Annotated in this window: 200 protein-coding genes and 3 pseudogenes (2 of these 203 running past the window's edge); 109 read left to right on the forward strand and 94 right to left on the reverse strand. The window is 62.5% G+C overall.

Annotated features, from left to right (window positions below):
- From HU742_RS11660 to HU742_RS27095, 11 genes and pseudogenes are all read left to right on the forward strand, one after another.
- Positions 1-3,120: the 3' portion of a nitrate reductase subunit alpha gene (locus tag HU742_RS11660; protein ID WP_186642598.1), read on the forward strand. It extends 654 nt beyond the left edge of the window; only the last 3,120 of its 3,774 coding nucleotides appear in the window; the start codon falls outside the window, past its left edge; it ends in the stop codon at positions 3,118-3,120.
- Between the two features lies 1 nt (position 3,121).
- Positions 3,122-4,660 (forward strand): nitrate reductase subunit beta, encoded by a 1,539-nt coding sequence (gene narH / locus HU742_RS11665; protein ID WP_186642599.1) that lies wholly within the window; start codon positions 3,122-3,124, stop codon positions 4,658-4,660.
- Positions 4,661-4,662: 2 nt separating this feature from the next.
- Entirely contained in the window at positions 4,663-5,418 is a 756-nt protein-coding gene (gene narJ, locus HU742_RS11670; protein WP_186642600.1) for a nitrate reductase molybdenum cofactor assembly chaperone, read from the forward strand.
- Positions 5,411-6,091 (forward strand): respiratory nitrate reductase subunit gamma, encoded by a 681-nt coding sequence (narI, locus tag HU742_RS11675; RefSeq protein ID WP_186642601.1) that lies wholly within the window; start codon positions 5,411-5,413, stop codon positions 6,089-6,091. Before narJ ends, narI begins: the two co-directional genes overlap by 8 nt.
- Before the next feature lie 10 nt (positions 6,092-6,101).
- Positions 6,102-7,055 (forward strand): peptidylprolyl isomerase, encoded by a 954-nt coding sequence (locus tag HU742_RS11680; RefSeq protein ID WP_186642602.1) that lies wholly within the window; start codon positions 6,102-6,104, stop codon positions 7,053-7,055.
- A gap of 25 nt (positions 7,056-7,080) precedes the next feature.
- Positions 7,081-8,073, forward strand: a complete 993-nt coding sequence (gene moaA, locus HU742_RS11685) for a GTP 3',8-cyclase MoaA (protein ID WP_186642603.1) — start codon at positions 7,081-7,083, stop codon at positions 8,071-8,073.
- 288 nt (positions 8,074-8,361) lie between these two features.
- Positions 8,362-10,377, forward strand: coding sequence for a ribonucleoside triphosphate reductase (locus HU742_RS11690; protein WP_186642604.1), 2,016 nt, complete (start codon positions 8,362-8,364; stop codon positions 10,375-10,377).
- 31 nt (positions 10,378-10,408) lie between these two features.
- A complete protein-coding gene (nrdD, locus tag HU742_RS26895; protein ID WP_186631907.1) occupies positions 10,409-10,570 on the forward strand; it encodes an anaerobic ribonucleoside-triphosphate reductase in 162 nt (53 codons plus the stop codon).
- A complete protein-coding gene (locus HU742_RS11700) occupies positions 10,567-11,262 on the forward strand; it encodes an anaerobic ribonucleoside-triphosphate reductase activating protein (RefSeq protein ID WP_225923565.1) in 696 nt (231 codons plus the stop codon). The genes nrdD and HU742_RS11700 overlap by 4 nt, the downstream gene beginning before the upstream one ends.
- A gap of 111 nt (positions 11,263-11,373) precedes the next feature.
- A pseudogene (locus HU742_RS27090) lies at positions 11,374-11,856 on the forward strand (MCP four helix bundle domain-containing protein); the annotation flags it as partial.
- 432 nt (positions 11,857-12,288) lie between these two features.
- Entirely contained in the window at positions 12,289-12,993 is a 705-nt protein-coding gene (locus HU742_RS27095) for a methyl-accepting chemotaxis protein (protein ID WP_437179897.1), read from the forward strand.
- A 29-nt stretch (positions 12,994-13,022) separates the two neighbouring features.
- Here HU742_RS27095 and HU742_RS11710 read toward each other — a convergent pair whose 3' ends face one another.
- Genes HU742_RS11710 through HU742_RS11725 form a run of 4 tightly spaced genes read right to left on the reverse strand, consistent with a single transcriptional unit; the run spans position 13,023 to position 16,114 of the window.
- A complete protein-coding gene (locus HU742_RS11710) occupies positions 13,023-14,390 on the reverse strand; it encodes a 4Fe-4S binding protein (RefSeq protein ID WP_186642606.1) in 1,368 nt (455 codons plus the stop codon).
- Positions 14,378-15,232, reverse strand: coding sequence for an FTR1 family iron permease (locus tag HU742_RS11715; protein ID WP_186631915.1), 855 nt, complete (start codon positions 15,230-15,232; stop codon positions 14,378-14,380). Before HU742_RS11715 ends, HU742_RS11710 begins: the two co-directional genes overlap by 13 nt.
- Before the next feature lie 19 nt (positions 15,233-15,251).
- The gene (locus HU742_RS11720; RefSeq protein ID WP_186631918.1) at positions 15,252-15,581 is read right to left on the reverse strand and encodes a cupredoxin domain-containing protein; all 330 of its coding nucleotides are present in this window, start codon (positions 15,579-15,581) and stop codon (positions 15,252-15,254) included.
- A 2-nt stretch (positions 15,582-15,583) separates the two neighbouring features.
- The gene (locus HU742_RS11725; protein ID WP_186631921.1) at positions 15,584-16,114 is read right to left on the reverse strand and encodes an iron transporter; all 531 of its coding nucleotides are present in this window, start codon (positions 16,112-16,114) and stop codon (positions 15,584-15,586) included.
- A 203-nt stretch (positions 16,115-16,317) separates the two neighbouring features.
- Here HU742_RS11725 and HU742_RS11730 point away from each other — a divergent pair, with 203 nt between their 5' ends.
- Positions 16,318-16,545 carry a DUF3079 domain-containing protein gene (locus HU742_RS11730; protein WP_186631924.1) on the forward strand — a complete coding sequence of 76 codons (228 nt, stop codon included), beginning with the start codon at positions 16,318-16,320 and terminating at the stop codon, positions 16,543-16,545.
- Positions 16,546-16,702: 157 nt separating this feature from the next.
- On the opposite strand, the gene HU742_RS11735 is transcribed toward HU742_RS11730, so the two are convergent.
- The 3 genes from HU742_RS11735 to HU742_RS11745 all read right to left on the reverse strand — a co-directional run bounded on the left by HU742_RS11735 (position 16,703) and on the right by HU742_RS11745 (position 22,321).
- Positions 16,703-18,442, reverse strand: a complete 1,740-nt coding sequence (locus tag HU742_RS11735) for a dipeptidase (RefSeq protein ID WP_186631927.1) — start codon at positions 18,440-18,442, stop codon at positions 16,703-16,705.
- Positions 18,443-18,629: 187 nt separating this feature from the next.
- A complete protein-coding gene (locus HU742_RS11740) occupies positions 18,630-20,633 on the reverse strand; it encodes a peptidase U32 family protein (RefSeq protein WP_186631930.1) in 2,004 nt (667 codons plus the stop codon).
- 119 nt (positions 20,634-20,752) lie between these two features.
- Positions 20,753-22,321, reverse strand: a complete 1,569-nt coding sequence (locus HU742_RS11745; protein ID WP_186642607.1) for a sensor domain-containing diguanylate cyclase — start codon at positions 22,319-22,321, stop codon at positions 20,753-20,755.
- Positions 22,322-22,448: 127 nt separating this feature from the next.
- On the opposite strand from HU742_RS11745, the gene HU742_RS11750 reads away from it, so the two are divergent.
- The gene (locus HU742_RS11750) at positions 22,449-22,907 is read left to right on the forward strand and encodes a metallophosphoesterase family protein (protein ID WP_186642608.1); all 459 of its coding nucleotides are present in this window, start codon (positions 22,449-22,451) and stop codon (positions 22,905-22,907) included.
- Positions 22,908-22,916: 9 nt separating this feature from the next.
- On the opposite strand, the gene HU742_RS11755 is transcribed toward HU742_RS11750, so the two are convergent.
- From HU742_RS11755 to HU742_RS11765, 3 genes are read right to left on the reverse strand one after another with little or no spacing between them, the layout of a single operon-like run.
- Complete coding sequence (locus HU742_RS11755; protein WP_186642609.1) at positions 22,917-23,819, reverse strand: sugar phosphate isomerase/epimerase family protein; 903 nt, start codon at positions 23,817-23,819, stop codon at positions 22,917-22,919.
- A 39-nt stretch (positions 23,820-23,858) separates the two neighbouring features.
- Complete coding sequence (locus HU742_RS11760; RefSeq protein WP_186631942.1) at positions 23,859-25,028, reverse strand: Gfo/Idh/MocA family protein; 1,170 nt, start codon at positions 25,026-25,028, stop codon at positions 23,859-23,861.
- A 20-nt stretch (positions 25,029-25,048) separates the two neighbouring features.
- Positions 25,049-25,972 carry a TIM barrel protein gene (locus HU742_RS11765; RefSeq protein ID WP_186642610.1) on the reverse strand — a complete coding sequence of 308 codons (924 nt, stop codon included), beginning with the start codon at positions 25,970-25,972 and terminating at the stop codon, positions 25,049-25,051.
- Between the two features lie 126 nt (positions 25,973-26,098).
- Here HU742_RS11765 and HU742_RS11770 point away from each other — a divergent pair, with 126 nt between their 5' ends.
- The 4 genes from HU742_RS11770 (at position 26,099) to HU742_RS11785 (ending at position 28,655) form a co-directional block, all read left to right on the forward strand.
- Positions 26,099-27,154, forward strand: a complete 1,056-nt coding sequence (locus HU742_RS11770; protein ID WP_186631947.1) for a LacI family DNA-binding transcriptional regulator — start codon at positions 26,099-26,101, stop codon at positions 27,152-27,154.
- Positions 27,155-27,250: 96 nt separating this feature from the next.
- Positions 27,251-27,817: a chalcone isomerase family protein gene (locus HU742_RS11775; protein WP_186631950.1), complete on the forward strand. Its 567-nt coding sequence runs from the start codon at positions 27,251-27,253 to the stop codon at positions 27,815-27,817.
- The gene (locus HU742_RS11780) at positions 27,814-28,353 is read left to right on the forward strand and encodes a DUF3833 domain-containing protein (protein ID WP_186631953.1); all 540 of its coding nucleotides are present in this window, start codon (positions 27,814-27,816) and stop codon (positions 28,351-28,353) included. The genes HU742_RS11775 and HU742_RS11780 overlap by 4 nt, the downstream gene beginning before the upstream one ends.
- Positions 28,350-28,655: a DUF6482 family protein gene (locus HU742_RS11785; RefSeq protein ID WP_186631956.1), complete on the forward strand. Its 306-nt coding sequence runs from the start codon at positions 28,350-28,352 to the stop codon at positions 28,653-28,655. Before HU742_RS11780 ends, HU742_RS11785 begins: the two co-directional genes overlap by 4 nt.
- 16 nt (positions 28,656-28,671) lie before the next feature.
- On the opposite strand, the gene HU742_RS11790 is transcribed toward HU742_RS11785, so the two are convergent.
- The 8 genes from HU742_RS11790 to HU742_RS11825 all read right to left on the reverse strand — a co-directional run bounded on the left by HU742_RS11790 (position 28,672) and on the right by HU742_RS11825 (position 35,773).
- Positions 28,672-29,160, reverse strand: a complete 489-nt coding sequence (locus tag HU742_RS11790; protein ID WP_186631959.1) for a DUF2878 domain-containing protein — start codon at positions 29,158-29,160, stop codon at positions 28,672-28,674.
- Positions 29,160-30,428, reverse strand: a complete 1,269-nt coding sequence (locus HU742_RS11795; protein WP_186631962.1) for an SAM-dependent methyltransferase — start codon at positions 30,426-30,428, stop codon at positions 29,160-29,162. The genes HU742_RS11790 and HU742_RS11795 overlap by 1 nt, the downstream gene beginning before the upstream one ends.
- The gene (locus HU742_RS11800) at positions 30,400-31,215 is read right to left on the reverse strand and encodes a DUF1365 domain-containing protein (RefSeq protein WP_186631965.1); all 816 of its coding nucleotides are present in this window, start codon (positions 31,213-31,215) and stop codon (positions 30,400-30,402) included. Before HU742_RS11800 ends, HU742_RS11795 begins: the two co-directional genes overlap by 29 nt.
- Positions 31,212-32,459, reverse strand: coding sequence for an NAD(P)/FAD-dependent oxidoreductase (locus HU742_RS11805; protein ID WP_186631970.1), 1,248 nt, complete (start codon positions 32,457-32,459; stop codon positions 31,212-31,214). The genes HU742_RS11800 and HU742_RS11805 overlap by 4 nt, the downstream gene beginning before the upstream one ends.
- 3 nt (positions 32,460-32,462) lie before the next feature.
- Positions 32,463-33,218, reverse strand: coding sequence for an SDR family NAD(P)-dependent oxidoreductase (locus HU742_RS11810; protein WP_186642611.1), 756 nt, complete (start codon positions 33,216-33,218; stop codon positions 32,463-32,465).
- The gene (locus HU742_RS11815) at positions 33,215-33,637 is read right to left on the reverse strand and encodes a nuclear transport factor 2 family protein (RefSeq protein WP_186642612.1); all 423 of its coding nucleotides are present in this window, start codon (positions 33,635-33,637) and stop codon (positions 33,215-33,217) included. Before HU742_RS11815 ends, HU742_RS11810 begins: the two co-directional genes overlap by 4 nt.
- Positions 33,638-33,805: 168 nt before the next feature.
- Positions 33,806-34,882, reverse strand: coding sequence for an alkene reductase (locus HU742_RS11820; RefSeq protein WP_186642613.1), 1,077 nt, complete (start codon positions 34,880-34,882; stop codon positions 33,806-33,808).
- Positions 34,883-34,933: 51 nt separating this feature from the next.
- The gene (locus HU742_RS11825; RefSeq protein WP_186631982.1) at positions 34,934-35,773 is read right to left on the reverse strand and encodes a pirin family protein; all 840 of its coding nucleotides are present in this window, start codon (positions 35,771-35,773) and stop codon (positions 34,934-34,936) included.
- A 124-nt stretch (positions 35,774-35,897) separates the two neighbouring features.
- Between HU742_RS11825 and HU742_RS11830 the strand changes: the two genes are divergently transcribed.
- The 9 genes and pseudogenes from HU742_RS11830 (at position 35,898) to HU742_RS11870 (ending at position 46,123) form a co-directional block, all read left to right on the forward strand.
- Positions 35,898-36,812, forward strand: a complete 915-nt coding sequence (locus HU742_RS11830; RefSeq protein ID WP_186642614.1) for a LysR family transcriptional regulator — start codon at positions 35,898-35,900, stop codon at positions 36,810-36,812.
- 209 nt (positions 36,813-37,021) lie between these two features.
- A pseudogene (locus HU742_RS11835) lies at positions 37,022-38,382 on the forward strand (flavin-containing monooxygenase).
- Complete coding sequence (locus tag HU742_RS11840) at positions 38,382-38,792, forward strand: RidA family protein (RefSeq protein WP_003201555.1); 411 nt, start codon at positions 38,382-38,384, stop codon at positions 38,790-38,792. The pseudogene HU742_RS11835 and the gene HU742_RS11840 overlap by 1 nt, the downstream one beginning before the upstream one ends.
- Before the next feature lie 10 nt (positions 38,793-38,802).
- A complete protein-coding gene (locus tag HU742_RS11845; RefSeq protein WP_186631991.1) occupies positions 38,803-39,477 on the forward strand; it encodes a DUF1028 domain-containing protein in 675 nt (224 codons plus the stop codon).
- Positions 39,470-40,639: an acetylornithine deacetylase gene (gene argE, locus HU742_RS11850; RefSeq protein ID WP_186642616.1), complete on the forward strand. Its 1,170-nt coding sequence runs from the start codon at positions 39,470-39,472 to the stop codon at positions 40,637-40,639. The genes HU742_RS11845 and argE overlap by 8 nt, the downstream gene beginning before the upstream one ends.
- A 15-nt stretch (positions 40,640-40,654) precedes the next feature.
- Complete coding sequence (locus HU742_RS11855) at positions 40,655-42,148, forward strand: aldehyde dehydrogenase (RefSeq protein ID WP_186642617.1); 1,494 nt, start codon at positions 40,655-40,657, stop codon at positions 42,146-42,148.
- A gap of 64 nt (positions 42,149-42,212) precedes the next feature.
- On the forward strand, positions 42,213-43,649 hold the full coding sequence (locus HU742_RS11860; RefSeq protein ID WP_186642618.1) for an APC family permease: 1,437 nt from the start codon (positions 42,213-42,215) through the stop codon (positions 43,647-43,649).
- Entirely contained in the window at positions 43,649-45,031 is a 1,383-nt protein-coding gene (locus HU742_RS11865) for an aspartate aminotransferase family protein (protein ID WP_186642619.1), read from the forward strand. Before HU742_RS11860 ends, HU742_RS11865 begins: the two co-directional genes overlap by 1 nt.
- Before the next feature lie 51 nt (positions 45,032-45,082).
- Complete coding sequence (locus HU742_RS11870) at positions 45,083-46,123, forward strand: ABC transporter substrate-binding protein (RefSeq protein WP_186632007.1); 1,041 nt, start codon at positions 45,083-45,085, stop codon at positions 46,121-46,123.
- A 242-nt stretch (positions 46,124-46,365) separates the two neighbouring features.
- Here HU742_RS11870 and HU742_RS11875 read toward each other — a convergent pair whose 3' ends face one another.
- From HU742_RS11875 to pdxR, 4 genes are all read right to left on the reverse strand, one after another.
- Complete coding sequence (locus HU742_RS11875) at positions 46,366-47,277, reverse strand: LysR family transcriptional regulator (RefSeq protein ID WP_186610693.1); 912 nt, start codon at positions 47,275-47,277, stop codon at positions 46,366-46,368.
- Between the two features lie 116 nt (positions 47,278-47,393).
- Positions 47,394-47,798, reverse strand: coding sequence for a cupin domain-containing protein (locus HU742_RS11880; RefSeq protein ID WP_186642620.1), 405 nt, complete (start codon positions 47,796-47,798; stop codon positions 47,394-47,396).
- Positions 47,799-47,927: 129 nt separating this feature from the next.
- Positions 47,928-48,221 carry a putative quinol monooxygenase gene (locus tag HU742_RS11885; RefSeq protein ID WP_186610699.1) on the reverse strand — a complete coding sequence of 98 codons (294 nt, stop codon included), beginning with the start codon at positions 48,219-48,221 and terminating at the stop codon, positions 47,928-47,930.
- Between the two features lie 124 nt (positions 48,222-48,345).
- On the reverse strand, positions 48,346-49,779 hold the full coding sequence (pdxR, locus tag HU742_RS11890; protein ID WP_186632016.1) for a MocR-like pyridoxine biosynthesis transcription factor PdxR: 1,434 nt from the start codon (positions 49,777-49,779) through the stop codon (positions 48,346-48,348).
- 165 nt (positions 49,780-49,944) lie between these two features.
- Between pdxR and HU742_RS11895 the strand changes: the two genes are divergently transcribed.
- Complete coding sequence (locus HU742_RS11895; protein ID WP_186642621.1) at positions 49,945-50,385, forward strand: carboxymuconolactone decarboxylase family protein; 441 nt, start codon at positions 49,945-49,947, stop codon at positions 50,383-50,385.
- A 401-nt stretch (positions 50,386-50,786) separates the two neighbouring features.
- On the opposite strand, the gene HU742_RS11900 is transcribed toward HU742_RS11895, so the two are convergent.
- The 7 genes from HU742_RS11900 to HU742_RS11930 form a co-directional block, all read right to left on the reverse strand.
- Positions 50,787-53,360, reverse strand: a complete 2,574-nt coding sequence (locus HU742_RS11900; protein WP_186642622.1) for a bifunctional diguanylate cyclase/phosphodiesterase — start codon at positions 53,358-53,360, stop codon at positions 50,787-50,789.
- A 127-nt stretch (positions 53,361-53,487) separates the two neighbouring features.
- Entirely contained in the window at positions 53,488-54,162 is a 675-nt protein-coding gene (locus HU742_RS11905) for a DUF2238 domain-containing protein (protein WP_186632025.1), read from the reverse strand.
- Between the two features lie 2 nt (positions 54,163-54,164).
- Positions 54,165-55,964: a thiamine pyrophosphate-requiring protein gene (locus tag HU742_RS11910; protein WP_186632028.1), complete on the reverse strand. Its 1,800-nt coding sequence runs from the start codon at positions 55,962-55,964 to the stop codon at positions 54,165-54,167.
- Positions 55,965-56,090: 126 nt separating this feature from the next.
- Complete coding sequence (locus HU742_RS11915) at positions 56,091-56,594, reverse strand: HvfX family Cu-binding RiPP maturation protein (RefSeq protein ID WP_186642623.1); 504 nt, start codon at positions 56,592-56,594, stop codon at positions 56,091-56,093.
- 14 nt (positions 56,595-56,608) lie between these two features.
- Entirely contained in the window at positions 56,609-57,247 is a 639-nt protein-coding gene (locus HU742_RS11920; protein ID WP_186642624.1) for a ferric reductase-like transmembrane domain-containing protein, read from the reverse strand.
- 164 nt (positions 57,248-57,411) lie between these two features.
- Entirely contained in the window at positions 57,412-58,734 is a 1,323-nt protein-coding gene (locus tag HU742_RS11925) for an ATP-binding protein (RefSeq protein ID WP_186642625.1), read from the reverse strand.
- Positions 58,731-59,471, reverse strand: coding sequence for a response regulator (locus HU742_RS11930; RefSeq protein ID WP_186610708.1), 741 nt, complete (start codon positions 59,469-59,471; stop codon positions 58,731-58,733). The genes HU742_RS11925 and HU742_RS11930 overlap by 4 nt, the downstream gene beginning before the upstream one ends.
- 225 nt (positions 59,472-59,696) lie before the next feature.
- On the opposite strand from HU742_RS11930, the gene HU742_RS11935 reads away from it, so the two are divergent.
- From HU742_RS11935 to HU742_RS11945, 3 genes are all read left to right on the forward strand, one after another.
- Positions 59,697-59,960 carry a DUF2790 domain-containing protein gene (locus HU742_RS11935; protein ID WP_186610709.1) on the forward strand — a complete coding sequence of 88 codons (264 nt, stop codon included), beginning with the start codon at positions 59,697-59,699 and terminating at the stop codon, positions 59,958-59,960.
- A 70-nt stretch (positions 59,961-60,030) separates the two neighbouring features.
- Positions 60,031-61,242, forward strand: a complete 1,212-nt coding sequence (locus HU742_RS11940; protein ID WP_186642626.1) for a cytochrome c biogenesis protein DipZ — start codon at positions 60,031-60,033, stop codon at positions 61,240-61,242.
- Between the two features lie 214 nt (positions 61,243-61,456).
- Positions 61,457-61,786 (forward strand): hypothetical protein, encoded by a 330-nt coding sequence (locus tag HU742_RS11945; protein WP_186642627.1) that lies wholly within the window; start codon positions 61,457-61,459, stop codon positions 61,784-61,786.
- A gap of 4 nt (positions 61,787-61,790) precedes the next feature.
- On the opposite strand, the gene HU742_RS11950 is transcribed toward HU742_RS11945, so the two are convergent.
- Positions 61,791-63,656 carry a sigma-54-dependent Fis family transcriptional regulator gene (locus HU742_RS11950; protein ID WP_186632047.1) on the reverse strand — a complete coding sequence of 622 codons (1,866 nt, stop codon included), beginning with the start codon at positions 63,654-63,656 and terminating at the stop codon, positions 61,791-61,793.
- A 342-nt stretch (positions 63,657-63,998) separates the two neighbouring features.
- Between HU742_RS11950 and HU742_RS11955 the strand changes: the two genes are divergently transcribed.
- The 5 genes from HU742_RS11955 (at position 63,999) to HU742_RS11975 (ending at position 69,364) form a co-directional block, all read left to right on the forward strand.
- Complete coding sequence (locus HU742_RS11955) at positions 63,999-65,072, forward strand: ATP-NAD kinase family protein (RefSeq protein WP_186642628.1); 1,074 nt, start codon at positions 63,999-64,001, stop codon at positions 65,070-65,072.
- A 2-nt stretch (positions 65,073-65,074) separates the two neighbouring features.
- Positions 65,075-66,052, forward strand: a complete 978-nt coding sequence (locus HU742_RS11960; protein WP_186632053.1) for a thiamine pyrophosphate-dependent dehydrogenase E1 component subunit alpha — start codon at positions 65,075-65,077, stop codon at positions 66,050-66,052.
- 34 nt (positions 66,053-66,086) lie between these two features.
- Positions 66,087-67,103, forward strand: a complete 1,017-nt coding sequence (locus HU742_RS11965; RefSeq protein WP_186642629.1) for an alpha-ketoacid dehydrogenase subunit beta — start codon at positions 66,087-66,089, stop codon at positions 67,101-67,103.
- Positions 67,103-68,215, forward strand: coding sequence for an acetoin dehydrogenase dihydrolipoyllysine-residue acetyltransferase subunit (locus HU742_RS11970; protein ID WP_186642630.1), 1,113 nt, complete (start codon positions 67,103-67,105; stop codon positions 68,213-68,215). The genes HU742_RS11965 and HU742_RS11970 overlap by 1 nt, the downstream gene beginning before the upstream one ends.
- Before the next feature lie 84 nt (positions 68,216-68,299).
- Positions 68,300-69,364 (forward strand): 2,3-butanediol dehydrogenase, encoded by a 1,065-nt coding sequence (locus HU742_RS11975; RefSeq protein ID WP_225923619.1) that lies wholly within the window; start codon positions 68,300-68,302, stop codon positions 69,362-69,364.
- A 63-nt stretch (positions 69,365-69,427) separates the two neighbouring features.
- Here HU742_RS11975 and HU742_RS11980 read toward each other — a convergent pair whose 3' ends face one another.
- The 3 genes from HU742_RS11980 to HU742_RS11990 are packed head-to-tail and all read right to left on the reverse strand — an operon-like array spanning position 69,428 to position 70,865.
- Positions 69,428-69,934, reverse strand: a complete 507-nt coding sequence (locus tag HU742_RS11980; protein WP_202884255.1) for a DUF6644 family protein — start codon at positions 69,932-69,934, stop codon at positions 69,428-69,430.
- Positions 69,934-70,284 carry a DUF6152 family protein gene (locus tag HU742_RS11985; RefSeq protein WP_186642632.1) on the reverse strand — a complete coding sequence of 117 codons (351 nt, stop codon included), beginning with the start codon at positions 70,282-70,284 and terminating at the stop codon, positions 69,934-69,936. The genes HU742_RS11980 and HU742_RS11985 overlap by 1 nt, the downstream gene beginning before the upstream one ends.
- Positions 70,285-70,310: 26 nt before the next feature.
- On the reverse strand, positions 70,311-70,865 hold the full coding sequence (locus HU742_RS11990; protein WP_186642633.1) for a DinB family protein: 555 nt from the start codon (positions 70,863-70,865) through the stop codon (positions 70,311-70,313).
- Here HU742_RS11990 and HU742_RS11995 point away from each other — a divergent pair.
- Together HU742_RS11995 and HU742_RS27100 are read left to right on the forward strand one after the other, a co-directional pair.
- The gene (locus HU742_RS11995; protein WP_186642634.1) at positions 70,864-71,016 is read left to right on the forward strand and encodes a hypothetical protein; all 153 of its coding nucleotides are present in this window, start codon (positions 70,864-70,866) and stop codon (positions 71,014-71,016) included. The genes HU742_RS11990 and HU742_RS11995 overlap by 2 nt on opposite strands.
- 274 nt (positions 71,017-71,290) lie before the next feature.
- The gene (locus tag HU742_RS27100) at positions 71,291-71,725 is read left to right on the forward strand and encodes a BP74-related protein (protein WP_437179898.1); all 435 of its coding nucleotides are present in this window, start codon (positions 71,291-71,293) and stop codon (positions 71,723-71,725) included.
- 187 nt (positions 71,726-71,912) lie between these two features.
- Here HU742_RS27100 and HU742_RS12000 read toward each other — a convergent pair whose 3' ends face one another.
- From HU742_RS12000 to HU742_RS12065, 14 genes are all read right to left on the reverse strand, one after another.
- Positions 71,913-72,830: a dihydrodipicolinate synthase family protein gene (locus tag HU742_RS12000; RefSeq protein ID WP_186632069.1), complete on the reverse strand. Its 918-nt coding sequence runs from the start codon at positions 72,828-72,830 to the stop codon at positions 71,913-71,915.
- Positions 72,831-72,992: 162 nt separating this feature from the next.
- On the reverse strand, positions 72,993-74,021 hold the full coding sequence (locus tag HU742_RS12005; RefSeq protein ID WP_186642635.1) for a trans-3-hydroxy-L-proline dehydratase: 1,029 nt from the start codon (positions 74,019-74,021) through the stop codon (positions 72,993-72,995).
- A gap of 9 nt (positions 74,022-74,030) precedes the next feature.
- A complete protein-coding gene (locus HU742_RS12010; RefSeq protein WP_186632074.1) occupies positions 74,031-74,753 on the reverse strand; it encodes an amino acid ABC transporter ATP-binding protein in 723 nt (240 codons plus the stop codon).
- Positions 74,746-75,396 (reverse strand): amino acid ABC transporter permease, encoded by a 651-nt coding sequence (locus tag HU742_RS12015; RefSeq protein ID WP_186642636.1) that lies wholly within the window; start codon positions 75,394-75,396, stop codon positions 74,746-74,748. Before HU742_RS12015 ends, HU742_RS12010 begins: the two co-directional genes overlap by 8 nt.
- Positions 75,397-75,407: 11 nt before the next feature.
- Complete coding sequence (locus HU742_RS12020) at positions 75,408-76,073, reverse strand: amino acid ABC transporter permease (RefSeq protein ID WP_186610725.1); 666 nt, start codon at positions 76,071-76,073, stop codon at positions 75,408-75,410.
- Positions 76,066-77,859 (reverse strand): cis-3-hydroxy-L-proline dehydratase, encoded by a 1,794-nt coding sequence (gene lhpI / locus HU742_RS12025; RefSeq protein ID WP_186642637.1) that lies wholly within the window; start codon positions 77,857-77,859, stop codon positions 76,066-76,068. The genes HU742_RS12020 and lhpI overlap by 8 nt, the downstream gene beginning before the upstream one ends.
- A 10-nt stretch (positions 77,860-77,869) precedes the next feature.
- The gene (locus HU742_RS12030; RefSeq protein WP_186632083.1) at positions 77,870-78,688 is read right to left on the reverse strand and encodes an ABC transporter substrate-binding protein; all 819 of its coding nucleotides are present in this window, start codon (positions 78,686-78,688) and stop codon (positions 77,870-77,872) included.
- 231 nt (positions 78,689-78,919) lie between these two features.
- A complete protein-coding gene (locus HU742_RS12035; RefSeq protein WP_186632086.1) occupies positions 78,920-79,669 on the reverse strand; it encodes an AraC family transcriptional regulator in 750 nt (249 codons plus the stop codon).
- A 1,077-nt stretch (positions 79,670-80,746) separates the two neighbouring features.
- Positions 80,747-82,003 (reverse strand): NAD(P)/FAD-dependent oxidoreductase, encoded by a 1,257-nt coding sequence (locus HU742_RS12040; protein ID WP_186642638.1) that lies wholly within the window; start codon positions 82,001-82,003, stop codon positions 80,747-80,749.
- Positions 82,000-82,236 carry a 2Fe-2S iron-sulfur cluster-binding protein gene (locus HU742_RS12045; protein ID WP_186632092.1) on the reverse strand — a complete coding sequence of 79 codons (237 nt, stop codon included), beginning with the start codon at positions 82,234-82,236 and terminating at the stop codon, positions 82,000-82,002. Before HU742_RS12045 ends, HU742_RS12040 begins: the two co-directional genes overlap by 4 nt.
- Positions 82,229-83,344, reverse strand: a complete 1,116-nt coding sequence (locus tag HU742_RS12050; RefSeq protein WP_186632095.1) for an FAD-dependent oxidoreductase — start codon at positions 83,342-83,344, stop codon at positions 82,229-82,231. The genes HU742_RS12045 and HU742_RS12050 overlap by 8 nt, the downstream gene beginning before the upstream one ends.
- A complete protein-coding gene (locus HU742_RS12055) occupies positions 83,341-84,273 on the reverse strand; it encodes a 4-hydroxyproline epimerase (RefSeq protein ID WP_186632098.1) in 933 nt (310 codons plus the stop codon). Before HU742_RS12055 ends, HU742_RS12050 begins: the two co-directional genes overlap by 4 nt.
- Positions 84,274-84,384: 111 nt before the next feature.
- Positions 84,385-85,056 (reverse strand): FCD domain-containing protein, encoded by a 672-nt coding sequence (locus HU742_RS12060; protein ID WP_186632101.1) that lies wholly within the window; start codon positions 85,054-85,056, stop codon positions 84,385-84,387.
- A gap of 85 nt (positions 85,057-85,141) precedes the next feature.
- Positions 85,142-86,308 carry an MFS transporter gene (locus tag HU742_RS12065; protein ID WP_186642639.1) on the reverse strand — a complete coding sequence of 389 codons (1,167 nt, stop codon included), beginning with the start codon at positions 86,306-86,308 and terminating at the stop codon, positions 85,142-85,144.
- Between the two features lie 135 nt (positions 86,309-86,443).
- On the opposite strand from HU742_RS12065, the gene HU742_RS12070 reads away from it, so the two are divergent.
- On the forward strand, positions 86,444-87,856 hold the full coding sequence (locus HU742_RS12070) for an aminotransferase-like domain-containing protein (protein WP_186632107.1): 1,413 nt from the start codon (positions 86,444-86,446) through the stop codon (positions 87,854-87,856).
- Positions 87,857-87,935: 79 nt separating this feature from the next.
- Positions 87,936-90,065 (forward strand): TonB-dependent siderophore receptor, encoded by a 2,130-nt coding sequence (locus HU742_RS12075; RefSeq protein WP_186642640.1) that lies wholly within the window; start codon positions 87,936-87,938, stop codon positions 90,063-90,065.
- A gap of 55 nt (positions 90,066-90,120) precedes the next feature.
- On the opposite strand, the gene HU742_RS12080 is transcribed toward HU742_RS12075, so the two are convergent.
- Both HU742_RS12080 and HU742_RS12085 read right to left on the reverse strand, forming a co-directional pair.
- Complete coding sequence (locus HU742_RS12080) at positions 90,121-90,855, reverse strand: SDR family NAD(P)-dependent oxidoreductase (protein WP_186642641.1); 735 nt, start codon at positions 90,853-90,855, stop codon at positions 90,121-90,123.
- Between the two features lie 222 nt (positions 90,856-91,077).
- Positions 91,078-91,284 (reverse strand): tautomerase family protein, encoded by a 207-nt coding sequence (locus tag HU742_RS12085; RefSeq protein ID WP_186642642.1) that lies wholly within the window; start codon positions 91,282-91,284, stop codon positions 91,078-91,080.
- Between the two features lie 125 nt (positions 91,285-91,409).
- Here HU742_RS12085 and HU742_RS12090 point away from each other — a divergent pair, with 125 nt between their 5' ends.
- Positions 91,410-92,333: a LysR family transcriptional regulator gene (locus HU742_RS12090; protein ID WP_186642643.1), complete on the forward strand. Its 924-nt coding sequence runs from the start codon at positions 91,410-91,412 to the stop codon at positions 92,331-92,333.
- Between the two features lie 163 nt (positions 92,334-92,496).
- Here HU742_RS12090 and HU742_RS12095 read toward each other — a convergent pair whose 3' ends face one another.
- On the reverse strand, positions 92,497-92,928 hold the full coding sequence (locus tag HU742_RS12095) for a nuclear transport factor 2 family protein (protein ID WP_186632122.1): 432 nt from the start codon (positions 92,926-92,928) through the stop codon (positions 92,497-92,499).
- A 147-nt stretch (positions 92,929-93,075) separates the two neighbouring features.
- The gene (locus HU742_RS12100; protein ID WP_186642644.1) at positions 93,076-93,972 is read right to left on the reverse strand and encodes a LysR family transcriptional regulator; all 897 of its coding nucleotides are present in this window, start codon (positions 93,970-93,972) and stop codon (positions 93,076-93,078) included.
- Positions 93,973-94,171: 199 nt separating this feature from the next.
- Here HU742_RS12100 and HU742_RS12105 point away from each other — a divergent pair, with 199 nt between their 5' ends.
- The 5 genes from HU742_RS12105 (at position 94,172) to nahK (ending at position 102,260) form a co-directional block, all read left to right on the forward strand.
- A complete protein-coding gene (locus HU742_RS12105) occupies positions 94,172-95,479 on the forward strand; it encodes an MFS transporter (RefSeq protein WP_225923621.1) in 1,308 nt (435 codons plus the stop codon).
- A complete protein-coding gene (locus HU742_RS12110; RefSeq protein ID WP_186642646.1) occupies positions 95,476-96,750 on the forward strand; it encodes a glucarate dehydratase family protein in 1,275 nt (424 codons plus the stop codon). The genes HU742_RS12105 and HU742_RS12110 overlap by 4 nt, the downstream gene beginning before the upstream one ends.
- Before the next feature lie 370 nt (positions 96,751-97,120).
- The gene (locus tag HU742_RS12115; protein ID WP_186632135.1) at positions 97,121-98,305 is read left to right on the forward strand and encodes a porin; all 1,185 of its coding nucleotides are present in this window, start codon (positions 97,121-97,123) and stop codon (positions 98,303-98,305) included.
- Positions 98,306-98,524: 219 nt separating this feature from the next.
- Entirely contained in the window at positions 98,525-99,688 is a 1,164-nt protein-coding gene (nosP, locus tag HU742_RS12120) for a nitric oxide-sensing protein NosP (RefSeq protein ID WP_186632138.1), read from the forward strand.
- Positions 99,618-102,260 carry a hybrid sensor histidine kinase/response regulator NahK/ErcS' gene (nahK, locus tag HU742_RS12125; RefSeq protein WP_186642647.1) on the forward strand — a complete coding sequence of 881 codons (2,643 nt, stop codon included), beginning with the start codon at positions 99,618-99,620 and terminating at the stop codon, positions 102,258-102,260. The genes nosP and nahK overlap by 71 nt, the downstream gene beginning before the upstream one ends.
- Positions 102,261-102,431: 171 nt before the next feature.
- Here nahK and HU742_RS12130 read toward each other — a convergent pair whose 3' ends face one another.
- From HU742_RS12130 to HU742_RS12155, 6 genes are all read right to left on the reverse strand, one after another.
- Positions 102,432-103,097, reverse strand: a complete 666-nt coding sequence (locus tag HU742_RS12130) for a response regulator transcription factor (protein WP_186632144.1) — start codon at positions 103,095-103,097, stop codon at positions 102,432-102,434.
- Positions 103,098-103,150: 53 nt separating this feature from the next.
- Positions 103,151-103,684, reverse strand: coding sequence for a PQQ-dependent catabolism-associated CXXCW motif protein (locus HU742_RS12135; protein WP_186642648.1), 534 nt, complete (start codon positions 103,682-103,684; stop codon positions 103,151-103,153).
- A gap of 115 nt (positions 103,685-103,799) precedes the next feature.
- Complete coding sequence (locus HU742_RS12140) at positions 103,800-104,597, reverse strand: ABC transporter permease (RefSeq protein WP_186642649.1); 798 nt, start codon at positions 104,595-104,597, stop codon at positions 103,800-103,802.
- Entirely contained in the window at positions 104,594-105,325 is a 732-nt protein-coding gene (locus tag HU742_RS12145) for an ABC transporter ATP-binding protein (protein ID WP_186642650.1), read from the reverse strand. Before HU742_RS12145 ends, HU742_RS12140 begins: the two co-directional genes overlap by 4 nt.
- Positions 105,322-106,311: a YVTN family beta-propeller repeat protein gene (locus tag HU742_RS12150; RefSeq protein WP_186632152.1), complete on the reverse strand. Its 990-nt coding sequence runs from the start codon at positions 106,309-106,311 to the stop codon at positions 105,322-105,324. The genes HU742_RS12145 and HU742_RS12150 overlap by 4 nt, the downstream gene beginning before the upstream one ends.
- A gap of 26 nt (positions 106,312-106,337) precedes the next feature.
- Positions 106,338-107,504 carry an ABC transporter substrate-binding protein gene (locus tag HU742_RS12155; protein ID WP_186642651.1) on the reverse strand — a complete coding sequence of 389 codons (1,167 nt, stop codon included), beginning with the start codon at positions 107,502-107,504 and terminating at the stop codon, positions 106,338-106,340.
- Between the two features lie 177 nt (positions 107,505-107,681).
- Here HU742_RS12155 and HU742_RS12160 point away from each other — a divergent pair, with 177 nt between their 5' ends.
- Both HU742_RS12160 and HU742_RS12165 read left to right on the forward strand, forming a co-directional pair.
- On the forward strand, positions 107,682-108,935 hold the full coding sequence (locus tag HU742_RS12160; RefSeq protein WP_186642652.1) for a HAMP domain-containing sensor histidine kinase: 1,254 nt from the start codon (positions 107,682-107,684) through the stop codon (positions 108,933-108,935).
- Positions 108,935-109,573 carry a response regulator gene (locus HU742_RS12165; RefSeq protein ID WP_186632161.1) on the forward strand — a complete coding sequence of 213 codons (639 nt, stop codon included), beginning with the start codon at positions 108,935-108,937 and terminating at the stop codon, positions 109,571-109,573. Before HU742_RS12160 ends, HU742_RS12165 begins: the two co-directional genes overlap by 1 nt.
- 146 nt (positions 109,574-109,719) lie before the next feature.
- Here the strand turns inward: HU742_RS12165 and HU742_RS12170 are convergent, their stop codons facing one another.
- Positions 109,720-110,364 carry a pentapeptide repeat-containing protein gene (locus HU742_RS12170; protein WP_186642653.1) on the reverse strand — a complete coding sequence of 215 codons (645 nt, stop codon included), beginning with the start codon at positions 110,362-110,364 and terminating at the stop codon, positions 109,720-109,722.
- Positions 110,365-110,424: 60 nt separating this feature from the next.
- A complete protein-coding gene (gene exaA, locus HU742_RS12175; protein ID WP_186642654.1) occupies positions 110,425-112,281 on the reverse strand; it encodes a quinoprotein ethanol dehydrogenase in 1,857 nt (618 codons plus the stop codon).
- Between the two features lie 251 nt (positions 112,282-112,532).
- On the opposite strand from exaA, the gene pedF reads away from it, so the two are divergent.
- The 11 genes from pedF to yghX all read left to right on the forward strand — a co-directional run bounded on the left by pedF (position 112,533) and on the right by yghX (position 125,101).
- Positions 112,533-112,994, forward strand: a complete 462-nt coding sequence (gene pedF / locus HU742_RS12180) for a cytochrome c-550 PedF (protein WP_186642655.1) — start codon at positions 112,533-112,535, stop codon at positions 112,992-112,994.
- A gap of 5 nt (positions 112,995-112,999) precedes the next feature.
- The gene (locus HU742_RS12185) at positions 113,000-113,875 is read left to right on the forward strand and encodes a substrate-binding periplasmic protein (protein WP_186632168.1); all 876 of its coding nucleotides are present in this window, start codon (positions 113,000-113,002) and stop codon (positions 113,873-113,875) included.
- Positions 113,876-113,885: 10 nt separating this feature from the next.
- Positions 113,886-114,641: a quinoprotein dehydrogenase-associated SoxYZ-like carrier gene (locus tag HU742_RS12190; RefSeq protein WP_186642656.1), complete on the forward strand. Its 756-nt coding sequence runs from the start codon at positions 113,886-113,888 to the stop codon at positions 114,639-114,641.
- A gap of 16 nt (positions 114,642-114,657) precedes the next feature.
- Positions 114,658-115,596 carry a quinoprotein relay system zinc metallohydrolase 1 gene (locus tag HU742_RS12195; RefSeq protein WP_186642657.1) on the forward strand — a complete coding sequence of 313 codons (939 nt, stop codon included), beginning with the start codon at positions 114,658-114,660 and terminating at the stop codon, positions 115,594-115,596.
- Positions 115,597-115,742: 146 nt separating this feature from the next.
- Entirely contained in the window at positions 115,743-117,518 is a 1,776-nt protein-coding gene (locus HU742_RS12200; RefSeq protein ID WP_186632177.1) for a PQQ-dependent methanol/ethanol family dehydrogenase, read from the forward strand.
- A gap of 253 nt (positions 117,519-117,771) precedes the next feature.
- Positions 117,772-119,292: an acetaldehyde dehydrogenase ExaC gene (gene exaC, locus HU742_RS12205; RefSeq protein ID WP_186632180.1), complete on the forward strand. Its 1,521-nt coding sequence runs from the start codon at positions 117,772-117,774 to the stop codon at positions 119,290-119,292.
- Between the two features lie 116 nt (positions 119,293-119,408).
- Positions 119,409-119,480 carry a pyrroloquinoline quinone precursor peptide PqqA gene (gene pqqA, locus HU742_RS12210; protein ID WP_003243383.1) on the forward strand — a complete coding sequence of 24 codons (72 nt, stop codon included), beginning with the start codon at positions 119,409-119,411 and terminating at the stop codon, positions 119,478-119,480.
- 129 nt (positions 119,481-119,609) lie between these two features.
- Positions 119,610-120,767 carry an alcohol dehydrogenase-like regulatory protein ErcA gene (gene ercA, locus HU742_RS12215; RefSeq protein WP_186632951.1) on the forward strand — a complete coding sequence of 386 codons (1,158 nt, stop codon included), beginning with the start codon at positions 119,610-119,612 and terminating at the stop codon, positions 120,765-120,767.
- Positions 120,751-122,121, forward strand: a complete 1,371-nt coding sequence (locus tag HU742_RS12220; RefSeq protein ID WP_186642658.1) for an ATP-binding response regulator — start codon at positions 120,751-120,753, stop codon at positions 122,119-122,121. Before ercA ends, HU742_RS12220 begins: the two co-directional genes overlap by 17 nt.
- 357 nt (positions 122,122-122,478) lie before the next feature.
- Complete coding sequence (gene mqo / locus HU742_RS12225) at positions 122,479-124,119, forward strand: malate dehydrogenase (quinone) (RefSeq protein ID WP_186642659.1); 1,641 nt, start codon at positions 122,479-122,481, stop codon at positions 124,117-124,119.
- Positions 124,120-124,210: 91 nt separating this feature from the next.
- Entirely contained in the window at positions 124,211-125,101 is an 891-nt protein-coding gene (gene yghX, locus HU742_RS12230) for a YghX family hydrolase (RefSeq protein WP_186642660.1), read from the forward strand.
- A 45-nt stretch (positions 125,102-125,146) separates the two neighbouring features.
- On the opposite strand, the gene HU742_RS12235 is transcribed toward yghX, so the two are convergent.
- Positions 125,147-125,617, reverse strand: coding sequence for an Rrf2 family transcriptional regulator (locus tag HU742_RS12235; protein ID WP_186632191.1), 471 nt, complete (start codon positions 125,615-125,617; stop codon positions 125,147-125,149).
- A 138-nt stretch (positions 125,618-125,755) separates the two neighbouring features.
- Between HU742_RS12235 and HU742_RS12240 the strand changes: the two genes are divergently transcribed.
- Positions 125,756-126,655, forward strand: coding sequence for an NAD(P)/FAD-dependent oxidoreductase (locus HU742_RS12240; protein ID WP_186642661.1), 900 nt, complete (start codon positions 125,756-125,758; stop codon positions 126,653-126,655).
- Between the two features lie 3 nt (positions 126,656-126,658).
- Here the strand turns inward: HU742_RS12240 and HU742_RS12245 are convergent, their stop codons facing one another.
- The 3 genes from HU742_RS12245 to HU742_RS12255 are packed head-to-tail and all read right to left on the reverse strand — an operon-like array spanning position 126,659 to position 129,690.
- A complete protein-coding gene (locus HU742_RS12245) occupies positions 126,659-127,966 on the reverse strand; it encodes a CitMHS family transporter (protein ID WP_186632197.1) in 1,308 nt (435 codons plus the stop codon).
- Positions 127,967-128,017: 51 nt separating this feature from the next.
- Positions 128,018-128,341, reverse strand: a complete 324-nt coding sequence (locus HU742_RS12250; RefSeq protein ID WP_186632200.1) for an AtuA-related protein — start codon at positions 128,339-128,341, stop codon at positions 128,018-128,020.
- On the reverse strand, positions 128,341-129,690 hold the full coding sequence (locus HU742_RS12255; RefSeq protein WP_186642662.1) for an acyclic terpene utilization AtuA family protein: 1,350 nt from the start codon (positions 129,688-129,690) through the stop codon (positions 128,341-128,343). Before HU742_RS12255 ends, HU742_RS12250 begins: the two co-directional genes overlap by 1 nt.
- A 101-nt stretch (positions 129,691-129,791) precedes the next feature.
- On the opposite strand from HU742_RS12255, the gene HU742_RS12260 reads away from it, so the two are divergent.
- The gene (locus tag HU742_RS12260) at positions 129,792-130,670 is read left to right on the forward strand and encodes a LysR family transcriptional regulator (RefSeq protein ID WP_186632205.1); all 879 of its coding nucleotides are present in this window, start codon (positions 129,792-129,794) and stop codon (positions 130,668-130,670) included.
- An 11-nt stretch (positions 130,671-130,681) separates the two neighbouring features.
- Here the strand turns inward: HU742_RS12260 and HU742_RS12265 are convergent, their stop codons facing one another.
- Together HU742_RS12265 and HU742_RS12270 are read right to left on the reverse strand one after the other, a co-directional pair.
- Positions 130,682-131,533, reverse strand: a complete 852-nt coding sequence (locus HU742_RS12265) for a CAP domain-containing protein (protein ID WP_186642663.1) — start codon at positions 131,531-131,533, stop codon at positions 130,682-130,684.
- Between the two features lie 195 nt (positions 131,534-131,728).
- Entirely contained in the window at positions 131,729-132,502 is a 774-nt protein-coding gene (locus HU742_RS12270; RefSeq protein ID WP_186632210.1) for an L-iditol 2-dehydrogenase, read from the reverse strand.
- Between the two features lie 314 nt (positions 132,503-132,816).
- On the opposite strand from HU742_RS12270, the gene HU742_RS12275 reads away from it, so the two are divergent.
- Complete coding sequence (locus HU742_RS12275; RefSeq protein ID WP_186642664.1) at positions 132,817-133,758, forward strand: AraC family transcriptional regulator; 942 nt, start codon at positions 132,817-132,819, stop codon at positions 133,756-133,758.
- Positions 133,759-133,832: 74 nt separating this feature from the next.
- Positions 133,833-135,059: an RtcB family protein gene (locus HU742_RS12280; protein WP_186642665.1), complete on the forward strand. Its 1,227-nt coding sequence runs from the start codon at positions 133,833-133,835 to the stop codon at positions 135,057-135,059.
- Between the two features lie 41 nt (positions 135,060-135,100).
- Here the strand turns inward: HU742_RS12280 and HU742_RS12285 are convergent, their stop codons facing one another.
- Positions 135,101-136,870 (reverse strand): sigma-54-dependent Fis family transcriptional regulator, encoded by a 1,770-nt coding sequence (locus tag HU742_RS12285; protein ID WP_186632218.1) that lies wholly within the window; start codon positions 136,868-136,870, stop codon positions 135,101-135,103.
- 283 nt (positions 136,871-137,153) lie between these two features.
- Between HU742_RS12285 and HU742_RS12290 the strand changes: the two genes are divergently transcribed.
- The 6 genes from HU742_RS12290 (at position 137,154) to HU742_RS12315 (ending at position 146,215) form a co-directional block, all read left to right on the forward strand.
- Entirely contained in the window at positions 137,154-138,626 is a 1,473-nt protein-coding gene (locus tag HU742_RS12290; protein WP_186642666.1) for a benzaldehyde dehydrogenase, read from the forward strand.
- 72 nt (positions 138,627-138,698) lie between these two features.
- Complete coding sequence (locus HU742_RS12295; RefSeq protein ID WP_186642667.1) at positions 138,699-139,466, forward strand: coniferyl-alcohol dehydrogenase; 768 nt, start codon at positions 138,699-138,701, stop codon at positions 139,464-139,466.
- Between the two features lie 77 nt (positions 139,467-139,543).
- Positions 139,544-141,193, forward strand: a complete 1,650-nt coding sequence (locus HU742_RS12300) for a DUF1302 domain-containing protein (RefSeq protein ID WP_186642668.1) — start codon at positions 139,544-139,546, stop codon at positions 141,191-141,193.
- A gap of 15 nt (positions 141,194-141,208) precedes the next feature.
- The gene (locus HU742_RS12305) at positions 141,209-142,570 is read left to right on the forward strand and encodes a DUF1329 domain-containing protein (protein ID WP_186642669.1); all 1,362 of its coding nucleotides are present in this window, start codon (positions 141,209-141,211) and stop codon (positions 142,568-142,570) included.
- A 68-nt stretch (positions 142,571-142,638) separates the two neighbouring features.
- Positions 142,639-143,742, forward strand: a complete 1,104-nt coding sequence (locus HU742_RS12310; protein ID WP_186642670.1) for a WD40/YVTN/BNR-like repeat-containing protein — start codon at positions 142,639-142,641, stop codon at positions 143,740-143,742.
- Between the two features lie 52 nt (positions 143,743-143,794).
- The gene (locus HU742_RS12315) at positions 143,795-146,215 is read left to right on the forward strand and encodes an efflux RND transporter permease subunit (protein ID WP_186642671.1); all 2,421 of its coding nucleotides are present in this window, start codon (positions 143,795-143,797) and stop codon (positions 146,213-146,215) included.
- 155 nt (positions 146,216-146,370) lie between these two features.
- On the opposite strand, the gene mhpT is transcribed toward HU742_RS12315, so the two are convergent.
- The gene (gene mhpT / locus HU742_RS12320) at positions 146,371-147,597 is read right to left on the reverse strand and encodes a 3-(3-hydroxy-phenyl)propionate transporter MhpT (protein ID WP_186642672.1); all 1,227 of its coding nucleotides are present in this window, start codon (positions 147,595-147,597) and stop codon (positions 146,371-146,373) included.
- Positions 147,598-147,909: 312 nt separating this feature from the next.
- Here mhpT and HU742_RS12325 point away from each other — a divergent pair, with 312 nt between their 5' ends.
- Complete coding sequence (locus HU742_RS12325) at positions 147,910-149,217, forward strand: OprD family porin (RefSeq protein WP_186632242.1); 1,308 nt, start codon at positions 147,910-147,912, stop codon at positions 149,215-149,217.
- 179 nt (positions 149,218-149,396) lie between these two features.
- On the opposite strand, the gene HU742_RS12330 is transcribed toward HU742_RS12325, so the two are convergent.
- Entirely contained in the window at positions 149,397-149,888 is a 492-nt protein-coding gene (locus HU742_RS12330; RefSeq protein WP_186642673.1) for a MarR family winged helix-turn-helix transcriptional regulator, read from the reverse strand.
- Between the two features lie 214 nt (positions 149,889-150,102).
- On the opposite strand from HU742_RS12330, the gene HU742_RS12335 reads away from it, so the two are divergent.
- From HU742_RS12335 to HU742_RS12350, 4 genes are all read left to right on the forward strand, one after another.
- Positions 150,103-150,933: a p-hydroxycinnamoyl CoA hydratase/lyase gene (locus tag HU742_RS12335; RefSeq protein WP_060839785.1), complete on the forward strand. Its 831-nt coding sequence runs from the start codon at positions 150,103-150,105 to the stop codon at positions 150,931-150,933.
- A gap of 105 nt (positions 150,934-151,038) precedes the next feature.
- Positions 151,039-152,487 (forward strand): aldehyde dehydrogenase, encoded by a 1,449-nt coding sequence (locus HU742_RS12340; RefSeq protein WP_186632248.1) that lies wholly within the window; start codon positions 151,039-151,041, stop codon positions 152,485-152,487.
- A gap of 148 nt (positions 152,488-152,635) precedes the next feature.
- The gene (locus HU742_RS12345; RefSeq protein ID WP_186642674.1) at positions 152,636-154,513 is read left to right on the forward strand and encodes a feruloyl-CoA synthase; all 1,878 of its coding nucleotides are present in this window, start codon (positions 152,636-152,638) and stop codon (positions 154,511-154,513) included.
- 87 nt (positions 154,514-154,600) lie between these two features.
- Positions 154,601-155,314 carry a GntR family transcriptional regulator gene (locus HU742_RS12350; RefSeq protein WP_186642675.1) on the forward strand — a complete coding sequence of 238 codons (714 nt, stop codon included), beginning with the start codon at positions 154,601-154,603 and terminating at the stop codon, positions 155,312-155,314.
- A 17-nt stretch (positions 155,315-155,331) separates the two neighbouring features.
- Here HU742_RS12350 and HU742_RS12355 read toward each other — a convergent pair whose 3' ends face one another.
- The 3 genes from HU742_RS12355 to HU742_RS12365 all read right to left on the reverse strand — a co-directional run bounded on the left by HU742_RS12355 (position 155,332) and on the right by HU742_RS12365 (position 158,396).
- Entirely contained in the window at positions 155,332-156,282 is a 951-nt protein-coding gene (locus tag HU742_RS12355; RefSeq protein ID WP_186642676.1) for a PDR/VanB family oxidoreductase, read from the reverse strand.
- Positions 156,279-157,364, reverse strand: a complete 1,086-nt coding sequence (locus HU742_RS12360; protein ID WP_186642677.1) for a Rieske 2Fe-2S domain-containing protein — start codon at positions 157,362-157,364, stop codon at positions 156,279-156,281. Before HU742_RS12360 ends, HU742_RS12355 begins: the two co-directional genes overlap by 4 nt.
- A gap of 126 nt (positions 157,365-157,490) precedes the next feature.
- Complete coding sequence (locus HU742_RS12365) at positions 157,491-158,396, reverse strand: LysR substrate-binding domain-containing protein (RefSeq protein ID WP_186642678.1); 906 nt, start codon at positions 158,394-158,396, stop codon at positions 157,491-157,493.
- 158 nt (positions 158,397-158,554) lie between these two features.
- On the opposite strand from HU742_RS12365, the gene HU742_RS12370 reads away from it, so the two are divergent.
- The 10 genes from HU742_RS12370 (at position 158,555) to HU742_RS12415 (ending at position 175,201) form a co-directional block, all read left to right on the forward strand.
- Positions 158,555-159,679: an NAD(P)/FAD-dependent oxidoreductase gene (locus HU742_RS12370; RefSeq protein ID WP_186642679.1), complete on the forward strand. Its 1,125-nt coding sequence runs from the start codon at positions 158,555-158,557 to the stop codon at positions 159,677-159,679.
- Complete coding sequence (locus HU742_RS12375) at positions 159,669-159,995, forward strand: (2Fe-2S)-binding protein (RefSeq protein ID WP_186642680.1); 327 nt, start codon at positions 159,669-159,671, stop codon at positions 159,993-159,995. Before HU742_RS12370 ends, HU742_RS12375 begins: the two co-directional genes overlap by 11 nt.
- Positions 159,988-161,361 (forward strand): FAD/NAD(P)-dependent oxidoreductase, encoded by a 1,374-nt coding sequence (locus HU742_RS12380; protein ID WP_186642681.1) that lies wholly within the window; start codon positions 159,988-159,990, stop codon positions 161,359-161,361. The genes HU742_RS12375 and HU742_RS12380 overlap by 8 nt, the downstream gene beginning before the upstream one ends.
- Positions 161,358-161,708, forward strand: a complete 351-nt coding sequence (locus HU742_RS12385) for a RidA family protein (protein ID WP_186642682.1) — start codon at positions 161,358-161,360, stop codon at positions 161,706-161,708. The genes HU742_RS12380 and HU742_RS12385 overlap by 4 nt, the downstream gene beginning before the upstream one ends.
- 144 nt (positions 161,709-161,852) lie before the next feature.
- The gene (locus HU742_RS12390; protein WP_186642683.1) at positions 161,853-162,635 is read left to right on the forward strand and encodes an ABC transporter substrate-binding protein; all 783 of its coding nucleotides are present in this window, start codon (positions 161,853-161,855) and stop codon (positions 162,633-162,635) included.
- A gap of 67 nt (positions 162,636-162,702) precedes the next feature.
- Positions 162,703-163,128: a GlcG/HbpS family heme-binding protein gene (locus HU742_RS12395; RefSeq protein ID WP_186632276.1), complete on the forward strand. Its 426-nt coding sequence runs from the start codon at positions 162,703-162,705 to the stop codon at positions 163,126-163,128.
- 117 nt (positions 163,129-163,245) lie between these two features.
- A complete protein-coding gene (locus HU742_RS12400; RefSeq protein WP_186642684.1) occupies positions 163,246-164,082 on the forward strand; it encodes an AraC family transcriptional regulator in 837 nt (278 codons plus the stop codon).
- A gap of 54 nt (positions 164,083-164,136) precedes the next feature.
- Positions 164,137-164,739, forward strand: coding sequence for a LysE family translocator (locus tag HU742_RS12405; protein WP_186632282.1), 603 nt, complete (start codon positions 164,137-164,139; stop codon positions 164,737-164,739).
- A 119-nt stretch (positions 164,740-164,858) separates the two neighbouring features.
- Positions 164,859-169,976: a leucine-rich repeat domain-containing protein gene (locus HU742_RS12410; protein ID WP_186642685.1), complete on the forward strand. Its 5,118-nt coding sequence runs from the start codon at positions 164,859-164,861 to the stop codon at positions 169,974-169,976.
- 125 nt (positions 169,977-170,101) lie between these two features.
- Entirely contained in the window at positions 170,102-175,201 is a 5,100-nt protein-coding gene (locus HU742_RS12415) for a leucine-rich repeat domain-containing protein (protein WP_186642686.1), read from the forward strand.
- 50 nt (positions 175,202-175,251) lie between these two features.
- Here HU742_RS12415 and HU742_RS12420 read toward each other — a convergent pair whose 3' ends face one another.
- Both HU742_RS12420 and HU742_RS12425 read right to left on the reverse strand, forming a co-directional pair.
- Entirely contained in the window at positions 175,252-176,205 is a 954-nt protein-coding gene (locus HU742_RS12420) for a class I SAM-dependent methyltransferase (RefSeq protein WP_186642687.1), read from the reverse strand.
- 89 nt (positions 176,206-176,294) lie between these two features.
- Positions 176,295-176,957 (reverse strand): murein L,D-transpeptidase catalytic domain family protein, encoded by a 663-nt coding sequence (locus HU742_RS12425; RefSeq protein ID WP_186642956.1) that lies wholly within the window; start codon positions 176,955-176,957, stop codon positions 176,295-176,297.
- Positions 176,958-177,138: 181 nt separating this feature from the next.
- On the opposite strand from HU742_RS12425, the gene HU742_RS12430 reads away from it, so the two are divergent.
- Positions 177,139-178,701: a L,D-transpeptidase family protein gene (locus HU742_RS12430; protein ID WP_186632295.1), complete on the forward strand. Its 1,563-nt coding sequence runs from the start codon at positions 177,139-177,141 to the stop codon at positions 178,699-178,701.
- A gap of 12 nt (positions 178,702-178,713) precedes the next feature.
- Here the strand turns inward: HU742_RS12430 and HU742_RS12435 are convergent, their stop codons facing one another.
- On the reverse strand, positions 178,714-179,346 hold the full coding sequence (locus HU742_RS12435; RefSeq protein ID WP_186642688.1) for an NAD(P)H-dependent oxidoreductase: 633 nt from the start codon (positions 179,344-179,346) through the stop codon (positions 178,714-178,716).
- 86 nt (positions 179,347-179,432) lie between these two features.
- Here HU742_RS12435 and HU742_RS12440 point away from each other — a divergent pair, with 86 nt between their 5' ends.
- From HU742_RS12440 to HU742_RS12450, 3 genes are all read left to right on the forward strand, one after another.
- Positions 179,433-180,059, forward strand: a complete 627-nt coding sequence (locus tag HU742_RS12440) for a TetR/AcrR family transcriptional regulator (protein WP_186642689.1) — start codon at positions 179,433-179,435, stop codon at positions 180,057-180,059.
- 131 nt (positions 180,060-180,190) lie between these two features.
- Entirely contained in the window at positions 180,191-181,717 is a 1,527-nt protein-coding gene (locus HU742_RS12445) for an alpha-amylase family glycosyl hydrolase (RefSeq protein WP_186632304.1), read from the forward strand.
- 23 nt (positions 181,718-181,740) lie between these two features.
- Positions 181,741-183,366: an alpha-amylase family protein gene (locus HU742_RS12450; RefSeq protein ID WP_186642690.1), complete on the forward strand. Its 1,626-nt coding sequence runs from the start codon at positions 181,741-181,743 to the stop codon at positions 183,364-183,366.
- Here the strand turns inward: HU742_RS12450 and HU742_RS12455 are convergent.
- A complete protein-coding gene (locus tag HU742_RS12455) occupies positions 183,337-184,320 on the reverse strand; it encodes an SDR family oxidoreductase (protein WP_186642691.1) in 984 nt (327 codons plus the stop codon). The two genes, HU742_RS12450 and HU742_RS12455, sit on opposite strands and share 30 nt — an antisense overlap.
- Before the next feature lie 486 nt (positions 184,321-184,806).
- Here HU742_RS12455 and nirB point away from each other — a divergent pair, with 486 nt between their 5' ends.
- From nirB to HU742_RS12470, 3 genes are read left to right on the forward strand one after another with little or no spacing between them, the layout of a single operon-like run.
- Positions 184,807-187,368, forward strand: a complete 2,562-nt coding sequence (gene nirB / locus HU742_RS12460) for a nitrite reductase large subunit NirB (RefSeq protein WP_186642692.1) — start codon at positions 184,807-184,809, stop codon at positions 187,366-187,368.
- Positions 187,368-187,751, forward strand: a complete 384-nt coding sequence (gene nirD / locus HU742_RS12465) for a nitrite reductase small subunit NirD (protein ID WP_186632314.1) — start codon at positions 187,368-187,370, stop codon at positions 187,749-187,751. Before nirB ends, nirD begins: the two co-directional genes overlap by 1 nt.
- Positions 187,752-187,782: 31 nt before the next feature.
- Entirely contained in the window at positions 187,783-188,223 is a 441-nt protein-coding gene (locus HU742_RS12470; protein WP_186611924.1) for a CBS domain-containing protein, read from the forward strand.
- 144 nt (positions 188,224-188,367) lie between these two features.
- Here HU742_RS12470 and HU742_RS12475 read toward each other — a convergent pair whose 3' ends face one another.
- Positions 188,368-189,405 (reverse strand): AraC family transcriptional regulator, encoded by a 1,038-nt coding sequence (locus HU742_RS12475; protein WP_186632317.1) that lies wholly within the window; start codon positions 189,403-189,405, stop codon positions 188,368-188,370.
- 8 nt (positions 189,406-189,413) lie between these two features.
- Positions 189,414-190,328, reverse strand: a complete 915-nt coding sequence (locus tag HU742_RS12480; RefSeq protein WP_186632320.1) for a GGDEF domain-containing protein — start codon at positions 190,326-190,328, stop codon at positions 189,414-189,416.
- A gap of 460 nt (positions 190,329-190,788) precedes the next feature.
- Here HU742_RS12480 and HU742_RS12485 point away from each other — a divergent pair, with 460 nt between their 5' ends.
- From HU742_RS12485 to HU742_RS12505, 5 genes are all read left to right on the forward strand, one after another.
- Positions 190,789-193,311 carry a TonB-dependent receptor gene (locus HU742_RS12485; RefSeq protein WP_186642693.1) on the forward strand — a complete coding sequence of 841 codons (2,523 nt, stop codon included), beginning with the start codon at positions 190,789-190,791 and terminating at the stop codon, positions 193,309-193,311.
- A gap of 104 nt (positions 193,312-193,415) precedes the next feature.
- Positions 193,416-195,284 (forward strand): phytase, encoded by a 1,869-nt coding sequence (locus HU742_RS12490; RefSeq protein ID WP_225923622.1) that lies wholly within the window; start codon positions 193,416-193,418, stop codon positions 195,282-195,284.
- A 63-nt stretch (positions 195,285-195,347) separates the two neighbouring features.
- Complete coding sequence (gene tolQ / locus HU742_RS12495) at positions 195,348-196,055, forward strand: protein TolQ (RefSeq protein WP_186632329.1); 708 nt, start codon at positions 195,348-195,350, stop codon at positions 196,053-196,055.
- Positions 196,056-196,068: 13 nt separating this feature from the next.
- Positions 196,069-196,515 (forward strand): protein TolR, encoded by a 447-nt coding sequence (gene tolR / locus HU742_RS12500; RefSeq protein WP_186632331.1) that lies wholly within the window; start codon positions 196,069-196,071, stop codon positions 196,513-196,515.
- Positions 196,512-197,327, forward strand: coding sequence for an energy transducer TonB (locus tag HU742_RS12505; protein ID WP_186642695.1), 816 nt, complete (start codon positions 196,512-196,514; stop codon positions 197,325-197,327). The genes tolR and HU742_RS12505 overlap by 4 nt, the downstream gene beginning before the upstream one ends.
- Before the next feature lie 6 nt (positions 197,328-197,333).
- Here HU742_RS12505 and HU742_RS12510 read toward each other — a convergent pair whose 3' ends face one another.
- From HU742_RS12510 to HU742_RS12525, 4 genes are read right to left on the reverse strand one after another with little or no spacing between them, the layout of a single operon-like run.
- Positions 197,334-197,846, reverse strand: a complete 513-nt coding sequence (locus HU742_RS12510) for a response regulator (RefSeq protein ID WP_186642696.1) — start codon at positions 197,844-197,846, stop codon at positions 197,334-197,336.
- Positions 197,843-200,155 carry an ATP-binding protein gene (locus HU742_RS12515; protein ID WP_186642697.1) on the reverse strand — a complete coding sequence of 771 codons (2,313 nt, stop codon included), beginning with the start codon at positions 200,153-200,155 and terminating at the stop codon, positions 197,843-197,845. The genes HU742_RS12510 and HU742_RS12515 overlap by 4 nt, the downstream gene beginning before the upstream one ends.
- The gene (locus tag HU742_RS12520; protein ID WP_186632342.1) at positions 200,152-200,820 is read right to left on the reverse strand and encodes a response regulator; all 669 of its coding nucleotides are present in this window, start codon (positions 200,818-200,820) and stop codon (positions 200,152-200,154) included. Before HU742_RS12520 ends, HU742_RS12515 begins: the two co-directional genes overlap by 4 nt.
- Complete coding sequence (locus HU742_RS12525) at positions 200,817-202,001, reverse strand: sensor histidine kinase (RefSeq protein WP_186632345.1); 1,185 nt, start codon at positions 201,999-202,001, stop codon at positions 200,817-200,819. The genes HU742_RS12520 and HU742_RS12525 overlap by 4 nt, the downstream gene beginning before the upstream one ends.
- 174 nt (positions 202,002-202,175) lie before the next feature.
- Between HU742_RS12525 and HU742_RS12530 the strand changes: the two genes are divergently transcribed.
- The 5 genes and pseudogenes from HU742_RS12530 (at position 202,176) to HU742_RS12550 (ending at position 208,060) form a co-directional block, all read left to right on the forward strand.
- A complete protein-coding gene (locus HU742_RS12530) occupies positions 202,176-202,697 on the forward strand; it encodes an SgcJ/EcaC family oxidoreductase (RefSeq protein WP_186632348.1) in 522 nt (173 codons plus the stop codon).
- Positions 202,698-202,812: 115 nt separating this feature from the next.
- Positions 202,813-203,322 (forward strand): sigma-70 family RNA polymerase sigma factor, encoded by a 510-nt coding sequence (locus HU742_RS12535; protein ID WP_186642698.1) that lies wholly within the window; start codon positions 202,813-202,815, stop codon positions 203,320-203,322.
- Positions 203,322-204,266, forward strand: coding sequence for a FecR domain-containing protein (locus tag HU742_RS12540; protein WP_186642957.1), 945 nt, complete (start codon positions 203,322-203,324; stop codon positions 204,264-204,266). The genes HU742_RS12535 and HU742_RS12540 overlap by 1 nt, the downstream gene beginning before the upstream one ends.
- A gap of 67 nt (positions 204,267-204,333) precedes the next feature.
- A complete protein-coding gene (locus HU742_RS12545) occupies positions 204,334-206,757 on the forward strand; it encodes a TonB-dependent receptor (RefSeq protein WP_186642699.1) in 2,424 nt (807 codons plus the stop codon).
- 177 nt (positions 206,758-206,934) lie between these two features.
- Positions 206,935-208,060 (forward strand): annotated as a pseudogene (locus HU742_RS12550) (IS481 family transposase).
- A 140-nt stretch (positions 208,061-208,200) separates the two neighbouring features.
- Here HU742_RS12550 and HU742_RS12555 read toward each other — a convergent pair.
- Complete coding sequence (locus HU742_RS12555; protein ID WP_186642700.1) at positions 208,201-208,602, reverse strand: hypothetical protein; 402 nt, start codon at positions 208,600-208,602, stop codon at positions 208,201-208,203.
- A 246-nt stretch (positions 208,603-208,848) separates the two neighbouring features.
- Here HU742_RS12555 and HU742_RS12560 point away from each other — a divergent pair, with 246 nt between their 5' ends.
- Positions 208,849-209,919 carry a M28 family peptidase gene (locus HU742_RS12560; RefSeq protein ID WP_186642701.1) on the forward strand — a complete coding sequence of 357 codons (1,071 nt, stop codon included), beginning with the start codon at positions 208,849-208,851 and terminating at the stop codon, positions 209,917-209,919.
- 52 nt (positions 209,920-209,971) lie between these two features.
- Here HU742_RS12560 and HU742_RS12565 read toward each other — a convergent pair whose 3' ends face one another.
- Complete coding sequence (locus HU742_RS12565; RefSeq protein WP_186642702.1) at positions 209,972-210,451, reverse strand: nuclear transport factor 2 family protein; 480 nt, start codon at positions 210,449-210,451, stop codon at positions 209,972-209,974.
- Between the two features lie 109 nt (positions 210,452-210,560).
- The gene (locus HU742_RS12570; RefSeq protein ID WP_186632362.1) at positions 210,561-211,127 is read right to left on the reverse strand and encodes a TetR/AcrR family transcriptional regulator; all 567 of its coding nucleotides are present in this window, start codon (positions 211,125-211,127) and stop codon (positions 210,561-210,563) included.
- A gap of 126 nt (positions 211,128-211,253) precedes the next feature.
- Here HU742_RS12570 and pssA point away from each other — a divergent pair, with 126 nt between their 5' ends.
- From pssA to HU742_RS12605, 7 genes are all read left to right on the forward strand, one after another.
- Entirely contained in the window at positions 211,254-212,597 is a 1,344-nt protein-coding gene (gene pssA / locus HU742_RS12575; RefSeq protein ID WP_186642703.1) for a CDP-diacylglycerol--serine O-phosphatidyltransferase, read from the forward strand.
- 11 nt (positions 212,598-212,608) lie between these two features.
- Complete coding sequence (locus HU742_RS12580) at positions 212,609-213,625, forward strand: AraC family transcriptional regulator (RefSeq protein ID WP_186642704.1); 1,017 nt, start codon at positions 212,609-212,611, stop codon at positions 213,623-213,625.
- Between the two features lie 168 nt (positions 213,626-213,793).
- On the forward strand, positions 213,794-215,458 hold the full coding sequence (locus HU742_RS12585; protein WP_186642705.1) for an AMP-binding protein: 1,665 nt from the start codon (positions 213,794-213,796) through the stop codon (positions 215,456-215,458).
- Positions 215,459-215,474: 16 nt separating this feature from the next.
- Positions 215,475-216,236, forward strand: a complete 762-nt coding sequence (locus HU742_RS12590) for an SDR family NAD(P)-dependent oxidoreductase (protein WP_186642706.1) — start codon at positions 215,475-215,477, stop codon at positions 216,234-216,236.
- Between the two features lie 4 nt (positions 216,237-216,240).
- Positions 216,241-217,434 (forward strand): acetyl-CoA C-acyltransferase, encoded by a 1,194-nt coding sequence (locus tag HU742_RS12595; RefSeq protein WP_186642707.1) that lies wholly within the window; start codon positions 216,241-216,243, stop codon positions 217,432-217,434.
- Positions 217,435-217,446: 12 nt separating this feature from the next.
- Positions 217,447-218,574, forward strand: a complete 1,128-nt coding sequence (locus tag HU742_RS12600) for an acyl-CoA dehydrogenase (protein WP_186632379.1) — start codon at positions 217,447-217,449, stop codon at positions 218,572-218,574.
- A 13-nt stretch (positions 218,575-218,587) separates the two neighbouring features.
- Positions 218,588-219,361 (forward strand): enoyl-CoA hydratase, encoded by a 774-nt coding sequence (locus HU742_RS12605; RefSeq protein WP_186642708.1) that lies wholly within the window; start codon positions 218,588-218,590, stop codon positions 219,359-219,361.
- A gap of 53 nt (positions 219,362-219,414) precedes the next feature.
- Here the strand turns inward: HU742_RS12605 and HU742_RS12610 are convergent, their stop codons facing one another.
- The 8 genes from HU742_RS12610 to HU742_RS12645 all read right to left on the reverse strand — a co-directional run bounded on the left by HU742_RS12610 (position 219,415) and on the right by HU742_RS12645 (position 227,560).
- On the reverse strand, positions 219,415-220,566 hold the full coding sequence (locus HU742_RS12610; protein ID WP_186632386.1) for an acyl-CoA dehydrogenase family protein: 1,152 nt from the start codon (positions 220,564-220,566) through the stop codon (positions 219,415-219,417).
- A gap of 3 nt (positions 220,567-220,569) precedes the next feature.
- A complete protein-coding gene (locus HU742_RS12615) occupies positions 220,570-221,676 on the reverse strand; it encodes an enoyl-CoA hydratase/isomerase family protein (protein WP_186632388.1) in 1,107 nt (368 codons plus the stop codon).
- Positions 221,677-221,805: 129 nt separating this feature from the next.
- Positions 221,806-222,513 (reverse strand): HPP family protein, encoded by a 708-nt coding sequence (locus HU742_RS12620; protein WP_186642709.1) that lies wholly within the window; start codon positions 222,511-222,513, stop codon positions 221,806-221,808.
- 128 nt (positions 222,514-222,641) lie between these two features.
- Positions 222,642-224,066 (reverse strand): UDP-glucose dehydrogenase family protein, encoded by a 1,425-nt coding sequence (locus HU742_RS12625; RefSeq protein ID WP_186642710.1) that lies wholly within the window; start codon positions 224,064-224,066, stop codon positions 222,642-222,644.
- Between the two features lie 106 nt (positions 224,067-224,172).
- Entirely contained in the window at positions 224,173-225,093 is a 921-nt protein-coding gene (locus HU742_RS12630) for a LysR family transcriptional regulator (protein ID WP_186642711.1), read from the reverse strand.
- Positions 225,094-225,124: 31 nt separating this feature from the next.
- Complete coding sequence (locus tag HU742_RS12635) at positions 225,125-225,682, reverse strand: hypothetical protein (RefSeq protein ID WP_186632400.1); 558 nt, start codon at positions 225,680-225,682, stop codon at positions 225,125-225,127.
- Between the two features lie 38 nt (positions 225,683-225,720).
- The gene (locus HU742_RS12640; RefSeq protein ID WP_186642712.1) at positions 225,721-226,524 is read right to left on the reverse strand and encodes a putative hydro-lyase; all 804 of its coding nucleotides are present in this window, start codon (positions 226,522-226,524) and stop codon (positions 225,721-225,723) included.
- Between the two features lie 97 nt (positions 226,525-226,621).
- Positions 226,622-227,560, reverse strand: coding sequence for a LysR family transcriptional regulator (locus tag HU742_RS12645; RefSeq protein WP_186632407.1), 939 nt, complete (start codon positions 227,558-227,560; stop codon positions 226,622-226,624).
- Between the two features lie 250 nt (positions 227,561-227,810).
- On the opposite strand from HU742_RS12645, the gene HU742_RS12650 reads away from it, so the two are divergent.
- Positions 227,811-229,052 (forward strand): OprD family porin, encoded by a 1,242-nt coding sequence (locus HU742_RS12650; RefSeq protein ID WP_186642713.1) that lies wholly within the window; start codon positions 227,811-227,813, stop codon positions 229,050-229,052.
- A gap of 18 nt (positions 229,053-229,070) precedes the next feature.
- On the opposite strand, the gene phnE is transcribed toward HU742_RS12650, so the two are convergent.
- Positions 229,071-229,838: a phosphonate ABC transporter, permease protein PhnE gene (gene phnE, locus HU742_RS12655; protein ID WP_186642714.1), complete on the reverse strand. Its 768-nt coding sequence runs from the start codon at positions 229,836-229,838 to the stop codon at positions 229,071-229,073.
- A protein-coding gene (locus HU742_RS12660) for a PhnE/PtxC family ABC transporter permease (protein ID WP_186632416.1) crosses the window boundary here: on the reverse strand, positions 229,835-230,111 show its final stretch. It continues 551 nt past the right edge of the window; 277 of the gene's 828 nt are visible here — the last part of the coding sequence; its start codon lies off the right edge, out of view; the stop codon is at positions 229,835-229,837. Before HU742_RS12660 ends, phnE begins: the two co-directional genes overlap by 4 nt.

The raw sequence follows: 230,111 nt of genomic DNA on the forward strand, positions 1-230,111 counted from the left end.
TGGTACTGCGACTTGCCGCCAGCTTCGCCGATGGTCTGGGGCGAGCAGACCGACGTGCCGGAATCGGCCGACTGGTACAACTCCAACTACATCATTGCCTGGGGTTCCAACGTCCCGCAGACCCGCACCCCCGACGCGCACTTCTTCACCGAGGTGCGCTACAAGGGCACCAAGACCGTGGCGATCACCCCGGACTACTCGGAAGTCGCCAAGCTCACCGACCTGTGGCTCAACCCCAAGCAGGGCACCGACGCCGCGCTGGCCCAGGCCTTCAACCATGTGATCTTCAAAGAATTCCACCTGGACAAGCCGAGCGCCTATTTCACCGAATACGCCAAGCGCTACACCGACCTGCCGGTGCTGGTGATGCTCAAGCCGATGCTCGGCGCGGCCCCGGGCGCGGGTTATCAGCCGGACCGTTTCCTGCGGGCCAGCGACCTCACCGATAACCTCGGCCAGGAAAACAACCCGGAATGGAAAACCATTGCCCTGGACGCCAACGGCGAGCTGGTTTCGCCCCAAGGCTCCATCGGATATCGCTGGGGTGAGAAGGGCAAGTGGAACATCCTGCCTCGTGAAGGCGGCGAGGGGCGCGAGATCGACCTCAAGCTGAGCCTGATCGGTGGCGACGTCGCCGAGGTGGCATTCCCTTACTTCGCCGGCGAAGCCCAGGAATACTTCCAGCATGTGGCCGGTGACGCGGTGCAGTTCCGCCGCGTGCCGGTGCACAGTGTGGTGCTGGCCGATGGCAGCGTGGCGAAAGTCGCCACCGTGTTCGACCTGTCGGCGGCCAACCTGGCGATCGACCGTGGCCTGGGCGGCGCCAACGTTGCCAAGGACTATGACGACGCCTCGGTGCCCGGCACTCCGGCCTGGCAGGAGCAGATTACCGGTGTGAGCCGCGAGAAGGCGATCCAGATCGCCCGCGAATTCGCCGACAACGCCGACAAGACCCGTGGACGCTCGATGATCATCGTCGGTGCGGCGATGAACCACTGGTACCACATGGACATGAACTACCGTGGGCTGATCAACATGCTCATGCTCTGCGGTTGCGTCGGCCAGACCGGCGGCGGCTGGGCTCACTACGTTGGTCAGGAAAAACTTCGCCCGCAATGCGGCTGGCTGCCCCTGGCCTTTGGCCTGGACTGGAACCGTCCGCCACGGCAGATGAACGGCACCAGCTTCTTCTACGGCCACAGTTCCCAATGGCGCCACGAGAAGATGAGCATGCACGACGTGCTCTCGCCACTGGCCGACAAGTCGCAGTTCCCCGAGCACGCCCTGGACTACAACATCCGCGCCGAACGGGCCGGTTGGTTGCCGAGCGCGCCGCAGCTCAACACCAACCCGCTGCACATCTGCCGCGATGCCGCCGCCGCGGGCCTTGACCCCAAGGACTACGTGGTCAAATCGCTGCAGGACGGTTCCCTGCGCTTTGCCTGCGAGCAACCGGACAGCCCGGTGAACTTCCCGCGCAACATGTTCATCTGGCGTTCCAACCTGCTGGGCTCCTCGGGCAAGGGCCACGAGTACATGCTCAAGTACCTGCTCGGCACCAAGAACGGCGTGATGAACGAAGACATCGGCCACAGCACCGAGTGCAAGCCCACGGAAGCCGAATGGGTCGATGAGGGTGCCATTGGCAAGCTCGACCTGGTGACCACCCTGGACTTCCGCATGTCCTCGACCTGCGTGTACTCCGACATCGTCTTGCCGACCGCCACCTGGTACGAAAAAGACGACATGAACACCTCGGACATGCACCCGTTCATTCACCCATTGTCCGCGGCCATCGATCCGGCCTGGGAATCGCGTTCGGACTGGGAAATCTACAAGGGCATCGCCAAGGCGTTTTCCGCCATGTCGGTCGGCCACCTGGGCGTCGAGAAAGATCTGGTCACGGTACCGTTGCTGCACGACAGCGTCGGCGAACTGGCCCAGCCGTTTGGCGGGACCGATTGGAAAAGTGCCGGGGTGGCACCGGTGCCGGGCAAGAACGCACCGAACCTGCACGTGGTGGAGCGCGACTACCCGAACATCTACAAGCAGTTCACCTCCCTGGGCCCGATGCTGGAAAAACTCGGCAACGGCGGCAAGGGCATCAACTGGAACACCGACACCGAAGTGAAATTCCTCGGTGAGCTGAACCACAAGGAAGTCGAAGCGGGCATCAGCCAAGGCCGGCCAAAAATCGACAGCGCCATCGACGCCGCCGAAGTGATCCTGTCCCTGGCCCCGGAAACCAACGGCCATGTCGCGGTGAAGGCCTGGGCGGCGCTATCGGAATTCACCGGCATCGACCACAGCCACCTGGCGGTCTCGAAGGAGCACGAGGCGATTCGCTTCCGCGACATCCAGGCCCAGCCACGCAAGATCATCTCCAGCCCGACCTGGTCCGGCCTGGAAGACGATCACGTGAGCTACAACGCCGGCTACACCAACGTCCATGAGTCGATCCCATGGCGCACCATCACCGGTCGCCAGCAGTTCTACCAGGATCACCCGTGGATGCAGGCGTTCGGCGAGCAGCTGATGAGTTATCGGCCGCCGGTCAACACCCGCACCATCGAAGGCGTGAAGGGCAAGCGCAGCAACGGCGAGACCGAGATCGTCCTGAACTGGATCACCCCGCACCAGAAATGGGGCATCCACAGCACCTACAGCGACAACCTGCTGATGCTCACCTTGAGCCGTGGCGGGCCGATTGTCTGGCTCTCGGAAATCGACGCCAAGCGCGCCGGTATCGAAGACAACGACTGGATCGAGTGCTTCAACGTCAATGGCGCGCTGACCGCCCGTGCGGTGGTCAGCCAACGGGTCAAGGAAGGCATGGTGATGATGTACCACGCCCAGGAACGGATCGTGAACGTGCCCGGTTCGGAAACCACCAAGACCCGTGGCGGCCACCACAACTCGGTGACCCGCGTGGTGCTCAAGCCTACCCACATGATTGGCGGCTACGCGCAACAGGCGTATGGCTTCAACTATTACGGCACGGTCGGTTGCAACCGCGACGAATTCGTCGTGGTGCGCAAGATGTCCAAGGTCGATTGGCTCGACGGTTCCAGTGGCGATGATCTGCCGCGTCCACTGCCGACTGATATCGAGGAGAACTGAGATGAAGATCCGCTCACAAATCGGCATGGTCCTGAACCTGGACAAATGCATCGGCTGCCACACCTGCTCGATTACCTGCAAGAACGTCTGGACCAGCCGTGAGGGCATGGAATACGCCTGGTTCAACAACGTCGAATCCAAGCCGGGCATCGGCTATCCCAAGGAGTGGGAAAACCAAGACAAGTGGAAGGGCGGCTGGGTCCGCAACGCCGACGGTTCGATCAACCCGCGCATCGGCGGCAAGTTCCGCGTGCTGGCGAACATCTTCGCCAACCCGGACCTGCCGAGCCTGGACGATTACTACGAACCGTTCGACTTCGACTACCAGCACCTGCACACCGCGCCGCTGGGCGAGCACCAGCCCACCGCGCGACCTCGTTCGCTGGTGTCCGGCAAGCGCATGGAGAAGATCGAGTGGGGCCCGAACTGGGAGGAAATCCTCGGCACCGAGTTCGCCAAGCGCCGCAAGGACAAGAACTTCGACAAGATCCAGGCAGACATCTACGGCGAGTACGAAAACACTTTCATGATGTACCTGCCGCGCCTGTGCGAGCACTGCCTGAACCCGACGTGCGCGGCATCGTGCCCGAGCGGGGCGATCTACAAGCGCGAGGAGGACGGCATTGTCCTGATCGACCAGGAAAAATGCCGCGGCTGGCGCATGTGCATCAGCGGCTGCCCGTACAAGAAGATCTACTTCAACTGGAAGAGCGGCAAGTCGGAAAAATGCATCTTCTGCTACCCGCGCATCGAAGCCGGCATGCCGACCGTGTGTGCCGAAACCTGCGTCGGACGGATTCGTTACCTCGGTGTGCTGCTGTATGACGCCGACCGCATCAGCGAAGTGGCAAGCACCGCCAACGAGCAGGACCTGTACGAGAAGCAACTGGAGATCTTCCTCGACCCGAACGACCCGGCGGTGATTCGCCAGGCGCTGGCCGATGGCGTGCCGCAGTCGGTGATCGATTCGGCCCAACGTTCGCCGGTCTACAAAATGGCCGTGGACTGGAAACTCGCACTGCCGCTGCACCCGGAATACCGCACCTTGCCGATGGTCTGGTACGTGCCGCCACTGTCACCGATCCAGAACGCTGCCACGGCCGGCACCGTGGGCATGAACGGAGTGATCCCGGACGTGGACAGCCTGCGCATCCCGCTGCGCTACCTGGCGAACATGCTCACCGCCGGCGATGAAAAACCGGTCAAGCTTGCGCTGAAACGCCTGCTGGCGATGCGCGCCTACAAGCGTTCCGAGCAAGTCGACGGCGTGCAGGACCTGCAAGTGCTGGCCGACGTCGGCTTGAGCGTGAACCAGGTGGAAGAGATGTACCGCTACCTGGCCATCGCCAACTACGAAGACCGCTTCGTGGTGCCGAGCGCCCACCGTGAAGACGCCATGAGCGATGCGTTCGCCGAACGCTCCGGTTGTGGTTTCAGCTTCGGCAGCGGCTGCAGCGGCAGCTCCGACACCAACATGTTCGGCGGCAAGAAGGCCAACCGCCGCGACGTGATCAAAACCGTGCAGTTGTGGGAGGAATGAACATGCGCATTCTCAAGGTGATTTCGTTGCTCCTCGACTACCCGACCGAGACCCTGGTGGCCGGTCGCGACGAGCTGGAACAGGCGATAGCGCAGGCGCGGGAAATCAGTCCCGCCCAACGCGCCGGGTTGTTCGAGCTGCTGGAGCTGGTTTGCGGCCAGGACCTGATGGACGGCCAGGAACACTACGGCGCGCTGTTCGGCCGCGGCCGGTCGCTGTCGCTGCTGTTGTTCGAACATGTCCATGGCGAGTCCCGCGACCGGGGCCAGGCCATGGTCGACATGATGGCCCAGTACGAAGAGGCCGGTTTCGCCATCGGCGTCAAGGAGCTGCCCGACTACATCCCGCTGTACCTGGAGTTCTTGTCCACCCGCGAAGACCTCGAGGCCCGCGAGGGCCTGGCCGATGTCGCGCACCTGCTGGCCTTGCTCGCGGCGCGCCTGGACGAGCGTGAAAGCGCCTACGCCAGTTGCTTCCGGGCCTTGCTGCAAATCGCCGGGGCCGAGCCCCAGGTGGCGGTAGCCGAGCTGCGTGAGCAAGTGAAGGCCGAACCACGGGATGACTCCCTCGAAGCCCTGGACAAGATCTGGGAAGAAGAGGCGGTGGATTTCATGCAGGCCGAACAGCAGGACCGTTGCAGTTCACTGCCGAGCGCACCGGGCAAGGGCCGAGAGGAAAGTGCGGTGCCGCTGCACTGGGTGGATTTTCAGCATGAAGGGCGGGCCGCAGCGCCGGCCGGGGAGGTGGGCAATGTCTAAATGGGATCTGTTGTTGTTCGGGGTCTACCCCTACGTCGCCCTGGCGATCTGTTTGATTGGCAGTTGGGCGCGGTTCGATCTGGCCCAGTACACCTGGAAGGCCGGTTCCAGCCAGATGCTGAGCAATCGCGGCATGCGCCTGGCCAGCAACCTGTTTCACATCGGTGTGCTGTTCGTGCTGGCCGGGCACTTCGTCGGGCTGTTGACGCCTTCGGCGGTGTATCACCACTTCCTGAGCACCGAGAACAAGCAATTGCTGGCGATGGTTTCCGGTGGTTTCTTCGGCGTGCTCGGCCTGGTCGGTTTGCTGATGCTGCTCAACCGGCGCCTGACCGACCCACGAGTGCGTGCCACCTCCAATGCGTCGGACATCCTGGTGCTGGTGGTGTTGCTGGTGCAACTGGTGCTGGGGCTGATGACCATCGTCGCCTCGACCGCCCACATGGACGGTTCGGTGATGGTGATGCTGGCCGACTGGGCGCAGAACACCGTGATGTTGAAACCGGTGGAAGCTGCCACGGCGATGGCACCGGTGGGCCTGGTCTACAAGCTTCATGTGCTGCTGGGCCTGACCCTGTTCGTGTTGTTCCCCTTCACCCGTCTCGTCCACATCGTCAGTGCGCCGGTCTGGTACCTGGGACGTCGTTATCAAATCGTTCGGCAGAAGTTCTGAGGAGAAGATCATGGCGAGTGGATGCGGATGTGGTGGCGGTAGTGGTGGCGGCGGTTGCGGTTCCTCGGCGAAAGCAGCACCCGTTGTCGATGTGGAACCCGCTGGGGCGGTGCAGTTCGAGCCGGCCCAGGTCGGGACAGCAGCGGAAGATGAAACACCTCAGTTGATCGCCAGCAGCGAGCAGGAGTGGCCGATCATCAGCGTCAACGGGGTGTCGATCTCCCCGCAGGCGATGGCTCAGGAGTTGCAATATCACCCGGCTGACAGCCGCGAGGAGGCGGTCTATCAAGCCGCCCGGGCTTTGGTGATTCGTGAACTGCTCCAGCAACGTATCGCCGAACTGGGCCTGGCGTTGCAGGTCGGTGCCGGTGAAAACGAAGAAGAAGCGGCCACGCGGTTGTTGCTCGAACGCGAGGTGCAGGTGCCGCAGTGCGACGAGGCGACTTGCCTGCGTTATTACGAAAGCAACCGCGCGCGCTTTCACAGCGCGCCGTTGCTGGCGGTGCGGCACATCCTGCTCGAATGCGCGCCGGACGATGCCGAGGCGCGCAGCCTGACCCATGTCCAGGCCGAGTTGCTGCTGGAACGGCTGGACCAGTTCCCGGGCAGTTTCGCCGAGCTGGCGCTGAAGTATTCGGCGTGTCCGTCCAAGGAGCAGGGCGGTTCGCTGGGACAGATCAGCAAGGGCCAGACCGTGCCGGAGCTGGAGCGCCAGTTGTTCACCTTGCCGGCGGGCCTGGCCAGCAAACCGCTGGAAAGTCGCTATGGCTGGCACGTAATCAGCATCGACCAGCGCATCGAGGGTCAGGCGTTGCCTTACGAGGCCGTGGCGACGGCAATTCGCACCCAGTTGCAGCAGGGTGTTTGGCAAAAGGCGCTGGTGCAATACCTGCAAACCCTGATCGGTGCGGCGGACATCCGTGGCATTCATCTTCAGGGCGCCGACTCGCCGCTGGTGCAGTGAGCACGGGCTCAATCGGGAGATCTCCATGAACGCGGTGTTGCAGGACGGGTTTGGGCGCCAGATCGATTATTTGCGGATGTCGGTGACCGATCGTTGTGATTTTCGTTGTGTGTACTGCATGGCGAAAAACATGACCTTCCTGCCGCGTCAGCAAGTGTTGACCCTGGAGGAGTTGCAGCGCCTGGCGCGGTTGTTCGTCGGGCTGGGGGTGAAGAAGATCCGCCTGACCGGTGGCGAGCCGCTGATCCGTCCGGGCATCGTCGGGCTGTGTCGCGACATCGCGGCATTGCCCGGCCTGCGGGAACTGGTGATGACCAGCAACGGTTCGCAGCTGGCGCGGTTGGCCCGGCCGTTGGTGGATGCCGGCGTAAAGCGCATGAACATCAGCCTCGACAGCCTCGACGGCGCGCGGTTTCGGGCCATCACCCGTAACGGTGACCTGGACCGGGTGCTGGACGGGATCGAGGCGGCGAAGGTCGCCGGGTTCGAGCGGATCAAGCTCAACTGCGTGGTGATGAAGGGGCGCAACTTCGATGAAGTCCCGGCGCTGGTGCAATACGCCATTGAGCAACGCATCGACATCAGTTTCATCGAGGAAATGCCCTTGGGGGACGTCGGTCGTTCCCGAGGCGAGTCGTTCTGTTCCAGCGATGAAGTAAGGGCGGCCATCGCCCGCCATCACCGCCTGCTCGACAGTACCGAAAACAGCGGTGGTCCGGCGCGCTACGTGCGCCTGGAACGCCACGCGGATACTCGGATCGGTTTCATTTCACCCAATACCCATAACTTCTGCGCCAGTTGCAACCGCGTGCGCATGACTGTCGAAGGGCGTTTGCTGTTGTGCCTGGGCCAAGAGAATTCCCTCGATTTACGTGGCTTGCTGCGGCGCTATCCGCTGGATGACCAGCCGATCATTCAATCGATCAAACAGGCACTCAAGGGCAAGCCCTTGCAGCATGACTTCAGCCCTGGCGGGGAAGTGCAGATCGTGCGGTTCATGAACATGAGCGGTGGCTGAGGATGGCGGCTTTTGTGGCGAGGGGATTTATCCCCGCTGGGGCGCGCAGCGGCCCTAAATGCAGTCAACCCAGTGTGTCAGGCAGGTTAAAGTTGACTGCTTGGGGGCTGCTGCGCAGCCCAGCGGGGATAAATCCCCTCGCCACGGTTTTCGGTGTTCACGAAACAGCTTTCCGAGCCGTGGTCCTTCTTGACATCGATCAATTTCAATCAGCCTGATGCGACGTACCCTGCCTGCATATTGTGTCTTTAATACTTAAAACACCTATATGTAGTGTCTGGAGCCAAAATGCAGAGCATGTTGATCTCAGTAGGCCGTAACCGCTTGCACAAGCGCGACGGCAGTGTGGTTGCCTTTGATGCGGACAAGATCCGCCAGGCGCTGATTGCCGCCGGCAAGGCCACCGGCGAGTACGCCGAAGCCGAGGCCGAGGTGTTGCTTGAGGCGGTGCTGGCGCGGTTGGAAGGGCAGACGCGGTTGAACGTCGAGCAGATCCAGGACCGGGTCGAGCGGGTGTTGATGGACGCCGGGTATTTCCTGTCCATGCGTGCCTACATCGTCTATCGCGAGCAACACGGACGCCTGCGTCGGGATCGCCGCACGTTGGTGGAAGTCGCCACGTCGATGAACGAATACCTGGACCGTGAAGACTGGCGCGTACAAGCCAACGCCAACCAGGGTTATTCCCTCGGCGGGCTGATCCTCAACGTGTCCGGCAAGGTCACCGCCAACTACTGGCTCGACGAGGTCTACAGCCAAGCCATCGGCCAGGCACACCGCGAGGCTGATCTGCATATCCACGACCTGGACATGCTCGCCGGCTACTGTGCCGGCTGGTCCCTGCGCACGCTGCTGCACGAAGGCCTCAACGGCGTGCCTGGGCGGGTCGAGGCCGGGCCGCCCAAGCATTTGAGCAGTGCCCTGGGACAGATGGTGAATTTCCTCGGCACCCTGCAAAACGAATGGGCCGGCGCCCAGGCGTTCAGCTCGTTCGACACCTACCTGGCGCCCTATGTGCGCAAGGACAATCTCAGCTACGACGAGGTTCGCCAATCGCTGCAGGAGTTCATCTACAACCTCAATGTGCCGTCGCGCTGGGGCACGCAAACGCCGTTCACCAACCTGACCTTCGACTGGGTGTGCCCGGAGGATCTGCGTGAACAGATCCCGGTCATTGGAGGCCAGGAGATGCCGTTCGCCTACGGTGACCTGCAAGTGGAGATGGAGCTGATCAACCGCGCCTACATCGAGGTGATGCAGGCTGGCGACGCGAAAGGCCGGGTCTTCACCTTCCCAATCCCGACCTACAACATTACCCATGACTTTCCGTGGGACAGCGAAAACGCCGACCGTTTGTTCGAAATGACTGCCCGCTACGGCTTGCCGTACTTCCAGAACTTCCTCAATTCGGACATGCAACCCAATCAGGTGCGATCGATGTGCTGTCGCTTGCAACTGGACGTGCGCGAACTGCTCAAGCGCGGTGGTGGCCTGTTCGGCTCGGCGGAGCAAACCGGCTCCCTGGGCGTGGTGACGATCAACTGCGCGCGCCTGGGCTATTTGTACAAGGGCGATACCAGCGCGTTGTTGCAGCGCCTCGACGCCTTGATGGAGCTGGCGATGGAAAGCCTGGAGGTCAAGCGCAAGGTGATCCAGCATCACATGGACGCCGGTTTGTACCCTTACACCAAGCGTTACCTGGGCACCTTGCGCAATCACTTTTCCACCATCGGCGTGAACGGCCTGCACGAGATGCTGCGCAATTTCACGGGTGATAAGGAGGGCTTGCACACCGAGCAGGGCCGGGCATTCGCCTTGAAACTGCTGGACCACGTGCGGGCCACGCTGCTGCGTTTCCAGGAAGAAACCGGCCACCTCTACAACCTCGAAGCGACCCCCGCCGAAGGCACCACGTACCGCTTCGCCAAGGAAGACCTCAAGCGCTACCCGGATATCTTGCAGGCCGGCAGTCCGGTCGCGCCGTACTACACCAACTCGTCACAACTGCCGGTGGGCTTCACTGACGATCCGTTCGAAGCCCTGGAGCTGCAGGACGAACTGCAATGCAAGTACACCGGCGGCACGGTGCTGCACCTGTACATGGCCGAGCAGATTTCCTCCGCCCAGGCCTGCAAGCAGCTGGTGCGCAAGGCCCTGGGGCGCTTCCGCCTGCCGTACCTGACCATCACGCCAACCTTTTCCATCTGTCCGGTGCACGGCTACCTGGCTGGCGAACACGAGTTCTGCCCGAAATGCGACGAGGCCTTGCTGCTGAAACAGCAACTGGCAGGCAGCGTCCACTGATCCGATCCATTGACCGCAAGGAGCTTCACCCATGAATGCATCGCAAAGCCTTCCCCCCGCACAGCGTCAACGTTGCGAAGTCTGGACCCGAGTAATGGGGTACCACCGTCCGGTAGCGGCATTCAACCCGGGCAAGCAGTCCGAGCACCGCGAGCGGGTGCACTTCACCGAAAGCGCGGCCGGGCGTCCATGAGTCGAGTGCTTCGGGTCGGGGGCATGGTGCCCCTGACCACCCTCGATTACCCGGGCCAACTGGCGTGTGTACTGTTTTGCCAGGGTTGCGCCTGGCGTTGCCGTTACTGTCATAACCCGCAGCTGATCCCGCCGCGCGGCAGCGAGGAAGTGGATTGGTGCCGGGTACTGGCGTTCCTGCAACGCCGCCAGGATCTGCTCGACGCCGTGGTGTTCAGCGGCGGCGAACCAACCTTGCAGGACGGCCTGGCGCCAGCCATGGAAGAAGTGCGGCAGATGGGCTTTCGTATCGGCCTGCACAGCGCCGGTATCAAGCCGGCGGCTTTCGCCAAAGTGGTCGGGCTCGCTGACTGGGTGGGCTTCGACGTCAAGGCTCTGCCCGAAGATGCCCTGGAGGTGACCCGCGTCGAAGGCAGTGGCGCAGCGAACTGGCGCAGCCTCGACCATCTGCTGGACAGCGGCGTGGACTACGAATGCCGCACCACCGTCCATTGGCACCTGTTCGACCCCGACCGACTGCTGACCCTGGCCCGACGCCTGAGCGAGCGGGGCGTCAAGCGTTTTGCCGTGCAGCTGGTGCGCACCGCCCGGATGCTCGACCCCCATCTTTCCAGCGTTTCGGCACAGGCCTTGCAGCCAGAGCTGTGGGCCGCGATGCGCGAGTTGTTCCCTTCGTTCGTGTTGCGCAGTTGACCGACCGCAGGGCCCCGTCCTCGACAGCGGCCCGGAATCACCGGGCCACACTTTTTTATGGTTTTCAAATGCGCTGCCAATCGGCAGGTAGTTGAACAGGGAGCATTTGACATGACCAGATTCACCACTGCCCAACGTATCGTGATGGGCTTTGCCATCGCGCCTTTGGCATTGATCGCCCTGGCGCTGTATGCCCTGAACGATTTGGCAACGCTGCGTGACCAGGCGGTGCAGATCGTCCAGCAGGATTGGCCCAGGATCAATCCGATCATGGTCATCGCCACGGGCGTGCGCGACAACGCCAGGAACACCCGCGACCTGTTGATCGACAAGAACAATACGCAGGTCCAGCAGTCCATCGACACTACCCGGCAACGCATCACCCAGGCCTTCGCAACGCTCGAACCGCTGTTCGACCAGCCTGAAGGCAAGGCCGCCTACGCTGAGCTGAAGAAGCGCCGAGAGGCCTACGTGGCGGCGTTTGTCCAGGTCCAGGCGCTGATCCGCCAGGGCGCTACGGATGAGGCGATGACGCAGCTCAAGCAAGGCGTGATTCCGGCGGAGCTTGAGGTGTACAAGAGCCTCGAAACGATGATGGCCCTGCAGGGCAGGATTTTTATCGAGCGTGAGCAACTGGCCCAGGCACGCTACAGCGACGCGCGACGCAACATGCTTGCACTGGTGCTGGCTTGCCTGGCCGTGGTAAGTACCGTCGCGTTGCTGGTGACCCGCAGCGTGACCCGTCCGCTGGGCGGCGAGCCCAACGACGCGGCGCGGGTGCTGAGCCACATCGCCCGGGGCGATTTGACGATCCGGGTGCCCGTCGGCGTCGGTGCGAACGACAGCGTCATGGGCAACATGCACGAGATGCAACAGAGCCTCAACACCATGGTCCGGCAGATTGCGGCTTCGGTGGATCGGGTCGCCAGTTCCTCCGAAGAACTGAGCGCCGTGAGCAGCCAGACCAACAGCACCTTGCAGTTGCAAGGACAGGAAATCGAACAGGCCGCGGCGGCGGTGAACCAGATGACGGCGGCGGTGGATGAAGTGGCGCGCAACGCGGTGAGTGCCAGCGAAGCTTCGCGGTTGTCCGAGCAAACTGCCCAGCGTGGCCGTGATCAGGTGCAGGAAACCGTCGCCTCGATTCACGCACTGGCCGACGGGGTCACAGACACCTCGGGCCGAATCCAGCAACTGGCCGGACGCGTGCAGGACATCAGTTCGGTGCTGGAGGTGATCCGCAGCATTGCCGACCAAACCAACCTGCTGGCATTGAATGCAGCCATCGAAGCCGCCCGGGCCGGCGATGCCGGACGTGGGTTCGCGGTAGTGGCCGACGAGGTGCGGGCCTTGGCCCATCGCACACAGGATTCGACCCGGGAAATCGAAGACATGATCGGCAATATCCGCCAGGACAGCGAACAGGCCGTCACCGCGATGCAAGGCAACAGCGAACGGGTGCGGATCACCCTGTTAGTCGCCCAGCGCTCCGGAGACGCGCTGGATGAAATTGCCCTGTCGATCGGGCAGATCAACGAGCGCAACTTGATGATCGCCAGCGCCACGGAGCAGCAAGCGCTGGTGGCCCGCGAGGTGGACCGCAACCTGGTGGGCATCCGCAACCTGTCCGAGCAGGTATTGCTGGGAGCCCGGCACACCGACACGGCCGGCCAGGACCTGGCGCAGATGGCCGGGGCACTGCATCAGACGGTAGCGCGATTCAAGGTGTAGGTATTAGGGGAAAGCCTGGAGGTCCGGGCTTACCACCCCCAGAACTGCAACCACCAGCCATACCCGACCAAACCGCTGGCCAGGGCCATGCAGGCCATCGCAAGCAGCCGCCGAATCGACGCCGCGCCTTCACGGCCGAGCATTCTCCAGCCCAGCAGCATGCTCCAGCCGATGGCCATCACCAGCAGGATCGCCCGGGCCGGCTGCACCCATTCCAATAACAATCCTTCATAGCGCAGCAGCTTGACCGTGGTGGCCGATAACCCCAGGAACAACCCTGCACCGCCGAGGGGCACGAGAGTGATGGCTAAGGGCCGATATCGTGCAGGCGCACCTGCCAGTCTTGCGGCCAGGCGCACGATGAGCATCAGCGATGTGCCTAACAGCAAAGCGCTGGACCCAAGATAGACAACGATGCAAAACCCATCCAGCCAACTGAAGCTGTCATTGAGTTGCGGATAGTGAGTGAGCAGCCACCACGGGGCGTTATCCTCCAAGGGCCAGGTCACATCATGCACCACCAAGTAGTGGGCCAGTGCCTGTTTCAGGGCGATGAACCAGGGGCTGACGGTCCACTGGAAGGCGCCCATTGCCAACCCGATCACCCCAAAGAGCAACAAGCGAACGTCCCAAGGCGAGACCGTCGTCGGCGTGGATTCAAGGATTTCCTGATTGCTGGAGCGGGCGATCAGGCGCACCGCGTCGCGCTGACCGCTGCAACGGCCACAGGCGTGGCAATCGGCAGCGCCGCGCAGGCGACGGATGTCGAGCAAGGGCGCGCAATTGGGCGGTGGGCGACGTGGCCCGGAGTTTTCCAGCCAGCGTTGCTCGTCGACTCGAAAGTGCACGGGGGCGAGGCGGGCGAGCAGGGCGAAGACGCCGCTGACCGGGCACAGGTAGCGGCACCAGACCCGCTTGCCCCGGGCGAACAGCAACCCGACGGCGACGGCCGCGACGGTCGATCCACCAAGGATCAGCAGCGCGGCCTGGGCGTAATCGTAGACGCTGATCAGTTGGCCATAGAGCGTGGTCAGGCAGAACGCCAGGGTCGGCCAGCCGGCCCAACGCAACCCGCGCGGCACGCCCAGGCCACGGCCGTACTGACTGGCCCATTCGCTCAAGGCGCCCTCGGGGCAAAGTACGCCACACCAGAGCCGGCCGAACAACACGATCGAGAGCAAGACGAAGGGCCACCAGAGCCCCCAGAACAGAAACTGGGCGAACAGCGTCAAGTTGTTCAACAGGCGTGCCTGGCTGTCCGGCAACGGCAGCATGGCCGGTATCACCAACAGCACCGCATAGAACGACACCACCGCCCATTGCACGGCGCGGATGGTCGCGCCATGGCGCCGCAGGCCGTCGCCCAGGCGCTGGAGCCAGGGATTCAGCTCGGGCATGGCAGCTTTTCCGCTTTGGCTGGTCGCAACCAGCCAGCGACCGCCCACCAGTAGCCGAGCCACGCCAGCAGTATCAGCAGGCTTGGGCTGGCTCGGTAACCGGTGAAGTCGGCGATGAAACCGCCGAGCCCGTGACCGTCATCCAGTATTACGCTGCTGTCCCACAGCGCATCGCCGATGCCGCGATACACCGCCTCGGGCCAATCCATTGCCAGCAACTGGCCGGCGATCCGCTCGACGCCACTGACCAGCAGCGCCGCGCCCAAGAGCAGCAGGATCGCTTCGCTGATGGCAAAAAAACGGGTCCACGAGATGAATCGGCGACTGCCGTGCAGCAAGGAAACGGTAAGCAGCGAGAGCACCAACCCGGCTATTGCGCCGACGGCGAACAAACCCAGTGACGGTCCTTGCAGACGGGCCCCGGCGCCATACAGGAACACCACGGTTTCGCTGCCCTCACGGCTGACCGCCAATAACGCCAGCACCAGCAATCCCATGCCGCCCTGACGCCCCAGGCGCTGGTCGGCACGGCGCGTCAGGTCATGCCTGAGGGTGCCGGCGTTGCGATGCATCCAGCCGACCATCTGCACGATCAGCAGGCTGGCGAGCAACGCCAATGAAGCCTGGAACCATTCGTTGGCAGCGCCGCTCATGGCTTCGCCGGCGATCAGGATCAGTCCGGCCAGCACGCCCGAGAGCAGCAAGCCCAGGGCCGCGCCACTCCACACGTAACGGCGCAGCCGTTCGGCCTGTTGCTGGCGGCTCACCCAAGCCTGGAGAATGCCGATCACCAATAGCGCCTCGACGCTTTCGCGCCAGACGATGAACATCGATTGCGTCATGCAAACGCCTCCTGGACGATTACCGGGCGAGAATGCCGCCCTCGGGCAGTTGCGGATTGAATTCATCGAAGAATGGGTACTGGCCGGGGCGCAACGGGTGGATCACCACGAACGTGGTCACTCCGGGAGACAGGACCTTTTCGACGCGCAGGGGCGTGCTTTCAAATTCCGCCGGGCCTTGGCCGACGTTCTTCAGCACGATCTTGAAGCGCTGGCCAGCCGGGACCTCCAGCAGCGGCGGAGTGAAATGCCCATCGCGCATACTCAGCTCGTAGGTAAGCAATTCAGCCCGGGCGATTGATGGCAGTAGCAGGCCGGTCAACATCAGCCAGAAAAATCGGCGGCTCATCTTCAGTACCCGCCTTTTTTCCCGATCCCTGCGTAGACAAATTCGTAATGCAATTCACAGCGCTCGAACCACGGTGCTACGCCGGTTTCCTTGTCGGTATGGCGACCGAGAGACGCGTGGCCACCCGGCGGCAGAACAGTGAAAGTCAATTGGTATTTGCCCGGGCCAAGCAGCTTGACGTTGTCGCCGTAGTGCGGCCCGTCATTGGCGACCATGGCATGGAAATCGCCTTTGAGCTGGGTGTCGTCGCCTTGTTTTTTCAGCTGGAACGATACGTTGAGATAAGGCACGAAACTGCCTTCCTGGAAGCCCTGCCGGTTATCCGCCGTGGCGCGGATGTCAGCTTCCAGGTGCACGTCGGAATCGGCGGTCGCGCGCATCATGCCGGCGGGCGCCATTTCGATCGGTTGCAGATACACCGCGCCGACTTCAAGCCCAGGGCACAGTTGCGGTTCGCCGATCGGATACTCCTTGGCCTGGGCCAGCGGAGCGAGAAAGAGCAGGGCGAGAGGCAGGGGAAAAAGCGCGCGCATGATGACTTCCTGGTTGGCTATTTGATGGCGCCGAGTCTAGGAAGCTTCGCTGCGAATAATAATGATTCTTGTCAATTTTCAGTGCGAATATTTGGGCGGTCCGTACGGCTGGTGTCGGCGGCGCTGTTCTTGATCGGAATCAAGGGGCATCGCGCACAGACACGCTAGGGTGGGGATACACCCATTTGGTCAGCGGGGTCGTCATGGCAAAGCCCTTTCCCATCAGCCCGAAACATCCCGAGCGCATCTGCTGGGGCTGCGACCGCTATTGTGCAGCGACCGCGTTGGCCTGCGGCAACGGCGCCGACCGCACCATGCACCCGGCCGAGATGATCGGCGAAGATTGGTACCTGCATGGGGATTGGGGGGTGGAGCTGGTCGACATTACGGCCAAGCTTATCGATCCAAGTGCAACTCAGCTGAAGGAATAAGGCCACATATCGATCGTTCCCACGCTCCTGCGTGGGAATGTCGCCAGGGACGCTCCGCGTTCCGCTTCTGGGAGGTGACGCAGAGCGTCACGGGATGCATTCCCACGCGGAGCGTGGGAACGATCCAACTTCAAACAGCTTTGCTGGGCAGGAATATCTAGAGCTTCGGCAACTGCCCGATCCGTCCCATCATCTCGGTCACGATCTGCAAATCCAGCAGGAACTGCTCGACCGTCTTGAACTCGTTGTCGTTGTGGCCGGTGTACTTGAGGTTGGGCATGGCCAGGCCGAACTGCACGCCGTTGGGCAAGTCATGGACCGACGTGGCGCCGGCCGAGGTGCCGAACGTGTGTTCCATGCCGAGATTCTCGGTGGCGACGGCCAGCAGCGCCTTGACCCATTCACCTTCGGGGTTGCGGTACATCGGTTCGTCGATGGAAAAATCGAAAGCAACCGCAACCTTGGATTTACGGGTCCAGGCGGCCAGCTTGTCGGTGATTTCAGTCTTCAGCACCTCGGTCGGCTTGCCGACGGGAACCCGCAGGTTGACCGCCAGCTTGAAGACTTTTTCATCCATGCCGACGTAAGTCAGCGACGCGGTCAGCGGGCCCATGAACGCGTCGGAAAAGCCAATGCCCAGGTTCTTGCCCAGGTAATCCAGGCCCCAGTTGTCGGCGGCATAGCGGGCGGCGTCGGTGATGTGGTTGTGCTTGAGCGCGACCTTGCCGTCGAGGCCGTGGATGAAATCCAGCATCCGGGCGACCGGGTTGACGCCTGATTCGGGTTCGGAGGAATGGGCGGAAACGCCGGTGAAGGTCAGCTTGACCGCGTTGTCGACGACCGCGCTGGTCACTTCGAAGTTGCTGCCGTTGGCCTTGGCATAGTCGGTGCCGGCCTTGAGCAGGCTGGCGGCCAGCTCGGCAGGCTTGTCGGCAACGAACGTGGCGACCGAGGTGGAGGGAATCTGGTTGGTCGCCATGCCGCCGGTCAGCGCAGTGACTTGCGCACCCTTGCCTTGGGCCGCGCGCCGGGGAAAGTTGGCCATGACCGTGCCGTAGCCTTTCTCGGCGATCACGACGGGGTAGCTGCCGTCCAGCGCCAGGTTGTAGTTAGGCGTCGGATTGCGTTCGAAATAATAGGGGATGGCGTCGCCGGTGGTTTCCTCGGTCGTGTCGACCAACAGCTTGAAGTCTCTCGCCAACGGCAGTTTTTCTTCCTTGATGATCTTCATGGCATACAGCGCCACGACGATGGCGTTCTTGTCATCCTCGGTGCCGCGGCCATACATCCGGTCGCCAATCAGGGTGACCTTGAATGGATCGAGCTTGGTGCCGTCCTTGAGCACCCAGTTCTCCGGCGTGACTGGCACTACATCGGCGTGAGCGTGAATACCCACGACTTCGTCGCCGCTGCCGTCGAGGGAAATCTCATAGACACGGTTGTCGACGTTACGGAAGTTCAGGTTGAAGCCTTCCGCCAGGTTTTTGATCTTGTCGGCGATTTTCAGGAATTCAGGGTTTTCATGCTGGGCCACCCCGTCCTTGCGATACGTCGGGATTTCAACCAGCTCGCGCAAGGTCTCGGTCGCGGCTTTGCCGTATTTCACCCGGGCATAAATCCCCAACAGTCGATGGATTTCGTTCTGCTGTTCTGCCGACAGGGTTTTGTTGCCCTGGAAGGCGCTGATGGCCGGGCCGAGGTTGGCGCTCTTGGCCAGGTCGCTCTTGGCAACGCTGGCCAGGAACTGCCGGAAATCGCTGACCGATGTATCGGCGAACGTCTTGACGAGGGTCGCGCTCTGTTGCGCGGTGATGTTGGCGTTGGCCGGCATCGAAAATGCCGAGAGGCTGGACAGGACAAGGGTGGCTATAGCAAGACGCTTGAACGGAAAGTTCATGGTGAGAGGCATTCCTTTGCAGGGAAAAAAGTGACGGTATGAAACAATCACTTACAACCTAGCATCATGAACGCGCGGTGGGGGAGCCCTTTGACAGAATCTGTCGCCGGTAAAAGCAAAAACGGCGCAGAAATGAAACTCCCCAGAACGTTATCCCCAATGGGACGACGTTCATGGGGCGCCGGGCTCAATGCGTTCCGCGAGGAATCGTCTTGAGCAGGTCTTCCGCGCTGATGTAGCCGACCACCGGCTGCGCTGTACTGCCGGGCAGCGGCAGGTCAAGAATATGCCCCTTGATCTTGCCGACCACGTGCATCTCGCAGGGCTTGCAGTCGAATTTCAGCGTCAGCACTTCATCGCCGTGGATCAGTTGCATCGGTGCGACTTTGGTGCGCACGCCGGTGACGCCCTTGGCCTGTTTGGGGCAGAGGTTGAACGAGAAACGCAGGCAATGCTTGGTGATCATCACCGGCACCTCGCCGGTTTCCTCGTGGGCCTCGAACGCAGCGTCAATCAGCTTGACCCCGTGGCGGTGGTAGAAGTCGCGGGCCTTCTGGTTGTAGACGTTGGCCAGGAACGACAGGTGCGACTCCGGGTACACCGGCGGCGGGGTGGTTTCTGCCTTGCGCCCGCCCCGCGGATGGGCCTCGACGCGGGCGGCGGTCAGGGCTTCGATGACCTCGCGACGCAACGCCTTGAGCTGGGAGTTGGGGATGAAGTACGCCTGGGGCGCATCCAGCTTGATCGACGTGGCGTGGTATTCGGTGGTGCCCAGTTGGCCAAGCAGGTCTTGCAGTTGCTCCAGGGCCTGCTCCGGTTTGTTCGCCAGGCCGAAGGGACCGTCGAGGGCAACGCTGGCGCTGATGCCTTCTTCGCTGGTGGCGGTCAGCTCCAGACGCTCCTCGCGCAGCCGAGCGACCCAGGCCAGGCCTACACGGCGCTCGGCGGAAGTCTTGAGCAGCGCCTGCTGCCAGTTGTGATCCAGGTTGCGATTGAGCGGATGGTTGGGGCGCAACTGATACATGCCGGCCGGCATCTCGTTGGGCTCGACGCGGTAGCGGTAGCGCTGCTTGCCGTCCTCATCGAGAAATTCGCCCTTGGGCTCGGCGATGTTGGCGCGGAACCCGACGACTTCGCGCTTGACCAGCACGTTGAGACCATCGCCGTTGGACAGCGGATCAAAGGTCACCACCTGCAAGTCGCGCTTGCCGACTTTCTCCACCACGCCCACCGGTACGCCGGTGAAGGTCGGCGAATCGAAGGCGCCGATGTCGATCTTGCGTTCACTGACGAAGTAATCGGTGCTGCCACGGTGGAAGGTCTTGTCCGGGTCCGGCACGAAGAAGTGCGCGGTGCGGCCGCTCGAGGCGCGGGCCAGGTCCGGGCGGTCTTCGAGCACGTCGTCCAGGCGCTGGCGATAGTAGGCAGTGATGTTCTTCACATAGCCCATGTCCTTGTAGCGTCCTTCGATCTTGAAGGAACGTACGCCGGCCTCGACCAGGGCGCGGATGTTGGCGCTCTGGTTGTTGTCCTTCATCGACAGCAGGTGTTTTTCGTAGGCAACGACCCGGCCCTGGTCATCCTTGAGGGTGTACGGCAGGCGACAAGCCTGGGAGCAATCGCCACGGTTGGCGCTGCGCCCGTTTTGCGCGTGGGAGATGTTGCACTGGCCGGAGAACGCCACGCACAACGCACCGTGGATGAAGAACTCGATGGCCGCGTCGGTCTCGTCGGCGATGGCGCGGATTTCCTGCAGGTTCAGCTCGCGAGCCAGGACCAACTGGGAGAAGCCGGCCTGGTCGAGGAATTTCGCCCGGGCCAGGGTGCGAATGTCGGTCTGGGTGCTGGCGTGCAGTTCGATGGGTGGGATGTCCAGTTCCATTACCCCGAGGTCCTGGACGATCAACGCATCGACGCCAGCGTCGTACAGCTGGTGGATCAGCTGGCGGGCCGGCTCCAGCTCGTTGTCGTGCAGGATCGTGTTGATCGTGGTGAACACCCGGGCGTGGTAACGATGGGCGAATTCCACCAGCCCGGCGATATCGCTCACCTCGTTGCAGGCGTTGTGACGCGCGCCGAAACTCGGGCCACCGATGTACACGGCATCGGCGCCATGCAGGATGGCCTCGCGGGCGATGGTCACGTCGCGGGCGGGGCTGAGCAATTCCAGATGATGTTTAGGCAAGGACATGTTTTTTTATTCAGGCTGGTCACGGTCGAAGCGCGCATTGTAGCTGCGTGGCGGCCGGTCGGCACCTGCGCAAGCCCACGCAGGGCGTAATCAACCGATATGCGGTCAATCCGACCGCATCAGCCTTGCGATGCGTCGGCACTGCACCAACGATTGCGCCCGGTGTTCTTCGCCAGGTACAAAAACGCGTCCGCGGCCTTGATCAACATGGCGGGCGTCGCGTCCTCGCTGTTCGGCTGACAGGTGGTGATGCCGGCGCTGATGGTCACGATTCCCAAGGGATGGTCGCCGTGTTCGATGTTCAAGGCCCTGACGGCTTCGAGGATCTGCTGCGCGACCTTGGTGGCACCGGCGCTGTCGGTGTTGGGAAGCAACACGGTGAACTCTTCGCCGCCATAGCGGACCGCGAGGTCGCCCGGTCTCTTGATGGTCTGCCCGATCGCGCCAGCGATCGCCCGCAGGCAATCGTCGCCGGCGGCGTGGCCGTATCTGTCGTTGAAGCGCTTGAAGTAATCGACATCCAGCATGATCAGCGCCAGGGAAGAACCCTGGCGCTTTGCCAGGCGCAGCTCATCGGCCAGGGCGATGTCCAGCCGCCGACGATTGCCAAGGCCGGTCAGGCTGTCGGTCAGCGCCATGTCCCGCATGGCCTGGTGGGCGCTGCGGAGCTGCTTTTCCATGGTCATGCGGTAGCGCAACTGGCTCAGCACGATAAGGCCGAAACCCACCAGTATCGCGATGAGGAAAACCAGCACCAGGCTGGTCTTGAGCAAGTCGCGGCGCCAGGGTGCGATGATCGACTCACGGGACAAGCCGGCTTCCACCACCAGTGGATAAGTGGTCAGGGCTCGAAAACCATAGAGGCGTTCGGTGTCGTCGACGACGGCCCTGGCTTCGGCAACGCCCTGGTTGGATGTGGGCAAATGCTCCCGGAAGATCACGCTGTTGACCAGGCTCTTGCCGATCACCGAAGCGACGAAGGGTCGGCGCACCAGGATCGTTCCGCTGCGCATGGCCAGGACCAGCGCGCCTTTATCGTCGATCTTGAAATCGCCGTAATAGTCGACGAAATAGCTGACCTTGACCGTCCCGAGCATCACCCCGGCAAAGGAGCCGTCGGGATTGTTCAGGCGTCGCGAGACAGGAATGATCAAGTCTTCGGTGGACCGACTCTTGATCACTTCGCCAATGCGTACGCTTCGGTCCTCGTGGCTGCGGTGATATTGGAAATAGTCGCGGTCGGCGTTGTTGGCCATTTCTGGAATGACTTTTTTGTCGGTCGCCAGCCACTGGCCGTCCGGGCCATAGATGAACAAGCCGTGCAGTTGCGGCATGATCGCGGCCTGTTGCGCCAGCAGCTTATGGATGCGCGGGATGTTCATGTTCTGCAGCCCGTCGCCTTCCACGCGTTCGGCGAGGGCCGCGGTGACCACGTCGACCTGGCGGATGGCGTCCTCGGCGTGTTGCGCCGTTGCCCTGGCCAGGTTCGTCACCGAATCCCGGGCAGACGCAAAGGCTGCGCGGTAATCGCGCCAGGTGCGCCAGCCTTCAACGGCCAGGAAGGCGATGACAACCACGAGCATGAAGCTCACGGTCAGCCGAAATGCAGCGCCGGCTCGCACAGTTTGCTGGGAGAACGCGTCATCGGGGCTTTCGATCTTGGGCTCTGGCTGTTTGCGTCCGAGCATTGACATATCCTTTGCGCGACGGGTCAGCGCGTTTCAGCGCGCAGCCTATCCTATTCGATTTCAGTACGTTAGCTAACTGCGACGAGACAGGTACAACCGACGACACACGGTTGGGGAGGAAGGTTTCATGAAAGTTGGCGTTATTTCCGACACCCACGGTTTGCTGCGCCCCGAGGCGCTGGTGGCGCTGCAAGGTTGCGAGCGGATTATTCATGCCGGTGATATTGGCAGTCCTGGCATCCTGGAGGCACTGGCGTCCATCGGCGAACTGCACGTGGTGCGGGGAAACAACGACCTGGACGCCGATTGGGCGGCGGGCATCGCTGATTGCCTTCAGTTCGACCTGGCGGGATGGCAAGTGCTGCTGGTCCATGACATGGCCGATGTGCCCAGCGCCCTCGACCCGCAAGTAAAACTGGTGATCACCGGCCATTCCCACAAACCGCTGATCGACTGGCGCGGGGAACGGCTTTACTTGAACCCCGGCAGCGCCGGCCGGCGACGCTTCAAACTGCCGGTGACGCTGGCGCTGCTCGAGGTCAGCGAGCGGGGAGTCGAGCCGCGGATCGTTCCGCTGCTGCCGTGACGTACGCGGTCATCGGAAGTACTTGTCGACGTAAGCCTGGATTTCCTGACGCATGAACCGCCCCGACTCATCCGCCCGTTCTTCCCAGCCGAACACGCAGGCGGTGACGATGCCGTCGAACCCGGTCTTGGCCAACTCGCCGAAGAACAGGTCCCAGTCGATCTCGCCCTGGTGCATGTCCATGTGCTGGTGCACGGTCACTTTCGCCCCCGGCGGATTGACGATGTAACGCAGGCCGGACGAGGCCTTGTGGTTGTAGGTGTCGGCAATGTGCACATGGGCGATCATCGACCCTGCGTCGGCGATCATGGCTTTCATGTCGTCGCCAAAGTAGAAGGTGTGGGGCGTGCAATAGAGGAACTTGACGTTGTCCGAACCGAGGGTCTTGAGCATGTCCAGGGCCGGGTGCAACGTCTCGCACCAGTCTTCCGGATGAGGCTCGACGTTCAACATGACGCCTTCGGATTCGAGAATCGGCACCAGTTCTTCCATGCTCCGCCACCAGGCCGCTTCGCTGGACTCATGGCTGTGCAAGCCCCCGCAGCAACTGACCTTGTGCCCGCGATCAGGCGACGGCCCGCGACCGAACTCCGAGTTCATCGTCGTGCAGCCCATCTCCACGGCGACCTGGATCGCTTCCTTCCAATAATTCACCGCCGCGCGACGTTCGTCCTCGTGGGGGCTGGCCCAGCGGTACATCGGCAGCAGCGAAGCCAGTTGCAGGTTGTGGTCACGCAGGGCTTTCTTGAATTCGGCGATGCGCGCCTTGTGAGCGCGCGGGCGAACCCACCACGGCAAAAAATCTTCCCGTGGCGACAACTCCAGGTATTCGTAGCCGAGCTCGGCGGTCTTGCGGCACAGGTCCGGCAGGCTCAGGTGGCGGTGCATGTAGGGATCAAGGGCGATTTTCATTGTTGTTCTCCATGGTGCGACACTCATTGCTGTGGGAGGTCAGTAGGCGACCCAGGCTGAATCCTGGTTGGCCGATTCAACGCAGCGCTCGACCCAGCGCACGCCTTCCACGCCAGCATCGATATCCGGAAAGCGCAGGGCGGCCAGGGCCTCGCTGTCGCCACGGTCGGCGGCGTCCATGGCCAGGGCGAAGCGGCGATAAAGGTTGGACCAGGCTTCGAACAAGCCTTCGGGATGACCGCCGCCGATGCGGTCGTCCACCAAGGCCCCTGCGTGCAGGTAACCCATGCCGCGTTCCAGGGTTTGCGCCGGTTGGCCCTGGACCTCGAAAGTGAGTTGGTTGGGGCGCTCGTCCCACCATTCCAGGCTGGCCCGCGAGCCGATCACACGGATTTTCTGGCCGTGCATGGAGCCGGCATTCACCGCGCTCGACCAGACCATGCCCATGGCGCCGCCTTCGTATTCCATCAGCGTGTAGGCGTTGTCCTCGAGCGGGGCGCGGCTGGCGATGAAGCTTTGGCGGCTGCACATCAAGCGCTTGATCTTGAGGTCGGGCAGCATCACTTCGCACAGGTACAACGGATGGGTGCCGACGTCCCCGAGCACGTAACTCGGCCCGGCCTGGCGCGGGTCGACGCGCCACTGGGTCGCCGGGTTCTGCGACTCGACCGGTGCGCTGTGGAAGCCATGGGCGAACTGCATGTGCACCATGCGAATCTCCCCCAGCTCCTGGGCGGCAATCATCGACCGGGCCTGCTCGATCAACTGATGCCCGGCGTAGCCATAGGTGAGGCCGACGATGCGTCCCCTGGATTTGGCCAACGTGCGCAAGGTTTCGGCTTCCTCCAGGGTGAAGCACAGCGGTTTCTCGCAAACCACATGCAAACCGGCCTCCAGGGCGGCGCGGGTGATGGCGTAGTGCGTGCCGTTGGGCGTGGCGATCGACACCGCCTGGATGCCGTCGGGCCGTTGCGCTTCCAGCTCGAACAGGCTGAGGTAGTCCGCGTAGCAGCGCGACGGGTCGATGCCCAGTTGTTCGCCAAAGGCCCGGCCCCGATCCGGGTCGATGTCCAGCGCGGCGGCGACCAGCTCGAAGTTGCGGTCGCGCAGGGCGGCCGAGCGGTGGATGTAGCCGATCTGGCTGTGCTCGCCGCCGCCGACCATGGCCCAGCGGATAGGGTGTGCGAGCGATTTACTGCCGTTGATCATGGGAAAAGTCCTTATGCGGGTCAGAAACCGATGCGGGCGAGGTAGGCGCGACTGGCCGCCACGTCGTCCAGGCTGGCCCCGGCGTTGCGCGGGTCACGTTCCTGTTCGACGGTGATGCAGCCTTGATAACCGAGTTCGTGCACGAGACGGTGCAGCGCCGGGTAATCGATGACCCCACGCCCGATGGGACACATCACGCCCCGGCCGCACGCCGCGAAGAAACGGATGCGCTCGTTCAGCACCTGGTCGAAAACCACCGGGTCGATGTCCTTGAAGTGCAGGTAGTCCAGGCGATGGGCGTAGGTGCGCAGCGACGCGACCGGGTCCATGCCGGCGTAATAGAGATGCCCGGTGTCAAGGCACAACCCGGCGACTTCGTATGGGATGTCGTCGACCAGGCGCGCCAGCTCATCGGCGAATTCGATATAGCCGCCAGCGTGGGGATGGATGACGGCGCGGATGCCGTAGGCGTGCCAGGCGATGTCGGCGATGGCGCGGATGTGCGCCATCATTGCGTTCCAGCGGGCATCGTCCAGGCGTGGCGCGCGGTCCGAGTGGCCAGCGGCGTAGTCGCGCTCCTCGTGGCCCCAGTCGATGATCACCAGATAGGGCCCGGCAAAGCGCTGGCCGGCTTGCTGTTCCATGGGCGGCAATTGTGTGAGCAAGCCGCAGATCGCATGGGTCTGGCGCAGCAGCTCGGCCAGGTTGGCCGGGCTCACCAGGTCGTCGAAAATCGTCCCGGCGACGACCTGCAAGGCGTTGTCCGACAAGGCCGGGTCGAGGACCCCGGCGTCCAGCGGCAAGTACCCGTAAGGCCCCAGCTCGATGCCGCGATAGCCGGCTTCGGCAGCTTCGGCGAGCACGTGCTGCCAGGGTGGCAGGAAAGGGTTCGCGACGTCATCGACGCCCCAGCAGCAGGGCGCGGTACAAATGTGGATCGCCATGGAAGCACTCCGGCTGTGTTGTTGTTATGGCCTGGCTCGATGCTATTGCGTCGGCGCGGAACGGGCCATGGACTAATGGCTTAATGTGTCAAAACCCCTCATGATGCCCGGAGGAGGTGTCAAGACATGTCAGAACAGTCGCGCCGAAAACTTCGTCCCACCATGGCGGACGTCGCCCGGGAAGCGGGCGTCAGCCTGTCGACGGTCGACCGCGTGCTCAACCTGCGCGCGGACGTGCGAGCCGACACGGCTCAGCGGATCGCCGCAGCGGCGGGGCGGTTGGGTTTCCATGCCAAGGGCGTGATCGAACAGCGGGTGCTCAACGACCGTCCCACTTTGCGGCTGGGCTTCCTGTTGCAGAAAAGTGGCGTGCCGTTCTACCAGGGCCTCGCCCACGCCTTGGCAAACGCCGCCGCCACGTGCACGCGGGCACGGATTCGCGTGGTCATCGGTTATTTGGACGACCTCGACCCCGCCAACGTGGCGCAACGCATCCTTGCCCTGCGGGATCAGGTCGATGGCCTGGGCGTGGTGGCAGTCGATCATCCCCGGGTCCGCGAGGCGGTCGCGCAGTTGCGCGCGACCGGTGTTTCGGTGGTGGCGCTGCTGTCGGAATTGTCCAGCGCTGCCGGCACCGGTTACGCCGGCCTCGACAATCGCCTCACGGGACGCACCGCCGGTTGGTTCATCAGTCGCCTCGCCCAGCAGCCCGGGCCTGCGGTGGTCATGCTCAGCAGCCAGCGCTTCCAATGCCAGGAACTCTGTGAACTGAGCTTTCGCAGCTACCTGGCGGAGCATTCGAGCGAGTGGGAACTGCTCGCCTCGCGACTGACCCTGGAAGATGATGAGTTCGCCTATGGCAATACCCTCGACCTGCTTACGGCAGAGCCCGATCTGGCGGGGCTGTACGTGGCGGGTGGCGGCATCGCCGGGGTGCTGAAGGCCTTGAGCAGCCTCAAGGAAAAACAGCTGCGCCTGCCCGTCGTGGTGTGCCACGACCTGACTCCGTTGACGCGTGACGCGTTGAAGAGCGGATTGGTCCAGGCGGTGCTATCCCATCCGATCGTGAACCTGGCCGAGCAGGCCGTCGATGCCTTGGTCGAGGCTGCGATTGCCTCGCCGCCGGGACCTGTGGCGCGGCGAGTGGTGGCGCTTCAGATCGATGTCTCGGAAAGTGTCTAGGGGCGACTGGATCCGTAGAATTTTCCTGAAAAAGCTGTACAAAATAGAATTTCTGTACAATTATCGGATTGCCTTCGGTAATCGGTAATTCGTCCAATGCCCGAATCCCTCGCTGCCCATATCCGCTTGATCGGCGCCCTGATCCTCGCGTTGGTGTTGTACGCCAGCCAGGCCGTTGCGGATTGGCGGGTTGCGTTACCTGGGGCTCACTTGGTGGGTGAGGCAGATTTTCGCTGGTTCGGTTTGGATATCTACCAGGCACGGCTGTGGAGCACCGAGCCCACGCCGAGCCTGGACAGCCCGTTTGCACTTGAATTGAACTACCACCGCAAAATCTCTCGGCAAGCCTTGGTTCAAACCAGTCTCGAAGAAATGCAGCGGGTCGCCGATACCCCTGTTGACGCCGCGCGCCTTGATGCCTGGGCGGCTGAAATGCGCCGTGCCTTCGTTGATGTCAAGCCCGGTACTCAAATTACCGGGGTATACCTCCCTGGCCAGGGCTGTCGCTTCTATGTCGATGGCCGCCTGTCCCACGAAGTCACCGACCCGTTATTTGCCCGACAATTCTTCGCCATCTGGCTCGATCCGCGTACGCGGGAACCGGCGTTGCGGAAGCGATTGCTGGGGCTCGCTGCATCAAGTGAAAGAAGGAGTGCGCCATGACCCGTCTGCTGGTGACGTTGCTGTTGCTGTTAGGCCTGACCAGTTGCGGCAATGTGAATGTCGGTCGTTATGCGGACCAGCAACCGCAGCTCGATCTGGTGCGCTTTTTCAGCCAGCCCGTCAAGGCCTGGGGCATTTATCAGACGCGTTCGGGCGAGGTCATCAAGCGCTTTGAAGTGGATATTTCCAGTCGCCGCGAAGGCGATCGGTTGATTCTCGACGAGCGCTTTCTCTACAGCGACGGCAGTCGGCAGCGGCGGGTCTGGACATTGACGCCGACCGGCCCGGGGCTCTGGAGCGGCCGCGCTGACGACGTGATTGGCGAGGCGCTGGGCGAGGTGGCCGGCAATGCGTTGCGCTGGCGCTATCGATTGAACCTGCCAGTGGATGATTCGACGTACGAGGTGACCTTCGATGACTGGATGTACTTGATGGATGAGGACACGCTGATCAACCGTTCCAGCATGAGTAAGGCCGGCATTGAGCTGGGGCAGGTGACGTTGTTCTTCCGCCGTCAGCCGGTGAGCACGCCATGACCCTGAAAGACCTGGCCGACCTGGCCATCGAGGGACGAATCGTCGGACTGGAACTGCTGTCCCTGGAGGGCGGGATCTACCTGCTGCGGGCGCAACTGGATCGGGGCGTGCGAACGTTGCTTGACGAGTCGGGGCGTACACTCCAAGTGCGTTCCACCACCCACTTGCGCGAGCTGCTGCGTGACGTTCCGAGGTTGCCTTGTGTGCTGGTGCAGCAGGTGGTCCACGACGAGATGTGCGGCCAGCGCGAAGAGCCAATCGAGCCATTGCGCCTGCCGCTGTTCCTGGACGAGCCGTGGTAACGGCCCCGTGCGCCGATCAGCGGGAGTCGGCCAGGCGCGCGGCCAGTGGCAGCCATATCGCCCATAGCGGCGCCAGGACCAGCGCGGTGCCGGCCACACCCAGCGGCAGCGTCACGCCCGCCAGGGGCGCGCCCGCGCAATAGGCGAGGGGGCCGCCGATCATTCCCGCCAGCGCCCCGAGCCACGGACGGCTGCCGGCCCAGGCCATGCTGTGCCGAAAGCCTGTGGCAAAAACCAGCCAGAGCAGGGCCAGCCACAGCGGCAACGGGCTATCGCCGAAGCCGAACAGGCCCAGGGCTCCCAGGCTCCAATCCAATAACATGCCACTCACGCCGACACGCAACACCGCTTGGCACTCGGCCTTCGGTTCGGGGCAGTTCGTCAGGTGCAGCAGTAATCCGCCGACCACCGCTACCAGCCAGGCGGGCTGGTGCGCGCCCAGTACACAGCCCCACCAGCCTAGTTGCAGCCAGAGCGCATTGACGATCAGACCGGTGCGGCCCATCACGCTTGCCGCTGTTCCAGCAAGGGCACGGGACGGGCGCCTGGTGCGGCGAACAACAATTGCGCGACACCGATGGCGCGTTCCTGGAATCCACCCTCGCAATAGCACAAGTAAAACTCCCACAAGCGCTGGAAGGTCTCGTCGTAACCCAGCTCAAGCAACGCCTGGCTCGATTGCCGGAAGTTGTCGTGCCAGTGGCGCAGCGTGCGGGCGTAGTGCGCCCCGAAATCCTCCAGGTGCACCAGGTTGAGTGGCGTCTGGCTGCTGGCGGTCTGCAGCAGCACCGTCAGCGAAGGCAACGCGCCGCCGGGAAAAATGTAGCGTTGGATGAAATCCACCGAGCGTCGGGCCTGATCGTAACGTTGGTCGCGGATGGTGATGGCTTGCAGCAACATCAAGCCGTCATCCTTGAGCAGGGCGGCGCAGCGGCGGAAGTACTCAGGGAGGAAGCGATGGCCGACGGCTTCGATCATCTCGATAGACACCAGCTTGTCGAAGGACCCCTCCAGGTCACGGTAGTCCTTGCGCAGCACTTCGATACGCTGTTGCAGGCCAAGCTCCTCGACACGCCGGCAGGTGTGGGAGTATTGCTCTTCGGACAGCGTCGTGGTGGTGACGCGGCAGCCGAAATGGCTGGCTGCATGGATGGCCAGGCTGCCCCAACCGGTGCCGATCTCCAGCAAATGGTCGCCGGGCCGCAGGTCGAGCTTTTCGCAGATACGTTGCAGCTTATGGACCTGAGCGTCTTCGAGGCTTTGTTCGGCACTGACGAACATCGCCGCCGAATACATCATCGTGGGGTCGAGCAAGCGTTCGAACAGTCTGTTGCCGAGGTCGTAATGGGCCATGATGTTGCGCCGCGAGCCCTTGCGGTTGTTGCGGTTGAGCCAGTGCAATCCCCGCAGCAACGGTCGGCCCAGGCGCGCGAGGCCGCTGTCCATGGCATCGAGCACGTCCAGGTTGGCAACGAAGAGGCGGGTCACGGCGGTCAGGTCGTCGCTGCGCCAGTAGCCTTGGATGTAGGCCTCGCCGGCACCGATCGAGCCATTGCCGGCGATCATGCCCCAGGCGGCGTTGTCGAGTATCTCGACCTCGGCCAAGAGTGAGCTGTCTGCGTCGCCGAAGCTCAAGGAGCCGCCCTCAAGCTTGAGGCGCAGATGGCCGTGACACAGGCGGCGCAATTGCGACAGTACGGCTTGCTTGAAAAGTCCGCCGCTGAACGGACAGAAACCGACGGCCTTAGTGACGCTCAGGGTGGGTTCGGGCATGGACTGGATCCTTTTGAACAGTTTCGCCGACGCTCAGGTCGCTTTGGCTGGCCTGGTGATCGTGCAGGGACGTGCGTTTGAAAAGCAGGCGCAGTGCCTGCCAGTAAATGGCGCTCAAGGTGCGCAGGCTCATCCACGGGAAGGCCAGGAAATAGCGGCGCAACGCCGGCGCGTCCAAGGGGCGACGTTGCAATGCAAGGTCGGCCTCGAACACTTTGTGACCGGCGCGCCAGTTCTCCATGCGCACGCGGATGTGCGAGTCCTGGATCAGGAAACGCATGTGATAGTCCATGTCCCGTGGCAGGAAGGGCGAAACATGGAACGACTTGGCCACCCGGAATGTGTGGGGCTCGCCGGCAAGCACCGGCAGCACGTAATGGTGGCGCTCACGCCAGGGCGTGTTACGCACTTCGCAGAGGATTGCCGCCAGGCGCCCGTCGAGCTCATGACAGAAATAGAAACTCACCGGATTGAATGAAAGGCCCCAGCTGCGCGGTTGGGTCAGCAGATGGATCGCGCCTTGGGGGGCGGATCCCAGGGCTTGCTGGAGCGTGTCCCGCACCGCTTGAGTCAATGCCATACCCTGGCGTGTCAGGGCCGGCAGGTAATCCCTTTCGCGCCAGCACAACGGCGCCGCGCGCCAGGGCCGCAGCAGGCGCGACAGGCCCAGCACTTGCTCCTGCTCGGCGAGGTCCAGGTAGAACATGCCGATCGGATATCGGAACGCGTGGGCGCGTGGCGCCTGGCGCCGATGATCGATCCAGCCGTAGCACAGGCTGCTGTTCAAAGCGTTTCTCCGAAATGCTTCGCGACGGCAAGCGCGCTCACCACGCCATCCTCGTGGAAACCATTGGCCCAATACGCACCGCAGAAATAGCTGTGCTGGCGTCCTTGCAGATTCTCTTGCCGGGCCTGGGCGGCGATGCCGGCGAGGCTGTATTGCGGATGGGCGTAGTCGAACCGGGCGAGCACCTTGGCCGGGTCGACAAACTCGCTTTGGTTGAGGCTCACGCAGAACGTCACGGGGGCATCCAAACCCTGGAGGATGTTCATGTTGTAGGTCAGTGCGGCCGGCGCCTGGAGCGGGCCGCCCAACCGGTAGTTCCAGCTCGCCCAAGCCTTTTGCCGTTGCGGCAACAACCGGGTATCGGTATGCAGCAGCACCTCGTTATGGGCATAAGCCAGGGCGCCGAGCACGTCGGCTTCAGCGGCACTCGGGGTTTCCAGCAACGCCAGGGCCTGGTCGCTGTGGCAGGCGAACACCACCTTGTCGAACCGCTCGATGCCACGGCGGCTGTGGACGCTGACGCCTTCGTGGTCACGGCTGACGCGCCGCACCGGACAATCGAGATGAATATGCTGGCGGAAATCGGCACACAGCGGGTCGATGTAACCGCGCGAGCCGCCTTCGATCACCCGCCATTGCGGGCGCTGGTTCACCGACAGCAAGCCGTGGTTGTGGCAGAAACGCACGAAGAACTGCAGCGGGAATTCCATCATTCCGGCCGGTGACATCGACCAGATCGCCGACCCCATGGGCACGATGTAATGCTCGGTGAACCGTCGACCGTAACCTCGATCGCGGAGGTAATCCCCGAGCCGGGTCGTGGCATCGATGCGGTGCGCCAGCAGGTCGGCGGTTGCCTGCCGGTTGAACCGGAGAATGTCCAACAGCATGCCCCAGAACCCCGGCGACAGCAGGTTGCGGCGTCGAGCAAACAGGCTGTTCAGGGTGTGGCCCTTGTATTCCTGGCCGCAGGCGGGGTCGTGCACCGAAAAACTCATTTCCGTCGGGCGCGACGCAACGCCCAGCTGGTCCATCAAGCGAATGAAATTCGGATAGGTCCAGTCGTTGTACACGATGAAACCGGTGTCCACGGCGTAGCGCCGGCCCTGCCATTCGACATCCACGGTATGGGTGTGGCCGCCGATCCTGTCGTCGGCTTCGAACAAGGTGATCTGGTGCTGGCGGGACAACAGATAAGCGCACGTCAGTCCCGAGATACCGCTGCCAATGATCGCAATGCGCATGGCTCAAGCCTCCCCGGCGTCGCGTGACAGGCGCCGACCCAGCGCCAGGCGCCAGCGTGCGGGCAGGCGTCCGAGCAGACGCATCACAGCAATGAACAACCAGGGGAAAGCGATCTCCAGCGGTCGCGCCGGCAACCGCCGCGTGATGTGCCGGGCGGCCCGTTGCGCCGACCAGCGCATGGGCATGGGGAAGTCGTTGCGCCGGGTCAGTGGCGTGTCGACGAAACCCGGGCTCACCAGCGTCACGTCGATGCCTTCGGCGGCCAGGTCGATGCGCAGGGATTCGACCAGATAACGCAACGCTGCCTTGGATGCGCCATAGGCACCGGCGCGGGGCAGGGCCAGCCAGGTCACCGCGCTGCAAACCGCCACCAAGTGTGGATTGCGGCCTCGGCGCAACAGCGGCAGAGCTGCTTCCAGGCAATGGCAGGTGCCCAGCAGGTTGATATTCAGGACTCGTTCCACCAGGCGCGTGTCGAAGTGCCCGGGCTCGAGGTATTCACAGGTGCCGGCATTAAGGATCACCTGATCGAGCGCGCCCCATTCGACGTCAATGCGTTCGATGATGGCCGCCACTTGGCCCGGGTCGGTCAGGTCCCCGGGCAACACCAACACTTGGTCCCCATAGCGTTCCGCCCAGACTCGCAGCGGGGTGGCCTGGCGGGCACTCAACGCCAGGCGATGGCCTTGCTCCAGGAGCACCGCCGCCAGCTCAGCGCCGATGCCGCTGCTGGCACCGGTCAACCAGACGCGGCTCATGCCAGCCTCCGCTTCAGCCAGCGGATGACCGGGCCAAACAGCGGCAAGTGCTCGTAGAGCAGGGCGCCGGCGTCGAAAAAGTCGCGGTGCAGGTAGATCCGATCGTTCCAGCGCAGATAGCTGCAACCTTGCACTTCGATCGGCGCGCCGCCGGCCAGGCGCGGGTGCCTGAAACGCAGCGTCCAACGCAGGTAACCCTCGCCGGAGCCAACTTCGTCGTAGCCATGGAAGTCGTAGTGCACGTCGCTGGCATTGGCGTAGAGCTGCGCAAAATAATTGTGCAGCGCGGGCAGGCCTACGACTCGGTGCAGAGGATCCTGAAAGACCACATCGTCGCTGTAAAGCCTGTCCAGCTCAGCCAGGCGATTGGCATCCAGTTCGGCGAACGAGCGGGCGAAACCCTTTAGGAAGGCGGACATGGCAGGCTCCGAAAGCTGTACATTACATTTTTCGTGTACAAGTTTTCGGAGCGTACTGGATGAGTTGTACGAGATAAAGCATTTTGTATAAGTATTTTACAGTTTTGTACAATTCGGCGAGGCGAGCGGGAAGCGGTGATTCATTCCATCAACCTCGCTATGGCAAATCTAGTGCGCGGCAAGCACCGGATAATCCGTATAGCCGCGCTCCTCGCCTTGGTAGAAGGTGGACGGATCAGCCTCATTCAAGGTCTCGCCCAACCTGAAACGCTCCACCAAGTCTGGATTCGCCAGAAACGGCGTACCGAACGCCACCAGGTCCGCAGTCCCCTGGCTGATGGCCGCGCCCGCGCGCGCGGCGCCGTAGCCGCCGTTGGCGATATAGGGCCCGGCAAAGCGGCGCTTGAGCTCCAGGAAGTCGAACGGGCCTTCGCCCAGTTCCACGATGTGCAAATACGCCAGGCCATAGCGGCTGAGCATCCGGGCGGTGTATTCGAAAGTCGCTTGGGGGTTGCTGTCGCTCATCGAGAAGTAGCTGAAGATCGGCGACAGGCGAACACCCACGCGGCTGGCGCCGAAGACTTCAATCACCGACTCGACCACTTCCTTGAGGAAGCGCGCGCGGTTTTCGATCGAGCCGCCATACGCATCGGTGCGTTTGTTGGTGCCGTCGCGCAGGAACTGGTCGATCAGGTAGCCGTTGGCGCCATGGATCTCCACGCCGTCGAAGCCGGCTAGCTTCGCGTTGCGGGCTGCTTGGTGGAAGTCGGCGACCACGCCCTGGATTTCCTCCAGCTCCAACGCCCGTGGCAGCTCGTAGGGCTTGAGCCCCTCGGGGGTGTAGATTTCACCGTCGGCCTTGATCGCCGAAGGCGCCACGGGCAGGGCGCCGTCAACCTGCACCAGGGGATGAGACAAGCGGCCGACATGCCAGAGTTGCAAGTAGACCTGCCCACCCTGGGCGTGAACCGCGTCGGTAACCTGCCTCCAGCCCGCGATCTGTTCAGTGGTAAAGATCCCGGGCGTGCGCAGATACCCCTTGCCCTGGGCCGAGACTTGCGAGCCCTCGGTGACAATCAGGCCGGCGCTGGCCCGCTGGCTGTAGTACTCGGCCATGAGCGGTGTCGCTACGTCGCCGGCACCGGCCCGGCTGCGGGTCATGGGGGCCATGATCATGCGGTTTTTCAGGGACAGCTTGCCGACCTGGGCGCGAGACAGCAGAAGATCGAGACCGATGTGGGGCATGGTTAACCTCTAGACAATGAAAGGATAAAAATGGATGGAATCGAAGGGCGGCTAGGCCAGCCGTCCTTGTTGTTTCAAAAGCGCGCCGATGCGCTGGATTTCCTTTTCGCCTTGTTCCAGCGCCGCCTCGCTGGTGTGCACCGAGTAGTAGCCCATCACCAGATCGTGGGGGTGCTTGATGGCGGAACCGAGCACGAACGAGGTCGCGCCCCGGGCAACAATGTCGATGGACTGGCGGGATTGCTCGAAGATCACCATCTCCCCGGCCTCGACGCTTGCGCCCGCGTCGAGGCGGCCGCTGTTGACGGCCAGCCATGCGACGTCGTGCCCGGCCGGCGGCGTGTAGCGCCAGCGTTCGTTGTCCTTGAGCTGCACGCCCAGGTAGTTCATGCCGGCCGGTGCGGCAACCGGGCTGCGTGCGGCGCCGTATTCGCCGAGCATGACCAGCGCCGGGCCGTCCCGAGGGATGTCCGTTGGGGCGAGGTAGACGCTGGTCGCCGGGGCGTTTTCCTGGTCGGGCGGCAGCGCCACCCACAGCTGGAAGCCACGAATCGGCGATCCGCCGACGGGCTGGCCGGTATGCCAGACGCCGTTGCCGGCTTGCATCCACTCCATGCCGCCGCTGGGCAGCACGCCGGATTTACCGGTGGTGTCTTCGTAGGTCACTTCGCCTTCGATCATGTAGGTCAGCGTCGCGATCCCGGAATGAGGGTGCATGTCGAAGCCGCGTGGCACGGCCTTGGCGTTGAAATCGAACAGATCGAGAAACACGAAGGGCTTGCACAATTGGCCCAGGTCGCCGGGGCTCATCAGCCGCGTGATGGGACCGTGGCTGCTGCCGCGGGTGCGGTGTACGACGGTGCGCGGTGGCGCTGCGACGATGCTGTTCATGGAGATCCTCGGGGTTCTGGAGCGCGGGGGCTTCGATGGGGAAGAGAATAAGCGGCTTCCAATAGATTGATTAGCCGATAGAATCGGATTGAACTCATCCAATAAACGAAGGAATCAAGGCGCTATGCTCGACCTCAATGACGTGGCGCTATTTGTCCAAGTGGTGCGCAGCGGCAGTTTTGCCGAAGCGGCTCGGCGGCTGGGCATGCCTTCGAACACCGTGAGCCGGCGCGTCCAGCAACTGGAGGCGCAGTTGGGAGCACGCCTGCTGCAACGCTCCACCCGCAAGCTGACGCTGACGAATGTGGGCGAGGGGTTCTATGAGCGTTGCGTGGTTGCCGTGGACAGCCTGTTGGACGCCGGCCAGGCACTGATGCAGGGCAGCGACGAGCCCTCGGGCCTCGTGCGGATTGCCGCGATGGCGGACTTCTTCGACTTTTTTCCGATGGAATGGATCGCCGACTTTCTCGCCGCTCACCCGCGGGTGCAACTCGACTTCGTACTCAGCGATGCCCGCGTCGACCTGATCGCCGACCGCATCGATGTGGCCTTTCGGGGCGGCGCATTGCTGGACTCGGGGTACGTCGGTCGCCAACTGCTCGGCAACGTGGGCGACGGCCTGGTCGCCAGTCCCGCCTACATCGCTGCGCGGGGCATGCCGGCGTCGCTGGACGACCTGGCGCATCACCACGCCGTGACCTTTGCGCACCCCAGTGGCTTGAGTCACTGGCGTCTTGTCGGCCCGGACGGCGTCGAAGCGGAGGTGCAGATACCCAGCCGCTTCAACGCCAACACCGCCCAGGCCTTGCGCAAGGCAACAGTGGCGGGCCTGGGCATCGCCGTGCTGCCGTCAGCGCTGAGCCGTATGGATCTGGACGCCGGCCGATTGGTGCGAGTATTGCCGCACTACCAACGCCACGGGTTTGGCCTGAACGTGCTCTATCCAAGTCGGCGACAACTGCCGCTGGCGGTCTCGGCGTTCATCGCGCTGGTGATGGAAAAGCTTGAGCTCAAGGCATTTCCGGCTCAGCCGGCGTAAATTCTCCTACCCATTTTTTGAGCCATAAGCCTGTGGCACCCAGGCCTGGCTGACGCAAATCTGCCACCCAGTTTTTTCCTTCCCAGCCACAACATAAAGCCTCGTTTCGCAAATTCCCGCCTGCCAACACAATCGCCTCGACACCTCCTCTCGATAGTCGCAACCGCAGAACAACAAGAAATCAGAACCCGAGGCGGCACCGCGCCGACCTGAACCAAACCCACTGCCGGAAGTGCCCGATATGCCCGTTGAAACAATACGCATAGATACGCTCGTTATAGGTGCCGGCCAGGCCGGCGTGGCGATGAGTGAACATTTGAGCCGCCAAGGCGTGCCGCACCTTGTGGTGGAGCGCAACCGCATTGCCGAGGCCTGGCGCACGGCGCGCTGGGATTCGCTGGTTGCCAACGGCCCGGCCTGGCATGACCGTTTTCCAGGGCTGGAATTCGAGGGCCTGGACCCCGATGCCTTCGCCTCCAAGGACCAGGTGGCCGATTACTTCGAAGCCTATGCCAACAAGTTCAAGGCGCCGATCCGTACCGGCGTGGACGTGCGCCGCGTCGAGCGCAATACCGGTCGCCCCGGCTTCACCGTCGATACGTCCGAGGGCTTGATCGAGGCCATCAACGTGGTGGTCGCCACCGGCCCGTTTCAGCGCCCGGTGATCCCGCCGATTGCGCCTGACATGGCCACGGTGAGGCAAATTCATTCGGCGCAATATCGCAACCCCGCGCATCTGGCCGACGGCGCGGTGCTGGTGGTGGGCGCCGGGTCGTCGGGGGTGCAGATCGCCGATGAATTGCAGCGCGCCGGCAAGCAGGTCTACCTCTCGGTGGGTGCCCATGACCGGCCGCCGCGAGCGTATCGCAACCGTGATTTCTGCTGGTGGCTGGGGGTGCTGGGCGAGTGGGATGCCGAAGCGGTCAAGCCGGGCAAGGAGCACGTCACCATCGCCGTGAGCGGCGCGCGCGGCGGGCACACCGTGGATTTTCGCCGGCTGGCCCATGAAGGCATCACGCTGGTGGGCCTGACCCGGTCGTTCAACGGCAGCGTGGTGAGTTTTGAATCGAACCTGGCCGAAAACATTGCCAGGGGCGATGAAAACTACCTGGCGTTGTTGGATGCCGCCGACGCCTATATCGAGCGCAACGGCCTGGATCTTCCGCCGGAACCGGAGGCGCGTCGCCTATTGCCGGATCCCGAATGCCTGACCCAACCGATCCTGGAATTGGACCTGGCCGAGGCGGGTGTCAGCAGCATCATCTGGGCGACCGGGTATTCGGTGGATTACAGCTGGCTAAAAGTCGATGCCCTCAATGCCAGCGGCAAACCCCGGCACCAACGCGGCGTGTCCAGCGAGCCAGGGTTGTATTTCGTCGGCCTGCCTTGGCTGTCGCGCCGGGGCTCGGCGTTCATCTGGGGCGTGTGGCACGACGCCCGGCATATCACCGAGCACATCGTCAAACAGCGCACGTACCTCGACTACCGGGACGCCTCCCAGCGCGTTGCCCAATCGCCAGCGCCGGGCAGCACGCAACCTTCGAAAACCAGCCTCATGGGAGTCCGCTGATGCCTACTCACACTCGCATCCGCATGTTCAACACCAAAGACACCTACCCGAACCAGACGCTGGACAACGACCTGTGCCAAGCCGTCCGCGCCGGCAATACCGTCTATGTGCGCGGCCAGGTCGGCACCGATTTCAACGGCCAATTGGTGGGCCTCGGCGATCCGCGTGCCCAGGCCGAGCAGGCCATGCGCAACGTCAAGCAACTGCTGGAAGAAGCCGGCAGCGACCTGAGCCACATCGTCAAGACCACCACCTACCTGATCGACCCGCGTTACCGCGAGCCGGTGTATCAGGAAGTCGGCAAATGGCTCAAAGGCGTATTTCCGATTTCCACCGGGCTGGTGGTCAGCGCCCTGGGCCAGCCGCAGTGGCTGATGGAAATCGACGTGATTGCGGTCATTCCCGAATAAGGAGCACGACATGACGTTTTCCATCGTCGGACGCTGCGCCGAAACCGGCCAGTTGGGCATTGCCATCAGTTCTTCCAGCATCGCCGTCGGCGCCCGATGCCCGTGGCTGCGAGCCGGTGTCGGCGCGGTGTCGAGCCAGAACATCACGCTGCCGGCCCTCGGGCCGCAGATTCTCGATGATTTGTCGTTCGGTTCGAACGCCCAGGCAGCGTTGGACAAGGCCTTGGCGCGTAACGGCTATGGCGAGTATCGCCAGGTGGCGGTGATCGACGCCCAAGGACGCACGGCAGTTTTCAGCGGCCGCCATGCCTTGGGCATCCACGGCGCTCAAGCAGGTGAGCAATGCGTGGCGGCCGGCAATCTGTTGGCGGGTGAGGGCGTCATCGAAGCCATGGTGACGGCTTTCGAGCAGGGCGAAGGCAGCCTCGCGTCCCGCCTGCTGAATGCCCTGCAGGCCGGGCAGACGGCGGGCGGAGAAGCCGGGGCCGTGCACTCGGCGGCGCTGTCGGTGGTGGATGACCTGACCTGGCCCATCGTCGATCTGCGGGTCGACTGGGCGGATGAAAACCCCATCGGCGAACTGGAAAAGCTCTGGCTCGCGTATCAGCCGCAACTGCGCGATTACCTGACCCGTGCCCTCGATCCGACCCAGGCGCCGAGTTACGGAGTGCCGGGCGATGAGTGAGCTGCGCAGTCGCGCACTGCTGGCCGAATTGGTGGGCTTTGCCACGGTGAGCCGCGACTCGAACCTGGCGTTGATCGAGTTCGTGCGCGACTACCTCCATGGGCTGGGCGTCGAGAGTGAGCTGATCTACAACGCCGACCGCACCAAGGCCAACCTGCTGGCGAGCATAGGCCCGGCGGTGCCCGGCGGCGTCGTGTTGTCCGGGCACACCGACGTGGTGCCGGTGGACGGCCAGGCCTGGACGGTCGATCCGTTCCGACTCACCGAAGCGGACGGCAAGCTGTTCGGACGTGGCACGGCGGACATGAAGGGCTACCTCGCTTGCGCGCTGGCGGCGGTGCCGATGTTCCTGTCGAGCCCGCTGCGTCGTCCGCTGCACTTGGCGTTTTCCTATGACGAAGAGGTCGGTTGCCTCGGCGTGCGCAGTCTGCTGGAAGCGTTGCCGCAACGCATTCCCCGACCGGCCCTGTGCTTGATCGGCGAGCCCACCGAGCTGCAGCCGGTGCTGGGCCACAAAGGCAAGTTGGCGATGCGTTGCCACGTCAAAGGCGCGGCTTGCCATTCCGCCTACGCGCCTGACGGAGTGAACGCCATCGAACAGGCGGCGCGCCTGATCGGCCGGTTGGGGGAAATCGGCGCGGCGCTGGCCGAGCCGTCACGGCACGACAAGCGCTTCGACCCGGCGTATTCGACGGTGCAGGTCGGGGTGATCCACGGCGGCACGGCATTGAACATCGTCCCGGCCGATTGTCGTTTTGACTTTGAAGTGCGCGCTCTGCCGGATTTTGTCCCGCAGCGAGTCGTGGACCAGTTGCAGGACTACGCCGAGCATGCGCTGCTGCCCAGGATGCGTGCGGTCAATGCCGACACCGCGATCCGTTTTGAACACGTGTCTGCCTACCCCGGCCTGGCAACGTCGCCGGACAGTGAAGCCGCGCGCCTGATCGCCCGGCTGTGTGGCAGCGACGCCTTCGGCACCGTGGCGTTCGGCACCGAGGGCGGGCTGTTTCACCAGGCCGGCATCCCTTCGGTGGTCTGCGGCCCCGGCAGCATGGACCAGGGGCACAAACCCGACGAATACGTGAGCGTTGAACAAATGGCAGCTTGCGACCGGTTGATGGATCGCCTGGCGATTTACCTCAGCGAAGCCAACGACGTCTGATTCAAGGAATTACCTGTGAACGAATTGAATGATTGGAAGGCGCGGGCCGCTCAATTGCGCCTGCGCGACAGCGCCCTGATTGACGGCGAACCATGCGAGGCTCTCGACGGCGCCCGGCTGGAAGTGATCAACCCGGCCAACGGCAAGTTGCTGGCCAATGTGGTGGCCTGCGCTGGGCCGGAAGTCGACCTCGCCGTACTCAGCGCCCGCAGGGCTTTTGAGCATGGCCCGTGGGCGCGGATGGCGCCGACCGAACGCAAGGCGGTGTTGTTGCGCCTGTCGCAATTGATGCTGGCCCATCGCGAAGAACTGGCGCTGCTTGACTCCCTGAGCATGGGCAAGCCGGTCATGGACGCCTGGAACATTGACGTGCCGGGGGCCGCCCATGTGTTTGCCTGGTACGGCGAAAGCCTCGACAAACTCTACGATCAGGTCGCGCCATCGGCAGCCAACGTCCTTGCCACCATTACCCGTGTTCCGCTCGGGGTGATCGCGGCGGTGGTGCCGTGGAATTTCCCCCTGGACATGGCGGCCTGGAAGCTCGCACCGGCCTTGGCGGCGGGCAACAGTGTGGTGCTCAAACCCGCCGAGCAATCGCCGTTCTCGGCGCTGCGCCTGGCCGAACTCGCCCTGGAAGCGGGCGTGCCACCGGGCGTACTCAACGTTGTGCCGGGCCTGGGCGAGCAGGCGGGAAGGGCGCTCGGCTTGCACCCGGACGTCGATTCACTGGTGTTCACCGGCTCGACCGAGGTCGGCAAGTACTTCATGCAGTACTCGGCCCAATCGAACCTCAAGCAGGTCTGGCTGGAGTGCGGTGGCAAGAGCCCGAACCTGGTGTTCGCCGACTGCCAGGACCTGGACCTGGCGGCGCAGAAGGCCGCGTTCGCAATCTTCTTCAACCAGGGCGAAGTCTGCTCGGCCAACTCGCGGCTGCTGGTGCAGCGTTCGATCCACGACGAATTCGTCGAACGCCTGATCGATCAAGCGCGGCTGTGGCAGCCCGGCAATCCCCTGGAACCGTCGAGCCGGGCCGGGGCCATCGTTGATGCGCGCCAGACCGCACGGATCATGCAGTACATCCAGCAGGCCCAGGCCGAAGGCGCGAGCCTGGTCTGCGGTGGTCGCCAGTTGAGCATCGACGGATCGAACAATTTCATTGAGCCGACGATTTTCACCGATGTGCTTGCGGCCATGCAGTTGGCCCGTGAAGAGGTGTTCGGGCCGGTGTTGGCGGTCAGCGTTTTCGACGACGAAGAACAGGCCATCGCCATGGCCAACGCGCACATCTATGGGCTGGCGGCCTCGTTGTGGACCGACGATTTGAATCGCGCTCACCGGGTGGCGCGGCGGTTGAACGCCGGCACGGTGTCGGTCAACACCGTGGACGCCCTGGACGTCACCGTGCCGTTTGGCGGCGGCAAGCAATCGGGCTTCGGTCGCGATCTGTCGCTGCATGCATTCGACAAATACACGCAACTCAAGACCACCTGGATCCAGCTGCGCGACTGACCGCGGCTCAAGCTTCTACCCGCAATCGTTTTGTTCTTCATAAAACAAGAAAACGGAGCAACCGATGGACAGTTCCTCAAGCGTGCCGCTACAAACCGTTACCCCATCCCGGGCAGGCCCACGTCGACGCCTGGGCCTGAGCGCCCTGTTGGCGGTCGCCGTGGGCCTGGTGGTTTCCCAGGGTGTCATGGTGCTGATGCTGCAAGGCGCCGGGATCGCCGGCATGGGCTTTGTCATACCGCTGGCATTGGCCTGGCTGCTGGCGCTGAGTTACGCCTGTTCGTTCTCAGAACTGGCGCTGATGATTCCTCGCGCCGGCAGCCTGAGCAGCTACACCGAAGTCGCTATCGGCCAGTTCCCGGCGATCCTGGCGACCTTTTCCGGCTATGTCGTGGTGGCGATGTTTGCCTTGTCGGCAGAACTGCTGCTGATGGAATTCATCATCGACAAGGTCTACCCGCACTCGATGCCGCCGCTGAGCGTGGCGCTGGGGGTGCTGTGCCTGTTCACCGTGCTCAACCTGTTCAACATCGACATTTTCTCGCGCCTGCAAACCGTGCTGGCCTTGGTCATGACCGTCATGCTGTTGGTCATGGGCCTCGGTGCCTTGGCCAGCGACGGGGCCAGCAGCGTCTCGACGCTGGTGGCGAGTTCCGGCTGGAATCCCATGGGGCTCGGTGTCATCGCCTTGACCGCGATGGCGGTGTGGGGCTTCGTCGGGGCCGAGTTCGTCTGCCCTCTGGTGGAGGAGACACGGCGCCCGGAGCGCAACATACCGGCCTCGATGATGATTGGCCTGACGGTGATTTTCGTCATCATCTGCCTGTACTGCCTGGGTGCGTTGTTGACCATTCCCCAGGCTGAGCTGGCCAGCAACGGCCTGCCGCATTATCTGTTCGCGACCACGGTGTTCGGTGAAGCCGGGCAGGTGTTCCTGGTGACCGCCGCCATCACCGCGACGTGCAGCACGCTCAACAGTTCGCTTGCGGCCATCCCGCGCATGTTGCTGGGCATGGCCCGCAGCGGCCAGGCGTTCGGCATCTTCAAGCGCCAGGGCAAGCGCAGCGGCGCGCCGTGGGTCGCGGTGCTGTTCGTGGCGCTGGTCACCGGCCTGCCGTTGTTGCTGATGCACGACAGCCCCGACGCTATCAACCTCTTGCTGCTGGCGGCTGCGCTGGCCTGGTTGCTGGCCTACATCATCACCCACATCAACGTGATTGCCCTGCGTCGTCGTTACCCCGATGCGCATCGGCCTTTCCGTACGCCGTTCTACCCGCTGCCCCAGCTGTTCGGTATCGCCGGCATGGTCTTTGCCATCTGGCATGTATCCCCCAGCCCGGAAATGACGGTGCCGATCTTCGCCAGCGCCGGTGCGGTGCTGGCCATCGTTTCGCTGATCGCGCTGGTGTGGGTCAAGTGCGTGATGGGCAAGCCGCTGTTCAAGCCCGAGCCACTGGCGCCTACCGATTCCGACAATTTCAATAAGCAAGGAGACCTGTAATGAGCGCATCACCCAAGCCAACACGCAGCACCCGTGAATACCAGGCGCTGGATGCCGCGCACCATATTCATGCGTTTCTCGACCAGAAGGCCCTCAACGCCGAGGGGCCGCGGGTCATCGTTCGTGGCGAAGGCCTGGCGCTCTGGGACAACGATGGCAAGCGTTACCTGGACGGCATGTCCGGGCTGTGGTGCACCAACCTGGGTTACGGCCGCCAGGACCTGGCGGCCGCGGCCAGCCGGCAGCTGGAGCAATTGCCGTACTACAACATGTTCTTCCACACCACCCACCCGGCGGTGGTGGAACTGTCCGAGTTGCTGTTCAGCCTGCTGCCGGATCACTACAGCCACGCCATCTACACCAACTCCGGCTCCGAGGCCAACGAGGTGCTGATTCGCACCGTGCGCCGCTATTGGCAAATCCTCGGCAAGCCGCAGAAGAAAATCATGATCGGCCGCTGGAACGGCTACCACGGTTCAACGCTTGGCGCTTCGGCCCTCGGCGGCATGAAGTTCATGCACGAAATGGGCGGGGTGATTCCGGATGTGGCGCACATCGACGAGCCGTACTGGTTCGCCCACGAAGGCAACCTGACGCCTGCCGAATTCGGCCTGCGCGCCGCCCGGCAACTGGAAGAAAAGATCCTCGAACTGGGCGCCGACAATGTCGCCGCGTTCGTCGCCGAACCCTTCCAGGGCGCCGGCGGCATGATCTTCCCGCCTGAGAGCTACTGGCCGGAAATCCAGCGCATCTGCCGGCAATACGACGTGCTGTTGTGCGCCGACGAAGTGATCGGTGGATTTGGTCGTACGGGTGAGTGGTTTGCCCATGAGTATTTCGGTTTCGAACCCGACACCTTGTCGATCGCCAAGGGCCTGACCAGCGGCTACATCCCCATGGGCGGGCTGATCCTGTCCAAACGCATGGCCGAGGTGCTGGTGGAGCAGGGCGGCGTGTTTGCCCATGGCCTGACCTATTCCGGGCACCCGGTGGCGGCGGCGGTGGCGATTGCCAACCTCAAGGCCCTGCGCGACGAGGGCATCGTCAGCCAGGTCAAGGAAGACACCGGCCCGTACCTGCAACGTTGCCTGCGCGAAACGTTCGACGGGCATCCGCTGATTGGCGAGATCCAGGGCGCCGGCTTGGTCGCGGCCCTGCAACTGGCCGAAGACAAGGACAGTCGCAAGCGCTTCGCCAACGAAAACGAAATGGCCTGGCAATGCCGCACCTTCGGTTTCGAGGAGGGCCTGATCATCCGCTCCACGCTGGGCCGGATGATCATGGCCCCGGCGCTGGTGGCCAGTCATGCCGACATCAACGAACTGGTCGATAAGACCCGTAAAGCTGTAGACCGCACCGCCCGCGCTTACGGTCGCCTTTGAGTCCCGTCGCCGGCTCGTGCGGGCGAGCCGGCATTTTCGAGGAACCGCTTCATGTCCAGATCCTTGCGATGCAACATTGCGTGCGCCCTGGCGTTACTGAGCACCAGCGTCCTGGCCGCGCCACAAAGCCTTACCGTGATTTCATTCGGCGGCGCCACCAAGTTGGCCCAGGACAAGGCCTACTTCCAACCCTTCAACGCCAGCGGTGCAGGGAACATCGTCGCCGGCGAGTACAACGGCGAGTTATCGAAGATCAAGGCCATGGTCTCGGCCGGGCACACCAGTTGGGATGTGGTCGAGGTGGAAAGTCCCGAGTTGCTGCGCGGTTGTGAAGAGGGGCTGTTCGAAAAGCTTGACCAGGCGGCCCTCGGCGATCCGGCGAATTACGTCCCGGGCGCGCTCACTGAGTGCGGCGTGGCCACGTACGTCTGGTCGATGGTCCTGGCCTATGACCAGACCAAACTCGCCAAGGCGCCCAAGTCCTGGGCGGACTTCTGGAACGTGACCGAGTACCCGGGCAAGCGCGGCTTGCGCAAGGGCGCCAAGTACACACTGGAGATCGCCTTGCTGGCGGACGGCGTCAAGACTGAGGACGTATACAAGGTACTGAACACGCCGGAAGGCGTTTCACGGGCATTCGCCAAGTTGGACCAGATCAAGCCGAACATCCAATGGTGGGAGGCGGGCGCGCAACCGGCGCAATGGTTGGTGGCCGGAGACGTGGCGATGAGCGCTGCCTACAACGGTCGCATCGCCTCGGCGCAGAAGGAAGGGATGAAGTTGAGCATTGTCTGGCCGCAAAGCCTGTATGACCCGGAATACTGGGCGGTGGTCAAAGGCACGCCGAACAAGGCCCTGGCCGAGAAATTCATCGCCTTTGCCAGTCAGCCGCAAACCCAGAAAGTCTTCTCGGAAAACATCCCTTACGGACCTGTGCATCGCCAGACCCTGGCCTTGCTGCCCGCCGAGGTGCGCGAGCAACTACCGACTGCCGAGGCCAACCTGGCGCAGGCGCAAGCGGTGGATGCCGAGTTCTGGGTCGACCATGGTGAAGAGCTGGAGCAACGCTTCAACGCCTGGGCAGCTCGCTAGCCCGCCACCCTGTAGCAAACCGCTCTTGTGGCGAGGGGATTTACTTTGATCGTTCCCACGCTCTGCGTGGGAATGCATCCCGTGACGCTCTGCGTCACCCCCAAAAGCGGAACGCGGAGCGTCCCTGGCGGCATTCCCACGCAGGAGCGTGGGAACGATCGATATGTGTTTTCAGCCTTGAAAATCAGATGGTTGCAATTTGTTCCATAGAGCAAGCTCGCTCGCCATAAAAGGTGGCTGGCCTACGCCAGCCATTCCCCGAATTGCTCTTTGCAGTAGTTCACGAACAACTGGGCCGGCTTGGTGAGGTGGGCGCGCTTGAGCCAGCCGGCTACCAGCGCCGAGCCTGTCACGTCTTCGCCGATGTCGATGCAGACCACCTGCTGGCCGTCATAGGTACAGGTCGATTGCGGGCGAGTCACCAGCACGGCAAAACCGAACCCCTGGCCGACCATGCCGCGCACCATCTCGATGGAGGGCGAGCTGAAGACGATGTTCGGCGTCAGGCCAAGCTCTTCAAAGATGCTCACGAAATACGTCCGGCTGGGCTGCACGTCCAACAGGATCATCGGCTCAAGCGCCAGGTCGCGCAGCGACACCTGGGCCTGGCTGGCGAAGCGATGCCCGGCTGGCAACAAGGCGTAGGGCCGTTGCGGCGCCGTCAATGCCTCGGTCTCGATGGTACTGTCGAGGTCGTGCTCATAAAAAATCGCCAAGTCGAAACGCCCGCCCGTCAAGCCTTGCACCAGCTCCTGCTGCTCGCCGTCCTGCACGCGGATTTCCACCCCGGGAAAGCGCTCGCGAAAACCGGCGATCAGCCGTGGCAGATAGAGCGGGGCGACGGTCTCGAAGCAGCCTATGTCGATCTGTCCGCTGACCACATCGTTGTCCGCCAGCGCGTTTTGCTCGAACTCCCGGGCCATGCGCAGCAGCTCCTGGGCCTTGCGATAGAAGCGCGCACCGGCGGGGGTCAGCGACACACCTTGGGCATGGTGTCGGATCAACAGCTGCACGCCGAAACTGTCCTCGAGCCCCTTGACTGCCGTGGCAATCGACGGCTGGGCAATGTAGAGCTTGCGCGAAGCTTCAGCGACGCTGCCACATTCGACCGTGGTGACAAAGTACTTCAACTGCCGCAAGGAATAGGACGCCAAGACACACCTCGATCCGGATGGTTTTGGCTACCTTACCGCGTGCCGCTTGTGAGGGGGACGAACGTTGCAACGGATTTTGCTGGGCAGTGGCGATATCCAGGCTGGCTTGCCTGGGTTCAGTTTTCCAACGGGATCAGCACGGCCTCGTTTTCGCCCATCACCATGAACACCAGCAGCTTCGCCGGTTGGGTGGTGCTGGCATTCTTCGACACCAGATGCTCGGAGCCGGCGGGTTCATACCAGAACTCGCCCGCCTTATAGGTGGTCGCCGGCTCGCCCTTGACCTGGGAGGTGATCGCGCCTTCAAGGACATAGGCCATGGCCGTGCCTTGGTGTTTGTGGGCGATTGACGACTGGCCGGGTGCATAGTCGACAGTGAGCATCATGGCTTTCTTGCCGGGCAGGTTCTTCAATTGCTTTTCTTGCAGCACCTGGACCTTCTCGGAAGGGCCGGCTTCGTGGGCGAAGAGCGGGGCAACGGGGAACAGGCTCAGGGCGGCGATCAGGCAGAGTGTTTTCATCGTGGCGGGACCTTGGTGGTGAGTGAATTCGCGCGGTGGCGATGGCTTCACCCTAAGCCCCTGGACAGCGTGGAAAAACCTCCAATTCTGCAAAAGACCGGTAGACCAATGGGGCAACGACCGGACATTTCACACCAGCGGAAAACTATTGAAGTCCACGCTGCGGGCCAGGCGGGTTTCGATCAGGCTGATGAAGCCCTGGACCTCGGGACAGTTGAAGTGGGCCTGCATGGCCGCCTCCGACTGCCAGCGGGCGCTGACGTTCCAGCGGTCCGAGTTCTCGGGGCAGCGATCGACCATGTAGGCATCGCAGCCTGGCAAGGCCCGCAGGGTTTCGACGATTTGCTGCAACTGCCGGCCCAGTTCTTCCGAACGCCCGGCGGCGGCCTGCACCTGAACGGTATTGATCACTTGGCGAGACATTGTCCTGGCTCCTGAATCAAGTTGAACGGGATCTACCCAGACACTCAATGACACCTGGGCAGAATAGGCCCGCCGAGGCCAGGCTTAAACAGCCAATGGGCGGATAAACGTCCAGTCCAATCGGTCAGGCGACCTGCCGCAAAATATCGCGCAAGCGGTCAAGGGCAATATCGATGTCGAGGAGTTCGATGCCGCCAAAGCCCAGTATCAAGCCGGGTCGCACAGTTTCCACATGGAAAAAGCCGTCGAGGCTGTAGATCCCGACTTCGGCTTTTTTTGCCAGTTCGATAATCAGGGCCAGGTCCATCGGCACCTTGCACAGCACCGCCATATGAAAGCCCGCCGTGGTGGGCACGGCTTCGAACCAGGGTGACAGGTCGTCGCCCATGCGCGCCAGGATACGCTCGCGCCGAGCGGCATACAGCGCGTGGCAGCGCCGGATATGCTTGAGCAGGCAGCCCTCGGCGATGAATTTCGCCAGCGCCCATTGGGGCAGGGTGGAGGTGTGCTGGTCGGTGAGGCGCTTGGCCAGGATCACCGCCTCGAGAATCGCTGGCGGCAGGATCGCGTAGCCAAGCCGCAGCTCCGGCAGCAGGGTTTTCGAAAATGTCCCGACGTACGCCACGATCCCGCGCTCGTCCATGCTCTGCAGCGAGTCGGTGGGCCGCCCTTCATAGCGAAACTCGCTGTCGTAATCGTCCTCGATAATGATCGCCCCCAGCTCATAGGCCCGCGCCAGCAAGGCCTCGCGCCGGGGCTGGCTCATGGGCATGCCGAGGGGAAACTGGTGGGACGGCGTCACATAGATCAGCCGCGTGCCGTCGGGAATCAAATCCACGCGCATGCCTTGCTCATCCACCGGCACGCCGGCCACCGTTGCGCCGTGTGAGCCAAACAAAAGGCGTGCCGGCGGATAGCCAGGGTCTTCCATCGCCACCAGGCTGCCGGGGCGAGTCAGCACCCGTGAAATCAGATCCAGCGCCTGCTGCGCGCCGTTGCACACCACCACGTCAGCGTCCTGGCAATTGACCCCGCGGGAAAACGCGATGTGCCGGGCGATAGCGTTGCGCAGCGCCGGCAGGCCTTCGGGCTGGCTGTAGAAACCCTTGGCGTTGGCAATCTGGCGCAAGGCGTGGGCGGTGCAGCGACGCCAGTCGTCCAGGGGAAACTGGCCCTTGCCGGTGGCGCCGCCGATGAAGTCATAACGCAGCGCGCTCTCGGGGTTAGGGTGTCGCAGCAAGTCCGGCATGTTGCGCCAAGCCTCGACGACGTCCGCACCGGCAAGCTCGCGGTGGCTTTGCTTGCGCACGATCATGGCCGGGCGTGCGTTGACATAGGTGCCTTTGCCGATCACGCCGGTGAGAAAATTTTCGTAGGTCAGTTGCGCATAGGTATCGGACACGGTCTTGCGCGAAACACCCAGTTGCTCGGCCAACAGGCGGCTGGGCGGCAACTGGGTGCCGGCGGCCAGCCGACCGCTCTCGATGGCGCTGCGCAATTGTCGATACAACTGGCCCAGCAGGTCTTTGCGGCCGTTGATGACAACATGAAGTTCCATACCCGCGGGCTCCCGGATGATCGATTGCAGCAAGGGTTCAAAGACGAAGATTACCCGCAATGCGCTGGAGCGGAGAAGTTGCGTGAGCCTTTTTCGACGCATTGGACCTGTCGCGGGTGGCCTCGACCTCCTACCGTGGACACATCGACCACTACGGAGCCCGCCATGAGCCCGCGTCTGGATTACTACAGTGCGTCCCCTGGCGCGATGAGGGCAATGATCGGCCTTGAAGCGCTGACCAGTCGCCTGAGCATCGAGCCGGCGTTGCTCCACCTGATCAAAATCCGCGCCTCGCAGCTCAACGGCTGCGCCTTCTGCACCGACATGCACTCGATGGACGCGCGCCGCCAGGGCGAGACAGAGCGGCGCCTCTACGCGGTGACGGTGTGGCGCGACAGCGGATTCTTCAACCCGCGCGAACAGGCAGCACTGGCCTGGACCGAAGCCGTCACGCTATTGGCCGAAAGCCAAGTGCCCGAAGACGTCTACAACCTGGCGCGCGCCAATTTCAGCGAAGAAGAACTGGTCGACCTGACCCTGGCGATCAGCACCATCAACAGCTGGAACCGGCTGGCCGTGAGTTTTCGCCAGAGTCCGGGAGGCTAAGTGGATATTTACCTGTGACCGTCCTAGCAAGCAGGCTTCACAGGAGAAGCGCGATCACCCAAAACCAGGTCGGCTATAAGGCCGCCTCGCAGTGGACGTTGATCTCGGCGCCCCGTTAACCACGCTGGCCGAACGCAGGTATTGCGCAGTGGGCATCCCGGCATGGATGCCGGGATAGCCGCGCTGGACCATGGACGGTCCTTCGCGGCGGGCCCACGGAGCAATGCCGGAGAGAGGGCATGCCGAGCCTAGGCGAGGCACCGAGTGGTGGGGCAAAAGCGTTTTGCTTACTTTTGCGCTTCACAAAAGTGAGTCGCTGTAAAAGCGAAACCATAATCAGCCGTTACCGCAGAAACGGATATGTACTCAGTCAAAAAAATCCCACCCGACTGCTAGGAGGCCTAAAGCCACCGAGGCGTAGTAAAAAACGAAGCCATCTGCGAACGAGCCAGCGCCGCGCCAAAGTACGGCCCCTGCACATGATCGCAAGCAACACTGCGCAACTGATCATACTGCCGGGCATTCTCAATGCCCTCGGCCGTCACCACCAGCCCGACACTGCGACTCAACCGAATCATCGCCAACACACCTTCCTGATCGTGCTCCAGCCCCAACTGCGCCAAAATATTGCGATCGAAACGGATACCGTCGAACGGCTGGTCAAGCACCTCGCGCAGGGAAGCGATATTGGTGCCGAACTTATCGATATTGATCCGCACGCCCAACGCCTTGAGGGCATGCAAAGTATTGGCGAGCGTCTTGTGATCGGTCAGCAACACCCCTTCCGCCACCTCAAGGGTCAGGCGCTGCGCCGGCAAACCGCTGGTTTCCAAGGCCTTGTGCACTTGATTGAATAGAAAACTGCTGCTGAACCACCTCGGCGAAACGGCGACGGACAGGGCGAGCGCGTTGGGCCAGGTCATGGCCTCTTCGCAGGCGTTGATCAACATCCAGGTGCCCAGCTCCTCCAGTTGGCCAGACGCTTCGGCCACGGGGATGAAGTCGGCTCCACCCAGTTCGCCTCGCTCGGGGTGGTGCCAGAAGACCTGGGCTTCAAAACCATGCAGCTGTTCGGCATTCACGTCGAAACGCGGCAGGTAACGCAATTCAAGCTGGTCCTGGTGCATTGCATCGCGCAATTGCTGCTCGTAGCGGCGGCGGTCGCGGGCGACATTGCCCATGGCTTCTTCATAGACACGCCAGGTATTGCGGCCGGCGCCCTTGGCCGCATACAGGGCGATGTCGGCCTGGCGCAACAACTCTTCGGCGCGTTGATCGCGAGGCTGCGACCAGGCAACCCCGATACTCACCCCCAGGTACAAAGTGTTGCCGTCCAGGTGCATGGGCCGTTGCATGCAATCGATCAGGCGCTCGCACAGTTGATCGAGATCGTTCGCATCGCCGGGGTTGGGCATGACGATGACAAACTCATCGCCCCCGAGGCGGGCCACCAGGTCGGTGCCGCGGACGTTTTGCTGAAGGATATGCGCCACTTCCTTGAGCACCTTGTCGCCCACTGCATGACCCAGGGAGTCATTGACCGGTTTGAATCGATCCATGTCCAGGTTCAGTATCGCCAGTGGCGTCCCTTGCGCCTGGTCCAGGTGTTCGCTGAGGCAATCGAACAAGCGGTTGCGGTTGGCCAGCCCGGTCAGCGGGTCGTGCAGGGAGAGGTGTTTGATCTGTGCCAGCGCGCGCAATTCATCGGTGATGTCGGTGGCCGTGCCGCGAAAGCCCAAGCTGCCGGCATCAATGGCCCGGACCGAGAGTTTGCAGGTACGGATGCGTTGATTATGCGCGGTGTATTCGCACAGCAGCGGGGCGGATGAGGCACTGTTGGCACCACCGAGCAGCCAATGCGCGATGGAGATCGACCCGCTGTGCGGATGAAGTAAGCGGTGCAGCGGCTTGCCCAGCCACTCGACGGGACTGAAACCGGTCACTTGTTCGAAGCGTTCGGACAGGTAGGTTAATGTCCCGGCCGAATCGACCTCCCACAACCAGTCGGACGATACCTCGGCAATGTCCCGGAAACGCTCTTCGCTGCGCTCCAACGCTTTGCGGTGCGCGAGAAGGCTGGCGTATTGGCGTTCCTGGGCGCGGAGCATCAGCAGCGCATGGCGCAATACCGCCAAGGCCATGATCCCGAGAAACAGCAATGCCACGGCCAGCAACGGCAGCAGCACCTTGCGCAGATCCTTGCCGGGCGTCGCCGGGCGCCATGCCAGCGCTTCGCGGGTCAGGTCGTTGAGCAAGACCTGGGCAGTCTCTTTGGGGCCTGGCGTATAGGCGATATGCGCATCGGGCAGAGCAAAATCCCGCGACAGGCCTTGCAACGCCGCGCTGTCCAGGACTTTCACGAATAACAGCAGGCTGGGCGGGCCTGGAATCTCGGGCACGCTGTTGTCCGTGCCGATGGTAATCGCCGAGACGGCGACGAAGGCCGGCGCGTCTTCGTGATGCAGCAACTCGACGATCACCTCATCGCGGTTCTCCTCGGCGCTGGCTTTGCTGGCGAGGGCACGCAGGTCGCCGCTCAGCCAAGTGTCAGCCGCCACCTCGCTCATCTCGCCATCGATGACCGAATAGACCGTCTTGCCGGTGGGGGAAATGACAAACACGGCTTGATAGCCGTAGAGCGAAAACACACTGCTGCCGACATTTTCCTGGTCATAGGCCCAGTCCTTGTCGACTTCCACATGGAGGTGCCGGTAGGCGTCGCTCCATTTGGAGTAGTCGCTCAGGTCGCGTCCGATACCGGTGCGGATACCGTCGATGGCCCGTTGTGCGAAGAACAGGCTTTGCTCGCGGGCCTGTTGGTCCTGGGTCTGGGTGATATTGAGCAGCACCGCGATGGCCAGTGCGGACATGACGAACAGCAACAGCATGATGGCCGGGAAGGTGCGGCGGGTGAAGCTTCGGGTCGGCCGCTCGCCGGTTATCACGGGGGAGCCATTGCCAGCATCTTCGATCATAAATACAAGCCATCAGCGAAACGCGAGATACCTCGCACTAGCTTTGTATCGGCTGACTGGCTGATTAACTTAATAAAAGTGTGGAAATGCTGACCAACTGCATCATTTTTTCTCCCGACGCCGGCTATCAGGTACTGGCTTTGTTGCGCATTGCCCATTCCAGGGCAAAATCGCGCTGCTGGAAATAATTGACCGCGGCAGCGGCCACCAGCGTCATGCACGCGGCAAGCGCCGCCAGCGCCATGTCCTTTTGCGCGTCCCAGGGATCCTGTTGCGCACCTACAAACGCCTTCGCGGTATCGCCGCCCATGTAGGCACCCCCCACCCATTCGATCAGCTCATAAATAGCCGAGGACGACAGGATCAGGTTCCAGGCCAGGAAATACCCACTGAACCCCCCGGCTGGAATGACCCGCAGCAGCGCCTCGCGTACCGGGTAAGCGAGCAGCAGGCCATAGCTGAAGTGCACCAGGCGATCGAACTGGTTGCGCTCAAAACCCAGCAGTTGGTCCAGCGGCTGGCCACCGGTCAGGGCCTGCCACCACTGGTTATAGGGGACTTTCGCGTAGGTGTAGTGGGCGCCGACCTCATGGATGCAGAGAAACACGAACACCAGGGTGGCGGACAAACGGGAAAAGCTGAACCTGCGGTGGACGGCCACCAGGAACATCAGAAGCGCAAACACCAGCAGGTTCTCCGCCAGCCAGTCGCTGCGTTTCATCGGTGCAATGGCCAGCCATGTCCATAGGGCGACAAAGCCTCCCAACAGGATCAGCTCATACCGGCTTGCTTTCGTGCGCATGCTCACTCTTTGTCCTTGCGGTGGCCCGGCAGCAGCGAGCCCAACACCTGTTTGGCGGTCGCCACGACGATGCCAAGCTCGTTCGGGTCGCCTTGGAGCAGAGTGGAAGCGAATTTCTTTGCCTGTTCCAACTTGATATGCGGCGGCAATGGCGGCACGTCGGGGTCGGTCCGGAACTCGATGAGCACCGGCCGTTCGGCGGCGAGCGCTTGTTCCCAGGCGGTGGCGACGTCCGTTTCCTGATCGACGAGGATGCCTTTGAGGCCGATGGATTCGGCGAACAAGTGATAAGGCACGTCGGGAATGTCCTGGGACGCTTCGAATTTCGGGTCGCCTTCCATGACACGCTGCTCCCAGGTCACCTGATTCAGGTCCTGGTTGTTGAACACCGCGCAGATCCAGGTGTTGTTCGTCCAGGTGCGCCAGTATTTGGCAACGGTGATCAGCTCGGCCATGTTGTTCATTTGCATCGCGCCATCGCCCACCAGCGCGATGACCGGCCGATCCGGATGGCAGAACTTGGCGGCAATGGCGTAAGGCACCGCGGCCCCCATGGAGGCCAGGCCACCGGAGAGCGAGCACATCATGCCGCGACGGATCTGGATGTCCCGGGCAAACCAGTTGGCGCAGGAGCCCGAATCGCAGGTGAGGATGGCGCGGTCCGGCAGTCGCGGCGACAGCTCGAAGGTGACCCGTTGCGGATTGATCGGCTTGGCCGTGACCAGGGCGCGGTTTTCCAGGGTCTTGTCCCAGTCCGCTCGCCACTGTTCGATTTTCTTGCGCCAGGCGCGGTCGGGCTTTTCTTCGATCAGGGGCAGCAAGGCCCGCAGGGTATCGGCGCTGTCGCCTTGCAGGTTGACTTCCATCGGGTAGCGCAGGCTCAACATGTCCGGCTTGAGATCGATCTGCACACCGCGTGCCTGGCCTTCGGCGGGCAGGAACTCGGCGTAGGGGAAGCCGGATCCGATCATCAGCAGCGTGTCACAGCCGGCCATAAGGTTGTCGCTGGGCTCGGTGCCCAGCAGGCCGATGGAACCTGTGACCCACGGCAAGTCGTCGGGCACCGCCGCTTTGCCGAGCAGGGCCTTGGCGACGCCAGCGCCGAGTTTATCGGCAATGGCGATCACTTCATCCGTGGCGTGCAACGCGCCGGCACCCACCAGGATGGCGACTTTCTTGCCAGCGTTGAGGACATCGGCGGCCCGGCGCAGGTCTTCCTCGTAGGGCACCACCTTGGGTTTGCGGTAGCCGACCCCGGAATGGAGCGTGCCGTGCTTGTGCGGCGGTGCGGTGTACTCCAGCTCTTGCAGGTCGTTAGGCAGGATCAACGCTGTAACCCGGCGCTCGCCCACCGCCGTGCGTACGGCGCGGTCGAGCAGATGGCGCACCTGGGCCGGTGCGCTGGCTTGCTGGACGAACGCGCCGGCCACGTCCTTGAACAGACTGACCAGGTCCAATTCCTGCTGATAATGCCCGCCGAGGGCGTTGCGCGCTTGTTGGCCGCAGATAGCCAGGACCGGCATGTGGTCCATGCGTGCGTCATACAGACCGGTGACCAGATGCGAAGCCCCCGGCCCCGACGTGGCGATACACACCCCCAGCTCGCCGGTGAACTTGGCGTGGGCGCAGGCCATGAAAGCGGCCATTTCCTCGTGACGTGCCTGGATGAACTGGATCTTGCCCTTGGCCCGATTCAAGGCGCCAAACACGCCGTTGATGCCATCGCCGGGGTAGCCGTAGATGCGACGCACCCCCCATTCATAAAGGCGTTCAACCAGAAAGTCGCCGACGGTCATGCTCATGTCTGTTCCTCGTCTCGATGGGCTGTCTCGATCGGCTGCGACCACCGTGGCAGCGGTACGCAGCGCTTTGGCTCATACAGGACTGGACCAACGCAAGCCGCCCAAGGTTTCGATTTTTTGTTGCCGCTACCGACGGTGCAACGTCTTGAGCAACGCATCTGCACTCAGATTTCCGGCGCCTTGCAAGAGCAGCGGCAGCAGCGCTACCAGGTAAATCAACGGCAGTTTGAAGTTGCCATAACCCTTGTTGGTAATGGCATATCCTTGTGCCAGTTCATTCAGGCTCGACCAATCCGCTGGCCAGTGCACGGCGGCGGTGGCGACCACGGTGACGATCATCAGGACCAGCGCCGAGAAACGCGTGCCCAGGCCAACCAGCAAGGCGATGGCGCAGACCAGCTCGGCCCACATCGACAACTCCCAATTCCAACTGGCCGGCACCTGGTTGAACGGGAAAGGGAAGGCCGATTGGATCTCGGCGAACCAGTTCTGGCCGTTCCATTTCTCCAGGCCGGATTCGAAGAACTCCCAGGCCAGGAACAGGCGCAGCCCCAGCGGCGCGAGCCATGAACCGGCTTGATCGAGATTCAGATGCAGGCCGTTCAAGGCTTTCGATACGATGCAATACATGGTCGATCTCCTTCTCAAACCGTGCGTGGCAGGGGCTGGCGCTTGTTGGCCTGGGCCAGTTTGCCCACCAGGCGGACAGCGGTGGCGGCGCAGATCAGGCCCAAGGGCAGCACGTACCAGTCGCTCATCGGAATGCGCTTGAAGTTGGAGTAGGCAAAAATCGCCGCCAGTACCCACATGCCGGTGGTGTGCAGGCGCTTCCAGGCTTTGGCGCCGATCAGCCGCGTGGTGCTTTTGAACGAGGTCAGGGCCAGCAGGAGGACGAACACATAACCGACGCTGCCAGGCACGTTGCCAAGGGTGGTCCGGCCGGGCCAGAACTCGGTGTTGAGCTGGCCATAGGCGTAGATCAGGACCGCGTGGACCAGATGGGAGAAGGCAAAGGCCAACCCGATGAAACGCCGCTCACGCACCAGGGACTTGCTCAGCGGCGAGGGCACCAACACGGCAAACGCCGAGGCCGTGAAGGCCAGCAGGAACAGGACGAAGGAGGAGCGGGCGGTGGCGCGAATCGCACTGCGCACGCCTTCGGTGAGGTCTGGGTTGAGCATCACGGTCAGTGCGGTCATCAGCAGCACCAGGACGGCGATCAGGCTGAACAGCGACCAACCCTGGAAACGGAAAGCAGGCGGCGTTGCGGTGGTGGTAGGCATGGGAAGCTCCTTGGAAGTCGGGCCCGGCCATCACGTTGGCCGGGGACACAAGGAGTCTTTCAAATGGGTGTAAGCGGGGTGTGTCTGGAAGGGGGGGCTGTGCAAGTTTGTGTATGCCGTGTGCCCGTTGACACACTGGCATACAAACCCGCTGATGAATCCGGCTAACTTGCGCAGGCGCTATCGCGGCCCAGGCGCAATTCGGCACACAAGCCGCCGCCGTCGCGGTTGCTCAATCTCAGCGACCCGCCCATGGCGTTCGCCAGTTGCAGGGCGATGGCCAACCCCAGGCCCGTACCGCCGGTTTCCCGGTTGCGCGAGCTTTCCACCCGATAGAACGGCTTGAGCACTTCTGCCAGTTCTTCCTCGCTGATTCCGGGGCCTCGGTCCAGTACCTGGATCGCCAGTTGGCCGCCGTCGGCAGGCTGGACCTGGATTTCTGCCGCGCCGCCAAATTTCAGGGCGTTGTCCACCAGGTTGACCAGCACCCGGCGCAGCGCATGAGGGCGGGTATCGATGACGGCAGCATTATTGCCGGACAACTGCACATCCTGTCCGGTGTCCTGATAGTCGAATACCAGGCTGTCGAGAAACGCATCCAGGCTGATCCGGCAACTGGCCTCGGTGGCGCCGTGGATGCTGCGGGCGTAGGCCACGCCTTCGCGCACCAGATGCTCCATTTCGCTCAGGTCGCTGGATAACTTATCCTTTTCAATGCCGTCGTCCATGAATTCGGCGCGCAGCTTCATGCGGGTAATGGGCGTCTGCAAATCATGGGAAATGGCTGCCAGCAGGTGCATGCGCTCCTTGAGGTAAGCGGCGATGCGGTCTTGCATGGCATTGAACGCCTTGGCCGCATGCACCACCTCGGTTGGGCCTTTTTCGTCCAGGCGCACGCCGTGGGCATTCGGGTCGAGGGTCTCCACCGCCCGGGCCAAGCGGGTGAGGGGGCTGACGGCGATGCGCACGGCCAGCCAGGTGCAGCCGATCAAAAGCGCCAGTTGCCCGAGCAACACCGCCGGGAGCCAGGGCGAAAGAGGCGCCATCGCCGGGCGTACGTCGATCGTCAGAGGTTTGCCATCCTTGAGGCGCAAGTGCGCCTGGTAATGCATCTTTGGCCCTGGGATTTGGTTGTAGGTCAGCGCATAGGATTCACCCAGGGCTTCCTGGATCGAGCTGACGGATATCGGTGCATTGTCGGGGAGCATCGGCATGCCTGGCTCGCCTTCGTCGAGCACGTAGTCATAGTTGCGCCGGGCGAGTTTCGGCAGCCAGGCCGGCCGTTCGGCGGCCGGCAGGCGGTCGAGGATGGCGACTGACGTCGACACGTCGGTTTCCAGGTTGCCGAGCATGGTGTTCTTGGCGCTCTCGTAGCGTTCGTAGTACTGCACGCCGAACGACAGGCCCTGGGCCAGGACCAAGCCGATCAGGAAGATCAGCGACAGGCGCGAGGCGAGGGTGCGCGGCCAGCGTAGCGGCAGACTCATGCCGAGGCCTCGAGGATCTCCACCGGCAGCGAGAACACATAGCCTTCGCTGCGCACGGTCTTGATGTAGGCCGGCTCACGGGCGTCGTCCAACAGGCGTTGGCGCAGCCGGCTGACCAGCAGATCGATGGAGCGGTCGAACAGGTCGGCATCGCGGCCCTGGGTCAGGTTCAGCAACTGGTCGCGGTTGAGCACCCGCTGCGGATGGTCGAGGAACACTCGCAGCAGGCGATATTCCGCACCGCTCAGGGCGACCATGGTGCCGTCGCCGTCGAGCAAGTGGCGGGCAGTGGTGTCCAGGCGCCAGCGACCGAACGCCAACAGACGCCCGCTCTCGGTGACCACCAGGTTTGGCGGCAGCATGCGGGTGCGGCGCAGCACGGCGTTGATCCGGGCGAGCAGTTCGCGGGCGGCGAAGGGCTTGACCAAGTAGTCGTCGGCACCCATTTCCAGGCCGATGATGCGGTCGGTTTCGTCGTTGCGGGCGGTGAGCATCAAAACCGGCGTGGCCTTGTGCTTGCCGGCCCGCAGTTCCCGGCACAGCACCAGGCCGTCGTCGCCGGGCATCATGAGGTCCAGCACGATCAGGTCCACCGGGGTGGTTTCCAGGAACGTGCGCATCTGCCTGCCGTCTGCTACCACGGTGGTGCGCAAGCCATTCTTTTTCAGGTAGTTGCCTACCAGTTCCCTGATCTCGCGATCGTCATCCACGATCAACACATGATCGACATGATCCATGGTGTTCTGCCCCTTCGCCTGTTGTTGCTGGCCAGTCTACAGCCGCCGGCCGGCACGGCCCGCGCCGGTTTGTATTGCAGTGTATCTGGCGCGCGACGGATACACAGCGATGCAAAAAGCCGCCCGCCCCGATACAGACGCGATACCTGGGCGGCGTTCAATGGCATCCAACGAGGCAACACGACGACCTCTGCGATAAACATCCATTGAATCGAGGAAACCGCCATGAACACCAAAGCCATCTACGCCACCTGCCTGTTCGCCGCGCTGAACATCTGCACCTTGTCGGCCCGGGCCGAAAGCAATGTCCAGGCGCAAACCTACACCTACGGCAGCCATCTGGACATTCAGAAAGTGTTGTCCCTGACCGAAGATCCGCAGCCGGCGTGTGGCGTGGTGAACGCCCACATGACCTACCTCGACTCGATGGGTCACAAGCAGGCGCTGGACTATCGCAAGTTTTCCGATAACTGCAGCAACGAAAACTGATCTTCTCTACCTGTGGCGGGGCGCTTGCTCCCTCGCCACAGGTTCTACGTCAGCCTTTATAGGTGTTCCCATGCTTCTGATCGCTTTTCTCGGCGGGATTCTGACGATCCTCAGCCCCTGCATCCTGCCCGTGGTGCCGTTCCTGTTCGCCCGGGCCAATCAATCGCGCAGCTCGGTGCTGTTGACGCTGGCCGGCATGATGCTGACGTTCGCCTTGGTCTCCAGCCTGGCGGTGGTCAGCAGCGAATGGGTGATCCACGCCAGCAGCATCGGCCGGCAAGTCGCCCTGGTGGTGATGGTGCTGTTCGCCTTGTCGTTGATGTTCAGCCGGGTCGGTACCTGGCTCTCGCGTCCGCTGGTCAGCCTGGGCAATCGACTTGACGCCGGTGCCGGACGGATGGCCGGCCCTGCGGGGTCGGTGTTGATCGGGGTTGCCACTGGGCTGCTCTGGGCTCCCTGCGCCGGGCCGATCCTTGGGGTGATCCTGACCGGGGCCATGTTGCAGGGCGCCAGCGCCGAGACCAGTCTGCTTCTGCTCGCCTACGGGCTGGGCAGTGCCTTGTCGCTGGGCACGTTGATCCTGGCTGGCCGCGGCTTGATCGGTCGACTGAAACCCTCGCTGCCGATCACGGCCTGGCTGCGCCGCGCCACCGGGACGTTGGTATTGTTGGCGGCCGTGGCGATTGGCACCGGGGTGGATGATCGCTTGCTCGCCAACACCTCGTCCCAGCAATCGACCAGCCTGGAAAAAAGCCTGTTGGAAAGCGTGCCCAAGGCCATCGACTACGTGGTCAGCAAGGCCGGGGCGAACTCGATGCCGGACCTCGAATCCCAGGGCGCCATGCCTTCACTGGACGGCGCCGTGCAATGGCTGAACTCGCCGCCGCTGAACCGCGAGGCGCTGCGGGGCAAGGTGGTGCTGGTGGATTTCTGGACCTACGACTGCATCAATTGCCAGCACACGCTGCCATACGTGAATGATTGGGCCAGGAAATACGAGAAGGACGGACTGGTGGTGATCGGCGTGCACACCCCCGAGTACGGCTACGAGAAGATCATCGCCAACGTGCGCGACCAAGTCCGCAAGCTGGACATCCAATACCCGGTCGCGATCGACAACCAATATGCAATCTGGCGCGCCTTCAACAACCAGTACTGGCCCGCCCATTACTTCATCGACGCCAAGGGACAGGTGCGCTACAGCCACTTTGGCGAAGGGCGGTACGGCGAGCAGGAGCAAGTGATCCAGCAACTGCTGCAAGAAGCCAGGGCCAGCCAATAAACCGTGGCGAGGGAGCTTGCTCCCCTGTCGCAGGTTGCAGGCCGCTTCAGAAGGTTGTGAAGCTCGCTTCAGTACTTTAGAAAATAGAAAACGTTTAATTTCAGAAGCTTATGTTCTTAATCTGCCAACGTTTCTAGTTTTCTCCAGTACTGGCCCCTTGCTCATTCGCTTGGCGTCAAACTTCTTTTATTTCAGAAAGTTGGACGACAAACCTATGCGTGTTTCTATCTGGATCGCGGCGGCCATGGTCTTGGCCGCTGTCTCGCTTGAAGCCCAGGCCAAGGCCCTCACCGCCAACCAGCAGTCGGTGTGTCACTGGGGTTCGGACATTGCGGCGGGAGCGCAGGCGTCGAAACTGTCTGGCGTCAGCCTGTACGGCGCGCGCAAGAAGCTGCAAGTGCGCAAATTCCCCCGGCCCTGGATGCGCATGACTGCCCTGGGCATTACCGAACAGACCTACAACAGCGCATCGCGGCTCAAGCCGGCTGCCGTCAAGCAGACCTATTACGAACAATGCGTGCGTCACGAACTGGCGCGGCGATAAGTTTTCAGCCCGGGCTCCTGCCGGGCATTTCAATGCCGTGCTGATGCACCCGGCGATACAGCGTTGCCCGGGAAATGCCCAAGGCTCGGGCCGTCGGGGTAGGTTTCCAGCGGTGACGCACCAGGGCATCGAGCAGCGCCTGGCGTTCCGGGCTGGCGCTGGGTTCTTCGCTACGAACGGCGGTTTGGGTGCCGTGCAGTGACTCAGGCAAATGGCTGAGCTGGACCACGTTCGTGTCGCAGACCGCGCAGGCATAACGCAATACGTGCCGCAACTGACGCACATTGCCTGGCCAGTGGTAGCCGAGCAGGCACTCCAACACCGCGCCGCTCAGTTGCACCGAGCCCCCGCAGAGCGCCGATTCTTCGTCCAGGATACGGTTGATCAAGGCCAGTCGATCAGTGCGCTCGCGCAATGGCGGCAATTGGAAACGGGCGCCGCCGAGACGGAAATACAAATCCTCGCGGAATTCTCCGGCCGCCACGAGGCTTTCCAGGTCGCGGTGAGTGGCGCAGATCACCTGGATGTCCACGGCCTTGCGCCGCGATGCGCCCAGCGGCGCCACCTCGCCCTCGGCCAGCACCCGCAACAGCCGCGTTTGCAAGGCCAGGGGCATGTCACCGATTTCGTCGAGGAACAGCGTGCCGCCATCGGCCTGCTGCAGGAGCCCCTGCATGCCCTTGGTCGAGGCGCCGGTAAAGGCTCCGGCCACGTAACCGAACAACTCGCTCTCGATCAGGCTTTCGGGGATCGCCGCGCAGTTCAACGCGACGAAGGGCCTATCCCGGCGCTGGCTGGCCTGGTGCAGTTGGCGGGCGAAGACTTCCTTGCCGGAACCGGTTTCGCCCTGGATCAGCACCGGCAGGTTGCGGTCCTTGACCCGCACCGCCAGGTTCAGGCTGTCCGCCAGGCGGGGATCGAGTTCGGTCGGCGTCGTGGCGGCGCGCTGGCGCAAGGATGCCCGGCGGCGTGGGGCGCTCAAGCGGCCGTGCAAGGATGGGGCGAGGGGGTAGAGGCTTTCGTCGCGGGCGCGATGCAGCAGTTGTGGGTCAAAGACCTGGCTGATGTGTTGGGGCAATTGGCCGTAGCGTTGTAGCAGATACTGGCGGGCCGCTGGGTTCAGCGCTTGCAGGCAGCCGTCGTCGTCCCAGGCAAATAGCAAATCCGGCTGGCTGTCGACGTACCCGGCGTTGCCATGCGCGCGCAAAACCCAGTAGCCCTGGGCACTGCTCATGAAGAATGCCTGTTCGATTTCCCGCGCGCTCTGCACCACCATCTGCCGGATCAGGTGCTGGGAACGTCGGTCATCCGGCGAACGCACCGCCGAAACGTCGAGCACCCCGAGCAATTCCCCTTGCGGGTCGAAGACCGGCGCGGCGGAGCAGGTCAAGCCAATGAACGCCGCGCGGAAATGGTCGCGCTTGTGCACGGTCACCGCCGTCTTGGCGGTGAGCACCGCCGCCACGCCGCAGGTGCCTTCTTCACCTTCCGACCAACAAGTGCCCAAGTACAGCCCGGCCTTGCGGCAGTCGTTGCGAAGGGTGGTTTCGACGCGGTAATCGATGGTCTGGCCCTGGGCATCGGTCAGCAGCACGCAATAGTCGGCATCGCGTACCCGGCCATGCAAGCGCGCCACTTCATCGCTGGCGATGTTGAGGAACAGTTCAGAGCGTTCGCGACACTGCTTGAGCACGTCGTTGGAAAGGATTCGCGGGCCCTGCAGCGAGCCAGGATCGAGGTGATGCTGCTCCATGGAGCGGCGCCATGAATCGAGGATCAGGTCCGGCACGGGCAATTGCGGCAGTCGAGCGGCGTTCTTCAGTACGCGGCTGACGCAATCCACATGCGCCCGGGAGTGAGCGGAAAGCATAGCGGCCTCGGGTTCAGCTTCTTGTCGTTGTGGGCACATTAAGCGCTGATCGCCGGGTGCAGACAAGCCCGACGGAGCGTAGATGGCGGGTGAGACGCCACGTCTCAGCGTCTCGCCGCCGACCCGTGCAGGCTGACATGTGGCGTCTCACCCAGCGCCGCCGCGCAACACCCAAAGGTGCATCGCAAGCGCTCTGTCTCGGGGCTTTCCATTGATTTGCGGGGAACTGGCACCGGCCTTGCTCTAGGCCTTGGACCCACATCAGTGGGCTTCCAATAATAAAAAAGAGGTGCCTATGACTTGCAGGCCAAGCCCGCTGACCATCCATTTTCCGGTGATGCCATGAACCGCCGTCCGCTGACTGTCGGCATCATCGCCAACCCCGCGTCGGGCCGTGACGTGCGGCGCCTGACCGCCAACGCCGGGCTGTTTTCCAGCACCGACAAGGTCTCGGTGATCCAGCGGCTGCTGGCCGCGTTCGGCGCCACCGGCATCGAACAAGTGCTGATGCCCACCGACATGATCGGCATGGCCGCCGCCGTGCTGAAGAACAGCCACAGCCGCCAGGCCCGCAGCAGCCACTGGCCGGCCCTGGAATTCCTCGACCTGACCCTGCGCCAGACCGTCGAAGACACCCGCCGGGCCGCGCGCCTGATGGCCGAGCGCGAGGTGGCGCTGATCGCCGTGCTCGGCGGCGATGGCACCCACAAGGCGGTGGCCGCCGAAGTCGGCGACATCCCATTGCTGACCCTGTCCACCGGCACGAACAACGCCTTTCCCGAACTGCGCGAGGCCACCAGCGCCGGGGTGGCCGGTGGGTTGTACGCCAGTGGCCGGATCCCGGACGAGATCGGTTTGCGCCGCAACAAGCGCCTGTTGGTCTGCGACGCCGGACGCGGCATGCGCGAAGTCGCCCTGGTGGACGTCGCCGTGTCGCCGCTGCGCTTTGTCGGCGCCCGGGCCATTAGCCGGGCACAGGACCTGGCCGAAGTCTTCGTGACCTTCGCCGAGCCGCAATCCATTGGCCTGTCGGCCCTGTGCGGCTTGTGGTTCCCGGTGTCCCGCCAGGCACCGGGCGGCGCCTGGATGCGCCTGGACCCGCAATCCCCCGAGGCGCTGCTGGTGCCGCTCGCCCCCGGCCTGTTGCAAGGCTGCGGGGTGCTCGCCGCCGGGCCCTTGGAACCCGGCGTCGCCCATGGCTTGTCACTGTCCAGCGGCACCTTGGCCCTGGATGGCGAACGGGAAATCGAATTCAACGTCCATGACCGGCCCACGGTCACCCTCGATGCCGGCGGTCCGCTGAGCATCGACGTCAATGCGGTGCTCATCTACGCCGCGCAACAACGCTTGTTGGCCATTGGCCGCGAGCACCCGCAACACCCTCTGAATCTTCAAGAAGACACCCCAGGAGAATAAAAATGTCGACACCGCTCGCCCACGATCAACTGCTGCACGCCTACCAGGTGATGCGCACCATCCGCGCCTTTGAAGAGCGCCTGCACGTGGAGTTCGCCACGGGCGAGATCCCCGGTTTCGTTCACTTGTATGCCGGTGAAGAAGCTTCGGCCGCCGGCGTCATGGCCCACCTCGGCGATGACGACTGCATCGCCTCCAACCACCGTGGTCACGGCCATTGCATCGCCAAGGGCGTGGACGTCTACGGAATGATGGCCGAGATCTACGGCAAGAAAACCGGCGTCTGCCAAGGCAAGGGCGGCTCGATGCACATCGCCGATTTCGAGAAGGGCATGCTCGGCGCCAACGGCATCGTCGGCGCCGGTGCGCCGCTGGTGGTCGGCGCGGCTTTGGCGGCGCGGCTCAAGGGCACCGACAGCGTCGCCGTGGTGTTTTTCGGCGACGGCGGCTCCAACGAGGGCGCGGTGTTCGAAGCCATGAACATGGCCTCGGTGTGGAACCTGCCGTGCCTGTTCATCGCCGAAAACAACGGCTACGCCGAAGCCACGGCGTCGAACTGGTCGGTGGCCTGCGATCACATCGCCGACCGCGCGGCCGGCTTCGGCATGCCCGGCGTGACGGTGGACGGCTTTGACTTCTTCGCCGTGCATGAAGCCGCCGGGGCCGCCGTCGAACGCGCTCGTGCCGGGGAAGGGCCGTCGCTGATCGAGGTCAAGCTGACCCGTTACTACGGCCACTTCGAAGGCGATGCCCAGACCTATCGCGCGCCGGACGAGGTCAAGCATTTCCGCGAAAACCAGGACTGCCTGATGCAGTTCCGCGAGCGCACGACCCGTGCCGGTTTGCTCACCGTCGAGCAGTTGGAACAAATCGATAAGGAAGTGGACCTGCTGATTGAAAACGCCGTGTACAAGGCCAAGTCCGATCCCAAGCCCTCTGCAGCGGACCTGCTGACCGACGTCTACGTCAGCTATCCCTGAACGCCCTCCTAAAACAAGAACAGAGAATCCCATCATGGCGAGAAAAATCAGCTATCAGCAGGCAATCAACGAAGCCCTGGCCCAGGAAATGCACCGCGATTCCAGCGTGTTCATCATGGGCGAAGACGTGGCCGGTGGCGCCGGTGCCCCCGGTGAAAACGACGCGTGGGGCGGTGTGCTCGGCGTAACCAAGGGCCTTTACGACCAGTTCCCCGGCCGCGTGCTGGATACGCCACTCTCGGAAATCGGTTACGTCGGCGCGGCGGTCGGCGCCGCCACCTGCGGCGTACGGCCGGTGTGCGAGTTGATGTTCGTCGATTTCGCCGGGTGCTGCCTGGACCAGATCCTCAACCAGGCGGCCAAATTCCGCTACATGTTCGGCGGCAAGGCCTCCACGCCCCTGGTGATCCGCACCATGGTCGGCGCCGGGCTGCGCGCCGCCGCCCAGCATTCGCAGATGCTCACGTCGTTGTGGACGCACATCCCGGGGCTGAAAGTGGTTTGCCCATCATCGCCCTACGACGCCAAGGGCCTGCTGATCCAGGCGATTCGCGACAACGACCCGGTGATCTTCTGCGAGCACAAGTTGCTCTACAGCATGCAGGGCGAAGTGCCGGAAGAGCTCTACACCGTGCCGTTCGGCGAGGCCAACTTCCTGCGCGACGGCAAGGACGTAACCCTGGTGTCCTACGGACGGCTGGTCAACACCGCCATGGACGCGGCGCGCAACTTGGCGGGACGCGGCATCGACTGCGAAGTGATCGACCTGCGCACCACCAGCCCGCTGGACGAGGACAGCATCCTGGAAAGTGTCGAGAAGACCGGGCGCCTGGTGGTGATCGACGAGGCCAACCCGCGCTGCTCCATGGCCACCGATATCTCGGCCCTTGTCGCGCAAAAAGCCTTTGGCGCGCTCAAGGCGCCGATTGAAATGGTCACCGCGCCGCACACGCCGGTGCCGTTCTCCGATGCCCTGGAAGACCTGTACATCCCTGACGCGGCGAAGATCGAACAAGCCGTGCTCAACGTGATCGAGTGGAGCAAGCGCTGATGAGCCAGATTTTTACCCTGACCATGCCCAAGTGGGGCCTGTCGATGACCGAAGGCCGGGTCGATGCCTGGCTCAAGGAAGAGGGGCAGGCAGTCACCAAGGGCGATGAGGTGATGGACGTCGAGACGGACAAGATCTCCAGCAGCGTCGAGGCGCCGTTTTCCGGAACCCTGCGCCGGCAGATCGCCCGCCAGGACGAAACCCTGGCGGTCGGCGCCTTGCTCGGCATCGTCGTCGAGGGCGAGGCCAGCGACGCCGAGATCGACGCGGTCATCGAGCAGTTTCAATCCAGCTTTGTGCCGGGCGACGCGGCTGATGAAGACAGTGGCCCGAAACCGCAGAAAATCGAGTTGGACGGCCGGGTGGTCCGCTATTTCGAGCGCGGCGAGGGCGGTACGCCGTTGGTGCTGGTGCACGGTTTTGGCGGCGACCTGAACAATTGGCTGTTCAACCATGAAGCCCTGGCGGCCGGGCGTCGAGTGATTGCCCTGGACCTGCCAGGCCATGGCGAATCTTCAAAGAGCCTGCAACGCGGCGACCTGGACGAGCTGAGCGGGGTAGTGCTGGCCTTGCTCGATCACCTGGACATCAATGCCGCGCACTTGGTGGGGCATTCCATGGGCGGGGCGGTGTCGCTGAACACCGCGCGCTTGATGCCCCAGCGGATACGGTCGCTGACCTTGATCGGCAGTGCCGGCCTGGGGGCGCAGATCAACGGTAGCTACTTGCAGGGTTTCGTCGACGCCGCCAACCGCAACGCCCTCAAGCCGCAACTGGTGCAACTGTTCTCCAATGCCGAGCTGGTCAACCGCCAGATGCTCGACGACATGCTCAAGTACAAGCGCCTGGAAGGTGTGGACGCCGCCCTGCGGCAACTGTCAGCGACGCTGTTCGCCGACGGTCGCCAACAGGTGGACCTGCGTGAAGTGGTGCAGGCCGGCCACGTCCCGACCCTGGTGATCTGGGGCAGCGACGACGCGATCATCCCGGCGGCTCACGTCGAAGGGCTGGCGGCGCAGGTCGAAGTGCTCCCCGGCCAAGGCCACATGGTGCAGATGGAAGCGGCCGAGCAGGTCAATCGATTGATCCTTGAGTTCACCGGACAGCACTGATCAAGCGGGCGGCGATTGCATCGTCGTCCTATAAAAAATTCTGGAGGTAACGCCATGAACGTTTCAATCAAGCCGACCCACAGCATGCGCGCCGCTGTCTGGCATGGCCGCAATGACATCCGCGTCGAAGACGTGCCACTGCCGGTTTCGCCGCCCGCCGGTTGGGTGCAGATCCGCGTGCAGTGGTGCGGCATCTGCGGCTCCGACCTGCACGAGTACGTGGCCGGGCCGGTGTTCATCCCAGTGGACGCGCCGCACCCGCTGACTGGGATCAAGGGCCAGTGCATCCTCGGCCATGAGTTCTGTGGCGAGATCGTCGAGCTGGGGGCCGGCGTCGAAGGTTTCAGTGTCGGCGAGCCGGTGGCCGCTGATGCCTGCCAGCACTGCGGCACTTGCTACTACTGCACCCACGGGCTGTACAACATCTGCGAAAACCTGGCGTTCACCGGGTTGATGAACAACGGTGCGTTCGCCGAGCTGGTCAACGTCCCGGCTAATCTGCTCTATAAACTGCCGGCCAACTTTCCCGCCGAGGCCGGTGCGTTGATCGAGCCGCTGGCGGTGGGCATGCACGCGGTGAAGAAGGCCGGCAGCCTGCTGGGACAGAACGTCGTGGTGGTCGGCGCCGGCACCATCGGCCTGTGCACCGTCATGTGCGCCAAGGCCGCCGGTGCGGCCCAGGTGATTGCCCTGGAAATGTCCGGCGCGCGCAAGGCCAAGGCGCTGGAAGTGGGCGCCAGCCATGTCATCGATCCCAACCAATGCGACGCCCTGGCCGAGGTACGCCGCCTGACCGGTGGCTTGGGCGCCGATGTCAGCTTCGAATGCATCGGCAACAAGCACACCGCCAAGCTCGCCATCGACCTGATCCGCAAGGCGGGCAAATGTGTGTTGGTGGGCATTTTCGAAGAACCGAGCGAGTTCAACTTCTTCGAACTGGTCTCCACCGAGAAACAGGTGCTTGGCGCGCTGGCCTACAACGGCGAATTTGCCGACGTGATTGCCTTCATCGCGGACGGACGCCTGGACATCTCGCCGCTGGTGACCGGGCGCATCCAGTTGGAGCAGATCGTCGGGCAGGGCTTTGAAGAGTTGGTCAATAACAAGGAGCACAACGTGAAGATTATCGTGTCCCCCGCACGGATCTGAGGGCGCCTGAGGTGGGCGATTGGCGATGGCCGGCAGCGGTCATCGCCTTTTTTCAGGTGTCGTTCAGGTGTAGGCCAGCAATCGACCGCAGAAAATGACTGTAACCCATAGCAGCACGGACACCAGTGCCTGGGTTCTGGCCACGCCGGGTGCCTTGTGGCCGGTGTTCCACTGCTCGACCGAGCGGTAGGGTCCAACATGGAACAACAGGGCATTGATGCCGGCTGCCGCGATCAGGCAGAGCTTGAGAATGAATACATTGTTGCCGGCGAAGTCCTGAGGATGAGCGCTGAACATCATCAATCCGGCAGGCACGATCAGCAACAGCGCTGCCACTGCCCAGCGCAGCAGATGGCGTGCCAGCGAGGTCACGGCGATGTCCTTCGACAGCCCGAGAACGCGCAGATCGAACATCACCACCGCGCCCACCAGCAGCGAAAAACCGATGATGTGCACCACTTCCACCAGCGGATACAGCCATAGCTCGCTGCGCATGGCCAACGCCAGGGACGAGTCGCCCAGTTGGTCCATCCAGTCTTGCGGGCCGGCGGCTGGAGCGGTGTCCTGCATCAGCGCAACTCGGTGGTCTTGTCGCCGATGGTGATGCGTTCTGCGCGAAGCTCATCGGGTTTATTGCGATTTGGATAGCCGACCACTGTGGCGGTGTTACCTGCCTTGAGCATGTCTTTGCTCAGCCCCCGGCTTTCCATACGCGAGGGCGGTGCGAGCACCACGGTCCAGGTCTTGTCGGTGGTTTGCAGGCGCACGGTGCCGTGGGGATGGGAATAGCCGGCTTCCTTGATCGTGCCTTCTAGCGTCAGCGGATTGCTGGCGTCGTATTCGCTCCAGCCATGGTGGGCGAATGCCGCGGTGGCAACCAGCATCGAAGATAAACCGATGCAGCGAAGGGTCATGTTCATGGCAAGGTCTCCTTGAGGGAATCGATTCAGTCGGGCAGGTAATCGCGCCAGACCCGCTGCTCATCAAGTTCAAGCCGCTGCTCCTCTTGGGCTCGGAACTGGCGGTCGCAATCGAGAAAAAACTCATCGAGTTGCGGCGGATCAACGTGGGTGGCGCTGAGCATGGTGTGGACCTGGCCGCGGTGGTGGATCTGATGTTCGAAGAGGTGCAGGAGCAATCGGTCGATCCGTTCGCGCACCTCGCCGTCGGAGCGCACCAGATCGATGGCGCGAGGGAGGTCTGTCTCTCGCAGGGCTTCGCAGAACGCCACCAGCCTATGGTCGGTTCGTTCCTGCTGTGCCCTCAGTTCGGCGAAGGTCAAGGTTTCGAAGAAGTCGTGCTTCTGGCCGTCCACATCACCTTCCAGGGCGGTGAGGTAATAGCGGTCCACCTCGAGGATATGGCACAAGGTGGCTTGGATGGAGGGGAAGAAACTGGTCCGGTAGGCCTCGTACTCCGCCGTGTTCAGCTGTGCGCAGGCGCCCAGCAGCCGATGGTTGGCCCATCGGTTATTGAGGGCCTGGGCCAGGAAATAGTTCATGAACGCCTCCCGTTCGCGTCATAGCGCCGGCAAAAGCGTAGCAAAGACTGGCGATGGCGAGGTGTTGTTGGTCGGCTGCGTCGGTGAGAGCAGCGGGCCGCTTGTGAATGGCCGTCGAGAAGCGTCGTTGATTGCGGGAGAGGCTGAATAGCGAAGAGTACTAAGATTGTTTTGACATATCTTTTTATACAGTAACGATGGCTCGATAGCGGTAAATGTCCGGCTATTCCAGAACACCCCTGCCAATGTCTTATCGTAGTGTTTGGTTAAACTATTATTGATTGAAGATGGATAGAATAGTGCGAATATCAACTCGGCGTTGACTCCTGATGTCAGGGGATTGATATTAATTAGGTATTATTGGATATAAGTTGATGAAAACAAACTCGCTGTTACGCTTATTGTTGTTGTCTGCCGTTGTCGCGATGAGCTCGACCGCTATCGCAGAGCCAAACACTCGGTATTTTTCTTTCGTAACACAGAATGGGTTTAGCTCGCCAAGCGGAGATACGTCTTCGTTTGGTCCGCATGAATTTGTGGTTGCCATCGACAATCCGGCATTAGCGGATCAGATTTCCGCCGTCATTAGTAACAACATCCAGCCCGGTGATCCGTTTATGATAATGGGGAAAATCGTGCGTGAACGGAAACCTTACAATGAGCGGTGGCCATTCCATTTGGCACCAGAGTCTATCTCGTTGTTTGCTAATCAACAACTTGACTGCGATGGGGCTGCGTTTACAGTCGAAGATAACATTGAGCTCGTAGGGGCGCCAGGTTCTGGGGTCTTGCCCGACGGCGTCTGGTGCCCTTGGACCTCCCGCTTCGTAAGAGAAATATATTATAGGTTTCCTCTTTAATGTAATGGTCGCTGGCTCTCTACAAAGATAGCTGGCGGTCTAGCTACAGACAGGGCTGGTAAGTAGTTCACTACTACAGGCCCGCGAATCAAAAGAAGCTTGGCGGGCCGAGCCCTGTAGCGTACAGAGTCCGGTCCGCTGTTGCTTGAACAGGATTACTTACAAGCTCCGATCACTGTGTCGGTGGTTATAGCCCCACATCCGGCAAAGCTGGCCGATTGGCCAGCGCCTTGGCCATGATCTGCTCCACATACACCCGGTCTTCTTCCGGCAAGGCCAGGCGCGGTGGGCGGGTGAGGGCGCTGCCGCGGCCGGCGATGGCTTCGCACAGCTTGATGCATTGCACCAGGTCGGCGCGGGCGTCCAGGTGCAGGATCGGCATCAGCCATTCGTAGATCGGCATGGCTTCGGCAAAGCGTCCGGCGCGGGCCAGGCGGAAGATGGTTTCGCCTTCTTTCGGGAACACGTTGGACATGCCCGAGACCCAGCCTTCGGCACCCACCGCCAGGCTTTCCAAGACTACGTCGTCGAGACCGGCGAACAGCACGAAACGATCGCCGACTTCATTGCGCACGTCGATGAAGCGCCGAGTGTCGCCAGAAGAATCCTTGAAGCACACCACGTTGTCGCAGTCGGCCAGGGAAATCAGGATGTCGGGGGTGACGTCGTTCTTGTAGATCGGCGGGTTGTTGTAGACCATCAACGGCACGTCGGCATGGCGGGCCACGTAGCGGAAATGCTCGGCGGTCTCGAACGGCTTGGAGCCGTAGACCAGCGCTGGCATCAGCATCACCCCGTCCACGCCAACCTTGCGCACGGCATTGGCAACCTTGGCGGCCTGCACGCTGGTGAACTCGGCCACGCCGCAGATCACCGGCACCCGGCCACGGGAAGCGTCCACCGCGACTTCGGTCACGGCGATTTTTTCCTCGGCGCTCAGGGAGGTGTTTTCCCCCACGGAGCCGCAGACCACCAGGCCGGAAACACCATCGCGGATAACGTTGGAAATGACCTGATGGGTTTTCTCCAGATTGATGGAAAAGTCATCGTTGAATTGCGTGGTGACAGCGGGAAATACGCCGCTCCAGTTGATGCGTTTGCTCATGGGTTGTCTCCGGTTTGGTATGTGGCGAGGGGATTTATCCCCGTTGGGGCGCGAGGCGGCCCCGGTACAGGCAATTCGGTGTGTCAGTCAGGGCCAGGGGGCTGCTGCGCAGCCCAGCGGGGATAAATCCCCTCGCCACAAGGTTTTGAGTGGATCTGAACGTCATGCGCCGGGCCAGGTATCTGAAAGCCGATAGCCTTGCGGCCACGGATCCGCCGGGTCCAACAACAACTGGTGGGTCCCGGTGATCCACGCCCGCCCGGCGATGCACGGGTGAATCGCCGTGCGTCCGTCCAGCTCGGCCAGCGAATCAATGCGGCAATGAAATTCGGAGCCGATGATCGAGCGGCCGATAAAACGGTCGCCCACCTGCATCAAGCCTTTGGCATGCAGCACCGCCATGCGCGCCGAACAGCCGGTTCCGGTGGGCGAACGATCGATCTTGCCGGGCTGGATGACCACCGCGTTGGCGCCGGTGGCAACGCCGTTTTCCATCACGATGGGCGCCGCGATCTGGCAGAACGAGATGTGCGACCAGTCGGGATTCAACGGATGCACGAAGCCCAGTTGCTCGTTCGCGGCCCGGGTGATCTTCAGCCCCACGGCCACCAGCTCGGCGGCTTCGTCAGGGCGGATGGTGAAGCCAAGGCGCTGGGCGTCGACGATGACGAAACTGTCGCCACCGTAGGCAGTGTCCACTTGCAGCGAACCCAGCCCTTGGACTTCGATCCAGGCGTCGAGGCGGTCGGCGAAGGAGGGTACGTTCTTGATTTCCACCCGCTGCACCTTACCGTCACGACAGTCGGCCAGCGCCTCGATCAGGCCGCCCGGCGCTTCGAGCACTAGTCGCGTCTGCGGTTCGGTCATCGGCAGGATGCCGCTGTCCAGCAACACGGTGGCGACGCACAACGAGTTGGAGCCGGACATCGGCGGGGTGTCGGCCGGCTCCATGATGATCCAGGCCATTTGCGCCCGCGGGTCCTTGGCCGGCACCAACAGGTTGACGTGGCGAAACACGCCGCCACGGGGTTCGTTCAAGACAAAATTGCGCAGGGTCTGATCCCGGGCGATCCAGCGCGATTGCTCCCACACGGTATCGCCGGGAGGAGGGGCAACGCCGCCGACGATCACATCACCGACTTCACCTTCGGCGTGGCAGCTCACTACGTGAATCACTTTGGATGAGCGCATGGGTTGCTCCTATTTCACCGACTTGAGGAACGCTGCCGTCTCCGGCTGCACAGGACTGCCCAGCACCTGGTCCGGCGGCCCGATTTCATGGACCCGCCCGTTGCAGAAGAACGCCACGCGATCGGAGACGTCCCGGGCGAAGCGGATCTCGTGGGTGACCAGCACCATGGTCATGCCGTCTTCGGCGAGCATGCGCATGGTGTCCAGCACTTCGCCCACCAGCTGCGGATCGAGGGCCGAGGTGGCTTCGTCGAACAACATGTAGTCCGGCGACATCGCCAGCGCCCGGGCGATTGCCATGCGTTGCTGTTGGCCGCCGGACAGCTTGCCGGGGAACGCCTTGAGCTTGTCGCCCAGGCCCACGTGCTCAAGCTGTTTCACCGCCAGCGCCTCGGCGTCCTGCTTGCTCTTGCCCAGCACCTTGCGCGGCGCGAGCATCACGTTTTCCAGCACGGTCAGGTGGGGAAAGGCGTTCCATTGCTGGAAGACGATGCCGATCTTCTGGCGCAACCGGTTGAGGTCGGTGGCGCTGTCATGGACCTCCACGCCGTCCACGCGGATGCTGCCTTTCTGGATCGGCTCCAAACCGTTGATGCACATCAGCAGGGTCGACTTGCCGGAGCCGGAGCCGCCGATGATCGAGACGACTTCGCCCTTGTTCACCGTCAGGCTCACGCCCTTGACCACTTCGAGGTTGCCAAAGGATTTGTGCACGTTTTCGATCTCAATCATTTTCTTGCCACCTTCTTTCCAGGCGCGCGCCCAGGCGGGCGACCACCAGGCTCATGACGTAGTAAATGAGGCCCGCGATGCACAGCACCAGCAGGGGTTCCTGGATGCGCGTCACGATGGTTTGCGAAGCGCGCAGCAGTTCGACGATCCCGATCCACATCACCAGGGCGCTGTCCTTCATCACGCCGAGTACCAAGTTCAACCAACCGGGAAAAGCCACGCGTGTAGCGATTGGCAGGACGATGAAACGCAGGTCCTGCAAGTAGGTCATGCCCAGGGACCGACTGGCCCGTCGGGTGCTCAACGGCACCGCCAGCACGCCGCCGCGCACGATCTCGGTGAAATACGCGGCGGCGTAGACCCCCAGGACGATGCAACCGACCGCGAAGGCGCTGAGGTTCAGGCCGACGATGCTCTTGAGGGAATTGAACAGCACGAACTGGATCAGCAGCGGCACACTGCGAAACACATCGAGCACCCAGGCCAACGGCAAGCTGGCCCGAGGCAACAACGCCCGCAGCAAGCCGAACAGCAATCCGGCGACGGTGCCCAACAGGATCGACCACGCGGTGAGTTGCACCGTGACCCAGGCGCCGTCGAGCAGGTACAAGACGTCGTTAACGGTGAGGCTGGTAGAAAACATGACGAGCCCTCTCAGTAACGAAACAAGCGCCAGGACAACAGCCGGGCCAACCCGACGATCAGCTTGGCGATCAGGTAATACAGCACCGCCGCGAGGGCGAAATATTCGAAGGTGCGGAAAGTCTTGACGTTGTATTCCTGGGTGACGCCGGTGAGGTCGTCGTTGAGGCCGACCACGACGCCCAGGGAGGTCATCAGGACCGCCCAGACCATTTGGTTCGTCAATGGGTAGAAGACGATGCGCAGCAGCTGCGGGACGATGATCATCCGGTAGGCCTGGAACGCGCTCATGCCCAATGAGCGGGCGGCACGCATCTGCGTACTCGGCACAGCCTTGAGCCCGCCGCGAAAGTTCTCCGCCAGGTAGCCAGCGTTGTTGAAAGTGATTCCGGCCAGCAAGGCCAGCCACGAACTGACGTGTAGCCCGAGTGAGCCGAGGCCGAAGTAGAGGATGTAGATCTGGAACAGCGAGGGCGTGTTGCGGGCGATCGACACCCAGCCATTACCCACGCCGCGCAGCAACGGATGGCGGGCCTGGCGCATCACCGTCAGCACCAGGGCGATCAGCACGCCGAAGATCATCGACAGCGCGGCGGTCTCGAAGGTCACCCAAGCCCCGGCGAGCATGTCGGGCAAGGCGCGCAGGGCCGGGCGCCATTGGAAGCTGTAGTCAAACATGACGTGCGGTCCCCTTGCGTGCGGTGGGTTGCAGCCACAGTGGCGGCTCGCCGCTGGCCGTGGCGGTGCAGGCGGCCTCGACGCAATCGCCGAGGCTGGCGAAGTGCACGCCGCGACCCACCAGGCCCGGCGCGTAATGGGCGTATTTGCCCGAGTTGGTCATCAGGGTCGTGGCGGCGGGCGGGATCACGGGTTCGCCCAACATGCACCAGCAGGTGTCGGTGACCAGCGTTGCGCCGAACGCCACGATGGCGTCCAGGTGACCTGCCAGGCGAGCTTGCTCGAGCACGGCACGGCCACAGGTGATTGCCAGCACCACGTCGGGGTGCTTGCCCCGGCCTGCGCATAGCTGCGCCAGGGCGGCGAATTCGCTCAGGGAAAAATGCGGGTTACCCAGGGAAACCACGTCGACGTGGCCGTGGCGGGCGCTGTTGAGTTCGCGCCAACTGGCAAGCAAACCCGCGGCGTTGACAATTTCCAGCGGCAGCACGGCGTCGTGGTCCAGGACATCTTCCGGGTCGATGGCTTCCGGCGTGACGCCAGCGATGTGGAACAACGGCGCGGCGCTGGTGGTGGCAAATGCTGCGCCGAAGGCTTTCAAGTCGTCCAGGGTGGGGGCGGCGTTCTCCAACCCCCGTATCAGCGGAATGCGCCGGCCTGCCAAACTGCCAACGTGGTAACCGAGCAGCGGATAGAAGCTATCGTCCACCGGACCAAGGCTGGGCACCTCGACGATCAGGCCGGCCTTGCGCTGATCATCGAGATGGCAGCCGGCCAACGGTGCACGAGCACACAGGGCGATGCAGATATCGAGGAAGTCCGGGTACTTCTGCGTGCGGGCACCGAGCACGCTGTTGGCGTAGACCACCGCATTGGATTCGGCCCAGACGATCTGCTCGCCGGCCTTCGGCGCGGTGTCCAGCAGGTAGGGCGCGCACGTGAAACTCAGCTGCGCGCCCATCGCCATGTAGGCATCGCCTAACGCACTGGCCGGCTCGCCCAAGGCCGGCTCGCCCAAGGCCGGGTCGACGCCCAACTCGCGCCAGCGGCGCTGGTCCACGGAAATCGAATTGAGGGTGGTCGGCACGCAGACTTTCGCGCCCCACTGCACCAGTTGTTCGGCGAAGCGCAGGCTGGCCGGACCGGTGTAGATACAGCCGTCGATGTGCGCCTGGGTGATGTCCAGCAGCTCAGTGGCGCCCTGGATGTCGGCCATGCGCAGGACGATTTGCATCGCCACTTGGGCCGCCTTGCCGTGGGCACCGTCGAGCAGCGCCTGATCCCGCTCGTTCAAGCGGACAGTGGAAGGCAAAGACGACTGCGGGAGACTGGCTGTGTCGCGCCATTGATCGTTGGGTCGGCGCCCCGACAAGGTCAAGCGGTTGCCTTCGACCCGAGCGAATCCTTGCCCGCGCAATCGGTTGAACGCCTCGTGTCCGATGCATAAAACCGGCAGTGATCGCTGGAAAATCACCTCGGCCACCAGCACGCCCAAAGCGAGGATTTCGTCAGCCTCGGCCAGTACCAGGGCAGCCGGTGCGTGGCCGTTGCTGATGAGTTCCATCAGTACGCTGCTGCCGGTGCAGGAACCGCGTCCGCTGGGAATCGCCAGCACCCGACCGGCCATGCGTTCGCCGCTGAGGGGGTGGTGCCGGTCAATGACTTCGCCCGTGGCCGGGTCGACTCCGCCCCAGAAACTCAGGCCGACGTCGGCGAACAGCAGGGTGCCCTCGGCGGCACCCTCGACCAGGCTGCGGCCCTGCAAGCAGGTAGGCGTGCTTGGCATGCCCCGATCCTCAGTAGTAGACCTGGGGCACGGTCAGGTTGGCCGGCGGGATTTCGGTGCCGACCCATTTGACGAACAGCTCCTTGTACCGGCCGGTGCGCACCTGTTGGTTGACGAAGAGGTTGAGGTAATTGATCAGGCCATATTCGCTGCGCTTGGCGCCGAGGGACACGTAGTCGATGACATAAGGCGCATCACCGGCGATTTTCAAACCCTTGTACTTGCCCGACTTGATCGTCGCGGCGGCCACGGTGTTGGTCACCACGGTCGCATCGATGTGCCCCTGGGCAACCGCCAACAGGGTGTCGTTCTGCGATTGATACGCGCGAAAGCTACCGCTGCCCCAGCTCTTCTGGTCTTTTTCCAGGGCAATGGCTTCATAGGTGCTGCTGGTGTTGCCGAGTTTCTTGCCCTTGAGGTCGGCGTAGCTGTTGATGCCGGTGTCGTCGCGGGTCAGCACGACCATCTGGAAGGCGAAGTAGGGAACGGTCAGGCCAACGGTCTTGGCCCGCTCCAAGGTGTCGGAGGTGGAGGCGACGATCACATCGGCGCGGCCTGAAAGCAGCGCGGGGATTCGGTCGGAGAACGGCGTTTCAACCACTTCGGCATCGACGCCGAGGACCTTCGCCAGGTCGTGACAATAGTCAACGTCGAAGCCGGCAGGCTTGTTGCTTTCATCGCGAAAGCCCATGGGCGGGAAATCCAGGGTCACGGCGCAACGCAGTTTGCCCGAACCGATGATGTCGTCGAGCTTGTCAGCCTGGGCGGGAAGGGAGAGCAGAGGGAAAAGCACAACGCTGAGGGCTACGGCCAATGCAGGGTTTTTCATAAATGCCTCGCTGTCGAATAAATGCGGTGAGATATCGTATTGAGGATTTCGTATACGATATTAGATAAGCAAATGGCGTGCCTCTTTGCCTTTATTCCGAGCTTGTCGATAAGCCGTTGATAAACATTGTTTTACTGGATTGTGAGCGCATCAGCATCCGGTGGGGACACGCAGGCACGGTGTTACAGATGGGAGCAATCGCGCCAATAAACGCCCTGTAAAGGAACAGCTTCAGGGCAGGTTTTCACGGTACTGACTCGGCGAAAGGCTGGTCAGCGCGCGGAACTGGCGGCTGAACGCACTGTGGTCGGTGTATCCACAGCGCAGGGCGATCTCGGTGATGGGCAGGTCCTTTTCCAACAGCAGTCGCGAAGCCTCGTCAAGCCGCGCTTTTTGGATCATCTGGCGCGGCGTGAGTTGGAAGATGCGTTTGCAGTGTCGCTCCAGTTGCGCCACTGAAAACCCGGCAATGGCGGTCAGCTCGGCGAGGCTGATGGGGCGAGCGAAGTGCTGCTTGATGTGCGCGTCCACCGCAGCCAGCTTCTGAAAAGCCGGGTGGCCCGATTGCGGTCGTTGCAGATCGCGAGAGATGCCGGCCAGACCGACAATTTGGCCGCCGGGTTCGTGCAGGGCGAGTTTGTGGGTGAGGCACCACACGGGCTGATTGCCGTAGTAAAGGTGCAGTTCGAGTTGGTCGGCCAGCTCTCGTCCGCTGGCGAGCACTCGTCGATCCTGCTCGGTGTACAGCGGGCCGAAGCGCTCCGGGAATACTTGTTCGGCGGTGAGGCCGATCAGATCGTCGCTGTGCTTGAAACCGCAGCGCCGGGTGAGGGTTCGGTTGACGAAGGCGTAGCGGGCTTGACGGTCCTTGATGAAGAACACCGTGTCCGTGAGGGTGTCGAGCAAGGGTGCTATGGGTTTCAGGCTTTCCAGCAAGGTGTCGAGGTTGCACGGTGCGAAGGATGAGAGCGAGGGGTACATGGCCTGCTTCGTCTTTTTTTGGTGAGGGGGTGAGTGTTGATTGAGGGGGATGTGTTTGTCACGTGTTCGTCTGGGGATTGATGTTTGTCGTGGGGCGTTTTTTGCGTACATATCCGTTTTTGTGGTTGTGGCTGCTAATGGTTTCGCTTTTACAGCGACTCACTTTTATGAAGCGTAAAAGTAAGCAAAACGCTTTTGCCCCACCACTTGGTGCCTCGCTAAGGCTCGGCATGCCCTCACTCCGGCATTGCTCCGTGGGCCCGCCGCGAGGCCCATCCATGGGCCAGCGCGGCTATCCCGGCATCCATGCCGGGATACCCACTCCACAACGCCTGCGTTCGGCCAGCGTGGTTAACGGGGCGCCGAGATCAACGTCCACCGCGAGGCGGCCTTATAGCCGACCTGGTTTTGGTTGGGATCGCGTTTCTCCCGTGAGTACGGGTTTGCTCGCGATGGCAGTTGGCAGGATGACGAAAGTACCTTGGTTTTCACTCCCACAAGCAAATGCCGCTTTCGAAAGCAAACGATAAACCTGTGGCGAGGGAGCTTGCTCCCGCTGGGCTGCGCAGCAGACCCAAAACCGTTCAGCAAGGTGTATCTGGATAATCGCAGGGTTGCATTTTACGACTGCTGCGCAGCCGAGCGGGAGCAAGCTCCCTCGCCACGGGGGTATCGTTTTTCTTGAGTTCAGCAGGTCTTTCGAAGACCAAGACCTCCCACAGGAGGAACGCGATCACCTACAGACAGGTCGGCTATCAGGCCGCCTCGTGGTGGACGTTGATCTCGGAGCCCCGTTAACCACGCTGGCTGAACGAAGGTATTGCGCAGTGGGCAACCCGGCATGGATGCCGGGTTAGCCGCGCTGGGCCATGGATGGCCCTTCGCGGCGGCCCACGGAGCAATGCCTTCGTTCAGGCACACCGAGCCTAGGCGAGGTGCCGAGTGGTGGGGCAAAAGCGTTTTGCTTACTTTTACGCTTCATAAAAGTGAGTCGCTGTAAAAGCGAAACCATTAGCAGCCTTCACCAAAAAACCGGATATACACGCAAAAATCCGAAAAACACCACCAGACGCGCACTCAAGCAGGTGGAGTCTCTTCCAGGCACAGCAGCGTCTCAATCCGCGCCGGACTAAACGGCGGACGCGGAAGGGGCGGCGTCCAGCCCAGCAAATGCTCAAGCGCCGCACCACAAACCCGCCCCTGACAAGCCCCCATCCCACAACGACTCGCCAGTTTGGCCTCACGCCAGTTCCCACGACTGCTCAGCTCGCCAAAAGACACGTCCTCACAGCGACAAACCAACGTGTCATCCCGAACCAACTGCTTCAAGCGCACATCCAGCTCAAAGGCAGTATTCAGCGACCGGGCAAAACCTTGCCAGCGTGTACGACGAGACCACAGGCGTTCCGCTGCCAAGGCATCCCCAACGGCAGCATGGCCGGCGATGGCACCTTCCACCAAGGCCAGTTCGCTGCCGCCGAAACCGGTGCATTCACCTGCGGCATAGTGCTGAGGGCGAGTGGTGGCTTGCCAGGCATCGACCGCCAGGGCCTGTGCGTCAAGGCCGCAGCCCAATGCCTGGCCCAGCTGGGTATTGGGAACAAGGCCGAAGCCACAGGCCAACCGGTCGACGGCCAGTTCCACGGTTTTGCCGTGTTGCAGCAGGCGCACGCCTTCGAGCTTGTCTGTTCCGAACGCTTCCAGCACGTGGGTGGCGGTGCGGTAGTGCCCGTCGAACAGGCTGAACGATTGCAGGAATTTACCCGGCCAGCGCGGCAGTTGCATGGCGAAACCGGCCACGGCGCAGCGGCTGGCCTGTTCGGCGATTCGTAGCACCTGCGCCCCGTGATGTCTCGCCGTGGCCGCGCTGGCCAGCAACAGCGGGCCGCTGCCGGCCACAACCAGGCGTTCGCCACGCACCGGCAAGCCGCCCTTGATCAGCGCTTGCAGACCGCCGGCGCCGGTGACGCCGGGCAGCGTCCAGCCGGGGAAGGGCAGCAGCAGCTCGCGGGCGCCGGTGCAGAGGATCAAGCGGTCGTAGCTGATCAGCCAACCCCGTTCGGCATCTTCCACCAGCAGGGTTTTCTCAGCGGCACTGGCGATCACCCGGGTGCCGGTGCGGCACTGTATGTTGCGGCAACCCTGCAAGCGGTCGCGTAGCCGACGTGCTTCGGTGGGGAGGTGGGCTTGGGGACCGTCGCGCCAGATCTGTCCGCCCGGGATCGGGTTATCGTCCAGTAGGACGATGCGTAAGCCGCTGCTTGCCGCGGCCAGGGCCGCCGCCATGCCGGCAGGGCCGGCGCCGATGATCAGAATATCAGTGGATTCGTTCATGGTCGGGTGCGCACCTGCATGCCTTCGTGGCATAGCGTCTGGCAGGCCAGCCGCCGACGGCCGTCGATCATCACCCGGCATTCCTGGCAGACGCCCATGCCGCACAAGGGCGCGCGACGCTGGCCGGTCACCGAGGTGCGGCTGCAGCCGTCCGCGCCCAGGGCCAACGCCGCCGCGACGCTGGTGCCGTCGGCAACCGACAATGGACGGCCATCGAGGAATAATTCAGGCATGGGCAGGTTCTCCCAGGAAGCGCTGTGGCAGGTAAGGCTGCGGGGCAAGCGGCGAAGCTTCGTTGAACAGCTGCGCGGCCAGCAGATCGGCGGTCGCAGGGGCAGTGGTCACGCCCAGTCCTTCATGACCCACCGCCAGCCACAGGCCCTTGCGCTGTGGATGTTGACCCACCAGTGGCAGGCCGTCGGGGCTCGCCGCGCGAAAACCGGTCCAGGCCCGAATGCCGTTGAGCTGTGCCAGCCCTGGCATGTAGTCCACGGCGCGCTTGAGCATCTTTGCCAACATCCAGCCTTCCACCTGTGGATCGACGTTGCCAAATTGCCGCGAGGCGCCGATGAACAGTTGCCCGGTGGGTCGCGGCTGGATATTGCACGCCACCGATGGCCCGCTGGCGTTGTGGGCGCTGGTGACATAGCCCAGCTCGACCAGTGTGTGGGTGACGGTGGCGGGGTAGCGATCGGTGATCAACAGATGCCCTTTCTTGGGTTCGATCGGCAGCTCCGGGCACAGCTCGGTGGCCTGGATGCCGTTGGCCAGCACCACGGCTTCGGCGCTCAGCCAGCGACCATCGGCGAGGCGTACGCGGTGGCCGTCGACTTCGCTGACTTCGGCACGCTGTTGGCAAATGTTGTCGTGATCGAGCATCCACTGGGCAGCGGCGGGCGCATAGAGAATGCCGTCGCCCTTGATCAGCAACCCACCTTCCAGGCCTGCCCGCAGTTCCGGTTCGCGCTGGTGCAGCGCGGCGCAACCGAGCAATTCGCAGGCCTCGCCATGGGCTATCAGGTTCAGGTATTTGCTGTGGGCCACGGCCATTTCTTCGGCGTTGGCCGCCAGCCACAGCGTACCGTTATTGCGCCAGGCGCAGCTTTGGGGCAGATCGGGCGCCAGTTCGCGCCATCGCTGCAGGGAATATTGGCTCAGGGCCAGTTCCGCCGGGTTGTCGTCGAGCACCAGCAGATGGCCCATGCCGGCGGCCGTGGCGCCGTGCCAACCGGCGTCCAGCACCAGCACCCGCAAGCCACGCCGGGCCAAGGTCCGGGCGCAGGCGGCGCCGATGATCCCGGCGCCGATGATGATCACATCGGCGGCGTGGCCTTCGTTCACGAACGAATGCCCCAGGCGAACGGGTCGTCCGGGTCGATGATCAGTGTGGACTCCGCGCTGATGTAGGCTCGGCCGCGAATGGTCGGCACGATGCGCTCGCCCGAGCGCTCATAAGAACCTTCGAATTGGCTGCCGATAACACTGGCCTGGCGCCAGATCTGCCCGGGCTGCAGTTTGCCGTCGGCCGCCAGGCACGCCAGTTTGGCGCTGGTACCGGTGCCGCACGGAGACCGGTCATAGGCCTTGCCTGGGCAGAGCACGAAGTTTCGGCTGTCGGCATGGGGATCCTCGGCGAACAGTTCGATGTGGTCGATCAGCCCGCCGTCTTCGCCACGAAAGCCTTGTTGCTCCAAAGCCTGCTGGACCGCAAAGGTGTAGGCGGTCAGCGCGTCGAGGTTGTCACCGGCCACGCGCTGGCCGTGGTCGGCGACCAGGAAAAACCAGTTGCCGCCCCACGCCACATCGCCCACCACCGGGCCGATGCCGGGCACTTCCAGGCGCAGCGCCTGGCGATAACGGTAGGCCGGTACGTTGCGCACGCTGACGCTGTGATCGTCATGCAGCGTCGCCTGCACGGTGCCCACCGGCGTTTCGATGCTGTGCACGCCGGGACCGATCCTGCCCAGATGCGCGAGTGACGCCACCAGGCCGATGGTGCCGTGGCCGCACATGCCCAGGTACCCGCTGTTGTTGAAGAAGATCACCCCGGCACAGGCCGACGGGTCCACCGGTTCGCAGAGCAAGGCGCCCACCAGCACATCGCTGCCGCGTGGTTCCAGCACGCACGCGGTGCGCCAGGCGTCATGCTGGTCGGCCAGCCGTTGCCGGCGCTCGGCCATGCTGCCTTGGCCCAAGTCGGGGAAACCTTCGGTGACCAATCGGGTCGGTTCGCCGCCGGTGTGGGAGTCGATCACGGTGATGCGTTTCATGGCGCCACGTCCGTTCAGGTGAGTGAAGGCAAGCGTGGCCCGTGTCGAGGGCTGGCGGCTTGAGGGTTTTATCTGCCGTGCGTGACGAAATCGGCACAGCGCCAAGATGCATTACCGACTCGAAGGCAGAAACTCGAACAGCGTCTTGCAGACACCGGCGATATGCTCGTCCAGCAGTTTTACCGCACGCTCTACGTCACCGGCGCGGCAGGCATCAACGATGTCCCGGTGCTCATGATCGGCGCGCTCCTTGCCGGCGGACAGGCTCATCTGCATGCGCAGGTAACGTTCCAGCTTGTCGTGGACCGAGCGGATCAACCCCACCATGAAGGGCCGTTGCGCCGGTTCGTAGAGGCAGGCGTGCAGCTGCCAGTTCAGCTCTGCCCAGCGGCCGACGTCGTCTTCACCGATGAATTCCCGGCAGATGCTTTCAGCCCGGGCGAAGGTCGCTTCGGTCATGTTGGGAATCGCCAGGCGCAGGACTTTGTCCTCCAACAACATCCGCACCTCGAACATCTGCGCCAGCTCAGCCTCGGACATGCGCGTGACCATGGCGCCGCGGTTGCGCTGGAACATCACCAACCCTTCGGCCTCCAGGCGCTTGAGGGCTTCGCGCACGGGGATCTTGCTGACGTTGAACTGCCGGGCGATGTCGTCCTGGCGAATCGGCTCGTCCTCGGCAAAATGTCCGGCCACGATGGCATCGCGCAGATGCCGGGTGATGATTTCCGAGGTGGAAGGGGTGTTGCCCAGATCAGGCAGATTGAACTTGGATAAAGTCACGGCGGCAGGTCGTTCGGCTGATTTGGGGATATGGTATACGAATTTGTCGCCGATAAATCCCCTTGCCATTTAAGTGGGCGTGCGTTCAGCCATGAGACGGTTGGGCGATGAAAGCAGCTGTCCGCACGATTAGCAGCCCGGTGATAGAGGCACCTGCCAGCAGCGCCAGGCCGAACACGATCAGCGCCACATCAGCGCCGAAATGATCGGCCAGCAACCCCGTCACCACTACCGGGATACTGAACCCGACATAGGCGAACAGGAAGAATCCGGCCGTGACCCGGGCCTTCTGCGCACCGGCCATGGCGGTGATGGCCGACAATCCACCCAAGTAAAGAAAACCGTAGCATGCGCTGCTGGCGCCCAGCGCACCCAACAACACGGCGGGCAGCGAACCCTCGCTCGCGCCCCAGGCCAGCAGGGCGTAACTCAGAGGCAAAACCAACAATCCCAATCCGGTGGCCCTGGCCGGATGCATGCGGCGTACCCAGGGCTGAAAGACCAACCCACAGCTGATGACCGTGAATGTCGACAGGCCGGACCATTGCTGCAAGTCATGAGCGGCGAGCACCGAAGGCAGGATGGCGATCACCAGGCCCGACGTCGCCCAGGCCAGCAGCATGGAGAAGCTGTAGGGTAGGCTGCCACTCGGAAACACAGGCAGGCGTAGCAACGGCGCATGCTTGATTCTCTCGGCGGGGTCCGGCAGGCGCCAGACCACGACCAGGGCCAAGGCAGCGAGCATCAACTGCAACCAGAAGCTGCCAGGCGTGACGCTGGGAAGGGCGAGCAAAAACAGGCTGGTCAACGCCGCGCCCAGGCCAAAACCCAGCGACGTACTGGCCGTGACTCGGTTAGCCGGCGAACGGGCGTCGCACGTCGGCATCAGCTCCATCATGTACGCAGTCGAGGTCGCCGAGGCCAGCCCGGTCCCGACGCCCATCAACAGGCGCGCCACGCCCAGGGCGATCAGGTTCGGCCAAAGCATCGTGACCACCGTCGCCAGCATCGACAGGCCAAGCGCCGCAAGGATCAGCGGCTTGCGGCCCACCCGGTCGGCCAATCCGCCGAAGGCCAGCAGCACCGGCAACACGCCCAGCACATACCCGGAAAACGCCACTGCCGTGGCAGCGGCGCCGTAGCCGGACAACTGCGCATAAGTGGTGTACAGCGGCGCCTGCAGATTGACCGCCAGGGTGATCAGGCAAAGACCGAAAGCCAATCCCCATGAGTGTCGTTGCTGTGTGTTCAAAAGTGTTCCTTAGCCGCAGTAGAGAGTCCTTGGGACTATCACGGCAGGGCACCGCGCAAACAAGGAACAGACGGTCGCCTTTTATGCTTAACTGTTCGTCAGAAATGAGCGAACACTTGATCGAGAACCCGCGCCATGGACCTGAAGATCGATCGCAACGCAAAGGGGCCGCTGCTGCGGCACCTCGTCGCCCAAATCACGGGCTGGATCAACACCCATGGCGTCCGCGCCGGCGCTCGAATGCCTTCGATCCGCCAACTGGCAACGGAAAATGACCTGAGCCTGTCGAGCGTGATCAAGGCTTATGACCAGTTGGTGGCGAGCGGGGTGCTGGAATCCCGGCATGGCTCGGGTTTCTTCGTGGCGCAACAGTTGCCCGAGGCGTTGGCGCCGGAAGTCGAAGAAACGCTCGCGTGGCCGTTATTCGATCACCAATCGACGCAACTCAAGCTAGGGTGCGGCTGGCTGCCGGACGCGTGGCGCGACGACACTGATCTGGCCCAGGCGATTCGCCAGGTGGTGCGCAGCGACAATCAGGCGCTGTTCAACTACAGCACGCCGTTGGGCTCCGCTCATCTGCGGCTGCACATCCAGAAGCGGCTGGGCCTGATCGACATTCATGTCGATCCCCGTCAGATCCTCACCACCCAAGGCGCCAGCCACGGTCTCGACCTGTTGGTGCGCACGCTGCTCAAGCCGGGTGACCTGGTGCTGGTGGAAAGCCCTGGTTATTACAACCTGTTCAACCTGCTGAAGTTGCACGGGGTCAGGACCCTGTCGGTCCCGAGAACCGCGCAAGGGCCGGACATCGCCAGCCTGGAGCGGCTGCTCGAAGAGCATCGACCGTCGTATTTCTTCATCAATAGCATGTACCAGAACCCCACCGGCACGAGCCTGGCGCCCAGCGTGGCGTATCGCCTGTTGCAACTGGCGACACTGCATGACTTTCGTCTCATCGAGGACGATATCTACGCCGATTTCCAGAACGGCCCGACGTCTCGCCTGGCCTCCCTCGACGCCCTGGACCGGGTGATATACCTGGCGAGTTTTTCCAAGACGTTGTCCAGTTCGTTGCGCATCGGTTACGTGGTCGCCCAACCCGAAATCATCAACCGCCTGGCCGAAATCAAAATGGTCACCGGTATCGGCTGCTCATTGCTGGCGGAAAACGTCGTGGCAACCTTGTTGGCCAACGGCGCGTATCGCAAGTTGATCCAACGCTTGCGCCTGCGCTTGAACAAGCAGATGGCGAGCACGCTGCGGCAGCTCGATCCGGCTTATTGGCAGGTCTTCGCCGAACCGAGCGGAGGCCTGTTCGTGTGGGCCAGGCCCCGGCACGTGTCGGCCGAGCGGGTGCAGCAGATCGCCGCGCAACTGCAAGTGCAGTTGTCCCGGGGTTCGACGTTCTTGCCTCAAGGTGAAGCGTGTGACTGGTTGCGGTTGAATGTGGCGTACACCCAGGATGCCCGTGCGCAGTCTTTTTTCAGACAGATCGAGAGTGAGTCGACAATTGGCACAACGGTACTAATGGGAATGGATATCAAATAGGAATGAGTTACTGTATCCTTCGCGACACATTCTTGTCGGTCCAGAGGGGCCGACGTTCTTTGGTTAGGATTGTGCGTCGATGCGTCGGATACTCGTTTCACTGTGTGTGCTCCAGGCTTATTCCATTCCCACGTGGGCAAACGAGCCCAGCCCTGCAGACAGGGCACCTCTGGAGCTGCAAGCCACCGATATCGTAGGCACCGCGGATTTCGAAACCGCCCAGGGACCTGTGAAGGGTTATCGCGCGACCCGTTCGGCCAGTGCCACGCGTACCGACACCGCGATCCATGAAACCCCGCAGTCCATCTCTGTCGTGTCCCGCGACGTCGTCGAAGACCTCAGCGCCACTCGCCTGCAAGACGCTCTCGATTACGCCGGCGGCGTAGGCCGGGCCAACAACTTCGGCGGCCAGGGCTTGACCACGTTTACCGTGCGCGGCTTCACCACGGGTGAGTTCTACCGCAACGGTTTCCCGATCAATCGTGGCTACCCGAACATGCCCGACGCCAACACCATCGAGCGACTGGAAGTCTTGCGCGGTCCGGCGACGATGCTTTATGGCCGTGGCGATCCCGGCGGCACTTTCAACGTGGTTTCCAAGCAACCGCTGGCCGAGCGCGCAGTGACCCTGGGCAGCCAGGTCAGCGACCAAGGGATGCGCCGAGGCACTCTGGACGCGTCCGGCCCCTTGGACGAAGAAGGGCGGTTGGCGTATCGCCTGAATGTGATCGGCGAGGGCGGCGACACGTTCCGCGACGATGTCGAGACCGAACGCTATGGCGTTGCGCCCGTGGTCTCCTGGCAGGTCAACGACACCACGCGCCTGATCTTCGAAGGCGATTTCATGCGCAACAATCATCCCCTGGACCGTGGCTTGACCCACTACGCCGGGCAGCGTGGCACGGCGTCCCGCGACACTTTTTTCGGCGAAAAAGACGTCGGCAAACTGCACAACGACAACAGCATGCTGCAGGTGCGTTTCGAGCACATGCTCAACGACGACTGGACCCTGGCCGGCGGCACCCAGTGGCTTGACGGGACGCTTCAAGGCAACGCGGTCGAAGGCAACGGCATCGCCGCCGACGGGCGCACCCTGGGGCGAAATTTCAACTACCGCAAGCTCGAATGGACTGACCGTGACACCCAGCTCAACCTCACCGGGCATTTCTCTACCGGCGGGTTCGAGCACACGCTGTTGACCGGCGTGGAGTATGAAGATTATGACTACCAGTCGATCATTCGCCGCTCGTCCGGCGCCGTCGGTGCCTATCCGATCGACATCTTCGATCCGGTGTCCGGTCAGCCACGCCCGGCATTGACCCGCACGCCCACCGACGACCAGGAAAACCTCAAGACGTTTGGTGTGTTCGTCCAGGATCAAGTGGCGCTGACCGAGCGTTTGAAGGTGTTGGCTGGTGCGCGTTTCGAGCGGTTCGAGCATCAATATGAGACGTTCGTAACTAAAACTGGTAACTGGGATGCGAGCCACAATGCTGTGACGCCACGCTTGGGTGTGATCTACGACCTGACCGACACAGTGGCGGTTTACGCCAATACCGCTCGTTCGTTCAAACCCAACACTGGTCGCAGCAGTGCCGGGGGAGGGTTTAAGCCGGAAGAGGGCAAATCCTACGAAATGGGCGTCAAGTGGGAGGCGCTGGATCGCCAGTTGAGCGTCGATGCTGCGGTATACCAGATAGAGAAACGTAACGTGTTAACCAATGATCCGGCGGACCCTGACTTCAAGGTGGCCGCCGGCGAAGTTCGCAGCCGTGGCTTCGACCTGAACGTGGCGGGCAACCTGACACCCGAGTGGCGCATCATCGGCGGCTACGCCTACGTGGATGCCGAAGTGACCAAGGACACCAACATCCCCACCGGCACTCGTTTGCTCAACGTGCCCAAGAACACCTTCAGCCTGTTGAACATGTACGAGTTCCAAGACGGCGGCCTCAAGGGCCTAGGCCTGGGCGTGGGCACCAAGTACGTCGACGAGCGGGCCGGCAACACGGCGGCTACCACCTTCACTATGGACAATTACACCGTGGTCGACCTGCTTGGCTACTACAAGGTCAACGAGCGCATTCGTCTCAATCTGGACCTGAAGAACCTGTTCGACGCGGATTATGAAGAAGGCGCGTTTGGTGGCGTGTACGCCTACCCGGGCGCGCCGCGCACCGTGCAGGCGGGGATTTCCTACTCGCTGTAAATCCCCCGTTTTATAAAAAAACCTCGAAGGTCCTGCCTTCGGGGTTTTTGTTTTTTTACCACTTGCCGGTGCTCATCCCGCCGTCCACCGGCAGGATCGCACCGGTCGTAAAATCCGCGCCGGCGAGGTACAGCACGGCGTCGGCGATCTCGTCGATGGTGCCCACCCGACCGGCCGGGGCCAGGTTGTTGAGGAAATCGCGGTGCGCCGGGTCATGCATGGGCGTGTCGATGATGCCGGGTGCCACCGCGTTGACCTTGATGTTGTGGGGCGACAATTCCAGGGCCAGGGCGCGGGTCATCTGGTTCACACCGCCCTTGATCAGCACCGGCAGCGCCGCAGGCACTTGGATGTTCGGTTGCAGCGCTACCGAGGCGGAGATGTTGATGATGAAACCCTGCCGGCGGCTGATCATGTGGGCAGCAGCGGCCTGGCTGGCGTAAACCAGCCCTTTGAGGTTGGTGTCCAGCAGCGACTCGAGATCCTGGGGGCTGTATTCAACGAAGGGCTTTGGCAGGAAGAAACCGGCGTTATTGACCAGACCATCCACGGCACCGAAGGCTTCGATGGCTTTGCCGATGAGGGCGGTTGAAGTCGCAGGGTCGGCAATGTCGCCCGCCACACCGATGAAACTGGCTGGATGACCCAGTTGCCCCGCCGCGTCGTCCAGGCCAGCCTGGGAACGGGCGTTGCCCACTACGTTATAGCCGCGTGCCAGGAACGCCTTGACCAAGCCAAGGCCAATGCCGCTGGATGCGCCGGTGATGATGACGGTTTTTTGATTGCTCATGATATTGACTCCTGATCACGTTGAGTTGGGAACCGCTGCGGCGGTTTGGCCGCTGGTTGTGATCAGGGTATTGGTGCGCTTGGGTTTGATAAATATGGCTTCTGGTACTTGAGTTGATACGTGGTGTAATTAATGCTCGGCTTCGCTGTAAACAGTGCGGGATGAGGTCTGCAGGCACAAAAAAAGCCCGGTCATCGGGCCGGGCTCGGGAGGGACTGAATATTATTCCTTGGGTTGGCTTCGAAACTCCGTCGTCGTTATCCCTGCATAGCCCCAGTTATCGGTGCCGATTTCCTCGATCACGATGTGGGTCAGGTGTGGATCCTTGCCCAGCACGCGCTGCAAGGTTTCGGTGATTTCGGAAATCACCTGGGCTTTCTGCTCGCGGGTAACGCCATCGCGGGTAATACGAACGTTGACGAAAGGCATGCTGCACTCCAATTGAACAAATGTACGCAGGAAGAGCCCCGCGCAATCGAGGCCACTGTATTTATACGCCACGGGCTGATAAACAGGCATTGGGAATATTCAGTTGATACGCGGTGTAATGAATCATGAAGCGTCATTTCGAAGACTTGCAGTTGGGCAGCATCGAATTGTTCTGCCTGGCGGCGGAGGCGGGCAGTTTTACCGCGGCGGCCCAAATCGCGGGCGTTACCCCGGCGGCGGTGAGCCGTTCGATCTTTCGCCTGGAGGAGCGCCTGGGGTCGCGGCTGTTCGTGCGCACCACCCGCAGCATCCGGCTGACCGACGCCGGCCGGACCTATTTCGAGCAATGCCGCCAGGCGCTGACGCAACTGGTCGAGGCGCAACAGGAAATGATGGGCGCGCAGTCGGTGCCGTCCGGACAGCTGCGCATCAGCGTGCCCACGACCTACGGTCATCACCGTATCCTGCCGTTGCTGCCGATGTTTCGCGCGTTGTACCCGCAAGTCAGCGTGGACATCCATCTGAGCAACCGCAACATCGACTTCGTCGCCGAGGGTTACGACTTGGCGATACGGGTCCGGGCCCAGCCGGATTCCTCGATGATCGCCCGGTTGTTGGAGGATGCGCGGCTGGTGGTGGTCGCCGCGCCGGATTACTTGCGCAAGGCAGGCACGCCGCAGACGCTGGAGGACCTCGACGTACATGACTGCATCCAGTTTGAATTGCCCAGCAGCGGTCGCCGTATCTCCTGGCTGTTCAACGTCGAGGGCAAGGAGAGGGAAATAGTCGCCCAGGGGAGCTATTGCTGCTCTGACGATGTGCTGGGTGGGGTGACGCTGGCCAAGCATGGCGCGGGATTGTTCCAGACCTATCGGTTCATCGTTGAACGGGAATTGGCGGACGGGCAGTTGGTGGAAGTGCTTGCGCCTTTTTCCGGGCGCTCGCGGCCGTTCACCTTGCTGTATCCCCATGGCCGGTACGTGCCGCAGCGGGTGCGGGCGTTTGTGGATTTCCTGCTGGAGTACCGTACGCAGTGGGCCGGAGCCTGACGCAAGGCGCCAAGGCTGAAAAGGCATTCCTGTGGCGAGGGAGCTTGCTCCCGCTGGGCCGGTCCGACGCCTCGGGCGCAGCAGCCCCCAAATGTTGCGGTCGCTGCGCAACCGAGCGGGAGCAAGCTCCCTCGCCACGAAGGTTTCCCGACTTAACCAGAAATCAGAACCTGAACGCCTGACGGCCGATCAGCAGCCATTTGCCGTTCTGTTTCTGCCAGATCTGGAAGTTCTCGATTTCGGTCGGGACCACTTCGGTGCCCTTGAGCGCCTGCGCGGAGAAATGGTTTCGCACCAGCGCTACGTCGCCTGACAGGGTGATTTTCTGGTTTTTCATTTCCAGGGTCTTGAACGCGCTCTTGCCGGTTTCGATGTCCGCGATGAAGGCTTTCTTGTCCTGGATGTTGCCGCTGGAGTGGCCGTAGGTCAGGTTTTCGGCGGCCAGGGCCTGAAGCTGAGGGATGTCCTTATGCAGCATGGCCTGGGTCAGGTGATCGACCGCTTGGGCGACTTCTTTCTCGGCCGAGGCGGGGGCGGCGGCGACATAGCCGCTGAAGAGGCAAACGAAACTGACAAGCAGGGTTGCTTTTCTCATGGGTCTTTCCTTGTTGTTGTAGGTATCAGGAATGCGAGCGCTGGGTGCTCGTCGGTCATCGTACAACTTGTCAGGGAAGACTGGAATAGGCCGCTGCTAATGTGGCGAGCAAGCCAAGCTCTCTAGCCACAGGTTTCACTCCGGTAATCAAACCCCGTCCCTAACCGCCCCCCGAATCCCTTCCAGCAGCATGGTGAACGCCGGGTTGTCATTGTCCTCGCGCCACACCAAGTGCAGCTCGCTCTGCACGCCTTCGCCCAGGTCGATCTCGCGAAACACCACTTGCTTGAACACCACGCTGGTCGCACAACGCGGCACCAGCGCCAGGCCCATGCCGGCGTTGACCAGCGCCAGGATGGTCAGCGACGACCCCAGCCACTGCACGAACTGCGGCGCGACCCTGGCCGAGCGCAGCATGCCGGTGAGCAGTTCGTTGAAGGGCGGGTAGGCCGAGTGGGAGTACATGAGGAAGGGTTGCCCATCCAGGTCTTGCACGCTGACAGACTCGGCGCTCGCCAGCGGATGTCCGGCGGGCACCGCCAAAACGAACGGCTCGCGCACCAGGCATTCGGTGGCGTAGCCGGTTTCCAACAGCGGTGAGCGGACAATGCCCAAGTCGGTGCGTCGGGCACGCAGGGCTTCGTGTTGCTGGTAGGTGTTCATCTCCGACAGGACGATTTTCACCTGTGGCTGTTTCAGCCGCGCCTCGGCGATGACTTTGGGCAGGAATTCATACACCGCGCTGCCGACGAAGCTGATGGTGACCGAGCCGATGTCGCCTTGGGCGAAACGTTTGGCCGCCACGGCGGCCTGTTGCGCTTGTTGCAGCAGGTTCTGCGCTTCGATGAAAAACGCCCGGCCGGCGGCGGTGAGGGCGACACTGCGGGTGCTGCGAGTGAACAGCTCGACGCCCAGGTGATGTTCCAGCAATTGGATCTGCCGGCTCAAGGGTGGCTGGGTCATGTTCAGGCGTTCGGCGGCACGGCGAAAGTTGAGTTCGGTTGCCACGGTGGTGAAGCAGCGTAGCTGGGCCAGTTCAAACATTGATTCAATCCGGGTATCAATCAAGTGCCAACTTAGATTAGACGGGAACAATCCCCGGCGTCCATCATCGCACCGCTCCTCACAAAGAAACGCCCCACAAAAACAATATTGGGAGGCCCCCTTGAATCACGTTCCAGATTCAACCCTGGCCATCGCGGCGGCCAAGGTCAAACGTCATGTATTGCCGTTGGTGGTGGTGATGTTCATCGTCAATTACATCGACCGCGTCAACATCGGCTTCGTACGCAGCCACCTGGAAACCGACCTCGGTATCGGCGCCGCCGCCTATGGCCTCGGTGCCGGGCTGTTCTTCATCGGCTACGCGCTGTTCGAAGTCCCGTCCAACATGCTCCTGCAGCGCTACGGTGCGCGGGCCTGGCTGACGCGCATCATGTTCACCTGGGGCGCGGCGGCCATGGCCATGGCCTTTGTGCAAGGCGAGACCAGCTTTTATGTGCTGCGCTTCATCCTCGGCGCGGCGGAGGCGGGGTTCTTTCCCGGCATCATCTATTACTTCACCCAGTGGCTGCCGGCGAACGAGCGCGGCAAGGCGATGGCGATCTTCCTGAGCGGCTCGGCCATCGCTTCGGTGATTTCCGGACCGGTGTCCGGCGCCTTGTTGCACATCAGTGGGCTGGGCCTGCACGGCTGGCAGTGGATGTTCCTGATTGAAGGCGGCGCGTCCATCGTGCTGTGCGGGTTCGTCTGGTTCTGGCTGCAATCTCATCCCAGCCAGGCCAAATGGCTGACGGCCGAAGAGAAGACTGTCCTGATCGCCGCGATTGCCGAAGAACAGCGGGCGCGGGAGGCTGCGCAAGTGGTCAAGCCGTCAATGTTCAAGTTGCTTGCCGACCGACAGATTGCGCTGTTCTGCTTCATCTACTTTTCCATCGCCCTGACGATTTATGGCGCCACGTTCTGGCTGCCCAGCATGATCAAGAAAATGGGCAATCTGGGCGATTTCCAGGTCGGCTTGTTCAATTCCATCCCGTGGATCATTTCCATCGTCGCGATGTACGGCTTCGCCGCCCTGGCCGGTAAATGGAAATTCCAGCAGGCCTGGGTTGCGGTGACGCTGGTTATCGCCGCGTTCGGCATGTTCATGTCCACCACTGGCGGACCGATCTTCGCCTTCGTCGCCATCTGCTTCGCGGCGATCGGCTTCAAGGCTGCGTCGGCGTTGTTCTGGCCCATTCCCCAAGGTTATCTGGATGCGCGCATCGCGGCGGCGGTGATCGCCTTGATCAACTCCATCGGCAACCTCGGCGGCTTCGTTGCACCGACGGCCTTCGGCTTTCTCGAACAGACCACCGGGTCTATAGAAGGCGGCTTGTACGGATTGGCCATCACTTCGTTGGTCGCCGCCGTGGTGATCTTTTTCGCCCGCACCACACCCAAGCGCGACACCCCGGATTCATTGTCCGGCCGGCGTGAAAGCGTTGCCGACGCCCAATCACCAGAAAAACCCCAAGCCCTGAACCCTGGCCCATCGGGAGCCGCTGTATGAAGATCAAACGCGTCACTGTGACACCCATTGCCTTTCGCGATCCACCGCTGCTGAACGCCAGCGGCATCCACGAGCCGTTCGCGCTGCGATCGATCATCGAGATTGAAAGCGACAACGGCTACATCGGCCTCGGCGAGAGCTACGGCGATGCGCCGGCCCTGGCGATTCAGCAACAGGTCCAGAGCCAACTGATCGGCCTGGATCCGTTCAACCTCAACCAGTTGCGGGCTATCGTCCAGGCAACTGTCGCGGCCCATAAACCAGTGAGCGTCGCCGGTGCCGAACTGGCGCCGGGCTCCCATGCGAGCAAGGCGGTGAGCAACGCCTATTCCGCGTTCGAGGTCGCTTGCCTGGATTTGCAGGCGCACTACCTGAACGTGCCGCTGGTGGACTTGCTGGGCGGCGCTATCCGTGACGAGATACCGTTCAGCGCCTACCTGTTCTTCAAGTACGCCGAGCACATCGATTCGCCTTACCCGCCGGACAGTTGGGGCGAAGCGCTGAATGAGCAACAGATCGTCGCCCAGGCCCGGCGCATGATCGAGGAATACGGCTTCAAGAGCATCAAGCTCAAGGCCGGCGCCTTGGAGCCTGAGCATGAAGTCGCCTGCATCAAGGCGTTGAAGCAGGCGTTTCCCGGTCACCCGTTGCGCATCGATCCGAATGGCAACTGGTCGTTGGAGACTTCGATCCGCATGGCCGAGCTGCTCGGGGATGACTTGCAGTATTACGAGGACCCGACGCCTGGGCTGGAGGGCATGGCCGAGCTGCACAAACGTACGGGATTGCCGCTGGCGACGAATATGGTGGTGACCGATTTCGACGAGTTTCGCCGTAGCGTGGCCCAGGACAGCGTGCAGATCGTCCTCGCCGACCACCATTATTGGGGAGGGCTGCGGGACACCCAAGTGCTGGCGAAGATGTGCGACACCTTTGGCCTCGGGGTGTCGATGCATTCCAACTCGCACCTGGGCATCAGCTTGATGGCGATGGCCCACGTGGCGGCTTCGGTGCCGAACCTGGATTACGCCTGTGACACGCATTATCCCTGGCAGGAGCCGGATGAAGAGGTGATCAAGGGCGGCAAGCTGCCGTTTGTCGATGGCTGCGTGAAAATCACCCGGGCGCCGGGTCTCGGACTGGAGCTGGACCGCGATCAACTGGGCAAGCTGCATGAACAGTTCCTCAGTTGCGGCATTCGCCAGCGTGACGATGTCCGGCAGATGCGCCGCTACCGGCCGGATTGGAAAACCGTCAAGCCGCGGTTCTGATCTGAAGGCGAGGGGGCCTGCTGCGCAGGCCAGCGGGAGCAAGCTCCCTCGCCACAAGAGCGGGTCCGACTTCATTCCCAAGTACGGACACAGCCCCCGTGGCGAGGGAGCTTGCTCCCGCTGGGTTGCGCAGCAGCCCCAAAAACAGACAACTCGATGTCACTGCTCATTGAGTTCATCCTCCCTGCCGCACCCTGCGGCCCACACCAAAAGTACCGCGCCCCGCGCCATCGCCGTCGTACGCCAAAACTGCCGCGCCGGTCCTGCGCTGCCAAAGCACTCGCCAATCACCTCCAAGGCAGCGTATGACGCGCCCTGGTGCCTTTCGATAATCGCCTCCGACATCCCGTCCCCTGTTGCGGAGCGCGCCATGCACAACAATAAAAATACCTGCCTGCGTTTTTTGCCTGCGATCATCGCCGGCTTTTCGACCTTGGGGCTGACGCCTTGGGCCCAAGCCGAAATCATGCTGTATGACAAGGACCAGACGACCTTTTCCACCGACGGCTACATCAACGCCTTCTACGTCAACAGCGACGTGGACCGCGCCGGGGAGCAATTCGATCGCCGCCAGTCGCGGGTCAAGATGGGTTTCCTGCCCAACTACCTGGGCTTCAACATGGGCAAGCAGGTCGATGACCTCAAGCTCGGCGCCCGCGCCTCGTTCTGGGTGACCATCAACGACAGCGAAACCAATGGCACCGACACCGCCATCGACGTGCGGCAGTTCTACGGTACCGTCGCCAACCCAGAGTGGGGCGAGGTGCTGATCGGCAAGGACTTCGGCCTGTTCGCCCGCTCCAACATTCTCCTCGATGAACTGCTGGCCGGTTACGGCCAGGTCAGCGACACGCTCGGGCTGGTGGACGGTGGCGGTGTGTCGTTTGGCAACATCGGCAGCGGTTATCCGTATCCGTTCCCGACCTCGCAGATCACTTATCGGACACCTGTCATGGATGGGCTGCGCGTGGCTGTGGGCATCATGGACCCGGTGGACACCAACGACAGCAGCGCCACAGGCAAGGCCTACCAGGAAAACCCGCGCACCGAGAGCGAGGTCACCTACCAGTTCGACCTGGCCGGGGCGAAGATCTACAGCTGGCTCAACGGCAGCTACCAGACTTCCGACAACACCGACTCCAATGTCGAGTCGGTGACTTCCAAGGGCCTGGGCTATGGCGTGCAAGCGAAGATGGGCGGGCTGTCGCTCACGGGCTCCGGATTCCAGGCCAAGGGCATCAACCCGTTCTTCACCAACAATGCCGGCGAAGCCACGTTGCGCAACGTCGACAGCAAGGGCTACCTGCTCCAGGGCTCCTACAAACTGGGCAAGAACCGCCTGGCGCTGTCCTACGGCAAGACCGAGGATGACGGCAACGGCGTGGTCGGCAGCGGCGCGGATTATGAAACCCGTGGCGTCGCGCTGTTCCACGACATCAACGACAACCTCAAGCTCGTGGCCGAATACAACCAGTTCGAGATCAACGGCCACGACACCAGCGCCCAGAATGAAGACACCGATACGTTTGCGGTGGGGGCGGTGTTGACCTGGTAAAGACGAATCGGAACCGTGGCGAGGAAGCTTGCTCCCTCGCCACAAGAGCAGCTTCACATCAACTCGAAGTTTTCGTGGCGGCCCGTACCGTGCGCATCGCGGCGGGGGTTGCCACGGTTCTCATCCCATGGAAGCGTGCACCCGCTACCCAAGTAGCATTCGTGCGCCGGGCCCGGGTTCGTACACTCAGGGCTCTATCACGCGCCGCCGGAGGCGAAGATGCAGCAGGCCCAGAGCGAAGGCGTGGTCAGCGCCATGTCCCAGGCGAAGGACGTCGAGCAGGTGGCCCAGGAACTGGCCCGGCAGCTGCTGCACCCGTACCTGGGTTTCGTGCTGTTTTTCTGTTCCGCCGAATACGACTTGCCGGCCTTGGGCGCTGCGCTGTCCCAGAGCTTTGGTGGGATCCGCCTTGTGGGCTGCACCAGCGCCGGGGAAATCACGCCCCAGGGTTACGGCCGCAACTGCGTAACGGCGGTGGGTTTCGATCATCGGCATTTTTCCATTGCCGCCGAACTGATCGGCGAGATGGAGCATTTCAGCCTGATCGATGCCCAACAGATGGTCGAGCGTTTGGCGGGCGGCTGCCGCAGCAATGCCCTGGCGCCGATCAAGGGCCATAGCTTTGCGCTGACCTTGCTCGACGGCCTGTCCAGCCGCGAGGAAATGGTGCTGGCCGCACTGAGTGCGGCCTTGGGCGATATTCCGCATTTCGGCGGTTCTGCCGGCGACGATAATTACCTGACCCACACTCACGTCTACTTCGAGGGCCAGTTCCACAGCGGCGCGGCCGTGGTGGTGCTGATCAACACCTGGCTGGAGTTCGAGGTGTTCACCACCCATCACATCCTGCCCCGGCAAGAGAAACTGGTGGTGACCGGTGCCGACAGTGCGTCGCGGCGAGTCTACGAGCTCAATGCCGAACCCGCCGCCGAGGAATATGCCCGGCATATCGGCGTGCCGGTGAGCGCGCTGGACTACCGGGTCTTCGCCGCTCATCCCTTGGCCGTGCGCATCAACGACCAATACTACGTGCGCGCCATCCAGCAGGTGCACCCGGACCTGAGCCTGAGTTTTTATTGCGCGGTGGAGAACGGCATCGTACTGACCGCCATGACTCCCGGGCCGTTGCTGCACAACCTGGAAAATCTCTTCGACGGCTTGCAGGCGCGCCTCGGCGACGTGCTGCTGACCATCGGCTGCGACTGTTTCCTCAGGCGCCTGGAGCTGGAAAATCGCGGCGGGTTGGAAGAGATCGGCCAGTTCCTGCGGGACCATCGGGTGATGGGCTTCAACACCTACGGAGAACAGTTCAATGGCATGCACATCAACCAGACCTTTACCGGAGTTGCCATTGCACGCCATCGCGTCCCCGGCCATCGCTGAGCTGCAGGCGCAGGTCGCCGCCCTGCAACATGAAAACCGCAAGCTGCGGCGCATCAACGACGCGCTGATCGAGCGGGTGGAATCCGGCGTCACCCGGGGCAACGATCCGTATGCGGCGTTCCAGCACTCAGTGGTGCTCGCCGAGCAGGTCCGCGAGCGCACCGATGCCTTGAACCAGGCGATGGCCGAGCTCAAGGCCGGCAACCATTTGCTGGGCGAAGCACGGCTGCGGGCGGAAACGGCGCATCGGCACCTGATCGATGCCATCGAAAGCATTTCCGATGCGTTCGTGCTGTTTGACGAACAGCAACGCATCGTCCTGTTCAACAGCCGCTTCAAGGCTTTCTGGGCCCACAGCCGGGTGCGGATCATCGCCGGGATGCGCCTTGGCGAGGTCAAGCGCCTGATGACCGCCAACGGCTTGTTCAGCGAGGAAACCCGCGGCCAGCCCGATGAACCGGTGCTGTATCGTTTGCAAAATGGCCGCTGGTTGCAGGTCAGCGAGCGGCCGACTCAGGAGGGCGGGCGGGTGATCCTGTTCACCGACATCACCGACGTCAAACTCAGCGAAACCGTGCGCCGCGAGCAGGCCATCGCGCAGAAATCCCACCTATTGCAGCGTGCCGTGGACAACCTTTCCCAGGGCGTGGCGATGGTCAATGCCCATGGCGTGCTGGAGCTATGGAACCGGCGCTTCCTGGAGCTCAGCGGCCTGGCACCGGTGGCGGCCCACCGGCCGTTCAACGAAGTGATCGCTGACAGTGAGCTACGACTCCTGACCCCGGCCAGCCGCGACGGCAATGGCCGGCTGATCCACGAATGCGAGCAGCGCCTGTCCGATGGCCGCGTCCTGGAGATCCGCACCCATCCGCTGCCCACCGGCGGCTACGTCAACACATTCACCGACATCACCGAGCGCTACCAGCATGCCGAGGCGCTGAGCGAAAGCGAGCGCTGGATCCGCCTGATCACCGATCACGTACCGGCGCTGATCGCCTATCTCAACGCCGACCTGGTCTACGAATTCACCAACAAGGTCTACGAGCAGTGGTATTGCTGGCCCCGTGGCGTGATGCTCGGCCAGAACCTGCGCGAAGCCCACAGCGAACAGCATTATCAGCGGCTGGAGGCGTATGTGGCCCGGGCGTTGGCCGGCGAGAGTGTGACGTTCGAATTCGCCGAGACCAACATCAACAACCAGGAACGCTACATGTTGCGCTCCTACGTACCCAATCGGCTGGCCAGCGGCGAGGTGGTGGGCATCTTCGTGTTGATCCGCGACATCACCGAACGTCGTCGCACCGCCGAGGCACTGCACCAGGCCTACCAGAACCTGGAGCAACGCGTGCAAGAGCGCACGGCCGAACTGACCACTCTCAACGATCAGTTGCTGCGCGAGATCGAGGAGCGCAGCCGGGTGGAACTGCGCCTGCGCGAGGCCAAGCGCGAGGCCGAGCGGGCCAATCTGTCGAAAACCAAATTTCTTGCGGCGGTCAGTCACGACCTGCTGCAACCGCTCAACGCGGCACGGCTCTTCACCAGCGCCTTGCTTGAACGCCGCGAACCGGTAGCGAACGCGCAGCTGGTGCGCAACGTCAGCAACTCACTGCAGGACGTCGAGAATCTGCTCGGCACGCTGGTGGACATTTCCAAGCTCGATGCCGGCGTGATCAAGCCTGACGTCGCACCGTTCGCCCTCAGTGAGCTGCTCGACAACTTGGCCGCCGAGTACGTCCAGGTCGCGCGTAGCGAGGGCCTGGCGCTGCGCTTTGTGCCGTGTTCCGTGCTGGTGCGCAGCGACATCCAATTGCTGGCGCGAATCCTGCGCAACCTGTTGAGCAACGCCATTCGCTACACCCCCCATGGGCGAGTGGTGCTGGGATGCCGGCGGCACGGTGATCGTGTATCAATCGAGGTCTGGGACACCGGCATCGGTATCGCCCAGAATCGGCTGGAGGAGATTTTCCAGGAATTCAAGCGCGGCGACGTCCAGCGGCCGGACCAGGATCGTGGGCTGGGCCTGGGACTTGCCATCGTCGAGAAAATCGCCGGCATCCTCGGCCACCGGATCCAGGTGCGCTCATGGCCGGGCAAAGGCTCGGTGTTCGCCGTCGAGGTGCCGATCAGCGCCACCGCGCCCAAGCCGCTGCCGTGCCTGGACATGAGCGAACCAATGCTCGAGCGCCTGCGCGGGGCACGGGTATGGGTCCTGGATAACGACGCGGCGATCTGCGCCGGCATGCGCACGTTGCTGGAGGGTTGGGGTTGCCGGGTAGTCACGGCACTGTCGGAGCAGGACCTGGCGCGGCAGGTGGATGGCTACCGTGCCGAAGCGGACCTGTTGATCGCCGATTATCACCTGGACCATGACCAGAACGGCGTCGACGCCGTGGCCCGGATCAACGCCTGCCGTACCTCACCGATCCCGGCCATGATGATCACCGCCAACTACAGCAATGAACTCAAGCAGCAGATCCGCGAGCGCGGCCACACGCTGATGCACAAGCCGGTGCGGCCGATGAAACTCAAGATTGCGATGAGTCATTTGTTGGGCGGATCAACCAGCCGTTAAGTCAACCGCTTTTGTGGCGAGGGAGCTTGCTCCCGCTGGGGTGCGCAGCAGCCCCGTCCATTCGATTCAACCTGGCTGACACACCGAGGTGCCTGGGTTTGGGGCCGCTTCGCGGCCCAGCGGGAGCAAGCTCCCTCGCCACATGGGGTTCTACCCTAAATCAACGGGTGTTCAGCGCCGCAAATAAGCCCCGAAATCGATATCCCCCGCACTGAGAATCGCCTGCACGCGGTTATGCACGTTGAGCTTGCGCAGGATCGCCGAGACGTGGGCTTTCACCGTGGTTTCGGCGATGTCCAGCGTGTAGGCGATCTGTTTGTTCGACTCGCCCTTGGTCATGCGTTCTAGCACCAGCAATTGCTTGCGAGTCAGGGCCTGGAGCAGTTCGGGCGGGAACGCCGGGGTTTCGTTCAGGCGCCGCCCCGTCGGGCTCTTCTGCGAGCGGATGATGTCGGGCGGCAGGTACACGTTGCCGTTGAGGATCTGCTCGATGGCGTCGGTCATTTGCGAGCGCGGCGACGACTTAGTGATGAAACCCACCGCGCCATAAGTAATGGCTTGCAGGACGATCTGCTTGTCCTGCTCAGCGGAAACGATCACCACCGGGATGGTCGGCGCCTCGTTGCGCAGGTTGATCAGGCCGTTGAGACCGTGCATGCCGGGCATGTTCAGGTCCAGCAAGATCAGGTCCAGGTCGTCGTGTTCGCGGGTCAGCGCCAGGGCACTGTCCAAGTCGGCGGTTTCCATCACCTCGCTACCGGCGAAACCGTCGCTGATCACGTTGTGGATGGCTTCGCGAAACAGTGGGTGATCGTCGGCTATCAGGATTTTATACATGGCCATTCACCTCGTTATTGTCGTGTTGGAGCAGTTGCACGCACGCTTGCAGATCAAGGAAAGGGTTCGGGGCGGGCCGCTTGCAGGGGCAGGTTGGCCGCCTCCCAGGCGTCGAGGCCGTCGCGGTACCAATACACCTGTTTATAGCCTATGGCCGCGGCGCGTTTTACCGCGTTCCAGCTCAGCCAGCAATCGGAGCGGCAGTAAAAGACCAGCGGTTGATCGGCGCGCCCGGCGGTGGCTTTGCGCAAGTGAAAAGTGAAGTAATCCTGCCAGGTCGCATCCAGCTCGCCGTCGCCGGTATTGGCCAGCCACAGGCTGCCGGGCAGATTGGAATGAGGCTCAGTGTCAATGAAACGGCCCTGGACCCAGGGGCGACGATAGACATCGATCAGCACCGGAGCGGGCGTTTGCCCAAGCAAACGCTGCAAGGCTTGGGTGTCGAGGGTTTGCGCACCTTCGGCGGTCGCAGGCGTCGGGCTGCGGTATTGAGTGAGGCGATAACCCGCTGCGGAAAACAGCGCGGTGTCAGCCTGCGCGACATTCAGCGACAGGCCCAGCAAGACAATCGCCAGCAAACGGGGCATAGGATTTATCCTTTTTGTTATGCGCCCATTACATGCCAGGGTCAGCGTCTTGTGAATGCGACCATAGACAGGAAAACCGCTACTAAAGTAGTAAATTCCCCTTCGTGCGGCCCCATCAGGCCTGGCTGGCCTTGCGCAACGCCGCATGCTGCGGATTGAACGTCCACACCGCCAGCAGCGCAAACACCAGCGTCAACCCCAGGCACACCGCCAGCGCCAGCAAGTTGAATTGCTCATACAAGGCAAACCGCACCAGTTCCACGCCATGGGTGAACGGGTTGACCGCGCACAGCCAATACAGCCAAGGGCTGGCCTCGAGCATTTTCCACAAGGGGTACAGCGCCGAAGACAGGAAGAACATCGGGAAGATGACGAAATTCATCACCCCGGCAAAGTTCTCCAACTGGCGGATCGCATTCGATAGCAACAAGCCCAGGGCGCTGAGCATCAAGGCCACCAGCAGCAGGGCCGGCAGTGCCGTCAGCAGGCCGATGGCGGGTGGCTGCACGCCGTACAACCAGGCGATGGCGAGGAAGGCGTAGACCTGCAACAGCGAGATCAGCGAGGTCGCCAGCAATTTACTCGCCAGCAGGAAGGCCCGGGGCAGGGGGCTGGTCAGCAATACGCGCATGCTGCCCATTTCCCGGTCGTAGACCATCGACAGCGAACCCTGCATCCCATTGAACAACAGGATCATGCAGGCCAACCCTGGCACGATATACACCTCGTAGGGAATGTAGGTGTCGTAGGGCGCGATGATGGCGATGCCCAGCGCCGCGCGAAAGCCGGCGGCGAACACCAGCAGCCACAGCAAGGGTCGCACCAGGGCGCTGAGCAACCGCGTGCGTTGCAGCACGAAGCGCAGCCATTCGCGCAGGACGATGCCGCTGAAGCACTGCCAATATGCGTTCATCGCGCGGCTCCCCCGGCGGTCAAGCGAGTGAAGGCCGAGCCGAGGCTGCCACCATGCCCAAGGCTTACCTCCTCGGCGCGACCGCTGGCGACCAGCCTTCCCTGGTGGACGATCAGCAAGTCGTCGCTGGGCTGCACTTCGTCCAGCAGATGGGTGGTCCAGAGCACGCTGATGCCTTGTTCGCGACACAGCTGGCGAATATGTTCGCCCAGGGCCTGGCGACTGGCCGGGTCGAGGCCGACGCTCGGTTCGTCCAGCAGCAACAGTTGCGGTTCATGGAGCAGCGCGCGGGCGATCTCTACCCGGCGGCGATGCCCGCCGTTGAGGTCGCGGACCCGTTCATGGCGCCGCTCGGTCAACTGCTGGCGGGCCAGTTCGGCATCGACCCGGACGCCGCCCTGGCGTCGCGAAATACCCTGCAGCGCGAGGTGATAACGCAGGTTCTGGTCAATGCTCAGGTCCAGGTCAAGCGTGCTTTGCTGGAACACCACACCCAACTGGCGCAGGGCCTGGCGGGGCGAGGTTTGCAGCGAATGGCCGCCGACATGGACCGTGCCGCGCTGCACATCGTAGAGCCGCGTCAGCAGCGCAATCAGCGTCGACTTGCCAGCCCCGTTGGGCCCCAGCAGCGCGGCGAAACGCCCGGCGGGCAGGCTGAAACTCATCTGGCGCAAGGCTTCCCGGGTACCGTAGGCGAAGTCCAGGTCACTGACTTGCAGCGCGTTCATGGCGTCACCACCACGCCCCAGGGATAGCGCCCGACCTTCACTGACTTGAGCACCTTGCGGCTTTGCACGTCGATCACCGAGACGTCGCCGCTGACGCCATTGGTCGCCAGCAATTGTTTCTGGTCCGGGGTGAACGCCAATTGCCAGACCCGTCGGCCCACCAGCAGGTAGTCCAGGACTTCGAAGGTTTTCGCGTCGATGACCGCCACGTGATTAGCCGGGCCCAGGGCGACGAACGCCAGGGCGCCGTCGGCACTGAGCTTGATGCCCACCGGCTGCACTTTGTCCGGGTGCACGCCTTTGATCTTGAAGGTCAGGGTCTTGAGGACCTGGCGCGTGGCAACGTCGAGAATGGTCAAGGTCCCGCCGATCTCCGCCGAGGCCCAGAGCTGTGTGCCGTCGCGATTGAATTCAACGAAGCGCGGGCGCTGGTCCACCAGGGTGTTGTCCGCCAGTGTCTGGGTACTGGTGTCGATCCAGTGCAGCATGTTGGTGGTCTCGCTGGTGTTGACCGCCCATTTGCCGTCCGGGCTGACGGCCATGCCTTCCGGCTCGACGCCGACGCCGATCTGGCCCAGTACTTCGGAGGTCTGGGTGTCGATCACCGTGACCAGGGCGTCGTCTTCGTTGGAAACATAGAGCCAGCGGTCGTTGGGGTGCAAGGCAAACTGCTCCGGGTCCTTGCCGGAGGGCAGTTCCTTGATGATCTTGCGGGTGGCGACGTCCATGACCTGGACGCGGTCCGAATCGCTGGCGCAGATGTACAGCAAGCGATTGTCGTGGGACAGCAGCAGGCCCCGGGGGCGCTGGCCGACCGGCAGGGTGTCGATGACTTGCAGGCTCTGCATGTCGATCAGGCTCAGGCTGTTGTCTTTTTCGTTGGAGACCCAGGCGATGCCAGCGGTGGCAGGGCCGGCAATCAGCAGCGCGGCGCCGAGGGCGAGCACCTGGCAGAAAAGAGCGGGTTGAAACGGCGTGCGGCGCATGGCGTTTTCCTTATTGTTGTTATCGATCAGGGGTAGCGGCAGCTCACTTCAGGCTGGTCGTAGCCGAGGCTGTCCATTTCGTTGAAGGGGTGCAGGAAGCCGTCCTGGGGCGAGGTGCTGACCAAGGCCCTTGGCTGCACCAGCGCAATGGGTTGGCGCAACTGGCCGTTCCAGGGCCGATAGCTGAGCTTGCGGCCCTTGAACCCGTCCAGGGGCAGTTGGTCGCTGAGGGCCAGTTGGCGGATGGCGAGCGGGTCGTCCTGGCGCAGCTTGCTGACGGCGGCGGCGATGCTGCGCACGGCGATCCAGGCAGCAAAGTCGCGATCGTTCATCCAGCGCCCGGCGAGGGCTTCGAAGCGTTTTTGCAACTGCGCCGCGCCGTAGGTCTCGACGGTCTTGTGCCAGCCGGTGGGCGTCAGGCCCTGAGTACCGGCTACTGGGCGTGGATACCACGTCTGGTAAGGCACATATTCGCCGAAGTCGCCACGCTCGTCGGCCACCAGCACCACGTCGTACTCGGCGGTCTGGGTGAACAGCGGCATGTCGGCCTGGGCGCTGCGCCGCTGGTCGTTGTCGAAGTGCCAAGCCTTCTCGGCGACGATCTTCATGCCGAAGCGTTTCATGGCCCGGCGCAGGGCGCTGGCGTAGGCCTGGTCTTCAGGCTTCTGGCCGACGATCAGCAAGGCCCGTTGCCATTTGCGCACGACGCTGAACTGGATCAGCGCATCGGCCAGCGTCGCCCGGTCGGGCAGGCTGTGCAGCACGTTGCTCAGGCAGTCGGTGCTGCGCAGGCTGTCATCGGGGCTGCCGGCGTTGAACAGCAGGCTGTCGGGCAGGGCGGCGCTGAGTTGGCGCAGGCTCGCCGCCGGCGCATTGACCACAAACAGGCGCAGGCCTTGCTCATGCTGGGCGCGAGCGGCCTCGAGCAGGGCTTGGGGACTGTCGACGCTGGTGCTTTCGAGGCGATAGTCATGCTTGAGGAAACGCCCCGTGCTGTTGCTGTCGATGATCGCCAGCTCGGCCCCGCGCAGCCCGGCATCGGCAGGCTCGGCGATCACGTTGGACAACAGCGGGCCAGCGTCGGGCTGATAGCCGAGGTAGCCGATGCGCACTTGCAACGGCACGGCATCGCCGGCTTGCACAGTGGTCGCTGCCAGCAGGGATACCAAGGCGTAACTGACGAGCCGGCGCATAAGACCTCCATTGCGGTAGCGCCAGCATAGGAAGGCCGCGGCCTCGGGGAAATATGTAGAAAGTACCGCCGGGGCAGTACCAAGGTAGTAAATCGCCCCGGGCCTTGGGGTTTTAGGATGCAGATAGTCGTCATTCGCACAGGGGATTGCTGTGAATCAGGAAATGGATTGCTAGCTATGTCAGCCCTCTGGCGAATCAATCTTTGGGTCACGATTTTTTTCGCCCTGGTTACCCTGGCGTGCGCAACGCTGCTGTTGCACCAGGCCATGGCCGATGTGAAACGCGAATTGCAATCGGCCGAGTCGGTGGTGCACTACCTGAGCGAAACCGCCCAGCGCGACCCGGCCAGCCTTCAGTCACGACTCACCGGCAGCCTGCGTCACGTGCGGGTGCGCTGGTTGGCGCCAGGGGAGACGTCCCCAGCGGTCGAGGACGGGATGAAAGCCTGGGCAGGGCGGCGGTTATTGGCCGACGGCCCCGCTGCTCAAGTGGTGAACCTGGATGACGGCCGTCGGGCCTGGATTGCCGTGGATCCTCGGGATGAAATCGACGAGATCCTCGACTCCCTGGCGCAACTGCTCGGGGTCTGCGCGATGGCCTTGCTGGTCAGCCTGTTGGTGATCCGCTGGGCGGTGCGCCGGGGTATGCGTTTGCTTGATGAATTGCTGCATGCGCTGCATCAAGTGTCCGCCGGGGACCTGCAGGTGAACTTGCCGGCCGGAGGCGTCTCGGAGGCCCAGCGGCTGGCGGAGCATTTCAACCGGATGACCGCCGCCCTGGCCCAGACCCGAGCGGATAACACCCGGCTGACCCAGGCGTTGTTGGCGGTGCAGGAGAAGGAGCGCACGCAACTGGCGCAGACTCTTCACGATGACCTCGGCCAGTACGTGGCGGGCATCCGCGCGCAGGCCTGCCTGCTGCGGCTGGTGATCGATCAGCCGCTGGTACTTGAGCGCGCGGCCAGTGAGCTGGAAGAGCACTGCAATCATTTGCAGCAGGGCTTTCGCGCGTTGGTGCACGACTTGTACCCCGTGGTGCTGCAGCACCTGCCGCTGTGCGAGGCGATCGGGATGTTGGCGCGGCAATGGCAGGATAGCCAGGGCATCGCCTGCCAATTGCGGATCGATGGCGTGCTGCCGTCGTTGTCCGCACCGAACAATGTCCACCTGTATCGCCTGTTACAGGAAGCACTGACCAACATCGCCCGGCATGCCGGAGCCGGCCAGGTACGGATCCGGATTCAGCACCGCACGGGGCGTTTACGACTGCTGGTTCGCGATAACGGCTGTGGCGCGACGCAACCGGCCCGGCCGGGCGTGGGCCTGCATTCGATGGCCGAACGGGCGCGAAGCCTGGGCGGTGAGCTGCGCATCATCAGTCGACCTGGCGCCGGATGGGCGCTGGCCTTGAATATTGCGCTGGAGGTGTGATGAACATTTTATTGGTGGACGACCATGCGGTGGTTCGGCAGGGCTATGCCAGCCTGTTGCGGGCACTGATGCCGGAACTGCTCGTCCGCGAAGCGGCTTCGGGAGAAGAGGCGCTGAGCCAGGTGCAAGAGCAGGTGCCAAACCTGGTGATCATGGATTTTGGCCTGCCGGGCATCAGCGGCCTGGAAACTACCCGGCGCCTGCGCCAACGCCTGCCGCAGCTGCGGGTCTTGTTCTTCAGCATGCACGACGAATTGCCCTTGGTCCGCCAGGCACTGGACGCCGGCGCCGCAGGTTACCTGACCAAGAATTCCGCGCCGCCAATCCTGGTGGAAGCGGTGAGACGCGTGCTGGCCGGCCATGCCTATATCGAGCAAGCCCTGGCCACCCAATTGGCCTGCGCGGGCAACCGCAACGATGTGGACCCGCGCCTGCAATCGATGACCCAGCGCGAATTGGAAATCTTTGTGATGCTCGCCAAGGGTACCCCGGCGCGCACCATCGCCGAACAGCTGTGCATCAGCGCCAAGACCGTGTCCAACCATCTGACACTGCTCAAGAGCAAGCTGCAGGTCAGCTCCCATGCCGAGTTGGTGCATTTGGGGATCGACATGGGCGTGGTGCGGATTGCCGGTTGAAAGGCTGGTGACCTGTTGCAGATCGTTCCCGCGCTCTGCGTGGGAATGCAGCCTGGGACGCTTTGCGTCCCACCAGAGCCGAACGCGGAGCGTCCGTTTAGGCATTCCCACGCGGAGCGTGGGGACGATCAGCCAGGGGGCCTGCGTCAGCGATCCCAAGTCGTCGGGCAACCGGTGCAACCCTGCATGTTCGCATCCTGGAAATTCCCATAATGCTGGCGAGAGCCATTGAGGTTGGCCTGTTCGAGGTTGCTTTCGCCAAGCTTCACTTCCTGCAGATTGGCATCGCGCAGGTCCGCGCCCTTGAGGTCGGCTTTGCTCAGCCAAGCCATTTCCAGGTCGGCGGCTTGCAGGTTGGCAGCGTGGAGCCGGGCGCCGGACAAGCGGGCGAACTGCAAATAGGCGCCGCTTAGGTCGGCCCGCTGGAATTGCGCGCCCTGGGCAAACAGGCCCCAGCCCTGGATTGCCTTGAGCGTCGCACCGCTGAAGTCCGCCAGGCGCAGGTTGCTCTGTTGCAGGTTTGCTCGGTTCAGGTTGGCGCCTTGCAGCTGGGCTTTCTCCAGGTTGGCCAGGTCCAGCCGGGCGTGACGCAAGTCGGCATCGCGCAGGTCGGCGCCGCTGAGATTCATCTTGCGCAGGTCCTGGTTCGCCAGGTTCGCCCCCCGCAGGTCGGCGCCGGGGCATTGGCTGGCTTCGGCGATGACGCAGCCATTGATCGTCAGTGGAACGTCGGGGGTCTCGGCGTGGGCCTGGGTACCGACGAGCAACAGCACAAAAGACAGATATTTCATGGCGAGAACTCAATGGTTGTGGGGGGCGAAGCAGGTTCGCTCCCCCACAGAGGATTGGAGTTATTGCTTGGCCGTCGCCTTATCCCAACTCGGAATCTTGAACACCCAGAACGACCCACCTTGGGCGACCGGTTTGGTCAGCTCGGCCATGTCGCCGCCCCACAGCGGCACGGCGCCGCCATAACCGACGGTCACGCCGATGTATTGCTCGCCGTCCTGCTCCCAGGTGACAGGCGGGGAAACGATGCCGCTGCCGGTCTGGAACTTCCACAGCTCCTTGCCGGTTTTCGCATCGAAGGCCTTGAAGAAGCCGTCGCCGGTGCCGGTGAACACCAGGTTGCCCTTGGTGGCGAGCACGCCGGCCCACAGTGGCAGTGGCTCCTTGTGCTCCCATACGACTTTGCCGGTGGTGGGATTCATCGCCCGCAGGCTTCCGACGTGATCGTCGTACATGCGCTTGATGCGAAAGCCCATGCCGAGGTAGGCCGAGCCTTTTTTGTAGCTCACTTCTTCGGTCCAGTACTCCTCTTTCCAGTGGTTGCCGGGGACGTAGAACAAGCCGGTGTCCTGGCTGTAGGCCATGGGGTTCCAGTTCTTGCCACCGAGGAAGGGCGGCGAGACCTCCACCGGTTTGCCTTTGGTCTCGCCGGGCAATGGCTTGGCCGGACGCTGGCCGGGATTCTCCACCGGACGACCGGACTTGAGGTCAATGTGGCTGGCCCAGGTGATGTTGTCGACAAAGGGGAAGGCGTTCTGCAGCTTGCCGTTGTTGCGGTCCACCACGTAGAAGAACCCGTTGCGGTCGGCGTGGGCGGTGGCTTTCACCACTTTGCCGTCCTTGTCCTTGTAGTCGAACAGCACCAACTCGTTGTTGCCGGAGAAATCCCAGGCGTCGTTGGGGGTGTGTTGGTAGAACCACTTCACTTCGCCAGTGCTTGGGTCGACACCGACTTGGCCGGAGGTGTAGAGGCTGTCGTAATCGTGGGGGTTGCCGTCCTTGGACGTGCGCGCCCAGGTGTTCCATGGGCCGGGGTTGCCTGCGCCGACGATAATGGTGTTGGTCTCGGGATCGAAACTGGCGCTCTGCCAAGGCGCGCCGCCGCCGTGGCTCCACGCTTCGACCTTGCCGGTCTCGGTGGTCTTGTCGTCAGGCCAGGACGGGGCCTTGACGTCGCCGGTCGGCGTGCTGTCCTTGCCATTGAGGCGGCCCATGTGGCCTTCGACAAACGGGCGCATCCAGACTTCTTCGCCAGTGTCCGGGTCGCGGGCGAACAGTTGCCCGACCACGCCGAACTCGTCGCCGGAACTGCCGTGGATCAGCAGCACCTTGCCGCTGGTCTTGTCCTTGATCAGCACCGGGGCGCCGGTCATGGTGTAACCGCCGGCGTGATCGCCGAACTTCTTGTTCCACACCACCTTGCCGGTGTTCTTGTCCAGGGCGACCACCCGCGCGTCCAGCGTCCCGAAATAGATCTTGTCGCCATAGATCGCCGCGCCGCGGTTAACCACGTCGCAGCACGGGCGAATGTTGTCCGGCAGACGATGGTTATAGGTCCACAGGCGCTTGCCGGTCCTGGCGTCGAGGGCGAATACCCGCGAATAGGAACCCGTCACGTACACCACACCGTCACTGACGATGGCCTGGGATTCCTGGCCGCGCTGCTTTTCGTCGCCAAACGAATACGACCAGGCCGGCGTGAGCTTGAACACGTTTTTGTCATTGACCTGGGCCAGCGGACTCCAGCGCTGGGCGTTGGTGCCCATGCCGTATTGCAGCACGTCCTGGGTGGTCAGGTGGTCGTTGGCGATGTCTTCCCAGGTGACGGCGGCGTTCGCCTGCGGGCCCAGGGCCAGGCTGCCGGCCAGCAGCAAGGCGACGGTCAGGGAGGAGAGGGCAGGTAGCGTTTTTATTGTCATGGTGGGATTTCCCAGTGAGGTTTTGGCCTGACTAGGTTCGGGGCTGGCAAGCCCGTCCGATACGGAAAAAGTCCCGCCCTTGCCGGGAAGATTTCCCAAACCGGCTGTATTTGCGACTTGAGTCGAATGGCCCGCTACCAAGGGAGTAGAACGCGGCCACCAAAGCAGCATTCGGCTGGTGGCGAGCGGTTCCTAAGATGACGGCACGGCTTCCTTGCAGAAGCCTGCGTGCAATCTGAGAGGGCATAACAATGACAACAAAACGCAACGCCATCATCGCTTCCGCATTGCTGATAGGGCTGGCTGGCGCAGGCTCGGTATGGGCTCACGGCAACGTAGTGCCCCAGGCAGTGGAAACCCAAGGGCTGACTCCCATCAAGGACACCAACCTGCCATTGGACGCCGATGGGTGGGCCGCGCAGAACCCGTATCGCAATGCTCCCGAGCGAGACAAAGCCGTGGAAATCGGTGCCTCGGCCTATAACCAGAACTGCGCCGCTTGCCATGGCCTGGAAGCCAAGTCCGGCGGGATCGCCCCGGACCTGCGCATGCTCGACGCCGCCGAGGCCGGTGATGAGTGGTTCGTGGAGCGCGTGCGTCACGGCGCGGTGCGCGACGGCCGGGTCTACATGCCAAAAATGGCCGATTACTTGAGCCAGGAAGCCTTGTGGGCGGTGCGCACGTACCTTGACAGCGTGCACGTCGAGGAGTGATTGCCATGCGCCTGTTTGCGTGGCTGACGTGCGGCCTGCTGCTGTGGGGCCAGGCGGTGCAGGCGCAAGTGCGTAGCTACGATCAGATGATCGCCGCAGGCGAATTGAAGGTCGCGGTCTACAGGGACTTCGCCCCCTACAGTTTTGAAGACCAGGGCCAGCCCCGGGGCGTGGACGTGGAATTGGCACAGGCCTTGGCCCAGGCGCTCGGCGTACGCCTGGCACTGATCTGGGCGCCACCCGGCGAAAAGCTCGACGATGACCTGCGCGACTACATCTGGCGTAGCAGTGCGCTGCACGGCCGACAACTGGCCGACCTGATGATGCGGGTTCCGTACGATCACGATTACGTCCAGAAGCGCAACGACATCGGCGAGCTGGAAAATGCCCAGGTGGTGATGTTCGGACCGTACCAGCAGGAATGCTGGCAGGTGGCATACGACCGGCGTCGGCTGGATTCGGTCGGCAGCGTCGCGGTGTTCCAGCAGCACCCCATTGGCGTTGAAGTCGACAGCGTGCCGTCGTTCTACCTGACGTCTGTGTTCAACGGCATGCTCAGTGCCAAGACCCGCCACTATCCCAGCGTTGCCAAAGCCTTCGCCGCCATGCAAGCGGCGCAAGTGGATGCAGTGATGGCGATGCGAGGGGAAATCGATTGGCAGGTGCACCGAGCGGCCGATCCGCAATTGGCGCTGGCCGAAAACGCTTACCCGAACATGGGCAAGCAACGCTGGGAAATCGGCATGGCGGTGCACGAAAGCAACCGGCAATTGGCCTATGCGGTGGAGGAGGCGCTGGAAGCGTTGATACGCGACGGCAGCCTCAAGGCCATCTATGCCCGATACGGCCTGCGTTACGAAGTTCCCGAAATGTACCAATAGGAGCGCAGGGATGAACTGGCGAGCGTATGGCCTGCTGTTGGGGTGCCTACCGTGGCTGGCGATGGCGGTGGAGCCGGGTAAGGATCCTGTGCCCTCGGTGATGTGGGCCTTTTACCACAAGCAATTGCTCGCCGACGCGCCCTTCGTTTTCGACGAGCGGGTACGCGTGTTGGCGCCGCCCTTCGCCGAGGATGCGCGCCAGGTGCCGTTGGAAATCGATGCGCGGGCGTTCACTGGCGACGTCGTGCGCGTACTGGCCTGGGCCGAGTTGAATCCCTTGCCGAAAATCGTCGATTTCCAGCCATCCGAGAGGGTGCTGCCCTGGCTCTCGGTCCGCATTCGCATCGAGCAGGCCACCCCATTGCGCGCCGCCGTGCAAACCCGTGACGGCTTGTGGCACGTCGGCTCGACCCTGATCGACGCGGCCGGTGGCGGTTGCACCGCGCCCAGCGTCGTGCGCACGCAGCCCGGCTGGGAGGAACGCCTGGGCGAAGTATTGGGCGGCCGTTATCCGCGCGGGGATTGGAGTCGCCTGCGCCTGCAGATCGCTCATCCCATGGACAATGGCCTGGTGAGCGGCATCCCGGAATTTTTCATCAATCAGGCGCGACTGCTGGACGCCGACGGCCAGCAACTGGCGAGCCTGGAGCTGTTTCCGGCAGTCAGCGAAAACCCCAACCTGGGCTTTGACATCAAGGGCCCCGGGCAGACCCGCCTGGTATTGCGCGACAACAGCGGCAATGAATTCGAAGCGGCCATTCCCTGATCAAAAGGAGCACAGCATGCGCTGGTTGTTGCTGATCTGCCTTGGGCTGTGCCTGCCGGCGTGGTCCGCCACCGATTATTCCCTCAAGCCTCGGCAGATCGCCGAGGGCACGTGGCTGCTGGAGGGCAGCACCGATAATTTCGCCAAGGCCAACGGCGGCAACATCGTCAACACGGCGTTCATCGTCACCGCCGCTGGTGTGGTGGTCATCGACACCGGGCCGTCGAAGCGTTACGGCGAGGCGTTGCGCCAAGCCATCGCCGCGACCACCGACAAACCGGTGATCCAGGTGCTGCTGACCCATCATCACCCGGATCATGTACTGGGCAACCAGGCGTTCAGCGACGTACCCATCGGCGCGTTGTCCGGCACCACCGACCTGCTGCGACAGCAGGGCGATGCGATGGCCGAGAACATGTACCGGCTGGTGGGGGACTGGATGCGCGGCACCGAGGTGGTGCTGCCGACTCAGGTGCTGGAACCCGGCACGCTGAAAGTCGGTGACCATTCGCTGCGCCTGCTGGCGCTTGCCGGGCACACCGGGGCGGATTTGGCGATCTTCGATGAAACCACCGGTGTGCTGTTCGCCGGCGACCTGGTGTTTTACGAGCGCGCCCTGACCACACCGAACAGTCCTGGACTGGATGTCTGGCTCAAGGACCTGGAGACCTTGCAGGCTTTGCCTTGGAAGCAGATCGTGCCCGGCCACGGACCGGTGGCGAGCGATGCCCGGCCTTTTGCGCAAATGCGCGACTACCTGGGCTGGCTCGATCAACTGATGCGCGACGGCGCGGCGCGCGGCGATGACATGGCCGAGATGATCCGCAGCCCCATTCCTGAACGCTTTTCCGGGATCAGTCTGAGTCGTTATGAATTGATTCGCAGCGTCAGTCATCTGTATCCGCGTTATGAGCGGGCTGGGATGAAGCGGGTGGACACCCGCGACCCTGGCTGAGCACGCGTCCCTGTGGCCTCTATGTGTACCAAGGAACTAGAAAACTCAGCACAGCGGGCAATTGTTGGCAGCGGCCCCTGGCCCAAGAATCTGTGGCAGACCGGGAAAATTTCCCGGGTATAACAATAACCGCAGAGGTAGCCGCCATGACCCATCCCGCACGTCGCCAACCCTTCGCCGTGAACCTGCTGCTCAGTGCCATGCTGCTGTCCGGTTCGGCCTTGGCCGCCGTGACCGACCAGGAAATTCTCCAGGATCCGAAAAACCCGCAACAGATCGTGACCAACGGCCTCGGCGTGCAGGGCCAGCGCTATAGCCCGCTCGATACCCTGAACGTTAACAACATCAAGGACCTGCGGCCGGTCTGGGCGTTCTCCTTCGGCGGCGAAAAGCAGCGCGGCCAGCAGGCCCAGCCGATGATCAAGGACGGCGTGATGTACCTCACCGGTTCCTATTCGCGGGTGTTCGCGGTGGACGCCCGTACTGGCAAGAAACTTTGGCAATACGACGCGCGGCTGCCAGACGACATCCGCCCTTGCTGCGATGTGATCAACCGCGGTGTGGCGCTGTATGGCGACCTGGTGTTCTTCGGCACCCTCGACGCCAAGCTGGTGGCCCTGAACAAGGACACCGGCAAGGTGGTGTGGAGCAAGAAGGTCGCCGACCACAAGGAAGGTTATTCCATCAGCGCCGCGCCCATGGTCGTGAATGGCAAGCTCATCACCGGCGTGGCGGGGGGCGAGTTCGGCGTGGTCGGCCAGATCAGCGCCTACGATCCGAAGAATGGCGAGCTACTGTGGACCCGTCCGACCGTGGAAGGCCACATGGGCTATGTCTACAAGGATGGCAAGGCGGTGGAGAACGGGATCTCCGGCGGCGAAGCCGGCAAGACCTGGCCCGGCGATCTCTGGAAAACCGGCGGTGCGGCGCCTTGGCTGGGCGGCTACTACGACCCGGAAACCAACCTGTTGCTGTTCGGCACCGGCAACCCGGCACCGTGGAACTCTCACCTGCGTCCTGGCGACAACCTCTATTCCTCGTCGCGCCTGGCGTTGAACCCGGACGACGGCAGCATCAAATGGCACTTCCAGAGCACGCCGCATGACGGCTGGGATTATGACGGCGTCAACGAGCTGATCTCGTTCAACTACAAGGACGGCGGCAAGGACATCAAGGCGGCGGCCACTGCCGACCGCAACGGCTTCTTCTACGTGCTCGACCGCACCAACGGCAAGTTCATCCGTGGCTTCCCATTCGTTGACAAGATCACCTGGGCCACCGGCCTGGACAAGGACGGGCGGCCGATCTACAACGAGGCCAGCCGTCCGGGAGCGCCGGGCAGCGAAGCCAAGGGCAGCTCGGTGTTTGTCGCCCCGGCGTTCCTCGGCGCGAAGAACTGGATGCCGATGGCCTACAACCAAGACACTGGCCTGTTCTACGTGCCGTCCAACGAATGGGGCATGGACATCTGGAACGAAGGCATCGCCTACAAGAAGGGCGCGGCGTTTCTCGGTGCCGGTTTCACCATCAAGCCGCTGAACGAGGACTACATCGGCGTGCTGCGGGCCATCGATCCGAAGACCGGCAAGGAAGTCTGGCGCCACAAGAACTTCGCGCCGCTGTGGGGCGGTGTGTTGACCACCAAGGGCAACCTGGTGTTCACCGGCACGCCTGAAGGCTTCCTGCAGGCCTTTAATGCCAAGACCGGCGAAAAAGTCTGGGAATTCCAGACCGGCTCCGGCGTGCTCGGCTCGCCCATTACCTGGGAAATGGACGGCGAGCAATACGTCTCGGTGGTCTCGGGCTGGGGCGGCGCAGTGCCGCTGTGGGGCGGCGAGGTGGCCAAGCGCGTGAAGGACTTCAACCAGGGCGGCATGCTCTGGACCTTCAAGTTGCCGAAGGAGCTAGTGGCTAAACGCTAAAACCTGCGGAGAGACGTGGCGAGGGAGCTTGCTCCCGCTCGATTGCGCAGCAATCGCAAAATGTCGGGTCTGCTGCGCAGCCCAGCGGGAGCAAGCTCCCTCGCCACGGTACCTGCGCTGGCCTTGAGCTTGAAACCTACGACCAAATAACGAGAGTCCCCCTGCCAACGACGCATTCGTCCACCGCGCGGGGCTCTCTACCATCGGCCTATCGCCTGTCCCGCGACAGGCATCGACCAGGCAGAGGCCCATCATGATCTACGCACAACCCGGAACCCCAGGCGCCGTCGTTTCCTTCAAGCCGCGCTATGGCAATTTCATCGGCGGCGAATTCGTCGCGCCGGTCAACGGCGAGTACTTCACCAACACCTCGCCGGTCAACGGCGAGGTCATCGGCGAGTTCCCACGCTCCAGCGCCGCCGACATCGACAAAGCCCTGGACGCTGCCCATGCCGCGGCCGATGCCTGGGGCAAGACCTCGGTCCAGGATCGTTCCCTGGTGCTGTTGAAAATCGCCGACCGCATCGAGCAGCACCTGGAAGTCCTCGCTGTCGCTGAAACCTGGGACAACGGCAAGGCCGTGCGCGAAACCCTCAACGCCGACGTGCCGCTGTCGGCTGACCATTTCCGTTATTTCGCCGGGTGCATCCGTGCCCAAGAGGGCGGGGCCGCCGAGATCAACGAACTGACCACGGCCTATCATTTCCACGAGCCCCTGGGCGTGGTCGGGCAGATCATTCCGTGGAACTTCCCGCTGCTGATGGCCGCCTGGAAACTCGCCCCGGCCCTGGCCGCCGGCAACTGCATCGTGCTCAAGCCAGCGGAGCAGACGCCGCTGTCGATCACCGTGTTCATGGAACTGATCGCCGACCTGCTGCCGGCCGGCGTCTTGAATATTGTCCATGGCTTTGGTCGCGAGGCCGGTGAAGCCTTGGCCACCAGCAAGCGCATCGCCAAGATCGCCTTCACCGGCTCGACCCCGGTGGGCTCGCACATCATGAAATGCGCGGCCGAGAACATCATTCCGTCCACCGTTGAGCTGGGCGGCAAGTCGCCGAACATCTTCTTCGAAGACATCATGCAGGCCGAGCCGGCGTTCATCGAAAAGGCCGCCGAGGGCCTGGTGCTGGCGTTTTTCAACCAGGGTGAAGTCTGCACCTGCCCATCGCGGGCGTTGGTGCAGGAATCGATCTACGTGCCGTTCATGGCCGAGGTCATGAAGAAAATCGCCAAGATCAAGCGCGGCAATCCCCTGGACACCGAGACCATGGTCGGCGCCCAGGCGTCCCAGCAGCAATACGACAAGATCCTTTCGTACCTGGACATCGCCCGGGAAGAGGGCGCCGAGCTGCTCACCGGCGGTGCAGCCGAACGTCTTGAAGGCGATCTGTCGAGCGGCTATTACATCCAGCCGACCCTGCTCAAGGGCCACAACAAGATGCGCGTGTTCCAGGAAGAAATCTTCGGCCCGGTGGTGGGCGTGACCACGTTCAAGGACGAAGCCGAAGCCCTGGCGATTGCCAACGACACCGAGTTCGGCCTTGGCGCCGGCCTCTGGACCCGCGACATCAACCGCGCCTACCGCATGGGCCGGGCGATCAAGGCCGGTCGCGTGTGGACCAACTGCTACCACCTGTACCCGGCGCATGCTGCGTTCGGCGGCTACAAGAAGTCCGGCGTGGGCCGTGAGACGCACAAGATGATGCTCGATCACTATCAGCAGACCAAGAACCTGCTGGTGAGCTACGACGTCAATCCGTTGGGATTTTTCTAACGGCCTGTACTACCAACGCACCCCACCCATTGCTCCGAAAGTAGCATTCGAGCCTTGGCCGCCCCATGCATTAATGACCCTGCCGGAATCGCCCGGTACAAGAAGAGGAAAGACCCATGTGGACTAAACCCGCGTACACCGACCTGCGTATTGGCTTTGAAGTGACGATGTACTTCGCCAACCGATGAGGGCCGGCCCGGCCAGGCGCGGTCTGGCCGGGCTACCCATTGGTCTGATTGCATTCGCGGCGGGATGCTTTAGGCTCAGGGTATTCCAAGACAATAAGAACAGGCTTACCGATGAGCCCCCCTGAAAAAATGAGCCTCAGTCCGCTGCGCAAGTTCGTTTCCCCAGAAATCATGTTTGGTGCCGGTTGCCGGCACAATGTCGGCAATTACGCCAAGACCTTCGGTGCCCGCAAGGTGCTGGTGGTCACCGACCCCGGGGTCATCGCCGCCGGTTGGGTCGGTGACGTCGAAGCCAGCCTGCAAGCCCAGGGCATCGACTACTGCATCTACAGCGCGATCTCTCCCAATCCCCGCGTGGAAGAAGTGATGCTCGGCGCCGAGATGTACCGTGAGAACCACTGCGACGTGATCGTCGCGGTCGGTGGCGGCAGCCCCATGGACGGCGGCAAGGCGATTGGCATCGTCGTGGCGCACGGTCGCAGCATCCTCGAGTTCGAAGGCGTCGACACGCTCTACATGCCGAGCCCGCCGCTGATCCTGATTCCCACCACGGCCGGCACTTCGGCGGACGTGTCGCAGTTCGTCATCATCTCCAACCAGCAAGAACGCATGAAGTTTTCCATCGTCAGCAAGGCGGCGGTGCCCGATGTGTCGTTGATCGACCCGGAAACCACCCTGAGCATGGACCCGTTCCTGTCGGCCTGTACCGGCATCGATGCGCTGGTGCACGCCATCGAGGCGTTCGTCTCCACCGGTCACGGACCGCTGACCGATCCCCACGCCTTGGAAGCGATGCGCCTGATCAACAACAACCTGGTGCAGATGATTGCCAACCCAGCGGACATTGCGCTGCGCGAGAAGATCATGCTCGGCAGCATGCAGGCCGGGCTGGCGTTCTCTAACGCGATCCTCGGCGCGGTGCATGCCATGTCCCACAGCTTGGGCGGTTTCCTCGACCTGCCTCATGGGCTGTGCAATGCGGTGCTGGTGGAGCACGTGGTGGCGTTCAACTACAACTCCGCGCCCGAGCGTTTCAAGGTGATCGCCGAGACGCTGGGCATCGATTGCCGTGGGCTCAATCATCGACAAATCCGCACCCGGTTGGTGGAGCACCTGATCGCGCTCAAGCGCACCATCGGTTTCCACGAAACCCTCGGGCTGCACGGCGTCAGCACCTCGGACATTCCGTTCCTGTCACAGCATGCGATGCACGATCCGTGCATCCTCACCAATCCCCGGGAGTCGAGCCAGCGGGATGTCGAGGTCGTCTATGGCGAAGCCCTCTGACGAACAGCAAAAAGCCCTGGCCGGGCTGCTGGGGCTGGGCAACCACTCGACACGCAAGAGTCACTACCCGGAGCTCGCGGCGCGCCTGGATGAATTGGAACAAGCCCGGCATCACCTGCAGCAGCTCAACGACCAATTGGAGCAGCGGGTGGCCGAGCGCACCGATGCGCTGCTGGAGGCCAACCATAACCTGCAACAACAGATCGCCCAGCGCGAGTTGGTCGAGCAACAGCTGCGCGATGCGCGGGACGCCGCCCAGGCCGCCAATCGCAGCAAGGACAAATACCTGGCCGCCGCCAGCCACGACCTGCTGCAACCGCTCAACGCCGCGCGACTGCTGATCGCCACGTTGCGTGAGCGCACATTGCCGGCCGCCGAGCATGTGCTGGTGGAGCGCACGCATCAGGCGCTGGAGGGGGCAGAGGATCTGCTCACCGACCTGCTGGACATTTCCCGGCTGGACCAGGCTGCCGTCAGGCCCGATCTGGCACCGTACCGGCTGGATGAGCTGCTCGCGCCGCTGGTGTCGGAGTTTCAATCGGTAGCCGGTGCCGCGGGCCTGGACCTGCGGGTGCGGTTTGCCGATGAGGCGGTGTTGACTGACCTGCGGTTGATGACGCGGATCCTGCGCAACCTGCTCAGCAACGCGTGTCGCTACACCGACCAGGGCGGCATTCTGCTGGCGGCGCGGCGTCGGGGAGGGCGCTTGAGCCTGGAAGTCTGGGACACTGGGCGGGGCATCGCGGCGGATTGCCTGGAGTCGATTTTCCTCGAATTCAACCAACTGGATGTCGGCCGGGCGGCGGATCGCAAGGGCGTGGGCCTGGGTCTGGCGATAGTCGAGCGTATCGCCCATGTCCTCGGTTGTCGCGTGCAGGTGCGCTCGCGTCCAGGACGCGGCTCGGTGTTCAGCATCGAGGTGCCGCTGTCCGCCGAGCGGCCGCTGCCCATGTCGCTGATTCCTGCGCAGGCGGTTACCGGTAACCCGCTACCGGGCCGTCGCTTGTTGGTCATCGACAACGAGGTGACCATTCTGCAAAGCATGGCGGCGCTGCTGGGGCAGTGGGGCTGCGAGGTATTGACAGCCACTGACGAAGCGGGCGCCTTCGATGTGCTGCAAGGCCGCGCCCCAGAGTTGGTCCTGGCGGATTTTCATCTCGATCATGGGGTAGTCGGCTGCGAGGTGGTCAAGCACCTGCGTGAGCATTTCCAACAGGCAATCCCGGCGGTGATCATTACCGCCGACCGCAGCGACCAATGCCGCCGCGCCTTGCGCAAACTGAATGCGCCGCTGCTGAACAAACCGGTCAAGCCCGGCAAGCTGCGGGCGGTGTTGAGTCAGATACTCGGGTAGTCGAGGGACCGATGGAGCCATTAAAACGCCGTCATTTGGTCGGCGTTTTTACCTCGAATGCAAAAATGCGCTTCGGTCTGCTTATTTCCTTCTGTAAACTCCCCCCGCTGCGACAATCGGGCACGGTCACGCCGGGCCCGATCCAGACCGTTTTGCAGTGTCCCTCACCCAGCTGAAGCCAAGACCTACAAGAAGACAGCGCCGGAGAGACATAAATGTGAGGCCGATATTGCTCGGCCCTGTAGGTCCATCCTCCAGTTCATTCGATACCCGCCCGCTGGCTGTGCCGGCATGGACGAGGTCATCCCTCGAACAGGACTGGAGGGCGGAATGGCGTTTTATCCTAGGGATACACACATGTTGAAGAAAACACACACGGCGCTGCTGGGCCTGGCGATGGCGATGGGTCTTGCGACCACGCACGCCGCCGAGCCGAAAAAAGTTGATGTCTTGCTCATTGGTGGCGGCATCATGAGTTCGACCCTCGGCGTTTGGCTCAATGAGCTGGAGCCGGGCTGGACCATGGAAATGGTCGAGCGCCTGGACGGTGTTGCCGAAGAGAGCTCCAATGGCTGGAACAACGCCGGTACCGGTCACTCCGCGCTGGCGGAGCTGAACTACACGCCGGAAAAAGACGGCAAGGTCGATATCTCCAAGGCCATCGAAATCAACGAAGCCTTCCAGATTTCCCGCCAGTTCTGGTCCTGGCAAGTCAAGAACGGCGTGTTGAAGAATCCGCGTTCGTTCATCAACTCCACGCCGCACATGAGTTTTCTGTGGGGCGACGAGAACATCGCGTTCCTGAAGAAGCGTTACGAAGCCCTCCAGGCCAGCCCGTTATTCGCCGGCATGCAGTACTCCGAAGATCCTGCGCAGATCAGCAAGTGGGTTCCGCTGATGATGCAGGGGCGCGACCCGAGCCAGAAAGTCGCGGCCACCTGGAGCCCGCTGGGTACTGACGTGAACTTTGGCGAAATCACCCGCCAGTTCGCCACTTACCTGCAAACCAAGCCAAACTTCTCGCTCAAGCTGTCCAGCGAAGTGGAAGACATCACTCGCAATGAAGACGGCACCTGGCGTGTTTCGTACAAGAACCTGAAGGACGGTACCGAAACCGAGACCGACGCCAAGTTCGTGTTCATCGGCGCCGGTGGCGGTGCCCTGCACCTGCTGCAGATGTCGGACATTCCAGAAGCCCGTGAGTATGCAGGCTTCCCGGTAGGGGGTTCGTTCCTCGTGACCGAAAATCCGACCATCGCCCAGGTGCACCTGGCGAAGGCATACGGCAAGGCTTCGGTTGGCGCGCCACCGATGTCGGTTCCGCACCTGGATACCCGCGTGCTTGATGGCAAGCGTGTGATCCTGTTTGGCCCATTTGCCACGTTCTCCACCAAGTTCCTCAAGAACGGCTCGTACTTCGACCTGCTCACCAGCACCACGACCCACAACGTGTGGCCGATGACCAAGGTCGGTATCGAACAGTACCCGCTGGTGGAATACCTGGCAGGCCAGTTGATGCTGTCGGACGAAGACCGCTTCAACGCGCTGAAGGAATACTTCCCAGAGGCCAAGCAGGAAGACTGGCGCCTGTGGCAGGCCGGCCAGCGCGTGCAGATCATCAAGCGTGACGAAGAGAAGGGCGGCGTGCTGAAACTCGGCACCGAAGTCGTCGCTTCCGAAGATGGCAGCATCGCCGGCCTGCTGGGTGCCTCGCCAGGCGCGTCGACCGCCGCACCAATCATGCTGACCGTGCTTGAGAAAGTCTTCAAGGACAAGGTGGCCACCCCGGCCTGGCAGGAAAAACTGCGCCAGATCGTGCCGAGCTACGGCACCAAGCTCAACGAGAGCCCAGAGCGTGTCGCCCAGGAATGGGCCTACACCAGCGAAGTCCTGCAACTGGACCCGCCACCGGCTGTCGGCAAGGTAAACGCCGCTACAGTACCGGCCAAACCGGCTGCTGCCCGTGAAGCCAATCCAGCGGCTGACATGGCGCTGTAAACCGGACGCCGTCTGGTAAAAAGAAACGCCGCTCCTGGAGCGGCGTTTTTTTTCGGCTATGATTTTTCGATCCCAGCCGAGGACCCCACCCATGACACGTCTCACCGCCAGGGACTTTGCTCCCGAACTGCTTGAGCTCTACGACTTCTACGCCCATGGCCAGATTTCCCGGCGGGTCTTCCTCGAACGGGCCAGCCAATTCGCGGTGGGCGGGCTCACGGCCGGCGCGCTGTTGGCATCGTTGAGCCCCGATTATGCCCAGGCGATGCAGGTGAACTTCACCGACCCGGATATCCTGGCGCAGTACATCACCTATCCCTCGCCAAACGGCCACGGCCAGGTGCGTGGTTACCTGGTGCGGCCAGCCAAGGCCAGCGGAGCTGCGCCCGGCGTAGTGGTGGCTCATGAAAACCGGGGGTTGAACCCATATATCGAAGACGTCGCCCGGCGCGTCGCCAAGGCCGGGTTCGTCGCGCTGGCACCCGATGGCCTGACATCGGTGGGCGGTTATCCGGGCAATGACGACAAGGGGCGCGAGTTGCAACAGCAAGTCGACCCGGAAAAACTGATGAACGATTTTTTCGCCGCCATCGAGTTTCTCGGCAAGCATGAGGCCGTGGGCGGGAGAAAAGTCGGCATCACCGGTTTCTGCTACGGCGGTGGGGTGGCCAACGCGGCTGCGGTGGCGTACCCCGAACTGGGCGCGGCAGTGCCGTTCTACGGACGCCAACCCAAACCCGAGGACGTGCCACGGATCAACGCGCCGCTATTGATCCACTACGCTGAACTCGACACGCGGATCAACGAAGGCTGGCCGGCCTATGAAGCGGCGCTCAAGGCCGGGAAGAAGGACTATCAGGCCTACATTTATCCAGGCGTCAATCATGGCTTTCACAACGACTCGACACCGCGTTATGACGAAGCGGCAGCCGATCTGGCGTGGTCGCGAACAATGGACTGGTTCAAGCGCTATCTCGCCTGAACGCCCGCAAACACGGCCCGCGCCATGGCGGGCTGTGTACTCGCTTCAATGATGGCTGTGTTCTGTCCCTGTGCCCGCCTCACCGGCGAAGAACTGCTGATAACGCTGATCAAAATCCTCCGCCAACTCTGCCAACGTAATGCTGCCCAGGCGCTTTAGCAGCAACGCCTGCGCCTCTTCGAACGCGTCCGTCAGCGCCGCGTTCACGGCCTGTTCCACCAAGCATTGCGGGTGATCGGTGGACAGGCCAAGGGCAAAGATCGAGGTGCTGCCCAGCGCTTGGTGGATGTCGAGCAAGGTCATTTGCGCCAAGGGCTTGGCCAGGCTCCAACCGCCGCGATGGCCTTTTTCCGACGTGACGTAACCCTGTTCCTTGAGCAAGGCCATGGTCCGACGCACCACCACAGGATTGGTGCCGAGCATTTGAGCAAGGGTATCGGAAGTGGCGGATTGCTGATGCCGGTCCATATGGATCAGCACATGCAGCATGCGGGAAAGACGCGTGTCGTTTCTCATGAAAATATCCGAAGGTAAAACCGAGCGGAGTATCGCCTGTAATCGCAAAAGTTACGAGACTATTGACAGCGGTTTTTCAAGAAACATACGATGTGTCGAGACTTGCCCACGCCCTCGTAAACATCTTGGAGAACGCTCATGGAATACGACGTCATCATTGCAGGCGGCAGCTATGCTGGAATGTCCGCGGGTCTTCAGTTGGCCCGTGCCCGCCGCAAAGTGCTTGTCATCGACGCGGGCGAGCGTCGTAATCGGTTTGCCGCGACATCCCACGGTTTTCTCGGACAGGACGGCCGCGCGCCCGATGACATTGCCGATGACGCCCGAACGCAGCTCTTGGCGTACCCGACGGTGAAATGGGTTTCAGACACCGCAACCCACGCCGCCAGGCACGAGGAGGGCTTCATCGTCGAAACCACCCACGGGCAACGCTACAGCGCCCGTCGTCTGTTGCTCGCCACCGGGATAATTGACGAACTGCCAGCGGTGCAGGGACTGGCGGAACGTTGGGGGCAAAGTGTCTTTCATTGCCCATACTGCCATGGCTACGAGCTGGACCAGGGGCCGATTGGCTCCCTGGCGACCTCGCCGATGTCGCTCCACCATGCGTTGATGCTGCCAGACTGGGGGCCGACGACTTTCTTCACCAACGGCGTGTTCGAGCCGGATCCTGAGCAGATGGCGAGCCTTGAGCAGCGCGGTGTTACCGTGGTGGCGGAGCATGTCGAGCGCATCGAAGGCGAACAGGCCAACGTTGTGTTGGCCAGCGGTGGTGTGATCGCCATCGCCGGTCTGTTTGTCCTGCCGCGCACCCGGGTTGCCAGCTCGCTCGCGCAAACGTTGGGCTGTACGTTTGAGGACGGCCCACTCGGGGCTTTCATCCAGTGCGACCCGATGACGCGTGAAACCAGCCTTTCGGGGGTGTTTGCCTGTGGCGATGCGGCGATGCCGTTCGGCTCGGTCGCGCTGGCCGTGGGCGATGGGGTGAGGGCGGGTTCGGGGGTGCATCGGTCGCTGATTTTCCAAACCCACCCTTGAGACTCATACCTGTACAGCCCCGGTCAGCACGGCGAAGGCGAGCATCACCAGACTGACCCCCCAGGCCCAGAAAAAGGTATAGGCCATGTGCTTGCGCAGCTCGACGCCGCTGAGGGCCAACGCCAGGTAGACGCTGGGCACCACCGGGCTGATGGAGAATCCGGTGTTTTCACCGATCAGCATGGCCCGGGCCACTGCTTCGAGGGGAACACCGGCTGCGGCGGCCACATCCTTGATGACCGGCAGCAGGGCGAAATAGTAGGCGTCGGGCGAAAAGATCATGCCCAGGGGAACGCCGAAGAAGCCGACGATCACGTGCAGGTACTGGGCAGAACCGGCGGGCAGGATATTGATCAACGACAAGGCCATGCCATCGGACATCTTCGCGCCGGAGAGCACGCCCAACAGCACGGCGGCGGCCATCATCACCAAGACCATTTGCAGTGCATCGGCGGCGTGAGCCTTGAGGCGTTCAGCCTGGGCGTCCAGGGACGGGAAATTCAACGGCAGGGCGATGCCCAGTCCCACCATGAAGCAGGCATACAAGGGAAAGATGCCGGTGAACAGGCACAGCAGGATCCCACCGGTCAGGGCCACGTTCAGCCAGTAGCGCAGCTCTCGAGGTGAAAGGCTGAACTCGCGGTCCTGGGGTTGCAGGCCGTCCATATCGCACGTCGCGGCGGCCCCCAGTGACATCGGCTGGCGACGCTGGGCCCGCAAGCCCAATACCGTTGCGACCCCGAGCATGCACGCCAGGCCCACCATCTGCACCGGTAGCAGCCCCAGCCACAGCTCGGTGGCATCGAGCCCCGACACGGCGGCGGCGCGGGCGGTCGTTCCACCCCACGGCACCATATTGATCACCCCGGCGGTGGTGCCCACCAGGCACAACAGCATCAACGGGCTCATGTTCAGGCGTTTATACAAGGGCAGCAAGGCTGGGATCGTCAGCAGGAACGTCGCTGCGCCGACGCCGTCGAGGTGAACCACCGAGGTCACCAATACCGTCACCAGCGCCACGGCCAACGGCTTGCCGCCCGTGCTGCGGATCAGCAGGTTGACCAGCGGATCGAACAGCCCCCGGTCGCGCATGATGCCGAAAAACAGGATGGCGAACAGGAACAGCGCGGCCGTCGGGGCCACCGTGATCAGGCCGGCCTTGATGAATTCGCCGATCTGCCCGAGATTGAAGCCGGCCAACAGGCAAGCGACCACGGGCAGGATGGTGAACGCCACCACCGGGCTGATCCGGCGCAGCAATATCAATCCGATGATGGCGAGCATCATCAGGAAACCCAAGGTTGTAATCATGTAGGGGCCTCTCTTTTTATTGTTGTCGATGGTACGGGGGCGAAGCGTCGGTCAGTCTTGCGGTCCGGGCAGGTTCAAGGCCAACAGCAGGTAACTCAGGCTCTTGCCGTGGCGATCGAGACCGCAACTGCGGTTCACGCCGCCCTCCAGGGCGTCTTCAAGCACGAAATTCAAGGCATTGAGGTTCGGTAGTTCATAGCGGTGCACCTTGGAAGGCCGACGCGTCGCGAATTGCTCGGCCACTCGCGCGCAAGTCAGTTCCTGCACTAGCCAGGCGTAATGGGCCGCGTCGTGGGGGAAAACCGCGATGCTGAGGATGTTGCCTTTATCGCCGGCACGGGCGTGGGCGAAGTCGGCGAGGGTGACCCTGTTCATCAATACCACTCCAAGGTTGTGTGGATTTCATCGCGCGGCAACAGGAAACTGCGGGTCGTGACGGCCTCGACGAGATGTCGTCGGACACCGCCGCCGCCGGCCGGCCCGTTGGTGTAAAGGGACTCCACCTCGGCCAGCAGGGTTTCGAGCAATGGTCGGTCGGTGTGGGTCAGGCCGATGCGCACGCGCACGTCTTCCAGCGCTGGCGCCTGGGCCAGTTGTTTTTGCAGATAGCGGCCACCCTGGTCGTTGAACAGACTGGCTATCCCCGACAGGTCGATCCAGGGGTGCACGCCTGGCGCCAAGCGGTCGAAACGCTCCAGCAGGATCTCTCGCGCCAGCGCGGCACGTGCCACGGCACCAGGGCCTGCATAGGAAATTTCTGCTTCGCCAAACCACAGGCCGCGCTCACCGGCCAGGCCCTTGAGCGTGTCGGGACGGGAATGGCCGAGCAGCCCGCTGACTTCGACACGGTCCTCACCCAAGTCATGGACACGAGCCTGGCCCAGGTCCAGCACTACGTCGGGCGTCAGATAGCGTCGTGGGTCGTGCACTTCGTACAGCAGCTGTTCCTTGACGGTCTGCTCACTGACCCTTCCGCCGCAATGACGGGTTTTGCCTATGATCAGGCGGCCATTCTCATGGACCTCGGCAATCGGACAACCCAGGTTGGCCAGATCCGGAATCTCTTTCATGCCAGGGTGGGCAAAATAGCCGCCAGTGACCTGGGTGCAGCATTCCAGCAAGTGGCCCGCGGCGGTGGCGACAGCCATTTTCTGCCAATCGTCGGCGGCCCAGCCCAACCCATGGCGGATCGCCCCCACCGCCAACGACGGATCGGCGACACGGCCACACAACACGATGCCAGCGCCAGCGGCGAGTGCCTGGGCGATACCCTCGGCGCCGGTGTAGACGTTCACCGAAACGGGCTGCTCCTTGGCGCTCGGCGACAGCCACCGTTCGTAACGCGAAGGCGTTTCTTCCAGCAGGTCGTCGCCCAACACGCAGGCGATTTTCAGCGAAGGGAAGCGACCCGCCAGCTCATGACGCAGCCGTTGCGCGGCGGCCCTGGGATTGGCTGCGCCGCCATTGGTGATGATCGGGATGCCGGCCTCGATGCACAGCGCCAGCATGGGTTCGAGAAAATCGAACAAGCGGGAGGAATAGCCGGCCTGCGGGTCGAGGCGCTTGCGCAACTGCGCCTCGGCCAGGGTCCGTTCAGCCAGCAGCTCAAGCATGATGTAGCGCTGGCCGCTGCGTTGTGCCAGGTCTTGGGCCAGGCGCAGCGCGGCGTCGGGTCGATCATTGGCGAAACCGGCGCCACACCCGACGAGTATTGTTTTTGTCATGTCCGTTTTCCACTGAAGGGTGGTCCCATAGTGGAGAGGCTGGATTATTCTGTGAATTTTAAAGATAGAATCAATTGATTCATTAATTTTATGAGCGGCCCATGAACGTATCTTTTCGCCAGCTGCGGGCTTTCATCCTGATCGCCGAAACGTCCAGTTTCACCCGTACGGCGGAACAACTGCACCTGTCCCAGCCGGCGCTGAGCTACAGCATTCGCAAACTGGAAGAGAGCATGGGCTTGCAGTTGCTTGCCCGTAACACCCGCAGCGTGGAGCTGACGCCCGCCGGCGAGCACTTTCTGCCCCAGGCCCGGCGCATGCTCCGGGACATGGACGATGCCGTGCGCGACGCTCGCGACACCTTGAGCCTGAGCCGTGGCACGCTACGGCTGGCGGCCCTGCCTACGGCCGCAGCGTCGTTCCTGCCGGCCGCCATGGCCACTTTCCAGCGCGACAACCCGGGTGTGACGGTGACCTTGCTGGACGGCCGAGCCGGGGAAATCATGGGCTGGGTGCAGCGCGGCGAGGTGGAGGCCGGCATCAGTTCGTTGCCTGACGATCTGTCCGGGCTGAGCTTCGCCCGGCTACTGGATGACAACCTGGTATTGCTCAGTCACAAGACGAACCAGCCTGACGGCGAGGAAGACTGGAAACGCCAGCCCTACATCGCGCTTACGCCGGACACCAGCATTCGCCCCTTGGCTGACGCGGCGTTGCGCTATTTGAACGTTGACCCTGTCCCGGCCTGGGAGGTCGCGCACATGAGCACGGCCACGGCCCTGGTGCGCGAAGGGTTGGGGTTTTCGCTGTTACCGGCCAGTTGCACGGCGGTGTTCAACATCGGTGAGCAGTGTGCGGTCACGGCCATCGACCAACCGGCAAAACGCTCGATTGGCCTGCTGCAACGCAAGCCAGTGGCCCAATCTCCGTCGTTGAGCCAGTTCATGCGACATGTGCGGCAGGTGTTGCGACAGGAGTAGGCCAACCACCGTTATTGAGTCCCGAACATCGCCGTCCAATAGATCCCCGCATCACTTTTCGGGTCCATCGCATACCCAGCCCCCAATTCGCGAAATTGCGGATTCATCAGGTTGGCGCAGTGCCCGGGACTGGCCAGCCAGCCGTCTACCACCTTCAACGCTGTGTCCTGCCCAGCGGCAATGTTTTCACCGATGGCCAGGCCCAGATAGCCCGCCAGCTCGGCGCGGTCGCCAGGCATGCGCCCATCACGGTCGCGGTGATCGAAGAAGTTGTTATTGGCCATGGCGCGGGTGTGATTCACGGCGGCCAGGGCCAGCGTAGCGTTCCAGGCCAGCGGCGTCGTGGCGGCGAAGGCTTCGGTGCCACAACGGCGTGGTTGCGCGCGAGCGCTGTTGATGAGTTTGAGCAACTTCTGGCCTTCGGTCTGCCAGTCTCCAAGACGCGCCGACAACAACGGACGAGCCAGCACGATGCGCCATTCACGGTCCAGCCGGCTCACGCCGATGTCGATGAATTGCGGGTCGAGAACGACCTGGCAGAAGCTTTCCTGCACAGCCTTTATCGCGGCCTGCGCATCGCGGGGCCCGGACAGGCTGATGGCTTGGACATTGACCATTGGATAGGCCGCCCGGGCCAGCGCTTGTTGCAAATCGCCAATGCCATTGGCCGAGAGGATCAACCGTGAATCCATCGCCAGCGGCGGCAGCTCCAGGGACGCCTGGCCGGCGCAGCTCTGGGACTGGCTGCGGTAGAGGTTGATGGACTCGACCAGTTTCGTCTCTTCGGTGGCTACCGCACTGACAGAAAACGCCAGCCCCAGCGACAGTATGGCAAGACGCATGGCGGAAAAAATGGCACGCATGTAAATCTCCCTTGAGCGGACGGCGCCTATGATGCGCAATTTTTGCCCCGCTGGGGCAACGGTATTCACGCTCTCTTGATATCCCTTGGAACTGTACCGTTTGGTACCGTTCGGGACAGTCCTCAAGTAGTGGGATCAATTTTCACGCGAATAGGTCCATTTTCATCGTCTCAAGGGCTTAAAAGCCGTGGCGTGTCAGCCCATCCAGTTGCCGCCGTCGACGTTGTAGGTCTGTGCCACGATGTATTCGCTTTCCGCCGATGCCAGGAAAACAGCCATGCCGACGAGGTCCTGCGCGGTACCCATGCGCCCGTAAGGCACCTGCTGTCCGACCTGGCGTTTCTTTTCCCCCAGGGGAAGGTTTTCCTGGCGCGCGAACAGCGCGTCGACGCCGTCCCAATGTTCACCGTCCACCACGCCGGGGGCGATGGCGTTGACGTTGATCCGGTGCTTGATCAAGTCCAGCCCGGCGGACTGGGTCAGGCTGATCACCGCGGCCTTGGACGCGCAATACACCGCCACCAGGGCCTCGCCACGCCGGCCGGCCTGGCTCGCCATGTTGATGATCTTGCCGCCGTGACCCTGGCGGATCATCTGCCGGGCCGCGGCCTGCAGCGTGAACAGGGTGCCGGCGACATTGATGGAGAACAGCCGCTCGTAGCTCTGGCGGCTGATCTCCACGATGGGCGCCAGGTCGAACAGCGCCGCATTATTGACCAGGATATCCAGCTTGCCCGCCCGGGCCACGACGGCGTCGATGGCCTGGTCGATCGAGCACTGGTCAGTGACGTCCATCTTCACCGCGTAAGCATTGGCGCCCAGTTCGATGGCGGTGCGTTGGGCCCGTTCCAGGTCGATGTCGGCAATGGCGACGGTAGCGCCTTCGTCGATATAGGCCTGGGCAAACGTCCGGCCGATGCCACGGGCGGCACCGGTTATCAATGCGCTTTTACCTTGCAGTCGTTTCATGGGGTGGTCTTGTCCTGAAGAATAAAAAGTGAATGTCCGTGAGCCCTTGTGGCGAGGGAGCAAACTCCCTCGCCACGGGTATTGGCTAAGCCGTCATTGCTTGGGCAGTTGGACGGATCCGCGAGCCGTCGATGACAAGGCGATTACACCCGTGCGACTGGATGGCCGACAAACGCGCAGAGGATCGCTGCGTGATACTTTTTTAACCGTCGAACATAGCGGTCAAAAAAGTATCAGTGGGCCGTTAGTGCGAAGCTGGCGGACCGCTGGGCAGCCGGCGTAATGTGCGGTCCAAATGATAAAAGAGGCACGACATGCCTGATCACCTAACGCTCCTTTACGACCAGCGACCGGCCGAGCTTGAAGTCATCCTGCCGGAACCTGAGCACAGCTTTCGCTGGTACGAACACGACTACCCTTATCCGATGGCGCGCTGGAATCATCATCCTGAATTTGAAATACACCTGATCCGCCAGGGCAGCGGCAGGCTACTGGCCGGCGACTATATCGGCCCATTCGGGCCTGGCCATGTGGCGATGATCGGCCCGGACCTGCCCCACGACTGGATGGGTGACCTGGCGCCGGACGAATATCTGGCCGGACGCGATGTGGTGCTGCAATTCGACGGTGCCACGCTGATGACCCTGCGCCAGACGCTGCCGGAACTGGGGGACTTGCAGCGACTGTTCGAACAGGCCCGACGCGGCCTGGCCTTTAGCGGCGACACCGCGCGGCACGCCGCGCACCTGCTCGAAGCAATCGGGCCAGCCCGGGGGGTGGCGCGACTGGCGCTGTTTTTCGAGCTGCTCGATACCCTTGGCCGCGCTGGCGAGAGGGAGGTCTTGTGCCTGGCCAGCCCTTGTTATGCGCCAACCCTTGATGCCCGCAGCTCGGAGCGCATCCAGAAAGCCTTCGAATACCTGCAAGCCGAACTCACCGGTGACGTGCGCTTGTCCGTGATCGCCCGGCAACTGGGCATGAGCGAGCCGGGATTCTCGCGCTTCTTCAAACGCATCACCGGCCATGGGTTTATCGACCTGATGCGCAAACTCCGGGTGCAGCGCGCCTGCCGGCTGCTGTCACAGAGTGAGATGGCGGTGACCGATATCTGTTTTGAAGTGGGCTACAACAACCTGTCCAACTTCAATCGGCATTTCCGTATCGAAATGAACCAGACGCCCAGTGACTATCGTCGGGGGATGGCTGCAAACTCGCCACATCCTGTCACGCAATCAGGTTCGACGGACCGCCCGTGAATCTGCGTTCATGGCCGGTGTCGAAACGTTAAGCCGGCAAGACGCCGGCTCCCCAATAGAACAGAACGCCAGTCATGCACGAGAAAACCTACGATCTGCTGGAAGTTGCCAACGGCAAGCCCATCAAGCTCTGGACCCAAGGCGTACCGGTGGAACCCGAAGCCCGCCAGCAGTTGATGAACACCGCGAAAATGCCGTTTATCTTCAAACATCTGGCAGTGATGCCCGATGTGCACCTGGGCAAGGGCTCGACCATCGGCAGTGTGATTCCGACCGTCGGGGCGATCATTCCTGCGGCGGTGGGGGTGGATATTGGTTGCGGCATGATTGCCGCCCGTACTTCATTGGACGCCGCTGACTTGCCGGATCATCTCCATGCATTGCGCAGCGCCATCGAAAAGGCCGTGCCCCATGGACGCACCCTCAGCCACGGCGGACGCGACAAGGGCGCCTGGAACAGCGTTCCACGGGAGGCTGACCAGGCTTGGGCGGCACTGGCAGCAAGGTTCAAGACGATCACCGACAAATACCCGAAGCTGGTCCGGACCAATAATCGTCAGCACCTGGGCACCCTGGGCAGCGGCAATCATTTCATCGAAGTCTGCCTGGATGAAGCGAACCGGGTCTGGTTCATGTTGCACAGCGGTTCGCGGGGAGTGGGCAACGCCATTGGCAACCTGTTCATCCAACTGGCCCAGGCCGACATGCGCCAGCACATCGCCAATCTGCCGGACCGTGACCTGGCTTACTTCGAGGAGGGCAGTCGGCATTTCGATGACTATGTCGAAGCCGTGGGCTGGGCCCAGGATTTCGCCCGGCAGAACCGGGCATTGATGATGGACGCAGTGATACGCGCCACGCGCCAGGTCATCAGTAAACCGTTTGAAGTGGCGCTGGAAGCGGTGAACTGCCATCACAACTATGTGCAGAAAGAGCGACACTTCGGGCACGATGTGCTGGTGACGCGCAAAGGAGCGGTGTCCGCCAGGAAAGGCGAGTTGGGCATAATCCCCGGATCGATGGGGGCCAGGAGCTTCATCGTGCGTGGCTTGGGCAATGAGCAATCGTTTTGCTCGTGCAGCCACGGTGCCGGTCGGGTCATGAGCCGGACCGAGGCGAAGAAGCGCTTCACTGTCGAGGATCAAGTCCGCGCCACCGCCCATGTGGAATGCCGCAAGGACGCCGCCGTCATCGATGAAATTCCTATGGCATACAAAGACATAGACAATGTAATGCATGCACAACGTGAACTCGTGGAAGTGCTGCATACCTTGCGTCAGGTGGTGTGCGTCAAGGGTTAACGGAGCCCGCCACAAAAGTGGCAGGAGCACAGGCCTTTTGTTCATTCGCCGACGCGTTGATGCTTCTTCAACCGATAGGCGAACTGCGCCCGACTCAGCCCCAGCGCCCTGGATGCGGCCGCCAGGTTGCCGCTGTTCAGTTGCAAGGCTTCGTTGATCAAGCGTGACTCCAGGCCGTCAATGGAAAAATCTGCGTCCAACTGACTAAGGGACTTCAGCAAGGGTGTCTTTGCCGCGCCTTCGCCCGTCGTGGCGCCCAATGGTGACAAGCCGCCGTGGTCGTCGACCGAGTACGCGTCCACCGGCAATCGCTCGTCGCGAAACAAATGCATCAGGTCGATGGCCTGGCCTTCTTCGCTGGCAATCAGGCCCCGTTCGATGAGGTTTTGCAGCTCCCGCACATTGCCCGGAAAGTCATAGCGCAGCAGGACCTTCAAAGCGCGCATGGTCAGGCCCACCGGCTTACGACCGTATTCCAGGCAAAACCGCTTGAGGAACGCGTTGATCAGCAAGGGGATGTCATCGCGGCGATCGCGCAAGGGCGGCAGGGCGATGGGATAGACATTGAGTCGATAGAACAGGTCTTCCCGGAACTCGCCTTGCTCCACGGCTTTGCGCAGGTCGATATTGGTCGCCGCCACTACCCGTACGTCAACCTTGATGCCATGTCCGCCACCGACCCGTTCGATCTCCCGTTCCTGCAATGCGCGCAACAGCTTGCCTTGGCCGGCCAGGCTCAAGCAGGTGATTTCGTCAAGAAACAGTGTGCCGCCGTGGGCACGTTCGAAACGGCCGGGGCGTGAATGGGTTGCGCCGGTGTAGGCGCCGCGCTCGACGCCGAACAGCTCGGCCTCGATCAGGTTGTCGGGGATGGCCGCGCAGTTGAGCGCGATGAAGGGGCCTTGGCGGCGACGGCTGAGTTGATGCAACTGGCGGGCGAACATTTCCTTGCCCACGCCGGACTCGCCGGTAACCAGCACCGTGGCGGGTGTCAGGGCGACTCGCTGCAAGGCCAGCGTCGCCGCGTTGAACGCCGAACTGGCGCCGATCAAGGGCTGTTCGCTGTCAGGCAGCGGTTCGCTGGCGGCCAAACGGTCGGTACGTGCATCGGGCGGCGGGGCCGTCGCCGGTTGCGAGGCATTGAGGTAGCTCAGGTCGCGCTCGACGTCTCCCCACTGCTCGGCAGTCTTGCCGACGACACGGCAGCGTTCGTGCCCCATGCCCCGGCATTCCACTTCGCGGAAGATCACCAATTGCCCGAACAACCCACTGACGAAACCGATGGCATAGCCCAGCTCGGTCCAGCACACCGGATCCTGCCCGGTGCCATAGGCGGCGATATGTTCGTCGGCTTCGCAGGAGTGATGCCAGAGGAATTCCCCCTCGTAGAATCCCGATTGCGCATCGAACTTGAAGTGCAGCGGTTCGACCTTGGTCATGCCTTCGAGGGTATGCAGGTGCGTGCCCGCGCGAAACACCGCCGCCGCATCCGCGTGAGGCCAGCGTTCACGAATCAGCCGGGCGTCCCGGGCGCCAGAGCAATAGCCGGTGCGGGTGAGCATGCCCCGGGCCTGTTCCAGTCCCTGGCGCTCGATGATTTCGCGGCGCAAGGCGCCAAAAGACGAGCTGTGCAGCAGCAACATGCGCTGGTCGTTGAGCCAGATACGCCCGTCGTCAGGGGAGAAAAACAGGCAGTTGGTCAGTTCCGCCGGTGTCGGCGAGCTGCTGTCGGTCAGTTCTTTGCTGTCGCCCCGTGGGCGAAAAGGCTCGGTAGCAATCCGTTCCGGCAGCGGACAGTGGGGATTATTCATTGTTATGCCCCTGATGGCGGTAGTCGAAATGAGCACCTGGCGAGATAGTTATTAAGCATAACTTTATCAAATGAACAAGTGGCGATCGGCCAGTGGCGGGGTCGGCGGATGCAGTGTGCTCGTCGGGTCCGTCCAAAAGCGTTGATCCAGAGCCTTGCGCCATGTTTGTGCGGGCCCGGGAACGAAACCGGCACACGGCTTGCTCAAGCACTTGCACGGCGTTTGCCCGAGCGCTGGCAAGGCGCGGCAAACGATGACAACAACAAAGAGCCGGGAGCTTCAAATGTCTGCATCCGAAAACCACCTGTTAGCTCAGGTGATTGCGTCCGAATCTATCTTCAACGGGGACTGGGTGCGTGCCTCGGGCCCGCTGCTGTCGATCATCGAGCCGGCCACTGGCGAGGCGCTGATGCGCAGTGCCACGGCCGATGCCGCCGATATCGCCAAGGCCTGCCGCGACGCCGCCCTGGCGCAGCCTGCCTGGGCCGCGCTGGGACCACGGGAACGGGCGGCAATCTTTCGCAAGGCGGCCGATGTGGCCGAACAGTCCTTCGCGGAACTGGCTCTGTACGTCGCCCGGGAAACCGGCGCGGCGCTGTTCAAGGGCCAGCACGAGGTGCGTGAGGCGATCGTCCTGTTGCATCAGGCAGCCGGCATGTTATCCCAGGCGCATGGTGTGGTGTTGCCCAGCGAAGCAGGGCGCCTGTCCTATGCGCGACGCTTGCCCCACGGGGTGATTGGCGTGATCTCGCCGTTCAATTTCCCATTGGTGTTGTCGATGCGCTCCGTGGCGCCTGCGCTCGCGGCGGGCAACGCGGTGGTGCTCAAGCCCGATCCGCAGACACCGGTCAGTGGCGGTTTTCTCATCGCCCGGCTGTTCGAGGCCGCAGGCTTGCCCAAGGGACTGCTTCAAGTGTTGCCCGGCGCGGCGGATGCCGGAGAGGCGCTGTGCCGTGACCCGAATGTTCAAATGATCGCCTTCACCGGCTCGACCGGTGCGGGTCGAAAAGTGGCCGAAGTAGCCGGGCGCAACCTGAAGAAAGTTGCCTTGGAACTGGGCGGCAAGAACCCATTGATCGTCCTTGAAGACGCCGATCTGGACCTCGCCGCCCGGAACGCTGCCTGGGGCGCCTGGCTGCATCAGGGGCAGATCTGCATGGCGACCGGATTGATTCTCGCCCATCAATCCATTGTCCAGGCGCTGACCAGCAAGTTGGTGGAAAAGGCCCGGGCGTTGACCGTGGGTAACGCCGCCCGCGAAGAAGCGGCGTTGGGGCCATTGATCAATCAGCGGCAGTTGCAACGCGTGCATGCCATCGTCCGCGACAGCGTAGACGCCGGCGCAACGTTGGAAACGGGCGGCGAGTACGACCAATTGTTCTATCAGCCTACCGTGCTCAGTGGCGTGAAGCCGGGCATGCGTGCCTTTGAGGAAGAACTTTTCGGCCCCGTGGCGACGGTGGTCAGTTTCACCACCGACGAGCAAGCCATCGAGTTGGCCAACCGCACCGAGTACGGGCTTTCGGCGGCAGTTATTTCGCCATCGGTGGGCCGGGCCATGGCCATCGGCGAGCGGTTGCAGTGCGGCATGTTGCACATCAATGACCAGACCGTCGCCGATGAATGCATCAACCCGTTCGGCGGGCGCGGTGCCTCGGGCAATGGCGGCAGCGTCGGCGGCCCGGCGGACTGGGACGAGTACACCCAATGGCAGTGGGTGACAGTCAAGGACAAGGCGCCGATTTACCCGTTCTGACCGGCCGGTTTCCTGCAGGGGCCAATGAGCTGAGGCCCCTGCGAGCACACAAAAACAATAAGAGGACTCAACATGAAACTCGACAACAAGATTGTGCTGGTGACCGGTGTCTCGTCGGGTATTGGCGCTGCCACGGCGAGCCTGCTGCGCGCCCATGGCGCCCAGGTGATTGGCGTGGACCTCAAGGCCCCGCACATGACCCTGGACGGTTTTGTGCAGGCCGATCTGAGCAGCGCCGAGAACATCGAACGATTGCTGCCACAGCTGCCCGCGCGGTTCGACAGCCTGTGCAATATTGCCGGCGTGCCGGGCACCGCCGATCCGCAACTGCTGGCGCGGGTCAATTACCTTGGGTTGCGTCACTTGAGCCACGCATTGCTGCCACGGATCAACGCTGGCGGCAGCATCGTCAACGTCGCCTCAATCCTCGGCGCCGAGTGGCCGTTACGTCTGGAGCAGCACAAGGCGCTGGCGCGCACTGACGGTTTCGCCGCCGGCCAATCCTGGTTGGCCGACCACCCGGTGCCGGACCAGACCTGCTACCAGTACTTCAAGGAAGCCTTGATCGTCTGGAACTACCTGCAAGCCCAGCCCTGGTTTCTTGAGCATTCGGTGCGCATGAACAGTGTCGCGCCAGGTCCCGTGTTCACACCCATCCTCGACGACTTCGTGAGCATGCTTGGGGAGGCGCGGACCCAGGCCGATGCCCATCGCATGAAGCGTCCGGCGTATGCCGATGAGGTGGCGGCGGTGATCGCTTTCCTGTGTGCCGACGAGTCGCGCTGGATCAACGGCGTCAACTTGCCGGTCGATGGTGGGTTGGCCTCCACCTACGTCTGAAATGAGCCCCAACGCGAGCTGCTACCTAAGCGTTGGCAGCAAAGCCATGCCAAAAATAACAATAATGAGAGCGCCCCATGGATAACTTCAAAGATTGCTTTCGTTTCAAGCACTGCGCCCTGTTCCTGGCGTTGTGCAGCACCGGTGTGATGGTCGAAAGGACCGAGGCCATGCAAATGGACCTGGGTGACTCCGACTGGAAACTGCGCTGGGACAACACCATCAAGTACAGCCAGGCCTGGCGCCTGCAAGGGCAGGACAGCCGCTTGGTCAACGCGCCAACCGCCAACGGCCTTTACCCCTCGATCCAGAGCCAGGGCGACAAGAACTTCAGCCGCGGCTTGGTCTCCAACCGCCTGGACCTGTTTTCCGAAATGGACCTCAGCCGGCAGAACTACGGACTGCGGGTGAGCGGCGCGGCCTGGTACGACGATATCTACAACCAGGACACCGATAGTCGCGAGCAACCGCATTTCCTCAGCGAAACCCGCGAGCTCCACGGTCGCGACGCGGAAATTCTCGATGCCTTCGTGTTCGTGCGCGGTGACCTGGGTGAAGACTCCCAGGGCGTGGCGCGCCTGGGCCGGCACAGCCTGATCTATGGGGAAAGCCTGTTCTACGGTGGCAACGGCATCGCCAATGCCCAGGGGCCGACCGACGTCGTCAAGTTGCTCAGCGTGCCGGGCACTCAGTTCAAGGAAATCCTGCGCCCGGTCAATCAGATCTCCGGGCAATTGCAGATCAACCCGCAGCTGTCGGTGGGCGCTTACTATCAGTTCGAGTGGGAGCGTTCCAACCTGCCCGGTGCCGGCAGCTACCTGAGCGATGTCGATGCGATCGGTTACGGCAGCGGTCCGTTGCGCGAAGTGTTCGGCAACGACACGGTCAATGGCGGCGACCTGAAACCGCGCAACTCGGGGCAGGGCGGCATGCAAATCCGCTTCAAGCCGAGCGGCACCGAGCTGGAGCTGGGTTTCTACGCGGCCCAGTATCACGATAAGGCGCCAATCGGGTTGTACGCCTACCTGGACGGTCCGGCGGCAGCGGCCAGCGGGTTGCCGATCCTGGGTTCCTATCGCCAGGTCTACGCCGAAGACATCAAGACCGCCGGCGTCAGTTTCTCCACCGCCTATGGCCCGTTCAACTTTGCCGGTGAAACCTCGTTGCGCTGGAACGCGCCGCTGGTGAGCAACCTGCAAGTGGTGGCCCCCGGTGTGGAGGCCGATGGTGGCGACAATGAATTGTTCGCCAGGGGCAAGACCGCCCACGCCAACCTGTCGGCGATTTACCTGCTGTCGCCCACCGCATTCTGGGACGGCGGCTCGGCCCTGGCCGAACTGGCCTGGAACCGCACCCTGAGCGTGACCAAGAACCCGGCCGCCCTGGATTCCAACACCACCCGCGATGCCACGGCGCTTCGGGTGCTGCTGGAGCCGGCGTATTTCCAGATTATCGACGGGATCGACCTGACGGTGCCGATCGGCATGGGGATCGTGCTCGATGGGCGCTCATCGGCAGTCAACAAATCCGGCTTCGGCAACACCCATTCCGGTGACTGGAGTGTCGGGCTCAAAGCCACCTACCTGCAACGCTGGGACGTCGGCCTCAATTACGTGAACTTCTTCGGCGCCCCGAAAGCCGGGCTGCGCGAGGACGGCAATTTCAGTTACGGACAGTCGTTGGCCGACCGCGACTTCGTCTCGCTCTACGTGAAAACCTCATTCTAATAAGGTGGATTCGCCATGCAGAACACAGCTTTCCTGAACACCTGCGTCCTGAGCCTGGCCCTCGCCGGCATGGGGCTGGCGCAGGCAGCGGTGTCGCCCGAACAGGCCGCCCGTTTGAAAACCGATCTGACTCCCCTGGGCGGCGAGCGTGCCGGCAATGCCGATGGCAGCATCCCGGCGTGGCAGGGCGGTTACACCCAGGTCACGCCCGGCTACAAACCGGGTGACAAGCGCCCCGATCCATTCGCCGGTGAGAAACCGCTGTACTCGATCAAGGCCGCGAACATGGAGCAGTACGCCGGCGAATTGGCCGAAGGCACCAAGTTGCTGCTGAAAAAGTACCCCGACTACCGCCTGGACGTTTACCCGACCCATCGCTCGGCTGCCGCGCCGCAATGGGTCTATGACAACACCAGCAAGAACGCTACCCGCGCCACCCTGGACGTGGACAGCGAAAAAGTCTCCAACGCCTATGGCGGCATTCCGTTCCCGATCCCGGAAAACGGTGCCCAGGTGTTGTGGAATTATCGATTGTCCTGGCAGGGCGGCGACACCATCAGCTCGCCTTTCGATACTTGGCTGATGACCGCCGGTGGCAAGAAAGTCCAGGCGACTCGAGCTCAATACACCTACCAGTTTCCCTACTACGTCGAAGGCGGCAGCCTGGAAAGCTATTCGGGCAAGTACCTGCTGGGCAAGCTGTTCACCGAATTGCCGTCGTCCAAGGCCGGTGAAGGCCTCATGACCCATTGGGACCTGGACCCGTCCAATCGAGCGGCCTGGCAGTACCTGGTCGGTCAGCGCCGGGTTCGCCGCGCACCGAACATTGCCTATGACACGCCGGACTTCGTGACCTCCGGCGTCGGCCTGTTCGACGAAGCGTTCATGCTGTTCGGGCCGACCGATCGTTATGACCTCAAGCTGGTGGGCAAAAAAGAGCTGGTCGTCGCCTACAACAATAACCGCGCCGCGCTGGCCAAGAGCGACGACCTGGTCAAGGCGAACTTCCTCAACCCCGACCTGGTGCGTTGGGAGAAGCATCGGGTCTGGGTGGTCGAGGCCACGCTCAAATCTGGCAAGCGCCATGTCGTGCCACGTCGCACTTACTACGTCGACGAGGACTCCTGGCAGATCCTGATGGCCGACGGTTATGACGCCCAAGGCAAGCTCGGCCGGCAGATGTATTCGCTGACGCTGCTGGCACCGGACCTGCCGGCCCTGACCGCACAGGTCATGTGGGGCAGCTACAACCTCGACACCGGGGCCTACTTCCTCAACTCATCGAGCAACGACCTGGCGGTTCAGTACCAGAAAGTCGCGAAACCTTCGGCGTCCTATTTCACCCCGGATGCCATGGCCAACGAAAACATGCGCTGAACCTGTGGCGACTGTGGCGAGGTGAGGCTCACCGCGGTCGCTTACGATTTTCCAGGCGGGATGAAGACATGAGAGCTGAAAGAAACTTTGTGAGTCGCGGTCCGCTTTGGGGGGCGTGCGCCCTGGCCTTGTGCCTCTGGGCAAACGTGTCCGTCGCCGCGCAGCCAACGACATTCGCAGTGCTGCAGCAACCGGCACTGCCGACCGCCAAGGCCCAGCGCGCGGTATTGCTTGGGCTGGCCCGGGCCGGCGAACGCCTGGTGGCGGTCGGCGAGCGCGGGATCGTGCTGCTCTCCGATGACGCTGGCGCGACTTGGCGCCAGGCCAAGGTGCCGGTCAGCGTCAGCCTGACGGCGGTGCAATTCGTCGATGCCGAGCAGGGCTGGGCCGTCGGCCATCTGGGCGTGGTGCTGCACACCCAGGATGGCGGCGAGACCTGGCAGAAGCAACTCGACGGTGAACGTGCCATCGCCCTGGCGGCGCAGGTCGCCGGACGCGATGCCGGCAGGCCGGGCGGCGCCGCCAATGTCGCGCAGGCACGGCAGATGCTCGATGACGGACCGGATAAGCCGTTTCTCGATTTGTATTTCAGTGACCGCCTGAACGGCTACGTCGTGGGCGCCTACAACCAGATCTACCGGACCAACGACGGTGGCCGAAACTGGCAGCCGTGGATGGGACACGTGGACAACCCGCAAGGCTTGAACCTGTATGGCATCCGCGCCGTGGGCAACGCTCTGCTACTGGTGGGCGAGCGCGGCCTGCTGTTGCGTTCGACCGATGCCGGGCAGTCTTTCCAGGCGTTGAAGTCACCTTACGAGGGCAGCTTTTTCGGCCTGCTCGGCATCCGCGATGGAGGCTTGGTTGCCTACGGTCTACGGGGCAATGCCTGGTGGTCAGACGACCGTGGCGACAGTTGGCGACGCCTGGAAACCGCTATCGAATCGACGCTGTCGACGGCGCTTCAATTGCGCGACGGCAGCCTGCTGTTGGCCAGCCAGGGCGGAGAGCTTTTATTCAGTCACGACCAGGGTCGCAGCTTTGACAGGCGACAAAGCCGCAGCGGCGGGACGGTCGCCGCCGTGCAACAGGCGGTCGACGGCAGTCTGGCCAGTGTCGGTTTGAGCGGCGTGGCCGCCGACCAGGATCCGCTGGCCTCGGGTAAACCTTGAAACTTCACGGTGTAGCGCTATCGGGCCACGGCTCGTGCAACAGGAGTCAAACTTGAAAGACGACAGAACCCAAACCGTGATCGGCCGCCAGGAAGACTTCGACCGGGCCTCGGGCAACTTCGCCGAGCGGGCGATCTTCAACCATCGACCGCTGGTGGTCCTGCTGTGCCTGCTGGTGACGCTGGTGCTCGGCTGGCAAGCCACGCGCATCGGCATCAATGCCAGCTACGAGAAGACCATTCCCACCGGGCATCCCTACGTCGCCAATTTCCTTGAGAACCGCAGTGAGTTGAGCGGCCTGGGCAACTCGCTGCGCGTCGCTGTGGAGGTCAAGCAGGGGAGCATCTTCACCAAGGATTACCTCGACACCCTGGCCAAGCTCAACGATGAGCTTTACCTGCTGCCAGGTGTCGATCGACCCTACATGAAGTCGTTATGGACCCCGACTACGCGCTGGACCGCCGTGACTGAAGAAGGGCTCGATGGCGGCACCGTCATTCCTGACGACTACGATGGCTCGGCGACCAGCATCGAACAGGTGCGGACCAATGTGGCCCGTTCCGGTGAAGTCGGTCAGTTGGTGGCCGGCAATTTCAAGTCCAGCGTGATCTTCGTTCCTTTGTTGGAAATCAATCCGCAGACGGGCAAGGCGCTGGACTATGGCGATTTCTCCCGGCAGTTGGAGGCGTTGCGCGACAAGTACCAGACTGACGACCTGCGAATCCACATCACCGGTTTCACCAAGATCGTCGGCGACCTGATCGAGGGGATGACTCAGGTCCTGCTGTTCTTCGTGGTGGCGGTGCTGGTGACGGTCCTGGTGCTGTTTGGCTACACCCGTTGCGCGCGCAGCACCCTGGTGGTGGTGACGTGCTCACTGGCTGCGGTGCTCTGGCAACTGGGCCTGCTTGCCTTGCTCGGTTACGAGCTCGATCCGTACTCGGCCTTGGTGCCGTTCCTGGTGTTCGCCATCGGCATGAGCCACGGCGCGCAGAAGATGAACGGCATCATGCAGGACATCGGCCGTGGCACTCACCGGGTGGTCGCCGCGCGTTATACCTTCCGTCGGCTGTTCGCCGCTGGCATCACCGCGTTGCTGTGCGATGCGGTGGGCTTCGCCGTGTTGCTGCTGATCAATATCCGGGTGATCCAGGACCTGGCAATCACCGCGAGCCTAGGTGTGGCGGTGCTGATCTTCACCAACCTGATCCTGCTGCCGATCCTGCTCAGCTACATCGGCGTCAGCCCGGCGGCGGCGCAACGCAGCTTGAGTGCGGAAACCACCGAGCAGCAGGCGCAGGTCAAGCATCCACTGTGGCGTGCACTCGATCTGTTCACCCAGCGACGCTGGGCCATTGGCGCCATGCTGGTTGGCTTGCTGCTGGCCGCGTTCGGTTTTGCCGTGAGCCTGCACCTGAAAATCGGCGACCTGGACCCTGGCGCTCCGGAGCTGCGGGCCGACTCGCGTTACAACCGCGATGCGCTGTTCATGACGCAAAACTATGCGGCCAGCTCGGACATCTTCGTGGTCATGATCAAGACCCCAGAGGATCAATGCACCCGTTACGCCAGCCTGTCGGCGGTGGATGCGCTGGCCTGGCAATTGGAGCAACTGCCTGGCGTGGAATCGACCACCTCGATGGCCGCGCTGAGCAAAATCGCCACGGCCGGTTACAACGAAGGCAACTTCAAATGGTACGAACTGATCCCCAACGACGGCGCGCTGGGCGCGGTGCAAACCCGTGCGCCGCGAGAACTGTTCAACCAGGGTTGCTCGATGCTCTCGCTGTACGTCTACCTGTCCGATCACAAGGCTGACACCTTGAACCGCGTGGTGGAGGCCAGTGAGAAATTCATCGCTGGGCACTCGTTGCCAGAGGTCAAATTCATGTTGGCAGCCGGCAGCGCGGGGATCGAAGCGGCGACGAACATCGTGGTGAAGAAGTCCATGCGCGAGATGCTGTTCTGGGTCTACGGTGCGGTCAGCCTGCTGTGTTTGCTGACGTTTCGTAGCTGGCGCGCGACCCTGTGCGCGATGCTGCCGCTGATGCTCACTTCTATTCTGTGTGAAGCGCTGATGGTGGGGTTGGGCATGGGCGTGAAAGTCGCGACATTGCCGGTCATTGCATTGGGCGTGGGGATCGGTGTGGATTATGCGCTGTATGTGTTGAGCGTGATCCTGGCGCGGATGCGTGCCGGCGATACGTTGGCCCAGGCGTATTACCAGGCGCTTTTGTTCACTGGGAAAGTGGTGTTGCTCACGGGGATGACGTTGGCTGTGGCGGTATCGACCTGGGCTTTTTCGCCGATCAAGTTTCAGGCTGATATGGGGATTTTGCTGGCCTTCATGTTTTTGGTGAACATGCTGGGGGCGTTGATCCTGTTGCCGGCGTTGGCTTGGTTGCTGTTGCCGCAGAGGGTGTTTTTAAAAAAACCTGTGCTTAGTCGGCGGGAGTGGTGGGTTAAGGGGTGATAGGGTGTTTTGATCGTTCCCACGCTCTGCGTGGGAATGCATCCCGTGACGCTTTGCGTCACCTTCCAGAAGCGGAACGCGGAGCGTCCCGGGCGACATTCCCACGCAGGAGCGTGGGAACGATCGGTATGTATTATCAGCCTTGAAAATCAGAATCAGGAGCTCCCAGCAACAGCCCCAGAACCCGCCAACCGCGACCCAGTCGAACGCCGAATCACGCCAAGAATGGCCACCGTAGCAATCACCAACCCGGGCGAAGTCGCGAGCAACACGGCGGTAGTACCACCCCCAGCCGCAAGGATCTGCCCGGCCGCCAAAGGCCCGGCCACCGAGCCCAGGCGTCCGATGGCCACCGCGGCACCGACACCTGTCGCGCGAACGACGGTCGGGTAGGAGGGCGGTGCCAAGGCGTAGAGCACCAGTTGCGCTGCCATGACGAACAACCCAGCGGCAAACCCGGCAATAGCCATCGGCACGATGCCGACTGACACCCCGACCCCGGCCAGGGCGCTCAGCAGGCCGGCGTAAACGAACACCACCACCTTGCTGCCATTGCAGCGGTCCAGCAACAGCCCGCCGACCAGCGAACCGAGGGTGCCGCCGATGTTGAACAGCATCTGCACCAAGCCGGCCTGGGGTTTGCTGAAGCCCTGTTCCAACAGCAGGGAAGGCAGCCAGTTAAGCAACATGTACATGACCGTCAGGGTGAAGAAATAGCTCAGCCAGAGGCCCAGGGTAGTGAGGCCTCGCCCTTCGCCGAATAGCGCCTGGCCAACAGAACCGCGGACTTCGCCGCCAGCGTCCCGGACCTGCTTGAACGCGCTGGACTCCGGTAGCCACAGCACCATCATCGGCACCACCAGCAAGGGCGCCAGGCCGCCGATCAAGAAGGTCATCTGCCAGTGCTCGCCGAACGTCATCGCGACCACCGCCGCCAGCGCGCCACCAAGCGGAACGCCGGCATACATCACGCTGATGGCCGTGCCGCGTCGTTGTTCGCCCACCGCCTCGGCGCACAAGGCGATGAGGTTAGGCAGGGCGGCTCCGAGGCCGAGGCCGGTCATGAAACGCACCAACAGCAGGGTGGAATACTGTTCGACATAAGCGGTGCCGAGGGAGAACACACCGAACAGCAGGACCGCGGCGACGAGGATTTTCTTGCGTCCGATGCGATCGGCGATCCAGCCGCCGAAGAACGCACCCGGTAGCAGGCCGATGATGCCGGCGCTAAAGACCCAGCCCATCATTTTCGGGTCCAGGGTAAACGTCTGGCGCAAGCCGGCAGCGGCGGTGCCGGCGGACTGAAGATCAAACCCTTCGATCAACGCGACGATGAAACACAAAGCGATGGTCAACGTCGCACGACGCGGCGGACGGTTCATGGCAAATCCTCTTATTGTTGTTGTCGGGGCTGCGGTTTGACAGGAAACCGGCAGCGCAGGATTAGATTAACAAAGCTAACTAAAAAATGAATCGCACGAAACCAACAGGCAAAAACGCCTGTTTTCTATTTCAAATCAATAAATTGACGCAGGCAGGGTAGCCAGCGGGGATTTTAGTTAACGATATTAATGTTCGATTATCGGTCACTTCGGATTGACGAAGCACCCGCGCCGTTTCCATTCTCTGTCCGCACCGCCCCAACATCCGGGGCTGCCTCGATCGAAAACAACAACAAGAAGCGGACATCGAACATGCCAGATCTCATAAGGGACGCCCATGGGGCGGGCTCAGTTTCACCCCTCATTCATTGGTTGGCCGGCGCCGGGCTGGGCCTTTTCTGCAGCGTGTCGCAGGCCGAAGGCTTCATCGACGATAGCCACGGCACGCTGACCCTGCGCAATTACTACATGGATCGCGACTACAAGGACGACGGCGCCAAGACTGCCGCGCGGGAATGGGCCCAGGGGGTCTTCATGAACGTGGAGTCGGGGTTCACTCCGGGGACGGTCGGGTTTGGCCTGGACGTGAGAGGATTGCTGGGGATCAAGCTCGATTCGTCACCGGATCGCAGCGGCACCGAACTGTTGCCCGTGTCCAGCAGCGACAAGCGCGCGGCGGATGAATATTCCCGCTTGGGCCTGACCGGCAAGCTGCGTTTCGGGCAAACAACCGTGAAGACCGGCGACGTGTCGATTTTCCTGCCGTTTGCCTTCGCCAGCCCGTCTCGGTTGCTGCCCCAGACGTTTCGTGGGACGACACTCAGTTCCAAGGACATTGACGGTTTGACGCTGAATACCGGCTACATCGATCGCATCGCCCGGCGCGATTCCACCGATTACCAGCCGATGACCATCGCCTCGCCCAATCGCCGTTTCAACGGCTCGGCAACCTCGTCTCACATGGCTTATGCCGGCGGCGATTATCAGGTCAACAAAGACCTCAGCCTGCGCGCCTACCACGCCGAAGTGGCGGACTTGTACCAGCAGAACACTCTCGCGTTGCTGCACAACCTGCCCCTCGGCGATGGCGTGCTGACCACTGACTTGCGCAGTTTTTTCAGCGACGAAGAGGGCGCCGCCAAGGCCGGCAAGGTGGATAACCGCAACGTTTCGGCCTTGGTCGGCTATCGCTTCGGCGGGCATCGCGTCAGCCTGGGTTATATGCACTCCAGCGGCGACACGGCGACGCCTTACGTGTCTGGCACCGAGTTGATGGGCTTGAGCGAGATGACCATGAGTTCGGACTTCCTCAACGCCAAGGAGCGTACCTGGCAGGCGATTCACGACTACGATTTCGCCGCCGTCGGCGTGCCTGGCCTGCGAACCCGGTTGCGCTACGTGCGTGGCGATCATATTGAGCTGGCGGCCCTCAATGCCGAGGATCGCAAGGAGCGCGAATTCCAGATGGAACTGGGCTATGTGATTCAGAGTGGTCCGCTGAAAAATGTCGGATTGCTGGCGCGCAAGTCGATCTATCGCAACGACTTTCCGGGCACGGCGGCGTTTCGCGACGAGAATCAGACCCGTTTCCTGGTGACGTACAGCGTGCCGATTTGGTGACTTGGGGAAGACTTCCTGTGAAAGAACTCTTGTGGCGAGGGGATTTATCCCCGCTGGACTGCGCAGCAGTCCTATTCAACTGCCGCCGCGGTATGGCTGGTTGACCGAGGCGTCTGGGGCAGGGGCCGCTGCGCAGCCCAGCGGGGATAAATCCCCTCGCCACAGGGGAACCGGCTTTTCTATTGCTGGTAAACCTTCTTCAACAACCGCAGCAGCTCTTCCCGCTCGGTACCGTTGAGCGCAGCGGTGGAATCGAGGTCACTCTGGGCGGCGATCTGCTTGAGCTCCTTGAGCAGCGTTTCGCCGGTCTTGCTCAGGAAAATCCCGTAGGAGCGCTTGTCCGGCTTGCAGCGCACCCGCACGGCCAAGGCGCGGCTTTCGAGTTTATTCAACAGCGGCACCACTTGCGGCGGCTCGATGGCCAATGCCTTGGCCAGGTCCGCCTGCATCAAGCCGGGGTTCTGGTCGATGATCGCCAGGGCCGAGAACTGCGCGGGTCGCAGGTCGTGGACTGCGAGCCGGCCGATCAGGTTCTGGAACAATTTCAACTGGGCGCGGCGCAGGGCATAACCAATCAGGTCATCCAGCGCGGAGTCCATCGGCGCCTGCGTGTCGGTACTGTCGGCCAGGGGCTCGGCAGCGGGTTCGGCAAGCTTGGAAGACTTGGCCATCGAAAGGTGCATCCTCAAGGTCAGTGATTAACAAGGCTATCCAGTTTGCCGAGGTTGCCGCGCGGTGGCTACGGTCGTATGGATTTTTTCTGATTCGCGGGTTCATTCAATCGGACCAAAAATTACAGGTAAATCGATTAATAGTTAATTGACATAACTAATATTCAAGGTTAGTTTTTGTTCATCTTCAGCCAAGAACAAGAGAGCACGCGCCATGAGCAATTACGAAGGTCGCTGGACAACCGTCAAGGTCGAGATCGAGGAGGGCATCGCCTGGGTCATCCTCAATCGCCCGGAAAAACGCAATGCCATGAGCCCGACCCTCAACCGCGAGATGATCGATGTGCTGGAGACCCTGGAACAGGACCCGGCCGCTGGCGTGCTGGTGCTGACTGGCGCTGGTGAAGCGTGGACCGCCGGCATGGACCTCAAGGAATATTTCCGCGAAGTGGACGCCGGGCCGGAAATCCTTCAGGAGAAGATCCGTCGCGAAGCCTCGCAATGGCAGTGGAAACTCCTGCGCATGTACGCCAAGCCCACCATCGCGATGGTCAACGGTTGGTGCTTCGGCGGCGGTTTCAGTCCGCTGGTGGCGTGCGACCTGGCGATCTGCGCCGACGAGGCGACGTTCGGCCTGTCGGAAATCAACTGGGGCATTCCGCCCGGCAACCTGGTCAGCAAGGCGATGGCCGACACCGTGGGGCATCGCCAGTCGCTGTACTACATCATGACCGGCAAGACGTTTGGCGGGCAGAAAGCCGCCGAAATGGGCCTGGTCAACGAAAGCGTGCCGTTGGCGCAGTTGCGCGAAGTCACCATTGAGCTGGCGCGCAACCTCTTGGAGAAAAACCCCGTGGTGCTGCGCGCGGCCAAGCATGGCTTCAAGCGCTGCCGCGAACTGACCTGGGAGCAAAACGAGGATTACCTCTACGCCAAGCTGGACCAGTCGCGCTTGCTCGACACTGAAGGTGGTCGCGAGCAGGGCATGAAACAGTTCCTCGACGAGAAGAGCATCAAGCCGGGCCTGCAAGCCTACAAGCGCTGAGACATCCGCGCGGCGGGCGCCATCGTGCGCCCGCGGGCTGTTCGTCCAAGGCCCTCGGCGCTACTGTGAACGTGTTCCCGATAAAGACAAAAAAGAGGAATCACCATGCTGGACGTGCCCCTGTTGATTGGCGGCCAGTCGTGTCCCGCCCGTGACGGCCGGACCTTCGAGCGCTGCAACCCGGTGAGCGGTGAAGTGGTGTCTCGCGTGGCCGCCGCCACGTTGGAAGACGCCGACGCCGCCGTGGCGGCTGCGCAAGCGGCGTTTCCCGCCTGGGCGGCGCTTGCGCCCAACGAACGTCGCACCCGCTTGCTCCGCGCGGCCGAGCAGTTGCAGGCCCGCAGCGGCGAATTCATTGCCGCCGCCGGCGAGACCGGTGCCATGGCCAATTGGTACGGTTTCAACGTGCACCTGGCGGCAAACATGCTGCGCGAAGCAGCCTCCATGACCACCCAGATCAATGGCGAAATTATTCCTTCGGACGTGCCCGGCAGTTTCGCCATGGCCTTGCGTCAGCCCTGCGGCGTGGTGCTGGGCATTGCGCCATGGAACGCCCCGGTGATTCTCGCCACCCGCGCCATTGCCATGCCCTTGGCTTGCGGCAACACCGTGGTGCTCAAGGCCTCGGAAATCAGCCCGGCGGTGCATCGGCTGATCGGCCAGGTGCTGCAAGACGCAGGTTTGGGTGACGGTGTGGTCAACGTCATCTGCAACGCGCCGGCGGATGCGCCGGCCATCGTCGAGCGCCTGATCGCCAACCCGGCGGTGCGCCGGGTCAACTTCACCGGCTCGACTCATGTCGGACGCATCGTTGGCGAACTGTCGGCGCGCCACCTCAAGCCGGCACTGCTGGAACTGGGCGGCAAGGCGCCGCTGCTGGTGCTGGACGACGCCGATCTGGACGCAGCGGTGGAAGCGGCCGCCTTCGGCGCCTACTTCAACCAGGGCCAGATTTGCATGTCCACCGAGCGGCTGATCGTCGACGCCCGCGTGGCCGATGCCTTTATCAGCCGACTGACCGCAAAGATCGCTACCTTGCGCGCCGGCGACCCTTCGGCGAGCGATTCGGTGCTCGGTTCGCTGGTGGACGCCAGCGCGGGGCAGCGCATCAAGGGGCTGATCGACGATGCCCTGGCTAAAGGCGCGAAGCTGCTGGCGGGCGGTCAGTTGGACGGCAGCATTCTGCAGCCGACCTTGCTCGATGGCGTCACCGCCGAGATGCGCCTGTACCGCGAAGAGTCCTTCGGACCGGTGGCGGTGTTGCTGCGCGGCGAGGGTGATGAAGAGCTGCTGCGCCTGGCCAACGACTCCGAGTTCGGCTTGTCCGCGGCGATCTTTAGCCGCGACACCAGTCGCGCCTTGGCCTTGGCCCAGCGGATCGAGTCGGGCATCTGCCACATCAATGGCCCGACGGTGCACGACGAGGCGCAAATGCCTTTCGGCGGGGTCAAGTCCAGCGGTTACGGCAGCTTCGGCGGCAAGGCGTCCATCGAGCATTTCACTCAGTTGCGCTGGGTGACGATGCAGAACGGCCCCCGACATTATCCGATCTGAAACCCACGGCACTACGGGCGGCTGAGCCCTGAAAGCCGCCGCCCGCCGCAGGCCAGACATAACAAAAAATTCCAAGGCCGCAGCCACACGCTGCCACGCTCGGCTCGTTTTGCGCGACCCGAGCGTGCCTTGATGGAGGAGATGCACCGTGAGTTCCGAGTTCAGATCATCCTCCCGGCCCGAGCCTGTGCGTTATCGCCAGGTGTCGATCGGCCATCCAGCCGTTGAAGTGCGCGAAGAGCAGGGCGTTCTGCACATGCGCTCCCTGGAACCGCTGGCTCCGCTGCCGGCGCGTTTGCTCGATCGCCTGGTGCACTGGGCGCAGGTACGGCCAGACCAGACGTTCATTGCCGCCCGCGAAGACAAGGGTGAGTGGCGTCACGTCAGCTATGCACAAATGCTCGACAGCGTGCGAGCCATCGCCCAAGGCCTGCTGGCGTATGGATTGTCGGCGGAAAAACCCTTGGCGTTGCTGTCGGGCAACGACATCGAGCACCTGCAGATGGCGTTGGGGGCCATGTACGCCGGTATTCCTTACTGCCCGGTTTCGCCGGCCTACTCGCTGTTGTCCCAGGATTTCGCCAAGCTGCGGCATGTCTGCGACGTGCTGCAGCCGGGGCTGGTGTTCGTCAGCGACGCGGCGCCGTTTGAGCGCGCGGTCAACGCCGTGTTGCGGGCGGAGATTCCATTGATCACCCTGCGCGGCGAGATGGCGGGGCGCGGACGGACAAGCTTCGCCAGCCTGCTGGCAGAGCCGGGCGGCATCGAAGCCGAGCGTGCCTTCGCCGCCACCGGCCCGGACAGTATTGCCAAGTTCCTGTTCACGTCGGGTTCCACCAAACTGCCCAAAGCGGTAATCACCACTCAGCGCATGCTTTGCGCCAACCAGCAGATGCTGTTGCAGACCTTTCCGGTGTTCGGCGAAGAGCCGCCGGTGCTGGTGGACTGGTTGCCGTGGAATCACACGTTCGGCGGCAGCCATAACGTCGGTATCGTGCTGTACAACGGTGGCACGTTCTATCTCGACGATGGCAAGCCCACCGTCCAGGGCTTCGCTGAAACCTTGCGCAACCTCAAGGAAATTTCCCCGACGGCCTACCTGACCGTGCCCAAGGGCTGGGAAGAGTTGGTCAGCGCCTTGGAACAGGATGCCGAGTTGCGCGAGCGCTTCTTCAAACGCATCAGCCTGTTTTTCTTCGCCGCGGCGGGCCTTTCGCAAAGCACCTGGGATCGACTCGACAAAGTGGCCGAACAGCATTGCGGCGAACGAATCCGCATGATGGCCGGCCTGGGGATGACCGAAGCATCGCCGTCCTGCACCTTCACCACCGGACCACTGTCGATGGCTGGCTACATCGGCTTGCCGGCGCCGGGTTGCGAAGTGAGGATGGTGCCGGTGGACGGCAAGTTCGAAGGACGCTTTCGCGGGCCGCACATCATGCCCGGCTACTGGCGATCGCCCGAGCAGACCGCCGAGGTGTTCGATCAGGACGGCTTCTATTGCTCGGGTGATGCCATCAAGCTCGCTGACCCCGCCAACCCACAGCTGGGGCTGATGTTCGATGGGCGGATTGCCGAGGATTTCAAACTGTCCTCCGGGGTGTTCGTCAGTGTCGGGCCGCTGCGCAACAGGGCGGTGCTGGAAGGCACGCCTTATGTGCAAGACCTGGTGGTGACGGCACCGGATCGTCCGTGCCTGGGCGCATTGGTACTGCCACGCCTGCACGAATGCCGGCGCCTGTCGGGCCTGGGGCCGAAGGCCAGTGACGCCGAGGTCCTGGCCAGCGCGCCGGTGCGCCAGTGGTTCGCCGATTGGCTGCGCCGCCTGAACCGCGAAGCCAACGGCAACGCCAGTCGCGTCGAATGGATCGCGCTGCTGGATGAACCCGCGTCCATCGACCGAGGAGAAATCACCGACAAGGGCTCGATCAATCAGCGGGCGGTGTTGCAATGGCGCGCGGCGAAGGTCGAGGCGCTGTACCGGGGCGAGGACCCGACGATCCTGCGCGCCGGACCGGTCGGCTGACACTGCCGCGTTGTGGGCGCGAGTACGCTCGCCCCCACAATTGATTGCAATTACTATGGCGGCTCTCTCTTCTCTGGAATCACCTGGATGAGCAAGCCCGGCCAAACGGTCCTGGTCGCATTGCGTCGCATGATCGCCTCCGGCGAGCTGGCGGCGGGCGAGCGGCTGATGGAAGTTCCCACCGCGCAATTGTTCGGCGTCTCACGGATGCCGGTGCGCATGGCGTTTCGCACCCTGGAGCAGGAAGGGTTGCTGGTGCGTTTTGGCGGGCGCGGCTTCCAGGTACGTTCGGTCAGTGCCGAGGAAATCGCCGGAGCGGTGGAAGTGCGCGGCGTGCTCGAAGGGCTCGCCGCCCGGCAAGCGGCCGAGCGCGGTCTGTCCGACGAGGCCCGTCGCACGCTTGAACGGTGCCTGGTACAGGGCGACGAACTGTTCGCAAAAGGCTATGTGACCGAAGAGGACTTGGAGGTCTATCACGACCTCAACATGCGTTTTCATCAAGTCATCGTCGCAGGCAGCCACAACCCGGCCATCGCCGATGCCCTGGCGCGCAATGACCACCTGCCATTCGCCTCAGTGACCGCCCTGGCGGTGGATCGCCAGAACATGGCCGGCGAGTTCCGCCGCTTCAATTACGCCCACATGCAGCATCACTCGGTGTTCGACGCGCTCGTCAGCCGCCAGGGTGCCCGCGCCGAAGCGATCATGCGCGAGCATGCCAACGCGACGTTGCGTTACGCCGAGGTATTCGGCTCGGCGTTGGCGGATGAGCGGATGAAGGTGATCCTTCGGTCAGAATGATGTATCCATTGTGGGGCTTAGAGATCCAGCACCAACAACGGCGTCCGCGACCTCGAACAGCACGGCGTGAATTGATCATTGAGCGCCTGCTCGGCCTCGGTCAGGAACATGTCACGGTGTTCCGGCACGCCTTCCAGCACGCGGGTCAGGCAGGTGCCGCAGACGCCTTGCTCGCATGAGATCGGCACCTCGACGCCATGGCTTTCCAGCACCTGCACCACGCTGCGGTCCGCCGGCACCTCGAACACGAGGCCGCTGCGAGCCAGTTTCACCGAGAAGCTGCCATCGGCCGAGGTGTCCGTCGGCGCGGCGGCGAAGTATTCCCGGTGCAGGTTGGGCTCTTGCCAGCCTTGGGCCTTGGCGGTGTCGAGGACGTGCTGCATGAAACCACCTGGACCACATACATAGAGGTGCAGGTCGTCGCCGGGGCAAGCCAATACCCGCGCGGCATCCAGTGCCGTGGTGGGCTGTTCATCGAAGTGCAGGAACACCCGGTCGGCATAAGGCGACTGCTGCAAGCGCTCGACAAAAGCCGCGCGCTCCCTGGACCGCGCGCAGTAATGCAACGCGAACGCGGCGCCGCTTTGGGCCAGGTGCTCGGCCATGCACAGGAGCGGCGTGATGCCGATGCCTCCAGCAAACAGCAGGCTGCGTCGGGCCTGCGGGGCGAGGGCGAACAGGTTGCGCGGTTCGCTGATCAGCAATCGGGTTCCTGGCTGGATCTGTTCATGCAAACCGCGTGAACCGCCACGTGACGAGGGATCCTTGAGCACGCCGATGAGGTAGCGATGCCGTTCCTCCGGGTGGTTGCACAGCGAATATTGGCGGATCAGCCCATCGGGCAAATGCACATCGATATGGGCACCCGCCCTGAAAGGCGGAAGTGGCTGACCATCGATACTCGTCAGCTCGTAGCTGCAGATGTCGAGGGCTTCATCGCGCCGTGCGGCGACTTGGACTTCGATCATGGCCGTTGCTCCGCGTGTTGCGGCTGCTGCGTCGTGGCGATCAACGCCGCCTGCTGCTCACGCTCCCTGGCGATCCAGCGTTCCAGGACCCGACGCGACTGCACGCCGCCGGCGTCAATGTTGAGCTTGAGCAAGTTGCGTTGCGGATGGTCCAGCAGGTTGCGTTGCTGGCGTTCGAGCATCTCCAGGTCTTCGCTGAAAATCTTGCCCTGGCCTTCGCGAATGCTCGCGGTCAACGCGTCGTCCTGGGGCTGGAAGTGCCGGGCCATGCCCCAGAAATACCAGATGGAGGTCTCGGTTTCCGGCGTGATGAAGTCCACCACAATGCTGGATGCCTTGAACTGTGGCGCAGCGTGATAACCGCCATGGCCTGTGTGGGCCACGCCGACTTCGATCAGCACATGGCTGGGCGGGGTGAAGCGACAGATCTGCCAGCGATCCACCGGCACATCGTCGGCCAGGTTGTTGCCACGCAGCGCCATGCGCCAGAACGGCGGGGGCATGATGTTTTCCATGTGGCGGGCGGTGACCACTTCATCACCCTCCACTGTAGTCACCGGCGGTGCCTCGTCGATTTCCTTCTGGCCGATGCTCGAGGCGTGTACATAGGTCTCGTGGGTCAGGTCCATCAGGTTGTCGATCATCAGGCGATAATCGCAGTGGATATGGAACAGGCCGCCGCCATACGCCCACTCAGCGCTTTCCGCCCATTCCAGATAAGGAATCAGCGACGGGTCCGCCAGCGCCTGTTCACCGGGCCAGACCCAGATAAACCCATGGCGTTGCTCGACGGCAAAGGTCTTGTTGCAAGGAAATCCACGTACCCGCTGGCCGGGCATTTCGACGGTCTTGCCATCGCACCCCATGACCAGGCCATGGTAGCCGCAGACGAGATTGCCGTTTTCTACATAGCCCAGCGAGAGCGGGGCGCCCCGATGGGGGCAGAAGTCTTCGACAGCGGCAACTTTGCCTTCCTGCCCTCGGTAGAAGACTATCTTCTCGCCGCAGATCTGCCGACCCAGTGGCTTATCGGCAATCTCATCGGGGGTGCAGGCAACGTACCAGGTGTTTTTTGGGTACATGAGACGGATCTCCAGGCTGGTTTTGTTTTTATCTGTGGATCCATTAACTCTCTTAACTAATTTGCTTGTCAACGTTTTGGAGGGAAAAATAGACGGGTAGTACGCATCAATGGATCCATTGGCATCCTAGAACCGGTATTGCGTCGGTACCTGCGCCTCGATGAATCGCTGGGTGTGCTCAAGAAAGCTCGCCTGCAGTTTCGACGGCGGTCCGTGGATCGGCAGCAGCATGCTGAAGTCCATCTCAATCGCCGGTTCGAAGGCGCGGAAGACGATGCCGTTGCCTTGGTATTCAACGGCGCTGATGGCGTCCACCAGGGCCACGCCCAAGCCCTGTTCAACGAACATGCACATCGGCAGGGACAGCTGGGTTTCCAGGCGCAGCTCACGCTCCACGCCATGGGCGGCGAAGATCGCGTCGATGTGCTGGCGCGAGCCGATGGATTGCGGGTAGGAAATGAACCGCTCGCCTTGCAAGTCTTCCGGCCTGATCGTCTGGCGGTCCTGCAAGCGATGGCCGGCGGGCAAGGCACAGAGCATGCGTGTCGCCAGCAGCTTTTCGGCGCGGGGGCTTGGGTAGGTGTTCGGCAAGACGATCAGGCCCAGGTCGCAGCGCTGGCCCACCACCAGATCCACGACTTCTCGCGAGGAATGCACGACCAATGAAATTTGCACCTGGTCATGCTCGGCCATGAACGCGGCGATCGCCCGTGGCAGGAACGACAAGCCCATGGCCGGCGCGCAAGCGATGTGCAGCGAACCCCGCTTGAGGTTGCGAATGTCCTGGGCGGTGCGCGCGATACGCTCCACGCCCAGCAGCGAACGTTGCACTTCCTGATACAGGGTCATGGCCTCGGCGGTGGGCTGCAATCGGCCCTTGATGCGGTCGAACAAGCTGAAGCCGATGTCTTCCTCCAGGCTGGCGATCAGCCGGGTCGCGGCGGGCTGGGAGATGTGCAGCATTTCAGCGGCACGGGTCACCGTCTGGCCAAGGATCACTGCGCGAAAGGCTTCCAGTTGACGAAGGTTCATAGCGCGTTCAATCCCATAACAAAAAGACATGAACTTACCAAAATAAAGCATTTCTCAAGCGTAAGTCATCGTCCTAGGATCGGCTGCATTAACTAAATCGAGCCGCAGTGCGCCTACTTGGCGAACAATCCTGCCGGCAAAACGATAAAAGAGCGCTCATGCAAAAAGCTGATGTGATCATTGTCGGCGGTGGCCTGGTGGGCATGTCCATCGCTTATGGCCTGGCCTTGCTAGGACGCCAAGTGAACGTGCTCGATGAGGGCGACGACGCGATTCGCGCCGCCCGGGGCAACTTCGGCTTGCTCTGGGTCCAGGGCAAGGGCTACGGCATGAGCCCGTATGCAACATGGACGCGCGAGTCGGTGACGCTGTGGCCGCGGTTCGCCACAGCGTTGCAGGCCGATACGGGCATTGATATTCATCTGCGCCAGCAGGGCGGTTTCCAGCTGTGCCTGAGCGAGGCGGAGATGGCCGAGGAAGCCGCTCGCCTGGCCTGGCTGCACGAAGCCCTGGAAGGTGATTACCCCTACGAGCTGCTGGACGCGGCGCAACTGCGCAGCCGTCTGCCGGGCGTCGGTCCAGAAGTGGTGGGCGGATGTTTTTCGCCCATGGACGGTCACGTCAATCCGCTCAAGCTGTTACGGTCTCTCTACGCAGCGTGTCGGGCGCGCGGTGTGAATTTGCTCAACGGCTATCACGTCGACGCAATCGAACCTTACGCCGAGGGTTTCCAGGTGCGCGCCGGGGACCAGCGCTGGCTTGGCCGGCAGGTCATTCTTGCCGCCGGCCTCGGCAACCGCGCGCTGGGTGCCATGGTCGGCCTGGACGTGCCCGTGCAGCCGAACCGTGGGCAGATCCTGGTAACCGAGCGACTCAAGCCCTTTTTGCATTACCCCACCACTTACGTACGCCAGACCGACGAAGGCACGGTGCAGTTGGGCGACTCCCATGAATCCGCCGGTTTCGACGACGGCACCGGCAGCCAAGTCATGGCCGCTATCGCACGCCGCGCCGTGCAGTGTTTTCCCCAGTTGGGCGATGTACGGCTGGTGCGGGCCTGGGGTGCGCTGCGGGTGATGAGCGCCGATGGCTTTCCGATCTACGAAACGTCCTCAAGCTGCCCGGGCCTGTCGGTCGTCAGTTGCCACAGCGGCGTGACCTTGGCGGCCGCCCATGCCTTGCGCCTGGCCCCGTGGATCGCCGGTGAATTCGATGATCCGGCCGTACAGCCGTTCGGCCTGCACCGCTTCAGTTCGCCAATGGAGGTGCGTCATGTCGGCTGACCGCCTGTTCCGGCCTTTGGCCGCCGCGCAACACAGCGTGCTGATCGAGTTTGAAGGCCAGTCAATGAATGTGCCAGGCGATGTGTCCCTGGCGGCGGCGCTGCTTGCCAGTGGCATCCGTCATACCCGTGAAAGCGCCGTCAGCGGTAGGCCCGCGGCGCCGTATTGCCTGATGGGCGTGTGCTTCGAATGCCTGGTGCAAGTGGATGGCCAGGCCAACGTCCAGTCTTGCCTGGTGCCGGTGCGCGCCGGCATGCGTGTGCGCCGCCAACGGGGTGCCGTCAACTTGGCGCAGGAGGAGGGGACCGATGAATAAGCTCGAGATCGATCTGGTCATCATCGGTGCCGGACCAGCCGGCATGAGCGCGGCCGTCGAAGCCAGGGCCCATGGATTGTCGGTAGTGGTGCTGGATGAACAGGCCAGTCCTGGCGGGCAGATTTATCGCCAGGTGCTTCAGGCCGACGCCCGCAGCCGCGCGGTGCTGGGCAATGACTACAGCGCTGGCGCGACGCTGGCGGCAGATTTCCTGCAATGCGGCGCCCGTTACCTGCCCAACGCGGCGATCTGGCAAGTCACGCCGCAACGTGAGGTGCATTACCTGATCGAAGGCCGTGCACGGGTCATACAGGGGCGACATTTGCTGATCGCCACCGGCGCCTTCGAACGTCCGATGCCGATTCCCGGCTGGACCCTGCCCGGTGTCATGACCGCCGGCGCCGGGCAGATCCTGCTCAAAAGCGCGGCGATGGTGCCGGCGGGTCCGGTGGTCCTGGCAGGTTGTGGCCCGTTGTTGTATCTGCTGGCGGTGCAGTACCTGCGCGCTGGCATCGCAATCGATGCGCTGGTTGATACCAGCAGTCGTCGTGACTTCCTGCGGGCCTGGCGTTTGATTCCCGGGGCGTTGCGCGGCTGGCGCGATTTGCTCAAAGGCGCCGCGTTGCTGGCTGAGCTGCAGCGTGCCGGCATCCGTCATTTTCGCCGAGCCAGCAACCTGCGGGTCGAGGGCGAAGGCCGCGCCAGCGCCTTGGCTTTCGACGCGGGCGGGCACGCTCACCGGGTGCCTGCCGAGTTGATCCTGCTGCATCAAGGCGTGGTGCCTCACACGCAAATCAGCTGGTCGCTGCGCCTGGAACATGACTGGAGCGAGTCGCAGCTGTGTTGGATCCCTCGTCGCAACGGCGCGGGCGAAACCAGTACGCCGGGCATTTATATTGCCGGGGACGGCGGTGCCATCGGCGGCGCTCAGGTGGCTCGATTGGAAGGCCGGCTGGCGGCCCTGGCGATTGCCGGCCAGGCCAACCGGATGAGTGCCCTTCACAAAACCTTGCGCCGTGCCCGCGCCGCGCGACCGCTGATCGACGCACTGTATCGCCCCCCGACGCAGGGCTGCATTCCCGACGACGACGTCATGGTCTGTCGCTGCGAAGAAGTCACAGCCGGCGAGATCCGCCGCTATGTCGACCTCGGCTGTCTGGGCCCCAACCAGACCAAGGCGTTCGGCCGTTGCGGCATGGGCCCGTGCCAGGGCCGTCAATGCGGCTTGGCCGTCACCCAGATCATCGCTGCCCATCGCCGCGTGCCGCCCGCCGAGGTGGGCTATTACCGCATTCGCTCACCGCTCAAACCCATCACGCTGGCCCAACTGGCCGGTGAACATCACTCAGTCGAGGAACCGTCATGACCATCCAACGTATCGAAAGCAACCCGCGCCTGAGCCGCAGCGTCGTGCACAACGGCGTGGCCTGGCTCAGCGGTATCGTCGCGGCCGATTGCAGCCAGGACATCCAGGGCCAGACCCGCCAAGTGCTGCAACGGGTCGATGAATTGCTTGCCGCATCGGGCAGCGACAAGCGTCGCCTGCTCAGCGTGCAGATCTGGATGAAAGACATGGGCCGGGATTTCGCGGCGATGAATGCCTTGTGGAGCGACTGGGTCGACGCCGAACACACCCCGGCGCGTGCCACCGCGCAGGTGGCCTTCGACGACCCGCAAATCCTGCTGGAACTGATTGTGACCGCGGCGGTTTAACGCCGCCGGACCGCTGCTGTGCCGTTACCGGGCAAGACGACCGCCAGAGCTGTCGCCCGCGCTTTGTTCACGTTTGCTGCTGCCATAACGGACGACTTCACCTGGAGCGTCCGACATCAATAACATCGCATCCGGAGCTGATGAATGAACGTTAAACGCATTGCACTCAAGCTGGGCTTCGTCTCGTTGCTGGCCTTCGGCGCCAACCTGCACGCCGCCGAAACCTCGTTGCGCATCGGCATCGAAGCGGCCTATCCGCCATTTGCCTCGAAAACCCCGGACAACGCCATCGTCGGTTTTGACTATGACATTGGCCAAGCGCTCTGCGCCGAGATGAAGGTTCGGTGCGACTGGAAAGAGCAGGAGTTCGACGGCTTGATCCCGGCGCTCAAGGTGAAGAAAGTCGACGCGGTGATTTCGTCCATGTCGATCACGCCCGAACGGATGCAATCGGTGGACTTTACCAATCGTTACTACCGTATCCCGGCGCGCCTGGTGTTTCGCAAGGGCAGTGGCATCACTGACATTCCGGCGCAGCTCAAGGGCAAGCGGATTGGTGTGCAGCGGGCGACCAATTTCGATCGCTACGTCACCGAGAAGTTTGCCCCTGTCGGCGCCGAGGTGATCCGCTATGGTTCGCAGAACGAAGTCTTTCTCGATCTGCTGGGCGGGCGCCTGGACGCGACCATGGCCAGTTCGGTGGCCATTGACGAAAGCTTGCTCAAGCGTCCCGAAGGCAAGGATTTCGAATTTGTTGGCCCAAACTTCGTCGAAGAACAATACTTCGGAACTGGCATTGGTATCGCGGTGCGCAATAACGATCCGTTGGCGAGCCGTTTCAACCAGGCGTTGGCGACTATCCGCGCCAATGGCACCTACGACCGGATTCGCCAGAAGTACTTTGATTTCGATATCTATGGCGAATGACCCTCGCCATGTTCATGGCCCGCGGCGTTGGCTGGCGGGCCTCACGATGCATAGCATGGAGTGATTCATGAAAACCAAAGCGGTACTCACGGAACAGGACGTCGCTCAGCTTCTGGTAGCGGCCAAGGAACTGGCGCACCAGCGCCAGTGGGCCGTTTCGGTCTGCGTGGTGGACGACGGCGGGCATCCCCTGGGGCTGTTGCGCCTGGACGGTGCCTCGCCATTATCGACCTACATTGCCACCGAAAAAGCCCGCACCGCCGCCATGGGCCGACGTGACAGCAAGGTCTTCGAAGACATGATCAACGGTGGTCGTATCGCCTTCCTGAGCGCGCCGCATCTGCAGGGCATGCTCGAAGGGGGCGTGACGATCCGCCACGACGGCCAGTGCATCGGCGCCATCGGGGTATCCGGCGTCAAGGCCGAGGAAGATGCGGAACTGGCGCGGTTGGCGGTGGAGGCGGTGTTGCCGCTGATTACGCCAGACGCGTAAGGCTGGATCTCCCGCTGGGAGCGAGCAGGATCGCTCCCGCACAACTGCACAAATCTTCCAGACTGAGCCGGCGACAGTGTTTAATCTGCCCAAGCGGAGACATAAGCGAGGCAGCCGATGACAGCGCGCAATTGGATCGATCTCAAGCAGGACGCCACGTCCGGTATCGAGACCGTGCGCGCGCATTTCGAGGGCCATGCCTACGATCCGCACTGGCACGATGCGTACCTGGTGGGCGTGACGGAGCAGGGCGTGCAGCAGTTCCATTGCCGGCAACAGCAATACAACAGCACGCCAGGCAAGGTGTTCCTGCTGGAACCGGGGGAGCTGCATGATGGCAATGCCCCCCACGAAAACGGCTTTACCTATCGCACCCTGTATCTGGAACCTCAATGGCTGGAGCGGGAGCTGCGTTCACTGTTCGAAGAAGCCCCGGACCATGCCCAGCTGGGCTTTGCCGCCACCCTCAACGATGACGCACGATTGGCATGGGCCACGGCCACGGCCTTCCAGAGCCTGCATGAGCAGGAAATTCTCATCGTCCGCCAGACCGCCCTCGACACGCTGCTGTCGAACCTGACCCAACACCTGCACTGGCGCGCACGGATCAATCCCGACCCGCGCCTGCCGCTGGTCGCGCAGCAAGCCCGCGATTACCTGCACAGCCATTTGAGCGAAGACATCGGCCTGGACGACCTGGCCCGCGTCACCGGCGTGGATCGTTTTCGCCTGAGTCGTGCGTTCAAGGCCGCCTTCGGCCTGGCGCCCCATGCGTACCTGATCCAGCTGCGCCTGGCCCGGGCGCGACGCTTGCTCGCCAGCGGTGAAAGCGCCGCGACCGTGGCGGCCATGCTCGGCTTTGCCGATCAGAGTCACCTGGGCCGCTGGTTCCAGCGCGCCTATCGCTTGAGCCCGGCGGATTATCGAAAACGCTGCTCAATTGTTCCAGACTGAGCCCGGCCGCGTCGGGATGATCAGCTTCACGATCATCTACCGAGAAATTGCTTCATGGACCAGTTGCTGCCGTTTGCCTTGTTTGCCTTTGTCGCTTCCATCACTCCGGGCCCGACCAATATCCTGGTGCTGAGCCACAGCTCTCGCTACGGCCTGGCGACCACATGGCCGATCATCCTCGGCGCCTGCGCGGCGGCGGCGCTGCTGGTGTTGTTGGTGGGCACCGGGCTCGGTGATGTGCTGGCGCGGCACGCGACGATTCAAACGGTCCTGTCCTGGGCCGGCATCGCCTGGCTGAGCTGGATGGCCTGGCAGATTTTCAGCGCACCAGCCGAGGCCATCGACCCGGATCGACCGGTGGAAGGTCCACGGCTTGGGCTGGTGGGAGCGGCCGGTTTGCAACTGGTAAACCCAAAGACCTGGATGATGGCGCTGGCGGTGGTCAGCGTATTCGCCGGTGCCGAGGCGGACCGTACCGTGCGGGTGCTCTGGCTGTCCCTGGCCTTTTTCGCGATTTCCATTCCATGCATGACCGCCTGGGCTTACTTGGGGCGGGGCGCCGCAAGGTTCTGCCGTTCCGCCGTGGCGATGGGGCGCTTCAACCGGATCATGGCGGTGTTGCTGCTGGTGTCGGCGTGGTTGACGTTGGTGGTGTAACCCCTTGCAACGGTTCGATGGTTTCAAAAAGTGATCGTTTCCGAGAGCATCCCCCGCACCTGAGCTGAGCGTGCTCAAAATTTCGAACGCTAAATCGACCCCAAGGAAGGAGGTCTGCCATGTCCATTCAAACTACCCATATCGAGTTTATCCAGGCCAGGCTGCCAGCCTGGTTGAAGCGAGCCCCCCGTGCGGACCAGAAGCGCTTCAAGGTGCTTGTCCAGCAATTGCAGCGCGACAGCGATGCGCTCAATGCGCTCCTGGTCGACTTGCCTGCACCGGAAGCCTTCGCCAGCGAACTGCTGCAGGCTGAGCCGCAAATACAGGCTTGGCGTCCAATAAACGGCGTCGGCGACCACGCGGACGCGATACGCCGTGCGAGGGTCAGGCGCGGGCCCTACGTTATTGATCCCACGTTGTCGGTGATCAAGGCGGCCATGGCCAATTATCCTCCCGGCGATGCGGTCATCGGCGGTGAGTTCGATACCAAGGGCGAACTTTTCATTCAGGGGCGGCCACAGGAATTTACCCGATGGGGCGCGCCGTCGGACACCGCGCCTTTACCCATGAGCCCGGCAGAGTTCGCGCGGCTGTGTCGCCGAGTGGACGTAGGCGGGGCTTACCGCCAGTTGTTGGAAGGGAAGCTGCCGCGCATTGGCAGCGAAATTCCAGCCATCGCCAACCTCTACATGGCGTATGCACGCAGTCAGCTGACTCATGATGCCTACGAGGCGAAACTGAACGGGCGCCTCGATGAAACCGGCGTGCGGTTGCTGGCTCACGTTGGCATCCAACTCGAAGAGCGGCCCGTCGTCCCCCTGGCCTGCGAGGTCAAGTCCCTGGAGCTGTTGTCGGTGCCGCTGTTTGGCGCGCGGGTGTATTGGGGCGTGCAAGGGGACGCCAGCGGCGTGCGGCCGATTGTCCTGCACATTCCCAACGATGAAGTGGCGCCCCTCAAGCAGTTTGCCAGCCTGCAAGCCATGTCCGCAGAACTCACTGAGCGGGTACGCAGACGCCGCTATCGCGAGCGCCTGATGGAGTATTTTCCGTTGCGTCTGCAGGCTTTGCTCGGGACGGCTCTCCATGATCAGGTGGAATGGCGGGTGGACAACAACCCCAACGTGATCCAGGAGCTCTACGCCAGGATCACCGGCTGGCGCGACGGGGAGCGGGGCGAGGATGGCAGCCGTCAACGTATCCGGATTCCCATGCCCAAGGTTGCCTGGGGCATGGGTGATCTACGTGTAGAACCGTGGACCGCTTGCTACAACGAATGGCGCGGCCAAGTCCTCGACAACGCGGCTACGCTGATGGTCCCGACCCGGTATCTGGACTGGCAGGCGCAGTTGGCTCGCCTTGCCTACTGGGAGAGCCTGGTCGAGCGTGCGTTGATGCTCGCCGCGACCTTCTTCCCGTTTTGTGCGCCCATCGGCATGACGGCAGCGGCGGTAGGCGGCGTGCGCCTCGTGTACGAAATCTTCGAGGGCATCCAGGCATTCAATCAAGGGCATGCCCAGGAAGGCATCGAGCATATCTTCAACGTATTGTTCGGAATCGCTCAAGGTGCCTACCTGGGTTTTATCGGCGGCGCCATCGAGCCCATGCAAGTTCAGGATGGCAGCACGCGCTTGTGGAATGGCGATGTCACGCCTTTCCAGGCGCGACGATTGCCACCCGTGGAGGCCGAGCAGGATGCCTGGGGTGTCTGGCGAACAATCGACAAGGCCTGGGTGCGAATCGACGATCGATACTTCGAAGTCCAAGGCACCGGCGATGCCTTGAACCTGCGATTGCCCGTCGGGCACCGAGGCATCAGGCCTCCGCTGGCGTGGAGCCGTGGCCGCGGTTGGCAATGGGCGCATCGTGACCCGATGCAGCGGGGCAACCTGGAGCTGGTGCGGTCCTTCGTCGAGACGCCTGGCGAACTCGATGACGTGACGATTCTTGCGCTGCAGCGTCAGGTCGGAATCAGCGAGGCACATCTGCGCTACCTGCAAGTCGAGGGACAGCCGTTGCCGGCCATATTCGCCGACGCGCTGGATGAGGCCCGAAACTGGCAATGGCTGCGGCATACCATCGAGCGTCTGCGTCGTGATGAGGCTCCAGGTGGCAAACATTTTCGGATCGTCCAGACACTGGTTGAACTGCCAGGCTGGCCGAAAAAATTGACGCTGCGTTATTACGACGAGGTGACGCTTTATCCCGTGGGGAATAAGGCCAACACACGTTCTGTTCGCCTGACCAAGGCTGACCTGGAGCACGATGCCTGGGCGTCCTACGTGCTGGTCAGCCTTGACTCGGATGAGCAGACCGCGATCCTCGGGCAAAGCAGCTTCGGCTTGCGTCCGGCGGAACGCAGTCATCTGCTGGCTCAACGCTGGGCCGAGCTATTGGAGCGCAACGCCGCTCGGCTGACCAAGGGCATGCGCCGACCCATCTTGCTCGATCCTTTGGCCGCGCCAGTACGCCGAGCCTTTCCCGGCTTGCCGGAATCCATCGCCAATGAGCTTGCCCGGGAGACCACCGGCCAGGATCGACTGCGCTTGCTTGATGGCCGAGTGAATGAAGGCCTGGGCAAACGGTGCGCGCAAGCCTTGCGCGAGCTGCGCCTGAGCCGTGCGTTGGGTGCCTTGGCACGCGGTGAAAACAGCGGTGATCGTGATCGCATTGTCATGGGCCTGCTCGGCCGCTCGCCGCAGGCCCAAGGCCGGCTGCATTTGCGCCTATGGTCACGGGAACTGAGAGGGCCGATCGAAGTGGAAGCAGAAGGCCCCATCAAGGTCATTCGCCAGGAAGACGATAAATACCGCCCCTTTGACGAATATGGTGAAGAGCTGGCTGGCCCCCTGGCGCTGGAGGAGGCCTTGCTCAGAGCCATGCCAGACGACGCGCGCCAGGCGTTGGGCTTGAATATCTGGGAAGCGGACAAGCTGCGCGCTCAGCTACTCGCCCAGGCACTGGAGGACCGGCAGGGATTGCGATCCTTTCTGTCGATGAAAGGCATCGGTGATGACGGCCCGCGTCCCCAGTGGCTGAATGGACGCTTGGGTTACCCGCTTAGCGGTCGCGGACGGATTCCGCTACAGGAATGGCACCAGGGGCTGGACCATCGACTCGAGCAACTGTATCCCAGCCACGCAGGCATAGCGTTGGGGCGGCTTCGGCTGACTTTGGCCGAGCAGGCGCGGCGCGAGGGGATCAGCCTGGAAGATTTGCTCGGCGGATTGGAGGCCCAATGGACTGCGCTTGACGAAGGATTGCATCATTGGGTAATTCATAATGAGGCCCATCATTCCGTGGAAAGCCTCTATGACACCGAGGCGCGAGTCCGCCAGCGCACCGCCGTGGCAGAGGAAATCCGCCGTGCCTGGCGGCGCGCACCCGACCCACATCGGGAGGGCGGCGAGATAAGCTTGCATTTGGAGGGGCACGGCATCGGGCGGCTTCCTCCCATCAACGCGAATTTCGACCACATCGAAGAGCTGACGCTGGCGGACTTGAGCCTGGACGAAGATCCTTCGGATTTTCTCCGGCTGTTTCCCAACCTCGATATGCTGAGCCTGGACGATAACCTCCTCACGGCGATTCCCGTGGCAGTGGGCGAGCTGCGCGGGTTGATGGAGCTGTCATTGGGCCACAATCCCCTTGCCATCACCGCGGAGGTGTTTGCGCCTTTGCTTGGCGTCGATTCGGCGATTAATTTACGAGCCTTGGACCTGTCCGGCATCAGCAGTAACGCAGAATCGTCGACCAGCGCCGCAATGATCGCCGCCATCAATAGCCTGGCCGGGCTGCCTTCCCTGCGCGAGGTGGTATGGAGCGAGAACCTGCATTTTACCCCCCAGGAGTTGCAGGCAATCACGGCCTTGCCCGGACTGCTCGCATTGGATCTCATGAGTTGTGGCCTGCGGCTGGATGAGGCAGGCAGTGCCTTTCTGCGCACGGCCACGTCGTTGAAAAGGTTGCGCTTGAACGGCAATAACTGCACCCATCTCCCCAGCCTGCCCGAACTGACGCAACTTCGGGAACTGGAACTGGCCAGAACCGGACTCGACAAGGTTCCGGCCCTGGCACTGACCGTGCTTGCCAATCCTTCAGAGAACGCTTTTCTTGACCTCAAGGGTAACCGCATCAACAACATTCAGGACGAGCTGCTTCCCGCGCTTGGCGCCCGGCCAGATCCTGACGGCCTGGTATTGCTTCTTCACGATAACCCGCTGCCCAGTGCGCAGATCCAAGCGCTTCGCGTATTCAAGCTAGACGCTTTTCGCTACACGGTCGATGCCTGGTTGGACAGTTTTCCTACCTTCCAAAGTTCTCTGGAGGCGGCTCGCGACGAGGCCGGCAATCGGCGTTTCATCGATTGGTTCTCCACCGCGATGACCGAAGCCAGTACCCGCGCCGATACTGGGCTTTCCTACAACGACCGGGTGAGGGCCGGCGCGGTCCTCCAGCATTACACGGGTTATGGCACCGTCTACGCCGAGCTCGCGCCCCGGCTTGCGGACTTCGGCGAGCAACTGGAGGCCCTGCGCAGCCGCTTGCAAGCTCGCATCCTGGACCGGGAGCAGCCGGATATCGCGGAGTTGGAAGTGCACTTCACGATGTTCACTACGGTCCAGCGTGCCCGCTTTGCACCTCAACGCGTGCCTTTTGCAGGTTTTCTGAACGAGCATTACGACTATTGGAATTTCATTCTGACCGCCCGGTATCCCGATGCCGTCCAGCGCAATGGGTGGATAACGCAAGAGCGCTTCATCGATTGGCTTAGCGCCGCCCAGGACAGTTTCGACAATAACGATCAAGCGGCTCGCGTCGGGGAAATGACCTGGCGCCCCTACCTTGGGCTGATGTCCCGGGACTGGGCCGATGGGCTGGCGATCTGGGATACGGTGGAAAACGATCTGGTGGACGCCTTCAGCGAACCGGTGGATCCGTCCGGTTGGCCCCAGGTGCTGCGGGACAACCTGGCGCAACCGGACGCCGGCTTGCCTAGCGCTTGGGAGTATGTCTCGGTGAACGGGCGGATGGCCTGGCGTCGGTCCAGCCTCGAGGCCGTGGCCGATGTGGATTGGGCCGCAGGCCAGCCGGTCAACCTCAACGACGACCAGTTCCGACGGACCATGGCCCTCTACCGCTCGGTCAAGAGCCGTGAAATGGATGCATTGGTTCGTCGCATCACGACCGATCTGGTCGTTCCCTGGTGGCCGGTGCGGGCGCCTGCTTCAACTGTCTGAAAAAACCGTTCTGAAAAAAACTGTGCCGGCTGCGTTCCTCCTGTCAGGGCGTCGTCAGTCGGCATGATCGCCAGGTCATGGCCTGGCGGTAACCACTCAACAGCCCCCAAGGAAGGAGGTGAATCATGTCCACCCTCAAGACCCATGTAGAGCTCATCCAGGCTCGCCTGCCTGGTTGGTTAACCCAAGCCACGCGAGCGAGCCAGGAGCGTTTGAAAGCGCTCGCCCAACAATTGCAACGCGACAGTGATGCGCTCAATGCGCTGGTCAAGGACTGGCCCGATCCTTACGACTACACGCTCGATCAGCTCCAGGCCCAACCCGAAATGCAGGCCTGGGGCCCGGTGATAGGTGCGAGCGCGAAGGATGCGGTTCGCCGGGCACGGGTCAAGCGCGGCCCCTATGTGATCGACCCTTCATTGACCGTGGTGGAAGCCGCCATGGGAAATTTTCCGCCCGCCGATGCGGTCGTCAACAGCGACTTCGATAGGAAAGGGCAGCTCTACGTCCGACGCAAACCAGACGAACATTATCGATGGGGACAACGGTCGGATACGGTTGGCATGCCCCTGTCTCCCGCCCAATTCGCACAGGTGTGCCGACGTGTGGATGTCGGGGGCACCTACCGTAAGTTGCTTGAAAGCAAGTTGCCGCGTATCGCCGGCCAGGACGCTGCGGCTCCCACCGCTTACAAGGCTTATGCCCGCAGTCAGCTTGCCTATGATGCCTACGAGGCGAAGCTGGACGGGCGCCTCGATAAAACTGGCGAGCGGCTGCTGGCATCGGCCGGGGTGCAACTGGAGAATGAGCCGACGGTCCCCTTGGCGTGCGAGTTCAAGACGTTGGAACTGCTGTCGGTGCCGCTGTTTGGCGTGCGCGTCTACTGGGGCGTCAAGGGTGATGCCAAGGGCGTTCGCCCGGTGGTCCTGCACATGCCCAATGACGTCGTTGCACCGATCATGCAGTTTTCGAGCTTGCAGGCGATGTCGGCCGAGTTGACCGAGCGGGTGCGCAAACGCAGCTATCGCACAAGCCTGATGAATTACTTCCCGCTGCGCTTGCAGGCCGAACTGGGTATGGCCTTGCATGATCAGGTGGAGTGGGAAATAAAGGACAACCTGAATCTATTCCAGGAAATCAATGCCCGCATTAGCCATTGGCGCGAAGGCGAGCGGGGTGAAGACGACGGACGTATTCGTGTGCCGGCGCCGCGCGTCGCCTGGGGCCTGGGCTATATCCGCGAAGAACACTGGAGCAATCGTTACCACGAATGGCGCGGGCACACCTTCGCCAATGCCTCGGCGCTGATGGTTTCCACCACGGACAAGGACTGGCAGGCGCTCATGGATCGGCTCGAATATTGGGAGCGCATCGCTGAGCAGACGCTGATGCTCGCTGCCAGCTTCGTTCCGTTTTGCGCCCCCATCGGAATGGCGGCAGCGGCGGTGGGGGGCGTGCGGCTGGTGTATGAAATCTTCGAAGGCATCCAGGCGTTCAACGAAGGGCACGCGCAGGAGGGTATCGATCACATTTTCAATGTGTTGTTCGGCATCGCCCAGGGCGCCTACCTCGGATTCACCGGGGCGGCCATCGAACCCATGCCGGTGAAGGATGGCACCCTGCGCTTGTGGAATGGCGACGTCACACCGTTCCAAACGCGGCGCCTGCCTGGCATGGAGGCCGAACAGGACGCCTGGGGTGTATGGCGCACGCCAAGCGAGGCGTGGGTCCGTATCGACGATCATTATTTTGAGGTCCAGGGACAAGGGAGCTCCGTGGAACTGCGGCTGCCTGCCGGGCATCGGGGAGTGACTCCGCCGCTGGAATGGAGCCGTACCCGCGGTTGGCGCTGGGCCCATCAAAATCCCCTGCACCGAAACAACCTGCAACTGGTGCACAACTTTGCCGAGACGCCAGCCGAGTTGGACGACAACACCCTATTGGCGGTGCAGCGGCAGGTCGGCATCAGCGAGGCGCATCTGCGGTATCTGCAAGTCGAGGGACGCCCGATGCCCGCTGTGCTCGCCGACGCACTGGTTGAAACGCGCAATTGGAGCTGGGTACACCGGACCATTCAGCGCCTGAAGCAGAATCAAGCGCCCGGCGAAGTGCATTTCCGTGGCGTGCAAATGCTCGCAGAACTTCCTGGATGGCCGCGGGACGTTGCGCTGCGCTATCACGACGGCGCGCAATATTACCCGATGGGCAATCCCGCCAGCACGCGGGTGCTTTCACTGAGCAAATGGGACCTGGAAAATGACGCTTGGGCGGCCCGCATTCTGGATCGCCTCAGGATGAATGAGCAAACCGCCTTGCTCGGACAAAACAGCTTCGGCCTGAGCCCACTGGAGCGCAATCGCCTGTTGGCTGGACGCTGGGCCCGGCAGTTGGAAAACAATACGCAACGGATAATCAGCGACATGGCTTCCCGGCCTGAGCTTGATCCATTGGCTGCGCCCTTGGCGCGGGATTTCCCCGGCTTGCCCGCATCGATGGCCAATGAGCTCGCCGGCCATGCGGCGGGCCGGGACCGGGCGCGTTTGCTGGAGGGGCGCGTGAGCGAGGGCCTGGGTAACCAGTGCGCCGAGGCCCTGCGTGAGCTGCGCCTGAGCCGTGCCTTGCGCAACCTGGAGCGCGGCGAAAGCAGCGTCGACCGGGATCGTCTCATCATGGGCCTGGTGGGCCGTGCCCCCCAGTTGCGTGGCCGGGTGCGGCTGCGCCTGTTTGCGCGTGAAGCGCCTCGCCCAATCGAGGTGGGTGAGGCCGGACCCTGGAAAATCATCCGCCAGGAGAACGAGCAATATCGCGCCTTTGACGAGGAAGGCAACGAACTCGCCGATGCGCCGGGCCTGGAGGATGCATTGCTCAGGGCGATGCCGGACGATGCTCGCCGAGCCCTTGGCTTGAACATTTGGGAAGGGGCTACATTTCGGACCCGACTGCTTGCCCAAGCCTTGGAGGACCGGCAAGGACTGCGCCCCTTGCTGATGATGAAGCCCCACGGCCAGGGCGGGGCTGGGCTGCAATGGATCAATGAACGCTGGGGTTATCCGGCCAGCGGGCGCGGACAGCTGCCGCTGCATGTTTGGAACCGCGGCCTCGCGGCGCGTCTTGAGCAGTTATACCCATCCTATGCAGGGGAGGATCTGGAAATTCTCCAAGAGAGCCTCACCCAGGAGGCGACGCGCCACAATATCAACCTGGGAAACTTCGTTGCCCAACTGGAAAATGACTGGGCCACGCTCAACAACGAGCTGGATCAATGGGAAGCCCATCCAGGGCTGCACCATCCCGCTGAAGGCAATGTCAATGTCGAGGTCCGGCGCTCACAGCGCAGGGCGGTAGCCGCGCAAATTCGTAGCGCCTGGCAACGTGTGCCGGATCCAAGCAATGAAGGCAGCGACATGGTATTGCGGTTGGACGGTAGCAACATCGGGCGTCTGCCGCCGATCAGTGTGCGTTTCGAACACATCGAAGAATTGATCCTGATGGATCTGGGGCTGAGCGAAGACCCTTCGGCCTTCCTGCGCCTGTTTCCCAATATCGATACGTTGTACCTGCAGGGCAATCAGCTCAGTGCGATACCCCTGGCAACCGGTGAACTGCGCCAGCTGACGGACCTCTCATTGAGCATTAACCCACTCAATATGACCGCCGACGTATTTGCCCCCTTGCTCGGTCCCGATCTAGCGCCACATCTGGAAATCCTGAGCCTGTCCCATGTCAGTAGCGGCACCGGGGCAGCGGCCAGCAGCGCGGTGGTCAGTGCTATCGGCCGCCTGGCCGAGCTTCCTTCGCTACGCGAGTTGGAATGGACCGACAACTTGCATTTTACCGAGCAGCAATTGCAGGCCATCACCGAGTTACCCCAATTGACTGCGTTGGATCTATCACGCTGCGGCTTGCGTCTGGATGAGCAGGGGAGCCAATTCCTGCGAAGCGCCACCGCCCTGGAGGAGCTGAGCCTCAACGGCAATAACTGCCGGGATTTGCCAGACTTGCCTGAACTTGTTGCGCTACAGGATCTGGAACTGTCCGATACGGGGCTCAGACGGGTACCGGCGCTGGCATTGACGATGCTGTCGAGGTCATCGGCTATCGAAGTCGACAGTATCGACCTGAGCAGCAACAGCATCACCCAAATCCAGGACGACCTGCTGCCCGTTCTCGAACGGGTGCAAGGGGGCAGCGTTGGCGTATTGCTCGACGACAATCCGCTGCCCAGCACGCAAATAAACGCACTTCGCCAGTGGGATAACGGCGCTTTCAGATACACCGTCGACGATTGGTTGTATATCAACCCGGGGCTACGGGACGCACTGGAAGTCGCTCGCGATGACGCCGTAAACCGTGGCTTCATCGACTGGTTTTCCGGGATGATGGGGGACTTGGATGCCCATGCGGCAGTTGGCCTGACCTTCCAGGATCGCACGAGGGGTGCTCGCATTCTGGAGCATTTGATCGAGTATCAAAACGCGAATGAACCCTTACCCACGATCGTTGCCGATTTCGATCAGCGGATGACCGAACTGCGCGTGCGTCTGCGGGACCGGACCCTGGACAGGGTAAAGCCGGACCTCTGGGAAATTGAAGTGCACATGATGATGTTCGAGTCGGTCCTACGGGCTCGCCTGGCACGGCAAGGTGTGCCGTTCGCAAGTTTCCTGGTTGACCAGCACGCCTATTGGACCCACGTGCAGGTCGAGCGCTTTCCCGATGCCTTGGAGCGACCGCCCCATATGACCCGGGGGGCCTTCATCAACTGGCTCAGCGATGCACAGGACACCTTTAATAACAACGATCAAAACCCTCGGGTCGGGGAAATGACCTGGCGGCCTTATCTCGGAATCATGTCCGATGCCTGGACGCAAGGCCTGGAGGCCTGGGAGGGCGTAGACGAAGCCATTATCGATGCCTACAGCGAATCGGTGAATCCGTCCAGTTGGCCCCAAGTGCTGCTGGATAACCTCGCACGGCCGGATGCCGACCTGCCCAGCGCGTGGGAGCAAGTCACTGAAAACGACCAGCTTGTCTGGCGCCGTGCGCCGCTCGAACCCGTGGCAGATGTAGATTGGACGGCTGGCGAACCAGTGACCCTGACCGAAGACCAGTTGCGACGAACCATGGCGATCTATCGTTCGGTCAGGAGTCGGGAAATCGAGGCCCTGGTACGACGAATAACAGCAGACCTGGTCATTCCCTGGTGGCCGCAGCGACCGCGCTAGCTTCCCAACTGCGTAAATATGAAGAGCCCCGACGGGGCTCTTCTCAAATGTCATTCAGCTCCAGGCGTAGCCTGCTTGAATACCAGCGCTTTCAGTCCGCAAGCCAGATCGGCGTCAGGAAACTCCGGCGGATTTTCCAGGCGCGCGTGGAATACAAGTCCCGGCGCTTCGCGCATGACGCCGTCGATGAGGAAATCCGGGCCGGTGGCCGGGTCGTTGCTGCAGGCCAGGACCGTGCCGCGAGCGGCCAGCAGTTCCGGCAGGCGGCGCAACACGCGCTGATAATCCTTGGTCAACAGAAAGCTGCCTTTCTGGAAAGTGGGTGGATCGATGATCACTAGGTCGTACGGGCCACTGTTGATCACCTTGCCCCAAGACTTGAACAAGTCGTGTCCCAGGAAACTCACCTTATCCAGGTCATGCCCGTTCAGCCGGTGGTTGTCGCGGCCACGACTCAGCGCCGCGCGGGACATATCCAGGTTGACCACATGCTGCGCGCCGCCGGCAATCGCCGCCACGGAAAAGCCGCAGGTGTAGGCGAACAGGTTGAGCACGCGTTTTCCGGCGGCGTTGGACCGCACCCAGTCGCGGCCGTAGCGCATGTCGAGGAACAGGCCATTGTTTTGCTTCTTGCCCAAGTCGATTCGGTAGCGCAGGCCGCCTTCGGTCAGGGTCCATTCATTGATCGGTTCGCCTACTAGCCATTGGGTGAGGCTATCGGGCAGGTAGCGGTGCTGCACCGCCAGCGTATGGGCGGCGCTGTGCTGCCAGGCGGGCGAGGTGGGGAGGGTGCACAGCATTGACAGCAAATTCTCCAGCTGCGCCGCCTCGGGTTCCTTGAACAGCGAAACCAGTACCACCCCTTGCAGCCAATCGATGGTGATCTGCTCCAGCCCCGGCCAGCAGCGACCGCGGCCATGGAACAGGCGCCGGGTTTCTTCGGGCACCGATTCCAGGGCGGTCAGCAAATGGGTATGCAGGGTTTGCAGTGCTTCAGGGTTCATCGGACAACGCCAGCGATTCGAAAGGCCGGCATTTTAACCGTAGGCGGACCGGGCGCAATCCCCGTGGCGAGGGAGCTTGCTCCCGCTCATCAACCCTCGCTGGCCGCCAGAATGCTCGCCACTTGTTGCGGCTGGCAATTCAGATAAGCCGAGCGCTTGAGCCACGCCGGGTCGGGATACCAGGAAAACATGAATTGCCCGCCCTTGAGCTTGTCGATCACCTGGCGCGCCACTTGCGGCCGCACCGCAGGGCAACCCAGGCTGCGCCCGATACGGCCCTGGCGTGCGCTCCACAGCGGATTCACGTAATCGGCGGCATGGATGACGATGGCGCGGTCGCGGGCCAAGTCGTTGAAGCCCGGTTCAAGGCCATCCATGCGCAGCGAATAGCCATGGGCGCCCTGGTAACTTTCCTGGGTACGGAACAGTCCCAGGCTCGATTGATAACTGCCCAGGCGGTTGGAAAACTGCGTGGCGAAATTTTCCCCGGATTTCTGCCCATGGGCCACCAGGTCGCGCAGGACCAGCTTCTTTTGGCGCAGGTCGAAGATCCACAGGCGCCGGGCCGTCGAAGGTTGCGAATAATCGATCACGGCAAGATGGCGAGCCTGTCGGGCACCGTTCGCGACTGCGCACTGCATCGCACTCAAGGCACTTTTCAGCGCTTGGGGATTGAGTTCCGGCGCCGCGTGGGCGAGGCTGTTGTAAAGAGGTTGGGCGTTGAGCTTTGCCGCCAGCGCCGGGCTGCACATCAGGGCGAGGCCGGTGATGAGCAGACAAAGTTGGCGCAGTAGGCCCGATACCGGCGTAAACAGCTGAGGGCGGCGTTCGTTTGCGGCATCCCATCCGATTGTGTTTGTTTGCATGATGATGGGTCGTACCTGTCGCAAAAATTCACCGTCAACGAGACGGCCATGGATTGGAGTAAAGCAGTTGTTCAAAAAGACCGCATGTTACCTGAGCCTTTTCTTGCTCGTTGCGCCATTGGTCGCTGCAGCCGAGGAGGGCGATCCAGCGCTGGCGCAAACCACATTGGCGCAGCTGTCGGTCAACTGCCCCGATCTGGCTGCCCGTGTCGACTTTCCGACAGTGATGAGCTTGCAGGCGCTATACCAGCAAAACGCAGGCCAGGCACTCTGGTCGAACGACGGGCGGTTACAGGCGCTGCAGGTCCAACTTCAACAATTGGCTGACGATGGACTGGATCCGGCGCGCTACAGCTTGCCGGACGAAGGCGCCTACCCGAATGCCGCCTGTACCGACATCGCCATCAGCGAGCGTTATCTGCAGGCCCTGCACGACCTGCGTTTCGGTTATCTGCCTCAAAAGCGTCTGGAACCTGTCTGGAAAACCAATCCGCAGTTGCCGGACCGTCAAGCCATGGTGTTGCAATTCGCCGTGACGGGCCTGCACAACCCTGTCGAGGCTTTTGAGCAGGCCCGGCCGAGCCTCGACCTTTATCGCAACCTGCGCGAACTCTACGCCCGTCAGCGGCAGCTGCCTTTGGCTGACTGGCAATCGGTGCCCGGTGGCTCGCTGTTGCAGCCGGACAAACGCGATGCCCGAGTACCAGCGCTGGCCCGTCGATTGTTCAACGAGGGTTACCTGAGCGTGCCGCCCCCCGAGACCGATGAGCATTACGGGCCGAGCCTTGTGGATGCGATGAAAAGCTTCCAACTTCATCATTCGCTGCAAGCCGATGGCGTCGTGGGGCCGTGGACCGTCACCGAACTGAACATCAGCCCGGCGATGCGCCGCGAACAGCTGCGCATCAACCTGGAGCGCATGCGCTGGCTGGCCCAGGACCTCGAGCCGGACAGCGTGCTGGTCAACGTCGCGGCGGCGCAACTGACGGTTTACCAGGGCGGCGCGCCAATCTGGCAAACCCGTACCCAGGTCGGGCGTGCCGAACGGCAGACGCCGCTGATCAAATCGCGGATCACGCGCTTGACGCTCAACCCCACGTGGACCATCCCGCCAACGATCATGCGCGAAGACAAGCTGCCCGAGATTCGTCGCGATCCGGAGTTTCTCAGCCGACATAACCTCAGGGTGCTCGACCGGGACGGCATGCCGGTGGCGGTGGAGAATGTCGACTGGGACCACCCCGGCACGCTCATGCTGCGCCAGGATCCCGGTGCGAAAAACCCACTGGGCAAAATGGCGATCCGTTTCCCCAATCCGTTTTCCGTATACCTGCATGACACGCCTAGCCAGGCGTTATTCAGCAAAGGGCCGCGGGCGTTCAGCTCAGGCTGCGTGCGTATCGAGCAAGTCATGCACCTGCGGGACTTGTTGGTGACTGCGGCCGAACGCACGCGCACCGACACTTTGCTGGCCAGCGAACTGACTCATGAGTTCAGGCTGGCCAAGCCCGTGCCGATCCTGCTGGGCTACTGGACCGCGCAGGCGGACAGCCAGGGGCGGGCGGTGTACGTCCCGGATATCTACCAACGCGATGCAGTCCTCTCTGCGGCTGGCAGCCGTGCGCTCTGATGGCGATCATGTTCAGGCGCATTCGACCTCGGCGCCGACGCGTGCCGTCTCGTCGGTCGTCGAGAACAGCCGCTGCCCGATTGCCTGGGCAGTGTCCAGGTGAGTCTTTGGGTCAACCGTTTCCGACTCGAGCAAGCGTTCGGAGCTCACTACGCGGGCCCCGCAGTAATCGAAGATGCCATGTTCAATCTGGGTCACCATCGCCTGGTCATAGCCGTGGCGTTGAAAGCTGTCCGCGTCCGCGCCACCGACGGCCAACAGATGGACCCGCAGATGTCGGAGCTGCTGGGAGAATGACTCGCCGAGCCGGAAATCGAACGCCCAGCCGTTGGAAAATACCCGGTCGATCCAACCCTTGAGCAACGCCGGCATCGACCACCAGTAAATCGGATAGACCAGCACCAGCGCAGCGGCACGCTCGATCCTGGCTTGCTCGGCCAGCACATCGGCCGGCGGCGACGCCTCGCGGTGGTGAACCGCGTGGTCGGCGAAGCTGAAGCGTGGGTCGAACCCCTCAGTCGCCAGGTCGGCTATCTCGAACGTGTCGGCCGGATTGGCTTGGATGATTCCGTTGCCGACGGCTTGGGCCAGCGCATGGGTCAGGGAACGGGGATCATGATGGGCAACAACGATCAAGGCATGCATGTCGAATCTCCTTCTGGCATCACACAACGTCAAGCGAGTATGCTTGGTTAAGTTACGAACAGTAAGTTACGGTTGGTAAAGTAAGCATGTCAAGCACTGATGAACATTCACAGCCCTCTGCCGCACCCCGTCGACGCTTGTCGCGTGCGGATCGCCAACGGCAGCTACTCGACGTCGCCTGGCGCCTGGTGCGGGAGGAGGGTAGCGAAGCGCTGACGTTGGCCCGGCTTGCGGAACAGGCAGGGGTTACCAAGCCTATCGTCTACGACCACTTCATTACCCGGTCAGGCCTCCTGGCAGCGCTTTACCAGGATTTCGATGGCAGGCAGACCGCGTTGATGGATGCTGCACTCCAAGCCAGTGAACCGACGCTGGAAAGCCGGGCGCAGGTCATCGCTTCTTCCTTCGTCGAATGCGTCCTCCTTCAGGGGCGGGAGATTCCTGGGGTCAGCGCGGCCTTGAGCAGCACGCCAGAACTCGAACGCATCAAGAGGGAGTACGAAGGGGTCTTCCTGGATAAATGCCGGGTGGTGCTGGAACCGTTCGCCGGAACCGGGCGCCTTTCCCAAGCGCGCCTGCGGGCGATGCTGGGGGCGGCGGAAGCGTTGTCCGATGCGGCGGCCAACGGCGAAATCAGCGCGGACGAGGCCAAGCATGAGCTGTTTGAATGCATCGTTTCGATGGTCGAGCGGGCCGAAACCACGTCTGGGTGATTCACTTTCCTTCAAGAAAAAACGAACCCCAGGCGCTTTTTCCGGTTCTTAACTGATGTCCCCGGTTTAACAGGGACATCAGGCGGGGCTGCGGTCTTGCCCACCAAACACTGCGATCAAAGGAGGCGACTATGCCCAACTCCTTCCCTTCGCCCTGGTGGAAGAACGCCGTGATCTACCAGGTCTATCCTCGCTCTTTTGCCGATGCCAATGGCGATGGCATCGGCGACCTCCCCGGACTGACGGCACGCCTGGACCACCTGCAGCGCCTGGGTATCGATGCGTTGTGGCTGTCCCCGGTGTACCGTTCGCCGATGTGCGATGCCGGTTATGACATCTGCGACTACACCGACGTCGACCCGCTGTTCGGCAGCCTGGCCGACCTGGACAACTTGATCGAGCAGGCCCACCGGCGCGGACTAAAAGTGTTGCTCGACTTCGTGCCGAACCACACTTCCGACCAACATCCGTGGTTCATCGAATCGCGCTCCAGCCGCGACAATCCCAAGCGCGACTGGTACATCTGGCGCGACCAGCCGAACAACTGGCGTGCCTCGATCGACGGCGGCAGCGCCTGGACCTGGGACGAAACCAGCCAGCAGTATTATCTGCATTTCTTCCTGCCGCAGCAGCCCGATCTCAACTGGCACAACCCGCAAGTGGTCGCTGCCATGCAACAGGTGCTGCATTTCTGGCTGGAGCGCGGCGTGGATGGCTTTCGCGTCGATGTGGTGCATTGCGTCGGCAAGGACCAGAGCTTTGCCGACGACCCGCGCTGCATGGCGGGCGAAACCATGGTCAAGATCAACGACCAACCTTACAGCCACGAGGTGCTGCGCGGACTGCGCCGGCTGGTGGACAGCTACCCCGGCGAGCGCGTGCTGATCGGCGAAGTGAATATCCGCTCCACCGCCCAGGTCGCGGCCTATTACGGCGCCAGTGACGAGCTGCACATGTCGTTCAACTTCCCACCGTTGGACGCTCCCTGGGATCCGGTGGTGTTGCGAATGTGTGTGCGCGAAGTGGAAAACGACTTGGGCCCGCTGCAGGCGTGGCCGACCTGGGTGCTTTCCAACCACGACAACAGCCGCCACCGCAGCCGGTACGGCGGCTCGTTGCGGCGGACCCGGGCAGCGGCGGTGATGTTACTGACATTGCGCGGGACGCCTTTTATCTACCAGGGTGAAGAACTGGGCCTGGAGGATACGCAGGTGACCGCCCAGACCCGCGTCGATCCTGGCGGGCGCGATGGCAGCCGGGCGCCGTTGCCATGGACGGTCCAGGCGCCTCACGGTTGGTCGGGGCAGGCGCCGTGGCTGCCTTTTGCACCCGATGCCGGCCTGTTATCGGTGGAAGCGCAAGAGCGAGCCACCGATTCCGTTTTGGCGCTGTACCGGCGGTTGCTGACGTGTCGGCGCAACAGCCGGGCGCTGCGGCTGGGCGAGTGGGAGGAACTGCCTTCGCACCCGCAGGTGCTGGCTTATCGGCGTCATTGCGACGGCGACGAACGGCTGGTCTGCATCAACTTCGCCGACAGCGAGCACGCGTTTCCCCTGGCCGATCCCTGGCGCGTGCAGATCGCCAGCGACGGGGCAGGCGAAGGCCAGCCCTTCACCGGCCGCCTGGCCGCCGAGCAGGCCCTGATCCTGTGTCGATAAACTGTGTCGATAAGGAGTGACCGATGAAAGCCAACTGGCACCGAAATACCTTGATCTACCAGATCGACCCTTCCTTATTCTACGACAGCAACGGCGACGGCCGTGGCGACCTGAAAGGCATCATTCGCCAGCTCGATTATCTCCAGGCGCTAGGTGTCGGCGCGCTGTGGTTGATGCCCTTATACCGTTCGCCGTTCAAGGACGCCGGTTACGACGTCAGCGATTTCATGGCCCTGGACCCGCGCTTCGGCAGTGAGGAAGACCTGCGTCAGTTGATCGTCCAGGCGCGGGAACGGGGTATTCGGGTCATTCTCGAACTGGTGGTGCAACATACCTCCGACCAACATCCGTGGTTCCAGAGGGCACGACGTGACAAGAACAGCGTCTACCGCGACTACTACCTGTGGTCCGACGAACCGGTGGACGACGGCAACCAACCGATCTTTCCCTCGGTGGAGGACAGCATCTGGCGTTGGGACGAACAGGCCGGGCAATACTATCGGCATCTGTTCTATCGTCATGAACCGGACCTCAACCTGGCGAACCCGAAAGTCGTCGAGGAAATCGAGCGGATCATGGTCCATTGGCTTGAACTGGGGATCGCCGGCTTTCGCCTCGATGCCGCTTCGCACCTGGTCGAGCAGGCCGGTCGTGGGGATGAAGAGCAGGGTGTCTGGGTGCTGGACCGGTTATTCAAGTATATGACCCGTATCAATCCGGAAGGCGTGCTGATGGGGGAAGTGGACGTCGAACCGGAGCGTTACAGCCATTACTTCGGCAGCGGCGAGCGCCTGGGCCTGGTCCTGGATTTCTGGGTCAATAATCATCTGTTCCTGGCCTTGGCCCGAGGCGAAGCCGAACCCTTGCGGCGTGCAATCAGCCAACGCCCCGCACCGCCTGACGGTGCCAACTACGCGGTGTGGCTGCGCAACCATGACGAACTGGACCTGGAGCGCTTGAGCGAGGAGGAGCGCGAAGAAGTCATGCAGTCGTTTGCCCCCCAGGAAAACATGCGCTTGTATGGCCGGGGTATTCGCCGCCGCCTGGCGCCGATGCTGGACGGGAATGTGCATCGCCAGGCGCTGGCCCAGGCATTGCTGTTGTCGTTGCCGGGCACGCCAATCGTGCGCTATGGCGAAGAAATAGGCATGGGCGACGACCTTTCCCGCCCCGAGCGCCTGTCCGTGCGCACTCCGATGCAGTGGAACGATCAGGCCAATGCGGGCTTTTCTTCGAGCCAATCCCTGGCTGCTCCGGTGATCGATGAGGGCCCGTTCGCCTACACGAACTTGAATGTCGCGCACCAGCAGGACGATCCCGATTCCTTGCTGACTCGGACTCGCACGCTGCTATTGGCGCGGTCGCGATTGACCGAGGTCGGCGACGGTAAGGCGCAACTGTTGTCGGTCAGCCATCCGGCGGTGTTCGCCATCGCCCACGTGTGCGACGACACTTCAGTCATGTTGGCGAACCTGAGTGACGAAACGGTCGACGTGCAACTCGAGGAGATGGATGTGCAAGGCTTTGAAGAAGTGCTGGCGGACGGTCCGTACCCGCACTCGCCAAAGTCGAGCCTGACGCTGCGTGGCTACGGGTATCGCTGGTTTCGCCGCACCGGTTCAAAACAGCAGCAACACCACGGCGAGTAATCCTGCGACGGCGAACAACAGTGCTGACACCTGGGTCGAACTGAGGGCCAATGCCGAATCCCGCGAGCGGCCAGCGAACCGCCCGCGAGTATGGTGCAAGGATTGCTGCGACTCGAACAGATTGTCGGCTCGTTGGTTGTCATCATCCTCGTTGGTCATTTGCCCGGTGTAGGCGTTGCGGGCCAACAAGCGATCAAGCAGGCCCGGCATCAGGCACGTACCAACGATCGCTTTCAGGGAGGCGGTGCCCAGCCACAATTCCCTGGGCGTGCGCTTCACCACGCTGAAAATGGCCCGTGCCGCCACGTCCGGATCATGAATCGGCGGCACCGGTTGCGGGCGCTTGCCCAATTTGTTGCGCGCCCAATCGAACTGCGGCGTATTGATCGCCGGCAACTGCACCATGCAGACCCGGATGTCGCTGTGCTCATGGAGCAATTCGCAGCGCAACGAATCGGTGAAGCCACGCACCGCGAACTTGGCGCCGCAATAGGCCGCTTGCAGCGGAATGGCGCGATAGGCCAGCGCCGAGCCGACCTGGATGATCACCCCACGATTGCGCCGCCCCATCAGGTCCAAGGCCGCGAGCGTGCCGTGGACGGTGCCCAGGTAAGTCACCGCCGTGACTCTCTGGACCTCTTCGGCACCCAGTTGGCGGATAGGTGAAAACACGGTGACCATCGCGCAATTGACCCATACGCCGACCGGCCCCAGCTCGCGCTCCATACGCTGTGCCGCTTCGAGTACCGCCTCGGCATCGGCGACATCGACGCTGATGCCCACGCTCATCGCACCCAACTGTTTCAATTCCTCTTGCGTGGCCGCCAGGCCTTGCTCGCCTCGGGCCAGCAACCCGACTCGATAGCCGGCGACGGCAAAACGGTGCGCGGTGGCACGGCCGACGCCAGCGGTGGCGCCACAGATCACGACGACAGGTGGGGTTCGCTCATCCATTGCATTCACCTCTGATCAATAGCCCTATACCTGTGAAAATGGGTGCTGGCGATGGTTCAGGATTTTTGCGCGCGGGTCGCAGCGGCTGCACTTTTATGAAGCCGCGGGCGGGAGATCGCACCATCGCAAGGCAATCGGCGTGGGGCGCGACAGCCCTGGTAGCACCGTTGGCGAAGTGCGTGCGCCAGTGGCCAAGTCCGCTCCCACAAGGGCTTTTCCTTGGGGACGGGCCCGTGGGAACGGTTGCGGCCCAAGCTTGGCACGCTCGCTGCAAGAACCTCCACAGGCCCACCGCGAACACAATCGAGTGGGCACCCCCGTCGGTCAACGATGATCGAGAGCCAGCAGGCCGGGGAATAACGGTAGGTCCAGGCGCAGCCGCCGGGCCGATACCGCACAGAACAGGCAAAGACGCCTGGAACCGCAAGGTTTCAGGCGTCTTTTTTTTGCTTCCAGAACCGTGATTGGCTTTTGTCGGGTGCTTTTATGAATTCCAACGTTGCTTCTCTGAACAAGCTGCAAACGCTGATCGTGATCGGCAATGGCATGGTCGGCCATCACTGCGTCGAGCAACTGGTCGAGCGCGGCGCGCTCAACCATTATCACGTGCATGTCTTCAGTGAAGAGCCGATGCGTGCCTATGACCGCGTGCACCTGTCCGAGTATTTCTCGGGTCGCGACGCCGAGTCCCTGGCCCTCGGCGAAGCGTCGTTGTACCAGACTCCGGGTGTCACGCTGCACCTGGGCGTTCCGGTACTGGAAATCGACCGCCAGGCGCGCCAGGTAGTCACTGCCGGGGAACGCATCAGCTACGACAAACTGGTGCTCGCCACCGGCTCCTACCCATTCGTGCCGCCGATCCAGGGCGCCGAAGGCGATTCCTGCCTGGTCTACCGCACCCTGCAAGACCTCGACGCGATCCGCGCCGCCGCGAGCAATGCCCGTCGTGGCGTGGTGGTCGGTGGCGGCCTGCTGGGCCTGGAAGCGGCCAACGCCCTGAAGACTCTTGGCCTGGAAGCCCACGTAGTGGAATTCGCGCCGCGCTTGATGCCGGTGCAACTGGACGAGCAGGGCGGCCTGGCCCTCAAGGCGCGTATCGAGAAGCTGGGTGTCGGCGTGCATTTGTCCAAAGGCACTCAATCGATCAGCGCCGGTGAGCAGTACCGCTATCGGATGAACTTCAGTGACGACGACTTCCTGGAAACCGACCTGATCGTGTTCTCCGCCGGTATCCGCGCCCAGGATACCTTGGCCCGCCAATGTGAATTGCAGATCGGCCCGCGCGGTGGCGTGGTGATTGACGACCTTTGCCAAAGCAGCGACCCGGACATCTACGCCATCGGTGAATGCGCCGCCTGGAATGGCAGCATCTTCGGCCTGGTCGCGCCGGGCTACCAAATGGCCCGTAACGTTGCGGCGCGCCTGTGTGGCGAGGCCGGCGAAGCGTTCACTGGCGCCGACATGTCCACCAAGCTCAAGCTGCTCGGCGTTGATGTGGGCTCCATTGGCGACGCCCATGGCAGCACCCCGGGCTCGCGCAGCTTCCAGTTCATCGACCAGACCAGCGCCAGCTACCGGCGTTTGGTGGTGGATGCCGACGGCAAACGGGTGATCGGCGCGGTGCTGGTCGGTGACAACAGTTACTACGACACCTTGTTGCAGTACATGCAGAACGCAATCGCCTTGCCCAAGGACGCCGCCGCGCTGATTCTGCCATCGTCCGAAGGCGCTCCGACACTGGGCCCGGCGGCGTTGCCCGAAGCGGCGACGATCTGCTCGTGCCACAACGTCACCAAGGGTTCGATCTGCTCGGCCATCGACGGTGGCTGCACCGACCTCGGCCAATTGAAGTGCGACACCAAGGCCGGTACCGGTTGCGGCGGCTGCGCGGCGCTGGTCAAGCAGGTATTCGAACACGAGCTGATTGCCCGTGGCGTCAGCGTCGACAAGAGCCTGTGCGAACATTTTGCCTACACCCGCCAGGAGCTTTACGCCCTGGTGCGAGTGGAAGGGATCATCAGTTTTGAGGAGTTGCTGGCCAAGCACGGCCGCGGCCACACCGGTTGCGATCTGTGCAAGCCGGCTGTGGGCTCGATCCTCGCGTCGTGCTGGAACCAGCCGATCATGGACGCGCACCTGGTGCCGTTGCAGGACACCAACGACACCTTCATGGCGAACATGCAGAAAAACGGCACCTATTCGGTGGTGCCGCGCATCGCCGGGGGTGAAATCACCGCTGACAAACTGATCGCCATCGGCGTGGTGGCGAAGAAATACGACCTCTACACCAAAATCACCGGCGGCCAGCGCATCGACCTGTTCGGTGCCCAGTTGCACCAGTTGCCGGACATCTGGGCCGAGCTGATCGAAGCCGGTTTCGAAACCGGTCACGCCTACGGCAAATCGACGCGCACGGTGAAATCCTGCGTGGGCAGCACCTGGTGCCGCTACGGCGTGCAGGACAGTGTGCAAATGGCGCTGACCATCGAGGATCGCTACAAAGGCCTGCGCTCGCCACACAAACTCAAATTCGCAGTGTCCGGCTGCACTCGCGAGTGCGCCGAAGCCCAGAGCAAGGACGTTGGTGTGATCGCCACCGAGAAGGGCTGGAACCTCTACATCGCAGGCAACGGTGGCATGCGCCCGCGTCACGCCGAGCTGTTCGCCACCGACCTGGATGACGTCACGCTGATCCGCTATATCGATCGTTTCCTGATGTTCTACATCCGCACCGCCGACAAGCTGCAGCGCACCTCGGTGTGGCGCGAAAGCCTGGAAGGCGGCCTGGATTACCTCAAGGACGTGATTATCCACGACAGCCTGGGCCTGGGCGCCGAGCTTGAAGCGCAGATGCAACTGGTGGTCGACCGCTACGAATGCGAGTGGGCCAACGCCTTGAAAGACCCCGAGAAGCTCAAGCGCTTCCGCACGTTCGTCAACGACAAGCGTGGCGACCCGGACGTGCATTTCGTCCGCGAACGCGGCCAGCGTCGGCCGGTGCATGCCGGCGAACTTCACCTGATTCCCGTCACCGAGGAGGTGCTCTGATGAGCCAGTCAAACGTCGTTCGTATTCCCGCTCGCGATCTCGCCCTGGAACCATTGCAATGGCGCGCCCTGTGCAGCCGCGAGGATCTGGTGCCCAATTCCGGTGTGGTCGCCTGGCATGACGGTAGCCAAGTGGCGCTGCTCTACCTGCCAGATGAGGAGAAGCCGCTGTACGCCATCGACAACCGCGATCCCAAGTCCGGCGCGAACGTGATCGGTCGCGGCTTGCTGGGTAGCATCAAGGGTGAACTGGTGATTGCTTCGCCGATGTACAAACAGCATTTCCGCCTGGAAGACGGGCATTGCCTGGAATACCCGGAACAGCGCCTGCGGGTCTGGCCGGTGCGTTTGAACGGCGATGTGGTTGAGATTGGCGAAGACTGATTGCCGCTTTTTTTGAAGCTGGGGATGAACAATGAAAACCGCTGCTCAATTGGTAAGACTCAAGAGCGTACAAAACCAGCAGGTCCACAGCATCGCCCCTGAGCAGACGGTGCTCGAAGCGCTGCAGATCATGGCCGAAAAAAACGTCGGCGCGTTGCCGGTGATCGAGAACGGCCAGGTCATCGGCGTGTTCAGCGAGCGCGACTATGCACGCAAGATGGTTCTCAAGGGCCGCTCGTCAGTGGGCACGCCGGTACGCACCATCATGAGCGCACCGGTCATCACCGCCGACAGCCAGCAGAGCATCGACCGCTGCATGGAAGTCATGACCGACAGCCATTTGCGACATCTGCCAGTGTTGGACAACGGGCAGCTGATCGGCCTGCTGTCGATCGGCGACCTGGTCAAGGAGGCGATCGTCGAACAGGCGGATCTGATCCGGCAGTTGGAGCATTACATTCGCGGGCATTGAGCCCGCTATTCTCCCAGGAGCGGCTCTTGTGGCGAGGGAGCTTGCTCCCGCTGGGCTGCGCAGCGGCCCCACGATCTTACAGTCGCTGCGCAACTGAGCGGGAGCAAGCTCCCTCGCCACAACAGCGGTTCGCCGCCGAAACCCTCACCCCAACATCAGCAACTGCCGGATCAGCTTCGGCGTACTACCCGTCCAGCGCTTGAACGAGCGGCGGAAATTGGCCGTGTCGTTGAAGCTCAGGTATTGCGCCACTTCCTCATTGCTAAAGCCCTTGACCTGATACAGGTACAGCGCCACGTGGGTATGCACCCGGTCCACTTGCTGCTGGAAACCGGTGTGATGTTTGCGCAATTTGCGCTTGAGGGTCGCCGGGCTCATGGCGAAGGCCTGGGCGGTCTGCTCCAGGCTGGGCGTCTGTTGCACGTTTGAGCGCAGGTAGTCGTACAGGCAATCGAGAAAACTGGCGGTAAACCCCAGTTCATCGAGTCGATCCCGGGCTTCGGTCCGTGCGACCTGGCCGGCGGTGGCCGAGACGTTGGGCCAGGGTTGCGCCAGGCAATGGCGGGGCAGGCGCATCAAGTCCAGCGGTCGATTGAATTGGCTGTGCTCGCCCAGGTTAACCCAATACTGCTCGACGTAACGCGGCTCGTCATGACGAAAGCTGCACTGCCAGGGCAGGCGCTCGCCGCTGAGCCAGGCGCTCATCGCCACCATCGACGTCATGCTCGCCTCCAACACGAAGCGCCATTGCTCATCGGCCCCGCAGCTGTCCAGCCAGTGAACGTAGGCGTAATGCTCATCCAGCAACAGGCGCGGCGCAGCCAAGGGGCAGAGCAGGGCTTGTTGCTCGATCAAGGTTTCCAGTGCCTGGTGCAGATTCTGCGCGTGGCGCAAGGCATGGCTGGCCGGCCCGTAATGCCCGGGCAGCAGCCGCTGGCCGAAGAGAAAACTGCTGTCGCTGGCGTCCAGCAGGCGTCGGCTGTTGTCGATCAAACCGAGAAACTGCTGGGGGCTGATGCGGCTCTGGCCCGCCAGGATGTCCTCGTGAAACAGCCCGGTGCCGCGCAGCAAACGGTGGCTGTCGACGCCCCGCGACAGCGCCAGGTCGATCAACGCGGCTGGTTGATAGTGGCCCGGAATGAAGCGGCTGTCGGTTTCGTACCAGCAGGTCTTGACGGTCATGGGCGGCCTCAGGCGCTTTTCGCCAGGGTTTGCCGGGACTGGGCCAACCTCAGGTTCAGGCGCTTGAGCAGGGCTTGGGGGCTTTCGTCGAACGCCATGACCACCGCCGTGCCCGCACTCAGTTGCAAGCGCTCACCGTGTTGCCGGGTCTTGTGGGCCAAGCTGCGAATCGCCTGTTCAAGCTCCACAGCCAGCCGTTGCGCCTGGCTTTCGCCGGTATCGGGCAACAGCACCACAAAACGATCGCCAGCCAGGCGGCAGAGCAGGTCCTGGCGCCGCAAGTTGAGCACCAGCAGTTGGCTGACGGCCTGCAACACCGCATCGCCTTCGCCATGGCCGAAGCGCTGGTTGATGGCGCTGAAGTTGTCCAGGTCCAACGCGAGTAATGACAACGGTTGCTGCCGACGTCGGCTGTCTTCCAGGCTGGCGGTCAATTCGTGCTTGAGGAAATCCGCGCCGCCCAATGGAGTGAGCTTGTCGAACAGACGGTGCTCGCGAAACAGTCGCTCGCGCTTTTCCATCTGTCCGTTGATCGCCAATTGTTCGCGGTGCCAATGATAAATCCCCAGCGTCAGCAAGATCATGCCCACCGGCATCGGTCCCGATTCCAGCCAGTGATCCCAAGTGATGCTTTCCGGCAGGCGAATGAACTCATCCAGGCTGTCGATCCACCACGAAAAAAAGATACAGCCCAGGCCCAGCACCAGGTAGTTGGTCACGCGACCGGCCGGGCGGCTTTTGAGCACCAGGCCCAGCCAGACCAACGCCAGCAGCGCCGAGCCGCCTTCACCAAGGATGTCCAGCCAGATCCATTCCTCCAGCGGCTTGAGCGTTCCAGTGGCCAGGTGCAGGAGCAATCCAAGATTGGCGGCCAGCAGGAGCAAGGCCAGTTTCAAGCGATGAGGGCGCAGCACGGAGAACATGGCCGGAATCCTTTGCCAGAAGCGGAATGCGGCCCAGCACAGCAGATGGATGTGACAGCGCGGTGACGGCGGGTGAATGAAGTCGAGGGGTCGAATCAGCTCATCGGTCATGCGGATTTTTTCTCAGGCAACCCCGTTCCCGTGGCGAGGGAGCTTGCTCCCGCTCGCAGCAGCAGTCGTCAAACCGCTGCCTACTGTGTGCCTGGCGAAACGGGTTGGCTGGGTTGGGGCCGCTTCGCAACCCAGCGGGAGCAAGCTCCCTCGCCACAAGAGCCTCATATTGTCGGCATGTAGGCAGGTCATTTCAGCTCATTCCGTCATGCTCCACCCCCCAAACCAGCCGATTGCGGCCTCCAAGCCCAAACCCTGTCACAGAACCGTCATTGCCCACCCCTAGCGTGCCCTTCCAATTGCCGGGCGGTTGCCTGGCGGATTTTCGGATTCCTGGGGGAGGACCACCATGCATCACCGCACCAGCACTGCCGGACTCGTCGGCTTCACCTTCACCGCGCTGGCATTGGCCATTGCCAGTGAACGGCTGAGCGCCGCCGAGCAAGCGGCCACGGAGCACGTCGAAGTGGTTGGCCAGGCGGCCAGCATCGACCAGGCGCTGAAGGAACAGCGCAGTTCCGACAGCATCAAGAGTGTGGTGCATGCTGACGGCGTGGCTCAATTGCCGGACGAGAACGTCGCCGAAGCAGTGCAGCGCTTGCCCGGTGTGAGCGTCGAGCGCGACCAGGGCGAAGGCCGATTTGTCAGCGTGCGCGGCTTAGGCCCGGACCTCAACAGCGTGACCATCAACGGCACCCTCGTGCCAGCGCCGGAAAGCGAGCGCCGCGCCGTCGCGCTGGATGTGTTGCCCTCGGAACTGGTGCAGTCGCTCTCGGTGATCAAGACCCTGACTCCGGACATGGACGCCAATTCCCTTGGCGGCACGGTGGATGTCAAAAGCCTCTCGGCTTTCGATCACAAGGGTCTGTTCTACACCGGCAGCAGCGAAGCCAGCTACGACAAGAATACCGGCCAGACTAGCCCGAAATTCTCCGGCGCCATCAGCGACCGCTTCAGCCTCGGCGACGGCATCGACAATTTCGGCGTGGCCGCGGCGCTGAGCTGGCAGAAGCGTGACTTCGGTTCCGACAACGTCGAAACGGGCGGCGCCTGGGACTTCGAGCAGGGCCCACGACTCGAAGAACTGGAGATGCGTGACTATGACATTCGCCGGGAACGCGCCGGTGGCGGGCTGAATTTCGACTACAAGCCCGACGACTTCAGCAGCTATTACCTGCGCACGCTCTACAGTCGCTACAAGGACAGCGAAACCCGCAACGCCGCCAGCATCGCCTTCGACGACCCGCAAGCGGCGGGCGAGCTGGGTGCTGCCGAGGGCGAACGCAAACTCAAGCAACGTGAAGAAACCCAGGAAATCCAATCCTACGTGCTCGGCGGCGAACGCCTGTTCGGCCTCTGGACCTTGAGCGGCCAGGGCGGCTACAGCAAGTCCAGCGAAGACAGCCCCGGACACATCGCCGGCGCCACGTTCAAAGGCATCGACGGATTCGACGGTGGTTTCTACGACAGCGACAAGCCGCGCCCGATCATTGCTCCAGGCTTTTACGACCCGGCCAACTTCAGCCTCGACAAGGTCGATTGGGAACAGCAGAAAACCACCGACACCGAAAAGAACCTGCGCCTCGATTTGGCCCGGGACTACGACCTGAATGGCTACGCCTCCCAGGTCAAGTTCGGCGGCAAGGTCAGCCGCCGCGACAAGGACAACGACCTCGACGCCTGGGTCTACGAGGACTTTGGCGACCTGGGCTTCACCGATGAACAGCTCAATCTCGGCCAGTTCCAGAAGGGCAATGTGGATTACCGCCTCGGCCGGTTTGGCCCGGGCATCAGCGCCGACGCCATCAAGCAATTGCTCGGTGGCCTTGACCGCGACCCGTTCTACGACGCGCAGGAATCGCGGGTCAATGACTTCACCATGAGCGAAGACATCAACGCTGCCTACCTGATGAACACCGTTGATATCGACGACTGGCGCTTCATCGCCGGCATGCGCTACGAGGGCACCGAGTTCGAGGCCAAGGGCACCGGCGCCACCGATGGGGTGTTCACCGATACACAAACCCGTCGCAAGTACCACCATTGGCTGCCGGGCCTGCACGCCCGCTACCAGCTGGACAAGAATACCCAGGTGCGCGCGGCCTGGACCAAGTCCGTGGTGCGCCCGACCTTCGGCCAGTTGGCCCCGGGATTTGTCATTGATGATGACGAAGCGACTTTCGGCAACCCGGACCTCAAGCCGCTGGAGTCGAGCAACCTGGACCTGGGCATCGAGCATTTCATGGGCCACGCCGGCACCGTTTCGGCCTTTGTGTTCTACAAGGACATCAAGAACTTCGTCTACAACACCGACCTGGCCGGCACCGGGGCCTGGACCGATTTCGCCGAGGCGCACAGTTTCGCCAACGGCGACAGCGCCAAGCTGTACGGCCTGGAACTGGCCTATTCGCAGAAGTTCGATTGGCTGCCGGCACCCTGGAACGGGCTGTTGCTGGGCGCCAACACCACCTTCAGTCGATCCGATGCCGAGATCGAAGGTTTCGACCAGGCCAGCGGCACCCAGCGCAAGCGCAGCATCGACCTGCCGAACCAGTCGGACACCGTCGGCAACCTCATGCTCGGTTGGGAGAACGACAAGCTGAGCCTGCGCTTGTCGGCCAACTACAAGTCGGCGTACCTCTATGAATTGGCGTCCATCAGCGACCGAGACCACGACCTGCACGTCGACGCCCAGACCTTCGTCGACTTCAGCGCCCGTTATTCGCTGACCAAGAACCTGCAAGTCAGTCTTGAGGCGCAGAACCTCACCGACGAGTCGTATTTCGTCTACACCGGCCATCGCTCCTATAACGGCCAGTACGAAGAGTACGGGCCGACATACAAGCTGGGGCTGACGTTTACCCATTTTTGAATACACCACAGATGCGGTGCACACGCATTGCTGAGTCTGGCTCCATGACAAGGATTTTTCCGTTGAATACAAAGCTGTCTTTTCCCAAGCAGTATCTGCTGACGATGTGGCTCAGCCTGCTGGCCGGCCAGGCCTTGGCGGCCCCGAGCCTGAAGTTGCAGCCCTGGGCACAGGTTTTCCCCGTGAATGCCCTGGCATTCCTGCCCGGCAACGGGGCGACCGAGCGTTTGGCGGCTGGTCGTGATGGCTTGCTGTTGCTCGATGCCAACGGCCGCGAACTGACGCGCCTGAAGGGCGGCTTTGAAGGCCTCGACACCCGCGCCCTGGGCCGCAACGTGCTGGTCGCCAGCCTCGACAGTCAGCGCCAGCAAGCGCTGCTGGTCAGCCTCGATCCACAAAAACGTCAGTGGAGCACGCCGCTGTACCTGCCGACGCGGGACTTTCCGGTGAACGGGTTGTGCCTGTACCGCGACGAAGCGAGCAACCTGTTCGTGTTTCTCGTGGGGGAAGAGGGCAAGGGCGAACAATGGCTGGTCGGCGCCGGCGAGCGGCTGAGCGAAACTGCCCAGCGCGTGCGCGGCTTGCCGCTGCCACCGGATGCCACGACGTGCCAGGTCGAGGACGGCGCGAGCCAGCTATTCGTCAACGAAGAACGCGTCGGCTGGTGGGCCTATCCGGCGGCGTCGGAAGCTGATGCGGTGCGTATCCCAGTGGCGATGCGCACGCCGTTCGGTGACATCGAACACGTCGCCGGCGCGATGGCGACACTGCCGGGCGGCATGCTCGGACTCGACCCCGACGCGGCGCAACTTCACCTGTTCCAGCAAGAAGGCAGGGCCTGGATTGCGCAGGCCAAGCTACCGCTGCCGGGCCTGAAGGAGCCGGAAAGCCTGGCGCTGCGTAAAACCGCAACCGGCGTTGAACTGCTGCTGCGTGACGACGACAACGGCCAGCTGTACCAAGGCTTGATCGACTGGCAACCGACGCCGCTGGCCGTGCCGCCGAAGTTGCCCAGCGTGCCCGCCGTTGCCCAGAGCGAACCCGTGGCGCGCCAGGGCGACGCCGCCGATGACCCGGCGATCTGGGTTCACCCGACCACGCCGGCGTTGAGCCGGGTCCTGGGCACCAACAAGAAGCAAGGCCTGCTGGCCTATGACCTGCAGGGCAAGCTGTTGCAGGAATTGCCGGTGGGGCGCCTCAATAACGTCGATGTCCGCTCGGGTTTCAAACTGGGCATACAGACCGTCGACCTTGCCGTCGCCAGCAACCGTGATCGCAACAGCCTCAGCCTGTTCACCATCGACCGCGCCAGCGGAGAACTGCGCGAAGCCGGCGAGATACCCACGTCGCTCAAGGAAATCTACGGGATCTGCCTGTTCCAGCCCGCCGAAGGCGAGCTGTACGCCTTCGCCAATGGCAAGGACGGTCGTTATCTGCAATATCGCCTGAATGCTACGCACGACATAGTCACGGGTGAGCTGGTGCGCCAGTTCAACGTCGACAGCCAGCCCGAGGGCTGCGTTGCCGACGACCAGCGCCAGCGTCTGTTTCTCGGTGAGGAAGACGTTGGTGTCTGGGCCATGGACGCCCGTGCCGATCAGCCGAGCACCTTGACCAGTGTGATCAAGGTCGGCCCGCAGTTGCATGCCGACGTCGAAGGCATCGCCCTGTACCGCAATGCCGGGCATGACTACCTCGTGGTGTCCAGCCAGGGCAACGACAGCTATGTGCTGCTCGATGCCGAGCCGCCTTACACCGTGCGCGGTGCTTTGCGGGTCGGCTTGAACGCGACCGCCAGAATCGATGGGGCTTCGGAAACCGATGGCCTGGAAGTCACCTCGGTGAACCTCGGTGGGCCTTGGAGCCAAGGGATGCTGGTGGTCCAGGACGGGCGCAAGCGCATGCCCGAGCAAGCTCAGAATTTCAAGTTCGTCCCGTGGGCCGACGTGGCGAAAGCCCTGGACCTGCCTTGAGCGGCGCTGTCATCAACCGGTCACGAACATCTCATGCAATAGCCGCCAGACAGGAGTTCAACCATGCAAGCGACACTGGAACACATGACCATCTGGGGCCTGATCAGCGACGCGAGCCTGCTGGTCAAGGCCGTCATGCTCACGCTGTTACTGGCCTCGCTGCTGAGCTGGTATCTGATCATCCAGCGCAGCGCGGTGCTGCAACGCAGTGAGCGTCAGTTCAACGGCTTCATCCAGCGTTTTCGCAGCAGCGCCGATTTGCTGCCGTTGTACCGCGAGACTGCCCAGGCGCGCGAAGAGGACGGCGGCGTCGCGCCGATTTTCCATGCCGGCTATCAGGCGTTCACCCAGCTGAACCTGCCTTCCGGTAACCCGGCGGTGGTGCTCGAAGGGGTCGAGCGTTCGCTGCACGTGGCGATCAGCGAGCAGGAAGTCCAGCTGGAAAAAGGCCTGCAATTTCTCGCCACCGTCGGCTCCGTCAGCCCATACATCGGCTTGTTCGGCACCGTCTGGGGGATCATGAACGCCTTCCTCGGCTTGTCCCAAGTGCAGCAGGCCAGCCTGTCCACCGTCGCGCCGGGTATCGCCGAAGCCTTGATTGCCACCGCCATCGGCCTGTTCGCGGCGATCCCGGCGGTGGTTGCCTATAACCGCTTCGCGGCCCGTGGGCAAACCTTGCTGACCCGCTACTACGCCTTTGGCAACGAGCTGCAAGCGCGTCTGCACCGCAAGCTCCACGGTGCTCCGCTGAACCTGGCCACGGCCGCTTGAGAGGAGAGGGCAGATGCTAGTCAAGCCGCAACGCAAGCACGGGCCGAAGGCCGAAATGAACGTGGTGCCCTACATCGATGTGATGCTGGTGCTGCTGGTGATTTTCATGGTCACCGCCCCCATGCTGACCCAAGGCGTGAAAATCGAATTGCCCAAGATCGCCAACGAAGCCTTGGCCAATGACAGCCGCCAGCAGATCCTGACCTTGTCGGTGAAGGCCGAAGGTGGTTATTACTGGAACCTGGGCGGCGAGCTGGACACCCACCACCAGACCGACAGCGCCGTCGACCTGGACCAGATGCGCGCCAAAGTGGCTCAGGTGGTTGCACAGCACAGCGACACCCAGGTGTATATCCGCGCCGACGATCACGCTGATTACGGCCGGGTGGTGGCCGCGATGGCGGCTTTGCAGCAGGGCGGGGTGAGCAACCTGGGACTGGTGACCGAGGCACCGCGATGACCGCCATGACATTTGAACGGGCGTCCCTGGGTTTTGCGTCGATGCCCGGTCCCGGGCTCTGGCGGAACACGCTGGCGGCGGGGTCCGCCGTGGTGCTGCACGCGGCGGTGGCAGCCTTGCTGACACTGGGGTGGACGGTGGAAAAACCCCAGGTCGAGACGCCTCGGGTGTTACGCACGCAACTGGTCATGCTGCCGCCGGCACCCGTGCCCGAAGCGCCCGCGCCAGCCCCCGTCCAGGAAACACGCGTGGCGCCAGAGCCGACGCCGGCACCGATGGAAACACCGAACCCGGCGCCGGCCAAACCGGCGGTTGACCCACGAGTCCAGGCTCAGAAGTTGGAGCAGGCCGCCCTTGCGCGCAAACGGCTAGAAGCGCAAAAACAAGAGCAACAGGCTGAACAGCAACGCGAACGCCAGCAAAGCGAGCGGCGCCAGCAGGAAGCCGAGCAACAAGCTGCCGAGCACCAACGCCAGGCGCAAGCGGCGCAGGCGCTGGCCCAGCAACGTCGCGCCGAGCAGGCCCGCGCGGCGGCGGCCGACAGTCGCAGCTATCTGCCCTTGAGCAAGGAAGCGCCGGACTACCCGCAACGGGCCCTGGACAAAGGTCTCGAAGGCGACTGCACCGTGGAATACAGCGTGACCCCTGACGGGCGCATCGATAACCCGAAGGTGCTCGACGGCTGCCACCCGCTGTTCATCCGGCCGTCATTGGCCGCCGCCCAGAGCTTTCGCTACCAGCCGCGAATCGTCGATGGCAAGGCCGTCACGGTGCCAGCGGTGCGCAACACCTTTCATTTCCGGATCAAATAGCCACGCTCACCTTGGGTGTGTACCTGGATCCCCGTCGTGGGTGTTCCCGCAAGGATTGGCGTCAGCGGTGGGTCGATGCTGGCGCAACAGTTCGATTTGCTGGGATGGAACCAGGGTTCGCAACGCCTTGTAGAGCGCTCGGGTTTCCAACAGGTTCCAGACGCGCAACATGGTTTCCAGCGCGTCGAGGGGCTTGCTGATGAAATCCCGCGCGCCGAGTGCCAAGGCCCGCAAGCGCGTGTCGCGGGTGGCGTCGGCGGTCAGGACCAGGATCGGCAGGTAGTCGTTGGCCGGAATGCGCCGGTTGAGTTGCTCCAGCACGGCAAAGCCGTCGAAGGCAGGCATGTGCAGGTCGAGGATGACCAGGTCCGGCTCGAAACTGTTGAACAGGTCCAGCGTGCGCAGGGGTTCGGTGCTGCTCAGTACGTTGTGCAGCCCTTCGCGGGCCAGCAACTGCTCCATCAGCTCCAGGTTGGGGCGCTGATCGTCGATGATCAGGATGCGCAAATCGTGGTTCATGCAGGCTCCGGTAAATAACGTTCGAGATGGCCCAGGAAGGCCTGGATATGAATAGGCTTGGTCAGGATCGCCGTGGCTCCGGCATCTAGCAGCGCGCGGTGGGCCAGGGCGCTGGTGTCAGCGGTAATCATCAGCACTGGCGTGGACGCGGTGGCTGGGGACTGGCGCAGGCGGCGCAAGACTTCCAGGCCTTCGAGGTCGGGCAAGGTCACGTCCAGCAGGATCAGTTGCGGCACATGCTGGCGAGCCAGGTCCAGGCCCATCTGGCCTTGCATGCTCGACAACAGTTGGATGCCCGGACGGCGCTGCATCAGGGTCTCGATCAAGGCGAGGCTCGACAGGTTGTCTTCGATGCACAGGACTTTGCCGTCGAACTCGGTGCGCGGACGCGTCACTTCCAGCGCCACCCTGGGCGGCAGGTTGGAGCCGCTGACATGGGCACTGGGCAACCGCAGCGTGAAGCAGCAGCCGTGTCCCGGTTCGCTGCGCACTTGCAGGCTGCCTTGCATCATTTCCAGCAGGCTCTTGCTCAGGGACAGGCCGAGGCCGGTGCCCTCGACCTGGGGATCCGCGCCCAGGCGCTCGAAAGGCTTGAACAGTTGGCCCAACAGTTCCGGGGCGATGCCATGCCCGGTGTCGCTGATGGCAACGTTTACCGCCGTGCCCTCGACGGCGACTTCAATGCGCACCTCCCCGCCCGGCTTGTTGTACTTGATGGCGTTGGACAGCAAGTTGAGCAGCACTTGGACCAGGCGCTGGCGGTCGGCGAGCACGCCGCTGCCCTCCGGCAATGGCGCAAGTTCGGCCAAGTGGATACCCGCATCGGCGGCCATGGGTGAAACCAGCGTCAAGGCTTCATGGAGCACAGCCGGTAGCGCGATCGGCTCGATGTTCAGCGGCAGCCGGCCGGCCTCGATCCGGGCGATGTCGAGGACCTCGTTGATCAACGCCAACAAGTGCTGGCCGGCGCGCAGGATGTGGCTGACCTGCGGCCGCTGGCCGGCGATGGAGTCCATGTCCAGCAATTGCGCGAAGCCAAGGATGGAATTGAGCGGCGTGCGCAATTCATGGCTCATGCGCGATAGAAATTCACTCTTGGCCCGACTGGCGCTTTCCGCTTCTTCGCGGGCGGTGCGCAGGGCGATCTCGGCGGTACGCCGGTCGGTGATGTCCCGGGTAATCTTGGAAAAGCCGCGCAAGGCGCCGGTGCCGTCGTACTGCGCGGTGATGACCACGCTGGCCCAGAAGCGGCTGCCGTCCTTGCGACAACGCCAGCCTTCCTCCATGTAATGGCCGTCGCGTGTGGCCTCGCGCAGGGCCATGTCCGGGTGCTCGGGACACTCTTCTGCCAGGTAGAACAGCGAAAAGTGCCGGCCGAGCACTTCCTGTTCGGTGTAGCCCTTGATCCGCTCGGCGCCAGCGTTCCAGGTGATCACGTGGCCCTTTGCGTCCAGGGCGAAAATCCCATAGTCCTTCACGCCATCGATGATCAGCCGCAGGCGTTCTTCGTTGTCGCGCAAGGCGCGCTCGCGCTCGGCCAGCAACTGCCCGGCTTCCACCAGGCGGGTGCCGAGTTGGCCGATTTCGTCCCGCTCCGGCGGTTGTGGCAACAAGGGTTGACCCAACGCCAGGCGCTGGGCGTTGCCCTGTACTTGCTGGACCCGGGCAACGATGCCCTTGGACAGGAACAGCACGGCGACGACTGCACCGAACAATCCACACACCGCCGCCAGCAGCGTGGCGAACAACAGCCGCATGCGCGTGGCCGAGGCGGCGGCGCTGCGGTCGGCGAGCAAGGCATCTTCGCGGATGCGCATGGCGCTGATCTGTTCGCGCAATACGTCCAGCACCTGTTTGTTCTCGATCAGGATCGCAGTAATGGCTGCGGTGTCGTCGGCCTTGCCGGTGCGCAGGGCAAGCAGCCCCTGGAGTTTCTCGCCGATCAGCGGCGTGATGGTCTCCAGGTGCTCGCGCATCCTGGCGTCGCGGATATTGTGATCCAGGCGCTGTAACGCGGCCTGAATCTTCGGCGTGGCCTGTTCATAGCCGGGCAGGAAGTCTTCGCGCCGGGTCAGCAGGTAACCGCGCACGCTGGCCGCGGCTTCGGCCAGCAAGGTATGCACGGCCTGGATATCACCCTGGACCAGCAGCACCCGGCGAACGTCTTCCTCGGCGCGGGCGGTCTGGCGTTCGGTGATGTAGATCAACACCAGCGACAGCAGCAGGACCACCAGCGGCAGCGAGATCACCACCAATGCCTTGCCACGCAACGGCAGGTCGGCCCAACGGCGGGCAGCGAGAAACCTCATGGCCATTGTCCGCAGGGTTGGGCGACCAGCCCCAAGGCGACACCGCGCACCGCTGCCTGGGTGCGGTCGGCGGCGCCGAGCTTGCCGATGACTCGCTCGACGTGGGCTTTCGCCGTACCGGGGGCGATGCCGAGCTTCTCGCCGATCTCGCGATTGCTGAAGCCACTGGCGACCAGCCCCAGCACCTGGCGTTCACGGGTCGTCAGGGCCTGGACCTGGCTGGTGCCGTTGGCGCCGCGCTCGGCCATGCGCCGCAGGAGGCGTGCGCTGACCGAACTATTCAGCGCTTCCTCGCCCTGGGCGACCCGTTTCAAGGCATCGAGCATCTCGGCGCGGCTGGCATCCTTGAGCAGATAACCAACGGCGCCAGCGCTGATGGCCGCTTCGAGGTGATCGGGGCTGTCGTCCATCGTGAAGATGATCACTTTGATCTGCGGCTGACGTTGCCGCAGGATGCGCGCCGCACCAAGACCATTGAGCACCGGCATGCGGATGTCGAGAATGGCGATGTCCGGTTGCAGCCGTTCGCACAAATCCAGCGCCTCCTGACCGTCGCTGGCCTGGCCGACGACCTCAAACCCTTCGGTGCCGGCCAGCATCGAGATGAATCCGGTGCGGGTGACTTCGTGATCGTCGGCCAATAACAGGCGCAGGGGACGGTTCATGATTGGGCTCCTTGGGCCGGCAGCGGCACGCTGGCCAACAATCGAGTGCCGCCACCGGGTTCGCTGCAACAGCTCAGCTGGCCGCCGAGCAGACTGGCGCGCTCCTGCATGGCCGCCAGACCGAGGTGAGAGGTGCCCTGGGTCTCGACAGGTGTTTCCAGGGCAAACCCCCGGCCATCATCCTCGACCCGCAGCGAGACGTGATCGTCGCGCACCGCCAATCCCAGGACAACATGGCTGGCCTGGGCATGCTTGAGAATATTGTTGATGCCTTCCTGGGCAATGCGGAACAGCGCGATTTCGGCGTTCGGCGACAAGCGCGCCGCGCTGTGCTCGGCCCATTCCACCTCCATCCCGGCGTCGCGCAGGCGATCAGCCTCCTTGTCGACGGCGGTAAACAAACCGAAATCATCCAGCACATGGGGACGCAGGCCACCGATCAGCTGCCGACTTTCACCGACGCAGCCTTGCGCCAAAGCCAGGATGGCTTGCAGCGCCTCGTCCAGCGCCGGCGGCAGAGGCGGACAGCGACCGGCAAACCCTTGCAGGCGCTGGTGCAGCCCGGCCAGGTTTTGCGCCAGGCCATCGTGCAGGTCATACGCGACACGTTTGCGTTCGTCTTCCTGGGCGCTGAACAAGCGATGGACCAGCTCGGACATGGTCCGCTCCCGGGCCTGGAGCGTCTGGAGCAGCCGGCTGTTCTCCAAGTGCGCCGCCAACAGCGTTGCCAGCAATTGCAGTGATTCGATGTCTTCGGCGTCGGGCGCGCCCAGCGGCACGCTGTTGCCCAGCAACAGCGCGCCGAACACCGCGCCATCGGCCCCACGCATGGGAATTTGCAGGACCTGGGCCAATGCGCTGCCAGGGCAATCGAGCCATTGCGGGCTTGGCGAGGGCGGATGAGCAAGGTTGGCGAGGACGTCGAGGCCATCGCTGCTGCCGTGGCTGGCGACCGTCTGCAACGGCGTATCCGGCGTCCACTCCAGCAGCAGGCCGTGGTCCATGGCGACGAACGCGCACGCGCGTTGCACCGCACGCTGGCGCATTTGCGCCAGTGGCAGCCGGGTCAGTTCATGCCCGGTGCCCAGCAACAGGCCCAGGCGTGCCGCCCGGCTTTGCGATTGGCGGTACTGGCTGCGGATCGCCAGGGCACTGCCAGGGTCATGGGGTGGGCTTTGCATGGGGAAACTCCAGCGTGGAAAGGAACCGGCCTGGTTCGTGATGGGCTCATTAGACCTTGTGATCGACACCGGGCCTATCTGCCGAACGGCATAGGCGATTGGCACCGGTTGGCCGATGGCGAGCGCAGCGAACGCCGGCAAAGTGGGCTCATTGAAACCCAAAGGAACGCAACGATGAAAATGAAAACCTGTGCCCTGGCTGCTTTTTTCCTGTTGGCTGCGCCATTTGTCCATGCCGTGGAGCCCGTGCCCTTCGTCTACCGCACCGTGGCCGAGCAGCCGCAGAACGTGAATGATCGCGAAATCGCTGGGTTGTTCGACCGTTGGAATGCCGCGTTGCAAACCGGCAGCGCCACCGCGGTGACCGGCCTTTACGCCCCGGATGCGATTTTGCAACCGACCGTGTCGAACAAGGTGCGCAGCACGCCGGCGCAGATCCAGGACTACTTCGACCACTTCCTGGCGGCCAAGCCTGTCGGCGTGATCAATTACCGGGAAATCCGTCACCTGGGGCCAGATGCAGCGATGGACAGCGGCGTCTACACGTTCACGCTGACTCAGGCCGATGGCACCCAGCGAGAAGTCCAGGCGCGCTATACCTTCCTCTATGAGCGCCTCGACGGCCAGTGGAAGATCATCAACCATCACTCCTCAGCCATGCCCGAAGTGCCGAAGACGCTGCATGCCAGTCACTAAAGGGGCTGGTTTCATCCGGCGTGTTCGACATCGAGCCATTAAACCCTTGGATTAGCCCGCGGATATTAATTAGAATCAGTCTCATTTAAGACATTCTTGCCCAGGGCCTCTTTACATGCTTGATGCAGCTAAGCCGGCGGAGCACGCCCTTCATGCTTTATACCGTGACCACGGCGGTTGGCTCGAAGGTTGGCTGAGGCGGCGCCTGGGCAACGCCTGGGATGCGGCCGACCTGCGCCAGGATACGTTTTTGCGGGTATTGTCCAGCGCCCAACCGTTGGCTGACTTGCACGAACCCCGTGCTTATCTGCTGACGGTGGGCAAGAGGCTCCTGAGTAACTTCTATACCCGCCGCAACCTGGAACAGGCGTATCTCGGCGCCTTGGCGAGCTTGCCTGAAGCCTGCGTCCCGTCCCCGGAGCAACGCTGGTTGCTGCTGGAAACCCTTCATGCTCTCGATGAACTGCTTGACGGCCTGCCGCCCTTGGTGCGGCGGGCTTTTTTGTGGAGCCAGCTCGAAGGGCTTGGCTATCGAGAAATCGCCGAGCGCTTGCAGGTGTCCGAGCGCACCATCAAGCGCTACATGGCCCAGGCCTATGAGCATTGCCTGCTGGTGGAGTTTTGATTCGCCAGGCACCGTCGCCCCAAGCCCGTGAAATCGCCCGGGCGGCGGCCCGTTGGTTGGCGAAGATCGAATCGGGCGAGGAGGGGGTCGATCACGCTGCGCTGCAACGCTGGCGCGAAAGCGACGCCAAGCACGAGGCTGCCTGGCAAAAAGCCCAGCGCTTGCGCCAACGATTCACCGAGGTTCCGCCTTCGCTGGGCATGGCAACGCTCGATCGCCCCGCATTGGCACGCCGCGCCGTGCTCAAGCGCGCCTTGGGCGTCGCCGCGGTGATGCCTGCCGCCTGGTTGCTGGGACGCCAATTGCCATTGGACGCCTGGCGTGCCGACCTGCACACCGCCACCGGCGAGCAACGTCGCTGGACGTTGGCCGATGGCAGCGCCTTGCAATTGAACACCGACAGCGCCGTGGACCTGGACCTTCGTGCGCGGCGCCTGGTGCTGGTACGCGGCGAAATCGCCCTCAAGGTTTCCGGCACCCAGCCATTGGCGGTGCAAACTCCCTACGGTGTCATCACGGTCAACCGAGGCGAAGCCTGTATCCGTCTGGAGGAGTTGACCTGCCAAGTGTCGGTACTCAGCGGTTCAGTCCAAGTGCAGCCATTGCACGGGCCAACGCTGGGGCTGGAGCAAGGCCAACAGGTCCATTTCCAAACCGCCGGCGTGGGCTCGACCAGCGGTTTCGACGTCATGCAGATGGGCTGGCGTGACGGGGTGCTGACGGCACAGAACCAGCCGCTGGGCGACTTCCTTCGAGAGCTGGACCGCTATCGCCCGGGCGTGTTGCGCTGGGACCAGGACTTGGAGTCGCTTCGGGTGACCGGCAGTTTCCGCCTGGAAAACACCGATCGCATCCTCGCGTTGCTCTCGGCCAGCTTGCCCTTGCAAGTGCAGATGCGCACTCGCTACTGGGTCACCGTGACCCGGCGCAAAAATATCGCCTGATGCCTGTCCCCTTTTTTTGTCTCGCTTGTCATCCATGGCAACTGAACAAAAACGAGAGCGCTCTTCAATGTCCGCAGTACTACCTTCGCAGTTGCGCCTGGCCACGGCTGGCCGGCGTTCGTTGTTGAACCTGGGCCTCATGCTGAGCCTGAGCGCCAGTCCACTTTTCAGCTCATCCAGCCTGGCCGAAGACAACGCCCGGCGCAGCTATCAGGTTCCGGCCGGCAGTCTCAGCGCCGCGCTGACCCGGTTCGCCGGGCTGGCGGGGGTCAATCTCTCCGTGGACCCGGCTTTGGTGAGCGGGCGCGACAGCGCCGGGCTGGCTGGCGAATATGGTGTAGAGGAGGGCTTTGCCCGCTTGCTGCAAGGTTCCGGGTTGCAACTGCAACCGGTTGGTGAGCAGGCATATACGCTCATGCCAGCGCCGCAGGGCAATAGTCTGCAATTGGCGCCGACCTCGATTCTTGGCACCACCGATGCTTCGCAAGGCGAGCCGTACGCAGGCGGGCAAGTGGCGCGTCGTGGTTCCCAGGGTTTGCTTGGGTCGCGAGACTTCATGGAAACGCCGTTCAGCATGACCACCTACACCGGTGAAACGGTCAAGAACCTGCAAGCGCGGACCTTGGGCGATCTGGTCGCCAGCGATCCCTCTGTGCGCGCCACCAACCCGGCGGGTGGCCGCTTTGAGCAATTCTCTATCCGGGGGTTGAGCCTGTTCAACAGTGACGTGGCCTATAACGGTCTCTACGGCGTGCTGCCGACCTACACGATCGACATGGAAATGGCCGATCGCGTCGACATCCTCAAAGGCCCGACCCAGCTGATCAACGGCATCTCGCCGCGCGGCGGCGTCGGCGGCGGAATCAACGTGGTGTCCAAGCGCGCCACCGACAAGCCCATCACCTCCGTCACGGGCAGCTACGCCTCCGACAACCAACCCGGCGCGGCCGTGGACGTCGGCCGACGGTTTGGCGAGGACAACCAGTTTGGTGTGCGTTTCAACGGTGTGAAACAGTCCGGCGACACAGATTGGGACCATCAGAGCGTCGACCGCCAGATGGCCGTGCTGGGCCTGGACTTTCGCGGCGAACGCCTGCGACTCTCAACGGACATCGGGCACACCGAGCGCGAAACCGACGCGCCGCAGGAACGCGTCCAGGTGGCCGCCGCCGCGCCGGTCCCCCGCGCCAGTGATGTCAGTCGCAACTATGCGCAGCATTGGACCAAGGCGCGCACCGAGGACACCTTCGGCGCGGTGAACGCCGAATACGATCTCAACGATTCGGTCATGCTCTACGGCGGTGCCGGGGCACGCAAGAGCAATCACGACTTCCTGCGACACAACGTGGTGGTCAGCAATGCCGCTGGCGATTTTGCCGTATCGCCCCGTGATTTCACCCGGGACGAAAACGTCCGCACGGCCAACGCGGGGGTGCGCAACTGGTTCCAGACCGGCCCGGTGAGCCATGAGCTCAACCTGGCCGCCAGCTACTTCTACATGGACTTTGAAAACGGCGGCGCCCGCTACGCCAACGGCCGCAGCAACCTCTACGATCCGGTGCAGACACCCAAGCCAAACATCCCCACGCGCCCGGATGCCAAGGTCTACACCGAGAACCACTTCAGCGGCGTGGCGCTGTCCGACACCTTGGGCTTCTTTGACGACCGGCTGTTGCTGACCCTAGGCGCACGCTGGCAGCGGGTGGAGGTCGACGACTGGTCCAACGGCGTCAAAGGCCCCACGGCCTACGACGAAGAAAAAATCTCGCCGTCAGGCGGCATCCTGTTCAAAGCCACCGACAAGCTGTCGCTGTATGCCAACTACATGGAAGGCCTGAGCCAGGGCAAGATCGCACCGACGTCTGCCGATAACAGCGACGAAATCTTCCCGCCGTTCATCAGCCGCCAGGTCGAGATTGGCGCCAAGTACGACGCCGGAGCCCTGGCGGTCACCGCCGCGGTGTTTCGGATCAAGCAGCCGGCCTACGCGACCGACGCCACGACGAACGACTTTGGCCCGAACGGCAAGCGCGAAAACACCGGTGTTGAATTGAGCGTGTTCGGTGAGCCCATCAAAGGCGTGCGCCTGCTGGGTGGGGTGATGTATATCGACAGTAAGTTGACCGACACCACCAACCCCGCCTTCGATGGCAACCGGGCGCCGGCCACGCCGGAATATAACGTCAATTTGGGGGCTGAGTGGGACGTGCCGACGGTGCAGGGTTTGACCTTGACCAGTCGGGGTATCTATTCCAGTTCGCAGTATCTGGATCCTTCCAATACCAAGGAGATTGACTCCTGGGAGCGGTTTGACGTGGGGGCGCGTTATGCCTTCAAGGTGGATGACAAGCGCATTACCTTGCGCGCCAATGTCGAGAACGTGGCGGATAAGCGGTATTGGAGTTCGGCGGGGGCTTCGGATGACAGTGAGCCGGGGTTGACGTTGGCTACGCCGCGGACTTATCTGGTATCGGCTACTGTGGATTTTTGAGGGCTTTTTGGTTTTTGGGTTGGTGTGTATATCCGTTTTTTTGGTAACGGCTGCTAATGGTTTCGCTTTTACAGCGAGTCACTTTCGATAGAGCGTGTATGGACCGGACACATGGTTGACGGGTGTGCGGGGACATGGTGGACACTTTTCAGCGAGCTAATTCGCCGGAAAGCCATCATGCCTTGGACTACGAGAGACACCATGAGCCTGAAAGGAAGAGTTCGTTGCCTTAGCGCGGCAACCCGGTAGCAACAAACGTGAGCTGTGTCGACGATTCGGTATCAGTCCGCAAACGGCGTACAAGTGGCTCGAACGCTACGAGGCGCAGGGGCAGCCTGGTCTGCAAGAGAAGTCCCGCAGGCCAGCGACCAGCCCCAAACTGACCGAGGCCGCTTTGGAGGCTCAAGTCATCGCACTTAGGCAGGCCCATCCGGCATGGGGCGGACGCACAATTAGCAGCCTGTTGGGCAAGCGCATCGCTGCCAGCACTGTGACCAACGTCTTGCACCGGCATGGCCTGATCCAACCCTCTCAGAGGGACCAAGCCGCAACGCTGCGGTTTGAACACGACGCGCCTAATGATCTTTGGCAGATGGACTTCAAAGGGCATTTTGCGCTGCAACAAGGTCGTTGCCACCCCCTGACCCTGCTGGACGACCACTCTCGGTTCAGCCTAGCCATTCAGGCTTGTGGCAACGAACGGGGAGCCACAGTGAAGGAGAAGATGATCGACGTTTTCCAGCGCTATGGCTTGCCGGCTCGTATTAACGTCGATAACGGCCCACCCTGGGGTTCGCCCCGCAATCCAGGAGAAATTACAGAACTAAGTATCTGGCTGATTCGCTTAGGAATCCGGGTCAGCTTCAGCCGTCCTCGCCATCCCCAGACCAACGGAAAGATTGAGCGTTTTCATCGCTCTCTAAAAGCGGAAGTGCTTGATGGGAGGCATTTTTCTACACTGATGGACGCTCAATCGGCCTTTGATCGATGGCGCGAAGTTTATAACTTGCAGCGTCCTCATCAGGCGCTGGGCTACAAAGTGCCTATGGACCGCTATCGCACCAGTCCTTGGGCGTATCCGCAGCAACTATCCGACTTCGAATATGGTCCGGATGATGTATTGGCCAAGGTTTATCACAGTCGATTCCGCTTCCAGAAACGCTACTTCAGCATCGCTAAAGGACTGGTTGGACAGCACATCGCAATACGCCCTAACGCCGAAAGCGATGGCTTGTTTGACGTCTATTTCTGCCATCATTTTTTACGGACCTTCGACATCAACAACCCTGACTACGGCGCATAATGTGTCCACTATGTCTCCGCACGGGTGTCAGCCATGTGTCCGGTCCATACACGCTCTATCGAAAGTGACTCGCTGTAAAAGCGAAACCATTACCAGCCGTTACCAAAAAAATGGATATTCACGCAAAAAAAAGCCCAACCTCAACCACCACCAAACAAATCACGCGAATCCAACAACCGCCAAGCAATCTCAGGCCGCTTCTCCAACCCCCGCCGAATCGCCGCCGGAATTGACTGGCGAATCTTGCGGCACAGCCCAGGCTGCTCATCAAACTCGATCGCAATACCCCGCATGGTCCGCACCTCGTTAAAACCAGGCTCAACGGTCAAACGCACCCCCAGATTCTCAAACAGCCGCTGCTGCAACCGCTCCAGCTCATCCAGGCTCTCGATATTCTCCAACCGCTCAAGCAGACGCTTCTCCTCCTGACGATTCAGGCAAAGGATGCGCAAATCGCTGCCCGGCGTTTGCAGCAACGCATCACGCCCACAATCACAGACGCCAGGCGGGCAGGGGGGACGGATTGGCATCGACGCGGTCATGGGCTTCACAAGGTCTGCAACACAACAAAATCGCCTTCGACGTAGGGGCGTTCCACGCAATGTGATGCTTGGCGCCGCGCCGGTCAACCCTCCCGCTAGGCCACTTGTCCGCACCTTGGCAGGCCCCGCTCGTCAGTTTCGTCACGATCCGATCAAATTTTTCAGCGCCAGGCGGGCTCAAGAAGACAGACACGTCGCGGCCCGCTTCGTCAGGCGCCGCGCCCGAAAAAAAGGAGACCTCATTCGATGCAACCCAATCCGACCACCTTAGCGCTGCTGGAAGAACTGCTGATGGCCCGCGGGCCTGGCGGGCAAGAGCAGGAAGTGCGCGATATCTGCCTGCGCGAGCTCAAGCCGCACTGCGACGAGACCTGGGTCGATCCGGCCGGCAATGTCGTCGGCCTGATCAAGGGAGCCCGTCCGACCGCCAGGTCCAATTCGCCAATCAGGATCATGGCGCACCTGGATGAGATCGCCATGCTGGTCAAGCGCATCGAGCCCGACGGCACCTTGCGGGTGGTGGCGCTGGGCGGTGCCAACCCGATCAATTTCGGGGTATGCCCGGTGGACATTCTTGGCGACCGGGATTTCATTCCTGGCGTGCTGTCGTTCGGGTCGATGCACAGCACCGGCGAAACCCACCAGGGCGCGGATGTGCTGTCGGGCAACGTCAATTGGGGCGACGTTCATGTCATCACCCGTTGTTCCAGTGAGCAATTGCAAGCGCACGGGGTGCGTCCCGGGACGCGGGTGGTGCTAAGCCAGCATTGGCGCCAACCTTTCCGGGTCGGCGATGCCCTGGCCGCGCATTTCCTCGATGATCGCGCGCCCATGGTTGCCTCCATCCAGGCCGCCACGTTATTGGTCGCGCGCCGTCAAGAGCTGGCGAGAGACGTGTATTTCGCCTTCACGACGCAGGAAGAAGAGTCCAATGCCGGCGCGCTCTATGCTGCCAGCCATCTGCCTGGGGATGTCACGGTGGCGGTTGAGGTTGGGCCGGTAGTCGCGGAATACGCGACTCGCCTGAGCATCGATCCGATCATCAATACAGGCGACCAGAATGGCTGTTACAGCCGCGATGTCGTCGACCAGTTGTACCAGGCCGGCAAACGCTGCGGACTGACGCCGCAGCTCGCGCTGCTGGTGGATTTTGCCAGTGACGCCAGTGCAATCATGAGCAGCGGGATTTCAGCCCAAGGCGGTTGTATTGCGATTCCGACCGAGAACACCCACGGTTATGAACTGATCGTGGACGGCAGTATCGAGGCCTGCGCGGCGACGTTGCTGGAGTTTCTGCTCGATCGCGCAGGTGGCTGACACGCCACCGAGCTGAGCGTGGGAGCAAGGTTTGCTCCCACGGTCCAGGCCCTTACAACCCCAGCTCGGAGAGCCCTGGATGATCGTCCGGGCGACGTCCCAGCGGCCAGCGGAACTTTCGCTCGCTTTCCTTGATCGGCAAGTCGTTGATGCAGGCGAAGCGGTTGGCCATCAAGCCGTTCTCGTCGAACTCCCAATTTTCATTGCCATAGGAGCGGAACCAGTTGCCCGAGTCGTCGTGCCATTCATAGGCATAACGTACGGCGATGCGGTTGTCGGTGAACGCCCAGAGTTCCTTGATGAGTCGGTAATCCAGCTCCTTGGCCCATTTGCGGGTCAGGAAAGCCTTGGCTTCTTCCCGGTTGTGAGCGAACTCGGCGCGGTTACGCCATTGCGTGTCGAGGGTGTAGGCCAGCGAAACCTTCTGCGGATCGCGAGAGTTCCAGCCGTCCTCGGCCAGGCGGACTTTTTGAGTGGCCGTTTCGCGGGTGAAAGGCGGCAGGGGCGGGCGAACTTCAGCAGAGGATGACATGGCTTATCTCCAATAAGGAATGATGAGTTGCACTACTGTTTTAACGGCGTGTTTTTACAGCGTGCTTTTACGGCGGTCCTACGAACGAACCTGCGGATACGCGTGTCGCTTATTGTCCAGCCAGCAAGGTTTTCAGGACGTCCTGCGCTTGATCGGCGGCGTCGTGATCGCCCATGACCAAGGCCAGGGTGATGGCGCCGTCGATCAGGATCAGCACCTGTCGGGCCAGTACCTGCGGTTGTTCGACGCCGTGGTCAACGCACAGGCGGGTGATGTAGTCGAGCAGTTTCTGCTTGTGCATCTTCGCCACCTGGCGGACCGGGTCCTGCGGATCGCCGGTTTCGCCGCTGGTGTTGATGAAGGCGCAGCCGCGAAAGCCTTCGCTGGCGAACCAACCCTTGAGCACCGCAAACAGATTGAGCAACCGCGCAGCCGGCGTCGGCGCCTTGTCCACCTCGCTGCTGAACCAGTGCATCCAGCGTTCGTCACGGCGCTTGAGGGCCGCGACCACCAGGTCCTCCTTGTTGGCGAAGTAGCGGTAGATGCTTTTCCTGGAGACGCCGGCGGTTTTCACCAACAGATCCATGCCGGTGGCCGCGATGCCATTTCTGTAGATCAGCTTTTCGGCGACGTCGAGGATGATATCTCGTGTTTCATTGCCAGTGGTTTCATTCATGCCACAAACAGTAGAACGATCGTTCTTCATGGTCAAATAATTTTTTCGTGGGCACGCGGAGGCCCAAAACCCTCGCGTCATGGTGTAAGCTCATCGGTTCTTCGGATTCGACCTTTTGCGAGCCCTATGCCGTCGCTTTTCAAACGCTCCCTGCTGCCCAAGTTGCGCAGCTTTGCACTCACCGCCGATGCCGTGACCATCCTTGATGGTGCCGCCGAATTCCGCCGTTGCCTGCTGGAAAAAATCGCCCAGGCCACCCAGCGCATCTACATCGTGGCGCTGTATCTGCAACAGGATGAGGCCGGTCAGGAAATTCTCGATGCCTTGCATGCCGCCAAAGCTGCGCGCCCCGAGCTGGAGGTGGTCGTGGTGGTGGACTGGCTGCGTGCCCAGCGCGGCCTGATCGGCGCCAAGAAGCAGCCGGGCAATTCGGCGTGGTATCAGGAACAGACCCGCAGCCACGCCAGTGAAGTGCCGATCTACGGCGTACCGGTGCAGACCCGCGAGTTGTTTGGCGTGTTGCACTTGAAAGGCTTTGTGATCGACGATTGCGTGCTCTATAGCGGCGCGAGCCTGAACAACGTCTACCTGCACAAATTCGACAAATACCGCTACGACCGCTACCACCTGCTGCACAACACTGCGCTGGCCGATTCGATGCATCACCTGGTGCAACACGGTCTGATCACCTCCAAGGCCGTGCATCGCCTCGACCTGCCGAACCTGCCCAGCACCCGCAGCTTGCGCAACGACATCGGCGACCTGCGCAGTCGCCTCAAATACGCGACGTACGACACCACGGCTGGCAGCCTCGATAAGAATGGCCTGTCGGTCAGCCCGCTGCTGGGCGTCGGCAAGAACAACCCGCTGAGCCGGGTGATTGGCGAGCTGATCGACAGCAGCCGTCAGCAACTGACGATCTGCACGCCATACTTCAATTTGCCGTTGGCCGTGACTCGGGAAATCAATCGTGCGCTGGCTCGCGGAGTGCGGATCGATATCATCGTCGGCGACAAGACCGCCAACGATTTCTATATTCCGCCCAGCGAGCCGTTCAAGATCATCGCGGCGTTGCCCTATCTGTACGAAATCAGCCTGCGCCGCTTCGCCAAGCGCCACCAGCGCTACATCGACAGCGGGCAGTTGAACCTGCACTTGTGGCGTGACGGCGACAATACCTATCACCTCAAGGGCATGTGGGTCGACGACCGCTACACCTTGCTCACCGGCAACAACCTCAACCCGCGGGCCTTTCGCCTGGACCTGGAAAATGCCCTGTTGCTGGACGACCCCAAGGGCGAATTGCTCGGGCCGCGACAGACTGAGCTGGAGCAGATCTATCGGCACACCCGCCGGATCGAAAGCTACCTGGACCTGGAAACCCTGCCGGACTATCCGGCGGCGGTGGGCAAGTTCCTCAAGCGCGTCAGCCGGGTGCGAATAGAGCGTCTGCTTTACCGGATCCTGTGAACGCCCGCGCCATGTTGGAAAAAGACACCATTTCCATCCACTTGGTGCGCGAGGCGCTGTTGCAAAGCTGTGCCCCCGGCGCGGCGACCGATGAGGTGCTGCGCAAGGTGGGCATCGACCCGGCATTGCTCGACGATGCCCAGGCGCGAGTCCCGGCCCACGCCTATGCGCAGCTCTGGCGTTTGCTGGCCAGGCGTCTGGACGACGAATTCTTCGGCATGGACCCGCGCAAGCTCAAGTCCGGCAGCCTGGCCTTCCTGTGCCAGTGCGCCATGGCCCAGCCAACGCTGGCGGCCGGGCTGACCGCGGGGCTGGGTTTCCTGTCGCTGATGCTCGAACACCTGCCGGCCCAGTGGGTCCGCCAGCAAAGCCTGGCGGAAATCGTCCTGCTGGAAGACGAGCAGGACCCGCGCCGGGCGTTTACCTATTTCACTTATTGGATGATCGTCCATGGCGTGGCCTGTTGGCTGGCCGGGCGACGCATTCCGATCCTGTCCGTCGAGTTGCGCTGCCCGGCGCCGGATTTCTGCGACGACTACCGCGTCATGTTCTCCCAGAACCTGCGCTTCGACCGGCCCCGTACCCGGATGATCTTCGCCGCCGATTGCCTGGACCTGCCCATTCGACGCAGCCCCGAGGAACTCAAGCGCTTCCTGGCTCGAGCCCCGGCGAACATCCTGGTCAAATACCGCGACCCGCAAAGCCTCTCTAGCCGCATCCGCCAGGACCTGCGTCAGTTGCCCGCCGAACAGTGGCCGGAAACCGAGGCTTTGGCCCAGCAGCTGTGCGTTTCCGCCTCGACCCTGCGCCGACGCCTGGCGGAGGAGGGGCAAACGTACCAAGGCCTCAAGGACAGCGTGCGCAAGGAGCTGGCAATCGCCTGGCTGGCCGAGCCTGCTATCAGCTTCGTCGAAATCGCCTCGCGCCTGGGGTTTGCCGATGCCAGTTCGTTCTACAAGGCGTTTCGCAAATGGTCCGGGTCCAATCCGGGGCACTATCGCACGTTGATTCTCAACGACCTCAGCTGACCCGGTCCCCTGTTGACAGCCCTGCTGCCAACCATTGCCCGACACCATGGCCAAAGCAGTCAAGCAATTTGAGGGCTTTGACCATTGCCGCCCAGGCCCTTCGGCGCGAGTATTTCCCTGCTATTCACGGTTCCCCCAACCAATAAAAAGTACAGAGGGATTCTGGTCATGCGCGATTACTCGTCCGCCACCTCGCAGTTCGATTACCTGCACACCGTCAATGCCGCCTTGCACGGCTCGCTCGAAGCGCTCAATGCCTGCGTCGAATGTTGCGATCGCCACGCGTTGCCGGGGCGCATCGCCTTGTTCTGGGAGGGCCGTGACGGCAGCGACGCGACCTGGACTTACCGCGACCTGCAGGACAACGCCGCGCGTTTCGCCAATTTCCTTCGAGCCCAGGGCGTGGGCAAGGGCGACAAGGTCGCCGGCCTGTTGCCGCGCAATGCGGAACTGTTGATCGTGGTGCTCGCCACCTGGCGTATCGGCGCGGTGTACCAGCCGCTGTTCACCGCGTTCGGCCCCAAGGCCATCGAGCACCGGCTGACCAGCTCGGGCGCGCGAGTGGTGGTGACCGACGCCAGCAACCGGCCCAAGCTCAATGAGGTTGCCGACTGCCCAACCATCGTCACGGTCGGCGGCGACAAGGGCCAGGGCATTGTTCGCGGCGACTTCAGTTTCTGGGCCGAACTGGCCAACCACTCAAACCAGTGCGAACCGCTGATGCTGACCGGCGAGGATCCGTTCCTGCTGATGTTCACCTCCGGCACCACGGGGCCGGCCAAGGCGCTGTCGGTGCCGCTCAAGGCCATCGTCGCGTTTCAGAACTACATGCGTGACGCCGTGGACCTGCGGCCCGAGGACGCGTTCTGGAACGTCGCCGACCCGGGCTGGGCCTATGGCATTTATTTCGGCGTGACCGGGCCACTGGCGCTGGGACATCCGATCACGTTCTACGACGGTCCGTTCACCCTGGAAAGCACCTGCCGGATCATAAACAAGTACGGCATCACCAATCTGGCTGGCTCGCCTACGGCTTATCGCCTGCTGATCGCTGGCGGCGAGCAGTTCGCCCGGTCGATCAAGGGCAAGCTGCGCATCGTCAGCAGCGCCGGTGAGCCGCTGAACCCGGAAGTGATCCGCTGGTTCGCCGACAACCTGAACGTGGTCATTCACGATCATTACGGCCAGACCGAATTGGGCATGGTCCTGTGCAATCACCATGGTCTGGAGCATCCGGTGCACCTCGGTGCTGCCGGTTTTGCCTCGCCAGGCCATCGGATCGTGGTGCTGGACGAAAATCACCGGGAATTGGGCGTTGCCCAGCCCGGTATTCTCGCTGTCGACCGCAGCCAGTCGCCCATGTGCTGGTTCGCCGGTTATGAAGGCGGACCGACCAAGGCCTTCGTCGGCGATTACTACCTGAGCGGCGATACCGTTGAGCTCAACCCCGACGGCAGCATCAGCTTCGTGGGGCGCAGCGACGACGTGATTACCACCTCCGGTTACCGCGTCGGTCCGTTCGACGTCGAAAGCGCGCTGATCGAGCATCCGGCCGTTGTCGAGGCCGCCGTGATTGGCAAACCGGACCCTGAACGCACCGAGCTGGTGAAAGCTTTCGTGGTGCTCAGCGCCCAATACCGCGCCGCGCCGGAGCTGGCCGAGGAGTTGCGCCAGCACGTGCGCCAGCGCCTGGCGGCCCATGCCTATCCCCGCGAAATCGAATTTGTCAGCGACTTGCCGAAAACCCCAAGCGGCAAATTGCAGCGCTTTATCTTGCGCAACCAGGAAATCGCCAAGGCTCAAGAGGCAATGGCGAAGAACGTTTCAGCTTGAACCCAAGGAAACCATGATGCAGATCGACAACAAGATTTTCCTCGTCAGCGGCGGCGCTTCCGGCCTCGGTGCGGCCACCGGTGAAATGCTGGTCAAGGCCGGCGCCAAGGTCATGCTGGTAGACCTCAACGCCGACGCCGTGGCCGCCCAGGCGCAAAAGCTCGGTTGCCGCAGCGTGGTGGCAGACATTAGCAACGAAGCCGCGGCCGAAGCGGCGGTCAAGGCCACCGTCGATGCGTACGGTGGACTGAATGGCCTGGTGAACTGCGCCGGTATCGTGCGCGGCGAGAAGATCCTCGGCAAGAACGGCCCGCATGCCCTGGCCAGCTTCAGCCAGGTGATCAACGTCAACCTGATCGGCAGCTTCAACCTGCTGCGCCTGGCGGCGGCGGCCATCGCCGAAACCGAGGCCAGCGCCGACGGCGAGCGCGGAGTGATCATCAATACCGCGTCGGTGGCAGCTTTTGACGGTCAGATTGGCCAAGCCGCCTACGCGGCATCCAAGGGCGCGATTGCCAGCCTGACCTTGCCCGCCGCTCGCGAACTGGCACGTTTCGGCATCCGCGTGATGACCATTGCCCCCGGCATTTTCGAGACCCCGATGATGGCCGGCATGACCCCGCAGGTGCGCGATTCCCTGGCCGCCGGCGTGCCGTTTCCGCCGCGCCTGGGCAAACCCGCCGAGTACGCCGCGCTGGTCCGGCATATCATTGAAAACAGCATGCTCAACGGTGAGGTGATCCGTCTCGACGGTGCCTTGCGCATGGCAGCCAAGTAGGAGAATGTTCATGTCAAACGATCCGATTGTCATCGTCAGCGCCGTCCGCACCCCCATGGGCGGCTTCCAGGGCGAGCTGAAAAGCCTCACCGCGCCACAATTGGGTTCCGCCGCGATCAAGGCCGCCGTGGAGCGAGCCGGCATTTCGCCGGAGGCGGTTGAAGAAGTGCTGTTCGGTTGCGTTCTCGCCGCGGGGCAGGGCCAGGCACCGGCACGCCAGGCGGCACTGGGCGCCGGGCTCGACAAATCGACCCGTTGCACCACGCTCAACAAGATGTGCGGTTCGGGCATGGAAGCGGCGATTCTCGCCCATGACATGCTCGTCGCCGGCAGCGCCGACGTCGTGATCGCCGGCGGCATGGAGAGCATGTCCAACGCCCCGTACCTGCTGGACCGCGCCCGCAGCGGCCTGCGCATGGGCCACGGCAAAGTGCTCGACCACATGTTCCTCGACGGCCTCGAAGACGCCTATGACAAGGGCCGCCTGATGGGCACCTTCGCCGAAGATTGCGCCCAAACCAATGGCTACAGCCGTGAAGCCCAGGATGCCTTTGCCATCGCGTCCACCACCCGCGCCCAGCAGGCGATCAAGGACGGCAGCTTCGACGCCGAGATCGTGCCGGTGCAGGTCATGGTCGGCAAGGAGCAGGTCACCGTGCGTCACGACGAGCAGCCGCCCAAGGCGCGCATCGACAAGATCGCCACGCTCAAGCCAGCCTTTCGCGAAGGCGGCAGCGTGACGGCGGCCAATGCCAGTTCGATTTCCGATGGCGCCGCGGCCCTGGTGCTGATGCGCCAGAGCCAGGCGCAACAGCGCGGCTTGACGCCGCTGGCGGTCATTCGTGGGCATGCGGCGTTTGCCGACGCCCCAGGCTTGTTTCCAACCGCGCCGATTGGTGCGGTAAAGAAATTGATGGGCAAGACTGGCTGGTCGCTGGACGAGGTCGACCTGTTCGAGGTCAACGAAGCCTTCGCCGTGGTGGGGCTGGTGACCATGGACAAGCTGGAAATTCCCCATGACAAGGTCAACATCCACGGCGGCGCCTGCGCGTTGGGCCACCCGATCGGCGCGTCCGGCGCGCGAATCCTCGTGACCCTGTTGTCGGCCCTGCGCCAGAAGGGCCTCAAGCGCGGCGTCGCGGCCATCTGCATCGGCGGCGGCGAAGCCACGGCCATGGCCGTTGAATGCCTGTACTAAGGAATCACCACCATGCTTGCGACTGAAGAACAAACCCAAATCCGCGACATGGCCCGGCAGTTCGCCCAGGAGCGCCTGAAACCGTTCGCCGCCGAATGGGACCGCGAACACCGTTTTCCTCGGGAAGCCATCGGTGAAATGGCCGAGCTGGGCTTTTTCGGCATGTTGGTGCCGGAGCAGTGGGGCGGCTGTGACACCGGTTACCTGGCCTATGCGATGACCCTGGAAGAAATCGCCGCCGGCGACGGTGCCTGCTCGACCATCATGAGCGTGCATAACTCGGTGGGTTGCGTGCCGATTCTCAAGTTCGGCACCGATGAGCAAAAGGAGAGATTCCTCACGCCCCTGGCCAGCGGGGCGATGCTCGGCGCCTTCGCCCTGACCGAGCCCCAGGCTGGATCGGACGCCAGCAGCCTGAAGACTCGGGCGCGGTTGGAGGGGGACCATTACGTGCTCAACGGTTGCAAACAGTTCATCACCTCCGGGCAGAACGCCGGGGTGGTGATCGTGTTTGCGGTCACCGACCCGAGCGCCGGCAAGCGTGGCATCAGCGCCTTCATCGTGCCCACCGATTCACCGGGCTACAGTGTGGCGCGGGTCGAGGACAAACTCGGCCAGCACGCCTCCGACACCTGCCAGATCCTGTTCGAGGACGTGAAGGTGCCAGTGGGCAATCGGCTCGGGGAGGAGGGCGAGGGCTACAAGATTGCCCTGGCGAACCTGGAAGGCGGGCGGGTCGGCATCGCCGCGCAGTCGGTGGGCATGGCCCGGGCAGCGTTCGAAGCCGCTCGCGACTATGCGCGCGAACGGCAAAGCTTCGGCAAGCCGATCATCGAGCACCAGGCCGTGGCGTTCCGCCTGGCCGACATGGCGACCCAGATCGCCGTGGCGCGGCAGATGGTCCACTATGCCGCCGCGCTGCGCGATGACGGCCAGCCGGCGCTGGTGGAAGCGTCCATGGCCAAGCTCTTCGCTTCGGAAATGGCCGAGAAGGTCTGCTCCATGGCGTTGCAGACACTGGGCGGTTACGGTTACCTCAACGACTTCCCGCTGGAGCGCATCTACCGCGACGTGCGGGTCTGCCAGATCTATGAAGGCACCAGCGACATCCAGCGCATGGTCATTTCGCGCAATCTTTGAACAGGAGTCACGCATGAATTACGAAACGATTCTATTGGAGATCAAGGACCGCGTCGGCCTGATTACCCTCAACCGTCCCCAGGCGCTGAACGCCCTGAATGAGCAGATCGTCAGCGAGCTGAACCAGGCGTTGGACAGTCTGGAAGCCGATCCGAAGATTGGTTGCATCGTCCTGACCGGCTCGAAAAAAGCTTTCGCCGCCGGTGCCGACATCAAGGAGATGGCCGAGCTGACCTATCCGCAGATCTACCTGGACGACCTGTTCAGCGACAGCGACCGCGTCGCCAACCGTCGCAAGCCGATCATTGCCGCTGTGAATGGCTTTGCCCTGGGTGGCGGCTGCGAGCTGGCGTTGATGTGCGATTTCATCCTGGCTGGCGATAACGCCAAGTTTGGCCAGCCGGAAGTCAACCTCGGCGTGTTGCCGGGCATGGGCGGCACCCAGCGCCTGACCCGTGCGGTGGGCAAGGCCAAGGCCATGGAAATGTGCCTGACCGGGCGCTTTATCGATGCGGTCGAAGCGGAGCGCTGCGGCATCGTCGCACGCATCGTTCCGGCCGATGAGCTGCTCGACGATGCATTGAAAACCGCGGCGTTGATTGCGTCCAAATCCGTGCCCATCAGCATGATGATCAAGGAAAGCGTCAACCGCGCCTTTGAAGTCAGCTTGTCGGAAGGCGTGCGTTTCGAACGCCGGGTATTCCACGCCGCATTTGCCACGCAGGATCAGAAGGAAGGCATGGCCGCATTCGTGGCCAAGCGTGCGGCGGAGTTCCAGGACAAGTAGCCTTGACTGACCCCCATGGCGAGGGAGCAAGCTCCCTCGCCATGGGGATTTATTCACACCAGGTAGTGCTTGAGCTCTCGGGCAATGACCATCCGCTGGATCTCGCTCGAACCCTCGTAGATCTGGGTAATCCGCGCATCGCGGTAGTAGCGCTCCACCGGATAATCCTCGAGGTAGCCATACCCACCGTGGATTTGTATCGCCGAGGAGCAGACCTTTTCGGCCATCTCCGAGGCGAACAGCTTGGCCTGGGAGGCTTCCGACAGACAGGGTTTGCCGGCGCTGCGCAGTCGTGCGGCGTGCAGAATCAGCAGTCGGGCGGCGTTCAGGCGAGTGTGCATGTCGGCAAGCAGGTTGGCGATGCTCTGGTGCTCTATGATCGGCTTGTCGAACTGCACCCGGTCGCGGGCGTAGGCCAGGGCCGCTTCGAAGGCAGCTCGGGCGATGCCAAGGGCTTGGGCGGCGATACCGATGCGACCACCTTCGAGATTGGAAAGGGCGATGGCCAGGCCCTTGCCCCGCGCGCCCAATAGATTGGCTTCGGGGACGCTGCAGTCACTCAGGGTGACCGCGCAGGTGTCCGACGCGCGAATGCCCATCTTGTGTTCGGTGCGATCAACGATGAACCCAGGGGTGTCGGTCGGCACCAGGAACGCCGAGATGCCTTTCTTGCCCAGATCCGGGTCCGTCACGGCAAAGACAATCGCCAGTTTCGCGCGCTTGCCGTTGCTGACGAACTGCTTGGCACCATTGATGACCCATTGGCCGTCGCGCAATTCGGCCCGCGTGCGCAGATTGTGCGCCTCGGAGCCGGCCTGGGGTTCGGTCAGGCAGAAACAGCCAATCGCCTGGCCGCTGGCAAGGTCGGCCAACCAGGTCTTTTTCTGTTCGTCGGTGCCGAAATTCAGGACCGGACCGCAGCCCACCGAATTGTGGATGCTCATCAGTGCGCCGGTCGCACCGTCGCCCGCGGAGATTTCTTCCACGGCCAAGGCGTAGGCCACGTAATCGACATAGGTGCCGCCCCATTCTTCGGGCACCACCATGCCCAGCAGGCCCAGTTCGCCCATCTTCGCCACCAGACCATCGTCGATCCAGCCGGCTTTTTCCCAGGCCTGGGCGTGCGGCGCGATTTCGCCACGGGCAAAATCACGAGCCATGTCGCGGATCATCACTTGTTCTTCGGTCAGCTCAAGGTCATGCATGATTCAATTCCCGTGGTAGTCGAAGCCGTCGAAGAAACTCGCCACATGATCGGCGTCCAGCGCCTCCAGGGTCGGTGGATTCCAGCGCGGATTTTTGTCTTTATCGATCAGCAAGGCGCGCACGCCTTCGATCAGGTCACCGCGCTCGAACCATTGGCGGTCCAGGTGCAGTTCCAGGGCAAAACAGTCTTCCAGGCTCAGGCGACGGCCGCGACGCAACATCTCCAGCGTCACCGCCATGGCCAAGGGCGAACGGGTTTCCAGCAGTTCGGCGGTTTTCAGTGCCCATTCATGGCTGTTGGCGACCGTGACCTGGCGCAACTGCTCGACCATGCTGGGCACATCGGGCAGCGCGAAGAAATGATCGATGGCCGGCCGCAAGTCGGCCAGGGGCGGGGCAGGGAGCTGCTGTACCGCCAGCTTGGCCAGCAGGCTTTGCAAATCCTTGAGCGGTGCGTCGTGCCATTCCAGGCGATCGAGACGCTCGTCGAGTTGTGCAAGCTTGCGGCTGTCGAGATACCAGTCGGCCAGTCCGCAATACAACGCGTCGGCGGCGCGGATCTGCACGCCGCTGACGCCCAGGTAGATGCCCAGCTCACCGGGGATGCGCGGCAGGAAATAGCTGCCGCCCACGTCCGGGAAGTAACCGATACCAACCTCGGGCATGCCCAGCCGGCTGCGTTCGGTCACCACCCGCAGGTCGGCGCCTTGTACCAGTCCCATGCCGCCGCCCAGCACAAAGCCGTCCATCAGCGCGAGGATCGGTTTGCGGTAGTGGTGGATCGTCAGGTCGAGGGCGTATTCTTCGACGAAGAAATCTTCATGCAGGGTGTCGCCCTGCTTGTGGCTGTCGTACAGCGAGCGGATATCGCCGCCGGCGCAGAACGCCTTGTCGCCGGCGCCACGCAGCACCACGGCGCGGATCTGCTGATCGCTGGCCCAGGTATCGAGTTGCTGCTGCAAGCTGCGCACCATGCCCAGGGTGAGGGCATTGAGGCCAGCGGGGCGGTTCAGGGTCAAGTGGCCGATGTGGTTACGGACCTCGACCAGCACTTCGTAAGGCGCGGTTTCGATACCGCCAGCGGCTTGGGATGAAACCTGAACTGTCATCGCTAACTCCCTGCTTTTATTGTTCTTTGTAAATTTCGTCGCGCGTATCGGGATCGTAACAGCGCAAATTTGCATTGCACAACCGGGATACATGCAGGTCCTTTCTGCATATTTATAGCAGGCATGAGGTCAACCGCGACCCGACAGCACCTCGGTGATGCTGCGGCGCTTGGCATAACGCTCGCTGGTATGGATTAATTGCTCGAGATCTTCGGGGGTTACGTCGAAAAACGCTTCCATTTCCTCAAGTGCCAGTTTCAAGTCTTCGGCGGTAATGGCCTGGCGATCGATGGGCGGGTGGTCGGCCGGGATGACCGCTACCGGCTCGCTGGCACGCTTGGGGTAACGCACGCGGGTGAGGTTGTTATAGGCCAATGCGAACGCGAGCAGGCCGCAGCCAGCCAGCATCGCAGCACCGAGCGCCTGCCAATCCAGCGCAACGATGGACGGATCGGCCAACACCAATGTCGCCGCCAGCGCGCCCGCCGGAGGGTGCAGGCAACGCAGCCAGCACATCAACACCAGCGCCATGCCGGCGGCCAGGCAAGCGCTGCCCAGCGTGCGGTCGAGCACATGGGCCACCAGCAACGCCAGGACGGAGGCGCACAGATAACCGCCGAATATTGACCAAGGCTGGGCGAGGGCACCCGACGAGACCGCAAACAGCAGCACTGCGGAGGCCCCGAGTGGGCCGATCAGGTGTTGCGCCACTTCCAGGCCGAACACTTGGCCACAGAGCCAGACACTGAACATTGTTCCCAGGGCCATGCCGATGGCGGCGCGGCTCCACTCGGTGGGACGGGTATTGATGGCAGCGGGGAACCAGCGAGAAAACATTAAGCGAGAATCCAAAAAACGAACAAAAAAAGGGGCTTACGGGAAAATCCCTGAAAGCCCTTTAAGTGTTCCAACAGTTGGGGGAGGAACGATGAACAGTGTGCCGCTCACGACCTTCGCTTACAAATTCATATTAATGCTGCTTGAGTGCACTTATTTTGATGTAAGGAGGCTCGTGCGCGCTTGGACGCCTCAAACCATGCCTGCTGGGCGATGGGCAAGTCCCGCGATTGTCCTCGGCCCATCGGGAAATAGGTAAAGCCTTTGTCGGCCATGCGATCCGGATCGTAGAGGTTTCGTCCGTCAAAAATCACCGGCGCCTTGAGTCGTTGCTGGATCAGTTCGAAATCCGGCGCCTTGAACGACTGCCATTCGGTGCAGATGATCAGCGCGTCGGCCCCTGCCAAGACCGATTCCGGCGTGCCCATGAGCATCAGCTTCGATTCATGGGGATAAAGCCTTTGGGTCTGTTGCATGGCTTCCGGGTCAAAGGCGCGGACGCTGGCCCCGGCGGCCCACAACGACTCCAGGAGCGTGCGGCTGGGGGCGTCGCGCATGTCATCGGTGTTGGGTTTGAAGGCCAGGCCCCACAGCGCAAAGGTCTTGCCCCGCAGATCGCCGTTATAGAACGCGTTGATGCGTTCGAACAGCTTGTGTTTCTGGCGCAGGTTGACGGTTTCCACCGCTTGCAGCAGGTCGCTGGAGCAATGCGCTTGCTCGGCGGTGTGGATCAGGGCGCGCATGTCCTTGGGAAAGCAGGACCCGCCGTACCCGCACCCTGGATAAATGAAGTGGTAGCCAATGCGTGAGTCGGCGCCGATGCCCTGGCGCACCGACTCGATGTCTGCGCCCAAGTGTTCGGCCAGTTCGGCGATCTGGTTGATGAAGCTGATCTTGGTCGCCAGCATGCCGTTGGCCGCATATTTGGTCAGCTCGGCGCTGCGTACGTCCATGAACAGGATGCGGTCGTGGTTGCGGTTGAACGGCGCGTACAGTTCGCGCATGGTTTCGCGTACGTCCTCGCGCTCGCAACCGATGACGATGCGATCAGGGCGGCGGCAATCGGCGACGGCCGAGCCTTCCTTGAGAAACTCAGGGTTGGAGACGATATCGAACTGCAGCAAACGCCCGGCCTTGAGCAGGCATTTGTCGATGTGGGCCCTCAGGACATCGCCGGTGCCCACCGGCACGGTGGATTTCTCCACCACCACGACGGGGCGTATACGATAACGGGCGACCGCTTCGCCGACGGCCAGGACTTGGCGCAGATCCGCCGAGCCGTCGTCGCGCGAAGGGGTGCCGACGGCGATGAACAGCACCTGGCCATGCTCCACGGCGATCTGTTCGTCACAAGTGAAATGCAAGCGTCCGGCTTCAAGCCCCTCGCGCACCAGCGCCGCCAGCCCTGGCTCATAAATACTGACCTGGCCCTGGCGCAGGGTTTCGATCTTCTGCGCATCGATGTCCATGCACACCACGTCATGGCCCACTTCGGCCAACACGACGGCTTGCACCAATCCAACGTAACCACTGCCGAACACGCTGATTTTCATGGCGGACTCCCTGGACCATCCCGAGCGGGCGCAACCCGCGGCTCGCCGCAGTGCGCCCATTCGAGAATAGGGCGGGGATGTTGCAGTTCACTGACAGGTCCGGGGGCTAACCTTCGTGCAGACGGTATTGCGCCGGCAGTTGCGCGACGAATTCATCGACCACGTCCCGCGTCAGGCTGACGATGTCTTCAACCCGCTCCATGCCGGCGCCAGTGCGCCAGCTGGCAACGATATCCATCACCGACGGCAGCGGCACACCGTCTACCAAGGTCAAGGTGCCTTGGCTCAGCTCGCCCACCACCAACGCCGCAGGCATGGCGCCGATACCAAATCCATCGCGAACCAGGCGGGTAATGGCCGATGCCGAGTTCACGCAGTTGATACGCGGCGAGACGACGTTGGCTGAGTGCAGCATGTTGAGAAGGTCCTGGTGCGGCCGTGAGTTGCGCGAAAACGTCACGACGCGTTCCTGGGACAGATCCTCCAGCGAAGCGTAGTGCCGGTCATACACGGAGCCGGTACGCGCCACCCAATGCATGGGATAGCGTGTCAGGAGGGTGTTGCGCACGCTGTCCAAACGCAGGATGTCGGTCTGGAAAATGATGTCCTGGTAGCCTTTTTCCAGCTGCGAGCAGAGGTTGCTCGCGGTATCGGCGGTCAGTTCGATTTCAAGCGCCGGGTAGCGCTCCATCAGCCGCGTCACCAAGGGACTGAGCCAGGTGTGGATCACCGTGTCCATTGCGCCGATGCGGATCCGCCCGCGCACTTGCCGCGGGTCCTTGATCACCGCTTTCATGCTCTGCATGGTGTCCATGATGCGCTCGGCGTATTCCAGCACCCGCTGGCCTTCGGAGGTGAGCGAGACACCTTTGGAATCGCGCACGAACAGGCGCACGCCCATTTCATCTTCCAGGGCCGCGATCCGGCTGGAAATGGAGGCCTGGGTGGTGAACAATTTTTCCGCCGTCAGGCGAAAACTCTTGAGGCGGGCGACCCAGACGAAGGTTTCGAGAAACTTGATATTCACTGGGACGCTACCTCGCAGCGGTCGTGGCGATTCAAACCGGGCCCCGAACGGGGGCGAGGGGATTGATCACGTACTCAAACACCTCTTCAAGCGCGGCTGGATCCGGCGCGTTATCGACCGCCGCTTCCGGGCGGCACCATGGATAATCCAGCCGCGATGCCCAAGCCATGACCCTCGGCAAATCAGCCGCGGGCAGGGTCTTCATGTGTTCGATGGTGATGGTCAGTCGTTCGGCCAACCTCGATTGCGGATCGAACGACCAGTCGTACAGGCCACAACCGACTCGCGCTTCACCGCTGTTCTTGTCTGACATCGCCACCAGCCATTTGCACTGGAACGTGTCGGCGTCTGCCAGCGGTGGGGGCGCCAGGCAGAACGTATAGACGTTTTCGAAGGCCTGGCCAAAACGGCTGACCAATACGTCGCCAATCGCGGCGCGGCCTTCGACATGGTCGGGAAACGCGATGGAACCGGTGCGCACGACCATGTCCAGGATAGCCACCGACGTAAAGGCCTGGCCCAGCAGATGGGGGCGGTTGCCGTCCTTGGCGCTGATGTAGTGTTGGATCGATAACCGAGCGGTGTTCATCGCGTGTCCTTCAGGTTGAAAAACTGCCTTGTTCGATTTTACAACTCACTGTTCCACAGGTCCGTCACCAGCATGCAACCCGGCGCGTGGGTGATGCACAACGGCGGACGAGACGCCTGGACCACCGATTGGGGCGTTACGCCGCAAGCCCAGAACACTGGTACTTCATCCGCTTCGACCGGCACCGCATCACCGTAGTCCGGCGCGTCCAGCGACCGAATGCCGATCAGCGCAGGGTCGCCGATGTGTATTGGAGCGCCGTGGACGTTGGGCATGCGCCCGGTGATCTGGATTGCCTCGATCGCCGCGGCGGCTTTCATCGGCCGCATGGTCACGACCATTTTGCCAGACAGCCGCGCGGTCGGGCGGGTATCGATGCTGGTGCGGAACATGGCGACATTGCGCCCCAGGTCGATGTGCCTCAGACGGATACCGGCCTCCAGCAGCGGTTGCTCGAAGGAGAACGAGCAGCCGAGGGCGAAGGCCACCAGGTCATCCTGCCACAGGTGTTCGATGTCCAGCGGCTCTTCGCTCAACTCGCCGTGGCGGAAGACCCGGTAGCGGGGCACCTCGTGGCGAATATCGATGGCAACGCCGAGGTTGCGCAGGAACGGGTCGCCGGGTTCGCTGACGTCGAGCACCGGGCAGGCCTGGCGATTGAGGGTGCAGAACCGCAGGAATTCGTTGGCCCAGTCACCCGGCAGGATCACGATGTTGGCTTGCACCCGACCCTGGCCCAGGCCGCTGGTATGGCCTTGGTATCGACCGGCCGCGATGTTCTGGCGCAAGGCTTGGGGCGAACAAGGCTGCAACTGTTCGAATGAAAGGGCTGACGGGCTCATCTTGGGATCTCCATGGGTCTTTTTCTAATAAACCCTTTTAGAAAATCAGCACGACGGCGTCCAACAAGGAAAATCGGTACCCCCCGACAAGTAAAAGTTATTCAACGCTCGACAGGCCCGGTGCCGCCACCATGCGCTGCGGTCCCACGTCCGTGGCGTATTGGCAAACCACCTGGCGACTCATCTGTACGATGCTCTCGATCAGTTCGAGCCCAACCCCCGCGCGCCACGAGGCCACGACATCGAGCTGGGGCAGGGCGGTGCCAGGCTCCAGTTGAATCAACTCGCCCAGCGCCAGGGATTTTGCCACCAGCGCCGCCGGCAACGCGCCAATGCCGAAACCGTCGCCGATCAGCCGCGTCATCGCCGATACCGAGTTGACGCAACTGACCCTCGGCGCGCTGACGCCGTGGGCATGCAACAGGCTGAGCACATCCTGATGGGGCCGTGAATGTTTGACGAACGTGATGATGCGCTCGCTGGCCATGTCCATCAGCGAGGCATAGGGCCGGGCATAGATCGATTGGCTGGCGGCGATCCAGTGCATCGGGTAATGGCCCAATTCCAGGTTGCGCACGCTTTCGTGGCGGACCAGGTCCGTTTGGAACGCGATGTCCAGGTAACCTTTTTGCAGCTGCTCGCACAGGTTGCGCGCCGCGTCCGCGGTGATTTCGATCTCGATGGCGGGGAAGGCCTGCATCAGCATCGACATCAGCGGACTGAGCCACGTATGAATCACCGTGTCCATCACGCCAATGCGCACCAAACCCTGTTGCGGGGCGCTTTTGTCCAACGACTGCTTCAGGGCACGCTGGACCTCGAGCATCTGCTCGGCATATTCGAGCACCTTGATGCCTTCGGGCGTCAGCGACACGCCACGCGAGTCACGCACGAACAGGCGCAGGCCCAGTTCGTCTTCCAGCGAGGCAATCCGACTGGAAATCGCCGCCTGGGTGCTGAACATTTTCTCCGCGGTCAGGCTGAAGCTTTGCAGGCGCGCAACCCAGACGAAGGTTTCGAGGAACTTGAGATTCATGGGGGTTCTCTTGGCGTTTTCGTTCTTATGGTTGCAATTGTTACTCCAGGTCGAGCCTGAGCGGGCATCAAATTTTCTTATGCCCAAGCATGCCTTTTTCCCGTTTGACGCGCTGATGGGCCGCTGGGAAGAATCCGCCCCACGACGCCCCGCCGGGTGCGTCGTCCCAACGACACTGCCCCACACAATAAACGAGGCGCGTACGCCGTCCCCGAAGGGACCGCTCGTGCCCAAAAAAAAGGAGCACCCCATGCCCCGTTTCATCGCGATCCGCTGGCGCGGTACACCGGCCGGTACCTTGCTCGGCCTCGGCCTGCTCGGCGCGCCGATAGCCCACGCCGACTTCTTGGGCGACAGCAAAGCCAGCCTGGAGGCCCGCAACTTCTACTTCAACCGTGATTTCAGGCAAGAGGGCGCTCGGGACAAGGCCGAAGAGTGGGCGCAAGGCTTCTTGTTGCGCATCGAGTCGGGGTACACCGCCGGCGCCCTTGGTATTGGCTTGGATGCCTTGGGCATGGCCGGTTTCAAACTGGATTCCGGCGGCGGTACGGCGGGCACCAATTTGTTGCCCGCGGATTTGTCCGGCGGCTCCCAGGACCGCTACGGCGAAGTCGGCCTGACCGCCAAGATGCGCCTGTCCAACAGCACCCTGAAAGTGGGAACGCTGCAGATCAAGGACCCGGTCGTGAACTCCAACGACACGCGCCTGTTGCCGGGAACCTTCAAGGGCGGGCTGCTGAGCGTCCAGGAAATCGACCGTTTGAAACTGACCGCCGGGCAGCTCACCCAGATCAATTTCGTCGACTCCACCGACTACCAGGACATGACCGCCAACCGCATTGGCGGCACCAGCGACCGCTTCCAGTTCGCCGGAGCCGACTATCAGTTCCTGCCGAATTTCACCGCTCAATACCGGTATGGCAAGCTTGCGGACGTCTATCAGCAGAACTACCTGGGCTTCGTCCATACCCTGGATCTGGGCGCCGGGCAGTCGTTGAAAAGTGACGTGCGCTATTCGCGCAGCACCGAGGACGGCAGTTTCCGCGCCATCGATAACCAGGCATTCGGTGCGCTGTTCACCTACAGCCTTGGCAGCCACGCCCTGGGCCTGGGCTATCAACGCATGAGCGGCGACGATCCGTTCCCGTATATCTCGCGCAGCGATCCCTACCTGGTCAACTTCGTGCAAATTGGCGATTTCGCCAATGTCGACGAGCGCTCCTGGCAGGCCCGGTACGACTACAACTTCGCCGCCCTCGGCGTGCCAGGGCTGACCTTCATGACCCGCTACATCAGCGGCGACAACGTCCAGCGCAGCGCCGCCGGCGAGGGCAAGGAATGGGAACGCAACACCGACATCGCCTATGTCATCCAGGACGGTACGTTGAAAGGGCTGGGTTTGAAATGGCGCAATGCAACGGTGCGCTCGAACTTCGGCAATGACCTGGATGAGAACCGGCTGATTGTCAGTTACACGATGGCGCTGTGGTGACGCCCCGCTGGGCGACCATCATGCCTTGACCCAGCGCTGACGGCTCCAACTGCTCAATGTGTCGACGGTGAAGACCAGCACCAACATGGCCAGGATCACCGTGCTGCCTTGGGCTTCCTGGAACAGGCTGAGGCTGACATAGAGCATCTGGCCCAGGCCGCCGGCACCGACAAAACCCAATACGCTGGCCATGCGTATGTTGTTTTCCCAGCGGTACAGCGTGTAGGCCAATAGCTGCGGCATCAGGTTGGGCAGGGTGCCGTAGCAAAAAGCCCAGAGCGCGCTGCCGCCTTGCAGGCGAATGGCGTCGGCGGCTTGCGACGGGGTGTTTTCCAGCGCCTCGGCAAACAGTCGGCCGAGCACTCCGACGGTGTGCAGGGCCAGTGCCAGCGTGCCGGCATTGGGACCGAGTCCCGCGGCGAACACCATCAACGCCGCCCACACCAGTTCCGGCACCGCGCGCAACGCGTTCAGCAACAGGCGCGACGCGCTTTGCAGGGGCCAGCCAAGTCGCCCGGCGGCAGGCAGCGCCAATGCCAACCCCAACACCGCCGCGAGCAGCGTGCCAACAGCAGACATGGCGATGGTTTCCAGCGCGCCGTGGCCGACTGCCTTCAGATAGGCCGGGCTCAGGTCGGGGCTGAGGAAGCGTTGCGCATAAGCGCCCATTTGCTTGAGGTTGGCGTTGTCAGCCAACGCCCCCAGGTCGATGCTCAGGTAGGCAAACGAGGCAACGACCGCCGCGCCAATGCCCAGCAGCATCAGCGTGTTGAGCAAGCGATTCATGCCAGCCTCCAACGCAGCAGGCGACTGAGCTGATCGGCGAGCAGCACCAGTGCCAGGAACATCAGCAGCAGGCTGGCGACTTCTCCGCCGGCGAACATGCGCAACGACAGGTCCATTTGCTGCCCCAGGCCACCCGCACCCACGAAGCCCATCACCACCGAGGCGCGGACGGCGCATTCCCAGCGATACACGGTGTACGACAGCAGCTCGGCGACGACGTTGGGCAGGATCCCGTAGCAGAATGCCGCGAGCCGGCCGCTACCAGCCTGCATC

It is taken from the genome of Pseudomonas marvdashtae (assembly GCF_014268655.2).
Classification (GTDB): Bacteria; Pseudomonadota; Gammaproteobacteria; order Pseudomonadales; family Pseudomonadaceae; genus Aquipseudomonas; species Aquipseudomonas marvdashtae.

Excerpts from the sequence above, each read along its gene's own strand:
- narI (WP_186642601.1), top strand. The coding sequence starts at position 5,411 with ATGTCTAAATGGGATCTGTTGTTGTTCGGGGTCTACCCCTACGTCGCC.
- HU742_RS11840 (WP_003201555.1), top strand. The coding sequence starts at position 38,382 with ATGCCTACTCACACTCGCATCCGCATGTTCAACACCAAAGACACCTAC.
- HU742_RS12385 (WP_186642682.1), top strand. The coding sequence starts at position 161,358 with ATGACCATCCAACGTATCGAAAGCAACCCGCGCCTGAGCCGCAGCGTC.
- HU742_RS11775 (WP_186631950.1), top strand. The coding sequence starts at position 27,251 with ATGCCCGAATCCCTCGCTGCCCATATCCGCTTGATCGGCGCCCTGATC.
- HU742_RS11880 (WP_186642620.1), bottom strand. The coding sequence starts at position 47,798 with ATGAAAACACTCTGCCTGATCGCCGCCCTGAGCCTGTTCCCCGTTGCC.
- HU742_RS12355 (WP_186642676.1), bottom strand. The coding sequence starts at position 156,282 with ATGATCGAAGTCCAAGTCGCCGCACGGCGCGATGAAGCCCTCGACATC.
- HU742_RS12480 (WP_186632320.1), bottom strand. The coding sequence starts at position 190,328 with ATGTTCTCCGTGCTGCGCCCTCATCGCTTGAAACTGGCCTTGCTCCTG.
- HU742_RS12280 (WP_186642665.1), top strand. The coding sequence starts at position 133,833 with ATGCACGAGAAAACCTACGATCTGCTGGAAGTTGCCAACGGCAAGCCC.
- HU742_RS12340 (WP_186632248.1), top strand. The coding sequence starts at position 151,039 with ATGCTGGACGTGCCCCTGTTGATTGGCGGCCAGTCGTGTCCCGCCCGT.
- HU742_RS12570 (WP_186632362.1), bottom strand. The coding sequence starts at position 211,127 with ATGAATGAAACCACTGGCAATGAAACACGAGATATCATCCTCGACGTC.
- mqo (WP_186642659.1), top strand. The coding sequence starts at position 122,479 with ATGTTGAAGAAAACACACACGGCGCTGCTGGGCCTGGCGATGGCGATG.
- HU742_RS12235 (WP_186632191.1), bottom strand. The coding sequence starts at position 125,617 with ATGAGAAACGACACGCGTCTTTCCCGCATGCTGCATGTGCTGATCCAT.
- HU742_RS12445 (WP_186632304.1), top strand. The coding sequence starts at position 180,191 with ATGCCCAACTCCTTCCCTTCGCCCTGGTGGAAGAACGCCGTGATCTAC.
- HU742_RS11700 (WP_225923565.1), top strand. The coding sequence starts at position 10,567 with ATGAGTCGAGTGCTTCGGGTCGGGGGCATGGTGCCCCTGACCACCCTC.
- HU742_RS11710 (WP_186642606.1), bottom strand. The coding sequence starts at position 14,390 with ATGCCCGAGCTGAATCCCTGGCTCCAGCGCCTGGGCGACGGCCTGCGG.
- tolQ (WP_186632329.1), top strand. The coding sequence starts at position 195,348 with ATGCAAGCGACACTGGAACACATGACCATCTGGGGCCTGATCAGCGAC.
- HU742_RS12390 (WP_186642683.1), top strand. The coding sequence starts at position 161,853 with ATGAACGTTAAACGCATTGCACTCAAGCTGGGCTTCGTCTCGTTGCTG.
- HU742_RS11950 (WP_186632047.1), bottom strand. The coding sequence starts at position 63,656 with ATGCTTTCCGCTCACTCCCGGGCGCATGTGGATTGCGTCAGCCGCGTA.
- HU742_RS11955 (WP_186642628.1), top strand. The coding sequence starts at position 63,999 with ATGAACCGCCGTCCGCTGACTGTCGGCATCATCGCCAACCCCGCGTCG.
- HU742_RS12605 (WP_186642708.1), top strand. The coding sequence starts at position 218,588 with ATGAATTACGAAACGATTCTATTGGAGATCAAGGACCGCGTCGGCCTG.
- HU742_RS12250 (WP_186632200.1), bottom strand. The coding sequence starts at position 128,341 with ATGAACAGGGTCACCCTCGCCGACTTCGCCCACGCCCGTGCCGGCGAT.
- HU742_RS12305 (WP_186642669.1), top strand. The coding sequence starts at position 141,209 with ATGCAGAACACAGCTTTCCTGAACACCTGCGTCCTGAGCCTGGCCCTC.
- HU742_RS11980 (WP_202884255.1), bottom strand. The coding sequence starts at position 69,934 with ATGCAGGACACCGCTCCAGCCGCCGGCCCGCAAGACTGGATGGACCAA.
- HU742_RS12600 (WP_186632379.1), top strand. The coding sequence starts at position 217,447 with ATGCTTGCGACTGAAGAACAAACCCAAATCCGCGACATGGCCCGGCAG.
- HU742_RS27100 (WP_437179898.1), top strand. The coding sequence starts at position 71,291 with ATGAGCTCGACCGCTATCGCAGAGCCAAACACTCGGTATTTTTCTTTC.
- nirD (WP_186632314.1), top strand. The coding sequence starts at position 187,368 with ATGAGCCAGTCAAACGTCGTTCGTATTCCCGCTCGCGATCTCGCCCTG.
- HU742_RS11720 (WP_186631918.1), bottom strand. The coding sequence starts at position 15,581 with ATGAGCCGCCGATTTTTCTGGCTGATGTTGACCGGCCTGCTACTGCCA.
- HU742_RS11845 (WP_186631991.1), top strand. The coding sequence starts at position 38,803 with ATGACGTTTTCCATCGTCGGACGCTGCGCCGAAACCGGCCAGTTGGGC.
- HU742_RS11765 (WP_186642610.1), bottom strand. The coding sequence starts at position 25,972 with ATGGCGATCCACATTTGTACCGCGCCCTGCTGCTGGGGCGTCGATGAC.
- HU742_RS12085 (WP_186642642.1), bottom strand. The coding sequence starts at position 91,284 with ATGCCTTTCGTCAACGTTCGTATTACCCGCGATGGCGTTACCCGCGAG.
- HU742_RS12440 (WP_186642689.1), top strand. The coding sequence starts at position 179,433 with ATGTCAAGCACTGATGAACATTCACAGCCCTCTGCCGCACCCCGTCGA.
- HU742_RS11985 (WP_186642632.1), bottom strand. The coding sequence starts at position 70,284 with ATGAACATGACCCTTCGCTGCATCGGTTTATCTTCGATGCTGGTTGCC.
- HU742_RS12640 (WP_186642712.1), bottom strand. The coding sequence starts at position 226,524 with ATGAGCCCGTCAGCCCTTTCATTCGAACAGTTGCAGCCTTGTTCGCCC.
- HU742_RS12525 (WP_186632345.1), bottom strand. The coding sequence starts at position 202,001 with ATGCAAAGCCCACCCCATGACCCTGGCAGTGCCCTGGCGATCCGCAGC.
- HU742_RS12645 (WP_186632407.1), bottom strand. The coding sequence starts at position 227,560 with ATGAATCTCAAGTTCCTCGAAACCTTCGTCTGGGTTGCGCGCCTGCAA.
- HU742_RS12405 (WP_186632282.1), top strand. The coding sequence starts at position 164,137 with ATGGACCAGTTGCTGCCGTTTGCCTTGTTTGCCTTTGTCGCTTCCATC.
- HU742_RS12615 (WP_186632388.1), bottom strand. The coding sequence starts at position 221,676 with ATGACAGTTCAGGTTTCATCCCAAGCCGCTGGCGGTATCGAAACCGCG.
- HU742_RS11680 (WP_186642602.1), top strand. The coding sequence starts at position 6,102 with ATGGCGAGTGGATGCGGATGTGGTGGCGGTAGTGGTGGCGGCGGTTGC.
- HU742_RS11995 (WP_186642634.1), top strand. The coding sequence starts at position 70,864 with ATGAACGCCTCCCGTTCGCGTCATAGCGCCGGCAAAAGCGTAGCAAAG.
- HU742_RS12160 (WP_186642652.1), top strand. The coding sequence starts at position 107,682 with ATGTCAGCCCTCTGGCGAATCAATCTTTGGGTCACGATTTTTTTCGCC.
- HU742_RS11920 (WP_186642624.1), bottom strand. The coding sequence starts at position 57,247 with ATGCCTACCACCACCGCAACGCCGCCTGCTTTCCGTTTCCAGGGTTGG.
- HU742_RS11990 (WP_186642633.1), bottom strand. The coding sequence starts at position 70,865 with ATGAACTATTTCCTGGCCCAGGCCCTCAATAACCGATGGGCCAACCAT.
- HU742_RS12410 (WP_186642685.1), top strand. The coding sequence starts at position 164,859 with ATGTCCATTCAAACTACCCATATCGAGTTTATCCAGGCCAGGCTGCCA.
- HU742_RS12330 (WP_186642673.1), bottom strand. The coding sequence starts at position 149,888 with ATGGCCAAGTCTTCCAAGCTTGCCGAACCCGCTGCCGAGCCCCTGGCC.
- HU742_RS11825 (WP_186631982.1), bottom strand. The coding sequence starts at position 35,773 with ATGAACAGCATCGTCGCAGCGCCACCGCGCACCGTCGTACACCGCACC.
- HU742_RS11915 (WP_186642623.1), bottom strand. The coding sequence starts at position 56,594 with ATGTATTGCATCGTATCGAAAGCCTTGAACGGCCTGCATCTGAATCTC.
- HU742_RS12375 (WP_186642680.1), top strand. The coding sequence starts at position 159,669 with ATGTCGGCTGACCGCCTGTTCCGGCCTTTGGCCGCCGCGCAACACAGC.
- HU742_RS12475 (WP_186632317.1), bottom strand. The coding sequence starts at position 189,405 with ATGACCGTCAAGACCTGCTGGTACGAAACCGACAGCCGCTTCATTCCG.
- HU742_RS12245 (WP_186632197.1), bottom strand. The coding sequence starts at position 127,966 with ATGATTACAACCTTGGGTTTCCTGATGATGCTCGCCATCATCGGATTG.
- HU742_RS12335 (WP_060839785.1), top strand. The coding sequence starts at position 150,103 with ATGAGCAATTACGAAGGTCGCTGGACAACCGTCAAGGTCGAGATCGAG.
- HU742_RS12560 (WP_186642701.1), top strand. The coding sequence starts at position 208,849 with ATGCAACCCAATCCGACCACCTTAGCGCTGCTGGAAGAACTGCTGATG.
- narH (WP_186642599.1), top strand. The coding sequence starts at position 3,122 with ATGAAGATCCGCTCACAAATCGGCATGGTCCTGAACCTGGACAAATGC.
- HU742_RS11945 (WP_186642627.1), top strand. The coding sequence starts at position 61,457 with ATGCGTGTTTCTATCTGGATCGCGGCGGCCATGGTCTTGGCCGCTGTC.
- HU742_RS12170 (WP_186642653.1), bottom strand. The coding sequence starts at position 110,364 with ATGAAATATCTGTCTTTTGTGCTGTTGCTCGTCGGTACCCAGGCCCAC.
- HU742_RS12555 (WP_186642700.1), bottom strand. The coding sequence starts at position 208,602 with ATGACCGCGTCGATGCCAATCCGTCCCCCCTGCCCGCCTGGCGTCTGT.
- HU742_RS12545 (WP_186642699.1), top strand. The coding sequence starts at position 204,334 with ATGTCCGCAGTACTACCTTCGCAGTTGCGCCTGGCCACGGCTGGCCGG.
- HU742_RS11975 (WP_225923619.1), top strand. The coding sequence starts at position 68,300 with ATGCGCGCCGCTGTCTGGCATGGCCGCAATGACATCCGCGTCGAAGAC.
- HU742_RS12450 (WP_186642690.1), top strand. The coding sequence starts at position 181,741 with ATGAAAGCCAACTGGCACCGAAATACCTTGATCTACCAGATCGACCCT.
- HU742_RS11940 (WP_186642626.1), top strand. The coding sequence starts at position 60,031 with ATGCTTCTGATCGCTTTTCTCGGCGGGATTCTGACGATCCTCAGCCCC.
- HU742_RS11740 (WP_186631930.1), bottom strand. The coding sequence starts at position 20,633 with ATGTCCTTGCCTAAACATCATCTGGAATTGCTCAGCCCCGCCCGCGAC.
- HU742_RS11820 (WP_186642613.1), bottom strand. The coding sequence starts at position 34,882 with ATGCCCCACATCGGTCTCGATCTTCTGCTGTCTCGCGCCCAGGTCGGC.
- HU742_RS12380 (WP_186642681.1), top strand. The coding sequence starts at position 159,988 with ATGAATAAGCTCGAGATCGATCTGGTCATCATCGGTGCCGGACCAGCC.
- HU742_RS11745 (WP_186642607.1), bottom strand. The coding sequence starts at position 22,321 with ATGCTCGGACGCAAACAGCCAGAGCCCAAGATCGAAAGCCCCGATGAC.
- HU742_RS27095 (WP_437179897.1), top strand. The coding sequence starts at position 12,289 with ATGACGGCGGCGGTGGATGAAGTGGCGCGCAACGCGGTGAGTGCCAGC.
- HU742_RS11910 (WP_186632028.1), bottom strand. The coding sequence starts at position 55,964 with ATGAGCATGACCGTCGGCGACTTTCTGGTTGAACGCCTTTATGAATGG.
- HU742_RS12135 (WP_186642648.1), bottom strand. The coding sequence starts at position 103,684 with ATGCCCCGTTTGCTGGCGATTGTCTTGCTGGGCCTGTCGCTGAATGTC.
- HU742_RS11900 (WP_186642622.1), bottom strand. The coding sequence starts at position 53,360 with ATGATCGAAGATGCTGGCAATGGCTCCCCCGTGATAACCGGCGAGCGG.
- HU742_RS12020 (WP_186610725.1), bottom strand. The coding sequence starts at position 76,073 with ATGTTTGACTACAGCTTCCAATGGCGCCCGGCCCTGCGCGCCTTGCCC.
- HU742_RS12220 (WP_186642658.1), top strand. The coding sequence starts at position 120,751 with ATGGCGAAGCCCTCTGACGAACAGCAAAAAGCCCTGGCCGGGCTGCTG.
- HU742_RS12400 (WP_186642684.1), top strand. The coding sequence starts at position 163,246 with ATGACAGCGCGCAATTGGATCGATCTCAAGCAGGACGCCACGTCCGGT.
- HU742_RS11925 (WP_186642625.1), bottom strand. The coding sequence starts at position 58,734 with ATGAGTCTGCCGCTACGCTGGCCGCGCACCCTCGCCTCGCGCCTGTCG.
- ercA (WP_186632951.1), top strand. The coding sequence starts at position 119,610 with ATGAGCCTCAGTCCGCTGCGCAAGTTCGTTTCCCCAGAAATCATGTTT.
- HU742_RS12010 (WP_186632074.1), bottom strand. The coding sequence starts at position 74,753 with ATGATTGAGATCGAAAACGTGCACAAATCCTTTGGCAACCTCGAAGTG.
- HU742_RS11885 (WP_186610699.1), bottom strand. The coding sequence starts at position 48,221 with ATGTCTCGCCAAGTGATCAATACCGTTCAGGTGCAGGCCGCCGCCGGG.
- HU742_RS12200 (WP_186632177.1), top strand. The coding sequence starts at position 115,743 with ATGACCCATCCCGCACGTCGCCAACCCTTCGCCGTGAACCTGCTGCTC.
- mhpT (WP_186642672.1), bottom strand. The coding sequence starts at position 147,597 with ATGAACCGTCCGCCGCGTCGTGCGACGTTGACCATCGCTTTGTGTTTC.
- HU742_RS12045 (WP_186632092.1), bottom strand. The coding sequence starts at position 82,236 with ATGCCTGAATTATTCCTCGATGGCCGTCCATTGTCGGTTGCCGACGGC.
- lhpI (WP_186642637.1), bottom strand. The coding sequence starts at position 77,859 with ATGCCAAGCACGCCTACCTGCTTGCAGGGCCGCAGCCTGGTCGAGGGT.
- HU742_RS11785 (WP_186631956.1), top strand. The coding sequence starts at position 28,350 with ATGACCCTGAAAGACCTGGCCGACCTGGCCATCGAGGGACGAATCGTC.
- nosP (WP_186632138.1), top strand. The coding sequence starts at position 98,525 with ATGCAGCAGGCCCAGAGCGAAGGCGTGGTCAGCGCCATGTCCCAGGCG.
- HU742_RS11810 (WP_186642611.1), bottom strand. The coding sequence starts at position 33,218 with ATGAGCCGCGTCTGGTTGACCGGTGCCAGCAGCGGCATCGGCGCTGAG.
- HU742_RS11690 (WP_186642604.1), top strand. The coding sequence starts at position 8,362 with ATGCAGAGCATGTTGATCTCAGTAGGCCGTAACCGCTTGCACAAGCGC.
- HU742_RS12310 (WP_186642670.1), top strand. The coding sequence starts at position 142,639 with ATGAGAGCTGAAAGAAACTTTGTGAGTCGCGGTCCGCTTTGGGGGGCG.
- HU742_RS12510 (WP_186642696.1), bottom strand. The coding sequence starts at position 197,846 with ATGAACCACGATTTGCGCATCCTGATCATCGACGATCAGCGCCCCAAC.
- HU742_RS11780 (WP_186631953.1), top strand. The coding sequence starts at position 27,814 with ATGACCCGTCTGCTGGTGACGTTGCTGTTGCTGTTAGGCCTGACCAGT.
- HU742_RS11760 (WP_186631942.1), bottom strand. The coding sequence starts at position 25,028 with ATGATCAACGGCAGTAAATCGCTCGCACACCCTATCCGCTGGGCCATG.
- HU742_RS11865 (WP_186642619.1), top strand. The coding sequence starts at position 43,649 with ATGAGCGCATCACCCAAGCCAACACGCAGCACCCGTGAATACCAGGCG.
- HU742_RS12115 (WP_186632135.1), top strand. The coding sequence starts at position 97,121 with ATGCACAACAATAAAAATACCTGCCTGCGTTTTTTGCCTGCGATCATC.
- HU742_RS12130 (WP_186632144.1), bottom strand. The coding sequence starts at position 103,097 with ATGTATAAAATCCTGATAGCCGACGATCACCCACTGTTTCGCGAAGCC.
- HU742_RS12140 (WP_186642649.1), bottom strand. The coding sequence starts at position 104,597 with ATGAACGCATATTGGCAGTGCTTCAGCGGCATCGTCCTGCGCGAATGG.
- HU742_RS12165 (WP_186632161.1), top strand. The coding sequence starts at position 108,935 with ATGAACATTTTATTGGTGGACGACCATGCGGTGGTTCGGCAGGGCTAT.
- HU742_RS12585 (WP_186642705.1), top strand. The coding sequence starts at position 213,794 with ATGCGCGATTACTCGTCCGCCACCTCGCAGTTCGATTACCTGCACACC.
- HU742_RS12415 (WP_186642686.1), top strand. The coding sequence starts at position 170,102 with ATGTCCACCCTCAAGACCCATGTAGAGCTCATCCAGGCTCGCCTGCCT.
- HU742_RS12505 (WP_186642695.1), top strand. The coding sequence starts at position 196,512 with ATGACCGCCATGACATTTGAACGGGCGTCCCTGGGTTTTGCGTCGATG.
- HU742_RS12635 (WP_186632400.1), bottom strand. The coding sequence starts at position 225,682 with ATGAACACCGCTCGGTTATCGATCCAACACTACATCAGCGCCAAGGAC.
- HU742_RS12290 (WP_186642666.1), top strand. The coding sequence starts at position 137,154 with ATGTCTGCATCCGAAAACCACCTGTTAGCTCAGGTGATTGCGTCCGAA.
- HU742_RS12360 (WP_186642677.1), bottom strand. The coding sequence starts at position 157,364 with ATGTACCCAAAAAACACCTGGTACGTTGCCTGCACCCCCGATGAGATT.
- HU742_RS12370 (WP_186642679.1), top strand. The coding sequence starts at position 158,555 with ATGCAAAAAGCTGATGTGATCATTGTCGGCGGTGGCCTGGTGGGCATG.
- HU742_RS11905 (WP_186632025.1), bottom strand. The coding sequence starts at position 54,162 with ATGCGCACGAAAGCAAGCCGGTATGAGCTGATCCTGTTGGGAGGCTTT.
- HU742_RS11770 (WP_186631947.1), top strand. The coding sequence starts at position 26,099 with ATGTCAGAACAGTCGCGCCGAAAACTTCGTCCCACCATGGCGGACGTC.
- pedF (WP_186642655.1), top strand. The coding sequence starts at position 112,533 with ATGACAACAAAACGCAACGCCATCATCGCTTCCGCATTGCTGATAGGG.
- HU742_RS12090 (WP_186642643.1), top strand. The coding sequence starts at position 91,410 with ATGAAGCGTCATTTCGAAGACTTGCAGTTGGGCAGCATCGAATTGTTC.
- HU742_RS11735 (WP_186631927.1), bottom strand. The coding sequence starts at position 18,442 with ATGAACTTTCCGTTCAAGCGTCTTGCTATAGCCACCCTTGTCCTGTCC.
- HU742_RS11750 (WP_186642608.1), top strand. The coding sequence starts at position 22,449 with ATGAAAGTTGGCGTTATTTCCGACACCCACGGTTTGCTGCGCCCCGAG.
- HU742_RS11725 (WP_186631921.1), bottom strand. The coding sequence starts at position 16,114 with ATGCGCGCGCTTTTTCCCCTGCCTCTCGCCCTGCTCTTTCTCGCTCCG.
- exaC (WP_186632180.1), top strand. The coding sequence starts at position 117,772 with ATGATCTACGCACAACCCGGAACCCCAGGCGCCGTCGTTTCCTTCAAG.
- moaA (WP_186642603.1), top strand. The coding sequence starts at position 7,081 with ATGAACGCGGTGTTGCAGGACGGGTTTGGGCGCCAGATCGATTATTTG.
- HU742_RS12590 (WP_186642706.1), top strand. The coding sequence starts at position 215,475 with ATGCAGATCGACAACAAGATTTTCCTCGTCAGCGGCGGCGCTTCCGGC.
- HU742_RS12420 (WP_186642687.1), bottom strand. The coding sequence starts at position 176,205 with ATGAACCCTGAAGCACTGCAAACCCTGCATACCCATTTGCTGACCGCC.
- HU742_RS12325 (WP_186632242.1), top strand. The coding sequence starts at position 147,910 with ATGCCAGATCTCATAAGGGACGCCCATGGGGCGGGCTCAGTTTCACCC.
- HU742_RS11730 (WP_186631924.1), top strand. The coding sequence starts at position 16,318 with ATGGCAAAGCCCTTTCCCATCAGCCCGAAACATCCCGAGCGCATCTGC.
- HU742_RS11755 (WP_186642609.1), bottom strand. The coding sequence starts at position 23,819 with ATGAAAATCGCCCTTGATCCCTACATGCACCGCCACCTGAGCCTGCCG.
- HU742_RS12055 (WP_186632098.1), bottom strand. The coding sequence starts at position 84,273 with ATGAAACGCATCACCGTGATCGACTCCCACACCGGCGGCGAACCGACC.
- nrdD (WP_186631907.1), top strand. The coding sequence starts at position 10,409 with ATGAATGCATCGCAAAGCCTTCCCCCCGCACAGCGTCAACGTTGCGAA.
- argE (WP_186642616.1), top strand. The coding sequence starts at position 39,470 with ATGAGTGAGCTGCGCAGTCGCGCACTGCTGGCCGAATTGGTGGGCTTT.
- HU742_RS12625 (WP_186642710.1), bottom strand. The coding sequence starts at position 224,066 with ATGAAAATCAGCGTGTTCGGCAGTGGTTACGTTGGATTGGTGCAAGCC.
- HU742_RS12435 (WP_186642688.1), bottom strand. The coding sequence starts at position 179,346 with ATGCATGCCTTGATCGTTGTTGCCCATCATGATCCCCGTTCCCTGACC.
- HU742_RS12000 (WP_186632069.1), bottom strand. The coding sequence starts at position 72,830 with ATGAGCAAACGCATCAACTGGAGCGGCGTATTTCCCGCTGTCACCACG.
- HU742_RS12255 (WP_186642662.1), bottom strand. The coding sequence starts at position 129,690 with ATGACAAAAACAATACTCGTCGGGTGTGGCGCCGGTTTCGCCAATGAT.
- HU742_RS12155 (WP_186642651.1), bottom strand. The coding sequence starts at position 107,504 with ATGCGCCGGCTCGTCAGTTACGCCTTGGTATCCCTGCTGGCAGCGACC.
- HU742_RS12145 (WP_186642650.1), bottom strand. The coding sequence starts at position 105,325 with ATGAACGCGCTGCAAGTCAGTGACCTGGACTTCGCCTACGGTACCCGG.
- HU742_RS12150 (WP_186632152.1), bottom strand. The coding sequence starts at position 106,311 with ATGCGCCGCACGCCGTTTCAACCCGCTCTTTTCTGCCAGGTGCTCGCC.
- HU742_RS12110 (WP_186642646.1), top strand. The coding sequence starts at position 95,476 with ATGAAGATCAAACGCGTCACTGTGACACCCATTGCCTTTCGCGATCCA.
- HU742_RS12035 (WP_186632086.1), bottom strand. The coding sequence starts at position 79,669 with ATGTACCCCTCGCTCTCATCCTTCGCACCGTGCAACCTCGACACCTTG.
- HU742_RS11830 (WP_186642614.1), top strand. The coding sequence starts at position 35,898 with ATGCTCGACCTCAATGACGTGGCGCTATTTGTCCAAGTGGTGCGCAGC.
- HU742_RS12620 (WP_186642709.1), bottom strand. The coding sequence starts at position 222,513 with ATGTTTTCTCGCTGGTTCCCCGCTGCCATCAATACCCGTCCCACCGAG.
- nirB (WP_186642692.1), top strand. The coding sequence starts at position 184,807 with ATGAATTCCAACGTTGCTTCTCTGAACAAGCTGCAAACGCTGATCGTG.
- HU742_RS11815 (WP_186642612.1), bottom strand. The coding sequence starts at position 33,637 with ATGTCCGCCTTCCTAAAGGGTTTCGCCCGCTCGTTCGCCGAACTGGAT.
- HU742_RS12395 (WP_186632276.1), top strand. The coding sequence starts at position 162,703 with ATGAAAACCAAAGCGGTACTCACGGAACAGGACGTCGCTCAGCTTCTG.
- HU742_RS12455 (WP_186642691.1), bottom strand. The coding sequence starts at position 184,320 with ATGGATGAGCGAACCCCACCTGTCGTCGTGATCTGTGGCGCCACCGCT.
- HU742_RS11715 (WP_186631915.1), bottom strand. The coding sequence starts at position 15,232 with ATGACGCAATCGATGTTCATCGTCTGGCGCGAAAGCGTCGAGGCGCTA.
- HU742_RS11935 (WP_186610709.1), top strand. The coding sequence starts at position 59,697 with ATGAACACCAAAGCCATCTACGCCACCTGCCTGTTCGCCGCGCTGAAC.
- HU742_RS12095 (WP_186632122.1), bottom strand. The coding sequence starts at position 92,928 with ATGAGAAAAGCAACCCTGCTTGTCAGTTTCGTTTGCCTCTTCAGCGGC.
- pdxR (WP_186632016.1), bottom strand. The coding sequence starts at position 49,779 with ATGGAACTTCATGTTGTCATCAACGGCCGCAAAGACCTGCTGGGCCAG.
- HU742_RS12295 (WP_186642667.1), top strand. The coding sequence starts at position 138,699 with ATGAAACTCGACAACAAGATTGTGCTGGTGACCGGTGTCTCGTCGGGT.
- HU742_RS12070 (WP_186632107.1), top strand. The coding sequence starts at position 86,444 with ATGGACCTGAAGATCGATCGCAACGCAAAGGGGCCGCTGCTGCGGCAC.
- HU742_RS12365 (WP_186642678.1), bottom strand. The coding sequence starts at position 158,396 with ATGAACCTTCGTCAACTGGAAGCCTTTCGCGCAGTGATCCTTGGCCAG.
- HU742_RS12300 (WP_186642668.1), top strand. The coding sequence starts at position 139,544 with ATGGATAACTTCAAAGATTGCTTTCGTTTCAAGCACTGCGCCCTGTTC.
- HU742_RS12485 (WP_186642693.1), top strand. The coding sequence starts at position 190,789 with ATGCATCACCGCACCAGCACTGCCGGACTCGTCGGCTTCACCTTCACC.
- HU742_RS12005 (WP_186642635.1), bottom strand. The coding sequence starts at position 74,021 with ATGCGCTCATCCAAAGTGATTCACGTAGTGAGCTGCCACGCCGAAGGT.
- HU742_RS12105 (WP_225923621.1), top strand. The coding sequence starts at position 94,172 with ATGTTCATCGTCAATTACATCGACCGCGTCAACATCGGCTTCGTACGC.
- HU742_RS12075 (WP_186642640.1), top strand. The coding sequence starts at position 87,936 with ATGCGTCGGATACTCGTTTCACTGTGTGTGCTCCAGGCTTATTCCATT.
- HU742_RS12265 (WP_186642663.1), bottom strand. The coding sequence starts at position 131,533 with ATGCGTGCCATTTTTTCCGCCATGCGTCTTGCCATACTGTCGCTGGGG.
- HU742_RS12185 (WP_186632168.1), top strand. The coding sequence starts at position 113,000 with ATGCGCCTGTTTGCGTGGCTGACGTGCGGCCTGCTGCTGTGGGGCCAG.
- HU742_RS12080 (WP_186642641.1), bottom strand. The coding sequence starts at position 90,855 with ATGAGCAATCAAAAAACCGTCATCATCACCGGCGCATCCAGCGGCATT.
- HU742_RS11960 (WP_186632053.1), top strand. The coding sequence starts at position 65,075 with ATGTCGACACCGCTCGCCCACGATCAACTGCTGCACGCCTACCAGGTG.
- HU742_RS12260 (WP_186632205.1), top strand. The coding sequence starts at position 129,792 with ATGAACGTATCTTTTCGCCAGCTGCGGGCTTTCATCCTGATCGCCGAA.
- HU742_RS12285 (WP_186632218.1), bottom strand. The coding sequence starts at position 136,870 with ATGAATAATCCCCACTGTCCGCTGCCGGAACGGATTGCTACCGAGCCT.
- HU742_RS12015 (WP_186642636.1), bottom strand. The coding sequence starts at position 75,396 with ATGTTTTCTACCAGCCTCACCGTTAACGACGTCTTGTACCTGCTCGAC.
- pssA (WP_186642703.1), top strand. The coding sequence starts at position 211,254 with ATGCCGTCGCTTTTCAAACGCTCCCTGCTGCCCAAGTTGCGCAGCTTT.
- HU742_RS12275 (WP_186642664.1), top strand. The coding sequence starts at position 132,817 with ATGCCTGATCACCTAACGCTCCTTTACGACCAGCGACCGGCCGAGCTT.
- HU742_RS11895 (WP_186642621.1), top strand. The coding sequence starts at position 49,945 with ATGAGCCCGCGTCTGGATTACTACAGTGCGTCCCCTGGCGCGATGAGG.
- HU742_RS12100 (WP_186642644.1), bottom strand. The coding sequence starts at position 93,972 with ATGTTTGAACTGGCCCAGCTACGCTGCTTCACCACCGTGGCAACCGAA.
- exaA (WP_186642654.1), bottom strand. The coding sequence starts at position 112,281 with ATGACAATAAAAACGCTACCTGCCCTCTCCTCCCTGACCGTCGCCTTG.
- HU742_RS12565 (WP_186642702.1), bottom strand. The coding sequence starts at position 210,451 with ATGTCATCCTCTGCTGAAGTTCGCCCGCCCCTGCCGCCTTTCACCCGC.
- HU742_RS11860 (WP_186642618.1), top strand. The coding sequence starts at position 42,213 with ATGGACAGTTCCTCAAGCGTGCCGCTACAAACCGTTACCCCATCCCGG.
- yghX (WP_186642660.1), top strand. The coding sequence starts at position 124,211 with ATGACACGTCTCACCGCCAGGGACTTTGCTCCCGAACTGCTTGAGCTC.
- HU742_RS12040 (WP_186642638.1), bottom strand. The coding sequence starts at position 82,003 with ATGAACGAATCCACTGATATTCTGATCATCGGCGCCGGCCCTGCCGGC.
- HU742_RS11970 (WP_186642630.1), top strand. The coding sequence starts at position 67,103 with ATGAGCCAGATTTTTACCCTGACCATGCCCAAGTGGGGCCTGTCGATG.
- phnE (WP_186642714.1), bottom strand. The coding sequence starts at position 229,838 with ATGAATCGCTTGCTCAACACGCTGATGCTGCTGGGCATTGGCGCGGCG.
- HU742_RS11790 (WP_186631959.1), bottom strand. The coding sequence starts at position 29,160 with ATGGGCCGCACCGGTCTGATCGTCAATGCGCTCTGGCTGCAACTAGGC.
- HU742_RS12580 (WP_186642704.1), top strand. The coding sequence starts at position 212,609 with ATGTTGGAAAAAGACACCATTTCCATCCACTTGGTGCGCGAGGCGCTG.
- HU742_RS12470 (WP_186611924.1), top strand. The coding sequence starts at position 187,783 with ATGAAAACCGCTGCTCAATTGGTAAGACTCAAGAGCGTACAAAACCAG.
- HU742_RS12350 (WP_186642675.1), top strand. The coding sequence starts at position 154,601 with ATGAGCAAGCCCGGCCAAACGGTCCTGGTCGCATTGCGTCGCATGATC.
- HU742_RS12520 (WP_186632342.1), bottom strand. The coding sequence starts at position 200,820 with ATGAACCGTCCCCTGCGCCTGTTATTGGCCGACGATCACGAAGTCACC.
- HU742_RS11795 (WP_186631962.1), bottom strand. The coding sequence starts at position 30,428 with ATGCCCGAACCCACCCTGAGCGTCACTAAGGCCGTCGGTTTCTGTCCG.
- HU742_RS12030 (WP_186632083.1), bottom strand. The coding sequence starts at position 78,688 with ATGAAAAACCCTGCATTGGCCGTAGCCCTCAGCGTTGTGCTTTTCCCT.
- HU742_RS12535 (WP_186642698.1), top strand. The coding sequence starts at position 202,813 with ATGCTTGATGCAGCTAAGCCGGCGGAGCACGCCCTTCATGCTTTATAC.
- HU742_RS11965 (WP_186642629.1), top strand. The coding sequence starts at position 66,087 with ATGGCGAGAAAAATCAGCTATCAGCAGGCAATCAACGAAGCCCTGGCC.
- HU742_RS12595 (WP_186642707.1), top strand. The coding sequence starts at position 216,241 with ATGTTCATGTCAAACGATCCGATTGTCATCGTCAGCGCCGTCCGCACC.
- HU742_RS11870 (WP_186632007.1), top strand. The coding sequence starts at position 45,083 with ATGTCCAGATCCTTGCGATGCAACATTGCGTGCGCCCTGGCGTTACTG.
- HU742_RS12195 (WP_186642657.1), top strand. The coding sequence starts at position 114,658 with ATGCGCTGGTTGTTGCTGATCTGCCTTGGGCTGTGCCTGCCGGCGTGG.
- HU742_RS12530 (WP_186632348.1), top strand. The coding sequence starts at position 202,176 with ATGAAAATGAAAACCTGTGCCCTGGCTGCTTTTTTCCTGTTGGCTGCG.
- HU742_RS12515 (WP_186642697.1), bottom strand. The coding sequence starts at position 200,155 with ATGAGGTTTCTCGCTGCCCGCCGTTGGGCCGACCTGCCGTTGCGTGGC.
- HU742_RS11805 (WP_186631970.1), bottom strand. The coding sequence starts at position 32,459 with ATGCGCATTGCGATCATTGGCAGCGGTATCTCGGGACTGACGTGCGCT.
- HU742_RS11930 (WP_186610708.1), bottom strand. The coding sequence starts at position 59,471 with ATGGATCATGTCGATCATGTGTTGATCGTGGATGACGATCGCGAGATC.
- HU742_RS12270 (WP_186632210.1), bottom strand. The coding sequence starts at position 132,502 with ATGAAACGACTGCAAGGTAAAAGCGCATTGATAACCGGTGCCGCCCGT.
- HU742_RS12425 (WP_186642956.1), bottom strand. The coding sequence starts at position 176,957 with ATGTGCAGCCCGGCGCTGGCGGCAAAGCTCAACGCCCAACCTCTTTAC.
- narJ (WP_186642600.1), top strand. The coding sequence starts at position 4,663 with ATGCGCATTCTCAAGGTGATTTCGTTGCTCCTCGACTACCCGACCGAG.
- HU742_RS12240 (WP_186642661.1), top strand. The coding sequence starts at position 125,756 with ATGGAATACGACGTCATCATTGCAGGCGGCAGCTATGCTGGAATGTCC.
- HU742_RS12490 (WP_225923622.1), top strand. The coding sequence starts at position 193,416 with ATGTGGCTCAGCCTGCTGGCCGGCCAGGCCTTGGCGGCCCCGAGCCTG.
- HU742_RS12190 (WP_186642656.1), top strand. The coding sequence starts at position 113,886 with ATGAACTGGCGAGCGTATGGCCTGCTGTTGGGGTGCCTACCGTGGCTG.
- nahK (WP_186642647.1), top strand. The coding sequence starts at position 99,618 with ATGGCATGCACATCAACCAGACCTTTACCGGAGTTGCCATTGCACGCC.
- tolR (WP_186632331.1), top strand. The coding sequence starts at position 196,069 with ATGCTAGTCAAGCCGCAACGCAAGCACGGGCCGAAGGCCGAAATGAAC.
- HU742_RS12610 (WP_186632386.1), bottom strand. The coding sequence starts at position 220,566 with ATGCATGACCTTGAGCTGACCGAAGAACAAGTGATGATCCGCGACATG.
- HU742_RS12650 (WP_186642713.1), top strand. The coding sequence starts at position 227,811 with ATGCCCCGTTTCATCGCGATCCGCTGGCGCGGTACACCGGCCGGTACC.